Here is a 223,158-nt window from a genome sequence, read left to right as displayed (position 1 = left end):
CCAGCGGTGCCATGACGGGCGAGGAAAGCGCCGAACGGCGACACCTCACCATTATGTTTTGCGATCTGGTCGGCTCGACCGCCCTGTCGGCGCGGCTTGATCCCGAAGACTATCGCGACCTCATGGCGCTGTATCAGGATACGGTCTCGCAATTGGTTAAAGAGGCCAGAGGGCACGTGGCCCAATACCTTGGCGACGGCGTTGTGGTCTATTTTGGCTACCCGGTTGCGCAGGAGGACGCGGCAGAACGCGCGTGCCGCGCGGCTTTGGAAATTGTCGAGGCCGTCGCCGCGTTGGATACTGCAGCCGGTGAACGCCTACAGGTGCGCATCGGCATTGCAACCGGGTTGGTTGTGGCCGGTGATCTTGACCAGAACGGGGTAAATTCAACCTCAGCAGTGGCCGGCGATACGCCCAACCTTGCAGCCAGATTGCAGGGTCTGGCAAAGCCAGGGCAAATTGTCATTGGGAAAAGAACTCAGTCTCTGTTGGGGGATATGTTCGTCTATGAGGCGCTGGAAAACATCCATCTGAAGGGGTTTGAGCCCGGCCAGGTGGCGTGGCGTGTCATATCCACAGCACAGCGCCAGGACCGGTTCGCCGTTACCTCAGCACGGCGGCAGCTTACGCCTCTGGTCGGGCGCACGCCGGAACGAACGCGCCTGATGTCGGCCTGGGAGGATGCCAAATCTAAGAAGGGAAGTGTTTGCCTTGTCTCAGGTGAGGCTGGCATCGGCAAAAGCCGCCTCACATATGAGGTGGTGGATCAGGCCAAGGGCGAAGGTGCCACCGTTCTTCACCTGCAATCCGCACCCTATTTTGAGAACACGGCCCTGTACCCCATCCGCCGTCAGATCGAAACCGTGCTCGGGTTCAAGGAGGACGATGACAGCGAAGCCCGACTGGACAAGCTGGAAAAACTTGTCGTCGCCGAAGACGATCTAAACGAAGCCCGCGCGCTGATGGCGTCTTTGTTTTCGCTGCCCTGTGACAGATATCCGCCGCTGAACCTTTCGCCCGAGCTGCAAAAGACCCGAACGATCGACATGCTAATCGAACAGGTCATCGTGCAGTCTAAGCGGGCACCTCTTCTAGTGCATTTCGAAGACCTGCACTGGATCGACCCCACATCGCTGGATTTGCTGACCAAATTCGCCGCTAAACTCGCCGATCATCAGATCTTGTTGCTTGTGACCTGCAGACCGGAATTCACCCATGACTGGCAGGCAGATCACCTGGTCACCTGCGAACTGGCGCGCCTCAAACCCGCAGAAGTCGAAGAGCTTTTGGACAGCATGACAGGGTCGGATACGTTTTCTCCTGAACAACGCCAGCAACTGCTGGAACGGTCGGACGGCGTGCCACTATTTGCCGAAGAGCTGACCCGCTCTGCGATGGAATTCAGAAACAGTGCGGATCTGGTGCCTGAAACCCTGCAAGACAGTTTGATGGCGCGTCTCGACAAGCTGGGGGCCGCCCGCGAATACGCCCAGATCGGGGCTGTGATCGGTCGGGAATTCGATGTCGACCTGCTGTCTCAGGTGACCGGAACTCCGTTAACCGAGCTCTCGGACTCGCTTTCGCAACTGGGTGACGCAGACCTCGCATACCCGGACCAAACCGGTCAAAGTCTGATGTTCCGCCATGCCTTGATTCAGGAGGCCGCGTATCGATCTATATTGCGGCGGCGGCGGCAACAATTGCATGGCAAGATTGCCGAAACACTGGAAGATAAATTCCCCGAACGCTGCAAGTCCGGACCGGAACAAGTGGCAAACCATTTTGTTGCCGCTGGTCTGGGCGACCGGTCAGTTCCCTACTGGCTGACAGCTGGTAAATCTGCCTGGAGCCGGGCCTCGATGAAGGAAGCACTGGCCCAGCTTAGCATCGGATTGAAATATGTCGGCGAGGTCGATGACCTGACAGATCGCGCAAAGCTGGAGCTGCAACTGCAGTCGACCATTGGCGTGGTGCATTTTGCGGCGACCAGCTACGCCTCGCCACAGGCGCAGACCGCTTTTGAACGCGCCCGCGAGCTGTTTGTGGATGTTGACGATCCAGACCTGCGCGTCGCGGTTCTATACGGGATTGGGGCCTTCGAAACCATGCGTGGCGACGTGAGCTCAGGGCATGATACCTTCGCAGCGCTTGCTGACGAGGCGACGCGCAGCGGCAATACCCGCTATGAAGTCTATTCCGCTTCGATGCAGACGTGGTCGCATTTCAACCGCGGCGATTACGCCGAGTCGGTGCGCTATGGCGAACGGGTTCTACAACTCTATGATGAAGGCATCTGGGACCAGCCGGGGCCACGCCTGTCGGCCGCCGAACCCAAGGTGATTTCAGAGTGCTTCCGGGCGGCAGCGCTCTGGTCCCTGGGGCGCCCGGATCAGGCGGTGAAGGTCGGGAACGACATCCTAAATTACACCCGGTCGCTGCCTGACCCCTATTCGCTTGTCTATGCGCTGTCGAACGGGGTGATCCGCATCCATGACTGGAACGGTGACTGGGAACAGGTCATGGACCTGACCGAAGAATGCAGCGCAGTTGCCGGCGAGTACGGGTACAGGTTCTTGGGTGTCTGGGCTTCCTTCTGGCGCGCCCGGGCAATGGCGCAACTTGGTCAGCTGGATGAGGCCGAAAAGATCACGGCCACGGCCGTTGCCGCCTGCAAGAATGCCGGCGTTCATTACCACCGCGTCTGTTTTGAAGCCAATCACGCACGCCTGCTGTTGGCACAGGACCGGATCGAGGATGCCACCCGGGTTCTGGACGATCTTGACCAACCACTGCAGGTTGGGGGCGAATTGAACCACGTACTGGACCTGAGCCTAGTCAAAGGGGAATTGGCACAGAAGCGTGGCGACACCAGCAGCGCCGAGCAGCACTATCGCGCTGCTTACGACGCAGCGCAAAACCGGTCAGCTTTGGCATGGCAACTGCGCGCCGCGCTTGGGTTGGCGTCTTTGCTGCCCACCAAAGACGAACAACGCACGCTTATCGAACCGCTAATGGCGCAGTTCGAGGAAGGGTTCGACAGCCAGTATCTGAAAGCAGCGCGCGCCTATTTGTGATCAGCGCGCTTCGCCCAAAGCCCGTGTGCGATCCACAAGCGTGATCAACTTCTTCGGGTTCCGGGCAAATCGTTTGGCCTCGGCTATTGCGCTGGCGGCGATCCGGTCCAGTTCGGCCTCGGCTTCTGGCAAAGCGGCGCGAAAGGCCTCGGCCAGCGCGTCGTAATTGCCGGGGTTCGGATCGCGGAACATCTCGGCAATTGCAGGTTCGCGTACAGCTATCGCAGCCGGCAGGGTTAGAATCCCGTCGCGAATGTCCTCTTCACCGCCGCCACCCAGGGCTTCAGTTCCACGCACGTCGGACACGTCATCGCAGGCGTGATAGAGGGTGCCCAGCAGACCACCGAAATGGCGCAACCCCTCGCTACGGTCGCCGAGACAAGCAGCGACCTCGAACATCGAACCGGTGTCTTCCTGCGCCAGCTTGCGCCAATCCTCGACCCCGCGCGGCATCGTGCGGCTGTTCCACTGCGCGATCTCGGCCGCGCCAAGCCGGGACATCAGCTCGGACAACAACCCGACCACCTGCGGCTCGGTCGCCATCATCCGATAGCCTTCCGCAACCATGAACCCGGACGTCATCAGCGCCGCAAGTTGCCCAAAGGCCGTGTGCATGGTCGGTTTGCCGCGCCGTTCGTCCGACTGGTCCAGAATGTCGTCTACAACCAGCGTCATGTTATGAAACAGCTCAAGCGTTACGGCTGCCTGTATGGTTTCATCCGTGATCTCCTCGCTGCCGACAGCCGTCTGACAGGCAAAGATGGTCAATGGGCGAAAATACTTTGAGCCGGCCAGAAACTGTTCTTCCAACTGCGGCCGCATCTCTTCGGGTGTGGATTCAACCCACGCACCGATGGCAGTGCGCAACCGTTCGGTTTCAGATTCAAATCCCAGTTCCGGTATCACCCAATCGGCGCGGGCACCTTCGTTATTCATGGTTTGGATTTTGCATAGCGATGGGGGCCTTCCCGGTCGTCACCCTCGGGGCCGACTGACTTGCGAAGCTCAGCCTCGATTTCCATAAGATCACGTTGCAACAGTTTTGCCTCACTCAGCGACAGATCCGATATCTCGCGCAACACGGCACGGGCCTTGTCCAGCACGATCAGCTGTCTGGCTTCCACTGACGGGCCATCCGCACTGGGTATGGTTGCTTCGATCGCGTCTGTCCCTTGGGTCGAGACGATGGTCGCAATCTGCTGCCAATACCGCAAAGCTGAACTGAGCCACCGGGCTTGCGCCTGCGCAAGCAGAAACATCACGTCGGGCTCGACCCGTGCACCCTTTTCGCTGTAGTCCCGCAGCGACCCCAGAACACCCTCAAGCGCTTCCAGATACATCGCCACCATATCGTCAATCGAGCCAGGGTTCCCAAACTCATTGCGTGATGATCCGTCGTCTTGATCCATCTTGCCACTCCATTGCCCGCATCGTCATAAAGTTCTGTAGATTCAGAGTTTTGCTACCGATTTTCACTGTATATTCACACCGCGTTTGGGCATGGGTTGATTTGATTTTCAGTAAAACAAGAAGATCGCCGCGCAATCAAGTACCGAGATATGTTAACCATCTAATAACCTTGGGGATCTGCCGTCTGTATAAGAAAAAAGCACCCGCCCCGTGGGTTTTGGTTCATATGGCGCGGACGGCGATTCGAAACAGATTTTCCGCGATCTGCCGGGTTGAAGTTCGTGACCATGAGGCTTTGCGCCAACTGCGTCACGCAATGTTTCTGGATCTCGATGCAGCCCTGAAGGTGGTCACCAGATGAAGTGGCCCAGCAAAGAAAAAATAGCTAAATGACATCGGCCGAGGGTTCGATTGGGAACTTCAGGGCGGATAAACTGCCTGCTATTAGGGCTTATTCAGGCATCGCTTGCCGTCAATATTCCCGCCGTGCAGTGCTGGTCCAAAACGCGATCCCATGTCTGATCGCCTCGTCGTTAAAATCATACGACGGGTTATGAAGCGGCATCGAATTGTTCCCTTCCAATCCGTTGCCCATCAGGATGAAGGCCCCGGGGCGGTGCGCAAGAAACTCTGCAAAATCCTCTGAGAATCCTACCCGACCGTAATCCGCATCAACGCTACCAACATCACGAGCAGCATCCGCGATCATGTCTGTGGCTCTGGCATCGTTCACCAATGGCCGGAAGGAAGTCGAGTAATCAACCTCCGCCTCAGCGCCTTGTGCTGCACATACACCGGCGACTATGGAGCGCATTCTTCGCTCGATATTCTCGGACACATCTCTGGAAAAGCCCCGGCAATCCCCCCGTAGAGTTACGTTGCTAGGCAGAATGTTGCGCGCGCCGTCTGTCAGGAACTCCGTTACGGAAACCACTGCATGCTCGCTCGCCGGAACCGAGCGAGAGACGATCGATTGCAACTGCTGCACAATTGCGGCCCCAGTCACAATCGGATCAACGCCTTTTTCCGGCATCGACGCGTGCCCGCCCTGACCCTGAACGCGTATCTCAAAATTATCCTCGAACGCGCAGAATGAGCCCCTTTGCGTGGCAAAGCGCCCAAGCTCCATTCCGGGCATGTTGTGAAGGCCGAAGATCGCGGCCATCGGGAAACGTTCAAACAAACCGTCCGCGATCATCGCGGCTGCCCCGTTTCCGTTCTCTTCGTCGGGCTGAAAGATGAAGTGAATGGTGCGGTCAAAAGACGGGTCCGCCGAAAGCTCCAGCGCGGCACCCAGCAGCATGGTGCTATGGCCATCGTGGCCACATCCATGAAACTTGCCTTCCGTTCCCGAGCGGTACGGCAAGTTGGTGGCCTCTTGTATCGGCAGCGCGTCCATGTCGGCTCGAAAACCGATTGCGGTTTCGTCCGGACCACGGCGCAAGGTGGCCACAATTCCCGCGCGGCCCACACCCCGGGTGACCTCAAGTCCCGCGCGTTCCAACTCCGCCGCGATCAGATCCGACGTCCGGTCAAGGGCGAAGCCTGTTTCCGGGTGGGCATGCAGATCACGGCGAAACGCAACGAGATCAAGCATCGGGAACGTCTCCTTCGGACAGCACGATCAACGGCAATTTAGCCTCGTCCGTCAACAAGGCTGCAAGCCCCGCTGCGCCAGACGGCGTGGTGGAAAAGCCCAGATCGCGCGCATGTTTTACAGCGTCCACGGCCTGCAGGTCAGTGACCGTAACCCAGTCATCGGCGCACCGTTCCAGAATTTCGAAAGCCAGCATAGAAGGCGTTTTGCAATCCAGACGCCCCATATTGGAAACCGGGCCCTCAACCGTTACGATCTGTCCCGCCCGGGCGCTTTCGGCAAGGCAAGGGGCCGCATCAGGTTCGACCACTATGATCTTTGGCTGAACCGCCCAGGTGGACCGGATCATGTAAGCGATCCCCGCAGCCAGACCACCAACGCCTGCCTGCAAGTAAACGTGGCTTGGCCAATTTCCGGAGCTTTCCAACTCTGTCCGCATTTCTTCGGCGATGACGGTATAGCCTTCCATTACCAACCTCGGAGGTTCGGTATATCCAGGCCAAGATCCATCGGCGAGGTGGATTGCCCCGGACGCCTCGGCGTCGGCTATGGCTGCCGCAACGCTCGCCTCATAATCGTCACCCGATCGGACAACTTCCGCGCCTTTGTCCCGCAGGCGAATTGCAAAATCCTCTGGCACTGTTTCGGCAAGGTGAATGCGGGCCTTTGCGCCAAACAGCCGCGCTCCGGCCGCCACGGCCATGCCATGATTACCTGCACTGGCACAGACAAAAGTCATCGTGCGTGCGATGGTTTTTACGGAATCATCCAAATAGGCGTTTGCTTCCAAATGGCGGCCGACGCGCGCTTCTATCAGCTTGGCAACAGCGTAAACGCCTCCGAGCGCTTTGAAAGCGCCCAATCCCATCCTGTTGGTTTCATCCTTGATCAGAATAGGTCTGTCTTGGAGACTGCGTGTCTCCAACGGACTTGGTTTATAGGCGGGGCATGCAGCCAGCAGAGCCAGCGGTTTTGCAACATCGAGTATCGTTGGATTTTTCATACAGAAAGTTGTACACGCGAAAGATGATCTATTATGGTCAATTCTCCCTAATTTTCGGGAAATTTTCTCACACCAAGGGAAATTCGCATGAAACTTGATCAGCACGACCGAAATCTGCTTCAGTTGATGCAAACCGACGCCAAGATAGGCCTCGAAGCGCTTGCGTCCGAGACGGGCTTGTCCGTGGCCTCCGTTCAGCGGCGGTTAAAGGCGCTCAGAACCTCGGGCGCAATTCTTTCGGAAGTCGCGATCGTTGATCCCAAAAAGCTGGGTGTCGCGATGAGCTTTATTGTCATGGTCGAATTGGAACGCGAGCGTCAGGATCAGATCGACGCATTCTCACGTCAGGCGCAATCAGAGCCTATGGTACAGCAGTGCTATTACATCACCGGAGACGCCGATTTTTGTCTCGTCTGCACCGCAAAGGATATGGATGATTTTCAGGAACTCACGAAACGGCTGTTCTTCGACAACTCAAATGTCCGTCGCTTTCGCACATCTGTTGTCATGGGAAGAAAGAAAGTCGGTTTGGGTATTCCTGTTTAGGATTTTGGGTTGGAACGGTAAGAATCAACATTTTCGCCAGCTACCGCCTCAAAGCGGCCCTTCGAATGCTGGGCGGCGGATGCGCTTATTAACCAGCATCGCGGGACCTTGGGGTTAGGGCCCAGATTGGGCCCCTTGTTATTTTTCCCAGTGCGGGATCCAATCCCCGTCAAGGCGAAGTGACACGCCAGCATTGTCTTCTTCAAGCTTCACTACATGCAATTCGCCCTTGTCGCCCCCGTATTTTTCGCGGGCCGCTTCGAATTGCGTGCATACCAGCCGTGTGGCAGGGGCGGCGGTGCCGGCGTCGTCGCAGGCCTCAACGATCAGGCCCAGATCCTTTTGGCACAAGTCCAGTGTAAAAGACGGATCATAATGTCCGGCAAAAACGGACGGGGCGTCGTGATGCATGCACCAGCTTTCGCTGGCCCCGATCTTAAGCGCGTCCCAGGCTCGTGACAGATCGACACCTGATTTCACCGCCATGACAAGTGCTTCACCCATGGCTGTCGCGTGGATGGCCCAAAGCTGATTGCTGGCCAGTTTCGTCACGGACCCGCTGCCGCTGGGACCCATGTAATGAAGCGGACCCATCAGTTCCATCACGGGGCGAATACGCGCGACGGTCGCCTCATCCCCACCTGCAAATTGGGGCATGTTGCCGGTGCGTGCACCATCGACGGCACCTGTGACCGGCGCATCAATCAACTGTACACCGTTTTCAGCAAAGGTGGCGGCAAGCTCGCGCACAAAGGCGGGTTTGTTTGTTGTCATATCCACCCAAATCTGCCCCGCGGACATGGCGGATCGCAGCCCATCGTCGCCACCTGCCACTTGTTCGATTTGTTTTGGTCCAAAGACCATGGTGAACACGATGTCCGCCGCTTGCGCGGCTGCCGCAGGGGTCTCTGCCCACTTCGCCCCAAGCGCCAGGTGCTCTTCTGCCCGGTTCCGATCAAGGTCGCAGACCGTCAGGTCATGCCCGCCCTTGATCAGGTTCAGGGCCGCCGGGCCGCCCATGGTGCCAAGCCCAATAAATCCAATGCGCATCTTCGCCGTCCTCGGGGTTAGTTATATTGCTTAGGCATTCAGGATGGTGTCGGTCGAACATACCTCACCAAACTCACCCTGCAGATTGGCAAGCGTGACGGAATGGATCTGTTCGGCGCTGTGGGTCACTCCGTCCGGCCCGGTCGCGTCATAAGCCCAGACGGCGTCAGAGGCATAGACCATCTCAAAGCCCAGACTGCTTGCAGAGCGCGCGGCAGACTCGGCACAGTGATTGGCCGTGGCCCCGCAAATGACCACACGCTCAATATTGTCGGCGCGCAGATCAGCCTCGAGCGAGGTTCCGGCGAAGGCGCTGGAGACGTTTTTGATGATCACCGGCTCGTCACCCTGCGGTGCCGCAAAGGGTTGAACAGCCGCGCCTGGCGCATCCGCATGAAATGGATCGCCCGGGTCAAGCCCGTGGTGATGCACATGGACGATCTTGTCACCGTGCGCGCGAAACCGGCTGAGAAGCCGGCCGATATTGTCGCCTGCCTCGGGGCAAGATCGCACGGCACCGGCGGCATCCTCATGAGCCAGTGCCATTTGCACATCAATGACGAGTAGAGCAGTTTTCATGGCTTGGTCCTTTATGCGTTGATGCTGGAGGCTGCGCGTTCCGCGAGGATATTTTTGACGCGATCACCATAGATCCGGATGTTGATGTCGTCGCTGATCACGCGGCCTTCCTGTTCGTCATAAGTCATGATCGCGGTGACACGGGGGGTCGACCCTTCGACCTCTGTCACCCCGTGCAATGAATAGCCACCGCGAAACAGGGTAAAAGTACCGGCACCCCGGTCAAACTTCTGCGTATGGGACATATCACCAGCAAGCAAACGATCCACCGCCTCGCGGTCTTCGGTTTCGTCGGTGCGCGAGTTCGGCAAGAAGGCAAAGTCACCCCCGGTTTCAGCGGCCTGCAACAGCAGCGTCACGGTGCATTCCGTCGTATCATAATGCCAGGCGTGCCAGCTTCCTGGATGCAGGGCGACGACATTCAGCGCTTGAAACTCATCGGCGCAGCGATGCAGCACCTCTTTCTTTTGGACGCGGCGCACAAAGTCCGTCAAACGCGGCGACTGATAAAGCCGCTGAATAAGCGTTTCATTCGGCAACTGATCATCCGCCAATTGCGTTGCCACATGCGTATATTCCTTACGACGCGGATCATCCTTGGGCAGCGACGGGTCAATTGCGCCCTGATAGATGTTGCGTTTGATGGTCAGTACGTCAGCGGTGGGTAGCAAGGCGTTGGATTCATCGGCCAGAGCTGCCAGTGCCCCGGGACGGATGAACCCATCCAGATTGCACCAGCCATGTTCCTCCATCTGGTCCTGACAGGCCTTGAGAAACGCAGCGCCTTCGGCACTTTCCAGATCCGCAATGGGATAGCGCTCCAGATCCACAAGGCTCAAAACCATGTCGGTGGCTGCATCTAGATTGATCTCCGGCATAGATCGCTCCCTTTTGTCTGGTCGACTTCGTCGTCAGTTGCTTTTGTCTAACTGCCGACCGAAATGAAGGAAAATGAAACAATTTGCGCCCATGCACATAAAAAACTTATGAATGGGCAATGAAAAGCAATCTCAACCTGAACTGGCTTCGCACTTTCGAGGCCGCCGCACGTCATTTAAGCTTTACCGCCGCCAGCCGAGAGCTGGGGCTGACACAAACGGCTGTCAGTCAGCACATGAAGGCGCTGGAAGGTCAGCTGGGGCAGAAACTGTTCATTCGCAAGGCCAAAAGCCTGCAACTGACGGAAATCGGCCGGGCCTATTTGATATCGGTCCGGGATTCACTGGAGCACATCGCATTTTCCACAAACGGGCTGTTTGGGCCTGCCTTGGAGACGACGATCGTTGTGCGGGCGTCGGCGGCTATGATCATTTGGCTGGCGCCGCAACTTGCGAGCTTTCAGACAGCCCATCCCGGTATCGGGATCAAACTTGTCACCTCTCTGTGGCAGAGCGGCGAGGAAGGGCATCCCGTGGACATTGACATCCTGCTGGCTCCGCAAACCCATTCCGACACGCGCATGGTCAAGCTTTCCGATGAGTTCATCGTTCCAGTTTGCGGTGCGCGCACCGCGCCAATGATCAAAACACCCGAGGACCTGATGGCGCACGCTGCCATCCACGTTCTGGGGTTTGACGACCATTGGGCGCGGTATCTGTCGGCCCGCGGTCTGCCCAATGCTGATATATCCCCGCGCCTTATCGTCGATACCTCTGTTGCCGCCTGCGAATTGGTGGCCGCGGAAAGCGGCTGCACTATTATGATCAACCGGTTCGCGCAGCAGGCCATCGCAAGCGGCCGCCAGATCAGAATTGTCGGTGCCCCCGTTGATACAGGCCAGGCCCACTACGTCTTGCAACACAAAACAGGTACGGCGGGATTACACATTTCGACCGCATTTTGCGAGTGGCTACAAACCCGTTTTTGACGACCGCCCTTAAAACGCGAATGCATCCTGGGGATCAAGCGGGACATGACCACGGCCTTGCCAAGCCGTCCTTGGCAAGGCGCTTGAAGCGGGTAGCCCAATCTGGGGCCAGGTCGTGCAAAACAAGCTGCTTGTGTTTTGAGATCTTCGATGGATCGCCTCCTGAATTTGCGCCAAGCCTAAACGCGCCTGGCATCATGCGCGGGCCTCAATTGGTTCAAATCGGCCCATCACAGGCCCAATTTCCTTTGTGCATCCAGCCCTAGCGACTAGTTTGAAATTATGGACTCCGTAGCCCAACTGACAAACTGGATGATCACTGAAGGACGCCAATCAGGCGATCCCGTGAAAGTGGTGTCGCATTTCTGCTCGTCCTTGATGAAGGCGGGTGTCCCGCTCTGGCGGGTCAATATTGGCCAGCGCTTCGCCAATCCCCTACTCATCGCTTGGGGTGTGGTTTGGACACCTGATGGAACCGAAAGCTATGACGTCACACATGAGACGATGTTGACCGACGGGTACGTTGGAAGCTCATTTGAGTATATTCTGGAACACCGAAAGCCACTTCACAAAAGTCTACGCCAGCTGGATTCAAAGACAGAGCATTCATCCTACCTGGAATTCGCCGAGCAGGGCGGCACCGACTATTATGCCACCCTGCTTTATTACGGCGACAGATCACTACACGGCTGCACATTTGTTACCCAAGCACCAGAAGGGTTCTCACCACTGCATCTGAAATTGATCGAGGACGCGCTGCCCGCGCTGTCTTCGGCTTTGGAACCTGTCACAATGCGCAAATCGTCCAAAGGCCTTCTGAGAACCTACCTTGGCGATGGACCCTCGGACAGCGTTTGGAACGGGCGCATCAAACGAGGGGAACGTACAACGCTTGAGGCCGTGGTCATGTTCTCAGATTTGCGCGGCTTTACGGCGCTATCGGACAGCGCACCTGAAGAGGAAGTTTTTGACGCGCTGAGCGGATACTTCGATCTAGTTGTTCAGTCAGTGGAAGAGAATGGAGGCGATGTTCTTAAATTTATGGGTGACGGTATTCTGTCGATTTTCACCATCGCCACGCAAGCTGATCGCGCTGACCGATGTCGCAAAGCTGCGTATGCAGCGCAAAGTGTTTTGGCTGGTCTGACCGCCCTCAACTGCAGTCGCGCGGAAGCCGGAAAACCGGCTCTAGACGTTGGTATCGGGATCAACGCAGGGCAAGTCAGTTATGGCAACATCGGCAGCCCCGGAAGACTGGATTTTACTGTACTTGGTGGCGCGGTGAACGTCGCCAGCCGAATTGAGGGTTTGACAAAATCTATTGGCCGAAGAGTTTTGGCAACGTCAGTCGTTGCTGGCGCTTCGGATGATCTGTTTGCGCCTTGCGGGTTTCACGACATTCGTGGCGTTGCGCATCCAATTGAGCTGTTCGCCCTCGTCGAGCAGAAGCTCTGAGGCGCGGCGGCATGCGGAATGACGGCCCCTATAGTCAGACCCTGGCTTTTTCGAAGGCCGCCCAAGCGGTCTCAAAAGCGTCAAAATCAAACCCTGGCTGACTGGCTGCATCCAAGACGATGCGTTCTGTCACCAATAGCTTTTGGATTGCGGCTTCTAACTGATCGACGACATCACCGGGTACGACCAACGCGCCATGACGGTCGGCGTGCACCAGTTCACCAGGATTAACTGTCAGACCAAAAACGGAAACCGGTGTATCAATCTCGCGGACGTGCACGAAACCATGGCTTGGCCCGACGGAACCGGCGACGACCGGGAACCCCTTGGGTAAGTCTCCCAGATCACGCATGACGCCATTGGTTACGACACCGGACATACCAAAACCCTTGTGGACGGATGTATTGATTTCACCCCAATAGGCTCCGATGCAATCCGGATAATCCATATCCTCGATCACCGCGACGCACGGATTGACCGCTTCGGCCATGTATTTGTAGTAGGCCATGCGCCGGGTCTTGATGACGTCAGGCGGTTCGGTCGGTGGATTGACTGCCGCGATTTTTGCGGTACGGGCATAGCCGACGATCGGAGGTTCCTCTGGCGCTGAACACAGCATGGTCCCGCGCGTGAAATCATCGAACCCGCGCTTGCCCTGCGCCACTTCAATGGCATTGCAGACGGTGGGGGTATCGACCCTGCGAAGCAGGGACAAAAGGGATGGCGTCATGTGTCCTCCAACCAACGGATCAAGGCCGCTGTGGTTTTTTGGGGTTGTTCCAATGTCGGCAGATGCCCGGCGCCTTCGATGATCTCCAGCGCGCTGTCTGGCAATAGATCGTGCATCAACTGGTGGCGTTCCACGGGGCACAGTCTGTCTTCTTGCCCACAAAGGACCAAAGCCTTTCCCGTGTAAGCTGTCAGCGTCGCGCTTTGGTCCGGGCGATCCATCAGCGCCTGCGATTGGCGCAAGAATACGTCAGGGCCCAAGTCGGTGGCCATTGCCATGCACAGATCCAGGATAGCCCCCCGGTTAGGCCCGTCGGACAGGTAACTGGGCTTCATCTCGTCCCGCATTACCGACCTCAGCTCACCGTCGCGAACGGCTGCAATCTGGGGCGCGCGGCGGGCTTTGACCTCTGGCTTTTCGGCCAGTGGATTTGTGTCGAGCAAAGCCAGGCGCGAAACACGTTCCGGGGCCTGACGCAATACTTCCATTGCCACGATACCGCCCATCGACAATCCCGCCAGCGCGAATTCAGACGGCGCATTTTGCAGAATGTCATCTGCCATTGCCTGCACGCTGTCATGCCGCGACAACGGGAATGTCATCACCGGCATCCTGCCTGACAGTGCGTCGATTTGCGGGCCAAAAAGGCGGGCGTCACACATCATGCCCGGCAAGAAAATCACGGGTATCATGCTGAGGCCAGCTTGGCCCCCTCAGATAGCGCGGCCAACTTGGCGTAGGCGATCTGAGGGTCAACCGCGCCGAAGCCCGCAAAGGTGCCAAAGCCGCAATCGCTGCCTGCTATCACCCGGTCCGCGCCGACGATTCCCGTGAAACGTTCGATCCGTTGGGCCACAAGCTCGGGGTGCTCGACGAAATTGGTGGTGGTGTCGACCACACCGGGGACCAGAACCTTGTCATCTGGTATCTCAGATTTGCGGTCACGGAACACGGTCCACTCGTGGGCGTGACGCGGGTTCGAGGTCTCAAACAGGACATAGCGCGATTTGGTTGCCATCAGGGTGTTGAACACCTTGTCCATCGCAATGTCGCAGCAATGCGGACCCTCGTAGTTGCCCCAGCAGATATGCACCCGCACGCGATCCTGCGGGACGTTCTGAAGCGCGTGGTTCAGCGCCTCGACATGCATATCGGCGATTTCGACGAACGCGTCGTCTGAAAGGTCTGTGAACAGCATATGGCGCGACAAGGCCAGATCGGGACAATCCAGTTGCAGATCCAGACCTGCGGCCACGATGGTCTCGTATTCCTCTTTCATGGCATCGGCCAGCGCCGCCAGATAGGCCTCACGCGTGGAGTAGAAATCGTTCTGCAAAAACAGAGAGATCACGCCCGGGGACGCGGCATTCATGAAACCGCGCTCGACCCCATGCTGCGCCATAGCCGCCTTGAGGTTGGCGATGTCTTTCTCTAACTCGCCCTGCCCTTTTGATCGCACCTCGCCGGTGCACATTGGTCGGGCGTATTGCGGCGTGCCGCCGTCATTGGCCAGCCGCTGCAGAAAGCCGGGGAACATCTTCAAATCAGCAGGCGCATTTCGAGGGCTGTCACCGGAAAACCCGGTGTAGCGGTCCTTGACATAGGTTGCATAAGAAATCTTCGAAGTCTCACCGTCGCTGACTATATCAACGCCAGCTTCGACCTGTTTGCGCACCGTTTCAGAGACTGCGGCGGTCATACACGCGTCAAACGCGGCTGCTTCATATGGTTCACAGTTTTCCCTGGCAAAGATAAGATCCACGACGTCCTGTGTTCGGGGCAAAGACCCAACATGTGTGGTTTTTACGGCCATAAAGACCTCCTTACAGTTTTCGTGCCATCAGCACAGTATGGCTTTGAGTTTCGGGGTCTTCGGCCAAAAAGCCGGTCAATTGCAGCCCGTTCTCTTCAAGGCACGTTGCATAACCGGCCGGGGACAACGAGGCGTGGTAGACAAGCTCTGATCCGACCGTGCCGCTGACTTCCCCGGCGCGTGGACCTACGGTCAGCATCAGCATTCCACCGTTATGTAAATGGCGTGCCATGCGGGTGATGCAGCCCTTCTGCTCGTCTGCCGTCAGGTGAAAAAAGCTGTTCCAGGCGATGACTCCATCGAATTGCTGATCCAGCTCAAAATCCCGCATGTCAGCTTTCCGCCAATCCCCGTCCGGCCAGCGTTCTTTGGCGATGTTCAGCATGGCTGCGGAAAAATCGACACCCGTGACGTCAAACCCTTCGGCCATAAACCAGCGCGCAATGGGATCGCCTGTGCCACAGCCCAGATCCAGTACGTGATCACCCGGTTTGAGGCTGGCCGTGAAGCGCGCCAGCCAGCGCGCCTCGAAAAGGGCTTTTGAGCGGCGCATGTCATACTCTGTGGCTTGCCGCTCATATATGGCTTGGGTGTCGTTCGGGTCTGCGCTCATCCTGTCCAGGTCGCTCCTGCCGGTTCATCGGTTGCAGTGATCCGGTACAGGCCCGCCTGCCCGGTCATTGATGGCTGAACGCTATAGGATTCGCCGGGCAAAACCAGAGCCGTGTCACCTGTCGAAATTGTGGTTTCGTGCCCGTCGATCGAGATATGCCAGTGACCGCTGGCTGGCATCAGAACCACAGGTTTATCCGCCGCAATCGGTTCGGTCACAGAGGACCCCCGGCCAAGGAAGTCTACCGCAAACCCCGGCTTATCCTTGATCAACCCGCTCTCACCAATCACCTGCGCAGGCTTATTGGCCGACAACGCCATCAGATCCCAATACCGTGCAACATATTTGCCGACGACATCCTCAACCGGAACCTCAGGGTAGCCCTTCAACTGCTCTTCGGTCAGCAAGGGCATTGGGTGCACATTATGAGGCAGCTCCTGACCTTTCTTGGTGTCGTACAGAACGCCATTGTCGCCCAGCATCAGACCATGCGCCTGCGCATCTTCGATGACCTGAGGGGCCCAAGTGACACCTCCGCCCGCGTCGTCACCGCCCAGGATCGCCATGATCATACCGTAGTCCTGGCCAACGTTTTCGAAACCACGGAAGATGCCGGTCGGGATGTTGAAAATATCACCCTCCTCGGCGATGAACTCACCGGCGGTGCCATAACGGCCCCAGAAAAAGCGCCAGCGTCCTTTGGCAACAAAGAAAACCTCGGCCGTTGTGTGGCTGTGCAATGAGTTCCGGCATTTCGGCGGCTGACCGGCGGCACCGATGTTGAAGCCGATCTTATCGGTGATGTGCACGTGCTGATCCGGAGATTCCGAGACGCCGCCGCCGATGATCGTGAAATTCTCTTTCTGATCGCTGCCCGGCGTATGGGCATCGATAAAGGCGGTTTTACAGGGTTGAAGCTCGCCGTAGCGGACAATGCGGGAAGTGATGGCTGACTTGGTCATGACGTATGATCCGATATTTTGTTTTCAGGAATGCAAGCTTGTGTGCTCTGGCGGCACAGGCGCTCACTCCCCTGGCGGGCGCAGATTCAGTCGCCGCGCCCGCAGGCTTTGGCGGAACATATGGAAACGTCGACGGGCTCCGGTTTCACGCAGACCACCTGCAAGGATACGATATGCGACCGGACGGGCCACTCAGACCTCTCCGCTCTGCAACAGGATCTGCTTCCAGACCGAGGTTTCATCGAACAGAGTATATTCACGGCGCAACTGCGGCTGCCCCGCAATCAGTGCGCCAAACTCGGCATGGCTGATCCCGAGGACATAAACCTGTGCCCCCGTTGGCGCCCCGAACATGCCCCAGCCATCATGCTTGCCCCAAAGGCTCCAGCGAATTGCTGATCGCGGCGGCATATCCGGGTCGTCGCGCCCGATCTGGTGTTCAATCTTGAATTCGGCATTCGGGAAACTTGCCCGCAGCCCCATCCAGAAACGGTCGACTGCATCCCGGCCGTGCCCCGTGACGCCGCCCACATATTCAGACTGCACCGCACGGTCATATTCGGCCACGATTGTGCCCATATCGGCACTCATAATCCGGGTCAGGATATCGGCATATCGCTGCCCCCACTCATTATCGTTGCCGCGTCCCTTGTAGGGGCCGGGCTGGTCAATCTCGGGGGTCAGAGGTTTGACACAGCTGTCCTTACCGCCCTCGCGCGCAATCAGATCAGCGGCGTATTCCTTTGGGTCCCAGCCCATCTGCCGCACAATCGCGCCCTGATCGCGGATCAACCATTCGTCGTTGATCTGGTTGTCGATGGCGTGGCAGTCGGCCAGAATTCGATAGCATAGTTTTGTACCCGAAGGTTTGCCGTAAACCCCCTCGGCCAGATGCGTGGCCGTGGAAAGGATGCGGTGAGAGCTCAGCATGCCCTCTTCCGGCGTGCCCGACCAGATCACATCTTCGCCCATCAACTGCCGATCCGGAAACTCGGCCAGGGTCGCCATCGTGGCGCCGATCACATTCTGATTTCCCAAAACCACCGAACCGGGTGAGCGAACGACGATTTCTTCGCTGTAATACTCGTGCAGGGTTGCGATGCCCCGGTCTTCCCAGATCTCTTTGGTAATTCCGATGATATAGTCGGGAAAATCCCGGAACTTGGGATCAAAGCCTTTCATGTTTTCATCCTTTGCGGGGTCCAGCCTTTGGGCAGCCGTGCCGAAGTGCGCACGATCAACGGTCCATCAATCGCAACCTTGCGGGCTGCGGCAACTGCCGGGTTTTCAATATGGTCCAACAAGGCATCAACGGTTTCCGCAACCATCAGGTTGGCGCGTTGACGAATGGTGGTGAGGTTATAGGCAAGCCATCCGGCCTGCGGTACGTCATCGTATCCAACGATAGAAACGTCTTCTGGTATACGCATTCCGAGTTCAAACCGAATGACGTCCATCACGGCAAGCGCCATATGGTCATTGGCGACGAACACCGCGTCGGGTCGTTTTTGCGGTTCAACGTCAAACATGCGGCGCGCGGCCAATCGCGCATTTTCGGTCAGGAACTCTCCGATTTCGTAGGCGTACAAATCCTGACCTGCATCACCGAGTGCGGCGCGAAAACCGGCCTCGCGGTCTCGCTGGGTTGAGGCACCCTGCCAACCGGCAATGTAAGCGATGCGACTGTGGCCTGCGGCAACAAAGAACTCGGCGACCTTGCGACCGCCGGAATAATTGTCAGAGGTCACCGAGGTGATCCCGTCGATATCCTGACTACGGTTGAACAGTACGACCGGCACACCAGCTTGTTGGCACCGTGTTGCGATATCGGACGACATCGCGACCGAGGCCAGGATCACGCCATCAACCTGATAATCAAGAATTTCCTCCATAACGTCGTCAATGTTTCCGGCGGTTCTGGAGGCCATGAAGATCAGGACGTGATACCCCTGCTCCTGCAACTCGTTCGACAACTTCTCAAGCGCTTCGGGATAGAAATAGTTGTCCAGATAGGCGACGACCAAACCAATGATGCGGCTTTTGCCCGACACCATCGCGCGCGCCAACACATTGGGGCGATAGCCAAGTTCGGTCGCGGCTTTGCGCACTTTCTCTTCCGTCTTCTTGCTGACCGAGGCACCGGGCGTGAAGACGCGGCTAACCGCTGACTGACTTACACCTGCAAGCTGGGCGACCTGAAGTGATGTTACTTTCTCAGCCATCAGTCTGCCGTCCAACCTCCGTCAATCAACATCGAAGTGCCTGTAACCAGCGCTGAGGCATCCGAGGCAAGGTAGCGTACCGCACCCATGATATCCTCGACCTCGCCCACGCGATCCAGCTTGATCTTCTCCATGATCCACGCGGCGCGTTCGGGGTTGTCGAAAGTGGACTGGGTCAACGGCGTTCGAATGAACGTCGGGCAGACCGTGTTGATCCGAATGCCCTGCTTGCCCCATTCGATGGCCATGGATTTGACCATACCTTCGAGCCCATGCTTGGTTGCACAGTAAAGCGCCCTGTCTACGCCGCCCACATGGCCCATTTGACTGGAGACATGAATTATGGACCCTGGCTTGCCAGCATCGATCAAGGCACGCGCAGCATAGGCGGAAAGGAAGTAGGCGGAACGCAAGTTGACGCCGGTAACGACATCGAAGTCTTCGGGTGTCGTTTCAATTGCGGGGCTATGACGGGCGACCCCGGCCGAGTTCACCACGACCTCGAAGTTTCGCGTTTCGAAAAGCTGTTTCAGCTTTCCCAGATCGCCCTGGTCCAGCACAAGCGCTTCGGCTGACCAGCCCTGCCCCTGCAGAGCAGCCACCGTATCATTCAACCGGTCCTCGCCTCTGGCCGCACAGACGACATGCGCGCCCGCCTCGGCCAGCGCCACGGCACAGCCCTGCCCGATGCCTGAAGAGGCACCTGTCACCAGGGCGGTCTTTCCTGTCAGGTAAAACGAAGGGGTGCGTGGCAGTTCAGTCATCAGCTCATTCCATCCGGTATTTCAATGCGCCCTATGTTTCGCGCTTTGTTGAATTCCCGTAGACGGGCGAAGACGTCAACGCCTAGCTGGCGATAAGCATCCAGAAGATCGACCAGCACCCAGTTTTCACGAATGCGCCCGTTTTCCAGCCGCCAGAAATCGAGGCTACGCATGGTGATTTTCTTGCCCGAGGGCGCAATGCCCATCCAACCGTCATCAGTGACGGTCTGGATCATATTGGGCCAGCCGGTCACAGCCGCGTATTCGCCATCACCGAAAAAGTGGTAGGTGATGTCGTCCACGAACTGCCCACGATCCGGCATTCCGCTCAGGAACGGAATTTGGTGCCAATTGCGAAAGCCCGCATAGCCACGCCCGGTTCCAATGCCCGACGGCCCGTACCAGTTCATGCGCGGATGCCAGAACCGTTCCATCTCCATCACCTCGGGGCCACCCTGTTTGGGGTGTTTCTTGAGGTGCTCCAACATATCGATGATGTGCTGACAGGTCTCTTTGCCCTTTGCCTCACCATACGGACCGGGAACGAACCCGTCCTGCGTGGCCGGGCCCGGCACATGCCATTCGCGTCCAAGGCTGGGTGCCATCGGCCAGGCATTTGCCTGCATCATCACCTCGGGGATATCCCAAAGGGCCTGTATTTCCGCGATTTTACCGTTTTCGAAACGGTAAAATTCGTGGAACCGCATAGTAACCTGATTACCAGTCGGTGGGATGTCCAGCCATGGGCCGGTGAATGTGCCCGTGTAGTAGCCGCCGCACCCGACCCAGTCCGAACCATGTTCATCCGGGCCGGCCATGACAATGTAGTCGCGGCGTTCCAGATCGGGCCAGGCCGTCAACAGGTCTTTATAGGCGCGGTCATAGAAAGCGTCGCTGCCAATGCTGTCGCCAAAGGGATGGCATAGGTGGAAAACGGCGTCCGAGGCCGTTACCTCGGCCAGTGCCGCGCGAACACTGGCCTCGGAAAAATCATACATCGCGGCCCTCAGCGGAGCGATCAGGGCCTTATGCTGTGTATGCCTGTCACTCATTCAGCGGCATCCCGATACGGCGCGGGTTCGCCATAGGGCACATTGATGCCACCATAGCGACGCACGCGGACGTTGCACTGTTCTGCGTGGCCTACAAAACCTTCCAACATGCACAGGCGCGAGCCGTATTCGCCGATTAGTGTCGCCGCCTCGTTGGTCAGAACTTTCTGATAACTGTGCGTTTTCAGGTACTTCCCGACCCAAAGCCCACCAGTATAGCGCCCGGCCTTCTTCGTTGGCAGGGTGTGGTTCGTACCAATCACCTTGTCCCCGTTTGACACGTTGGTGCGCGGACCAAGGAACAACGCGCCGTAGCAGGTCATATTCTCAAGGAACCAGTCGTCACGATCCGTCATCACCTGCACATGTTCCGAGGCGATATCATCGGCAACCTGCAGCATCTCGTCATACGTGTCGCAGACGATCACCTCGCCATATTCATCCCAGGACACTTTCGCGGTGTCTGCAGTCGGCAGGATGCCCAAAAGGCGGTCCACCTCGGAAAGCGTCTCATTGGCAAGCTTTTCAGAGTTTGTCAGCAACACGCAGGGGCTGTTGTATCCGTGTTCGGCCTGTCCCAACAGGTCAGTTGCGCATAGCTCGGCGTCTGCCGCGGTCTCATCCGCGATCACCATGGTTTCGGTGGGCCCCGCGAACAGATCAATGCCGACGCGCCCGAACAACTGGCGCTTGGCTTCGGCAACAAAGGCGTTGCCGGGACCAACCAGCATGTGAACGGGATCAATCGTCTCGGTGCCCAAAGCCATCGCACCAATGGCCTGTATGCCACCCATAACGTAGATCTCATGCGCGCCACCCAAATGCATGGCCGCAATCACTGCTGGGTTTGGCTTGCCTTTGAACGGAGGCGTGCAGGCAATGATCCGAGGTACACCCGCGACCGAAGCCGTGGCCACGGACATGTGGGCCGAGGCCACCATTGGGAACTTACCGCCAGGGACGTAACATCCGACCGATTGTACGGGGATGTTCTTATGGCCAAGGATCACGCCCGGAAGGGTTTCGACCTCAATGTCCAGCATTGAATCCCGCTGAGCCTGCGCAAAGTTTCGCACCTGTTCCTGAGCGAATTTAATGTCGGCCAGTTCCCTATCGGTCAATTGACCGATCAAGTCATCGATTTCCTGCTGGCTCAGGCGGAATGAGGCTGGCGAGTAGTTATCGAACTTCTCACTCAACTCACGCACCGCAGCATCACCGCGGGTTTCAATGTCTTTCAGCGTCGCCTCAACCACGGCGCGGGTCTTGGCATCATCTTCAGCCCGGTCCGCATCGGATTTGCCGCGTTTAAGATACTCGATTGCCATGTTTCCAATCCTCAGTTTTCGGGCCGGGGTGGACATTTCTCACCCCGGTCAAATGCTTCCCAGCCTTGGCCGTTGAACAGGTCGACGCCTAGTTGGGCCGCAACGTGGGCAAAATCGACATTGACCCAGTTATCGACAATCTTTCCGTCGACCACTTTCCAGAAGTCCATATAACGGATTTCGACACGCTTGCCGGTGGGGGCGATGCCCAGAAACTCACCCGTATGGGTTGCTTCCTGACGACCGAAGGCTGCTGCCCATTCGCCCATGTAAAGACGGGCCTCATCGATGCAGGTCTTGTCCGAAAACGCCGCTTGAAACGGGCGCTGCCAGTTTTCCTGAAACTCTTTCAAGCCGGTTTTGGTGCCACAGCCTTGATTGCCCATCCAGCGGAAGCCTTGGGTGAAGAATTCTCCGATGTCTTCAATGCGGTGATCGTTCAGACCATCCACCATGGTTTCGATCACGCGGCGCGTGTCTTCGGTTTTGCTCATGTCCGTGTCGCGGGTCAGAACCGCTTGTTCGGGACGGGAACCTTTCATGTCTATGTCCTTTCAGGTTGCCAGAGAGAGAGTTTGGGGATCGCAGCCCCTATACTCAGAAAGTCCCTCGGCATCCTGTTCAGCGCCGGGTGGCGCGACATGGCGTTATGGCGTGCATGGTTGCTCATCAGCCTTTGACCGCTCCGGCTGTCAGACCGCTGACGATCTGGCGCTGGAAGATCAGAACAAGGAAGATCAGCGGCGCAGTGATCGACACGGCGGCGGCAACCGCGACCACTTGGTCGGTTGTAGTCGTCTCGCGGTTGAACATGCCGACGATGGCAGGAACCATCGTCTGGTTCTGCGCGTCCAGCAGCAACGCGGTGACAAGAAAGTCGTTATACGCCAGCAGGAAACTGAACAGGCCTGTGGTGATCACCCCCGGCCACATTACCGGCATGATCACACGGCGGAAGGCCTGAAAATGGCTGCAACCATCAACGCGGGCGGCCTCATCCAGCTCTGCCGGGATATTCTGAAAGAACGAACGCAGCATCCAGATCGTGAATGGCTGATTGATCGCGACCAGAACGGCGATCACCGCAAATGGCTTGCCGTAAAGCGTTGGTGCGTTTTCACCCAGGATCGGGGCCAGCCATTCAGCCGAGTTGATGAAAACCGGCAGATAACCAGCCACCAGCACCGAATGCGGCAGGGCCCGGAACACCAAGGCGACAATTAGGATCCAGAAAGCCAAAGTCGATCCAGACCGTGCCAGACCATATCCCGCCAACGTGCCGACTGTCAGCGAGACTGTCACCACGCCTGTTGTCACAATCAGCGAATTCTTGAAGTTGTTCGAAAAGCCCCGGTCAATCCAGACGGTCTTGTAGTGTTCCGTGGTCAGGCCAAGCACGTCCCGACCCAAGGGCCCGAACCACGGGTTCAGTACATTTAGAACGGCAGGCAGGACAACAAAGAACACTAAGAGAAAGCCCACCAAAACGACCAGTACGCCAATGACCCAGCCGAACCATTCCTGCCCGGGTTTCGAGTAAGATGTTACCATCGAAGGCAGTGTTTTGGTGGCGATGATTATCGTCGCCCAGACCACCGCAACACCCAGAATGATGTCCAGCAGCGACAGACCCTTGCCAACCCCCAGAGTGGCCGGACCAAAAATCACGTTCAGCGCGTTACTGTCGAATGCATCGACTGGCGATTTGAAGCTCATCACCACGATCCAGAAGATCGGGAAGGCCGCAATCAGGCACCAAAGCGCCAGAAAGATGTTCGAGGTCAGCCGCAGGCTGAGCGGTTGGCGAAGCGCGCGCGAGGACATGTCAGTGACCTCCTTTATGATCGCGCCATGTGCGGCGCAGCGGAAGGATAAGCAGGATGACAACGCCAATCATGGTCAGCATCGAGTTGGCCGAGGCACGGCTGATCGACCGGTTGCCCGCCTGATCCGGCGTCAGGTAGTCAAACGTCAACCACTGTAGCGAGATCACATAGCCCTGGCTTGAGAAGCCAACGATTTCTTCGAACACGCGGTAGCTGTCCATTAGGTGGATCATCGATACAAATATGATTAGCGGCATCAGATGCGGAATGACGATGTATTTCAGCCGCTGCCAGCGGGTCGCCCCGTCAATAACCGCGCTTTCCAGACTGTCCTGATTGACCGTTTGAAGACCGGCGTAAAAGATGATGGCCGCAAAGGGCGCCACGTGCCAGACGCGGTAGATCATCATCAGGACTTCAATCGTCCAAGCCTGCGCGAACAGGGCTATGTCACGGTTCAGCCACCATTCCATCATCGCAGTCAGGATACCGTCGCCGCGAAACAGCCAATTGATTGACAGAACTCCGATCACCGGCGTGATGATGAAAGGTAGTAGAGAGACGAATATCACCGGACCGCGGATAGAACGCGCAGCATTGTTTATCAGGATCGCGATCCCTAACCCGCAACCGACCACCAGCGGCAGAGTGATCAAAGTAAACGTCAGCGTGAACCGCAGGGCCTTCCAGAAATTGATCGTCGACAGCACATGCCAGCTGCCGTCACTTATGGCGCGCCATGCGCGGTCAGGTTCCAGAACATTGCGATAGCTTTGCAACCCCACATACTGGGTTTGCGTGATGATCTCACCATGCTCATCCAGCTTTGGCTGCGACACCTTTTCGGTCACACAGGTCTGGGTCAGGAAACCAGGGGTACAGGTTTCTTTTTCAACCGTCTCATAGATCGGCTGGGTGATATAGAAACTCTGCTTGAACACGCTGACCAGCGGGAACGCGATGAAGAGAAGCATCATAAAGACAGAGGGACCGACAAAAGCAGCAAATGTCCGGAAATTCATGGCTCTGCCTTTCTAATGGTTCTCGGGGGAAAGGGATGGGAGGGCCATAGCCCTCCCTAGGGAGGATCAGTTGCTGATCAGACCCGCTTCTTTCGCGGCAGTGACGTAGTCTGCCTCGATATCGGCCAGAGTCGTCTGCGCGTCTTTGGCACCGGTCAGGTAGTCGGCCAGTCCGTTACCCAAAGAGGTGTGCATGATGCCCATAGGACCGGAAGCCGGGTAAGCCTTGGCACCGCCTTCAGCGGACGCTGCAGCACCTGCAGCCAAAGGACCTGCCGAATAGGCCGTGCTCAGCCATACCGCGACATCGTTGTTCGCACTGACCGTATCGGTGTCCATGCCCTCAAGTGCGACGCGGAAGGCAGCATCCGCTTCTTCGTCGCTCATGTTCGAAGCCAGAACAATACCGTCCCACCAGATTGTGGTCGCCGGAACCGCCGATCCCATTGGAGCCGCGGCCATGGTCACCTTGCCAACGACCTGGCTTTCGGCCTCATCGTTCATCGCAGCGGCACGGCTGGCCCACAGGTTCGCCATCGCGATCTTGCCCTGCTGGAACTGCTGTTGCACATAGGTCGAGTCAGAGACCAGGTATTCCGGGTCCATATACTCGGTCATGGCCTTCAATGTCTCAAGCGCTGCTACGCCTTGCTCGTTATTGATTGCAGGCATGTTGCCGTCACCAAAGAACGAACCGCCCTCGCCCAAATACATGTTGACGAATTCCTGACCGAGATTCCAACCGGTCTTGAACGTCCCACCAATGGGATAATCCATCACGCCGGCTTCCTTAATCTTGGCAGCTGCGGAAAGAACATCGCCATATGTCTTGGGCTCTTCGATGCCCAGTTCAGCCAGAACATCGTCGCGATACATCAGGTGCTGCGCATTCACCATCATCGCGATGGCCATGGTTTGTCCGTCCACTTTGATCAACTGGTTGGGCAGCAAATCCTGGCCATATTTTTCAACCAGATCGTCCAGAGGGCGGATCGTCCCCGCGTTCAGCAAGGGGACCAGAGTTGCGTTCGAAACACCGCCGATCTGATAAAGCGCTGGATCGGCAGCAAAGGCTTCGGGTTGCTTTTCACGGAATTCCTGGTCCAGCGAAGCACTGAAGTTGCCGCATTCCGCCATCGCATCGGTGACCGCTTTCCAGGCTTCAAACCCGGCGGACAGCGACTTCAGTGGCACGTCGTTTTCGAAGGCGCATTCCGCCCATGCGCCGGTGGCGGCGATGGACATGGCACCTGCCATAAGGATCGTCTTGAGTTTCATGCGTTTCTCCCTGTCAGGATCGGTCCGTCGTCGACGTCCGGACCGGTGTTAAGCCCGTTTGGGCTGTTTGTGGGGGTGGTCCCCAATCCGCGCACCGCTTTCAGCTTCAAAGAGGTGACAGATTTCTTTCGGCACCGAGAACGAGACTGTCTCGCCAATCTCGGCGCGGTAGGCTTTATCGGCTTTAACCGACACCAGAGCACCGCCGACCCGGACCGAGATCATGGTCGCGTCGCCCAGCAATTCCAGCGTGTAGATCGGCGCTGTGATCTGGCCCTGCCCTTCGGCAAGGCTGGCATCCTCGGCGCGGAAGCCCAGCGTCATAGGACCGTCTGGGGCATCCACTGGGATTTCGACGTGTTCGGCACGGAACATTCCACCTGAAACGTTGCCATCCATTAAATTCATCGCGGGTGAACCAATGAAGCTGGCCACAAACGTGTTTGCCGGCATGTCATAGATTTCCGTGGGGCTGCCAACCTGCTGCACCACGCCCTGTTTCATCACCACAACGCGGTCGGCCAGTGTCATCGCTTCGATCTGGTCATGGGTCACATAGATCGTCGTCACCGCCAGCTCGTGACTGAGGTTCTTGATCTGCGCCCGGGTGGAGACCCGCAGTTTGGCGTCAAGATTCGACAGCGGCTCGTCCATCAGGAACACGTTTGGTTCGCGCACAATGGCACGGGCGAGCGCCACTCGCTGTCGCTGACCACCTGAGAGCTCGGCGGGTTTGCGATGCAGAAAATCGTCCAACTCTACCATCGCGCTGGCGCGGCGTACCTTCTCGTCGTGGGTCGACGGGTCGATACCGCGCACCTTCAGCGGAAAGCGGATGTTCTCATAGACGTTCATGTTGGGATAAAGCGCGTAGCTCTGGAACACCATCGCAACGTCGCGGTCCTTCGGCTCCAGATCGTTGATCACATTGCCATCGACCAGGATTTCACCCTCGGTCACATCCTCAAGCCCTGCGATCATCCGCATTGTGGTGGTCTTACCGCAGCCCGAGGGGCCAAGCAGGACCAGAAACTCGCGATCAGCAATGGTCAGGTCGAAATTGTGAACCCCAACGAATGAGCCCCATCGCTTGCCGACGTTCCGCAATTGAATTTCCGCCATGGTGCCCCCTGCAAGGAATCATTTTGCATACGTTTGCAAAACTGTAATTCGCATACGTCAATTCAGGCAAGACTTTTTTGCATACGTATGCAAAACTGACGCAAATACCCGACTCAACCCGGCTTCGCGCCTCTCGTAAAACTTTGATCACAATGGCAAATACCGTGACCTTTCAGACAGAAAAAAAACTCGTCTCTGCGTTTCACACCACGTTGGATTCCGCGACAGAACAAGAAATCCCGAAGGTAATGAGCCAATACTGCGCCCCAGAACTGAAGTGGCGCGGCTTTCACCCATTCAACGAAATCAATGGCGCCGAACAGGTTGCCCGGCAGTTCTGGCAACCACTAAAGAGCAGCCTGACCCGCCAGCAGAACCGTGTAGATATCCTGTTTGCTGGGCAAAACTCGCTGCGGGACGAGGCCGACGTTTGGGTCGTATCTATGGGGCATTTGATGGGGCTGTTCGACCGTCCGTGGCTGGGCATTCGCCCAACTGGCAAGCTGGCATTCCTGCGCTATTGCGCGTTCTACAAGGTCGCCGGTGACAGGATTGTCGAAACAGCGATGTATTTCGACATACCGCACCTGATGGTGCAAGCCGGGCAGAATCCGTTCCCTCCGCAAACCGCGGCGCATTTGGTGCAACCCGGACCAAGACCCCATGACGGCCTGCTGCTGAACGGACAACCTGCTGAAGAAGGCGAAAAGACCCTGGCGATCATCAATGCGATGATCTCGGATCTCGGGCAATGGGACAGTGGGTTGTCGCTTGAGGATGAATTGGCCCAAACCTGGCATCAAGACATGATCTGGTGGGGACCCGAAGGGATCGGCGCGACCTACACGATAGAACGTTATGCAAAACAACACTCTGGACCGTTCCGGGCCGCCTTCTCAGACCGATCTAAAACCAATCATGTCTGCCGCATGGCCGAGGGGCATTATGGCGGGTTCTTTGGCTGGCCCAATTTCACGGCCACTCCGTCCGGCGGGTTCATGGGTATGCCCGCAACTGGTAAACCCGGCGAATTCAGGGTGATCGATATCTATCGCCGCGCGGGTGACAAACTGGCGGAAAACTGGGTCTTCATCGACTTGCTGCACTTCTGGAATGGGCAAGGCGTCGACATTCTGGCCCGAACCACAGCGGTCGAAACGCCATGAGGATAGATGCGCATCACCACCTGTGGGACCTTTCTGCCGTTACCTATCCCTGGCTCATGGAAAAGGGCGTCGCGCGTTTCTTTGGCGACCCTTCCCCCATCCAACGAAACTACTTGCTGCCGGAATTTCGCGCAGACGCCGAAGCCGAGGGTTTCGGCGCTTCGGTACATGTTCAGGTGGGCGCGGCTGACCCCTGGGCCGAAGCGCAATGGGTGCAATCAGTGGCCGACCAGTTCCCGGACTGGCCGTTGGTGCAAGTGGCCTTCTGCGATTTGACCGCTGATGATCTGGACAAACAACTCGACCGCCTTCAAACCCTGCCGTCTGTACGCGGCGTTCGTCAGATCATCGGCCGCGCTCCGGGCGAGGATGCAATCACCGGCACAAATACGCTGCTTGAAGATCCAAAGTTCTTGGCTGGTCTAAAGCAACTGGGCTCACGCGGGCTATCCTTCGATCTTCAACTGCTGCCTGAGTTAATGGAAATGACCGCAGATGTGTTGTCGCAGGCCTCAGAAACCCGGATTGCTCTTTGCCATGCAGGGTCCCCCCACGACCGAACCGCACAAGGCTTGCGGAGATGGGCGGACGGGTTAAAAACGTTATCAAACCTCCCTCAAGTCTGTTGCAAGCTCTCCGGCCTCGGAATGTTTGATCATAACTGGAGCGCTGAAAGCGTCTCACCAATCGTTGCAACCTGCCTGTCACAGTTTGGTGCCGACCGTTGCATGTTCGGGTCGAATTTTCCGGTCGACAGCCTCAGTTCAACTTACAAAGAAGTAGTTTCCAGGCACCAGGAACTCGTCCCGGCATCAAACCAGGACGATGTTTTCCACAGCACGGCAAAGCGCTTCTATCTCTTTGAATAGGGACAATTTTTTCAGCCCTATTTTAGCGAAGCCTTCCCGACGGAAGTGCCCGAAAGTGAGCCCAATCCGACCAACGCATTGCAAACGAACTTCAGTATTTGGAGCTTTGGTTATCTGCCGCTAGCGTGCATTTCACGCTTACGGTTCCGAGTACGCTTTGTGGCGTCCTCGGCACCATCATGATATGTTCCGAACCACTTATCCCAGGGCATTTCGGCATTGCCATAATTGCACTCGTAATAGCGATGATGAAGCTGGTGGAAAAATGCACCTATCAGCAAAGCCTGACGATCGCGCGCCCAAATCGCTTCGTATCCAGAGTGAGACGACGCTGCGCCCAGCATCAGCCAGTAGCCGAGGAAAATCATGTGAACGGGATGGCTGGGTAAGATCAGCACGATCAGAATAGCACTGAGATACCCGAAGGATTCGACCGGATGCATCGACATGCCGGACCAGGGGCCGGTGTTGACGTTGCGGTGGTGCACGGCGTGTACGTGCCTGTATATGAACGGCTGATGCAGAAATAGATGAACGGCATAAAAGTGAAAGCTTTGCCAAAGCGCCAATATCGGGAATAGCAGAATGAACCACACAGGATGCGCAACAAAGCTAAGCGTGCCGATATAATTGTTAGCGTACATCCAGCGCAGGAAGCATTCAAATATCGACAAGATGGTCGCACCAAAGACCATCGAGTAGTAGATGTTGTCCCAGGTCTGATAGCCGAATTTATACAGCGCATTCTTGCGCTTCATGTACGGTCGGGGGTCGTATTTCAGCAACTTACCTTGCCCGTCGACACCGTAAAACCACATATGCAGCCCACCGGCGACGACCAATAGCAACACCCAGTTGCGAATGAACACCCATGACATCCAGCCAATGGCAAAAATGGCCTGATCGGATCCGACGGGCTGCAACCAGAACGCCACCAGAAAAGCCAGCGCAAGATAGATCGAACGATCCGAAAGTTGCAGCCAGTTCTGCCAGGCCCATTTCCCCATGACGCCGAATTTGGGTGGCCAGTGCCAATAGGGGGCGTGCTTTACCGGAAGTTCCGGGTGCCAGTGCCATTCGCGGCTCATGGGGGCGGGATCTTCGGAGGTATGAGCTGTTTTCCGAGCGTTCGTATCTGCAGTCGTCACGGGGTGTCCTTTCCTGAGCAAATGTACCTTTTTTGATCAGGATGAGGCCGGAGGCGGCTCATACGGGTATTTCCGTGACGGACGGCAAGTCATCGTGGGGCCTACTCGTGAAACGGGCGGCGCTTGTCCAGCGCTTCACGTAGTTTTTCATGCTCACCGGGCTTCATGCCGATGCTCGTCGCAGTGTCGGGATAACTACCGTCCAGAACCGCGGTACGACAGGCGGTCAGACCCTTCATCCTTTCGGCCTCCAGTTTGGTACGGGCACCTGCCATATCGGCAAAGGCTTTGGCATGTCGCGGAGGGTTTGGGGTGTCGCCGCAAGCGTCTTCCTGGAAAAGGAAGATCACATCGGCAGCCCCGCCAGAACCGATTGAGTGGGTGATCAGTCCGGTACGCGGGCTGATCTCTGCAATCGCCTCGTCGGCGACACATTCCAACTCGACTGCATAAGCACCAGCGTCTTCCAACCGTCGCAGATCCTCGGCCAGCTGCATTGCTTCATTCGCGGTGCGCCCATAGGCACGCAATCCGCCGATCTGGGTGGACAGGCGGGGCACCAGGCCCAGATGACCCTGAACGGCCAACCCTTCGTCGGCCAGCAGTTCCACGGCTTTGAGACTGCGCAATGTGTAAACCGCGTCTGCCCCGGCGGTTGCCGCACGTATACCGGCACGCAGGATGTCCTGGTGGGTCTCATAATCGCCGGCCATCAACGCGGCAGTGGTGAACGTGTCAGGCGCACCGGCGCGTACTTCGGCCAGATCGTGATCGACGATTGATAGATGATCAATGCCCGCGGCCTGAGCCGCAGCAGCCTCGGTGCGGCTCACGGCGGTCGTCTGCACGAATTTACGCCTGCCCTTGCCTGCCTTGATATCCGCCACCGTCAAGTTACGCGTCGCCGGATGCCCACCAAAAGTATAGATCCGTTTCAAAACCGCTGTCCTTTTTTATTCAGCGGCTTTGCGTTCAGAGCCTTGCGGGATCACCTCGTAACCGGGTTCTTCCGGCTCCTCATCCGTCATTTCCGGCGGGAAACCGGGGGCGAGAATGTCCAGACCGGTGGCCTCTTCCAGACGTTTGATGATGTTGGGCGAAAAACAACGCTCGCCATAGCGTTCGATGCCGTCCTCAAAGATCTGAACCAACATAGGCGAGATTTCCAGCGGCACATTGTGACGGTCAGCCACCTGCTGGAACAGACCGGCATCCTTTTTGACCAGATCCATGGTGAAAGAAATGTCCCGGCTACCGTTCAGGATCACCTGACTTTCGGTTTCATGTACGAATGACGTTCCGGAGCTAATCTTCATCGCCTCATAAGTCGTGTTGAGGTCCATACCGGCCGCCTTGGCGGTGACAAGCGCTTCGCAGCAAGTGACAAGATTGGCCGTAGCCAGATAGTTCGTCACCACTTTCAAAACCGAAGCCGAGCCCAGATCGCCAGTGTGCAGAATGCGTCGACCCATGGTTTTCAGGAAAGGCGCGATGCGATCAAACGTGGCACGGTCGCAGCCCGCAAAGATCGAGATATTGCCCGTCGCCGCACGGTGGCATCCGCCCGATACCGGGCAATCCACGGCTGCGCCTCCTGCGTCCATCACCATTGCGCCCAAGCGCTTGACCTCGGCTTCGTCAGTGGTGGACATCTCCATCCAGATTTTGCCCGGCTTCACCTCGGACAGCATCTGTTGCATGACGGCATCCGAGGCAGCGGGCGATGGCAGACAAGTGATAACAGCATCGCAATCACGCATCAGTTGGGCCGGGCTCTCCCCCCGGGTTGCCCCGCGCGAAACGAAATCATCCACAAGCTCGGGGTTGAGGTCATGCACCGTTAGATCAATGCCGTTCCGCAGCAAACTGCCACTGAGTTTCCCGCCGACATTTCCAAGACCAATAAATCCAACTTTCATGCGTGTGGTTCCCTGTTTCATTTCCCGCCGGATGATCGGCAAAGATGTTGCTTCGCAAAAAGTACAAACGTTGATGGCATTGTGTAAAACGAATAAAACCGGCAGGTATCAGCGAAAATTTTTGGTGCTACGAATGCCGCAATCTCCTAACCCTATCTGGCTTCGGTCCTTTGAATGCGCCGCGCGGCATCTGAGCTTTACTGCCGCCGCGGCAGAGCTGGGTATCACTCAATCGGCGCTCAGCCTGCATGTCCGCTCGCTGGAAGCGCAACTTGGCTGCCCTTTGTTCTATCGCGCCGCACGCAACCTAACCCTGACCGAAGTTGGCCAGGCATATGCTTTTTCTGTGCGGCAAGCCCTAAGAGACATCGATCTGTCAACGATCAGCCTGTTCGGATCAAACCAGAAGCACGATCTGGTCGTGCGTGCACCAATATCCACGGCGACCTTGTTTCTCGCTCACAGGTTGCCCGAGTTTTTGCGGATCCACCCCGATATATCCATAAAGCTGGTCTCGAACATTTGGGCTGAATCCGCAGGCCGTGAAAATGTCGATGTCGAGTTGCGTGTGGGAAGTGGTGAGTGGACTGATATCCCAGCTCGGAAAATATCCACTGAACGGATCGTCCGTATTTCCACCAAGATATCTGGGGGAAAAGCCCCTTCCACCAAAGATCTGCAACAACAGCCGCTCATTCACATTCTGGGATTCCAACAAATGTGGGAACGGTATTTTACCGCAACCGGGGTTCAACAAACCCAATACGCATCGACCTTAGTGGTCGACACGACCATTGCCGCGGTGGACATCGTGGCCGCAGGTGGCGGCAATGCGATCGTTATCGAGAGGTTTGCCAAAACCGCCATTGAGACCGGAAGAAAGGTCGCCATAGTTGGTGAAGCAGTTCCAATAGAACAGAGCCACTACTTGATTACGGGGCAAAACTCAAAAGCGGATGCAGTGGCCAAACAGCGTTTTGAAGCTTGGCTGGAAGGCATCTTTAAGTGAACCAAAACGTCTTCGTCCAAACGGGTTGTGTTCGTGCGTGTTCAGCTCTGATATTTTTGGAATACTGATGGAAGCTTCAACGGCAAAGCCTCCGCGCTAGACGGCATTCGGGCCTCAACGCGTCGAACATCGGGATATAAGCGCCAGATCACTCCGCGCATACCAGTATTCTACAATTCCGGGCACACGACGGAACATGAACCCGAACCGACGTCGAATGAGATGCAGAGAACGTTCAATGCATCTGCCCCAAGGGTCATGCGCTAAAGCAGCTTCCAAGAAACTACTCTGACCCAACCGGGGAATAGTGACCAAAGGGGAGGGCGTGGACGTCTGATTGGTCGAGCCAAAGGTGGGATGAACAGAACAACAATCAGTATAGATTGGGACCCACAGAAAGACTAAGTCCCGACGCTTATCTATGACGCCAGCAATCCCGATATTTTGGTCGCTCCAAACTGCAAAAGCGAAAGGAACTGCATCAAACTGTCCAATTCGTGACGCTGGGTCGGCGCGTGAACAGACAACGTAGCCACAAGCCTTTCGTGCTCATCCAGAACAGGGACAGCTACGGCGGTCATCCCGGGCATGAATTCTTCGTCGTCCGTTGAATACCCTCTTTGCGCGATGTTCATGATTTCGGCGCGCAGAGCTTCTGGGTCAGTTATTGTTTTCTTAGTGTTCGCGTTCAGCTTACGAGCGGACAGAAACCCGTCCAACGTGTTCTCACGAAGCGTGGACAGATACATCTTGCCGCTGGCCGTGCAATGAAACGGAACCTGAGTGCCAATCGGCAATTGGATCCTCAGGGGCCATTTCGTTTCTACCCGGTCCAGATAAATCATTCCTTCCCGATCCGGGATGGCGAGGTTGCAGGTCTCGCCAATTTCATCGGCGATGCCCCGAAGGATCGCAAGGCGGGCCGTTCGAAGGTGCTCCGACGAGACCGTGTTCACCGACAGTTGCCGCAAACGTGGCCCGGGACCATAGGATCGGCCATCCAGATCACGTTGAAGGAACCCTTCGGCCTCAGCCGTTAGAAGCAGGCGATGGACTGTCGGTTTCGCCAAACCCAATGATTCAATCAGGTCTGACGGTTTGACTGCGACCCCACGCTTTGCAACCTCTTCAAGGATCAACAGCAAACGCAGGTTCGTCGGGATTTGGGATTCTTTCTCTCGCGTGTCTGCGTTTGCCATCCCGCTAAACTCTAGTTGTTTGGCAACAAGATCAAGGCCAGATCAGGCACCAGAGAGACCAAAATCCACACAGACAGCAACGCCACAAGGTAAGGCACCGTATAGCGCAGCAGCCGGAAGTACGGCACACCTGTCACACCTGACGCAACATAGAGGTTCAGACCATATGGTGGCGTGATGAACCCAATCGAGGCACCTACAAGGAAAATCACCGAAAAATGGATCGGGTCGACCCCTACGGACGCAGCAATCGGTGCGAGGATCGGCGCTAGGATAATCGTCACCGGCAAGCTTTCCAGAACCATGCCTGAGAAAAAGACGATGACCATCGATGTGAACAGAACCGCGTAATACCCACCCATTGAGGTCACGAAATCTCCGATCGTTTGTTGTGCTCCAAGCAGCGACAGAATTTGCTGCATGACCACCGAGATCGCAATCAGCGGCGCAAGGATACCCGTGATCTGAGCCGAGCGGATCACGATCGAGGGGATCTCAGGGATTGTGAAGCCTTCGACAACCAGCATTTCGGCAAAGCTTTTGTCTGTGGGCGAAATATTATCCCGCGCGCCCATGATCCGGTTGATCGGATAGCTGACCAAGCCCGCGATGACACAGAAACCAACGGTTACACCCGCCGCCTCGGTCGGTGAGAACTTGCCGGTATAGATGCCCCATAGCACGAGGCCGATGGCGAAAAAGCCGAGCCACGCACCAAATGCCGTTTTGAGAATCCGGTTCAGTTGCAGCGGAATCAGGTGCCCCCACCCATTAATCCGACAGATGATCCAGCATGCGAATTGCATACCAAAAACCATAAGCGCACCAGGTATGATACCGGCGACGAACAGCTCGGAAATGGGCAGGTTCATCAAGAACCCGTAGACGATGAAGATGATGGATGGAGGAATGATGATCCCAACCGTACCGCCCGCCGCGGCCGTGGCCGCGCTAAAGCGTTCGTCATAGCCGCCTTTGACCATCTCAGGGTGCAGCATTGAACCGATGGTTGCGGTCGTTGCAGAGTTCGACCCGGAAATCGCGGCAAACAATCCACACGCCCCAAGCGATGCCATAGCCAGCCCGCCGCGTATCCAGCCTAAACAGGAATAGGCAAAATCACTCAACCGCCGCGCGATCCCCGATTTGTTGATCAGGTCGCCGGTCAGGATGAACAGCGGCATCGCCAACAAGGCGAAGCCTTTGTTGAACACGTTCAGTAGCTCTGCACCCATATTGTCGAGTGTCAGCCCCAGAACGAATGAGCATCCGATCACCCAGTATCCGATGACCAGCAGCACCGGCACGCCCAACATGAACAGAAACGTCACGCCCAGCGAAATAAGTGTAACTAAAGTTCCGTCTGTCATCAGTCTGCCCCTATCACGGCCTGCTTGATCAGCGGCTCTCCGGTTTTCCAATTGTGCAGATCGTCAGCAAGGTTTTGAAACACGCGACCGACCATCAAAAAGAAGGACACAGGCGCGGCCAACAGAAACCACCACTGCATGATGTTGTCTGTCCCAAGCACGATCTGAAAGTTCGAGGCTGACAGCGCAACGAGGCGTGTTGTGGTCACGATCACGATGACCGCAAAGATGAACCACAAAATGGCATCCAGAAACAGACAGGCCAGTTGACCGCCGCGCGGCATCGCGGTGCGAAACTCGCTGAAGCTAAGATGCGTGCGCAGGCGGACATTATAGGACGCACCAAACCAGGCCATTATCATGAACAGAAGCGGAGGAATGGTGGTAGACCAGGGTTCCTGATCGTTAAAGACAAAGCGGTCAATCACACCCCAGAAGATGATCAGCGCAATGGCAAGGTAGGAATAGACCATGATCGACCGTTCGAAGTGGCGTTCAACAAAGGGCACTTTGCGATAGATCAGCATTACAAGAAAACCGCCGAGCGCGGCGGCAAAAGTACCGACAACCCAGGCGGCGTCAGATTCCAATGCGGATTGGATTTCGAATGAATCGCGAGTGAGCAAGGCGCTGAAAATTGCCCCGATATCTGCCCATAGTGACATGAACCCCGTCCTCCCAGTCGGTGTTTAGAGAAACCGGCCCCGAGGGGCCGGTTCGAAATGTTAGATCAGGCCGCGCCTTTCCACCAACGGCGGGGCTCAACGTTTTCGGGCAGTGTGTCTGCTGGGATCTGCCGCGCGATGTCGTAGATTTCCTGATAGGTGTCGATACCACCGGCCCATTTGTTCAGCCGCTCGCGCCACTGCGCCCAGGGTTCAGGATTAAAGTTCGGCGCACACATTTCCTCGGCCAGTTTGATCTGATCGTCCGGCAGGAATGCTGCACGTACACCGTTTTCCGCAAAGATGGTGTTAGGCAGCTGTGGTTCCGAGAAACCAACCGTGTTCAGCAGTGCAGCTTCGTTTGCACCCTGAATAAGGGCCTGCGTGAAATAGGACGATTCCATAACCGCGTCCTGAAGTTCACCGCCAAGACCGTCAAACACTTTGGCCGACATTGACGTATGTTCAGTACCGCAGAAGAATTTGAGATTGACGGATTGCGAGACGACCGGAGCCATGTTTGCGTAGGCAACGGCTGATGCCCAAGTTTCCGCTCCGTCGATCAGGCCCGTCTTCAGCGCGTCCAATGTTTCTTCCCATGCCACCGGCACGGGATTCAGGTTCAGCAGCTGCATGGCGATCCGGCCAAGCTGCGTCCCCGTTACACGGTTCTTCGTCCCAAACAGCTCTTCCAGCTTGGTGACTGTCGGCTTGTCAGAGAAGGTCGAGCCCATCTGCAGGCCGCGTAGTTCGCAGTGTGTGAACAGGAATTTCAACCCGTGACGTTTTTCAAGCGGGTCTCGCAGAATGCGCTGGCTGTCGGGGCTGTAGAAGAAATGATACTGCGCCGCCCTGCTGGGGAACATATAGGCATAGTCCAGCACGTTCAGATATGGCGCACCGCCCGCAGAGTTCTGGGTCGACGCCGCATAGATGTCGACGATTCCCTGCTGAGTCTTCTCAACACAGCTCAGTTGTCCGCAGATCTGGTTGTCGCCAATGAACTCGATCCGAATCTCACCGTCAGTGCGTTCTTCCAGATCTCGGGCAAATTCGATGGCCCCTGCCCGTTCGATCAGCAGGTTGCGTGTATTGAAGCCCGAAGCACCGAATTTCAGCGTGTGTTTAGGTTCTTTCGAAAACCGTTTTTCATAAGTTGATTCTGCGGCTTGCGCCAAATTGGCCAAACTCATCGCGCCACCAAAGCCACCCGCTGCCAGCAGCGTTGAGCTCATGCCATAACGCCCGGCCACACGAAAAAAATCCCGCCGTGAGACACCGCTTAGTTTCTTACCGATCTCCATTGCTTACCTCCCTGATCGCAATTATTGAGACGTTTTGTATCAAAAAATGCTAGTATAGTTCCAGCAATTTGCATAGTGTTTTTTTCAGTTACCTTGGGAGGAGACCGTCATGGAGGTGGATTATGCAGTCGTCGGAGCAGGCTCTTCGGGCTGCGTCATTGCCAATCGGCTAAGCGCTGACCCCAGCACAACAGTGGCATTGTTGGAAGCTGGTGGACCTGACACCAACCCATGGATTCACATACCGGTTGGATACTTCAAAACCATGCATAACCCCTCATTGGATTGGTGTTACCGCACTGAACCAGATCCAGGTTTGAATGGACGCTCGATTGATTGGCCGCGCGGAAAGGTCCTTGGCGGATCTTCCTCGTTGAACGGGCTTTTGTATGTTCGTGGTCAGAAAGAGGACTACGACCGCTGGCGTCAGATGGGTAACGTCGGCTGGGGTTGGGATGACGTCTTGCCTCTGTTCAAACGCAGCGAGGATCAAGAGCGCGGCGAAGACGCATTTCACGGTACAGGCGGCCCGCTGTCGGTATCCAACATGCGCATTCAGCGACCGATCTGTGACGCCTGGGTCGCCGCCGCCCAAGAGGCGGGTTACCCGTTTAATCCTGACTACAATGGGGCCGATCAGGAAGGCGTTGGCTATTTCCAGTTGACCACTCGGAACGGGCGTCGCTGCAGTGCGGCCGTTGCATACCTCAAACCGATCAGGAACAGGCCGAACCTGAACATCATCACCCGTGCATTGGTAACCAAGGTCGAACTGGACGGCAAAAAAGCAACCGGACTTCTTTATCGCGACCGATCGGGTGAAGTGAAGTCGATCAAAGTGCGCCGCGAAATCATCTTGTCCGGTGGTGCCATCAACTCACCTCAGATTTTGATGTTGTCAGGCATCGGAGACCCGGATCACTTGAAGGCCAACGGCATTGAACTCGTTCATTCGCTGCCCGGCGTCGGCAAAGGGCTGCAGGATCACTTGCAGGCACGCCTGGTCTTCAAATGCAACGAGCCAACGCTGAATGATGAAGTGCGCAGCCTGTTCAATCAGGCACGGATCGCGCTGAAATACGCGCTATTCCGGGCCGGACCTATGACAATGGCGGCCAGCCTGGCCACCGGATTTCTGAAAACCCGCCCCGAAGTTCAGACTCCTGACATTCAATTCCACGTTCAACCCTGGTCTGCCGACAGCCCCGGAGAGGGCGTGCACCCGTTTTCTGCCTTCACAATGTCCGTCTGTCAGCTGAGGCCGGAAAGCCGCGGAGAACTGCGTCTGGATGGCCCCGATCCGGCCAGTTACGTCAAGATCATTCCAAACTATTTGTCGACGGAAACTGATTGCAGAACGATCGTCGACGGCGTGAACATCGCGCGGGACATCGCCCGGCATAATCCACTGGCTTCTAAGATTTCAGAAGAGTTCCGGCCAACCTCTGATCTGTCCCGCGATGACTACAAAGGCACTTTGGATTGGGCGCGCTCGAATTCAGTCTCGATCTATCACCCGACAGGAACCTGCGCGATGGGTACCTCGGAAAGCTCTGTTGTGGATCCAAACCTGAAGGTCAAAGGAATCGAAAATCTGCGCGTTGCCGACTGTTCAATCATGCCGGAAATCGTCAGCGGCAACACTAATGCTCCAGCAATCATGATCGGTGAAAAAGCCAGTGAGTTGCTATGCGCAAGCAAGTGATTTTGGACTTTTTGTGACCTTCCTTACCCGTGCCTGGATCTGACCTGTACAAGATGGTCAGATTCCATAAGTTTCACGGGCATGTCGAAGGCAATAGCCTACGGCGCTTACGCACTTTGGACAGCCAGAATAGAACGCTCAAAGAGTGCCTATTTTTCAGCCATCATTAAACCTCGTGCAAACTGGCCTCTACCACAGAGATTGGCTTGAAGCATGCCTGCCGCAGAATCAGTGGGACTTTGGCTCAAGAGCGGTAAAGTCAGCTATCGCCTCGCGGCAACCACGTTGCCAAATCGCAGCCAGCCAGGTGGAAAAAGCGTCTGTGAACTGCGCGTCGCGGCCTAAGTCACCAAAATACTGGCTTTGTTCGATCCACAAAATCGGATTGACCTTGGAAGCCAGTGCGGTTTTTTGCAAATGCTCCCAATGGGGATCGTTTGGGGAAATTTCTGAACCATCTTCGCGAATGCCTGCACACATCCGGCACCAGAATGCTTCGGCCAGCGCAAACCCATTTACGGAAGACCCAGTTGCAAGAGCATCGCGCAACGACGGCAGTAAGAAACCGGGGTGTCGTGAAGATCCATCAAATGCCACGCGCCGTGTTGTGTCGTGGATGGTGGTGTTGGAAAATCGCCTCTCAACTAACCCAAGATATTCGGCTGCCGTGGTTCCGGGGACGGCTTCGACCAGAGGCAGAATTTCTTCCGTCTGAACTTTCCTGAAAAACGCCACGATGTCCGGGTCCTGCATGCAGTCTGAAATCGTGGGCACATTCAGAATCTCCCCGACATTTGCGAGCAGTTGGTGGCCGCCGTTCAATATGCGCAGTTTCATCGCTTCATAGCTGTGGACGTCCTGCGTCAGTGTTACTCCAACTTGCTCAAGGGGCGGTCGTTCAGCGCAGAAATTGTCCTCAATCACCCATTGGCGAAAGTTCTCATGCGTGACCGGTGCGCGGTCGTCGACGCCCAGTGCCCGGCATTGCGCTACGACCTCCTCGGTCGTTGCGGGAACAATGCAGTCCACCATCGAGTTCGGAAACGCTCCATTCTGATCGATCCAATCGGCCAGATCCGGGTCGGAAAGACGCGCCAAACCAACAACGCAGGTTCGCAGAATTCCACCGTTGCCCTGAAGATTATCGCAGCTGAGCGCAGTAAAGGGTTTCAAGCCATTTGCACGCCGTTGTCTGAGCGCCGCGACAATAGCGCCGAAAGCCGTACGCGGCTGGTCCGGGTTCTCGGCATCGTGCCGAATGTCTGCGTGATCCGTATCGAACGCATCAGTGTTGGCGTCCGGGAAATACCCACCTTCAGTTACAGTCAGCGACACAATTCGTATGGCAGGGTCCGCCATCGTCCGGACAAGCACGGCATTGTTGTCTTCGATCGGCAGGTAATCGATCATCGGACCAATCACTTCGGCGGATATTCCTTTTGGGTCCAGTTCGATCAGCGTTGTCAGGCAGTCCTGCGCCAACAGTCGCTCTCGCATGTTTGCGTCATAGCTTCGGACACCTGCCCCGATGATTGCCCAGTCATGGGCCTGGCCCAGCTGCATTAACTGGTGAATATACCAGGCCTGATGCGCGCGATGAAAGTTGCCAAGTCCGATATGGACAATGCCCGGTGTCAGGTCAGAGCGGGCATAGGTCGGAGTCCTGACAATCTCTGGCAGGTCTGAAAGACTTTCACGCCGTAGCCGTACCGAAGGTTTTGCATTCGCCACAGGGTCCATCAGCTCATCCAATTTCCGCCATCGACATTGTAGGTTTGTCCGACGATGTACTTTGCGTCTTCAGAAGCCAGAAATACTGCCATCCCGGTCAGATCTTCGGCCCGACCCATTCGGCCATAAGGAACGGCTGCAGCCACTTCGCGTTTCTTCTGGCCCAGTGGTTTGCCTTCGTGCTTTGCAAAAAACGCATCAACACCATCCCAGTGCTCGCCATCGACGACACCAGGTGCAATGGCGTTTACGTTGATCCCATGAGAGATCAGGTTCAGCCCGGCCGATTGGGTCAAGGATATGATCGCGGCTTTGCTGGCACAGTACACGGCGACCAACGGCTCGCCCCTACGCCCTGCCTGCGATGCCATGTTGATGATCCGACCTTTGGTCCCTTGATCAATCATGTGGCGCGCAACGGCCTGCATCGAAAACAGCGCGCCAGAAACGTTGATATCAAAAACGCGATTGTAGTCAGCACGCTCAATTTCAACGATTGGAGCGGCGGAGAAGATGGCCGCGTTGTTGATCAGAATGTCGATTGGGCCAAAATGTTCAGCCGTTCGTGCAACGGCGGCTTCTATGCTTTGTTGGCTGGTCACATCCATCTCGACGGCCAACGCGGCTGCGCCGATCTCAGTTGCTGCGTCCTGCGCGCGCTGCCCGTCTATGTCCGCGATGGCGACGCGCGCGCTCTCAGCCACATAAGCCTTGGCAAACGCCAGTCCGATGCCCCGCCCGGCCCCGGTGATCAGGGCAGTTTTTCCGGTCAGACGCGTCATTCGAACCGCAGACCTTTCGCGTCAAACCGGTGGATGGCATCCGAGCGTGGCGTCAGGTGGATACGGTCGCCGTGGCGAAAGCTGACCTCGCCATCTGCTCGGACGGTGATGGTCTCGGCCAACCCTGTTTCGTGGACGTGGAAGAAAGTGTCCGAGCCAAGATGCTCAGAGACACTTACGACGCCGGACCAGTCTCCCTCAGATTCAGACACCGCAATGTGTTCAGGGCGAATTCCGATGGTCTGGGCACCGAGCTTTTCTGCTTCGGGGCCTTCGATGAAGTTCATCTTGGGCGAACCGATGAAGCCTGCAACAAACAGGTTGCGCGGCGTACGGTACAGCTCCAACGGGCTGCCTACCTGTTCGATCACACCTGCCTGAAGCACAACGATCTTGTCGGCCATAGTCATGGCTTCGACCTGATCGTGGGTGACGTAGATCATCGTAGTCGCCAGACGTTCGTGCAGTTCACTGATTTCCAGCCGCATGCCAACGCGCAAGGCGGCGTCCAGGTTCGACAGCGGCTCATCAAACAGGAACGCAGCAGGTTCGCGTACAATGGCCCGACCGATGGCCACCCTTTGACGTTGCCCGCCAGACAGTTGGCCGGGACGACGGTCCAGGTAGTCGGTCAGGTTCAGAACGCTCGCCGCACCTTCAACTCGCTTGTCGATCTCAGCCTGATCCAGTTTCGCCATGCGCAGCGGAAATGCGATGTTCTTGCGAACGGTCATGTGCGGATACAAGGCGTAGGATTGGAACACCATCGCCAGCCCGCGTTTGGCAGGCGGCACGTCTGTTGCGTCGGCGCCGTCAATGTCGATGGAGCCAGAGGTCATGTCTTCCAGTCCCGCAATCAGGCGCAGCAAAGTGGACTTGCCGCAACCCGAGGGGCCGACAAATACGGTGAACTCGCCATCTTCGATGGTCAGATCCAGCGGGGGAATGACCTCTACGTCGCCGAAGCTTTTGGTCACGGACTTGAGTTGTATACGTCCCATACGAAGTCTTCCTTATTTCACAGCGCCGAAAGTCAGGCCGCGGACAAGTTGTTTCTGGCTGAACCAGCCAAGGATCAGGATGGGTGCAATCGCCATGGTCGAGGCCGCGCTGAGCTTGGCAAAGAACAAGCCTTCGGGGCTGGAATAGCTGGCGATAAATGCGGTGAGCGGGGCCGCATCGACGGCCGTCAGGTTTAGGGTCCAGAACGCCTCGTTCCAGGCCAGGATGAAGTTCAGTAGAACGGTCGATGCGATGCCGGGGATGGCCATGGGCGTTAGGATATAAAGGATTTCCTCTTTCAGCGTCGCACCGTCCATTCGTGCCGCTTCGAGGATTTCCCCCGGAATTTCGCGGAAATAGGTGTAGAGCATCCAGACGATGATCGGCAGATTGATCAGCATCAGCACCACGACCAGCCCGCCGCGACTGTCCAGCAATCCCAGCTGAATGAACAGCAGGTAAATCGGGTACAGAACACCAACTGCGGGCAACATCTTTGTGGACAGCATCCACAACAGAATGTCCTTGGTGCGTCTGGACGGAACAAACGCCATCGCCCAGGCTGCGGGTATCGCGACGATTACACCCAAAAGTGTTGATCCGCCTGCGATGATGACTGAATTCCACAGGAACCGCATATAGTCAGAGCGTTCCTGCACGATGGCGTAGTTTTCGAGCGTCCAGTCGAAGTTGAGGAAGATCGGTGGGCTTGCAATCGCCTGTGCCTCGGTCTTGAAGCTGGTCAGGATCGTCCAAAGGATCGGGAAAAAGATCAGCAGACCTACGGCCCAGGCAAGGGCGGTGTTTAGTGTTTTGCGTTGTGTCGTGACGGTGCGGGCCATGGTTTTGTCTCCTCACGCGTCCAGGTTTTTGCCAACGATGCGCATCAGGAAGATGGCAACGATATTGGCCAGGATGATTGCATAGACACCACCGGCTGATCCGAGGCCAACGTTCTGGCTTTCCAACACGCGCTGGAAGATCAAGTAGGTAAGTGTACGGGTGCCGAAGGCGCCGCCGGTGGTCACGAAAATCTCGGCGAAGATCGACAGTAGAAAGATCGTCTGAATCAGGATCACAATCGTAATGGCGCGACCAAGATGCGGCAGGATGATGTGATAAAAGCGTTTAAGCACCGGCGCACCGTCCATCTCGGCTGCTTCCAGCTGTTCACTGTCCAGAGACTGGATAGCGGTCAGCAGGATCAGCGTCGCAAAGGGCAGCCACTGCCAGGAAACGATCATAACGATCGAGGTCATCGAAGCCTCGGACAGCCACGAAATCGGCTCGGCCCCGAAAAAGCGCCACAGATGGGCCAGCAAACCGTTCACCGGGTCCATGAACATGTTCTTCCAAACCAGCGCTGATACGGTCGGCATGACAAAGAATGGCGCGATCACAAGGATGCGGACAACGCCCTGCCCCCACATGGGTTGATCCAGCAGCATGGCCAGCAGAATGCCCAGAATGACCGTAATCACCAGCACGCCGCCAACGATTACCAATGTTGCTTGGACCGCGGGCCAGAAGGAACTGGAGGATACGAAACGAACGTAATTGTCGAACCCGACCCAACCTAGATCACCTCCACGCAGCGGCAGATATTTTTTGAAAGAAAAATACAGCGTCATCGTCAGAGGCACGAGCATCCAGCCAAGCAGCAGGACCACTGCTGGTGCCATCATCAGGCGGGCAACTGATCGGGAATGTTGAGTAGCCATTAGGCAAACCCTCTCTGTTCAGGCATAACTCAGCCTGCGAGAAAAACGCGAATTGTGGAAGGGTTGAAACGGGGGGCAGACCTCTGCCCACCCGTTGGGAGGATGCCTCAGTAACCGGCGGCTTCCATTTCTTCGGCTGTGAAAGCCTGCGCTTTGGCAAGTGCCTCCTCAACCGTTTGCTGTCCGGCATATACCGCCGAGAACTCCTGGCTCACCTGTGTGGCGATGCCTGCGAATTCCGGGATTGCGGCGAACTGGATGCCAACGTACGGGACGGGTTTCACCGTCGGGCTGTTCGGATCAGCTGACAGGATTGAGTCCAGTGTCATCTTGGCGAACGGAACCTTTTGGTATTCCGGATTCTCGTACAGAGACGTACGCGCACCCGGGGGAACGTTTGCCCATCCTTCGCTTTCGGCCACTAGCTCAATGTAGTCCTTTGAGGTCGCCCATTCGATGAATTGCTTGGCAGCATCTTCTTGCTGTGTGCCAGCAGGAATAGCCAGTGCCCACGCCCAAAGCCAGTTGGACCGCTTGCCCAATCCTGTGTCAGGTGCCAGCGCAAATCCTACGTGATCCGCGACCGTAGAGTCGTCAGGGTTGGTCACGAAAGACGCCGCAACTGTCGCGTCGATCCACATGCCGCATTTGCCCTGCTGGAACAGCGACAGGTTTTCGTTAAACCCATTGGTGGCATAGCCGGCAGGACCGGACTCGTTCATCATTTCAACGTAGAAATTCAGTGTATCTGCCCACTCGGGCTGATCGAACTGAGGCTTCCATTCTTCGTCGAACCAGCGGGCACCGAATGAATTGGACATCGCAGTGATAAAGGCTCCGCCTTCACCCCAACCAGCCTTGCCGCGAAGGCAGATGCCGTTGATCTCGGCGTCGCGGTCGGTCATCGCGGCGGCGGCCTCTTTGATGAACTGCCAGGTCGGCGCATCAGGCATTTCCATGCCCGCCTTTTCCATAAGGTCAGTGCGGTACATGATCATCGAGCTTTCACCATAAAACGGCGCCGCGAAAAGCGTTCCGTCATGGCTCAACCCACCTGCCATCGCTGGCAGAATGTCACCAACGTCGTATTCTTCGGACAGGCCATCCAGCGGTACCAGCCAGCCATTTGCGCCCCAGATCGGCGTTTCATACATGCCGATTGTCATGATGTCGAACGTACCGCCCTTGGTCGTGATGTCGGTCGTTACGCGCTGACGCAGCACGTTTTCTTCCAACGTCACCCATTCGACGTCAATGCCGGTCGCCTCGGTGAATTTATCGGTATAGCCTTGCATCCGGATCATATCGCCGTTGTTCACGGTCGCTATTGTTAAGGTATCCGCATGAGCTGCTGCCGTCGCGACGAGTGTCATTGCAGTCGCCGCACGAAGTGCGTTTCTCAAATACATCCCTGTCCTCCCTGAGCTTGGATGTCGTACAGAGAACGTAATGCAAAAATTGTCGCGGCGTCAATGAAAACTTTACGCGCGTTAAATTTTAGGATTACGCGGAATCCCTCAAAACCAGCCTTGCAGGGAACAACGTTTCCGACCGTGTTTCAAATTTCCCTCCACTTTCAATGAGTTCGAACAGAGTTTCGACGCTGCGCCCGGCCACATTGTCATAGTCATGCGCAGCCGTGGTCAGAGAGGGGCACGTAAATTTTGCGAAGGGATGATCGTCATTTGAAGCCAGACGCAGCGCGCAATCGTCCCGTCGTCCGACCCGAATCCCTTGTTCGTAGCAAGCCGCCAGAAAACCGATTGCCAGCCGGTCATTGCTGCACAGGACCGAGTTTGTTCGCAGCTCATTTTCCGCCAGAACTTTCAGCGCACCCTTGTGACCGATTTCTTCAAACGCCCAGCCCTTACCGTCGACTCTGATGATATGCGGCTCGAACCCGAGACGCTCCATGACTTCAACATAGGCTTTTCGGCGTTTATTGGCGTTCGGGTTTGCAGGCGTTCGCATTTCGAAGAATGACGGGGGCTCGCCCGTCCGGATCATGTATTCCACGGTTTGCGACACAAAGCTGAAATTGTCCGACCCGATAAACGCGGCACCCAGACCCTCTAGGTTACTGTCGAACAAAACAGTCGGCACATTCGCGCAGAACCTCTCGATCACTGATTGGTCTGAGGTCCGTCCCAATGGCGCCAACAAAACCCCGGCAGGCTTCATGGATTGCAGCCCGTCCAGAATGTCGTTTTCCAGTTTTTGTTCACCATGAGAGCTAAAGAGGGATGGACGATACCCCGCCGCGATACAGCTTTGTTCCAAATAGCGCGCGATTTCGGCAAAGAACGGATCAGCCAGATAGGGCACGACGATGCCGATATTCTTGGTCAGTTTCCGGTTCTGGTTCACCGCATAAATATTGGGGCGATAGTCGAACCGCTCCAGCGCCTCTTCGATACGGGCCCGTGTTGTCGGGCGAACGCTGTCGGGATCGTGAAAGTACTTGGATACCGTAGGCCGCGAGATGCCACTGAGGGCTGCGAACTCTTCCATATTCTTTATTTTGGTCATGTCAGTCTGCCTGCGGATCTGAGCCGCCTTGATCTTATCATATTTTTACATATTCTTTGCGCGCGCTAAAAAATCAATAGCCATGCAAGGTCCGGGCGTTTCTGCGGGCAAGGGGATTGAATGTTTCTCGGGATTGATATCGGAACGTCAGCGGTCAAACTTGTCTGTGCGGATACCGATCGAATTCTTGCAACGTCTTCAATAGACATAAAGACTTCCTCGCCGCAGCCTGGTTGGTCAGAGCAGCACCCGGATATTTGGTGGCAGGCGACGCGCGATGCATTGAGCCAACTTGCAAAACAAGTCACGCTGTCTGAGGTGCAGGCCATCGGGTTGTCCGGTCAGATGCATGGGGCAGTTTTGCTGGATCGCGATCTGCGCCCGATCCGTCCGGCGATCCTGTGGAATGACAGCAGAGCGGTACGTGAATGCGATGAACTGCGCGAAGCCCAGCCGCAGATTGGTCATATCGCTGGCGTCCTCCCTTTGCCGGGTTTCACGGCACCCAAAATCGCCTGGTTGAAACAACATGAGCCGGCACACTATGCCCGACTTGCTCATATCCTGCTGTCCAAAGATTACATCGGGTTATGCCTGCATGGAGAGTTGGCAACCGACACGTCCGATGCAGCCGGTACAATGTGGCTCGATCAGGCATCGCGAAAATGGCATGTCGGAGTTGCCGAAGCCACAGATGTCGCGCCCGATTGGCTGCCGCAGGTTTTCGACGGTCACGTCGTCGTCGGAACCGTGACGGCGCAAGCCGCAGCTGAAACCGGGCTGAAACCCGGCGTGCCCGTCGTTGCCGGAGGCGGAGACGCGGCAACCGGGGCGGTATCTTTGGGCGCCACCGAACCGGGACGTGGGTTCATTTCACTGGGGACGTCCGGCCAGTTGTTCGTGGCGGACCGTCGGTTCAAGCCCAATCCTGAACGCTATGTGCATGCTTTTGCGCACACATTGCCCGACCGTTGGTATCAAATGGCCGCTATGCTGAACGGCGCAAGGCCGATTTCGTGGATTGGTGGTCAATTGGAGCTGTCCGCTGCCGAAGTTGTTGCGCTTGCCGAAACGGTCAGCGGTGATCGCGGGCCGATTTTCCTGCCGTATTTGACGGGTGAACGCAGCCCCCTCGGGGATCCGCATATTCGTGCCTGTTTCTTTGGTCTTGAGGATTCGACAACGCGCGCGGATCTCTGCCGTTCCGTGGTCGAGGCAATTGCTTTTTGTTTTGCCGATGCCGCGCAGAGCTTCGGAGACACTGTAGAAAATCTACCGGAATTAGCGGCCATCGGCGGCGGCAGTCAATCGGACCTCTTGTTGGGCCTGATTGCATCGGTGACAGGAAAGCCGGTGGTACGCTCAGAAGGATCGGATTCTGGCCCCGCCTATGGCGCAGCCCTTTTGGCCGCCTGTGGAGTTGGTACCATTAGTATTGCCGATCTGGCAGTTCAGCCCCAGACAAAAGACAGGTTTGAACCCGCTAGTCCCGGTGCGCTGCACGACAGACTGAGGCTGTTTCGCCGACTCTACACCGCAGTGAAGGTAGTAGACTGACCTATATACAGTCGTTTTCCGTGGCCATGATGCCAAGCAGAACGTTAACTAAGGTTACCGGTCATTCTTTACCGCGGATCATGGAAAGCTCTTGCTTGCAAACCCTAGTTTTGAACACTGCTTTCAAGGCCCAATAGGCACTCGCCACTATCGCAGCATCGGTTCACCAGACCCACCGCTTTAGTCAGGGCAATCCGCACAGCATCTGCTCGGAAAGCCTCCGCCCGTTTCAATTCCCAAGTGCGTGCGCCTTGCTGCAATGAACGCTACCAAAGGAGTGGCATCAAACCGTGAAATGTCCAACGGCAGTTGTTGCGCCCGTAGCGCGCAGGCATCAATCCTACGGCGCATTCAAGGAGAACGCAGAAAGGGCAATATCATCGACGTCTGACACTTACCTTTGTTATCGAAAGTAGGGCGCGCAGACTTTCAATACGTTTGTCAGCAGCACACGGCAAACAGACTTAGACCATCAAGAACGCGTCGTCCTCAAGCCTGGTTACGTTGAATACGACATCCTCAAAGTCGGAATCGCCCCCACCCGTCAAATCCTCGAAACCGATGGTCATTGCCTGGCCGCCCGACACGATACCGGACAGCGCGTGTTGCTGATTGTCACTGTTCAAGGCCGCCTTTTCAGCGTGAAACGTGGTGACGCCAGCAGAGTTCCCATTCACCGTTAAAACGAAATCAAATTCGTCGTCCACGTCTGCCATGCCACCATTGCTGGCAACAAAACCTAGATTGTCGCTGTCTGAAAGGGTCTGGGCCCAATCCGCACCATCCTGAACAATAAAGAACCCAAGACGGTTTCCGTCCGCCAAATTACTTAGCTCTACCGCGCCATTCGCTTCATTGGTGTTTTCAAACAGCAGGCGCACATTCGCAATTTCGCCGTTACTTAGAATATCATAAACGCCAAGGACATTGTTAAAGTCAGCGGTTCCGAGGTTGACCATCTGTATCCGAAAATCGGTCGTGCCATCGCCTTCGAGAAAGGATTTGTTCACAATGCCGTTGATCACGCTGCTATCAACGCGGACCCCAGGCGCAAGGTCAGGCAGAAATTTTGCATAGCTGACCACGGTGTTTCCATCCTTGGTGACGGCAAAAAAGTCGCCGCCCGACTGCCCGCCGTCCAGCGAAATCGTCAGATCCGTCCTACCATCACCATCAACATCGAATTCAACGTTCGAATTCTCGGTCAAGCGAATGTTGGACCGACTAAGCTCGACACCTTCGATGACGAGGGACTTGCCCACTCCAAACCCGCTGATAACACTTTGATCCAGTTCTTCCGGCGTCACTCTGAGGGTGTCCGCGTCGCCAAACGACAGATTCTCTTGCGAGGATGTCGAAACCGGATCTGCCGGTTCGCCCGGATCGGGAACGACCGGTACCGGATCTGCTGGCGTATCAGAACCACCGGCATCCGAACCGGCGCCGGTGTCCAACTGGACACTCGCCGTAGTACGGGCAAAATTTTGGGTCACAATGACGGCAGGAACACCACCAAATGAACCAATCTCAATTCCGATACCGATGTAAGCCAAGTTTGGATTTAGAATGTTGGCGCGGTGGTCAGGGCTGTTCATAAGCGCATTGTGCAAATCAACGACATCGTCTGAAAATCCCGGCTCACCGCCCTGGCTTTGCCAGGCTATGTTCTCGGCAGTCGCCCATGATCCGGACAATACAAAACCCGCGTCGCGCATGCGCTGGGTAGCCGAGCTTCCACCCTCACCAGTATGAGAGAAATTACCGGATCCCAGCATCCACTGGCTATGCTCTTCAGCCGAAGCGTTCAGGCGGAGTTCAAGTTGAACAGGATCAAGGCCACGCGACGTACGTTCTGCATTGATCAAATTAAGCATTTCACGCTCAAGCGTGCTGGCCTGCGACATCGTCCATCCTCCGATTGTTCGCATGTGTTGCAGTAAAACTTGTTCAGATCAGTGCAAACTGCAGTCCAAAATCGCGTGAAGGCTTTTAACGGCAGAGATTCGCTCGACAAAGTAGTAGGGGCGGCAATATTTTGCGTACGACTCATCCCTAGAAGCAACATCTACCCAAATTTGCATAAACCGCGGCCCACAATAGGCGGCCAAAAAATGTAATCTACGCATTGTGGTTTGGAGTAATTGGCGATCCCGGAAGGACTCGAACCCTCAACCTGCTGATTAGAAGTCAGCTGCTCTATCCAGTTGAGCTACGGGACCGCTGGGCCCTTCTTGCTGTTTTTACTTCCGGGGTTCAAGAGCCAAGCGCATAAAGGCGCTGTTCGGGTCGTCTTCATATCCAAAAATCGGACCGCAATAGGAATACCCAAGCCGTTCATATAGCTTACGGGCGGCCGCATATTCCGGCAGATGTTCCGAACCTGTTTCCAGAACCAAAGCCGCCACCCCTTGGATGCCAGCCTCATCTGTCAGGTGGTTCATCATCTGACGCGCCAGACCGCGTCCACGCACCTTCGAGATGATGTGAACAGACTTCACCTCGGCCGTTCCGTCCGGCAACGCCTTTAACGCTCCACATCCGACGGGCTGTCCGTCCTCAAACATGGCCCAGAACCTGATGCCCTCGGCAACCAGAGCCTGGGCATCCATGGTATGGTTGCTTTCCGCAGGTCCTGCAGCTTCGCCATGGGCGAAATGCGCCTCGATCAATGGGCGCAGCGCGTCCGAGGTCGGATCCGCCTCATGGATTTCGATCATTTAGTGGGTCCAGGGCGCGCGCCGATCGGTGGCGAAATTCTCACCATAGCCGCGCGAACGCAGGTTGGGTTTGCGTTTGTGCGGTTCGCTAACCTGGACTTCGATGCCATTGTCTTTGGCATAGTCCAGCGCCTCTTCCTTAGTGTCGAACTTCAGGCGCACTTGAGTTTGCGTATCGTCGGAAGACGTCCAGCCCATCAGCGGATCAACCTCACGCGACGACGCGGGCGCGTATTCCAGAACCCATTTGCGGGTCTTGGCCATCCCCGAAGTCATTGCGTTCCTGGCAGGCTTGTAAATCCGTGCGCGCATGTCGCCCCTCCGTCCTCACTTGGCTGAGATTGTTTATGCGTCAGAGTACAGGCTGGGACAAGATGGGAATTGTCGCGGCTGGTCACGCCCTGATGTCAGAAACTGTCATCAAGGCCTTTTATATTTCGTGCAACGCCATCAAGAGGACACCAACATGATCCACCACAGAAAAAGCCTGGAAATCGACGCCCGGCCCGAATCCCTTTGGGCCATTCTAAGCCGTTTCATGCATATCGACGAATTCGCGCCACAAGTCGCCTCGGTGGATGCGCTGACGACTGGGCAAGACGGCGTCGGGTCGAAACGGCGTTGCCACTTTGAAAACGGCACCTCGCTGGTCGAGGAAGTGACGGATTGGCAAGCCAACAAAGGCTATCGCGTACGCCTGTCCGAGATGCCAGCGATGCCTTTGACCCAAGCACATGCGGCCATCGCCATCGAACCCCTTGCAAATGGCCATTCACGGGTCGTCTGGAGCATGGATTACCAGATGAAATATGGCCCGCTGGGCTGGCTGATGGGTCAAACACTGATGAAGGCGATGATGGGCCGGGTTCTGGAGAGCAATCTGAAAGCGCTGGCCAACAAGGTGCAATCGGTTCAAATCCCCGACGCACAGTATGCCTATTACTGAAACTGAGTTTCTGAACCGGATCAGGCCTTGCAGTTGGACAAAATAAGAACAAATGTAAGGGCCTGACCCGGAGCCTGCCTATGCCCTATGCCCATTCCGACAAGACACAGCTGACCGCTGATGACGTTCGCGCGCGCCTGAAACTCGAAGGCGGCAAGCAGTTCGTCATGCATACCGAGTTTGCGCCTGCTGGTGATCAGCCAACTGCGATCAAGGAACTGACCAGCGGTATCTTTGACGGCGAAAGAGAACAGGTTCTGCTGGGCGCGACGGGGACCGGTAAGACGTTCACTATGGCCAAAGTGATCGAAGAAACCCAACGCCCTGCGATCATCCTTGCGCCCAACAAGACGCTGGCGGCCCAGCTTTATGGCGAATTCAAAGGCTTCTTCCCGGAAAACTCGGTCGAATACTTCGTCTCCTACTACGACTATTACCAGCCCGAGGCCTATGTCGCGCGGTCGGATACCTATATCGAGAAAGAATCCCAGATCAACGAACAGATCGACCGGATGCGCCACTCGGCCACCCGCGCGCTGCTGGAACGCGATGACGTGATCATCGTGGCCTCGGTCTCGTGCATCTACGGTATCGGCTCGGTCGAAACTTACGGAGCGATGACGCAGGATCTGAAGGTCGGCAACGAATACGACCAGCGTCAGATCATGGCCGATCTGGTCGCCCAGCAATACCGCCGCAATGATCAGGCGTTTCAGCGCGGTTCGTTCCGGGTTCGGGGCGATTCACTGGAAATCTGGCCTGCTCACCTTGAGGACCGGGCGTGGAAGTTTTCGTTCTTTGGTGAGGAGTTGGAGACTATTACCGAATTCGACCCGCTGACCGGCGAACGCGCCGCGTCGATGGATCAGGTGCGGGTCTATGCGAATTCACACTACGTAACACCGAAACCAACGATGCAGCAGGCGATCATCGGCATCAAAAAGGAACTGCGCATCCGGCTGGATCAACTGGTCGGCGAGGGCAAATTGCTGGAAGCGCAGCGCTTGGAACAGCGTACCAATTTCGATCTGGAAATGCTTGAGGCGACGGGCGTGTGCAACGGGATCGAAAACTACTCCCGCTATCTGACCGGCCGCGCACCGGGGGAACCACCCCCGACCCTGTTCGAATTCATCCCCGACAACGCCATCGTCTTCGCCGATGAATCCCATGTCAGCGTGCCGCAGATCGGCGGCATGTACCGGGGCGACTATCGACGCAAATTCACGCTGGCCGAACACGGGTTCCGCCTGCCGTCCTGCATGGACAACCGCCCCCTCAAGTTCGAGGAATGGGACGCCATGCGCCCGCAATCCGTCTTCGTCTCGGCCACCCCCGCCAAGTGGGAGATCGAACAGACCGGCGGTGTCTTCACCGAACAGGTGATCCGCCCCACAGGCCTGTTGGATCCCGAAGTCGAAATCCGCCCTGTCGGCATGCAGGTCGACGATTTGCTGGACGAAGTGCGCAAGGTCGCCGCCGATGGCTATCGCACGCTGGTCACCACGTTGACCAAACGCATGGCCGAGGACCTGACCGAATACATGCACGAACAGGGCATCAGGGTCCGCTACATGCACTCGGATATCGACACGCTGGAACGCATCGAGATTCTGCGCGACCTGCGTCTGGGGGCGTTTGACGTGCTGATCGGCATTAACTTGCTGCGCGAAGGGCTCGACATCCCCGAATGCGGGCTGGTCGCCATTCTGGACGCCGATAAGGAAGGCTTCCTGCGATCCGAGACCTCACTGGTTCAGACCATCGGCCGCGCCGCACGGAACGCCGACGGGCGGGTGATCATGTATGCCGACAAGATCACCGGCAGCATGGAACGCGCGCTGGATGAAACCAACCGCCGCCGCGCCAAACAGATCGCCTACAACGACGAACACGGCATCACCCCCGCGACGGTGAAGAAGAATGTCGAGGACGTTCTGGCCGGGCTCTATCAGGGCGACGTCGACATGAACCGCGTCACCGCCACCATCGACAAACCGATGCACGGCGCCAACCTCGAGGCGCATCTGGACGGTCTGCGCGACAAGATGCGCAAGGCCGCAGAGAACCTGGAATTCGAAGAGGCCGCCAATATCCGGGATGAGATCAAACGTCTGGAAGCGGTCGACCTCGCCATCGCCGACGACCCCATGGCGCGGCAATGGGCGGTCGAGAAAGCCTCGGAGGATGCGGTGAAATCGCGTGGGCGGTCAACGGCTGGACGGCCGGGGCAGCGGGGTGGGAATGTGAAGAGAAGGAAGCGGTGAGTCGAATTAGTTTCTAGCTCCTAATTCACGTTTTATAGTAGCTAATACGTCGCCAAAGGTTTCTCGTATGTTTCCTTTTGCAAACCGAATTTGTTGTACGCCCGCCAGATTTGAGAACTCTTCACAACCTTTTTCCAATAGAACGATGGCCTTCGTATACCCCAGTTTACCTTGGAACAATCCAGTTTCGTGAACAACATTGGGGCGACTTTGCTGTTTTCCATCGGCCATATCATCCTCAGCCGTATGGACCAAAAATGCCATGTCACTTTGGTCAGCCATTTCTTCCACAATGTCTCTAATAGTATGACCCGCTCTCGCACCGGATTCATAAGCCACAACGTCAATATCATGCATATCACGTAGGTGATCTCTCAGATCCTTCCACTGCGCAGACCTGCCATGTCCTATGAAAACCTTGGTAGGTTTCTTACTGTCGCCTTCTGACGGGAATTCTTCGATGGCAGACTCAGAGACACCTTCCAAAAACTCGGCTATCCTATTGGTTTCCGACGACTTCTCTGTTTCAATCGTAACCACTGTTGAACTGTAGGTAGAGTACCGATCATAGAGTAGCCGAAGATAAATGTTCTCATCTCGGTTGCACCAAGTAAGGTATGCGTAACTGCATTGCTCTCTGTATCTCTGAAAAAAGCTTTCTTCTTGCTCCTCGCCCTCACCAAAGTTGTAGGTTCTCTTACCTATCGTCACTTCAAGTGATATGGCGTCTAACTCTTTATCGGCGGAGCAAAGTTTACTGAGCTTCTCCTTCGCTTGTCTAAGGTGCTCGACCTTAAGTTTTGTATTTTCAAGTCTGATTTTGATTGATTTAACCATTTCGATCTCTTGCCATCATTCAAACCTAAAATGCCAAAAATCACCAATAATTCCAATAGGAAAGCTGCGAATACCAGCATGAATTCTTGGCGCCATCTTTGAACTGTTTCATAATACAGATTGAAATCATTTACCCCGATCCATCCCCAAACTTCCACCTTGCAGCCCAGCGCCCTCTCCTCCACGTTTGAAATCACAAATTGTGATTCCAAACGGTTGCCATGACGAAACCCAATAACCTGCCCAGCACTCATGAAGTCCAAAGCGCCATTCACCGGGTGCGCGGCACTCGCGTGGTGCTGGCCGAGGATCTGGCGCAGTTCTACGGAAAATCCGTCAGCGCCTTCAATCAGGCCGTGTCGCGCAACAAGGACCTGTTCGAGGGTTACCGCTTTCAGCTGTCCGATGCCGAGGTCGCTGATTTGCAATCACAGAATGTGATCTCAAAACCCAAAGGCCGCGGTGGGCGGCGGGTCAACCCGTGGGTCTATACGGATTACGGCGTGGCCATCGCCTCGGCTCTGTTCAAGGACCCGCGCGCCATCAAGATCACAAGGATGATCACCGAGGCCTTTGTCGACGGCGCAAATGCGCTGGCCGAGACCCCGCGCAGCGTACCGGAAATCTTGCCGCCCGAGGACGCCCCTGCCCCGCTGCTGCCCAATGGCGATCAACTGCGTGATCTGGCCGAAAACATCCTCGATTCCGGGCAACAGAGCCTCGTCGACTATATCGCCAACCCCACCACCAAGCGGCAACAGGCGGTGGCGATGATCATGAAAACTCTGGCTGAGACCGCAGGCGAAGAGGTGCGCACCCAGCAGGAACGCCTGCGCCTGCGCATTGCCGAGCGTCTGGCCACCGGTGACTACACGGATGACGGCGACCGAAAACAACTGCTGGAATTGCTGCAGGCGATGAAGGGCTAAACACCCAATTCCGCCCGTAATTTCTTGGTCAGCTTGGCCACGACCAACTCGTAGGACGTCACGATATGCTCGCGCAGCGACGCATCGCTCATCCCGCGTTCGTCATAGACCTGTAGCCATTTCATGCCCCGCGACGCCAGATAAGGCGCTGGGCGGATGCCGGGTTCGCTGCCCAGCACCTCAAAAGCCAGATCGGTCGCTTTGAAAGTGAAAGCATCCTTGCCGTCGTTCCAGCCACAGAGCGCAAAAACCTTGCCGCCTACTTTCCATACATCCGCATTGCCCCATTGCACCACATGGCTGGTGGCTTTGAGGTTGGCACAAAAGCTGTTGAATTCATCGCGGGTCATCAGCCCAATTTTGGCGATTGGGTGTGGTTTGGCAAGCGCTGGGCGAGGTTTTATCCCTTGTCCCAGTGAACCACCACATCAAACCCCGCAGGGGATGGTGGGCCTTCCAGAAATTCGGCGAAATGGCCCCAAAGCTTGGCCACTTTGGATGCGTTTGCGTTTGATGTTTCCTCGCTTTGGACAACTGCGACGACAAATCCGGTGCCGTCCTCGTTCATGACATTGGTAAAGCTGTGCATACCTTCCATGCCCATAATCTGGTCTTTCAGTTCATTCATTTTGGCCTCGGCAGCATCCCGCATGCCAGGCTTCATTTTGAACTGCGTAATACGTGCAAACATGACTTTTCTCCCTTTCAGGGCGAAATCCCCCACTGACGGCCGAATTGGCGCGTCACGTGTACTATAGCATAGATTTGAATGTTTCGGGTCGAGGTGATCAGGGCCGGACGAACTTGGCCGTACCCACCTGCCGCTGAGGCGCCGCCGCAGCTGGTTGAGGGTCCGCAGCCGGTTGGGGAGTTGCGAACTGAGGAGCCGTCGCCCCGCAGGCAACACCATCTCCATCCGTATCGTTGCGCGCGTGATATCCCGGCTCACCGTCCCAGTACGGCCCGGGTACAAGCGCTTCGGCGGCCTGACAACCAGCCAACGCTACCAAATGCAAAAGGGCATCGGGACTTTCGAATTCGGATGTTCGCAAAAAGACACCCACCGCGATCGCCGCGGTGGTGGCGGGCAACATGAGGATCATGAAAATGATGCGTACAGGCGACAACGCTCGTCTGCGCAGCGCATCCGCGCGCCGATGCCGCGCTGCGGCTCTTTGGTTTTTCTTATTCGAGCCCTGCTCGGAATCATTGAGAACCATATCGGAGACTTAAACCGGCTTTGCGGCAAAATCGAGACCTGTACGACCCCTCGCGCACAGGTCGCAATACGGATAATGTTGCACCCGAATGAACGCCCAAGGCTGAGACACCAATGACCAACACCGATCCGTACCGCCCGGTTGATGACACAGCCTGCCAAATGGCCCGCAACCTGATCGAAAACGCGCCGTTCGGCGCGCTGGCCGTGCTGCGCCCAGATAGTGCGTTTCCTTCTGTGTCGCGCGTGGCACTAGCAACGGATGGTCAGGGGCATCCGGTCACGTTGATCTCAACCCTGGCCGACCACACCCGGGCACTGACCACCAATCCGGCCTGCGCCCTGTTGATTGGTGAACCCGGTGATAAAGGCGATCCGTTGACGCACCCAAGGTTGACGCTACACGCCATCGCGCAGTTCGTCGTCAGAGAGACAGAGAAACACACCGCGCTGCGCGCGCGTTATCTGAGCCTTCGCCCCAAGGCCAAGCTCTATGCGGACTTCACCGATTTCGGGTTCGTCACGTTCACCATTTCCGATGCAGTTTTGAACGGCGGCTTTGGCAAGGCATGGCGCCTTGCCCCAACCGACATTTGGCCCGATCAGCGCACCACATGAACGGCGCAGGCCGCATGGCGCACGACGTGGTTGGTCGTAGAACCCAGCAACAGATCCTGCATCCCCGGACGGTGAGATGCCATGATGATCAGGTCAGGCTTATGTTCGACTGCCCAGTCAAGAATTGTCCGCCCCGAATGACCCTCGACCAGAACACCTTTGGCGTTGGGCAGTTTTTCCGCAAGCGCGTCCAGTTCCATCTGCAGCGCCTTGCGAGCTTCGGCCAGATACTCGGGCGGCATGTAAGAAATGGCGTAGCTTGGAATATGCTCGACCACGTGCAGCAACGTGACCTGTGCATCCGATGTCGCCAGTATTTCGGCCAGCTTCAACGGCCCAGAGGTATCCCTTTCGGCATCAAAGGAAATGGGGACAAGAATATTGTGATACATGACGCGCACCTCCGTTTTCACGCCTGAACCCTGCACCATCTCAGGCTGTTAGGCATTGATTCAGATCAGGCTCCACCAAAGGTCCCGGCCACCTCATACATCACCGGCTCAAAACTTTTGCACAGCTCGTTAATCTGCCGATTGCGGTTGCGCATTTCCGTGGTGCGCAGCATAGCCAGAAAATCCTCGCGGCGTTCCCATTGCGAATAGTTGGCGATCCGCGTCTGCGCGTCATTCACGTGCAGTCCCGCGGCGACAAATCCGGGCTGTTTTGAGATGAATTCCGCATAAGCATCCGTCAGAGCTTCCAGCAGGTCCTGGCAGGTGCCGGGCGTCATTTCAAAGGTCGTGATAACTGTCTGGACGCTGGTGTCTTTGGCAATCTTCGGCATCTGGATTCTCCTCTATCTGTTTCAAACCTAACATAGGTTTTGAAAAGGTCTTGTGTTTCCTTTGCCATTCAGCGGCATGAAGTTCCTGCAGAATTGGGCCAAATCCTAACGATCCGTTAACCATGCTAACAGATGCTGCGCGCATGCGCCGGGTTTCGATCCTTCTGATTTTGCTCTTAGCAGCCTCGCCAGCCTGGTCTGGTGCTTGGTTGCGGGATAAGGGCGCATCTTTTGCATCGACTGCCGTAACGGCGTTTAAGGAACCGGATTACGGATACGACTACAAAGGGTCATTTTATGCTGAGTACGGGTTGCGAGAGAAGCTAACCCTTGGCCTGGACGTTGAAGAGCACCGCGACATTTATGGTCATGCTCTGGTGTTTGCCCGCTTGCCTGTCGCCGAATTCGAAAAGGCAGGGCGCTTTGCTGCCGAGATTGCAATCGGAGCCCATCATCGCCAGATGCGAGCCTGGGCCTTGTACAAAGCCACGCTTTCGTACGGCAAGGGGTTTCAAACCGGCTGGGGCAATGGCTGGATCGCCATTGATGCTGCGCTGGAGTTTCGAACGCATGATGCGGTATATCGCAAGTTGGACCTTACTGCAGGCCTGTCATCCCCGCGGCTTATTAACCCCCTGCTGCAGATCGAAACCGCGTACCAAAGCGACCAACCCCTGCACTGGAGGATCAAGCCTTCGATCATGATCCGCACCAAGGACAGCCCCACCACGTGGGTTCTAGGCTTGGAGCGCAATGATGCCCGCAAAAATACGGGCATCAGGCTGGCAATCTGGAATACGTTCTAGATCGCCTGCGGCACGCGCCGCTTAGTATTCCATACGCATGACGGCCGACACCGATCCGCTGGCAGGCAAAGGCCAACGTAGTTGGATAGTGTCTTGATTTGCGCCCTGCTCTAGCTCGACATAGGGCGTGGCGTGAACGATCTGCCCACCCGCATTTCTGAGCGGCCCCAACACCGTAACCGCATCGCACCCGCGGGCCTTGCCGCCAAAGGGCAACCGGCCGTCAGAAGGAATGGTCCAAACCGAGGATGCCGATTGTTGCGAGCGTCGGATCCGCAACGGGTTTTCCACCTTTGCGTTGATGCCATTGAACGTGTTGTCTTCGAAAATCACGTTCAGATGCGCCGAATGGTTCAGATCGGCAAAACTAGTATCTACCCGGTCGGCCCGGTCGATGCGACCACTGCTTGAACGGAATTTGTTCCCGGTCACGACCACTCCGTTCAAATAGTGCCCGGCTCCATGAGGGCGAATGACAATCTGACTGAACCACGGTGCGACTTCGCTGGCATAAAAGATGTTGTCCGAAATGGTCATCGAACTGAAGGAATACCCGCTCGTGTAGACCGGGTTTGCATCCCGTTCATTGGTCCATTCGACAAAGCAGTTATCGACATAATTCTCGGAAATGGTCGAGCTGTTATAGGTCCCGGTCATGATCAACCCGGCGCTGCGGATACCCTGCGGGATGCTGTCACCCTGGAAAAAGTGGTTGCCTAAGATCAGGTTGTTGGATCCGGCCAACACAGCAAAATGCAGGAACCGCACGGCGCGATTGTGTCGCAGTTTGATATCGTTTGCATTGGCATTCAACGCGATGGATTTGCGGTCAGACACGTTGAAGGATTCTTCGGTCGACAGGAACTGGCAATTGTCGATCAACATCCCCTGACATCCGGTTCCGTGCGAGCTGATGCCGCGATCTTTGGGCCGGCTGATAAAGCAATTCGTCACCGCAAAAGTACTGCCGGACGGCGCAAGCCGGATTGCGCTGCTGCGACCGTTGCACTGAAATTCGATCTCTTCCATGCCAAATTTGCGCAACGTACTGAAACCGCTGAAATCCAACAGGTATTTGAACGACTGAAACGTGAAGGTTTGCGTCCCCGCCGCATCATAGAGCGGGTCATTCAGCCTGATCTCTCCGGCACCGACATCCTTGGAGCGCACATAGATTTCGCGCCCAACACCATTGCCCTGCACCAGCGCGCCAACCGGAATGTTGGCGATGTTCTCCACATTAGTCAGCTTGGTCGAATCCGCCGGGTTGTAGGTTGCGACCGAGGTGAAGGTTTCGGTATCCCAGGCCGAGCTGCTTTTGACATCGAACTGCCCGTTACGGATGATGCGCCGGGTCGAAAAACCGCCCTGCCGGTTCGGAACGGCAGCGGCCATGTCAATTGGCGCTGTGACCGAGATTTTGCGCCCGCCCATGTCGAGCGATTCATGATCCGAATTGTTCAACAACGCCTGAAACGCTTTTTTGAACGCCAGCTCCTCGTCCCCGAATGCTGCGATGTAAGCCGGAAGGTCGAAATTCTTTGTCAGCAACAACATCTTGTCGTCGGGCATGATGATTGTGCCCTCGAAATCCATCTCGGACGACATCGACGTGTTCTGCGCCAGCAAATAAGTGCCTTTCGGGACATAAATCCTGCGACCGCCAGCGGCCTGGTCCGCTGCTTCGAACGCTACGGAATCGTCGACGACGCCATCGCCGATTGCACCATAGTCACGCACGTCGACAGTGCTGATCATCTCGCGCAGAAAAATGCTGGTGACATCGGTGATCTCGATATCATCAACCCGAATGACCGAACCGTTTGCTCCGTCAATGTTCAAACCAAAATGCCCATAAAGTGCCGCGACGCCCCAAGGCATATCAACACCGGAGCGTTTGCCATTGCCAACGATGGCCGTGATTTCATGCACGGTGCCGTAACCCGAAAGCTGCGTGACCGGCCCCTGATCGACCACACCGGTTACCTGCTGGTCCCCGGTCCCGCCCGCCCAAGCCGCAATACGAACCTGCGGCAAGGGACCGCTGATAGCTTTGACCCGCGCCTTGATTTGCAAATAGCATCCCGGGATCAGGGGCGTCTGTCCCATATAGCGAAGCTGTTGCGTGGCCTGCACCTTCAGGATTTCCAGACAACCGCCAAAATCCGGATCCGCCGGAACAAATGCCCCGTTCGGTGCGCCGTCATAGGTTGGCGAACCTGGTGTCCCGTCGCCTCTGGACCAGACGCTCAGACCATTCGCGAAAGCAGGCGGCATGAAGACGATGCCGTCGGTGATTGCCTTGTTCATAGAGATCCCTTTCCCAATCGCGCGCAGTAGGTCACCACGCGCACAAACCCAGTGTCCGGGGCTGCCCGAACGCAAAAGCCTGAGTACCGAATAGGGATTAACCGCCGCTCATGTCACCGTAACGGTGGTGTTGCGTCATGCAGCCGGATCTGAATTTCCCAGAAGCTGCACACCATTGATCTTCCAGCCGTTTTCTTGCTGGACCATCTGATAGTCCAAAACGTGCACTTGCCCGTTGCTATCCGTGATCATGACCTTCTGCCACAATGCACCAGCAACCTCTCGCAGCTCCAGAAAGCGAACATCAGCAGGTCTCCAAACCATGGGATAGCCATTGCGGACCATGGCTCCGAAGTTCTCGGGCGTCCCAAAAAAGTTCTGGATGTTGGGACTTGCAAAGGTAAAGGCCGTGACAAAGTCATCTGCCTTAAACGCCTGTATTTGCGCCGCAATATTTGCCTCAATCTCGGCATTTTGGGCAAACGCGCCCGAGGCCAGTCCGGCACTGAGTGATACAGCAAGTAGTAAACGACGCATGGGGCCACCTCCTGTTGAAAGAGTAGCCCCATGCGGTTTCAGGTCAAATCAGGCCAGATCCCCGACCAAAGCCTTGTCGATCAGTGCGATGGTTTCGGGCACGCCGTAAAGGGCGATAAACCCGCCAAAGCGTGGACCCTGCGAGGCACCCAGCAGCACCTCATAAAGCGCAGTGAACCAACCGCGCATCGGGTCGAACCGTTCCCGCCCGACGGAATAAACCACCGACTGCAGCGCCTCGTCCTCGACCGGGCCATCATAGGCCTCAAGCGCGGCTTTCAAAGCCTCCAGCGCTTCGCGTTCCTGATCGTTCGGCGCGCGGTGCTGGCGGGTGGGTTTGACAAAATCGTTGAAGTAACGCACGGCAAAGCCCGCAGCCTGATCCAGGTCAGGATGGGTGTCGGGCGTGGCTTCGGGCGCATAGCGACGGATAAAGCCCCACAGCGCCTCTTTGTCCTCGGCCCCGGACACAGACGCAAGGTTCAGCAGCATCGCGAATGGCACGATCAGGGTGGATTCCGGAACGTTCCCGCCGTGAATGTGCCAGACGGGATTGTTCAGCTGTGCCTTCAGATCCTGCCCAGGATACGCTCGCAATTGCTGATGATATTCATCATATGCCTTCGGGATCACATCAAAATGCATACGCTTGGCCGTCTTGGGCTTTTGATACATGAAGTAAGTCAGGCTTTCGGTCGGCGCATAGGTCAGCCATTCGTCGATCGACACACCATTGCCCGAAGATTTGGAAATCTTCTGACCGTTTTCGTCCAGGAACAGCTCATACGAGAAATGCTCGGGCGCGCGGCCACCCAGCGCACGACAGATCGCGTCGTATATCTTTTCGTTCGTGGCGTGTTCCTTGCCGTACATCTCAAAATCGACACCCAAAGCAGCCCAGCGCGCGCCGAAATCCGGTTTCCACTGCAGCTTGACGTGGCCGCCTGTGACCGGAACGGTCCATTCCTTGCCCGTTTCATCGTCAAAGGTCACGGTGTAGGTCTCTGCACAGACCTTTTTCATCGGCACATACATGACCCGCCCGCTTTCGGGGTGCAGTGGCAGGAAGATCGAATAGGTCTGCTTACGTTCGTCACGCAGGCTTTTGAGCATGATCGCCATGATCTCGTCATAACGCTCAACCGCACGCTTCAGGATCTCGTCAAACCGTCCGGATTCGTAGAATTCCTTGGCCGAGTAGAACTCATACTCGAACCCAAAGGTATCAAGGAACCTTCGCAGCATCGCGTTGTTATGTTCGCCAAAGCTGTCATGCGTGCCAAACGGATCCGGCACCGAGGTCAATGGACGCTGCAAGTGCTGTTCTAGAATCTCTGGGTTTGGCACATTGGTTGGCACCTTGCGCATGCCGTCCAAATCATCCGAGAAACAGATCAGTTTGGTCGGGATGTCCGACAGCGCCTCGAATGCACGTTTAACCATCGTGGTCCGCGCAACTTCGCCAAACGTGCCGATATGCGGCAGACCCGAAGGGCCATAACCTGTTTCAAACAGAACGTATCCCTTTTCCGGAGCCCCTTTCTGATAGCGTTTGAGCAACCGGCGCGCCTCTTCGAAAGGCCAGGCCTTGGACGACATTGCGGTTTCACGCAGTTCAGACATCAGATTTGCTCCATCGGGAAAAACAGTGCCAGTCGCCCCATGCAACCGACCGACCCCTCCTATTGTGCCGGTGCAGCATGAGTCAATAAAGCGCGCTGTTTTTCCTGATGGATTGGCCGATTTAAGCGATCAACTGATCTAGTTTAGCAGCCCAGATAAAGTCGTTCTCACTCAGTCCACCGATTTCATGGGTCGTCAGTTTGACGTCCACATATCCCCAACCGAAGCTGACATCAGGATGATGCCCTTGCTGATCAGCCAACCACGCACAAAGATTTGCTAGATACGTTGCTTTGGCAAAACCCTTGAACTTGAAATGCCTGCTCAGCATCTTTGCACCTGCATCCAAATGCCAATCATCGGAAAGCTCGACCATGTGGTTGTCAGCCTCATCGCGCGTTAAAGCCGGGACGCCGCCGGAACAAGGAACACAGGTACGGTCCGATAGGCTGCAGGTTTCTCCTGTTAATGACATGATCCGTTCACTCCGCTGCGGTTACTTTTTCCGGAAACTTGTTCGGCAGCAACCCAAGGGTTTGTGCCCTGCGCACATCCGCCAACAGGTCACGATCGGCGGCTGCGAACAACTCCTCAGGCGAGTCTAGCACGAAATAGCCCATCTGGTGCATGTCGATCCGATAGGGGGTACGCAGAATCGTCATGACATCGAACCGGTTCCGGTCGGGGATGTCACTCTCGACAGCATAGACAAGCTCGGTCGGCGAAGACGCAAGTCCGGATCCAAGCGCCTTGATGTTACCATCCTGAAGGCGCAACCCGAACTCGATCGAGAACCAATATAGTCGGATTAGCCATGAGTAGTCTTTCTCACCGGCCTGAACCCCGGCTTTTCCGATGGCGTGGCTAAAGGCTGCAAAGCGGGGATCGCTCAGCAGAGGTGTATGGCCGAAAATCTCATGAAAAATGTCCGGTTCTTCGATATAGTCGAAATCCTCGCGCGACCGGATAAAGGATGCCGCGGGAAACACCCGGTCCGCCAACATGCCAAAAAAAGTCTTGAACCCGATCAGCGCAGGCACCGGTTGCACCCGCCAGCCGGTCATATCCAAAAGCCGCTCAGAGATATCGGCGCAGGACGGCACGGTGGCTTTTGGCAGGTCCAGCCGCTGCAGCCCGTCCAAGTAGTCCCGCGCCATATAGCGCTGAACGTTTTCCTCTTGCGCCGCGTAGAGGTCGGCCCAAACAGCATCCTCTTCCGGCGTATACGCGATATGGCCGCGCGCATCGGCAACCTTTGCGGCGTATTTGGTCGACTTGGGCATCACTTTTCCTCCCTTATGAAAAGAATACGCCCTCTGATTGAAAAATTTGATTTGGATTAACGGTAAAGCTCCAGTAATTTGGCAAATACATATCATTGAGTCATGATTTATGAGACAAACACTTCAATCCGCCGATATCGCCATATTGCAAGAACTTCAGAAGGATGGCCGTCAATCCATGCAGGACCTTGCGGATCGCACGGGGTTATCCGCTTCGCAGTGCTGGCGGCGTGTGCGTGACCTTGAGGCCGCTGGTATGATTTCCGGCTATACCGCGCAGATACGCGCCAAGTCTGTTGGGTTGAACGCCATAGCCTACGTTCACGTAGCTTTGCGCGAGCATCAGGAGGACAGCATCAACGCGTTCCTGCGCCTGATTGAAACCGAACCTCAGATCGTCGAGTGTGCCTCAATCACAGGGGATCACGATTTCATACTGAAAGTCTATGCCAAGACGCCGGAAGAGCTTGAGCACTTCATTATGCAGCGACTATTGAAATCCGGCCTTGTGCGCGACACACGCAGCAATTTTGTATTGCGGCAAACCAAAACGCGCGGTCCTTTGCCCATTCTCTAGCCTCGCCGAAGCGAAACCCGTTGAACCTGCCCGCTTGCCCACCTATCGTGCTGACGCAGAAAGCCTAATCAGGACGACACCATGACCGAACAAGTACCCCATCCAATGTCCCCACAGGATTGCCTTGTTGCGATCATGGTTGCGATCTCTGCGTCTGATGAGACCATCCGCACCGCTGAGCTGGTCAAGATCGAAGGCGCGGTCAATATGCTGCCGGTTTTTGCCGAGTATGACATCGACCGAACCCGCCGCGTTTCGCAAACTGTGTTTGACCTGTTTGAACAAGAAGACGGGCTGGATGCGCTGTTCGGCCTGATCCGCGACAATCTGCCCGAACGGCTGAACGAAACCGCCTATGCACTGGCCTGTGATGTGGCCGCCGCCGACGGCTCGCTGGCGGAATCCGAGCTGCGCTTGCTTGAAGAAATTCGTTACGAGCTGAGCATTGATCGCCTGCATGCCGCCGCGATCGAACGCGGTGCGCGGGCACGTCACACCACCTGATCTTAGCTTCCGGCCATAGACCCCCAGCGCTCGATCAGAGCGCGTTGGAGTTTGCGCGAGCGATTGTTCCAGCTTCGCGCGCCTTGCGGTCGTTCGCGCTGCGCGCGCGGGATCGTGGCCCGATGGTCGACATCGGCGGTGAAAATGGCAAAGGCCAATTCGGAGCCGTCCGGCGTTGTGATGAAACCGCCAAGACCAGAAACAAAATTCAGCGTACCGGTCTTGGCATCGACCTTGATCGGGTGATCTTTGACCGGCCGCCCCTGACTGTCCGCAAGGGTGAATTTTTTCAGCAATGGTTTCAATGAGTCCGCTTGTTTCGCCGCGACCAGTGCTGTCACCAAAGCGCCCGGTGCCATTCGGGACGCATCGCTTAGACCCGAGTGGTCCACCATCGCGATCCCCGTTACGCCATATGTCTCGGTCGCCCAACGGTTCATTTCGGCCGCAGAATCCGCCAAGGTTTGCAGATTTGCACCGCGCGCTTGCGAGGCCGCCATACCAACCATCTCAGCCGTCAGGTTGGTCGAGTACTTCAACATGCCGCGCAAGATACTGTCCAGCGGATCACTGTGATGCACCACAAGCAAGGTTCCCTTCGGCGCTTCGCGCATGACCTGTACGCGACCCAACTGGATCCCATTCGCGCGCGCCAGCGTCCTGAACACATCCCCCGCATAAAGCGCAGGCTTGCGCACCGGCAACCACCGCGCCCCACCAGTCCCAAGCGCCCCTTGCGCCACGGTCCAGCGGTCCTGCCGCGCGCTGGATTCATAGGTGTAGATAGGCGCTTTTCGTTTCTCAATCTGCATAGAGGCCACATCGACCGACGGTTTGTACCGCGCGCTGCGCGCATCCATGGACACGTCATAACGGGTACCATCACGTTTCCACTCAAAGTGCACCCGGTTGAAATTCAACGATATGCCGCTGATGGAAGGGCTATAGCCCAAATGATCCGGCTGCCCCGGATCGATGCTGAACACATAAGGCAGCGCCCCCTCGTATACTTTGAACGCACCCTGAACCTCGGAAATCCCAGCCTCGCGCAGATTGGCTGCCATATTGGCCAACGCATCGGTGTCCAGCAGCGGGTCGCCACCTCCCACAAGGATCAAGTCACCTTTCAGGATACCATTTTCGATCGGTCCATCCGCCATCAGGGCGGTCTCGAACCGGTAGTCCGATCCCAAGACATCCAACGCATAAAGAGCTGTCAACGCCTTGGCAACGCTTGCCGGCGGCAGCCCCTGATTGCCACTGTACTCTTCCAGCTGCGTTCCCGTTGTTGCATCCGCCACCGCGAACACCACCTCACCACGCAACCCGGCCGCTTGGACAAGCCGCTCGACCCCGGTCGGTACGTCGCCGCGCAATTGAGGGCGCAACGAGACCAAAGGCGCCTCGGCCAGCACAGCAGAGGGGATCAAAGTCGCCCCCAGCCCTGCTAAAAATCCACGTCGAGAAAATCGATCAGTCATAAGTCGAATAAAATCTCACAGATTAAATACGCACAACCACAGATATGGATTATGCGCGCATGGGGCTATTCCGGCAACACCTCAGCGCCCCAACCACCGCGCTCCCGGATTTGGCTGGAACTTACATCGACCATCGGTACGTTCACGAAACACCAAGCGGGCGCATCGGCGCGCCCCAACAGACGCCGCGCCTGCCCATCTATGCGGTACTTGGCATAAAGCCGCGCAGCCGGGGACATCCGCGCAGAAATCCGGTCGCCGGGGCGCGCAATCACACCCACAGGCACGCTGTCCATGATCAACCGCCAATCTTTCCACTTATGGAACTGCGCCAGATTATCCGCGCCCATGATCCAGACAAACCGCACTTTGGGATAAAGACGCCGCAGTTCGGCCAACGTATCCGCCGTTGCCCTTGTCCCCGTTAACGCCTCAATGTCCGTCACTTCGACCCCGGGGTGCTGCATCAGAGTCCGCGCCGCCGCCATTCGCTGCTCAAGAGGCGCAGGACCTCGTTCCTTCAATGGGTTGCCCGGAGACACCAGCCACCACACCCGATCCAGCCCAAACGCCTTCATCGCCTCGAGCGTGACATGCACATGCCCCTGGTGCGGCGGGTCAAACGACCCACCGAACAGCCCGATGACCTGCCCGGGCCGCGCGTATGGAATGCTAAAACGATCCATGCCTTGCTGATGTTCAGAACTGGACAACGTTGTCAATCAACCGGTTGAACCTCATCGCCCAACGTGACTCGCCCCGGCCGCACCACCTCGGCGCACCACCCACCATGCCCCCGCACGGCGGAATAGCCGCCTTTGCCCAGCGCCTCCTCCATCCGGCTGCACGGCGCGCAGATAACGGTAAAACGCAGAACGGCCTCGCCTACCTGCACCTCACGCCCCTTGAGCGCCGCCAGATTGATCCCTGACACCACCAGATTGCGACGCAGGATGTCCGGAGTAACCGGCCCCTGCCCAAGATATGACCCAATCGCCGCGAGATGCTCCTGCTGGACCAGCGTCACCGCCCGCTTGCCTGCGCGGCCCCGGTCGCCTTCAAGCCCATTGGTGGAGATCATGCCTTCCTTAACCGCGACCATCTCCGCACGACGCTCAGGTCGCAGACCGATCCAGCCAATACGGCCAGGTTTGCACCAGTTGGATATCAATACACTCAGGGACAAATAACCTCCGATTTATCCGTTCATACATGTTTTGAATTCGGCGGATTCAGCAATCTCTTTCAGCGGCAAAAACGGAACATCGCTTTCGACAATACACTTAATATGAAGCTTGGAATCCGCTGACTGCTGCTTCCATTCAATCTGAGGATAATTAACGCTCTTTGGCAATTCCAACTTCGGTTCGATGAAAAATTCCAAGTATGCCAAATAGACTTGAGCTCTGATCTCATCACCAGTCAAGGCTACATATTTAAGCATCTGGTGCAAAAGTGACTTTTTGAGCTGTCGGTAGTCTTCGGTCAGTGCGAACTTTTCCTCGATATTTGCAAGTGATTGAATGAACTTAAAGGTAACATAGTACCTGATATCGTGATCTGACGCATTCGAAACACTAAGCATAGTCAAAATACCTGCAGAAGCAAAATCACCCCCTTCGATTTGAGACGTCGACATCTGCGCCACATTGTATGTTGAGCAATAAGTTGCGTCTTTGTACGCCTTACAGTCCGGCAAATTTTCAGCACGAGCCGCCATTGAACTGATCGCGCCGAAAGCAAAAAAAGCCATCGAAATTATCACATAACTGCTCATCTTCTTTTACCAATCTCCCGTTTGGGTTGTGTGTATACAGCAATCCTTACAGAGGAAATCCCCAGCACCCGGAACCCGCTGGTTTTAACCACTGGACACTACGTCCCTGCAAACTGTGCAGACGGCTTCATCCGGCCTGATTGTTCATGATTGCCCCCATCCCAACCATCCGCTATCACACCGCCCAACTTGATTTCCCCGACCCAGAGGACGCGACATGGCCGCCTATCAATATGTCTACCACATGCAGGGTGTCTCCAAGACCTATCCCGGTGGCAAAAAGTGCTTTGAAAACATCCACCTGAGCTTTCTGCCCGGTGTGAAAATCGGTGTTGTCGGCGTCAACGGCGCCGGTAAATCGACGCTGATGAAGATCATGGCGGGCCTCGACAAGGACTTCACCGGCGAGGCCTGGGCCGCAGAGGGTGCCAAGGTCGGCTATCTGCCGCAGGAACCGAAACTGGATGAAACCCTCAGCGTTCGTGAAAACGTCATGCTGGGCGTGGCCGAAAAGAAGGCGATCCTTGATCGCTATAACGAACTGGCGATGAACTACAGCGACGAAACCGCTGATGAGATGGCGAAGCTGCAGGACGAGATCGACAGCCGGAACCTGTGGGACCTCGACAGCCAGATCGACGTCTCGATGGAGGCGCTGCGCTGCCCGGCCGACGACGCCAACATCGCCAACCTTTCGGGCGGTGAGAAACGCCGCGTCGCGCTCTGCAAACTGCTGCTGCAGGCCCCCGACATGCTGCTGCTCGATGAACCGACCAACCACCTGGACGCCGAAACCATCGCCTGGCTGCAACAACACCTGATCGACTACAAGGGCACCATCCTAATCGTCACCCACGACCGCTATTTCCTGGACAGCATCACCGGCTGGATCCTTGAACTCGACCGTGGTCGGGGTCTGCCTTACGAGGGCAACTATTCCGCATGGCTGGAACAAAAGGCCAAACGGCTGGAGCAGGAAGCCCGCGAGGACAAGTCCAAGCAGAAAACCCTGCAGCGTGAACTGGACTGGATGCGTCAGGGCCAGAAGGCCCGTCAGGCCAAATCCAAGGCCCGGATCAACGCCTATAACGAGCTGGCAGACCAGTCCGAGCGCGAAAAGCTGACCCGCGCCCAGATCGTTATCCCCAACGGCCAGCGCCTTGGCGGCAAAGTGATCGAGGTCGAAGGCCTGTCGAAACATATGGGCGACAAGCAACTGATCGAAGGGCTGGACTTCGCCCTGCCCCCCGGCGGTATCGTCGGCGTCATCGGCCCCAACGGCGCCGGTAAATCAACGCTCTTCAAGATGCTCACCGGTCAGGAACAGCCCGACAGCGGCACCATCTCGCTGGGCGACACGGTCGAACTGTCCTATGTCGACCAGTCCCGCGACGACTTGAAAGACAACGACACTGTGTGGGAGGCGATCACCGGCGGTGCCGAGATCATCCAATTGGGCGATGCGCAGGTCAATTCCCGCGCCTATTGCTCGTCCTTCAACTTCAAGGGCGGCGACCAGCAGAAAAAGGTCTCGCTTCTGTCAGGTGGTGAGCGCAACCGCGTCCACATGGCCCGTCTTCTGAAAGAGGGCGGCAACGTCCTGCTGCTCGACGAACCGACCAACGATCTGGACGTCGAAACCCTGCGCGCGCTGGAAGACGCTCTGGTCGATTTCGCCGGCTGCGCCGTGGTCATCTCGCACGACCGCTTTTTCCTCGACCGCATCTGCACGCATATTCTGGCCTTCGAGGGCGATGCGCATGTGGAATGGTTCGAGGGCAACTTCGAAGACTACGAAGAGGACAAAAAGCGCCGCCTGGGACCGGACGCGCTGGAGCCCAAGCGGTTGAAGCATAAGAAGTTTGCGCGGTAAAAACTTTGTTTGAAGCCCGGAACCAACGGATGTGATTCCGGGCCTCAAATAGCCTGTTTGGAGTGAGTAGCAGCGTAGATATCGGTAATACGGTTTGACCGGTGCGTGCTGCTATCTTTCTCAGCTTCTCCAGACCACTTGTGAGCCTCAAGCGGCCGGTCAGAGTTCAGCCTCTCACAACATAAGTCAGGTTGTCCGCGCATTCTTGATCTGTGCCTTACAACAGCCGGCGGAAATCAGTTACTTTCGCGACTGGCCGACTGGCTGTTGGTTTTCACCAATCCCAACCTGTTTCTCGTTCAGAACATCTCCAAAAAGCACAGTCAGTTCTTTTTTGTTAACCGCTCCAGAATTTGCAATTTGGGTTTTTCCGGCAAGCTCTTTGGGCATCGAATTTGCCTGCTCCGCTGACTTGAAAATATGGTCTAGGATCGACTTGAAAAACATATCTTTCCCCGTGCGTGTTGGGTTTCTCGAAATTGTTTGAAACTGAATATTCGTTGCAATGTTCCGCTGCGGGCCGATCCGAGCGTGCGGTGGACGTCGGCTCAAGGACCGTGTTTCCGTGAGTGGCCACCCGCAGCGGTGCAGCGTACATATGAAAGAAAGATCAAGCGCCAACGGGGAAGAAAACCGCGCTCCGCGTCATTTTTGAATAGCCCGTCAAAAAGTCATTTTGTGATGCGACTTTGCGAGCTAAAGCTCATGCCACTGCCCCAATTGTGACGTTACGACACTATTTATTGCTGATAGTTTTGGGTGCTTCTTTTGCGGATTGTCTGGATTCTAAACTGAGGTTTTTCGGCAGCGCAGGATGGGTGCTCGCAACCTTCATTCCTCAGTTTTAAGGAATCCAACTATAAAAAGGATGGGTGAATTCACCGACCCTACGGTCCCCCAAGCTTCCTTTTGGTGACGCAGCCTCTTCATTCCAGATCAACCCGACCCGCACGAACATCGCGGTACATCGACGAACATGGCCAATGGGTTCGATGGTTTACGAGTCCGTGTTTGACTGGATCAACCCGGCGATATGCCATGTGATTGCGATAATCTCGTTCATCACGGATCCGGTGCTCCCAAAACCTGCGTTGCCAATACCCACGTTCCTGTTTGACAACTTTCGACCCACTCCGCGGGCCAAACGCGCCGACGCCCCACACAAAGCGACTTTTTATTAACCACCACCGTGTGGAATTATCCGCGTCCCCGTTGGCAAGGTCCAAACCGCGTGCAGATGATCGGGCAACACAATAAACGCATCACACCAGAATGGCCGCTCTCTCTGCGTCATCACAAAGGCCGCCCGCAAATGTGCCACCTCGTGCACTAACTGCTCCGATGATCGATCGGCCAGAGACACGGTGGGAATGTACCTGACTCCGGGCATTCGGATGCGGCAGTAACTCGTCATGCCGCAACCTGATCACAAGCTTGGTCAAAGGTTTCTAAATGCCCATCTAGCGCCCCGATCGCATAGCTTTACCTTATCAATGGCCGCTGAGCCAATAACCAAACCCGTCGGCGGATTCTTGTGCAAATCGGGAAACTGGCCCTCAAACCCTTGTACGAAACGCACAAAATCCCTTGTCACACGCCCACCCCGATGCCATATCAATGGGGCTTACGTTTTTCTATTTCGACCCACTGTCACCGTTTCCGGCGCTCAGTCTATCGATACAGACAACGACGCCGGGCTGCCGCAACTCCGTGGGCAGCACTAAACAGGAGACAACGGATATGCCCACAGGCACCGTAAAATGGTTCAACACCACCAAAGGTTTTGGCTTTATCGCACCTGAGGATGGCGGCAAAGACATCTTCGTTCACATTTCGGCTGTCGAGCGTTCGGGCCTGACCGGTCTGGCCGACAACCAGAAAGTCACGTACGAGCTGCGCGCTGGTCGTGACGGCCGCGAAAGCGCCGACGATATCGCACTGGCCTAAGGCCATGAAAGGGCAGAGGTCACCTCTGCCCTTTTCACATCACGCGGGACAAAACTGCAACACAAGTGTGTCCCTGCGATTACATCACAATACGGTTACTCTTGGCAGATGATTGACCAGATCGGTTATCATTCCGACACTGGTTTACGATTTTCCTGTTGTCCTTAAGAGAACCGATATGTTCACACGTCGCACTTTCCTTGCAGCATCTGCTGCCGCTGGCCTGACACCCGGTATTGCTTCGGCCAAGAAGAAAGCCGTTGAATACGACCCCACGCCCCAGTTCGTTCGGGTCAAGAAACAATTTCTGCCGGGGCAGCTTCTGGTCGCGCCACGGTCCTTCTACCTGTATCTCATCACAGAACCGCGCAAGGCGATCCGCTATGGGTGCGGCGTTGGCAAGGCAGGTCTGGAATTCACCGGCACAGCCACGATCGACGTCAAGAAAGAGTGGCCGACTTGGCGCCCCACGAACGAGATGATCGAACGTGAACCGCTGACTTACGCTAAATTCAAGGACAATGATTATGTTCAACCGGGCGGTGATGGTAACCCTCTGGGGGCACGCGCGCTCTACCTGTTTCAGAATGGGGTCGACACCTATTTCCGTATCCACGGCACGACGCAGCCGCAAACCATCGGGCGCGCGGCCTCAAACGGATGCATTCGGATGCTGAACGCCCATGTCATCGACTTGTATGAGCGTGTACCGGTCGGAACTGTGGTCACGGTGGTCTGAGGCGGTCACGGCTCTGACCAGTCGACGTCCGTCGCCTCCTCGATCTGCAATAACCCGTCAGGCCAAGGCTGCGCCAGCGCCTTGGCGTCGTCCTCGGTTCCTGTAACCCATGTCTGAATGTCGGCAGGGTCCAGCAGGACGCCCATTCGATGGTGTATCGGCTCCAGATCAGCATTAGGTGGGCAGGTCACAGCTGCAAACTGGTCAACCCGCAGACCGCCCGGAGCCTGCCAACTGTCCGTGATCGCAGCGAAGAACAGAGGTGAACCATTCGCTGAGGTGATGCGCCATGCGGTTTTTCGACGTTTTTCACCCGTCCACTCGTACCACCCGTCGACCGGAACAACGGCTCGGCCAACGCCGTCGAAGGCGGTTTTGTCAAAGACGGTTTCGGACCGGGCGTTGATAATAGTTTCCATCACAGGCCGGCCGCGCGCATTTACGCGCCCAACCGGGATCATGCCCCATCGCATGGGTGTCAGGCCGTGGGCAGTCAGGACGATCAATTCCTGACCCGGTTGAATGTTTTTTCGCGGCGGCTGCAGGTCCACATCACATCGGACGTTCAGTGCCTGCGCGACCTCAGACATTGGCCGTGTCAGAAAATATCGCCCGGGCATCTTCTCAATCCTGCTTGGCCGAGGTTTCGACCAACTCCAGCACGTAAGGCCCAAGCGCTGCTACGATCCGCGCCACGCCTTCTTTGTTGGGGTGAATTCCATCCGGTTGCATGAACTGCCGGACTGCGCTCGGGACGCCGTTTGGCTGCAACCCTTCAAAAAAGCTTTCTGCAAACACAAGCTGATATGCCTTGGCCAGATCCGGGTACATCGCATCAAATGCCTGCTTGTAATCGACCCCGTAATTCCCCGGTGCCTGCATTCCGATCAGCAAAACCTCAACCTCCGCCGCCCGGGCGGAGGTTACGATTGTCTCAAGGTGCGCGCGCGACACAGCCGGGTCGATACCGCGCAGCAGGTCATTGCCGCCCAGCGCCACAATCATCGCGTCCACGTCAGGTGTCAGTGTCCAATCGACACGCGCCGCGCCGCCCGCAGTTGTATCCCCGGATACTCCGGCATTTATCAATTGCACGTCTGCGCCCTGATCCTTCAGCCATTGATCCAATTGTGGTACGAACCCGTCCTGTTCCGGCAGCCCGTATCCTTGTGTCAGCGAGTCCCCGAGGGCCGCGATGACCAACGGTTCCGCTGTGGCGGCAAAGCCGCAACACGCAAACAGTAAAGCCGTCAGAGCCTTGCGCATTTTTTGAACCACTCCATATCCCAAAATGACCGCCTCCTTTTGGAAGTACCTATGACGACACCTGTTCTTTCGCTTCAAAATGCCGCTTTGTCGCTGGATGGCAATGCCGGCCGGGTCAATATCCTGCACGATATTACCCTGACCGTCGCAAAAGGCGAAACGCTCGGGCTTGTCGGGCCGTCCGGGTCCGGTAAATCCTCGCTGCTGATGCTGATGGGCGGGTTGGAACAGGCAAGCGCAGGCAAGATCACAGCCCTTGGCCAGGATCTGACTGGCATGGATGAGGATTCTCTGGCCCGTTTCAGACGCAATGCGATGGGGGTCGTCTTTCAGAACTTCCATCTGATCCCAACCATGACTGCCCTGGAAAATGTGGCCACGCCGCTGGAATTGGCGGGACACAAGGATGCGTTTCAACGCGCCGCGGCAGAACTTGACGCGGTAGGCCTGTCGCATCGCCGCGATCATTATCCGGCGCAATTGTCAGGCGGCGAACAACAACGCGTTGCACTGGCCCGCGCCGCCGCACCGCGTCCGCAGATTTTGCTGGCGGATGAGCCAACAGGAAATCTGGACGAAACGAACGGCGCGGCGATCGTCGATCTATTGTTCGGCCTGCGCGACAAACACGGTGCCACTCTGGTGCTTGTAACCCATAGTCATAGTCTGGCGCGTAGGTGCGATCGGGTGGTGCGCTTGCGCGACGGGCGGATTTCGGAAGACAGCCAGCAAAAGGCCGCGGAATGAGCCTTCGGCTGGCCGGGCGGCTGGCACGCCGTGAACTTCGGGGCGGGCTGCGTGGGTTTCGCGTTTTCCTCGCGTGTCTTGCGCTGGGTGTCGCAGCAATCGCAGCAGTTGGGTCGGTGCGCCACGCGATCCAGGCTGGATTGGCCGAAGAAGGCGCGGCCCTGTTGGGTGGGGATGCGCAACTGGAATTCACCTACCGGTTTGCTACAAATGACGAACGCGCCTGGATGGACCAGACCGGAACAGCTGTCTCTGAGGTGGTCGATTTTCGCTCGATGGCTGTTGCTGAGCAGGACGCTGAAACGCAACGCGCGCTGACACAGGTCAAATCGGTCGACGACACCTACCCGTTATTGGGATCTCCGGTTTTGAAGCCTGCACTGCCCTTGTCTGCAGCACTGGGGACGCATCAAGGACTTCCGGGCGCAATAATGGATCCGTCGCTGATTGACCGGTTGGGTCTTTCCGTCGGAGATCGCTTTTCACTGGGGACGCAAGAATTCATCCTGACCGCCGCATTGATCCATGAACCGGACGGGGCGGCAGATGGCTTTGGTCTGGGCCCTCGCACGCTGGTGCGGACCGAAGACTTGCAAGCATCCGGCCTGTTGGCCCCGGGAACTCTGTTTTCCACCAAATACCGCCTGGCCCTGCCATCAGGAACCGATCTGCAAGATCTAGCGGTAGAAGCGCGTCAGAATTTTGAGGGCACCGGTTTGCGATGGACTGATGCTCGCAACGGAGCGCCGGGGATTGCGGAATTCGTCGGGCGGCTCAGCGCATTTCTGGTTCTGGTCGGATTATCAGGCCTTGCAGTCGGCGGCATCGGAGTTTCCGCAGCCGTGCGCGCCTATCTGTCCCAAAAGACAGAGACTATCGCGACGCTGCGCACACTGGGCGCTGACAAGGCGACGATATTCCAAACTTATTTGATCCAGATCGGTGTCCTGTCGGGTATCGGGATCTTGCTGGGCCTTGCCTTGGGCGGGTTGCTGCCGCTGCTGCTGGCCCCATTGATTGAAGCCCGGCTGCCTGTACCGGCGGTTTTCTCATTTTATCCGGCGCCGCTTGCTGAAGCCGCGTTGTACGGTTTACTGACGGCCTTTCTGTTCACGCTCTGGCCCCTTGCCCGCACCGAAGACGTCCGCGCAGCGACCCTGTTTCGGGATGCTTTGACCTCGGCGCGTGCGGTTCCACGAGGGGTATACCTCATCGCAACTGGTTTCGGCCTCGCGCTGCTGATCGCGTCAGCTGCCTGGTTCAGCGGCTCTGCGCGCCTGACGTTCTGGACCGCCGGAGGGTTGGTGGGCGCGTTGCTGCTGCTGTCCACGGCGGCCTATACGGTGCGCCGGCTGGCTCGGCTTTGCACCCCATCAGCGCGCGGGCGTCCGGCCCTTCGGTGGGCCTTGTCGGCCATTTCCGACCCACGCGAGGGCGCTGCATCCGTTGTACTATCTCTGGGTCTTGGGCTTTCGGTTCTAGCGGCCGTTGGACAGATCGACGGCACCTTGCGCAATGCAATTTCCGGCAACTTGCCGGACGTTGCCCCGTCTTACTTCTTCGTCGACATCCAGAAGGACCAAATGCCGGGTTTTAATGACAGGTTGACCACCGACCCCGGCGTCAGCCGGATCGAAAGCGCACCGATGCTGCGCGGGATCATCACACAGATCAACGGCAAACCCGCCCGCGAAATGGCAGGCGATCATTGGGTTCTGGATGGCGACCGGGGCGTCACCTATTCCGTCCGTCCGCCCGAAAACGCACGCATCACCTCGGGCGAATGGTGGGCCGATGACTATACCGGTACCCCACAGGTGAGTTTCGCAGCCGAGGAGGCGGAAGAAATGGGCCTGAAGCTCGGCGACCAACTGACCGTGAACATTTTAGGCCGGGACATTACCGCAGAACTCACATCAACGCGCGAGGTTGATTTCTCGAACGCCGGTATGGGCTTTATCATGTCGATGAATCCATCGGCCCTTGCAGGTGCCCCGCACAGTTTCATCGCGACGGTCTATGCCGAAGAAAAGGCCGAAACTGCAATTCTGCGCGATTTGGCCGGGAAGTTCCCCAACATAACGGCGATCCGGGTGCGCGATGCGATTGACCGCGTCTCGGGCCTGCTGGCGGGCATCGCAGCAGCCACGTCTTATGGCGCGGGTATTTCTCTGCTGACCGGCTTCTTGGTCCTCATCGGTGCTGCCGCGGCCGGGGAACCCGCGCGCCGATATGAGGCCGCCATCCTCAAAACACTGGGCGCGGACCGGCGGCGCATCCTGTTCAGCTTTGCCCTGCGCGCCGCGCTGTTGGGCGCGGCTGCTGGTGGCGTTGCGCTACTGACCGGCATCCTAGGTGGGTGGGCCGTTGCCACCTATATTTTCGACACGAAATTCTCGGTGATCTGGCCGTCCGCAATCGGAATTGTTCTGGCGGGCATCATCGTGACGCTTGGCGCGGGGCTGATCTTTGCCCTGCGTCCCCTGGCCGTCCGCCCTGCCCGCATCCTGCGTGCCAGCGATTAACCGGCGCGCGCGCAGGCAACCGGTTGCAGGATCTGCAGCAAAGGATCGTTGTCGCAGATCAGGGCGTCGAGCGTGATCTCGTCCAGTGAGGCATAGAAGACCTCAGCCGCGTCCTGAAGCGCCATCCGCAATCGACATGCATCCGTCAATGGGCAGGTGTTGTCGGCATCCGCAAAACACTCGGCCAGCGGCAGGTTGCCTTCGACATCACGAAACACCGATCCGATCCGGATCTGTTCGGCCGAACGCGCCAGAACCATACCACCGTTACGACCGCGTTGGGTGCTAAGATAGTCCAACTGGCTTAGCTGATTGATGACCTGCGCAAGATGGTTCTCGGAAATATTGCAGACTTCGGCAATCTCGGACTTGGTAACCAGCCTATCCTGATGAGCTGCACAATACATCAGCAGCCGTACCGCAATGTTCGTCCGTTTGGTTATCCGCATCGTGACCTCCCAAGTTTCAAGATGCAGACTTATTGCATGTCCGGCATAAAAGCGGTTTGACATACATCAATCGTCAGGAAAGGACGCACAGGCCCATGGCAGATCCCTATTTCTTTGGCTACGGCAGCCTTGTGAACCTTTCGACGCACGACTTTCCCGATCCGCATCCTGCCCGGCTAAAAGGCTGGCGGCGCGCGTGGCGACACACTGACCTGCGACCGGTCGCCTTTCTGACGGCAGTTTCGGACCCCGCGTCCGAGATCGAAGGCATGATTGCGCATGTGCCGAAAAATGATTGGATCGCGCTAGACGAACGGGAGTGGGCCTATAGCCGAATTCCCGCCACACAATCCGTCACGCACCCGATAAAGCACGAGGTCGAGATTGCCGTCTACGCTGTGCCTCTTGACCGGCACAACGCTCCAAGCAATCACCACCCATTGCTACTGAGTTACATTGATGTGGTCGTGCAGGGATACCTGCGCGCATTTGGTGAAGACGGCGCAGATCGTTTCTTTGCCACCACAGATGGATGGGATGCACCAATCTTGAACGACCGGGCCGAGCCCCGATACCCGCGCCATCAGCAGTTGAATCCGGTTGAGACCGAATTCGTGGATGATCGTCTCAGCCGTCTCTCAGCCCGGATTGTTCAGAACGCATAGAAAAAAGGCGGGATCGAACGACCCCGCCTTTCCTCATTCTCTGCAATACGTTCAAGCTTTTGCGCGGATCACCTGCAGCAGTGGCAACAGAGTGGCCATCTCAGGCCCCCGCTCCATGCCGGTCAGCGCCTTGCGCAGCGGCATGAACAGCCCTTTGCCCTTACGGCCGGTCGCTTCTTTGACCGTGCTGGTCCATTTGCCCCAGGTTTCGCCATCGAACGAACCTTCAGGCAGCAGCGCCATAGCCTCGGCGATAAACTCACGGTCCTCATCCGCGATCAGCGGCTCAGCCCCATCGCGACACAGTTCCCACCAGCCCTTGAGATCAGCCAAAGTGGTGATGTTCTCGCGTGCCATCGCCCAGAAGGGTTCGGCCAGATCGGCAGGAACACCAGCATCAGCCACGGCCTCGGCCACGTCGGCCAAAGGCAGGGACTGCAAATGCTTTGCCGTCAGCGGGAACAGGTCCTGCACATCGAACTTGGTCGGCGCGGCCCCGAAACGGTTCACATCGAAGCCTTCAATCAGTTCCGCCATTTCCGAGCGCAGCTCAACCGGGTCGGAGGAGCCCAGACGCGCCATCAGGCTCAGCAACGCCATCGGCTGCACGCCCTGTTCACGCAGATCACGCAGGGCAAGCGTGCCCAACCGTTTTGACAGGGCCTCTCCTTGAGGACCGGTCAACAACGAGTGATGCGCAAAGCGCGGGCACGTGCCGCCCAGCGCCTCGATGATCTGAATCTGGGTCGCGGTGTTGGTCACATGGTCCGAGCCGCGCACCACATCGGTGACGCCCATTTCGGTGTCATCCACCACAGACGCAATCGTATAGAGAACCTGACCGTCGCCTCGGATCAGAACCGGATCGGACACGGATGCCGCATCGATCGAGATGTCGCCCAGAATGCCGTCATTCCACTCAATCCGCTCATGATCCAGCTTGAAGCGCCAGACACCATTGCCGCGTTCAGCCCGCAGCGCTTCTTTCTCAGCATCGCTGAGGTTCAGCGCCGCGCGGTCATAGACCGGCGGCTTGCCCATGTTCAGTTGTTTCTTACGCTTGAGGTCCAGCTCGGTGGGCGTCTCGAATGCCTCATAGAAACGGCCCATTTCGCGCAACTTGTCAGCAGCCTCTGCGTAACGGTCCAAACGCTCGGACTGTCGCTCGACCTTGTCCCAATGCAGGCCCAGCCACTCCATGTCCTGTTTGATTGCGTCGACATACTCTTCTTTCGACCGCTCTGGATCGGTGTCGTCAATCCGCAAGATGAACGTGCCGCCTGCTTTGCGGGCGATCAGATAGTTCATCAAGGCGGTGCGCAGGTTGCCCACGTGGATGTAACCGGTGGGCGACGGGGCAAAACGGGTGGTTGTCATAGGTGTCTCCTGTTGGCGCGGCTCTTGTCACAGGATTGGCCAATTGTCCAGCAAAGGCGTTCAGGTCGGCTGGACCGGCCAGTGCCGATCCAAGTCCTTTAACCCGGCGCAGATCAGTTCAGACAGAACATTCGTGTCAATATCCGCCAGCTTGTTCACATAGAGACAGGACTTGCCCAGCTTGTGTTTACCCAGTCGTGACAGAATATCCCCGAAATCTGCATAGCCGGGCATGATGTAGATCGACAGAGCCGTTTTGCGCGGGGAAAACCCGGTTGCCAGAAACTCTCCTTCGCGCCCGGACTTGTAGCGATAATGGTATCGACCATAGCCCACAATCGACGCACCCCACATAACAGGTTCAAACCCGGTCGCGTGCCGAAAGAGGGCATCCAACGCCCGCGCATCATCTGCCTTCTTCGCCGGTTGAACAGCCGCCAAAAAGCCCTCGACGCTTTGCCCTGTGGGGGCGGTTTTATTCCCAGATCGCGCCATAAACAAAAATTAACACGTAATGTTCATCCACGCAGCCCATTTGATTTGTGTATAAACTGGCAAGAGACTTGCGCAGACCTAAACTCACCGAATGGTGTTCTGACAGGGAGAACCAATATGACCATCAAATTGACACGCCGCGCGGCACTAGGAACCGCGGCAGCTTTGCCCTTTGCCGCAGCCGCAGCGCCGGTTCTGGCAGCCGGAGCCGAGGCCAAGGCAAACTCAACCATCGCCAAATCCTTTGCGTTGGGCGATTTCACCGTAACGACACTGCTGGATGGCAGCCTGCCGCGCGATGGCGCCCAGGAAATCTTTGGCGGTGGAGCGTCGGATGAAGACTTCGCAAAAGTCTCAGCAGACAATTTCATCTCACCAGATGTCGCGCAGTTCTTCTTTACCCCGACTCTGGTTAACACCGGGTCTGAGCTGGTCCTGTTCGACACGGGGTTGGGGCAAGGTGGAATTCAGGCGGCATTGGCCGATGCAGGTGTGACACCGGATCAAATCAATGTCGTCGTCATCACCCATATGCATCCCGATCATATCGGCGGCATGACCACCAATGACGCGCCGACCTTCCCGAACGCGCGCTATGTTACCTCCTCTCCGGAATATGACTTCTGGGCGGCGCAGGACGCAGGCAATCGTGTCGGAGATCTGGTCGCGGCAAAGGTCACACCTTTGGCCGAGAAGATGACCTTTGTTGAAAATGGCGGCGAAGTCTCATCGGGCATCACCGCTGTTGCAGCTTATGGCCATACGCCTGGCCACACGGTGTATCATCTGGAAAGCAACGGGCAGCGTCTGGTTCTGACCGCCGATCTGGCAAACCACTATGTCTGGTCCTTTGCCCATCCGGAATGGGAAGTCCGTTTTGACATGGACAAAGCAGCCGCCACGGCATCGCGCCGCGACGTGCTGGGCATGCTGGCCGCCGACAAGGTTCCGATGATCGGCTATCACATGCCATTCCCGGCAGCTGGCTTCGTTGAACCCCGTGGCGACGGGTTCCGCTTTGTGCCGGTCAGCTACCAGATGATGGGATAGTACCCTAGTATCCCGGATCCGGCCGCACCTTTGAACCATCCGTAAATCGGGACAGGCGAAAGGCGGCCGGATCAACGCATGGCGTGGTTTCACAAACCAGATCGGCCATTAAACGCCCCGCTCCGGGGCCGATCCCAAATCCATGACCTGAAAACCCCGTGGCGATGAACATCCCTGGCATGGTATCGACTGAAGATATTACCGGAATGGCGTCCGGGGTGACGTCGATCAAACCTGCCCAGCTTTGAACGATCTCTGCCTGCTCCAGCACCGGGAACCCTTTGCGCGCGCGCGCCCATGTCCGCCTCAAGACCTTGGCCGAGGGCTCAGGATCCAGCACACGGCAATGTTCGAATGGCGTGACGTCGGTGTGCAACCATGTTCGGTCCTCACCGGCCTCTGCCGCCCAGCGTTTGGACAGCCTGAAACGCAAGGATCGCCATTCCTGTCGGAACGCCGGAACAAACTGCAGCGCAAGCCGAAAACTATCCGGGACAATATCAACCGTATTCTCGTGCCCGGATGCAATTGTATAACCGCCATCGGCCCTTTTTCGCATCGCGAAGTCATCTGACCATATTGCTGTTTCCGGCCCATTCACCAGTGAAGTGCGTAGGACCGTGTTGAGAACCTTAAGCTGTGGCAGGTCAATCCCCGCATTGCCCGCAAACAGCCGCGACCACGCGCCTCCGGCAAGAACCACCCGTGCACAAGCCACCCGACCACGTTCGGTAAACACACCTGAGACATAACCGTTCTCGACATCAACGCTGCGCACTGCGCAGTTGGTCATCAGGCACGCCCCTTTGTCTCGTGCGGCTTCAGCGATCGCAGGGGCGGCCCATTGCGGTTCAGCCCGTCCATCCCGTGGCATGTGCAGGGCAACTTTCAACCCCGATTGATTGTCGGGCAGCAAGCCATCCAGTTCAGCACCCGAAACCATCTCAGCGCCAGTGTGCAGACCTTCAACATGGCGCATCCAGCGTTCAAGATTTGCATGATCCCGCTTCCCCGAGGCGCCAAAAAGGATGCCGGAACGCGCAAATCCGGTTTGGCGCCCTGTGCGTTGATCCAGATCCTGCCAGATCTGCTGCGCTTCTAGCATGAGCGGGATTTCCCGAGGGTCCCGCAGCCCCAAACGCACCCATCCCCAGTTTCGCGAACTTTGTTCGCCCGCAATATGGCCTTTTTCGCACAGCAAGACTGACGCGCCCCGCTCTGACAGCTCTAAAGCTGTTGATGCGCCGATGATTCCGCCGCCTATGACCACAACGTCAACAGACTTGGGCAGATGCAGATCAGGTTCTACAGGAGTTGGTTTTGGACCGGGCATCCGCCGCTCTTACTTCATTGCTCGGACTGCAATGAATGCGCGGTATCAGGCAATAGGCAACATACCGCCTGATGCATGGATCACAATTTTTACAAGCTGTGGTTATAGTGCCAGAATGATCTCTGGCACTGTTGGATTCAACAGGTCCAAGCCGTTAAGCCGCGCCGCAGAGTTCAGCCCACTTCTGACGCAATGTGGCTGTCAATCCGGCATCGTTGCTGGCCAAATCTTCGCCCATGCTTTCTTGTGAAGGCAGTTCAGGCAGAACCGAAGAGGCCACAGATTCCGCTGGTTCCGATTTTTGCTCTGACGACATCTCAGCCCCCAAAAGGTCGGCAATGGCAGAATCAACCTGATCTTCGTCTAGTTCATGACCCTTGGTTTCCATCGAACGCCACGGAGGTGGCGAGTGGAGTGGTCTATCGTATTGCTCACGCATTTTCACACCAAATCGTTAACACAGACACGCAATTCACGATGCGTAACAAACAAAACTCGATCATGAACATCGAGCCACTTAAGAATGCGCCGCATCTGCCCCACATGAGGCGGCAATTAAGCTAAAATGTGTCAGAAAAATGTCCTGATTTCAAGCGTGTTAAACGGCCTAAGCCGAATCTAGATATGCACTGTCCCCGTCATAGGGACAATGAATAAAAGCGCGTCCTCAAGCACCCCTTTTTGGAAACGATCAGAGACTCAAAAAAACGCGTGGTTTCAGCTCAAGACCGATCACGCCAACGATTCACAATCGGGTATCTGCGGTCCAGCCAGAAGGCTCGCTTGGTCAAGCGCGTACCTGGTGCGGACTGAAACCGCTTATATTCGCTGATATAGATCAGATGCTCTACGCGACGGGCGACATCTGCTTCGAATCCTGCTGCTTCGCAATCAGCGATCGAGCCATCGCGGTCGACCAGGATTTCCAGGATCGCGTCCAGTTCCGGGTAGTCCGGCAGGCTGTCACTGTCTTTCTGGTCTTCGCGCAGCTCAGCACTGGGGGGTTTATCAATGACCGACGGTCGGATCACCTCACCTTCGGGGCCCATCATCCAGTCACGGTGATTGGCATTGCGCCAGCGGCATGTTTCGAACACGCGCGTTTTATACAGATCCTTGATCGGGTTATAGCCGCCATTCATGTCGCCATAGATGGTCGCGTAACCCACAGCCACCTCGGACTTGTTGCCCGTGGTCAGCAGCATTTCGCCAAACTTGTTCGAGATCGCCATCAGCAGCAAACCGCGCAGGCGGGATTGGACGTTTTCCTCGGTCAAACCCGCCTCGCGGCCCGCAAACAACGAGGCCAGAGTGTCTGTCACCGCCGCCCGACTGTCCGAGATCGGAACATAGTCGTAATGCACGCCCAGCGCCTTGGCGACGGCTTCAGCGTCATCTAGCGAGGCCTGGCTGGTGTATTCCGACGGCAGCATCACGCAACGGACGTTTTCCGCACCGATTGCATCAACAGCAATTGCCGCGACCAACGCCGAGTCCACTCCACCCGACAGCCCCAACAACGCCTTTTTGAACCCGGTCTTGCCCATGTAATCGCGCAGGGATTGGACCATAGCGCGATAGTCCTGCTCCCATTCATCCGGCTGCGGCACAACTTCAGCAGGCACAATACGCCAACCCTCATCACCGCGCTCCAAATCGACATGTGTTACGGCCTCATCGAAGACCGGCATTCGAAAGGCCAGTTCTCCGCCCGGATTCAGGCCGAAAGTCGCGCCATCAAAGACCTGATCGTCCTGACCGCCCACCATGTTCAGATAGATCAGCGGTAAACCGGTCTCGACCACACGGGCGACCATATGGTTCAGGCGCACATCATATTTGTTGCGGAAGTAAGGTGAACCATTGGGGATCAGCAGAAACTCGGCCCCGGTCTCTTCCAGTGTTTCCGAAACATCCGGGTGCCAGCTGTCTTCGCAAATCGGGCTACCGATCCGCGAGTTGCCAACCGAGTACGGCCCCCCCAACGGGCCCGCGTCGTACAGGCGCACCTCGTCGAACACGGTTTCATTCGGAAGGTGATGTTTCAGCACCTTGCTGCCGATGCGACCACCCTTGAGGATCAGGTAGGCATTAAAAAGCTTGCCGTCTTCCGTCCATGGACCACCAATTGCAATGGCAGGGCCATCGGCACATTGCGCAGCCAGCGACTGAACCGCCGCCATGGCCGCCTGATGGAACACCGGCTTCATCACCAGGTCCTGGGTGTTGTAACCGGTTATGAACATTTCGGGGAAAGCCACAAGGTCGGCACCAGATTCGCGCCCCTGCTCCCACGCCGCAAGCGCCTTGTCCAAATTGCCTTGGATGTCCCCAACAACGGGATTGAGTTGTGCCAGAGTAATGCGGAAACGGTTGGCCATGCTGCCCTCTTGCCCTCGTCAGTCCTAATGCCATTTAGCAGATCGCACCGCGAGTGAAAGTCAAATGCGGCAAAACACGTTGCTCTGTCCGCACGGGTATCTTAGTTTTGCTTTAAAACGTGACAACCGGGCAAGGCAGGAAAAACCATGAACGCTATCCGCATTTCTTTGGCCGCCACGGCGATGGCTTTGCTGGCCACATCCGCCTTTGCGCAGGACGGGCAGGTTATCGTTGCGGATGATGATGTTGGCGGCGTGTACGAGGGCACTTTCCTGAACGGCCTGCGCCACGGCGAAGGCACTTACCGCCTGCCGAACGGGTTCGAATATGTCGGCGAATGGGTCGAAGGCGAAATTCAAGGCAACGGCATAGCGCGCTATGTCAACGGCTCGGTCTATGAGGGGATGTTCGCGAAGGGGCAACCCGAGGGGCAGGGCAAGATCATCTACCCCGACGGCGGCAGCTATGAGGGGGACTGGGCCGAAGGGTCAATCAACGGAACCGGAATTGCAAAATACACCAACGGCGTCCGTTACGAGGGCAGCTTCAAAGACGCCCGCTATCACGGCAAAGGCGTCCTGACCGACCCCAGCGGTTACGTCTACGATGGCGACTGGAAGGATGGCGTCAAGCACGGCGAGGGCAAAATCACCTCGACGCAAGGCAGCATCTACGAAGGGCAAATCAACAACGGCTTGCGCGATGGCCAGGGTACTCTGACAGTTCCGGATGGCATGACATATACCGGTGATTGGTCTCAGGACAGCATGACCGGCAAGGGCCGCTTGTTGCAGGCCAATGGCGACCTTTACGAGGGCGATCTGGTTGATGGCCGCCGTCAGGGCAATGGCAAGGCCACCTATGCCAACGGTGCGACTTATGAGGGCGAATATGCCGATGACCGCCGCCACGGAAAAGGACGCTTTCTTGGGACCGACGGGTTTGATTACACCGGCGAATGGGTGGACGGCCAGATCGAAGGACTGGGTGAGGTCACCTATCCTGATGGCGCGACCTATACCGGTGATTTCAGCGCAGATTTGCCGCATGGCAAAGGCGTTCAGACCTATCCGGATGGCACCGTCTATGACGGCGAATGGACGGCTGGCATCTTTGAGGGCAACGGTAAGGCCACGTATCCCAACGGTGTTGTTTACCAAGGACAGTTCAAGAACGGTCTGAGCCATGGCACGGGCGTTCTGACATTCGCTAACGGGTATCGGTACGAAGGCGACTGGGTAGATGGCGCGCGTCAGGGTAAAGGCAAAGCAACTTTTCCTGACGGAACATCCTATGAAGGTGATTTCCAAGACGGTCAGCGTCACGGCGAGGGAACTATAAAAACCCCACGCGGATTCAGCTATACCGGCGGCTGGGCCGAAGGCAAAATCAGTGGTCAGGGTGTGGCAACCTATGCCACCGGCGACGTGTACGAAGGCACCTTTCTGGATAACAAACGCCACGGCAATGGCACGATGCGTTATGCCAATGGCCTGGAAGAAACCGGCGTTTGGGAAAACGGGGTCCTGCCCAGTGAGAACGTAAGTGCGCCCGACGCGACGGATACCGAAACCGAGCCTGATACATCCGCCTCTGACGGGTAATCAAGCTACCAGGGCACTGGCTTTCCCGCCCAGTCAAAAAACCCACCCGTATCAACCGCATTTAACGCGGCTGATACGGATAGCAGGTTCCGGGCGGCCTCATCAGGCGCAACCGCAGGGTGCCGCCCGACATATTTCCGGGTGAATGCCGTCGTGACCGTACCGGGGTGCAAGGCGACGCAGATCGCCTGTTTATGGCTCCGGGCAAGCTCGATCGCGGATGTGCGGACAATCTGGTTCAGCGCCGCCTTGGACGCCCGATAACTGATCCATCCACCAAGCCGGTTGTCACCAATCGACCCCACTCGCGCAGACAACACGGCAAAGACGGCGCGCCGGTCGCGCGGCAGCAAGCGCGCGGCATGCGCAAGAACTAACGCAGGTCCGACCGCATTCAGCGCGAACTGATCCATCATCGCCGGAGCGGATAGCAGTCTGATGGTTTTCTCGGGGGTGGCACCATTAACCTCAAGAGCGCCAGCCGCGACCAGGATCAGGTCGAACGGACCGGAAACGCCCGCCAGCGTCCGATCTACGATCTCGGGGTCGGTCAAATCAAATCCGTCCTGTGACCGGGACAATGTGGTGACGTCGACCGACTGTTGCCGAAGCCGGTTGGCAATTGCACCTCCGATCCCACCCGAGGCGCCGATGATAAGTGCTGTTTCCATGCGGGTTGAACTAGCCGTCGGCAATGCGTGATCAACACATGTGGGAAAAAAGAAATCTCTTCATATGCCGGAGGAAAATTCGTTCTTTTCATTCCCGCCGCGCAATGTATAACCTCAACCCCATGATCAACCGCGCAGATATCCTGATTGCCGACACCGCCCTTCGCGGTGCGTCGCTGCGTGGCCTACTGATCCTAATCCGCCTCTGAGCGTGCCATCCGGCGCGCCCGCTCAGAGGAGGACGCCCGCGCGCCATAGGCTTTAGGACAGAAGAAGAAAGAGAATCCCATGACCAACGTGACCGACCAAGACCGCGTCTTGATCTTTGACACAACCCTGCGCGATGGCGAGCAAAGCCCCGGCGCAACCATGACCCATTCGGAAAAGCTGGAGATTGCCGAGCTGTTGGACGATATGGGCGTTGATATTATCGAGGCGGGGTTCCCAATTGCCTCCGAAGGTGACTTCAAGGCCGTATCCGAAATTGCCGAACGGTCAAAGAACAGCCGAATCTGCGGCTTGGCCCGCGCCAATTTCGCCGATATCGACCGCTGTTGGGAAGCTGTGAAACATGCTGGCAAAAGCCGCATCCACACCTTCATCGGTACCTCGCCGCTGCATCGTGCCATTCCGAACCTGACGCAGGACGAAATGGCCGACAAAATTCACGAAACGGTCAGTCACGCGCGCAATCTGTGCGAAAACGTGCAGTGGTCGCCGATGGATGCTACGCGGACCGAATGGGATTACCTCTGCCGCGTGATCGAAATTGCGATCAAGGCTGGCGCGACGACGGTCAACATCCCTGACACGGTCGGCTATACGGCACCGATGGAGTCCGCCGATCTGATCAAACGTCTGATCGAAACGGTTCCGGGCGCGGATGAGGTGGTCTTCGCGACCCACTGCCACAACGACCTTGGCCTGGCGACCGCAAACTCGCTGGCTGCTGTTGCAGGTGGTGCACGTCAGATTGAATGTACCATCAACGGCCTTGGCGAACGTGCCGGTAACACCGCGCTGGAAGAGGTGGTGATGGCACTGCGCACACGCAATGACATCATGCCCTGGAACACCGGCATCGACACGACCAAGATCATGCATATCTCGCGCCGGGTCGCGACGGTGTCGGGCTTCAACGTGCAGTTCAACAAAGCCATCGTCGGCAAGAACGCCTTCGCGCATGAAAGCGGTATCCACCAGGACGGCATGCTGAAGAACCGCGAAAACTTTGAGATCATGCGCCCGGAAGACATCGGTCTGTCCGGCACGTCTTTGCCGCTGGGCAAGCACTCGGGCCGTGCGGCGCTTCGTGATAAGCTGAACACGCTGGGTTATGAGGTTGGTGACAACCAGCTCAAGGACATTTTCGTTCGGTTCAAGGAACTGGCCGACCGTAAGAAAGAAGTGTTCGACGACGATCTGATCGCGTTGATGACGCTGGATGATGACGACGGCAACGATCACCTGCAACTGGTTTCGATGAAGGTTACCTGCGGAACCGTCGGCAAGGCCGAAGCCACCATCGAGATGGAAGTAGGCGGCAAGGAAATCATCGCCACCGAACAAGGCGACGGCCCGGTCGACGCTGCCTTCCGCGCCATTCGAGTTGTGCATCCGAATACGGCGCATCTGCAGCTTTATCAGGTGCACGCCGTGACCGAAGGTACGGACGCGCAGGCCACGGTATCGGTGCGTCTGGAAGAGGACGGCATGATCGCAACCGGCCAATCCGCCAACACCGATACAGTCGTGGCCTCGGCCAAGGCGTATATCCACGCGCTGAACCGCCTGATCGTGCGCCGACAAAAGGCCGGTCCGGGCGCAGATACCCGGGAAATCAGCTACAAAGATCTCACTTGAACAAAAAAGGGGCGGACGATTGTCGACCGCCCCTTCTCTATTATCTCCAGCCGCATTACGGCCAATAGAATAAGGTCAGATCTGCTGGCTTTTCTGTCCCGATCAACGAGTAGTCATACACCGGCGTATCGTTGAGATCGTTCAGCCCCGATACTGCATACCCTTCGGTTGGTATGTAGTTCGCGTCATAGTTCAGATCATAATCCTCGTTTTCGTCGTGAAACGCGATAACAGCAAAATACCCGCTCTGGAGGTCGGGAAAGTCGAAGCGGAGCGGGTCCTCGGACGCTGGTGCTTCAAGATAACCAGCAGCTTTGGTGTAATCCATGTTGTCGAACGCCGTCGCCTGGTCAAAAGCCATGACAATCACGTTGCCCTTGGTGCTGCTCGCACCATGCAGATTGACGGTCAGACCCTTGTCTTGCGAGGTCCCTGTGGTGGAAGCCGCTGCTTGGTCAATATCTGTGGTGAACCCCGAGGCGACCCAGGCGCCTCCGACAAACAGACCTGCCGTCACGATGGCCGCCACGATGCGTTGTGTGTTGTATGGCATCTTTTGCGCTCCTACGCCTTACTTAGCGGGTTTACTCTGTTTACGGCCGTTCTTTGGCTGCCAGCCCGGAGGTCCGAAAAAAACACCCAGCTTGTTGCCGAACCCCGGCATGTTCCGGACATCCTTGAACAAGCGGGCAAAGCCGTGAAGGAAGGCGACGAAGGGATTGATCGAGTCGATCGGTTTGACGAGGCCATAAACCACCTCTTCCTTTTCGTCCTCGAACGTTCCGAACATGCGGTCCCAGATGATCAGAATCCCAGCATAGTTCTTGTCCAGGTATTTCGGGTTTGATCCATGGTGAACGCGGTGATGCGACGGCGTGTTGAAGATGTATTCAATCGGGCGCCACAGCTTTTTGATAACTTCGGTATGCAGGGCCGTCTGATACAGCTGCACCAGCAGTTCCGCGACCAGCACCATGAACGGGTTGAACCCCAAAAGCACAAGCGGCAAATGGAAAAACAACGGCCAGAAGCCATCCAGCGGACCATGGCGATAAGCCACTGATATATTGAAGAAGGGAGAGCTATGGTGAACCGAATGCGTGGCCCAAAGGAAGTTGATCCGATGCAGGATTCGATGCTCCCAGTAATAGGCCAGGTCTGCAAGGATCAGCACGATAATGAACGAAGCCCATGTTGTCGGAATATCGAACACGGCAAATTGCGAAGCCCAGACATATGCACCGATGTAAAACCCGGCCAATAGTACAAAGCTGATTCCGATGAAGAAAACCAGCGTGATAAAGTTGGTGACGGTATCCCCCATCATCTGCCAGTTCAGTTTTTTGACGACGGCATAGCGGACCAATTCGAAGGCCAGGAAGCCCATTGCGAAGACAAAGAACCAGTCGTTGATCAAAGTTTCCCAGTAACTCAGGTGAAAGTCACTGATATGGCGGCTTAGAAAGTCCATCGAAGTAATCCGAATCCGTTCGTTGTCATATGTGACAACTTATTTACGGAGCCAATATTAAAAATCAAGATCCCCGCATCAGAAAAACGGGACCTTCCGACAAAGCCATTGCTGTCACATCAGTTTTTGCCCCTGAGAAGTTCACTTTCAGGCAAAATCCCGTGTAATCACCGGTTTTTCTTCAACGAAGTTTGCCGAACAAGCCGTCCAGCGTTTTAGCGGACTCCTTCAGACCATAAGGCGCGTTCACGACGAACATGCCCGAACCAACCATACCGTGCCCTTCACGTGCGGCCGGAAAGCGCACCTCGTGATGCAAAACTTTGGGGAAATCCCGTTTCGCCAAAGCGTCGCGCATGGCCTGATGCCGTCCATTGGCCAGTATCGGATACCACAGCGCGATGACACCCACGTTCCATTTCCGATTCAGCGAAGCGATGATGCCGGGCAGCCTGTCATAATCGGATTTGACTTCATAACTTGGATCAATCAGCAAAACGCCACGGCGCGGTGTTGGCGGCAGAAGGGACTGGGCTAGTTCAATGCCATCCTGCTGATAGGTCCGGGCACCGGTCGTGATCATGGCGTCGCTCAGCGCCCGATATTCCTGCGGATGCAATTCAGCAAGGTTCATCTTGTCCTGCGGACGCAACAGGCTCGCTGCGATCAGCGGCGACCCCGGATACGCCGTTTTGCCATACCGATCGTGCACAACGGCAATGGCCCTGCTCAGGGGATGATCGGCGTCAAACCAGCCTTCGGTCAACGCACGTTCAATTCCCGCTGCTGCTTCACCGGTCTGAACCGCCTGATCCGAGTCCAACTGGTACAGCCCGCGCCCCGAATGGGTTTCGATATAGCTTAGCGGTTTGTCCTTTTGGGTCAGATAGGCCAGCGTTTCTGCCAAAATTGCGTGCTTATGGACGTCCGCAAGGTTACCTGCGTGGTAAATATGTTGATATGAGAGCATGATGCCTTCTAAAGTCCCTGCAATTAAGGCGGAAAGGTGCTGATTGTCGCGGAATCAGCCCTTTTACCGGGCGAGTTGGCACCCTATAAGTCATCCGTCCCGGAACCGTCGAGTCGCGGGCAGTAGAAAACTGACATACAGGATCAGGGAAAAATATGGGGATCTTTGGCAATCTGGGCGGCCTGTTCACAGCGGACATGGCTATCGACCTTGGTACAGCGAACACGCTGGTTTACGTCAAGGGTCGCGGTGTTATCCTTTCTGAACCCTCTGTGGTGGCGTATCACGTCAAAGACGGCGTGAAAAAGGTTCTGGCCGTTGGCGAGGACGCCAAGCTGATGCTGGGCCGGACCCCCGGATCGATCGAAGCCATCCGCCCGATGCGCGAAGGCGTGATTGCCGACTTTGATACTGCAGAGGAAATGATCAAGCACTTCATCCGCAAAGTGCACAAGCGTTCAACTTTTTCGAAGCCAAAAATTATCGTCTGCGTCCCCCACGGCGCGACCCCTGTTGAAAAACGCGCGATCCGCCAGTCGGTTCTGTCCGCAGGCGCCCGCCGCGCCGGTCTGATTGCCGAACCTATTGCTGCCGCGATTGGAGCGGGCATGCCCATCACCGACCCGACCGGCAACATGGTTGTCGATATCGGCGGGGGTACCACCGAGGTTGCTGTTCTGTCGCTGGGTGACATCGTATATGCCCGCTCGGTCCGCGTCGGCGGTGACCGTATGGATGAGGCGATCATCTCGTACTTGCGCCGCCAGCAGAACCTGCTGGTCGGTGAATCCACGGCCGAGCGGATCAAGACCACCATCGGCACTGCGCGCATGCCCGACGACGGCCGCGGCCAGTCGATGCACATTCGCGGACGCGACCTGCTGAATGGTGTGCCCAAGGAAATTGAAATCAGCCAGGCCCAAGTGGCCGAGGCGCTGTCCGAACCCGTCCAGCAGATTTGCGAGGCGGTAATGACCGCACTGGAAACCACTCCGCCTGATCTGGCGGCGGACATTGTGGACCGGGGCGTGATGCTGACCGGCGGCGGTGCACTGTTGGGCGATCTGGACCTTGCCCTGCGCGAACAGACCGGCTTGGCCGTGTCGATAGCCGACGAAAGCCTGAATTGTGTGGCTTTGGGCACCGGCAAGGCGCTGGAATACGAAAAACAACTGCGCCACGCGATTGACTACGAAAGCTAAGGCGCGCACCCTTTACTACATTGGGTAAATTCGGCACGAGCAGCACGGGAAGGAGTCCTGTGGCAAAAGACCGATCACAGCGCGATGAATACACAACCCCCTTGCGCCGCCTGTTGCTGGGGATTGTTGTGTTGTGTCTGCTAGGCATCTTTCTGATCTGGCGGATCGACAGCCCGCGCGTGGAAAGGTTTCGCGCACAGGTCGTGGACAGAGTTGTGCCGTCGATGGAATGGGCCATGGTTCCTGTCACCGCCGCCGTCAATCTGGTGCGCGATTTCCAAAGTTACCAACGGCTGAGTGATCAGAACCAGGAATTGCGCAGCGAATTGCGCATCATGCGCGCCTGGAAAGAGGCCGCGTTGCAGCTGGAGCAGGAAAATGCCCGGCTTCTGGACCTGAACAACGTGCGTCTTGATCCGCGCCTGACCTATATCACCGGGGTGGTCATGGCCGATAGCGGCTCGCCCTTCCGCCAGTCGGTCCTGCTGAACGTGGGTGAAAGGGATGGGATCAGGGACGGCTGGGCCACCATGGACGGGATTGGCGTCGTCGGGCGTATCTCGGGCGTTGGCCCCGACACCGCGCGTGTCATCCTGATGACAGATGCATCCAGTGCAATTCCTGCCACGATTCAACCGTCTGGCCAAACCGCTCTGATCACCGGCGACAACACGCAATCCCCGTCGGTGGAGTTTCTGGAAAACCGCGAACTGGTACGTCCCGGCGACCGCGTTGTAACCTCGGGTGATGGCGGCGTGTTCCCCGGAGGGTTGCTGATCGGGCAGATCACCGAAGACCCAGGCGGGCGTTTGCGGGTGCGCCTCTCCGCAGATTTCGAACGACTGGAATTCCTTCGCGTTCTGCGCTTCCACTTGGCGCCGGTGATCTCGGATCCTGGCGGCATCGTGGGTCCACGGCAACCCGAGGCTGCCCTGACCCCACCGGAGGTCGGCGATGGATAGGCAAACCTCTCATCTTTGGCTCAAACGCTGTTTGTACGTGTTTCTGGCGTTACTGATTATGTTCCTGCATCTTCTGCCTTTGGATACACAGCCGGACCGGTGGCCGTTTCCGGACATGCTTATTGCTTTAACGTTCGCCTGGGTTCTTCGCCGACCGGAATACGTTCCCATTTTTCTGGTTGCTGCGGTGATGCTGATGGCCGATTTGCTGCTGCAACGACCTCCGGGCCTGCTGGCAGCACTTGTGGTTTTGGGATCGTCGTATCTGCGCTCGGCCGCGCCCGGAATGCGCGACGCCGGGTTTATGGCTGAATGGACAACGGCCGCTGTGGTGATCGCGGGAATTTTCATATTGAACCGTGTCATTCTTGCTATTCTATCGGTACAGCAAGCAGCTTTGGGTCCTGTGGTGATACAAGTGGTTCTGACAATTGCGGTTTATCCTCTCGTCGTACTTCTCAGCCAGAATGTGCTTGGCGTTCGGCGCGTGTCAGTGTCGGACCCCGGCACAAGAGGGGCCAGGGCATGAAACAACGCAATCCCAAAGCGCAAGGATTGGCCTATAAACGCCTGCCGCGCCGCGCGTTGATCCTGGGTGGGTTGCAGACTGCGTTTATCGGCGGCCTGGCAGCGCGAATGCGCTTTATGCAAGTGGATCAGGCTGACGAGTACCGTCTGCTGGCCGAAGAAAACCGGATCAACATTCGCCTGATCCCGCCAACGCGCGGGCGCATCTATGACCGCAACGGCCAGATCATCGGACAAAACACGCAGTCCTATCGTATTGTTATGGTCCGCGAAGATGCGGGCGACGTCGACAAAGTCATCGCCAAACTTTCAGAGCTTATCCCGCTGACTCAGGAAGAGATTAATCGCGCCAAGACCGAGATGCGCCGTTCTGCCCCGTTCCTGCCAGTCACACTGGCCGATCAGGTCACGTGGGAGGATATCTCCAAGGTCGCTGTCAATGCGCCCGCCCTGCCCGGCGTTACGCCTGAGGTGGGCATGGCCCGTCAGTATCCCCGCTACGAGGATTTCGCTCATGTCGTTGGTTACGTCGGGCCGGTCAGTGACTATGATCTCAGCCTGATCGAAGATCCCGAACCGGTGCTGCGTATCCCCCGGTTCCAGATCGGCAAGGTCGGTCTGGAGTCCAAACAGGAAATCAGCCTGCGCGGAAAAGCTGGCGCAAAACGTGTCGAGGTCAACGCCACAGGCCGCATCATGCGCGAGCTTGACCGGCAAGAAGGCGAGGCAGGGGCCGATCTGCAATTGTCCGTTGATGCGGACCTGCAGCAATACGCCCAGGCGCGCCTGGCCGGTGAAAGCGCGGCTGCAGTCGTCATCGACTGCGAAACCGGGGATATCCGGGCCATCAGTTCTGCCCCCAGTTTCGACCCGAACCTGTTCGTGCGCGGGATATCGGTCGCGGATTACCGGGCATTGACTGAAAATAACTACCGCCCGCTGGCCAACAAGACGGTTCAGGGCACCTACCCGCCGGGTTCGACCTTCAAGATGATCACCGCTCTTGCCGCGCTTGAGGCCGGAGTGGTTAGCCCCGGCAACACCGTCTATTGCCCTGGGCACCTGAAGGTCGGTAGCCGCCGCTTCCACTGCTGGAAACGTGGCGGGCATGGGACAGTGGATCTCAATTTGTCGCTAAAGCGCAGCTGCGACGTCTACTATTACGATGTCGCGGTGCGTACCGGCATCGACAAAATCTCTGAAATGGCGCGCAAGTTCGGACTGGGCGTCAAGCACGACATCCCGATGTCAGCTGTCGCTGCCGGTTTGGCCCCCAATCAGGAATGGAAAGAGCGGGTCCATGGTGAAGGCTGGCTGGTAGGCGACACGGCGAATGCCTCGATCGGGCAAGGGTTCATGCTGGCCTCGCCCCTACAGCTTGCGGTCATGACGGCAAGGATTGCCACAGGCCGGGCCGTGAAGCCGCGTTTGGTGCGGTCCGTCAATGGCGTCGAGGAACCGTCAGGAGCAGGTGAGCCGCTGGACGTCAATCCGTACAACCTGAATCAGGTGCGCAAAGCGATGTTCTCGGTCTCAAACGACAGGGCTGGCACCGCCTATCGCAGCCGCATCATCAATGATGAATTCCGCATGGCCGGTAAGACAGGGACCAGCCAGGTGCGCAACATCACCAAGGCCGAACGCGCGGCTGGTGTAATCCGCAACGAAGACCTGCCGTGGGAACGGCGCGACCACGCGCTGTTCGTCAGCTATGCGCCGTACGACAATCCGAAATACGCCGTGGCAGTGGTGGTGGAACACGGCGGTGGCGGATCCAAGGCAGCGGCCCCGGTCGCGCGGGATATCATGCTGCAGGCTCTGTACAACGGCACCCCGCCGCTCGAGGCTTATCCGGTTGCAGATCGTGACCGCATCAAGGAACAACAAAAACGGCTTGAGGGCGACCGCCGCCCCAAAGCGCGACCTGATGAAAAGGACCGCGCATGAGCTATCTTGAGTACGCCGTCAAATCCACGCCAACAGGGTTTCGCAAATTCCTCTATATGAACTGGCCGCTGACTTTGTTGCTGATCAGCGTCGCCAGCGCCGGATTCCTGATGCTGTATTCGGTCGCGGGCGGGTCCTGGATGCCCTGGGCCGAACCCCAGATTGAGCGGTTCGGACTGGGACTGACCGTTATGTTCATCATCGCGTTGGTACCGATCTGGTTCTGGCGCAACATGTCCGTCTTGGCCTATCTCGGCTCGATCGTTCTGCTAATTTTTGTGGAACTCTTCGGCACCATCGGCATGGGTGCGCAGCGTTGGATCGACCTTGGTTTCATGAGGCTCCAGCCTTCCGAAGTCATGAAGATTGCGCTGGTCATGGTTCTGGCCGCCTATTACGACTGGTTGCCTTCCCATAAGACATCGCGACCGCTCTGGGTGCTTATCCCGGTCATCCTGATCCTGATCCCTACGGCTATGGTCCTGAAACAACCCGATCTGGGCACCTCGATCCTGTTGTTGGCGGCGGGCGGGGGACTGATGTTCCTGGCTGGGGTGCACTGGGCTTATTTCGCCGCCGTTATCGCGGCGGTGGTCGGCTTGATTGCGACCGTGTTCAACAGTCGGGGCACCGATTGGCAGTTGCTCAAGGATTATCAGTTCCGCCGAATAGACACTTTCCTTGATCCCTCCACCGATCCGCTGGGTGCAGGCTATCACATTACCCAGTCGAAAATTGCGCTGGGGTCAGGCGGCTGGAACGGGCGCGGGTTCATGCAAGGGACGCAGTCGCGCCTGAACTTTCTGCCCGAAAAGCACACGGACTTCATCTTTACCACGTTGGCCGAGGAATTCGGGTTTGTCGGAGGCATCACTTTGCTGACCCTTTACGCCCTGATTATTATCTTCTGCATGGTTACGGCTTTGGCGACAAAGGACCGGTTCTCATCCTTGGTCACCTTGGGGGTTGCGCTCAACTTCTTCCTGTTCTTCGCGGTCAACATGTCAATGGTCATGGGCCTTGCCCCGGTTGTGGGTGTACCACTACCGATGGTCAGCTACGGAGGGTCTGCCATGCTGGTTCTGATGGCCGCCTTCGGCATTGTTCAAAGCGCGCATATTCACCGCCCTCGCTGAATTGAAAGGCCCCTCATGCCCGTCAACGTCCTGTTTTCCGCGCGCCCAGAACAATGGCCCGTGTATGAACCTCTACTTACAAAAGGGCTGTGGCAGGCCGATCTGGACTTCCGTCTGGCAACCGAGTTTGCGCCTGATCAGGTCGACTATGTTGTCTATGCACCGACAAGCGGGTTGCTGGATTTTTCACCCTATACACGTTTGAAGGCGGTTCTGAGTCTTTGGGCAGGTGTTGAAAAAATCGCGGGCAACGAAACGCTGACCGTGCCATTGGCCCGGATGGTGGACCACGGGCTGATGCATGGCATGACCGAGTGGGTCGTCGGCCACGTGCTGCGCTATCACCTGGGCATGGACCGCTATATCACCGTGCAGGACGGCGTGTGGACACCCGATGCCCCACCGCTTGCCAGCGAACGGAATGTGTGCGTGCTGGGCCTTGGTGCGTTGGGAGAAGCCGCAGCAACAGCGCTTGCCGCGCTGAATTTCAAAGTGACCGGTTGGAGCAGAACCGCAAAGGACATCCCTGGGGTAACGTGCCTGCATGGCGTTAAAGGTCTGCGCGCCGCGTTGTCCAATGCCGAGATCGTTGTCCTGTTGCTGCCTGACACACCCGCAACGGAAAACGCACTGAATGCGGACACTTTGGCCTTGCTGCCCAAAGGCGCTCGGATCATCAATCCCGGTCGCGGTCCATTGATCGACGACGACGCGTTGCTGGCCGCACTGGATTCAGGACACATTGCCCACGCCACGTTAGACGTATTCCGCGTGGAACCCCTGCCGCCGGAACACCCGTATTGGGCGCACGCCAATGTGACCGTCACGCCGCATATCGCGTCGGAAACCCGTCCGACAACTGCGGCCCAGGTGATCTGCCAGAACATTGTACGAGGGGAGGAAGGCAAACCCTTCCTCCACCTCGTCGACCGCAATCTGGGCTACTGATCCGGTCAGGTCGCGATAAGCCCGCGACCTTTCAACAGCGCCTCGACCCCTGGCAAACGCCCGCGGAACGCCAGATACAGCTCCTCAGCTTCGCGCGAGCCGCCGGTGGACAGGATATTGTCCTCCAGTGCTTTGGCGCGCTCTGTGTCAAAGGCTCCCCCGGCTTCTTCGAAGGCCGCGAATGCGTCGGCATCCATGACCTCGGACCACATGTAGCTGTAATAGCCCGAGCTATAGCCATCGCCAGCGAAGACATGGGCAAAATGCGGTGTCGCGTGGCGCATACCGATGGCATGCGGCATATCGATACCATCAAGAACCTCGGCCTGTTTCGCCATCGGATCAGCTGGCGCTTCGCCTTCGTGGAACGCCAGATCGACCAAGGCTGAGGCTACGTATTCCACGGTCTGGAACCCCTGATCAAAATTCGCGGCCTTCAGAACCTTCTCAAGCATATCTTGCGGCATCGGTTCACCAGTTTCGGCATGGGTTGCAAATTCGGCCAGTACTTCGGGCACCTCCAGCCAGTGTTCATAAAGCTGGCTGGGAAGCTCTACGAAGTCACGCGCGACGCTGGTGCCAGAGATGCTTTCATAGGTCACGTTGGACAACATCTGGTGCAATGCGTGACCGAACTCGTGGAAAAGCGTGCGCGCATCGTCATAAGACAGCAGCGCCGGGTCGCCCTTGGCGAAGTTGCAAACGTTGATCACGACGGGGGCCTGCACCTCCGGGAACTTTGCTTGGCTCCGCATGGCGCTGCACCATGCGCCCGATCGTTTGGAACCACGCGCGAAGTAGTCACCGATGAAGACAGCGATATGCTGCCCGTCGCGCGTTACGTCCCAAGCCCGGCAATCGGAGTGATAAAGCGGCACGTTCAGCGGGGCAAACTCCAGCCCGAACAGCCGGTTGGCGCAGGAAAAGGCGGCCTTGATCATACGATCCAGCTGCAAGTACGGCTTCAGCGCAGCTTCATCCAAATCATGTTCAGCCTTGCGGCGCTTTTCGGCGTAGTAGCGCCAGTCCCACGCCTCGAGCGGACCGTTGATGCCGTCTTCCTGCATCATCGCGGTCAAGGATTCGGCGTCGGCGTCAGCCCTTGCCTTTGCCGGCCCCCAAACCTGCATCAGCAGATCGCGAACGCGGTCCGGCGTTCGGGCCATTTCAGTTTCCAGCTTGTAGTCCGCGAAACTGGAATATCCCAATAGCTTGGCCCGTTCTTCGCGCAAGTTCAGGATCTCGGCCGCAATCTCGCGGTTGTCCGTTTCACCACCATTGGCACCACGCGCGGTCCAGGCCCGATACGCGTTCTCACGCAAATCGCGGCGCGGTGAGAATTGTAGAAACGGAACAATCAACGACCGCGACAGAGTGACGACAGGACCATCAGCCCCCTTCTCTTCCCCGGCAGCGCGGGCTGCATCCACGACGAAACCCGGCAATCCTTCCAGATCATTCTCGGTCAAGTTCATGAACCATTCGCGCTCGTCCGCCAAAAGGTTCTGGGTGAAGGACGTCCCCAGCGTGGCAAGGCGCGACTTGATCTCTTGCATGCGGGTGTCATCGTTGCCTTCCAAAGCCGAACCAGCGCGCACAAAACCGCGATGGGTCAGCATCAGAACGCGGGCCTGTTCATCGGTCAGGTCAAGCTGATCCTTGCGCACCCACAGGTCCGCAACTCGCCGAAACAGCGCCTTGTTTGACGAAATTCCCGAAAAATGCGCCGAGAGTTTGGGCGAAAACGCGCGTTGCAGCTCTTCCCGTGCCGGGTTGCTGTCGGCACCCGAAACGGTGAAAAAGACAGACAGCACCTTGTCCATCTGCTCTCCGGCCGCCTCAAGCGCCTCGATTGTATTGGCAAAACTGGCTGGGTCGGAATTGTTGGCAATCGCGTCGATCTGCGCGTTATGGGCAGCCAACGCCTCGTCCAATGCAGGCGCAAAATCATCATCCGAAATCTCGGCAAATGGCGCGATTTCAAATGGAGTGGTCCAGGCGGACAGGATCGGGTTGGTCATGCGGATCTCCTTTGCTGGTCAAGCTAGGGAGGCGGGCCGAAATGGTCCAGAGGGGGTGCCCGCGATACAGCCGAAATCTCTAGCCAATCTAGCGCGACAGTAGGCTTACGCGTCGACTTCTCCGCAAATGGGGCAATCAGAGCGTCGGGTCAGGGTGATCTTGCGGCTTTCGCCATAGAGCGCGTCATAGATCAGCATTTCGGCGCGCAGAGCCTGCCCGGCCCCAGTGATCACCTTGATCGTCTCAACCGCCATCATGGACCCCACAACGCCGGGCAACGGGCCAACAACCCCTGCTTCGGCACAGGACGGGGCCAGACCGGGGGCCGGTGCCTCAGGGAAGATACACTGATAACAAGGCGCGTCATTGGCGGGGTCAAAGACGCTTAGCTGACCTTCCCATTGTGACAGAGCACCTGAAATAAGCGGTTTTCCCAGTGCGACCGCAGTACGGTTGGCCAAGTAGCGCGTGTCAAAATTGTCGGTACCGTCGAGGATCAAGTCGAAATCGGCGAACAGGTCTGCCGCAATCTCATCAGTCAGACGACGATGGTAGGGCAGAACAATCACGTTCGGGTTTTGCGCCTGCATGGCTTGCTGGGCCGAGAAAACCTTGGGCATGCCAATGTCGGCATCGCGGTGAATCACCTGCCTCTGCAGATTGGCGTTTTCAACAATATCGTCGTCGATCACGCCGATGGTGCCCACACCGGCCGCCGCAAGATACTGCAACGCAGGCGCACCAAGACCGCCCGCGCCGATCACCAGCACACGAGCCTGTTTCATCTTTTTCTGCCCCGGCCCGCCCAGTTCGCGCAGGACGATGTGGCGGGCATACCGCTCCAACTCGGTCTCAGAGAACTTGTCAGACTGCATCGCGGTTTCCTCGGCTGGCTGTGGCGCGGCACGGTTGCGCAGCGTTTTGAGCACCTTGCCATAGCTCAATACCAAAACCGCGGCACCACCTAGGATCAACCACAATGCCGCAGACCCGCCGGTTGCCTCGCGCAGCGGGTGCCCACCCGGCAACGTCAGTTGGATAACAAGTACTCCGATCAGCAAAACGCTGACCGACACGGAGCGAGCAGTTCGGGACACCCCCGCTACGTACCCAATGCCCCACAGAGCACCGGCAAGGATCAGAACCAGAAGCATCAACCGCGTCCAGTCGAGCCAAAACCGCCTGCGCCGCGATCCGTGTCGCTGAGCACCTCAACGGGTTCAAACGCAGCCTGCACGACTGGGGCGACGACCAGTTGCGCGATTCGTTCGCCATGCGCAATCTCAAAACTTTCCTGACCGGCGTTCAGCAGGATCACCCCCAGCGGGCCGCGATAGTCACTGTCGATCGTGCCGGGCGTATTAGGCAGAGTAATCCCGTGTTTCAGCGCAAGGCCGGATCGGGGTCGAACCTGTACCTCGTACCCATTTGGAATCTCGATCCGAAGCCCCGTGGGAATCAAAGCGCGCTGCCCCGGTTCCAACATGATCGAATTTCCATTTGGCAGATTCGCCCTGACATCCGCTCCCGCCGCGCCAGTCGTTTCATAAGACGGCAAAGCGATGGCCGGATCGGCCCCGTCTTCGCGGATCACACGAATTGCTACCATCACTGCACCTCTTGTTCAGCTTGTCAGAGCGTCGGCGATCTTTTGCGCCAGACGTTGCGCCACTGCATCCTTGTCCATGCGCGGCCATTCTTCGGCCCCTTCGTCCGAGATCAGGGTGACCGCGTTTTCCGATCCCCCCATGATGCCCGTCGCAGGGCTGACATCATTGGCGACGATCCAGTCACAGCCCTTGCGCGCGCGTTTCGCAGTGGCGTGTTCAAGCACGTTGTCAGTTTCTGCGGCAAAGCCAACCACCAACGTCGGCCGCCCCGCATCCAGCCTGGACACGCGTTTGAGGATGTCGGGGTTCTCAGCAAACTCCAGCAACGGAAGACCATCGCGGCTTTTCTTCAGCTTCTTGTCTGAAGCCGTCGCCATGCGCCAATCCGCAACCGCAGCAGCAAACACACCCGCATCTATCGGCAGTGCAGCGTCGACCGCGTCAGACATCTGCTGCGCGGTTTCCACGCGGATAACCTGCACCCCTTCGGGCGGCGAAACATCGGCAGGGCCGGTAACAAAAACCACATCAGCGCCCAGCGCAGACAACGCCCGTGCCACCGCGGTGCCCTGCGCGCCCGAGGACCGGTTGGCGATGTAGCGCACAGGGTCGATCGGTTCATGTGTCGGGCCGGAGGTGACCAGAATGCGCTTGCCCTTCAGCGGACCGTTGCCAAGTTGCGCCTCGACCGCGGCCACAATCTCAAGAGGCTCCGACATTCGACCTGGGCCGTACTCTCCACAAGCCATGTCGCCTTCATTTGGGCCAACGAACCGAATACCATCTGCCTGCAGTTGCTTGAGGTTGCGCTGTGTTGACGGATGGTCCCACATGCGGACATTCATCGCCGGTGCGCACAAAACCGGGGTATCTGTCGCCATCAGCAGGGTCGAGGCCAGATCGTTGGCTAGCCCAGCCGCCATCTTTCCCATCATGTCCGCCGTTGCCGGTGCGACCACGATCAGATCGGCGGACCTAGACAGCTGAATATGGCCCATCTCGGCCTCATCCGTCAGGTCGAACAGATCGCGATAAACCTTCTCTCCGGCCAGCGCCGACACCGACAACGGGGTCACGAACTCTTCGGCCGCGCCTGTCAGAACCGGTGTTACAGAGGCACCACGCTCTTTCAGCCGCCGGATCAGATCCAGCGACTTATAGGCCGCGATTCCAGCGCCGATGATTAGAAGAATGCGTTTCGATGCCAGCATATTTTGCCCTTCCCGTCCCGGTCGGCCCGACATTAGGCAAGGCCAACGGACAGTTCCAGCGGTTAATTCTGTGTCTCAAACGCCAGACAAGGGTCTTCACGTTCGATGCTGGGGCTGTCGATCACAGCGTCGAACTCACCGTCAATGACGCCATCCTCGGACTGACCCAGCACGAAAACTTTCAAACCGGGGCGTAGCCGGGACAGAAAGGTTGGAATCCCTCTGTCCATACGGGCATGACCATTGCCAGTGATCACCGCAACCGGTCCACCGGTATCATCCACAGCGCGCAATATGGCCCTTGTCAGAACCGCGTCCCGCAACCTCTGGATTGCGACCAGTTGCGGCAGCGCAGTCTCTGGTATTGCGTTGCAATGGGCAGCGAGTTGATCAGCCTCACGCTCGGCCTGCTCATCCTTCGGCAGTGGCACCGTCAATCCATAACGGGCAGCATCAGCACCCAGAGCCGTCGCAGCGCCACGTTCCATCGCCGCACGCGCCGCCGCGCGCGGAACCATGGCACCGTAAACCGGCGCGTCTGAGGCCTGAAAGACCGGGTAGTACATGCTAAGCGGCGGCCAGCCGGATTCGAGCCACTTCAGAATTCTGGCAAGCTCTTCCGGATCGGAAATGGCCTTGTCCGCCAATCTCTGAGCACCTTCTTCAGTCACCATTTCCCAGACAACCGCCGAGGGATTGATGGCCTTCAACGCCTCGGCCTGAATGATGTGGTGCTGCGGGTTGTCGTGAATTTCGCCTAATATGACGACGTCCGCAGACGTCATCGCAGACACAACGTCGTCGGGTATCAGCTCATCGGCATGGCCAGGGTTGGCCATAACCACCAGTGCACAAAGCAGAATCGCAAGATGTTTCATGCGATGAAGTGTTGCACCTCACGCGATTGGGCTTCAAGGTTCTTGCGCATTTTCACAAAAGCCGCCGCCTCAAGCTGACGCACGCGTTCTTTGGATAGGCTAAGTTCCTGCCCAAGGCTTTCCAGCGTTCGGGCGGGTTCGCGCAACTTGCGTTCGCGGACAATGAACCTCTCACGATCATTCAAAGCCTGCATTGCCGTCACCAGCCATTCACGCAATTGCTGGGTATCGTGACTGTTTTCGACCGCCTCTGCGGCTTGTTCACGCTCATCCTCAAGCGCGTCGATCCATTCCCGGCCGTCTTCATCTGCCGATTGAACAGCATTTAACGAGAAATCGGAGCCGGACAAACGACCTTCCATCATTTCCACGTCCCGCAACGGAACGCCGATCTCTGCAGCAATCATCTGATGCAATTGATGACGGTCAAGATCCATGCCATCGGACGCGGCCTCACGCTCTAGCCGGGCCTGCACGCGTCGCATGTTGAAGAACAGGGATTTTTGCGAAGACGTGGACCCGGTGCGCACCATTGACCAGTTGCGCATCACATAGTCCTGAATGCTCGCCTTGATCCACCAGACCGCATAAGTTGAAAACCGCACGCCCCGGTCGGGGTCGAACTTGTCGGCGGCTTTCATCAATCCTAACCCGGCTTCCTGGATCAGATCATTCATCGGCGCCCCATAGCGTTTGAACTTGGCCGCCATCGAAATGGCCAGCCGCATATAGGCCGTGATCAATCGGTGAAGGGCCTGTTCATCGCGGTCGTCCCGCCACGCATATGCCAACTTCAATTCTGTTTCCGCATCCAGAAGTTCGGCTTTCATTGCCCTCCGGGACATCGAGAAGTCGTTCGCATTGTCCAGTGCCATTGAAATCTCCCCTTTTCACAGGCGCGGGCCGGGGTTGCTTTGCCGACCTATGAACGATACGCAAAACAAAACCGGGTGGATCACATGGAAGGTAATTATCGTGAGTCCGGATTTAACCTTTGTGTTGGGCGGCGCGGCCTCGGGCAAGTCGGCTTTTGCCGAACATCTTGTTGTTTCATCAGGAAAAAAGAGGGTTTATCTTGCAACATCACAAGTGTTTGATGACGAGATGCAAGATAAGGTCCAGCGCCATGTTTCCCAACGGGGCGAAGGCTGGAAGACGATCGAGGCACCGTTTGACCTTGGCCCGACATTGGCGGATTTGCCCCCGAACTCTGTCTGTCTGATCGACTGTGCCACCATGTGGCTGACCAATCACCTGCTTGCAGAAAACGATCTGGAACAGACGCAAAGCGCGCTTTTACAATCGCTACGCCTGTGTTCCGCACAGGTCGTCATCGTCTCGAACGAGGTTGGACAAGGGATCGTCCCTGACAACGCGCTGTCCCGCCGGTTTCGCGAAGCGCAGGGACGGCTGAACATCGCATTGGCCGCCGAAGCCGATCTGGTGGTGCAAGTCACGGCTGGCCTGCCGTTGGTATTGAAGGGGCGACTGGATTGACACGTCTGCATCTCGTGCGTCACGGCCCGACCCACGCCAAAACGATGGTTGGCTGGTCCGACCTGCCTGCTGACCTCAGCGATCGTGCCGCCGTTGCCCGGTTGCATGACCACCTGCCTGCGGACGCTATCTTTGTTTCCTCTGACCTGAGCCGCGCCGCCGATACTGCATCGGCCATTCAAGGCACACGGCGGCGGTTGCAACATCAGTCTGCGCTGCGCGAAATCAATTTCGGCACTTGGGAGCTGCGCGCCTTCAAAGAGATTGAGTCTGAAGACCCCGAACTTGCCTTTGCATATTGGGACAACCCCGGCGATGTGCGCCCTCCAAACGGGGAAAGCTGGAACGAGGTCCGCGAACGCGTCGACGCAGCCGTTGACCAATTGATCCAACAACACACAGGATGCGATCTGGTGGTCGTGGCGCATTTTGGCGTGATCCTAACCCAGGTCCAAAGGGCGCTCGACGTTGACGCGCAAGAGGCTTTTGGCCATCGCATCGACAACCTTTCGGTTACCGAAATCACGCATCACGGCGATCGCTGGTCTGTCGGACGGATCAATCATCTTCCGTGATGCAACCGCGCACAAATCACTGATTTACGGAATGGATCGGCCACGCCATCCTAGCCGCATGACTTATGATTTGTTTATCGGAGACCGCCTGTTTTCCAGCTGGTCCATGCGCGGGTGGCTAATGCTGGAAAAGTTCGGTCTGCCCTATCGTTCCCACATGATCGGCCTCTACTCCGGCACCATGGCCGAGGATATGAAACCCCTCGCGCCGGCCCGCCTTGTCCCGGCCCTGCGATTGCCCGACGGCACCGTGGTTGGGGAAAGCCTGGCAATGGCGGAAACCCTTGCCGAGTTACATCCCGAAACGGGACTTTGGCCCAAAGACCCCGCCGCGCGCGCCACCGCGCGGTGGCTATGTGCTGAAATGGTGGCCGGGTTTGGCGCATTGCGCGGGCAGTGTCCAATGCAGCTCAAACAGTGCTGGCAGGGGTTCGCTCCGTCGACCGAAACACGCGCCGATCTTGCAAGGATCGAAACCTTGTGGGCCCATGCCCGTAATGTGTCAGGCGGGGACTCCGGTCCTTTGTTCGGTCACTATTCCCTTGCGGACGTGTTCTATACGCCGGTCGCGGCACGGATTATTGGCTATGGCTTGCCAGTTGCTGATGCCAATCGCGAATACTGTCTTGAGTTGCTGTCGGATGTTTCTGTCCGCCAGTGGCGTGCGATGGGGCTGACGGTCAACTACGACCCTTTTCCATACCCCGTGGATCTGCCATCCGAACCTTGGCCAATTGCCGGTTCTTCTCAGGCAAAAGCCGTGAACGGAAATATGTCAATCAACGACGCCTGCCCCTATTCCGGCAAAGCCATCACTGCAGTTCTTGAACTGAACGGCGAGCGTTGGGGGTTCTGCAACCAGTTTTGCCGTGACAAAACAGTCGCTGATCCCGGTGCCTGGCCAAAATTCACCGAGATGACCCGCGCCGTTAACGATTCTTAAACCGCAGCCGTGGCAGCAACGACCTGTTAACCAAAAAGGTCATTCATGGTTGCCCGCGCCCACACTGTTGCTTTTCAAGGGGTCGATGCCCGCCCGGTCGAGGTGCAGTGCGCCGTCTCACCGGGCCTGCCCGCATTTTCCATCGTCGGGCTGCCCGACAAAGCCGTGTCGGAGGCGCGGGACCGCGTCCGCAGCGCGCTGAGCTCGATGGCCATCGCGTTGCCGTCAAAACGGATCACTATCAACCTGTCGCCTGCCGACCTACCCAAAGAAGGCAGCCATTTCGACCTGCCTATAGCTGTTGCATTGCTGTCCGCGTTAGAGATCATTCCGCGGGACGCCGCCGAAGGTTCGGTTTCGCTGGGCGAGTTATCTTTGGATGGCTCACTAGTGCCTGTGGTCGGTGCCCTACCCGCTGCAATGACTGCGGCGGCTGAGGATCGGGCCTTGCTCTGCCCCCGTGCCTCTAGCGCCGAGGCTGCTTGGGTTGATGCAACACAGGTGATCGGCGCTGGGTCGCTTGGGGACGTGGTGCGGCATTTCTCTGGCCAGTCTCCGCTACCCGCCGCACAGCCCGGCGAAGTCACACTTGAGCCCAGCGCGCGTGACCTGCGCGACGTCAAAGGGCAAGAACGTGCAAAGCGCGCCCTGGAAATCGCCGCAGCAGGTCGGCACCATCTGATCATGACCGGCACACCCGGTTCCGGCAAATCCATGCTGGCTGCACGCCTGCCTGGGATTTTACCGCCGCTGACACCGACCGAGGCGCTAGAAACTTCGATGATTCAGTCATTGTGCGGGCTATTGGACGAAGGTGGGATCAGCCGCAGCCGCCCGTTTCGCGAACCTCATCACACGGCGTCCATGGCTGCGATCGTTGGTGGCGGCAGGGGGGCAAAGCCGGGCGAGATTTCACTGGCCCACAACGGCGTTCTGTTCATGGACGAGTTCCCGGAATTCCCACGCACGGTTCTAGAGACACTACGCCAGCCTATTGAAACTGGAGAGGTCATGGTCGCGCGTGCAAATGCCCATGTGAAATACCCCTGCCGGTTCATGCTGGTCGCGGCGGCCAACCCTTGCAAATGCGGCTACCTCACCGATCCCGGGCGCGCTTGTTCCCGCGCACCTGTTTGCGGAGAGGATTACCTGAGCCGAATCTCCGGGCCGTTGATGGACCGGTTTGATTTGCGGATTGAGGTGCCCCCGGTCAGATTCACCGATCTGGACCTACCACCCTCGGGTGACAGTTCCGCCACCGTTGCCGCGCGCGTCGAACAAGCCCGGTCGATTCAGGCAGAGCGGTTTTGCGATACACCGTCCACCCGTCAGAACGCCGATGTCGAGGGTAAATTGCTGGATGAAATCGCTGCCCCGGATGCTGAAGGCAAAGACCTGTTGCTGAAGGCAGCCGAGCGATTTGGCCTGTCTGCCCGCGCCTTTCACCGCATCCTGCGCGTAGCGCGTACTATCGCTGATCTGGACGGGGCGCCGGATGTCCGGCGCCCTCATATCGCCGAGGCGCTGAGCTTTCGTATCAGCGCCAAGGCGGCATCTTAAAGCTTGGCTTCAATCGCCTGCCAAATTTTTTCGGCGACGTTCACGCCGTTGAACCGCTCTAGCTCTTGAATGCCTGTTGGCGAGGTCACATTGATTTCCGTCAGGTAATCGCCGATCACGTCGATGCCGACAAATATCTGGCCTTTTTCCTTCAGCAGCGGTCCGATCGCGGCACAAATTTCCAGGTCGCGCTCGGACAGGCCAATCTTTTCGGGACGACCGCCTACATGCATGTTCGAACGTGTTTCGCCCGCGGCCGGTACGCGGTTGATCGCACCTACGGCTTCACCATCAACCAGAATCACACGTTTGTCGCCATTGCTGACATCCGGCAGGAATTTCTGAACAATCAAAGGCTCGCGCGAGAACCCGGTGAACAGCTCATGCAAAGAGGTCAGGTTGCGATCATTCGCGTCCAACCGGAAAACTCCGGCACCGCCATTGCCATAAAGCGGTTTGAGGATGACGTCGCCGTGCTTTTCCTTGAACGCCTTGATGGTCTGCAGATCCCGCGCAATCGTTGTGGGCGGCGTCAGATTCGGGAAATCCAGAACCAGTAGTTTTTCGGGGTAGTTCCGCACCCAGAACGGATCATTCACAACCAAAACTTGCCCCTTTAGACGGTCCAGCAAGTGGGTCGATGTGATGTAATGCATGTCAAACGGCGGGTCCTGACGCAGCCAGATCACGTCGAACTCTGCCAGGTCCACTTCACGTTCGGTGCCAAGTTCCGCCGGATTGCCCGCCACCCGTTGAACTTTCATGTCCTGACCGCGCGCGGTGATCCGCCCCTCTTGATAGGCCAGCTGATCCGGGCTGTAGAAAAACAGCGTATGTCCGCGCGCCTGCGCCTCTTCGGCCAGACGGAATGAGCTGTCGGCATTGATATCCACGGCCCCGATTGGGTCCATCTGAAAGGCGATTTTCATGGCGTGTCCCTCAGTTTCACGCCAGATACATGGCCCAGCCACGTCGGGGGTTCAATGGGGATCAGGCTAAACCGAAGGCGTTTTCGATAATTTGAACGGCGCCCGAGGCATCCACCAAAGCCGCGTCAAACCGCACATTGGTCAATTGCCCGTTTGGTTCGGTTTCCAGGAATTGGGCCGCCGATGCGCAGATCCTATCCATTTGGCGCCGATTGATCCGGGCGGCAGCGGCATCGAAACTGACACTTTTTTTCACTTCGACAAAGACAATCCCGTGAGCGTCGCGCGCAATAAGATCGATCTCCCCACCGGCGCCGCGCCAGCGGCGTTTCAGGATGAAATAGCCGCGTTGTTCATAATTTGACGCAACCTGCTGCTCCGCCGCCTGCCCGGCATGATAGGACACCGAACTTCGAACGGATCGTGCAGCCATGTCATCCCTTTCCCAATTTCAGAGCCTTCTGATAGATCGGGCGGCGCGGCAGCTTGTACATCTCTGATACCAGATCGGCCGCGTCGCGAACTGAATGGGTTTCCAAGGCTCGTTTCAACGCCTCTTCTACGTCGGATTCGTTAACAGTTTCTGAATGTCCGCGGTCCACGAGCAGAACAATTTCACCTTTGACTGTCTGCCCATGCAGGTTGGCCGCCAGTTCTTCCAACGTCCCGCGACGAACCTCTTCGAATTTCTTTGTCAGTTCGCGGCACATTGCGGCCTGACGGTCATTGCCTAGCACGGTTGCAAGATCCGACAAACACGCCGCTACGCGTTTCGGAGATTCGTAAAACACCAGTGTGCCCGGCACGTCCCGCAATACCTCGATCCGCGACCGGCGCGCGCCGGTCGCGTTCGGCAAGAAGCCCGCAAAAAAGAATGCATCTGTCGGCAGCCCGGCCAGTGTCAGCGCCATTAGCGCCGCTGACGGTCCCGGTGCACAGGTCACCGTATGACCCGCTTCGGCGGCCTGCTTCCCCAAATCGTATCCCGGATCGGCGATCAGCGGCATTCCGGCCTCAGATGCATAAGCGACAGACTTCCCGTCCTGCAACGCATCAAGGATTTTGCCGCGCGCGCCGACGCCGCTGTGATCGTGATAGGCTAGGATTCGTCGCCCATCCAGCGGTACGCCGTGAATCTCCATCAACCGGCGCAAGCTGCGCGTGTCTTCGGCAGCAATGACGTCAGCCGAGGCCAGCACATCCAGCGCTCTGAGCGTTATATCGCGCGCCGCACCGATCGGAGTGGCAACAAAATACAGGCCCGCGCCCAATCTTACTTTTTGAAAATTCAAAGCTGGACCCTCACAGCGTGACGTTTATTATCGCGGCATAACAGATTGGTGGTACCCCAAGCCGCCGGGACAGGGAGTTTTCATTTAGATGTTTACCGTTTGCAAGCCCGTTCGCAAGCTGGCGAAATCCGCCGCGATCCTGGCAACCGCCGCATTCCTCGCGGCATGTGAGCCCGGCGGCCTTGGCGGAGGCCCGTCAATCAACACGTCCAAACCCGTTCCGGTCGCACTTTTGGTTCCGGCGGGATCGGGAAATTCCGGCGACGCCGAACTGGCGCGGAGCCTTGAGAACGCGGCGCGTCTGGCCATGGCTGATCTGCAGAATGTTAAGATTGATCTGCGCGTTTATGACACGCGGGGCAGCTCGAACACGGCCGCGACAGTGGCGCAACAAGCCGTCGCGGATGGGGCGAAGATCATCATTGGCCCGGTTTACGCGCAGGCGGCAAACTCGGCAGGTCTCTCTGTACTGAATAACAAAGTCAACGTGCTGTCCTTCTCGAACAATACCAGCATTGCAGGTGGCAACGTCTTTGTTTTGGGCCCGACTTTTCAAAACACTGCGAACCGTTTGGTCAACTTTGCCGGTTCACAAGGCAAGACCAGCATGGTCATCGTCCACAGCAACGATGCAGCCGGGCAGCTTGGTCAATCAGCGATTGCAACTGCGCTTGCCAGCAGCCGCGTAGCGAACGCGGGTACGGTTGGCTATGACCGGTCCCAGCAAGGCGTCATCAATTCGGTTCCAACGATCAAGGCAACCGTGGCTGCTGCCGGTGCGGATTCGGTGTTTCTGACGGCAACGACAGCTGGCGCACTGCCGCTGTATTCGCAGCTGTTGCCAGAAGCTGGTGTGTCGTCGGCCACCACCCAGTTCCTCGGCCTGACGCGCTGGGACATACCGGCACAGACGCTGGAACTGCCGGGTGTTCAAGGGGGCTGGTTCGCCCTGCCCGACCCGGCAAAGGCGCAGGCGTACCGTCAGCGGTATAACAGCACCTATGGTGAGGCTCCGCACCCGATCAGCGGTCTGGCCTATGATGGCATTGCAGCGATTGCGGCTTTGGTGAGCCAGGGAAAATCCGACGCGCTGACCGCATCTGCCCTGACACAAAATGCCGGTTTCCAGGGCGTTGGCGGCATCTTCCGCCTGCGATCAGACGGCACGAATGAACGCGGTCTGGCCGTTGCCACGATCCAGAACAAACAGGTAGTAGTGATTGACTCCGCCCCTCAAAGCTTCTCTGGCGCCGGTTTCTGATCAGCCGATGCTGACGCTCACCCCCAAGGGTGAGCTGATCTGCCCGGCCGATGAAATTTTCGACAGTACCGCCATCCTGGTGCAACTGTCGGAAGCCTTTGAAAATATTCAAGACAATGCCGCGCGGCGGAATGAAACCGTGCGCATCCTGCGCGATGCCCAAAAGACTGGGCGCAAGACCATTGCGGATGCCTTCGCTAAACGCCCCTTTGACGCCAGACCTTTGACCCGGTCCTACACCTATTTAACCGACGGGTTGGTCTGCACAGCGATGCAAGTGGCCAGCACCTATCTACATCCGCTGGCAACCCCGACGCAGGGCGAAAAGATTGCGGTTCTTGCTGTTGGTGGATATGGCCGCGGCGAAATGGCCCCGGCTTCGGACGTCGATCTGCTTTTTTTGACGCCCTACAAGATCACCGCTTGGGCCGAGAGCGTCATCGAGTCCATGCTCTACATGCTTTGGGATCTACGCCTGAAGGTTGGCCATTCATCCCGAACAATCAAGGATTGCCTGCGACTGGGCACCGAGGATTTCACCATCCGCACCGCCATGCTCGAGCAACGCTATCTGGCTGGGGACGCGGCCCTTGCCGAAGAACTTGATGACCGTCTGAAAACCGAGCTGTTCAAGGGCAGCGAGCGTCAATTCATCGAGGCCAAGCTGCAGGAACGGGACGAGCGCCACCACAAGCAGGGTGAGCGTTACATGGTCGAGCCCAATGTCAAAGAGGGCAAAGGCGGGTTGCGCGATCTTCAATCGCTCTACTGGATTGCAAAGTACATCTATGGCGTTCAGGACGTGGCTGAACTGGTCCCTCTGGGCCTGTTTGAACCCGAGGAATTCAACACCTTTGTAGAGGCCGAAGAGTTTCTGTGGGCCGTGCGTTCACATCTGCATCTGGTGACCGGTCGTGCGACGGAACAACTGACTTTCGACCTGCAGGTCGAGGTTGCCGACCGTATGGGTTATGAAGACAGGGCCGGGCGACGGGCTGTTGAAGTGTTCATGCAACGCTATTTCCGCGAGGCAACGCGCGTTGGTGAACTGACCCGGATCTTCCTGACCAAACTCGAAGCGTCACACGTGAAAGGTGCCGCCCTACTGGAACGCATCTTTAGGCGTCGACCGCGTGTCAAAGCAGGGTACAAGGTCGTTCACGGTCGCTTGGATGTAGCGGACGCCAAGAAGTTTCTGTCCGACAAGCTGAACCTTCTGCGTCTGTTCGAGGAAGGTCTTCGCACTGGCATGCTGATCCACCCGGATGCGATGCGGCTGGTAACAGCCAACCTAAACCTCATCGACGACGACATGCGCCAAAACAAAGAGGCGCAGCGCATTTTTCTGGACCTCATGCTGAAACACGGCAACCCGGAACGCGCCCTGCGCCGCATGAACGAATTGGGAGTATTGTCGGCGTTTTTGCCAGAGTTCGAACACATCGTGGCGATGATGCAGTTCAACATGTATCACAGCTATACAGTGGACGAGCACACGATCCAGACCATCGTCAACCTGGCCCAGATTGAACGCGGTGAATTGGTCGAGTCACTACCGCTGGCGTCATCGATCCTGAAACGCGGGGTTAATCGCAAGGTCCTCTATGTGGCCTTGCTGCTGCACGATATCGCCAAAGGGCGACCCGAGGACCATTCCATTCTGGGCGCTCAGATCGCGCGCAAGGTTGCTCCACGCTTGGGCCTGAACAAATCGGACTCTGAAACCGTGGAATGGTTGGTACGATATCACCTGTTGATGTCGGACATGGCGCAGAAACGCGACATCTCGGACCCGCGCACAGTGCGCGATTTTGCCAAGGCGGTTAAGACGGTCAAACGGTTGGATCTGCTCACGGTTCTGACCGTGTGTGACATTCGCGGCGTTGGGCCCAACACCTGGAACAACTGGAAGGCCACCCTGCTGCGCGCCTTGCACGCTGAAACCAAACGGGCGCTTGAAACAGGTATGGAAGACCTGAACCGGGCCAACCGTGGCGTCGAAGCCAAAAAGGCGCTGCGTTCGGCGCTTGACGATTGGTCGAAGGCTGACCTGAAGGCCGAAACAGGACGACACTATGCGCCCTATTGGCAGGGCCTGAACCTGTCTACACATATTGAGTTCGCGAAAATGCTACGCGCTCTGGAACACAGCGGCGACCCCGGCGCGATGGAAATTCACCTGCATCCGGATGACGATCGCGACGCCACCCGCGCGTGTTTTGCCATGGCAGACCATCCGGGGATTTTCGCCCGCATCGCCGGGGCGCTTGCGTTGGTTGGGGCCAACGTGGTCGACGCCCGTAGCTATACCACCAAGGACGGGTACGTCACCGATGCGTTCTGGATTCAGGATGCCGAGGGCCACCCTTTTGAGGCAAGCCGTTTGCCGCGGCTGACACAGATGATCCAAAAGACGCTCAAGGGCGAAGTCGTGGCGCGTGACGCTCTGAAATCGCGCGACAAGATCAAGAAACGCGAACGCGCCTTCAATGTGCCGACCCATATCATCTTCGATAATGACGGGTCCGAGATCTACACCATCATCGAGGTTGATACCCGCGACCGCCCGGGCCTGTTGTATGACCTGACAAGAACGCTGGCTGCGGCCAATGTCTATATCGCCAACGCCGTGATCGCGACCTATGGCGAACAGGTTGTCGATACCTTTTACGTCAAGGACATGTTCGGCCTGAAATACCATTCCGAAAGCAAGCAACGCGGTCTTGAGACCAAGCTGCGCAAAGCCATCACTGAAGGTGCGGAGCGCGCAATCTCATGAAACAGATCCGGTTGTTTTCAGGCCTGTTCACGGTCGGATTCTGGACTCTGGCCAGTCGAATTTTGGGATTTCTCCGGGAGATTCTGCTAACCGCCTATATCGGGCCTGGTCCGGTGATGGACGCCTTTGTTGCCGCTTTCCGCCTGCCCAACATGTTTCGTCGTTTCTTTGCCGAAGGTGCCTTCAACGCCGCCTTTGTACCGATGTTCTCGAAACGACTGGAGGGCGAAGAAGACGCCGAAGGGTTTGCTCAGGATGCCTTCAACGTGCTGACGGCGGCTGTTTTGGCACTGGTTGGATTGGCGATGGTATTCATGCCTGGACTTGTTTGGCTGACCGCCGAAGGGTTCTATGGCGATGAACGCTTCGACATGGCTGTCGACTACGGTTACGTCGTTTTTCCCTATATCCTGTTCATGTCGCTGGCCGCGCTGTTTTCCGGCGTTCTGAATGCCACCGGTCGGTTCGCGGCTGCCGCTGCCGCGCCTGTCTTACTCAATATCTTTGCCTGTACTGCTTTGATCGCAGGCGCGCTGTCTGGCGGCGACGTAATCTGGTGGCTGATCACGGTCATTCCGCTGGCAGGGGTCGCGCAACTGGCGCTGGTTTGGGTGGCGACAGAACGAGCAGGTATTCGCATCCGTCCCGGCCTGCCCAAGCTCAGCCCGGAAATGCGACGCATGGTTCGCATTGCAGTGCCCGCCGCTTTGGCGATGGGCGTCACGCAGGTCAATCTGGTGGTTGGCCAGTTGGTCGCGTCCAAAACCGAAAAGGCTGTCAGTTGGCTATTCGCAGCGGATCGGCTGTATCAATTGCCATTGGGCGTGGTCGGTATTGCGGTGGGGATCGTCCTGCTCCCAGATCTGTCCCGCCGCTTACGGGCCGGGGACAAGGGCGGGGCGCGCAATGCCTATTCCCGCGCCGGAGAGTTCACACTGCTGCTGACCCTGCCGTCCACGGTTGCCTTTCTGATCATTCCAATACCTCTGGTGTCGGTCCTGTTCGAACGCGGCCAATTCAGCCCCGAGGACACGGCAGCCACTGCCTTGGCCGTAGCTATCTATGGCGTCGGCCTGCCCGCTTTCATGCTGCAAAAGCTGCTGCAGCCCTTGTTCTTCGCGCGCGAAGACACCCGTTCTCCGTTTCGCTATGCCGTAGTTGCGATGGTGATCAATGCCGGGCTGGCCTTCGGTCTTTACCCGTTGGTGGGGTGGATCGCACCGGCGATCGCGGCTTCGGCTGCCGGTTGGGCAATGGTTGCCTTGTTGGCGATTGGAGCGCGCCGTTTCGGCGATGAAGCACGGTTTGACGACCGGTTCAAACGACGTGCCTGGCGCGTCGTCGCGGCATCGCTCGGTATGGGCGTTGTGCTTTTCGCCGCCCTTCATATTTTTGGCTGGACCTTCCAGGTACCCGGATGGCGTTATCTGGCGCTGCTTGTCCTAATCATAGTTGCAGCTGCCGCCTATTTCTTACTCGGTCACCTCTTCAAAGCGTTCGAGCTGTCCGAATTCAGAAAAGCGCTGCGTCGGTCCTGATCAGTCGCGGCGAATACGTCCCACGATCCGCGCCCATCCGCCCGGTGCCAGGAAAAACGATAGACCAAATCCGGTGGCAAATCCGCCCAGATCGGCAACCCAATCGGACGTGCCGCCAAACAAAAGTCCGAACACCAGCTGGATGCCCATCAAAACCGCGATCAGGCTGAAGGCCCGGGACTGGTTTTCGCCGACCAGTGACAACTTGCGCCACAGCAACCATGTGAACGCGCCGATCAGACCGTAAACCGGCGGGAACCCTCCGACCAGCGGATAGGTGGGATTTAGCAACAACCCATAGACCAACGCGCCACCGATACCGGACAAAACGAAAATGATCAGCATTTGAAAACCGCCGAACACTTCGGCTACCATTTTGCCCATGGCCAGAACGAAAACGCTGACAAAAACCGCCTGGGTAAAACTGCCCGATACGAACGGATAGGTCACGAAACGGATCACATGTTCAAACGGCCAACGGCCATTCTCGATCATCCAGTGAAAGATATCCGGGGAAAAGGTGTAACTCTGCAGGGCATCCAACCGCCAACCTACCGCTGATGGCCCACCCACAAGACCGCGTGCACCCAGTGTAAACGCCAATTCGATCCCCATGATGAACAGGACCAACGCCACCACAACGGGCGGCAGAGGGTTTACGGCGGGTGTATAATGCTCACTGCTCATTGGGCTGGCCTTTCGCGGCTGTTGACGTCCCTTGACCTCATGGGTAAGCGACGGGGGCTGATTTTTCCAGACGGGAGTTCCCTTCGATGACCGAAACCAAGTTCACGCCGCGCGTGTTTTCCGGCATCCAGCCTTCGGGAAACCTGCACCTTGGCAACTACCTGGGTGCGCTCAAGCGTTTTGTGGATATGCAGGGCGAAGATTTCGAGACCATTTATTGCATGGTCGACCTGCACGCGATCACCGTCTGGCAAGACCCTGCCCGTCTGCGCGAAAAGACCCGCGAGGTTTGCGCCGGTTTCATCGCCGCCGGTCTGGACCCTGAAAAGTCCATCCTGTTCAACCAAAGCCAGGTGGCCGAGCACACGCAGCTGGCGTGGATCTTCAATTGTATCGCCCGGATGGGCTGGATGCAGCGGATGACGCAGTTCAAGGACAAGGCGGGCAAGAATGCTCAGAACGCCTCGCTGGGTTTGTTTGCTTACCCGGCACTGATGGCAGCGGACATCCTGACCTACCATGCGACACATGTGCCGGTGGGCGAGGACCAGAAACAGCATCTGGAGCTGACTCGCGACATCGCGATCAAGTTCAACCATGATTATGGCGTGGATTTCTTTCCGGTGACCGAGCCTGTAATCGGTGGACCCGCGCCGCGCGTGATGAACCTGCGGGACGGCTCGCGGAAGATGTCGTCTTCGGACCCGTCCGATATGACCCGGATCAACATGACGGACGATGCCGACGAGATCGCCAAGAAGATCCGCAAGGCCAAGACCGACCCGGATGCCCTGCCTTCAGAAGCCGACGGTCTGTCCGAACGCCCCGAGGCCCGCAATCTGGTCAACATCTACGCCGCGCTCAGCGATCAAACGGCGGAACAGGTTCTGGCCGAAGTCGGCGGCAAGCAATTCGGTGAATTCAAACCGATGCTGGCCGAGCTGGCGGTCGCCAAACTGTCGCCGATCTCAACCGAAATGGCGCGTCTGATGGGTGAAGAGGCCGAGATTGACCGGATTCTCGCACGCGGCGCGGAAAGGGCGCGGGCGATAGCGGCCCCGATCCTGCAACAGACCTACGACATCGTGGGTATGGTTGGCGCAAAACAAGGCTGATTGCGCTGGACCTTCCTGTGACGCCTTCCTAGGTTGCCCCAAGGGCAAAGGAGGGCGTCATGGCAGTCGGCAAAAATATCCGCACCTATTTTGATGGTCAGTGGCACAACGGGGACGCCCCGATCATGCGTGCGGCAGACCATGGCGCTTGGCTGGGGTCTTCGGTCTTTGACGGCGCGCGTTTCTTCGACGGGCTGACCCCGGATCTGGTGGCCCATTGCGAACGGGTCAACCGCTCAGCCGAGGCGCTTTTGCTGACCCCAACAGTGACGACCGAACAGATGGTCGAAATCGTCCGCGAAGGGCTGAATGGCTATGCCAAAGGTTCCGCCGTCTATATTCGGCCGATGTATTGGGGCATCGACGGGGACGCCACGGCCATTGTGCCTCAGCAGGACAGCACCGGATTTGCCATCTGTCTGGAAGAAATACCAATGGCACCGGAAACAGCTTCGGTCACGCTGACCACCACGCGGTTCCGCCGACCGGTTCTGGAATCAGCCGTTGTGAATGCCAAAGCCGGATGCCTGTATCCCAACAACGCCCGAATGCTGAAAGAGGCCAAGTCCAAGGGGTTCTCGAACGCGCTGGTAGCGGATGCCTTGGGTCATGTGGCGGAAACCGCCACCGCAAACATCTTCATGGTCCGGGACGGCGAGGTATTCACACCTACGCCCAATGGAACTTTTCTGGCCGGAATCACCCGAGCGCGACATATCAAAAACCTGCGCGCTGACGGCGTGACGGTCCACGAATCTGTTCTCAGCTTTGAAGATTTTCACAAGGCGGATGAGGTGTTTATGACCGGTAACATGAACAAGATAACGCCGGTCACCGCATTAGAAGACACCCAATATCAGGTCGGACCGATTGCACGTCGCGCGCGCGAGCTTTATTGGGACTGGGCGGCAAGCACTCGGTAGTCATACGCCGTGTTGCCAGCCCGCATTTGGTCGGGCATGATCCCCCTAAATACACGAGGACACCCATGCGTAAGTTTCTAGTCATTCTGGATGACAGCCGTGAATGCCTTAACGCGATGCGTTTCGCTGCAATGCGTGCAGCCCATACCGGTGGAGGGGTAACGATCCTGTCCGTCATCCCACCCGATGAGTTCAATCACTGGATCGGTGTTGCCGAAACCATGCGCGAAGAGGCACGCGAACGCATTCATGCGCATTACGAAGTTTTCGCCAAATGGATGCGCGACAAACAAGGGATCGATCCCGAGCTGTCCATTCGCGAAGGCGACCCTGTCCCTCAGATCATCGAACATGTCCAGTCAGACCCGGACATCGGCGTTCTGGTCCTGGGGGCTGGCATCGAAAAGAAAGGGCCTGGCCCTTTGGTAACGCAGCTGACTAAAAACTCGGGCAGCTTGCCGATTCCGATCACAATTGTGCCCGGCGACCTTAGCAAGGAAAAGCTGGAAGCCATCACCTGAGGCCACCCTATGCAACGCCGCATCCAGTTCTGGTTCGAATTCGCATCGACCTATTCCTACCTCAGCGCCATGCGAATCGAGCAGGCTGCGGCACAGCACGACGTCGTCGTAGAATGGCATCCCTTTCTTCTGGGGCCCATTTTCGCGACGCAGGGCTGGAACAATTCCCCGTTCAACATCTACCCGGCCAAAGGGCGCTATATGTGGCGCGATATGGAGCGTTTGACGTCGCAGCGCGGCCTGCCCTTCCGGCAGCCGGACCCGTTTCCGCAAAACGGCCTGAAGGCTGCGCGCCTCACGCTGTCTATTGAAGATCAGTCCCACAGGGCGCGTTTCGTTCGGGCGGTCTATACAGCCGAATTTGCACAAGGTCGGAACGTGTCGGACGATGCGGTGCTGGTTGATTGCCTGAAATCCGCTGGCCTGCCTGAAAACCTTTTGGACAGAACCCAAGACGCCGAGATCAAGTCTGCTTTGATCAAGCAGACTAAAACCGCTCAGGCCAAGGGGCTGTTTGGCGCGCCGAGTTTTCTAGTCGGTGACGAACTATACTGGGGTGACGATCGGTTGGATGATGCAATCCGGTTGGCGGCCAACATTTAGAATCGTTCCAAATCTTGACTTATCCGGCTCGGACCCGCATATCAGATGCAACTGAAACGGAGCCGTGACATGTTCATCCAGACCGAATCCACGCCGAACCCTGCAACCTTGAAGTTTCTGCCCGGCCAGACCGTGCTGGAAGCAGGCACTGCGGATTTCCCATCGGCTGAAGCCGGTGAAAAATCACCTTTGGCAAAACGGATTTTTGCGGTCAGCGGAGTAACGGGTGTATTCCTCGGCAATGACTTCGTGACCGTCACCAAGTCCGATGACGTCCAATGGGATCACATCAAACCCGCGATTCTGGGTGCGGTGATGGAGCATTATCAATCCGGCCAACCGGTCATCGGGGCTGGTGAGACAGCCGCATCGGGCCATGCTGAGCACACTGGCGAAGATGCCGAAGTCGTGAACCAAATCAAAGACTTGCTGGATAGTCGGGTCCGTCCCGCGGTTGCTCAGGATGGCGGCGACATTACGTTCCACGGGTTTGACCGGGGCGTTGTCTACCTGCACATGCAAGGTGCTTGCGCGGGCTGCCCGTCTTCGACCCTGACGTTGAAGATGGGTATCGAAAACCTGCTGCGTCACTACATCCCCGAAGTGACTGAGGTTCGCCCTGTTGCCGTCTGACCCCATTATTTTGGCGTTTGATACATCGGCCGCGCATTGCGCGGCCGCTTTGTTGTGCGGCAACCGGATCGTGACTTCGCGCATCGAAGCCATGTCGCGCGGTCAAGCCGAACGCCTGATGCCGTTGCTGGAAGAGGTTCTGGCAGATGCAGGATATGGGTGGGAAGACCTGTCCGCGATCGGTGTCGGCGTCGGACCCGGAAACTTTACCGGCATCCGAATCTCGGTTTCTGCGGCGCGGGGCCTAGCCTTGGGGCTTGGCGTTCCAGCGGTAGGCGTGTCCGGGTTCGACGCATTGGCTGATATGTCTATGGACGCTCTGCCCGCGATCCGCGCACCACGTGATCAGGTTTACGTGGCGTTGCCGGACCAAAGTCCGATGCTTATGCCTCAAATTGAGGCAGAATCACTTGGCCCTCTAATCCTGAATGACGACCCGGATGCGCAAATCCGCGCAATTGCCCGGATCACCGGGCAAAGGTGGCAGACCAACACCGCGCAGCCGGCTCCACTCTATGTTCGGCCTGCGGACGCGGCCCCTTCCAAAGACACCCCCCCGGTTTTGCTGGACTGATGACCCCTGAGGATCTCGCCAGAACACACGCGGCGGCATTTACCCGGTCACGGTCGTGGGCTGCGGTCGAATTTGCGGATCTTCTGAACAATCGGTTCATCCATGCCGTTGGAAATACTCAATCTTTTGCGCTTTTCCAGGTGATCGGCGATGAGGCGGAACTGCTGACGATCGCCACGCATCCGGACGTCCAGCGACAGGGCTTAGCCCGAAATTGCATGCATGAATGGCACACGAAAGCAAAGGCTTTGGGGGCAACGCGCGCTGTTCTGGACGTCGCTGCAGATAACTTGCCGGCCATCGCGCTGTATGAACACAGCGGCTATCGCGCCTGTGGAGTGCGCAAGGGGTATTACCTGCGCGAAAACAATCAGAAAATCGACGCTATCGTGATGGAATCCGCGCTGGATTGACCGTCACAGATAAAATTTTTCGACCAAATGGTCAAAAATCTGTTGACCACGGTGGTTGCAAACGTCCTTAATTCCCGCCATCACAACAGTTATGCTCGCTCACAGTGGGTGAACGGGGCTATCTTCGCCCCGACCGATAATAACAAACGGGAGTATAAAATGACCCTGATGAAATACTTGATGGGTGCCACCGCCGCAGTCGCACTTACGGCTGGCGCTGCGCTGGCAGATCCTGCCCTGATCTTTGATCTTGGTGGCAAGTTTGACAAATCCTTCAACGAAGCCGCCCACAATGGCGCATCGCGTTGGGCCGAAGAAACAGGCGGCTCGTATAACGAGATCGAGATCCAGTCCGAAGCACAGCGCGAGCAAGCTCTGCGCCGTTTCGCTGAATCCGGCTCAAACCCGATCATCACGATGGGTTTTGGCATGGCTGATCCGCTGTCCGCCGTGGCCGCCGATTACCCAGACACCAAATTCGTTGCGGTTGACGTCAACTGGCTGGACATCCCCAACATCCGCCAAATCGGTTTTGCCGAACATGAAGGGTCATATCTGGTTGGCATGATGGCCGCGATGGCATCGGAATCCGGCACCGTCGGCTTTATCGGTGGCATGGATATCCCGCTGATCCGCCACTTTGGCTGCGGTTATGCGCAGGGTGCCAAGGCTGTAAACCCTGACATCAATGTTGTTGCCAACATGACCGGTACCACCCCGGCAGCATGGAACGACCCGGTGAAGGGTTCGGAACTGACCAAAGCACAAATCAGCCAGGGCGCTGATGTGATCTATGCGGCCGCTGGCGGCACCGGTGTTGGCGTACTGCAGACCGCGGCAGACGAAGGCATCCTGTCGATCGGCGTGGACAGCAACCAGAACCACCTGCACCCGGGTAAGGTTCTGACCTCGATGCTGAAACGCGTTGATGTTGCCGTTTATGACGCGATGTCTGCGGGCGAAGACCTGGAAACCGGCGTATTCCAGATGGGTCTGGCCGAAGAAGGTGTTGGCGTCGCCATGGATGACAACAACGCACCTCTGGTCTCGGACGAGATGAAGGGCGCAGTCGACAAAGCGCGTCAGGACATCATCGACGGTAACGTCTCTGTTGTCAGCTATTATGAGAACGACAGCTGCCCGGCACTGCAGTTCTGATATCGCGCAAGGCGGGGGTACAACCTCCGCCTTGCCCCCGACTCTGCCGCGTATGACACCGCGGCCCTTTCGGCAATTGAGGACAAGACATGACCGTCCCCGCCATTGAGCTCAAAGGGATATCCAAAGCCTTTGGGCCGGTTCAGGCCAATAAAGACATTTCTATCAGCGTCGCCCCCGGTACGATCCATGGGATCATCGGTGAAAACGGTGCAGGCAAATCCACGCTGATGAGCATCCTCTACGGCTTTTACAAAGCCGACAAAGGTGAAATCTGGATTAACGGCAACAAGACCGACATCCCTGACAGCCAGGCGGCCATTGCTGCCGGGATCGGGATGGTGTTCCAGCATTTCAAACTGGTTGAGAATTTCACCGTTCTGGAAAACATCGTTCTCGGTGCCGAGGACGGCGGGCTTCTGGCCCCGTCCCTGTCCAAAGCGCGCAAAGAATTGAAAGCGCTGGAAGAGGAATACGAGCTGTTCGTCGATCCCGACAAGCGCATCGACGAGATTGGCGTCGGAATGCAGCAAAGGGTCGAGATCCTGAAAGCCCTGTATCGCAAGGCCGAGATTCTGATTCTGGACGAACCCACCGGGGTTCTGACCCCGTCCGAGGCTGACCAGCTTTTCCGCATCCTTGACCGCCTGCGGGCCGAAGGGAAGACGATCATCGTGATCACGCACAAGCTGCGCGAAATCATGGAAAACACCGATACGGTTTCGGTCATGCGGCGCGGTCAGATGACGGCGACGGTGAAAACAGCCGACACCAGCCCCGAGGAACTGGCCGAGCTGATGGTGGGCCGCAAGGTGCTGCTGCAGGTCGACAAAGTACCTGCGCAACCCGGTAAGCCCGTTTTGGAAATTGAAAAGCTCAGCGTTTTCGATTCGGCCGGGGTCGAACGGGTCAAGGGTATCGACCTGACCGTTCGGGCCGGTGAAATCGTTGGTATCGCTGGCGTGGCCGGAAATGGCCAATCGGAGCTTCTGGAAGTTCTGGGCGGCATGCGTCCGGGTCAGGGTTCGATCAAACTGAACGGTGCCCCGCTGGCGCTTAGCGGTCCGGGATCGGACGGTCAGGCCCGTCGCGCCCAGCATATTGCGCATGTTCCCGAAGACCGTCAGCGCGAAGGTCTTGTGATGGACTTCCACGCTTGGGAAAACGTGGCCTTTGGCTATCACCGTGATCCTGCCTATCAGAGCGGGATTTTCATGAACAACGCAGCCCTGCGCGCCGATACCGAGCGCAAGATCGAGAAATTCGACGTCCGGCCACCTGATGCGTGGCTTACAGCCAAAAGCTTCTCGGGCGGGAACCAACAAAAGATTGTTGTCGCGCGCGAAATTGAACGGAACCCGGATCTTCTATTGGTGGGGCAACCAACCCGCGGCGTCGACATCGGCGCGATCGAGTTCATTCACAAGCAAATCGTCGCGCTGCGTGATCAAGGTAAAGCAATCCTGCTCGTCTCGGTCGAGTTGGAAGAAATATTCTCGCTATCTGATCGCATCGCTGTGATGTTTGACGGACATGTCATGGGCGAAAGACTGCCCCATGAAACAGATGAAAAAGAACTTGGCCTGTTGATGGCCGGTGTTGCGGGAGAGGCCGCGTAACATGGAAAAGATGCCCAAATGGGCCGATGTGGTGCTGATCCCGCTGATCAGTCTGATATTGGCCGCAATCTTGTCCGCCTTGGTCATTCTGGCCATCGGTGAAAACCCGATCGAAGCGGTGAAACTGATGGTGACCGGTGCGCTCGGGTCGACCTACGGTTGGGGGTATACGCTGTATTATGCCACCAACTTTATGTTCACCGGGTTGGCTGTGGCTGTCGCCTTCCACGCCCGACTGTTCAACATCGGGGGCGAAGGTCAGGCTATGCTGGGCGGGCTGGGCGTTGCCATGGTATGCCTTTACATCCCGTGGCCGCATTGGAGCATTGCGCTGTTGGCGGCTTGCGCTGGTTCGATGCTGTTTGGCGCGGCATGGGCCGCCATTCCGGCCTATCTACAAGCCAAGCGTGGCAGTCACATCGTGATCACAACGATCATGTTTAACTTTATTGCGGCGGCATTCCTGAACTACGTGTTGGTCAATCTTATGCGACCACCGGGCGCGCAAGACCCCTCGTCTGCGCGTTTCCCCGATGCCGTTCACCTACCCACATTTCAGTCGATGTTCTCAACCGCCGAAAACGTAGTATTCAAAGGGACCCCTGTTAATATCACGTTCTTCATCGCGGTATTGGCCTGTTTTGTCGTCTGGGCACTAATCTGGCGGACAAGATTGGGCTATGAAATCCGGTCCTACGGCAAGACCGAAACCGGCGCTGTCTATGCAGGCATTTCCCCGGTGCGGATCACCATCATTGCAATGCTGATTTCGGGCGCGCTGGCGGGACTGATGGCCATCAACAACGTGATGGGCGAGGCCGAACGCCTGGTTTTGAACGCAACTGAAGGCGCGGGTTTCATCGGCATCGCTGTGGCCCTGATGGGCCGGTCGCACCCGTTTGGTGTATTCCTAGCGGCGATCCTGTTCGGGTTTCTCTATCAGGGCGGTGCAGAATTGGCTTTCTGGACGTCGATCCCGCGCGAACTGATCGTTGTCATTCAGGCCCTGGTGATCCTGTTCACCGGAGCATTGGACAACATGGTCCGGATGCCGCTTGAAAAGCTGTTCCTGAGCCTGCGGAAGGGAGCGCAGTGATGGAGTTCTTCATTACCTTCATCCAGGTCCTGGATTCGACCATCCGTCTGGCCACACCGCTATTGCTGGCTTGTCTGGCTGGGCTCTATTCCGAACGTGCAGGCATTTTCGACATCGGTCTGGAAGGCAAGATGCTGATGGCCGCCTTCTTCTCGGCAGCCGTCGCGGCTGTGACCGGGTCGGTCTGGTTGGGCCTGCTGGCGGGGATCGCCTCTTCTCTTGTTCTTTCCGGACTTCACGGTTTGGCCTCAATCACCTTCCGGGGCAACCAGTTGATATCCGGGGTCGCAATCAACTTTCTTGCGGCAGGTATGACGGTCCTTGTCGCGCAAAGCTGGTTCGAACAGGGCGGGCGCACGCCATCGTTGTTTGGCGGCGGCCGTTTCACACCTATCAATTTTCCCTTTGCCGAGTCGCTGAGCGGGGTGCCGATCATCGGGCCGATCTACTCCGAGCTGCTCTCGGGTCATTCAATCCTGGTCTATGTCGCGTTCCTGATGGTTCCGGCAACATGGTGGATTCTGTATCGCACACGGTTCGGCCTGCGCCTCCGCGCTGTGGGTGAAAACCCCGCTGCCGTGGACACTGCCGGTGTCTCGGTCGTTGGCTTACGCTACGCCGCTGTTGCCATCTGTGGCGTGCTGTGTGGCATCGCCGGGGCGTATCTGGCTACTGCGTTGCAGGCCGGGTTCGTCAAGGACATGACCGCGGGCCGTGGGTTCATCGCACTGGCAGCCCTGATCTTTGCAAAATGGCGGCCTTGGCATGCCATGGGAGCATGCCTTTTGTTCGGATTGCTGCAAGCCATCGCACTGCGTTTCCAGAACATCGATCTGGGCGGCGTGGTTATCCCTGTGCAGGCAATGGATGCCCTGCCCTACGTCCTCACCGTGGTCATTCTGGCTGGCTTTGTCGGCAAGGCTGTCCCGCCCCGCGCCGGTGGTGAGCCTTACGTGAAAGAGCGCTGATAAGTCCAGTTTCGGACTCAGTTCAGTCCTGTTCGCTGCAGAGCGGCATGCAGAGTTGATTTTGCATGCCGCAACCGTTCTAAAGGGGTATGCAAGTGTCTCCAAACATACCCCGCGACTCGGAAGCGGTCCGGATCGTGAATTTGGGAACGCTTGCAAACCTCAACACTGGGGAAAATCAGATCACCAGCCTTATCAGGCAGCTGGCATGACGCCCAGCGAACCGACATTCGCCATGTGGTCACGGGGCATTGCCGCCGCGCGCTGCATTAAACCTATACCACTTTGCCTTGAGGCGACCGCGGTCACCCTCTGTGACCTGCCCACCCTCATCCAGTAGCTCGATATGCAAATTTACCTTCCTATCGCCGAAGTTTCTGTAAACGCCTTCCTTCTATTGGGGCTTGGGGGGATGGTCGGCATTCTTTCGGGCATGTTCGGTGTCGGCGGCGGCTTCCTGATGACGCCCCTGCTGTTCTTTATCGGCATTCCGCCGGCCGTTGCGGTTGCAACTGAAGCCAATCAGATTGTTGCCTCTTCCTTCTCTGGGGTTCTGGCGCATTTCCGACGAAAAACCGTCGACCTGAGAATGGGGACCGTCCTATTGATGGGCGGCTTAACGGGTGCCGCGCTTGGGGTGGTGATTTTCAACTACCTCAAAAGTCTCGGGCAGGTCGATCTGCTTGTGACGTTGTGCTACGTCGTGTTCCTTGGCGTCGTGGGCGGATTGATGTTCATCGAAAGCCTGAATGCGCTCCGTAAATCCAAGAAAGGCGTGTCCGCACCCCCCAAGCGTCGCCAACGCGGCTGGGTGCATGCGATGCCGTTCAAAATGCGGTTCCGGACTTCGGGCCTGTATATCTCGGTCATTCCGCCCGCGCTGGTTGGCCTGTTCGTTGGCGTTCTGTCGGCCATTATGGGCGTTGGCGGCGGGTTCATCATGGTGCCTGCGATGATCTATCTGTTGGGAATGCCAACCAAGGTTGTTGTCGGAACATCCCTGTTCCAGATCATCTTTGTCACCGCCTTTACGACCATGCTGCATGCTACCACCAACTTTACAGTTGATGTCGTTCTTGCCGTTTTGCTTCTGGTTGGCGGCGTCATCGGCGCACAGATCGGCACGGTGATCGGCGCCCGCATGCCTGCCGAGCAGTTGCGCGTGTTGCTCGCGGCCCTTGTTCTTGTGGTTTGCGGAAAACTGGCGCTGGATCTGCTGCTTGAACCATCCGAGCTCTATTCGCTTGGCACCGGCGGAGGGCACTGATCATGCTGAAACTCTTGCTTGTTGCGCTGGCTCTTTGTGCCAGCCCCGCCCTGGCTGTTGATGAGGAAGTCGTTCTGGGCCTCAGCCAGGATCGCGTGGCCATCACCGCCAATTTCGACGGCTCTGAAATCCTGGTCTTTGGCGCGGTCAAACGCGAAGCTCCCATCCCGTCAGGACCACCGCTGGAAGTGATTGTCGCAGTGTCTGGTCCATCCAGTCCTGTCACCGTTCGGCGTAAAGAGCGCAAGCTTGGAATCTGGGTTAATACTGACAGTGTCCTCGTAGACGAAGCCCCCAGTTTTTATGCGGTTGCGACCAGCGCGCCCTTGAATGAGATCCTGTCGGATACCGAAGACCTGCGATACAGCGTATCAATCGAACGTGCCATCCGGTCTGTTGGTGCTGCGATGAACATCCGCGGCGCGCAGGAATTCGCGGACGCTGTTATTCGTATTCGCGAGCACGAAAGTCTGTATTCCATTCGCGAAGACACCGTGGCCGTTGATGAACAAACCCTGTTCCGTACCTCGATCGAAATGCCTGCGGATCTGACCGAAGGCGATTATGTGGCACGCATCTTCTTAACCCGTGGCGGTTCGGTCGTTTCGCAATTTGAGACCACCATCGACGTGCGCAAAGTGGGTTTGGAGCGGTTCTTGTACAACATGTCCCGCCAGCAACCGGTCTGGTACGGCTTGATGTCATTGGTGATCGCGATTGCGGCGGGTTGGGGTGCGTCAACCGCGTTCCGCCTATTGCGCGAGTAACTGACCGTTACCCACGTCCGATGTAGGGCATCGTCGTGGCCATCACGGTCATGAACTGAACGTTTGCTTCAAGCGGCAGGTTCGCCATGTGCAGGACGGACTGTGCTGCATCTTCGACGGCCATTGTTGGGTCGGGCTGCTGCCCTTCTGCAATGGCCGCATCGACCAGGCCCTGCACCATCTGTGTTCGCGCATTGCCGATATCGATCTGCCCACAAGCGATATTGAAGCCCCTCCCGTCCAAAGACAGACTGCGCGTCAGACCCGTAATGGCGTGTTTCGTCGCCGAGTAATGCACCGAGTTGGGGCGCGGCACATGGGCGGCAATTGAGCCGTTATTGATGATACGCCCGCCTTGCGGCGATTGGTGACGCATGATCCGAAACGCCTCACGGGCACACAGGAACATGCCGTTTAGGTTTACGTCGACGCTTTGGTACCAATCGTCCAACGCGATCTCGTCAATCGTTCCCCCCGGCGCGAAAATTCCGGCGTTGTTAAACAGAACATCCAAATGGCCCGCTTTGCCCCGAAACTCTCCAAAGGCGGCCTCGACCGCTTGTGCATCGGTGACATCCGCGACCAATGGAATTGCGTTTGCGTGCTCTGCAGCCATTTGGTTCAGCCTGTCAGCACTGCGCGCGAAAAGGCCAACCGTCCATCCTTGGGTCAGAAATAATTCAGCCGTGGCGCGCCCTATGCCCGAACTTGCGCCGGTCACAATAATGGAAGTCATGTCTCTTCTGCCTCCAATGTCAGCGAGGCCGCCGGGACAGCGCGCAGGTCGTCCACACGCAGCGGATAGGTCGGCTTGGCAAGCCGGTTGCGCACGACCCAGATCAGCCTTTCCTGCGCGCGTGTGATAGCCACATAGGCCAGTCGTTTCCACAACGGCTGTCCAGCTTCAGTACGGCCCATACGGGCAGCGGCATAGATATCCGGAGCAAACACTTGAACAGTGTTCCACTGCGACCCTTGCGCCTTGTGAATGGTGACCGCTGCGCCATGAAGAAAGGTGGCGCCCATGCGGGCGGCAAAAGGAATAAACGGCTCTTCCTCGTCCGGTTTTTCAATCTTGACGATGGATGCGGCGCTGACCTGAGGGTCTTCGGCACCCATCACGTGCAACCTGGAAAAGCCTGGTTTGCGGCCGGGGCCCAGATAGATGACCTGAGCGCCCTTGATCAGGCCACGCGCCTCAAGATCCAGCCGTTTCTTGCGATGTTTAAGGGGCAGTTCAATACCGTCGCAGATTAGCGGTTCACCTTCCAACAATTCGGTATCCGGCGCGCCGTGAACATTCCGAAAAGCCTGAATTAGCCGAATGCGGGTTGCATTGCGCCAGACCAGAACGGGACTGCGGGCCATCAGATCGACCTCGACCCGCTGCCCCCAAATCACACGGTCGTCCTGACGGGCGGTCTGCTCGACCATGCGCTCAAAATCTTCGAACCCCATCTGAGGGTCCGACAGCGCATGGGCAAGGTCCAATATCGGGTTATCCGCATCCTGCCGATGAACTCGGTGAAGGATTTGTTTGCGCGGTTCCGGCAATGCCTCGAACACCATGCTGCCCGACTGATTGACCGGCGCCAACTGTGCCGGGTCACCAAACAGCAGAAGTGTTGGGAAGATTTCTTGCAAGTCTTCGAATTGCCGGTCATCCAGCATCGAGGCTTCGTCCACAAACCCGATGTCCAACGGCTCCTCCCGGCGTTTCCAGCCGGTTATAAAATCGGAGCCCCGTAACCCTGCCGCGGCCAACGCTCCTGGAATGGATTTGTTGTTCTGGTAAAACGCCGCTGCGCGATCCAGCGCCTCGTCGGTCAGGCCTTCGATTTCGGGGCGTTCGTCATTGCCTGCCAGCCATTCGGCGATGCGCTCGTATTCCGGGTCGTAGACCGGCGTATAAAGGATACGGTGGATCGTGGTGGCTGGCACCCCGCGCAGACGCAATACGCTGGCCGCTTTGTTCGTCGGGGCCAAGATCGCCAGACTGCGTTTTTCACGGGCTTTGCGGCTCTCGAAATCGCCGGACACGATCTGAACGCCTGTGTCCGCAATGGCTTTGTAAAGCTCGGCCAGCAGCAGGGTTTTTCCGGACCCCGCCTTGCCAATCACGGCCATCACACCGGACTTACCCGATCCCGGAAGCTTCAGCAGCGCGTCATCGTCAAGGTCAACACCTGCCGACTTCAGCATCTCAGAGATGCTGTCATACGCGGCGGCCTGGTCGTCAGAGTAGGTCACAGAGGGCAAAGACATGGCGCGACCCTACAAGCCCGCGCCAGCTATCACCAGATGTGGAATTCGGTTTTCATCCTGTCACGCTGACAATGCAAACGGGTGTTGCCTGCCAACGCCGAAAGCCGTCTTGAACCACAGCCGCGACAATTCACGCGGGATGCCTGCGCGCTTGGCCACGCGGTTGCAGTCGTCCGCCGAATACGGCCACATCCCGACCGAGATTTGTTCACGTCCCTTACCTTCTGTGCCCAGCACGATCGGGGATGATCCGATCAGGCGATAGATGCGAATCATACGCGCATCGAAAACACCCGCAATGTGGGTTAGACCAAACCCCTCCATCATCTCGCCACCGCTAAGCATGATGGCCCCGGCCGTGTGCGGGCTTGCCGTGCGCGACAGGCAAAAGCGCGTCACTTCCCAGATCAAGGGGCTGTTGATTGGTTTGCCGCCCGTCAGGTGTCCGAACACCTCGTTCACCATGACCGAACCGGTCGTCGGCAAAACACGCATGGACCCACCATGGCTGCCATCCGGTTCTTCCCAAATAACATAGATCGGGTTCAGATCATCGTACTGATCCCGCTCTTCCCCCTTGTCGTTGACATGAACATCCCAGCCCAGCCGGGTTTTGAATTGATCGGCGCGATCCCGAAACATCCCCTCGGCCAGTTTTGGATATTTGTGCAATTCGTCAGCATAGACATAACGCAACATGACTCTTTTCCCCTTGTCGCCCTGTGCAAGAACGAAGGGGGTACAAAGTCGTGGTTAATTTCCGGTTTTTAGTGCGCGCGCGCCTTAAACCACTATTAACCCTCGGCTCAAGGCCGTTGCGATAGCATGAGTTGTGTTTTGCGCACCCAACTTGGCGCGTGCGCTTTCGATATAGACCCTCAGCGTGTGTTCCGAGATCGACAATGAATGAGCGACCTGTGCCCTGCTATAACCCAGAGCGAGCAAGGTCATGGCGTCCACTTCACGCGGCGACAATCCGCGTGAAGATTCGGGCTGACGGTCACTTTCAAACTCTAGCGCCTTTCGGTTGAAGTAATGCGCGATCAGGATCAACTCACGCCCATGCGTTTCGATGAATTTCTGCCAGGTTTCATCATCACAGGTGTGGTTGACAGTAAACAACGCGAATTGACCATTCGGCCCGCGGATCGGAATGGAATAACCTTGATTGCCAACGCCGTGCTCTAATGCATCCGTCAAAAATGTCTTGGCAACCTTGCCCGACCAATCCAGCGTCTTCCAGTCCACCGGATGAAACCGTTGGAAACAGCCCAGTATGACCGGATCGATTCTATGATAGTTACGCTCGCGGTACCGTTCGGCCCAGACGTCGGGATAGGTGGTATAGCCGTATTGATCACCGGCCCCGTCGACCCAATGGTAAATCAGGTTTTCAATCTGCAGCCTGTCCCGCAGGCGAATGGCGACTTCGCTTAGTTCGTCAAGCGAGCTGGTGTTTTCCAAGTCCTCCAGAACCTGGCTCATATCGAGTTTTGTTGCCATCCGCTGGTGCCCGAACCTCATTCTTTCTGGACGAGATTTCGGCTGCGGCGATCAGCTTGGTGTCATCCAACTGCTCGGCAAGCGCGGTCAAACCGTTTTCAACAGCAAAGGCGCTGAGGTCCGACAGTACGTCCAGTATCCACTCATTTTGCGCCATCAGCGTCTCTCCGAAACGGTTAACGAAGGGTTAACACAACCATAGCATGAGGAAGTTTTTTTAGCCTATTCACTGATTTCTACTCCCCAAAAACAGCGGGGTATTTTCATTTAAGTCTTTGAAAAGTCTGATACCATCACCAAAAAGAAACACCCGCGAGCCGGAAAACCGATTCGCGGGTGTTTTGGATTTTGTCTGAGACGAACTTAGTCGCGCGCAGCCAGAACCTCTTCCAAGGTGCGCATTCCGGTCTGTGGAGCCTGAACCAGCACCGACATGTTGCCCGGCTTATGCTCGTTGCGCATCATTTTCATATGCGCCTCAGGCAGATCGGCCCAGGTGAACACTTCGGACATGCACGGATCCAATCGACGCTCGACCATCAGCTGGTTTGCTGCGGCCGCCTGTTTCAGGTGAGCAAAGTGCGAACCCTGCAGACGCTTCTGGTGCATCCACATGTAACGCACGTCGAAGGTCAGGTTGTAGCCGGTTGTACCGGCACAGATTACAACCATACCGCCTTTTTTAACGACGAAGGTCGAAACCGGGAAGGTGCTTTCGCCGGGGTGCTCGAACACCATGTCGACGTTGTTGCCTTTACCGGTGATGTCCCAAATGGCTTTGCCGAACTTGCGGGCCTCTTTGAACCACTCGGCATATTCGGGTGTGTTGACCGTCGGCAGCTGACCCCAGCAGTTGAAGTCCTTGCGGTTCAGAACGCCCTTGGCACCCAGACCCATCACAAAGTCGCGCTTGCTTTCGTCCGAGATCACACCGATGGCATTTGCACCTGCGGTGTTGATCAGCTGGATCGCGTAAGACCCCAGGCCACCCGATGCGCCCCAAACCAGAACGTTCTGACCCGGCTTCAAATCGTGCGGTTCATGGCCGAACAGCATCCGATAAGCGGTCGCCAATGTCAGCGTATAGCAGGCGCTTTCTTCCCAAGTCAGGTGCTTGGGACGCGGCATCAACTGTTGAGCCTGAACATTTGTGAACTGCGCGAACGAGCCGTCCGGAGTTTCATAGCCCCAAATTCGCTGGCTATCCGAATACATCGGGTCGCCACCATTACAGTGTTCGTCGTCGCCGTCATCCTGATTGCAGTGGATGACAACTTCATCACCAACTTTCCAACGGGTGACTTTTGAACCAACTGCCCAAACGATGCCAGACGCATCCGAACCGGCAATGTGGTAAGGTGCCTTATGGCCGTCAAAAGGCGAGATCGGCTTGCCCAGCGAGGCCCAGACGCCGTTGTAGTTGACGCCTGCAGCCATGACCAGAACCAGCACTTCGTGACTGTCCAGCACGGGGACGTCTACGACTTCCTGAATCATCGCGGTGTCCGGGTCGCCGTGGCGCTCCTTGCGGATCGCCCATGCATACATTTTCTTGGGCACAAAACCCATCGGAGGGATTTCACCCATCTCATAGAGGTCTTTTTCCGGTGCCTCGTACGACGCGATGCCGCTGTCGGTGTCCAGAGCCATGTTGGCCTCCTTCAGTTCTAAACCTTTGCCGCGATGCAGAATCGCGTGCATTAACCGATGGAATATTGGCCTTTAGGAAATAATGCAACCGAAATCGGTGCCGTTTTGTAACTTTATGACCCAGCGGATGCAGAAATTTCCTTCGCATCTGCAGCATTTCCCTCGTCTGGTCCCATCGGAACCGAGGCTGCATAATACTCCAGAAGATCAACCCTTTGACCGGACAGGCATATTTTCCCGTCACTGCGCCTGAGAATTCGCCGTTCGACCAACTGATCAATCGCGGCTTCAACCGATGTCTGGTTCTCTTGGTCCGTCATTCCATTGCGACGCATGAGCTCGACAATCACCTGAACGGCATCGGCCTCCGACATCTCTTTATGCTTTTGCATTAGCCAACACGCGGCGGGTACCGGGACCAGCGGGATGGCAGCGCGGAGTCGCGTCATCAGGTCACGCGCCAAATCGGTCATCAGATCGCGCTGATGATCTGCCCGAAACGCCCGTAAGGAAACGGGCTGACCATATCGGACCGAGGCTAGGCCAAATCGTTTGTAGCGCCCGATCACGCGCCGCCAGAGTTGTTTGAGGATCCATCTGGTGATTACACCGATCCGCGCGCGAAACCGTCGTTCATTGCCTAATGCGGCACGCGTCAGAACAGTATCTTCGAGCACACGATCATAGTTCAGCGCCACGGGGACGAATACAACATCGCGGCCCTCTTCCGAGGTCCCGTCAATAATATATTTGAGCAAACCCAGCTTTGGACGACCCAGGGCACCAGTCAGACTTAGCCCACCTTCGGGGAACATGGCCTGCGTCACTCCTGCCGCGGTTGCGTGGCGCACATAACAGGACAACACCTGACGATAGAGATCATTGCCGGACTTTCGCCGGATAAAATAAGCCCCCATCGCACGGATCAGACGGCTAAGGGGCCAGACACGGGCCCATTCACCCACCGCATAAGAAAGGGCCGAATGTTGCGCTGCGAGGTAGGTAACGAGCACATAGTCCATATTGCTGCGATGATTCATGACGAAAACCACCGTGGCGTCGGGGTCGATGTTTTCGATAGCGTCTTCGTCCTGATAGCTAAGCTGCACATGATAAAACGCATTGCTCAGCAAACGAGCCAGACGGATCGCAATGCTGAAATAGGCAACGGCTGAAAACGAGGGAACGATCTCACGCGCGTATCGCTGCGCTTGCTCGAACGCCACAGCATCGGGGACACCCGTTTCGCGTGCGTGATCCTGAACGGCCTGACCAACCTGCGGGTCATAGATCAGGCGCTGAATCATATCGTGACGGTGTGCCAACTTGAACGGCTGGATCGGCCGCTTCAGGCGCGTGTTCAATCGTTTCACCGCTCGTTCGAGTCGACGCCTGAAAAACCACCGCACCGACGGGAACAGAAAATGTGATGCCAAAGTGACCACGGCAAACACCAGGATCAGCAAAAAAAGCCAAAGCGGAAGTTCCACGGTCTGAGTCATGCGTGCACCCTGCCACCAAACGCTGCGTCCTACAATCTGAAGAACCCAATATGCCGCGACGCAGCGAATTGACATGTCCCGAAAATTGCGCTTTAGAGGCCAGGAACGTAATTTTCTTGCCCAACCGATACGTGAGGTCCAGCTATGACGCAGACGCAGAAAGATCGCCCCTGGCTCATCCGAACCTATGCCGGTCATTCCACCGCCAAAGCGTCGAACGCCTTGTATCGCGGGAACCTGGCAAAAGGCCAGACGGGCCTGTCGGTGGCCTTCGATCTGCCCACGCAGACCGGTTATGACAGCGATCATACGCTCGCGCGCGGCGAAGTGGGCAAGGTTGGCGTACCCGTCGGCCACCTAGGCGATATGCGGGTTCTGTTCGACCAGATTCCGTTGGAACAGATGAACACTTCGATGACGATCAACGCGACAGCGCCTTGGCTGCTTGCGCTTTACATCGCTGTGGCCGAGGAACAAGGCGCAGATATCTCCAAACTGCAGGGCACGGTACAAAACGACCTGATCAAGGAATACCTGAGCCGCGGCACCTATGTCTGCCCGCCCAAACCGTCGCTCAAGATGATCGCTGACGTGGCCGAGTACTGTTATACCAACGTGCCGAAATGGAACCCGATGAACGTGTGTTCCTATCACCTGCAAGAAGCCGGCGCGACACCGGAGCAAGAGCTGTCTTATGCGCTGGCCACCGCCATCGCCGTTCTGGACGAACTGCGCCCTCGTGTCCCCGCCGAGGATTTCCCGGCACTTTGCGGACGGATTTCGTTCTTTGTTAACGCAGGTATCCGCTTTGTCACTGAAATGTGCAAAATGCGCGCTTTCGTCGATCTTTGGGACGAAATCCTGCGCGACCGCTACGGCGTAGAGAACCCGAAATTCCGCCGATTCCGGTATGGCGTTCAGGTCAACTCGCTCGGTTTGACCGAGCAGCAGCCTGAAAACAACGTCTACCGCATCCTGATCGAGATGCTGGCCGTGACTCTTTCGAAAAAGGCCCGCGCCCGCGCAGTTCAGCTGCCTGCATGGAACGAGGCACTGGGCCTGCCCCGCCCCTGGGATCAGCAGTGGTCCATGCGGATGCAACAGATTCTGGCCTATGAGACCGACCTTCTGGAATATGGTGACCTGTTCGATGGCAACCCCGCCGTGGACGCGAAGGTTGAAGAATTGAAAGAGGGCGCACGCGCCGAACTGGCCAATCTGGATTCGATGGGCGGTGCGGTTGCGTCGATCGAATACATGAAGTCACGGCTTGTTGATTCAAACGCTGAACGCCTGAACCGCATCGAACGGAACGAAACTGTCGTTGTCGGTGTGAACAAGTGGATCGAAGGCGAACCCTCGCCCCTGCAGACCGAAGATGGCGGCATCATGGTCGTTGACCCTGCTGTCGAACAAGAACAAATCGCGCGCCTGAATGATTGGCGGCAAGATCGCGATGACACAGCTGTCGCGGCGGCTCTGGCCGCGCTACGCGAAGCGGCGCAAAACGGCACCAACGTCATGGAGCCCTCAATCACAGCTGCCAAGGCTGGTGTAACCACCGGTGAGTGGGCCGAAGAAATGCGTAAAGTCTACGGTACCTATCGCGGGCCCACGGGCGTTTCGGGCTCGGTCTCGAACAAGACAGAGGGCTTGGAAGATCTGCGGGCCGCAGTGGATGCAGTCAGCGACAAGCTTGGCCGTCGCCTGAAATTCCTGGTCGGAAAACCGGGCCTGGACGGTCATTCGAACGGTGCGGAACAGATCGCATTCCGCGCACGTGATTGCGGTATGGAAATCAGTTACGAAGGTATCCGCCTGACGCCAGAGGAAATCGTAACTGCCGCGGCGGATGACGACGCACATGTCATCGGTCTGTCAATTCTTTCCGGCAGCCACATTCCGCTTGTGCAGGACGTCATGAACCGACTGCGCGAGGCCGGGCTGGATCATATTCCGGTGATTGTTGGTGGCATCATCCCCGATGACGATGCCGCAAAGCTCACTGCGATGGGCGTCGCAAAGATCTATACGCCCAAGAATTTTGAGCTGAATGCAATCATGGGCGACATCGTCACCCTGGTAGATCCGCAAACCCTCGCTGCTGAGTAATATCTGCCAATTTCGCCAATTCCTCTTCTATCCCCTGAACAAAAGGGGATAGATAATTTATTTCTTTGGAATTACGGTGTGCTATCGGGGACACCGGTAATGACTAACTCCTGGGAGAGGGTGAATGTCGGGGACAAATCTGGAAAAAATGTCGCGTAAAGAACTACTCGAATTGCGCGAAAAGGTCGAAAAAGCACTAGTCGACGCAGAAAAGCGCGAACGGAAAGAGGCGTTAAAAGCCGCTGAAAAAGCCGCAGCAGAATTTGGATTCTCATTGTCAGAATTGGCAAAAGACAACCCGGCTTCCGGAAAAATTGCGAAAGCAAAATACAGAAATCCTGCAGATCCAAAACAAACATGGTCGGGTCGCGGCCGAAAACCGCAATGGCTTCATGACGCATTGAAATCCGGGGCGGATATCTCGGATCTGGAAATCTAATATCTAATTGGAACTGATCCCAAAATGACCATTCATATTGGAGCCAAAAAAGGCGACATCGCAGAAACGGTTCTTTTGCCTGGCGATCCCTATCGCGCAAAATGGGCGGCCGAAACGTTTTTGGACGATGTGAAGCAAGTCAATGACGTTCGCGGTATGCTGGGCTTTACCGGAAGCTGGAAAGGCAACCCTGTCACCATTCAGGGCAGCGGTATGGGCATGCCGTCCTTGTCGATTTACGTCAACGAATTGATCCGGGACTACGGGGCCAAAACGCTGATCCGCATCGGCTCCTGCGGGGGAATGCAGGACAGCGTGAATGTCCGTGATGTGATCCTTGCGATGACCTCGACCACGCTTAGCTCACCGTCACGCGGCATCATGAAAGAGCTGAACTTTGCACCCTGCGCTGATTGGGGGCTGCTTCAGGCGGCGGCTCAGGCGGCAGCGGCCAAAGGCACGCCAACCCATGTTGGTGGCATCTACTCGTCGGACGTTTTCTATGACGAACGCCCAGATCTGAACGAACAGATGGTGCGGCACGGTATTCTCGGGGTCGAGATGGAAGCTGCTGAGCTGTACATTCTGGCCGCGCGCCACAAATGCCGGGCATTGGCTGTTCTAACCGTTTCCGACCACTTGCTGACCGGCGAAGCTTTGCCCTCAGCTGATCGCGAAAGCAGTTTTGGCGATATGGTTGAAATCGCACTACAGGCGGCATTTCCGGCGGCGTAAATGCAAACATGCAGGGTGGGAAACCGCCCTGCTTATGCCGCTATTGCCCCTTCAGGCATTGAGTTGGAGCGTCGCCTCCCTGCTGCTGCGCGCCACAAAATGCACACACCCAAACGCCTTCTTTGCGGTGCTGCCGCCAGCGGCAGTCCCGGCTCAAGGATGAGGTGCGCGAGCGCCACAGGAAATAGGCAAATACTCCGCCTGCCAGAATAAGAAGCAAAATGGGCATGCCAATGCATGGCCCATTTTTCCCACTGGTGGCAAGCCCACAGTTGTCGGTTCAGGCTGCGTTAGCGTATTCGAACAAATCTGGGATGCGGTCATTTACGGGTTTCACAGGTTCTGGAGTGTAATATGACCACGCTTGTTCCAACGTTTTTAGAGCCTCTGATTTTGTGTTCTGTTTTTCTTCCATCGGAGAGATCCTGTTCTAATTCAGTCACTCCTCCCTGATTGAAAAATAGACAGACGCGCCGACAGATTCACCGCATCTTTTTGCAGTTTCGGTATGCCCTTAACGCAACTAAGGCTGGCATTTGCATCCGCCAGCCCTAGGCTCGATGCTTGTTACGCCGCCATGCAGGCATTCGCTTTAGCGGCCTGAGCCTCGCTTACGCCATCACCTGGAACAAATACTTCAGCCTGCTTGCCACCCTGCAGTTCGTATTGCGTCGTAAACGAACCACTAATCCCCGCCTGCCCGGCGCATTCCACTTGCTTGAATACAATATCCGCCCGATTGCTGCTCGAACCGCCACAGGCCGAAAGAGCCGTGATCGCGGCGACAGACAAAACCTTAGTAAGTGTTTGAGTCATTGATGTTCTCCGAATTTTCAATACTCGCAGAACACGAAAAAACCCGGGAAGTTACCATCCCGGGCTTCATAATTTCTTTCGGCTGTGCTCAAACTGCGCGGTCAACCATCATCTTTTTGATTTCGGCAATCGCCTTGGCCGGGTTCAGACCCTTCGGACAGGTCTTGGCGCAATTCATGATCGTGTGGCAGCGATACAGCTTGAACGGGTCTTCCAACTCATCCAAACGTTCACCAGTGGCTTCGTCACGGCTGTCGATGATCCAGCGATACGCATGCAAAAGCGCAGCGGGCCCAAGGTAGCGATCTCCGTTCCACCAATAGCTGGGGCACGAGGTCGAGCAGCTGGCGCACATCACGCATTCATACAAGCCATCCAGTTTCTTGCGATCTTCGATCGATTGCTTCCACTCTTTCGCAGGACGGTTGGTCTTGGTTTCCAGCCACGGCATGATGCTTGCATGCTGCGCATAGAAATGCGTCAGGTCAGGGATCAGGTCCTTGACGACCGGCATATGCGGCAGCGGGTAAATCTTAACGTCACCCTTGATTTCATCCATGCCGTAGATACAGGCCAGCGTGTTGATCCCGTCGATATTCATCGCGCAGGAACCGCAGATACCTTCGCGGCAGGACCGGCGGAAGGTCAGCGTCGGGTCGATTTCATTCTTGATCTTGATCAGCGCGTCCAGAACCATCGGGCCGCAGCTGTCCATATCGACAAAATAGGTGTCTACACGTGGATTTTGACCGTCATCCGGGTTCCAGCGATAGATCTGGAATTTACGAACATTGGCCGCGCCTTCAGGCTTTGGCCAAGTTTTACCTGTGGTAATCCGAGAGTTCTTTGGCAGGGTGAGTTGTACCATTTCCGACCTCGCTAAAATCCTGCGTATAGATATACTCGACAGGCCGGAAAGCCAACCTTTTAACCTTGAAAACACCCAAGAAAATTGGGCAAGTTCACCACAAAATTCCTGCGGCGCACAAGGATCGTGCCGCTGAAGAAACGAGTTGAGTTCAGGACAGTGAATGCCGATTAATGTTGTCAACATACCCTACGGCAATAAGAACCCCTACCAGAACATGCTTTATTCGGCCTGCAAGCCAGAGTTCTGCTTGATTGCTTCCAGAAGCGCTCCTTTGTCCGCGTTTGCAAAGGCTGATTTCCAACCCGATCAAAGCATAATTCATATTCATTGGGACGACCGGTTGTTCCCCAAGCCGGAAACGGAAGTGCAGGCTTCTGTTTTTCGTTCTACCTGTGACGGCTTGAGACAATACCAGGCCAATGGCGGGCGCGTGATCTGGACCATTCACAATCAGTTCGCGCATTCCGAAGGAGTCAAGACGGATTACTTCCGCAATAACCGCCGGGAATTGGCGGAAATTGTCGACCTGATTCATGTTCACACGCCCCATGCCCGGCAACATATGATTGATGAATATGGCGCTGACCCGGATAAACTGCGCCTCATTCCGCATCCGAGCTATCTTGGTGTTTACGAGCCGTCAGAGCAAACATTGAAACGCCCCCTTCCCCTGCGCGAGCGCACCCATTTTTTAAGCTTTGGAACAATGCGGGGCAGCCGTGAATTGGAACGGTTGGAAGATGCCGCAAAAAAAATGACCAATCGTGGTCACGACTTTCAGGTATCAGTCGTCGGGCGGGTGTATCCGTCCGGCCGCCGCCTGATGCGCCGCATGCGATCAAACCGAAATACTACGGTTATTCCTGATCGAATTCCTGATTCCGAAATAGCCCAAGTGTTCTCAAATGCGCATGCATACATGCTGCCGTCGACGACCACTTTTACCTCGGGAACGGCAATGCTGGCGCAGACCTATGGCTTGCCGATTATCGGCCCCGACATTGATGCGCACAAGCATACTACACCGGAGGCCTGTCATGATCTGCTCTATCCCGCGCGGAACCCAAGAGGCCTGATCCGCATGATGATGCGTGTGCTCAGCATGTCCGATGAGGAACTGGCCGAAAAACGTCAGGCCTGTCTCGCCTTTGCGGTTGAACGCAGCCCGCACCGAATATCCGGCGACCTGAAACGCGCGTTGATTGAACTGACCTAGATGCGATCACCTGTTACACAATACCCGTCGTTCGCGCGGCAAAAACCGCGATTTCATCCAAAACTGCTTGGGGCGTCCTTCTGGTAAAAGTCTTGAAGATTGTTTCGTGCTCACCTTCGGTGGGCACACGCCGGACAAATCCCCATTCCTGCCGGTCAATTGCCCAGCTTTCGATTCCATTTTCGTACAGCCAACGCGCATAGCGGACATCCACGAATTTCTGGCTGTCTTTCATGAATTCATACGGAGCGACGTTCTTACCCATCGCAACCATGCCACATGTTGCAAGTTGATCAACGCGCTGCATCCGGCGCAATGGTTGGCCGCCCTTGACCACATCTCGTTGCCGATGGCTGGTCGGAGCCTTGTCAGTGTAGGTCGACGCGTGTGTTCCAAAAACCACTTTCTCCGGCCCCTTTTCCTCGAGCCGCTGAACCATGTGCTTTACGAAAATTTCGCTATAGATCAGATCATCATCGACGAAGAAAACGATGTCGTCGGGGTCGGGTGTCGTGAAGAACTTACCGACATCCTTCTGATCCTCTTCCGGTACAAAGGCGTTTATCTTGGGGTTGTCTCTAAACTCCGTCGGAACTTCACCCCATTCGTTCAGGCACAGGTACAGCGCGTCCACCTGATCGATGATCGACTGCACGGCAAGGGGTAACATTTTTTCTCGTAAAGGGTACGAGGCCATATGTGCTCTAACCGCCATCACTCAACCTTTCGAAAACTTTAAACGAAGCGAAACTGTATCTGCGGGAATTGCCGTGGCCGTCCCGATTGAACGGGTTTGTCTCACCGCAATACATCTTCCAATTTGAGAACCGGTCTGCGACCCAGTTCGAATACTCGCGATGGCGCACATGAGCGTTGTTTGGGTCAAAGACGAAATCGGACGAATAAATCACCACAAACCGTTTTGCCAAAGAAAACAGCCGGTGCATATAGGCCTCAAAAACTTCGTCTTCGACCAGATGATAAATGACGTCCAGGGACAATGCAGCGTCGTGCGGCTCGACGTCCGCATCTGCCGGAAGAAACGTCCAGCCTGAACGCTCGCTGAATTGGGCATTACACTTGCGCACGCAGTCTTCCGAGATATCCAGACCTGTGAATTGAGGGATATCAAAAAGGCTTGCCTGATTGCCATCGCCACTGCCCAATTCGACAACCGATTGTACGTCTTCAACTTCGACTAGGGTGTTGATGAAATTGGCCTTGTAAACCGCCAACCGGCCATAAGACCCAGCGCCAGAGTTTTTGCCCTGCGCGTAACGATTGGTCCAGTATTCGTTTGAGGAAAAATTACTCATGCTCGCACATCAACACTGGCGGGGCCGCAGAAACGGGTTCCACAGTCTTTGAGTGCGTATGGTCCTTTTCTCTCAACGATACTAATCACCGCGTCGCCTCTCGGTCTCTGTCGCGTCTTTAGGTTTTACGACATCAGAACGTCCGCGCTTTGGGCGCGATTTTCTGCAGGCTGATGCCGCCTTCATCTTCGGTTGTCAGCGGATCGGCAATGACCGGGCGATAGCTGAGATCAACCTGGTTGCCATCAACACGCGACACCGTATGGACGCGCCAGTTCTCATCATCGCGCTCGGTGAAATCTTCATGCGCGTGCGCGCCGCGGGATTCCTTACGCGCCTCGGCGCCGACAATCGTGGCCAACGCACTTGGCATCAGGTTGGTCAGCTCCAGCGTTTCCATCAGGTCGCTGTTCCAGACCAGCGAGCGGTCGCTGACTTTCAGGTCGTCCATCTTGGCGGCGATCGCCGTCATCTTGTCGACGCCCTCGGCCATGGTTTTTGCTGTCCGGAAGACCGCTGCGTCTTCCTGCATGGTCTTCTGCATCTCAAGACGCAGATCGGCGGTAGCGATTGCACCGCTGGCATTACGTACCGCGTCAAAGCGGTCGAACGCCTTATCGACGGACGCCTGATTCAGCACCGGGTTCGGTGCCTCGGCATCCACAACCTTGCCCGCTTTGATTGCAGCAGCGCGGCCAAAGACCACGAGGTCGATCAGTGAGTTCGAGCCCAAACGGTTCGCCCCGTGGACCGAGGCACAGCCCGCTTCTCCCACAGCCATCAATCCGGGGACAACGCCCGTCGGGTTGTCAGCGGTCGGGTTCAGAACCTCACCCCAATAGTTGGTCGGAATGCCGCCCATGTTGTAGTGCACGGTCGGCAGAACCGGGATCGGTTCCTTGGTGACGTCTACGCCCGCAAAAACGCGCGCCGATTCCGAAATCCCTGGCAGACGTTCGGCCAGCGCCTCGGCCGGCAAGTGGCTGAGGTTCAGGTGAATGTGGTCGCCACCGTCACCATGGCCACGGCCTTCGCGGATCTCCATTGTCATCGAACGCGAGACGTAATCGCGAGGCGCGAGGTCCTTGTACTGGGGCGCATAACGCTCCATGAACCGTTCGCCTTCCGAGTTGGTTAGGTAACCGCCCTCACCACGCGCGCCTTCGGTGATCAGACAGCCAGAACCGTAAATGCCGGTCGGGTGGAACTGAACGAACTCCATGTCCTGCAGGGCCAGCCCTGCGCGGGCCACCATGCCGCCACCATCGCCGGTGCAGGTATGGGCCGATGTTGCGCTGAAGTAGGCGCGGCCGTAACCGCCGGTTGCCAGCACTACCATCTTGGCGTTGAAGACATGCATCGTGCCGTCGTCCAACTTCCAGCAGACGACACCCTGACACTGCCCGTCTTCGGACATGATCAGGTCGATGGCGAAGTATTCGATATAGAACTCGGCGTTGTTCTTGAGGCTTTGACCATAGAGCGTGTGCAGGATCGCGTGACCGGTCCGGTCAGCAGCCGCACAGGTCCGCTGCACGGCAGGACCTTCGCCGAATTCGGTGGTGTGACCACCGAACGGGCGTTGGTAGATCTTGCCCTCTTCAGTACGGCTGAACGGAACACCGTAGTGTTCCAGCTCATACACGGCCTTGGGTGCCTCACGCGCAAGGTATTCCATTGCATCGGTGTCACCCAGCCAGTCCGAGCCTTTGACGGTGTCGTACATGTGCCACTGCCAGTGGTCCGGGCCCATATTGGACAGAGATGCGGCGATCCCGCCCTGCGCGGCAACCGTGTGCGAGCGTGTCGGAAACACCTTCGTGACACATGCCGTGCGCAGACCTTGTTCTGCCATGCCCAGTGTGGCGCGCAGACCAGCGCCGCCAGCGCCGACAACAACCACGTCATATTCGTGTGTTTCGTATTCGTATGCAGCTGTCATTTGATTATTTCCTTACCGCGCGTTTCACAGAGCCAGCTTGATCAGGGCAAACAGCCCGGCAGCTATCAATGTGTAGCCAAACGCCGCGACGGCCATGAGGCTCAGCTTTTCTGCGACACCATGGACATAGTCTTCAATTGCGACCTGAGTTTCGTGGACCAGATGGATGATGACGACAACCATTGTCAGCCCGGTCACAATCGCCGGGAAGGGACGGCCATAATAAACCAGGACTTCTTCGTATGACCTGCCCAATCCGTTTGCGAAGACGAAGACAAACAGCGGTACAAGAAAGACAAGTGCCGCCGAGCTTACCATCATCTGCCAGTGATGATGCGTACCTTCGCCTCCGGCACCGGCACCCTGCGCGCGTTTGCGGTCAGTGAGGTAATTCATGGCCAATCTCCTTAAACCGCAATTGCCGTGATGAAGGCGAGGATGGTGGCCAACACCAGCATGCCGATCCCCATCTTTTCGGAGATACCGACATCTACGCAATACCCCAGATCCCAGATCACGTGACGCAGACGACCCAGCATGTGATAGAAGATCGCCCAGGTCGCAGCGAACATCACCAGATCACCCAGCCAGCTTCTCATCAGCCCATCGATGAAGTTGAATGCCGTTTCGGATGTTGCCGCCGCCAGGAACCACCAGACGACAAAGAATGCGATCGCTAGCGACGCAATACCCGTGATGCGCACAAGGATCGATGTCATCGAAGTCAGTTGGGGGCGGTAGATCGTGAGGTGAGGTGAAAGAGGGCGGTTGCCCCGATTTACATCGGCCATGTTGGCTCCTTTACGGTTGGCTTCCGAGGGTTTTACTGTTTTTTGCGGTTCTGTCACGTGCTGCAGATGCAAAAAAGTTCACAATTGACGCAAAATGACGGATATTTGCATTATGTGATCACACAAAATAAGCTCGTGATCACAAAAAGTTTCCATCCTTTATGATGTTAGCGCCTACAGACCCGATTCTGTTGTTTGGCTATTTCAGATCAGCGGTTTGCTGGGTCACCTCGCGCAGCAGTTTCTTACGAATCCGCTCGGGGTAATCAGCAAACCCTGAGGCTGAGACGACAAACGCCCCCTCGCCCACGATCACATTTTCAAAGAAATACGCGGTCAGATCCGGTTCGCTTTCTTCGATTGCAATCGCGTTCACCGTCACACCGCGTGTCCGCAGAATTCTGTGTACGTCCGATGGTTCAATCCCCTCGTTCGACACCCCATCGCCAGAGATATCGATCAGGTGGCGTTTGCAATCCGACACCGTATCGAAATAGGACATGGTCGATTCCAGCGCCTCGCCAATTGCGGTGGAAAAGTTGCGCCAGACCCTGGGATCGTTGGCCACTTTTACAGCAAACTGATCAATTGCCTCGAAACTGTCGATATGTGTCCACGGAACAGTGACCATCTGACGAGAGGACCCTGTCCACTGCACCAGCATCACGCGGGCTTTCCCGCGCACCAATGCCTCGGACACGATCGGGTCACGCAAACCGGCTGCTAGGCCATCCATTTGTATTCGATACTCAGTCGAATCGACCGACCCCGAGACGTCTACAGCGAGTGCCAATGCCAAATCGCAAGCATATGCAGGTGGCGTCAGACAGACGCAGGCAGCTATTGTGCGAAGCAAGGTCATGACCGCAGCCTAACACGATTGGCGCTGGCTGCGATCAAATGACTGTCACCACGAGTATCAGATCGGCATCAGAGCCCAGTAATCCAGATCAAGCAGGACATTGGGCAGATAACGACCGTCTTCGTTTTTCAACTCAAACGGCGCGCCGCCCTTGGTTGCGACCAACCGTAGGCGCACGGCGCCGACGCCCGGAATGGCAGTTTCCGCCTTGTCCAGAACTTCGGACCAGGCCTTGATCGTGTCGCCCGCAAAACAGGGGTTAGCGTGCGCGCCACCGTTCAGGCCAACGATCATCTGTGCATTAGCCAGCCCGTTGAACGACAGGGTCCGCGCCATGGAAATCACGTGACCGCCATAGATCAGCCGCCCTTCGGGGCGGAAGGTCAGATCGAAATGCACCTTGGCGGTGTTCTGCCACAGGCGGGTCGCCAGCATATGTTCGGCCTCTTCGACCGTGACGCCATCGACGTGATCGATTTTCTCGCCAATCTCATAGTCGCCCCAGCGATGCGCCTCACCAGCCTGAGCGAAATCGTACTGAGAGAAATTAAGGCCCTCGGGCGCGATCAGATCCTTCGCGTCCAGCGCCTTTTTCAGTTCCGGCACCACAGTCTCGGGCGCGGGCGCATCCAGATCCGATTTCCGCACCATGACCCAACGCACGTATTCGATGACAACCTCATCGCGCTGGTTCAGACCGCGCGTGCGCACCCAGACAACACCGGTCTTGCCGTTCGAGTTCTGTTTGAGGCCGATCACCTCGGATTCCGAACGCAAGGTATCGTCGGGATAGACCGGCTTAAGCCAGCGCCCTTCAGCATACCCCAGATTGGCGACCGCATTCAGCGACACATCAGGGACAGTCTTGCCAAACACGACATGGAATGCAGCAAGATCATCAATCGGGCTTTGCGGCAGACCACAATTCCGGGCGAACTCGTCCGAGGAATACAGCGCATGCCGCGCCGGATAGAGCGCGTGGTACAGCGCCCGCTCGCCATTGGTCACCGTGCGCGGCACGGCATGGTGCAACACCTGACCAATGGAATAATCCTCGAAAAAGCGGCCCGGATTGGTTTTTGCCATTATTGCTGTCCCAGTTTCATGTCAGGTAAATAGTCGGCCTCGACCTCTTTAGTCACGGCTTGCGCGCAGCGCATCATGCGGCTGTTTTCGTCATAGGCATAGGACGGGTCGCCATACAGATCCCACCCTTTTGCCAAAGCATCTGACACTTTGTGGCAGAAGGCCGAGGTGTCTTCTTCGGTCAACAAACGGTAGAGTTTTGCCATGATGTCAAATCCTTACGAGGGGAACGGCGACGGGCCGACCAGCCCGTGAACGTAGCCGATGACACCCAGCAGCACGATCGAGCCCACAAAGAACATCGCGTCCTTCCTATAGGTTCCGGGTTCACCGGGGGTCCAATCCGGCTCGGACTTGTTGATCACAATCACTTCGACCACAGCCCAGGCTAACAACCCGCCGAACAGGATGATCGAGGCCAGATCGCCATTGACCAGCAAATGCGCAAAAGCCCACAGTTTAAACCCGCCCAGCATCGGATGGCGGAGCTTGTTCAGAATACGGCCCTTGGTTCCGGCCGGGCTCAACATAAAGATCGCGATCAACACCAGAAGGTTGTTGATGTGAATCATGAAGGCAGGCGGGGCCCAGACATAGATGAAATCGGTCATGCGATAGCCGAAGATCATCAGCAGGATCGATGCCACCAAGGCCAGCGCGACCGCGCCCTTGCCGGCCTCGCCCATCGCAGCGCGACGCTCTGGCATCACACGTTTGAACAGATGCGCGGCCCACCAAAGTGCCACACCGAGAATGAGAAGAACAAAGCCCATGCTGGCTTACCCCGCTTGCAAAGCTGTAATTGCCTCCGCTTTTGCCAGAATTTCGCGGGCAGTTACAACGTGCAGATTTTCAACGATCTTGCCGTCGACCACGGCAACGCCCTGTCCTTGCGCCTCAACCTCTTCGAAAGCGGCAATCTGGCGACGGGCCAGATCGATCTCGGTCTCCGACGGGGCATAGGCTGCGTTGGTGACATCGACCTGTGCGGGATGGATCAGGGTTTTACCGTCAAAACCCATGTCGCGGCCTTGCGCACATTCGGTGGCCAGACCTTCCGTATCCTTGAATGCGTTGTAGACACCATCGACAACGATCAGCCCCTCGGCCTTGGCGGCCAGCAGACACAGGCCCAGCGAAGTCATCAAGGGCAGGCGATCCGGACGGAAGCGGGTTTGCAACTCCTTCGCCAAATCATTTGTACCCATGACAAACCCCGCCATCAGCGGATGGGCGGCAATCTCGGCCGCGTTGAGCATCCCGCGCGGGGTTTCCATCATCGCCCAGATTGGCAGGTCACCGGTAATCGCGGCCAGCGCGTCCACGTCCGCAGCTGAATTCACCTTGGGCAGCAGGACCACATCGGCATCCATCTCGCGCACGGCCTCAGCGTCAGCACGGCCCCATTCGGTATCCAGACCGTTGATGCGCACGATCTTGACCCGTTCCCCATAACCGCCCGCGGCCAGAGCCGCCTTAAGCGTTTCGCGTGCATTGCCCTTCTCATCAGCAGAAACCGCGTCCTCAAGATCAAAAATGATCGCGTCCACAGGCAAAGTGCGTGCCTTGTCCAACGCCCGGTCTTTTGAACCAGGGATATAGAGAACAGAGCGATAGGGGCGCTGGCGCGAGTCCATTGGCTTCTCCCGAAGAAATAAAGTTGCGCGGAATGGGGCATTTTTTGTCGGAAAGTTCAAGCGCAAAATCGCCGCATCGCAGCATTTGCGACGCAACGTGCGTTCCTTTAACCGGATTTCGGTCCAACGGCGGCACCCTGACCGGCAAAAGAAATCGAAAAGGGTCAAAGATGCACAAGACACTGCTGAAGATGACGATGGGCCTCGGAATCATGGTTCTGGCTGCGCAACAGGCCCACGCCCGCAACTGCGCACCACGTGACGAGGTGATAAAACGGCTGACCGAAACTTACGGCGAAACGCGCCAGGGGATCGGCATCGCGCGTCAAGGCGCGGTGATGGAGCTCTATGCGTCGGACCAAAGCGGCAGCTGGACGATCACCGTGACATTGCCGGATGGAATGACCTGCCTTGTTGCCTCGGGTCAGGCTTATGAAATGATCGCCGATGCCCTGCCGCCCAACGTCTGATCAGGTCAAAGCGTCCCAGATCAGTTTACTGCCCGTGAGCGTCAGCAGCACATAGGCGATGCCAAAGAACAGGCGCTCGGACAGCATGAAATGCGCCCGGACGCCCAGCCAGGCACCAAGAATCGCAAATGGTGTCAAAAGCAGATCGGCCCACGCGGTGTGCCAAGTGAAAAGGCCAAGATAGGCGTAAGGCACAAATTTCGTGATGTTGATGACCCAGAAGGCCAATACAGTGCTGGCCTGAAACTCGGTCTTCGACAGGCGTTGCGACAGCAGGTAAACGGCGGCTGGCGGGCCGCCCGCATGGCTGACAAAGCTGGTGAAGCCAGCAACCAGTCCAGCGAACAGTCCGGCGGGGGCAGGCAGTCTGTTTGTAAAGCCGCGCACCCAGCCTTTGGATTGACTGACGTGCCAAACGACAAAACCAATGGAAATCCCCCCGATCAGTAGGCGCAGCAGATCATCATCGGTGGCGCGATAAAGCCATGCGCCCAACGCCACGCCAGGCACGGCCCCAAGGATCAACAGGCGCGAATCCGGCCAGCTCCAGCGTTTCCAATAGGGCCCAAGAGTTGCAACGTCGATCACCATCAAAATCGGCAGCATCAGCGCCAGTGCCTGCCCCGGCTCCAATATCAACGCCAGAATCGATGAGGACGCAAAGGCCACGCCCGAGCCAAAGCCACCCTTCGAAATACCCGCAAAGATCACAGCCGGGATCGCTACAACAAAAAACATCAGGTTCAATTCGAACATGCAGCGCCCCGGTTTCGGCCTGTATCCTTGGCCGTTTAGCGCAATCAGCACAGGCAGTGCAAACGGTATGCGGTTGCATGCCGCGCCGCTGAACACTTGCGCGAAAGCCATTTAGCGACTAGCACAGCCGCGATTTCAATTCCGACCGGAGATTTTCCAAATGGCCAGACCCAAGATTGCGCTTATCGGCGCTGGGAACATCGGCGGCACGCTTGCGCACCTCGCAGCTGTCAAAGAACTGGGTGACGTAGTCCTGTTCGACATCGCAGACGGGCTGCCGCAAGGCAAAGCGCTCGACATCGCTGAATCCGGCCCTTCGGAAGGGTTCGACGCAGCCATGTCCGGCACCAGCGATTATGCCGATATCGCAGGCGCAGACGTCTGCATCGTCACCGCTGGCGTCGCCCGCAAACCCGGCATGAGCCGCGATGACTTGTTGGGCATTAACCTGAAAGTCATGAAGTCGGTTGGCGAAGGCATTGCAGCCCACGCGCCCGACGCGTTCGTGATCTGCATCACCAACCCGCTGGACGCGATGGTCTGGGCTCTGCGTGAGTTCTCGGGCCTGCCGCACAACAAAGTCTGCGGCATGGCTGGCGTTCTGGACTCGGCCCGTTTCGCGCACTTCCTGTCGGAAGAGTTCAACGTCTCGATGCGCGACGTCACCGCGTTTGTTCTGGGCGGCCACGGCGACACAATGGTGCCGTCGGTGCGTTATTCGACCGTTGCCGGTATCCCCCTGCCCGATCTGGTCGAGATGGGCTGGACCACGCAGGATAAGTTGGACGCCATCGTTCAGCGTACCCGTGATGGCGGTGCCGAAATCGTTGGCCTGCTGAAAACTGGCTCGGCTTACTACGCGCCTGCCACTTCGGCGATCGAAATGGCCGAAGCCTATCTGAAAGACCAGAAGCGCGTACTGCCTTGCGCCGCATACTGCAGCGGCGAGCTGGGAGTTGACGGTCTCTATGTAGGCGTACCTACCGTGATCGGTGCCGGTGGCGTCGAACGGATCGTCGACATCAAGCTGAACGAAGACGAACAGGCCGGGTTCGACAATTCGGTCAACGCCGTCAAAGGCCTGATCGAAGCTTGCAAGGGCATCGACAGCTCGCTGGCCTGATCCCTCTTGAGCGGTAATTCAGAACCCGGTTTACCTTTGGTGAGCCGGGTTTTTCTTTGAACGATTGCGGCGCCATTGAATCGACATTTCCCCGGCACAGATGCCATGTAATCGTTTGAATCCGCCATCTCGGCGGACCGGCTAGGTTTAGCGCTAGCTGAATTCTCTCTTTATTCTAAAGGCCGTCAACGACGACGAATCAAACGGGCAACCTTCATTGCATTTTGTGATCACACCCAAAAAAACCGTGATCACAAATAATGAAAATCTTCGTGAAAAACTGCTCCCCTGTCAAAAAACCCTTTAAACTTGCCCCCTAGACACCCCTATAACGGTGTAACGCAGTCAGACAGGACAGTTTCGATGAACATTCACGAATATCAGGCCAAAGCGCTTCTTCGCAGCTATGGCGCTCCGGTCTCCGAAGGTCGCGCGGTTCTGCGCGCTGAGGAAGCCAAAACCGCAGCCGGTGAGCTGGATGGCCCGCTCTGGGTTGTCAAAGCACAGATCCACGCGGGTGGCCGTGGCAAGGGCTCCTTCAAAGAGGCTGATGCCGGTGAAAAAGGCGGTGTTCGTCTGACCAAGTCGGTGGAAGAAGCATCCGAGGAAGCCAAGAAGATGCTGGGCCGAACGCTGGTCACGCATCAAACCGGCCCTGCGGGCAAGCAAGTCAACCGCATCTACATCGAAGCCGGTTCCGGCATCGAGCGTGAACTGTACCTTGCCCTGCTGGTGGATCGCCAGACCAGCCGCATCTCATTCGTGTGTTCGACCGAAGGTGGCATGGACATCGAAGAGGTTGCCGCGGCAACGCCCGAGAAAATCCTGTCCTTCTCGGTCGATCCGGCAACAGGCTATCAGCCCTATCATGGCCGCCGCATCGCCTTCTCGCTGGGCCTGGAGGGTGCGCAGGTCAAACAGTGCGTCAAACTGATGAGCCAGCTGTACGCCGCCTTCATCGAGAAGGACATGGAGATGCTGGAAATCAACCCGCTGATCGTGTCCGACAAGGGCGACCTCAAGGTGCTGGACGCCAAGGTCGGCTTTGACGGTAACGCGGTTTACCGCCACCCCGATATCGCCGAGCTGCGCGACACGACCGAGGAAGACCCCAAGGAATTGGAAGCCTCTAAGTACGACCTGAACTACATCGCGCTGGATGGTGAGATCGGCTGTATGGTGAACGGTGCCGGTCTGGCGATGGCGACAATGGACATTATTAAGTTGTATGGCGCCGAGCCTGCCAACTTCCTCGACGTTGGTGGTGGTGCCACCAAAGAGAAAGTGACCGAAGCGTTCAAGATCATCACCTCGGACCCGCAGGTCAAAGGCATTCTGGTCAACATCTTCGGCGGCATCATGCGCTGTGACGTGATTGCCGAGGGCGTTGTCGCCGCGGTGAAAGAAGTCGGCCTCAAAGTTCCGCTGGTTGTGCGTCTTGAAGGCACGAATGTCGAGAAGGGCAAAGAGATCATCAACACCTCTGGCCTGGACGTGATCGCGGCGGACAACCTGAAAGACGGTGCCGAGAAGATCGTGAAGGCCGTCAAAGGCTAATCCCAATTCCGTGGGGTGGGATTTGCCCACCTTTCCGACGAATTCAGGCAGGCTCAGGCCCGCTTAAAACAGGAGAATGCCAAATGGCAGTCCTCATCGACGAAAATACCAAAGTGATCTGTCAGGGCTTTACCGGCTCACAGGGCACATTCCACAGCGAACAGGCCATTGCTTATGGCACCAAGATGGTTGGCGGCGTGACCCCCGGCAAAGGCGGGATGACCCATCTTGACCTGCCCGTATTCAACTCGGTCCACGAGGCCAAGCATGTGACCGAAGCCAACGCCAGCGTGATCTATGTGCCCCCGCCCTTTGCGGCAGACTCGATCCTCGAAGCGATTGATGCCGAGATGGAAGTGATCGTCTGCATCACCGAAGGCATCCCGGTTCTGGACATGATGAAGGTGAAGCGCGCTCTAGAGGGCAGCAAGTCACGCCTGATCGGCCCGAACTGCCCCGGTGTGATCACGCCCGATGCCTGCAAGATCGGCATCATGCCCGGCCACATTCACAAACGCGGGAGTGTGGGTGTCGTTTCCCGCTCGGGTACGCTTACTTATGAAGCTGTGAAACAGACAACAGACGTAGGCCTGGGTCAGTCCACCTGCGTGGGCATCGGCGGCGACCCGATCAAAGGGACTGAGCATATCGACGTGCTGGAATGGTTCCTGGCCGATGACGAAACCCACTCGATCATCATGATCGGTGAGATCGGTGGCTCGGCCGAAGAAGAAGCCGCGCAGTTCCTGGCAGATGAGGCCAAGAAGGGCCGCTCGAAACCCACCGCTGGTTTTATTGCGGGTCGCACGGCTCCTCCGGGCCGCCGCATGGGCCACGCAGGCGCGATCGTCGCCGGTGGCAAAGGCGGTGCCGAAGACAAGATCGAAGCCATGCGCTCGGCCGGTATCGTCGTGGCCGAAAGCCCTGCCCAGCTGGGTGAGGCTGTTCTGGAAGCGATTGGGTAAGTGACCGAGGGCCGGGTATATGTTCTGAGGGCAGCGCCCGGCCCGAGGGTGGGTGCAATGCGCCCGCCCACCAAAACATTGGTTTGCCTTCGGCAAAACGAGGCGGGTCGGGCGCTGCCCGGCAATGCTCACCGGTTGGGTCAATATTGATGGGACCAGTGCAGGCTATATCGACCGGACTGCGGAAAACCTTGGTTTATTCCGGCAGAGCCACACGCTCAGAATTCTGGTGGTTTGCGCCGGTCGCGCTGGTCTTTCCGATGTTAGCGATTACACAACTTAACTGGCAGAACGCCGAGATTTTGGGCATCTGGCAACTGTTTGTAGTAATGGTAGCATCTGTTCCTCTGCTATCGGCCATGAGCCGCCGGTTACAAGACACTGGGGAGGAGGGTCGTCAGGCATTCTATCCTTTCATGCCTCTGATTACTCTCTGGCTCGGTTATCAGATGATGTACTGGCTCGGGTTGGTGCTGCTAACCAGTAGCGGTTTCGGAATCCTTTTTCTGGGGTTATTCGCTTTGGTGCTAGTAGCAATTGTGCTCCTTGTTGGATTTATCTCAAGCGCGCTAATTGCCGCCAACGTTATTGGCATGATGCTTGTAGCATCAGATCCGCAAAGCAATCGTTTCGGAGCGCCCGAGTTAGGAGTGACCCCATGACCTTCTCCGACGCCATGCGCACTTGTTTCTCCAAGTTTTTCACCTTCTCAGGTCGTGCCTCGCGGCCCGAGTACTGGTTCTTTTTCCTGTTCATCGTGATCTGGAACGTCATCGCCGGGATCATCGACTGGCAGTTCTTCACACAGGTCGCCACGACACAGACCGATGAAATCAAACAAGTCACTGCAACGTCCAACCAGCCGGTGCAAAGCATCGTGGGCTTGATCGTGTTCATCCCGCATCTGGCCGTCGCGTGGCGACGGATGCATGACACCGGGCGCAGTGGGCTTTTTGCCTTGCTACCGATCCTGCTGATCCTCGGTGCCGGGGCGGTTCTGTTCTTCGGCATCGGCCTTGCCTCCAGTTTTCAGCATGGCGGTAATCTGGACATCCTATTCACCCGCGCCACGTTGCTGGTCGTGATCCCGACACTGCTTGTTTTGTTTGTGTCGCCCCTCCTGGTTCTGTGGTGGCTGACCCGCCCCAGCCAACCAGGCACCAATCAATACGGTCCCAACCCACATGAGGTAGCCCAATGACCGAACATACGCCCAATTCTGCCTTTCATGCTTCTAGCTTTATGCAGGGGCATAATGCTGAATATCTGGAGCAGCTTTATGCCCAGTACGCCAAGGACCCGAACGCTGTAGATGCGGCCTGGGTCGATTTTTTCCGGGCGATGGGCGACGCCACGCCGGACGTCCAGCGCGAGGCCGAAGGGCCATCCTGGGCTCGGACCGACTGGCCTCCGATGCCGACGGATGACCTGACTGGCGCGTTGACGGGCGAATGGGCCGAAATCGACGCCAAGGCGGCAGGCGACAAGATTAAGGACAAGGCCGAGGCCAAGGGCGTTCAGGTCAGCGAAGACCAGATCAAACGGGCGGTTCTGGACAGTCTGCGGGCACTGATGCTGATCCGGGCTTATCGTATCCGGGGCCATCTTGCTGCTAATCTGGACCCGTTGGGCATGCGCGCCGCCAGCACCCACCCGGAATTGGACCCCAGGACGTATGGCTTCACCGAAGCCGACATGGACCGCCCGATCTTTATCGACAACGTGCTGGGTTTGCAGATGGCCAGCATGCGCCAGATTGTCGAGATCGTGAAACGGACCTATTGCGGCACATTCGCGCTGCAGTACATGCATATCTCAAATCCGGAAGAAGCCGCGTGGCTGAAGGAACGGATCGAGGGGTACGGCAAGGAAATTCAGTTCACCAAGGAAGGCCGCAAGGCGATCCTGAACAAGATGGTCGAGGCCGAAGGCTTCGAGAAGTTCCTGCACGTTAAATACATGGGCACCAAGCGTTTCGGCCTGGACGGCGGCGAAGCCTTGATCCCCGCGATGGAGCAGATCATCAAGCGCGGCGGTGCGCTGGGTGTCAGCGACATCGTCATCGGCATGCCGCACCGGGGCCGCCTGAACATTCTGGCCAATGTTATGCGCAAGCCTTATCGCGCGATCTTCAACGAGTTCCAGGGCGGCAGCTTCAAACCCGAAGATGTGGATGGTTCCGGCGATGTGAAATACCACCTCGGCGCGTCCAGCGACCGTGAATTCAATGGCAACAGTGTCCATCTGTCGCTGACTGCAAACCCCTCCCACCTTGAGGCTGTGAACCCGGTTGTTCTGGGCAAGGTTCGCGCAAAACAGGATCAGTTGGGTGACGAAGACCGGACCAAGGTGATGGGCATCCTGCTGCACGGCGATGCGGCCTTTGCGGGTCAAGGTGTTGTCGCCGAAGGCTTTGGCCTGTCCGGCCTTAAGGGTCATAAGACCGGCGGCACGATGCATATCGTGGTGAACAACCAGATTGGCTTTACCACCGCGCCGCATTTCAGCCGCTCCAGCCCCTACCCCACCGATATCGCCCTGATGGTTGAGGCACCGATCTTCCACGTGAATGGCGACGATCCCGAGGCTGTAACACATGCCGCCAAGGTTGCGACCGAATTCCGGCAGAAGTTCCACAAGGACGTGGTTATCGACATCTTCTGCTATCGCCGGTTCGGGCATAACGAGGGCGATGAGCCCATGTTCACCAACCCGATCATGTACAAGAAGATCAAGACGCATAAGACCACGCTGTCGCTGTACACCGAGCGCCTCGTGAAAGACGGCCTTATCCCCGAAGGCGAAATCGAGGATATGAAGGCCGCCTTCCAGGCGCATCTGAATGATGAGTTCGAGGCGGGCAAAGACTATAAGCCCAACAAGGCTGACTGGCTGGATGGACGCTGGTCGCATCTGGACAAGAACAAAGATGAATATGTCCGCGGCGACACGGCAATTAAACCGGAAACGCTGGCGCAGATTGGCAACGCGCTGAGCCACACACCAGCCGATATCGCAGTGCACCGTACCGTCTCGCGTCTTTTGGATCAAAAGAAACAGATGTTCGAAAGCGGCAAAGGGTTTGACTGGGCGACTGGTGAGGCCCTCGCCTTTGGCTCTCTGCTGACCGAAGGCTATCCGGTGCGCCTTTCAGGGCAGGATGCGACGCGCGGGACGTTCAGTCAGCGTCACTCGGGTTTCATACATCAGGAAACTGAAGAACGGTACTACCCGCTGAACAACATACGTGAGGGCCAGTCGAAATACGATGTGATCGACTCGATGCTCAGCGAATATGCGGTGCTGGGCTTTGAATATGGATTCTCACTGGCGGAACCAAATGCACTGACCCTGTGGGAAGCGCAATTCGGTGATTTTGCCAACGGCGCGCAAATCATGTTCGACCAGTTCATCAGCTCGGGCGAAAGCAAATGGCTGCGCATGTCCGGTCTGGTGTGCCTGTTGCCACACGGCTTCGAAGGTCAGGGGCCTGAACACTCGTCAGCGCGTCTGGAACGGTTCCTGCAGATGTGTGGTCAGGACAATTGGATCGTGGCCAACTGCACGACCCCTGCGAATTACTTTCACATCCTGCGCCGTCAGCTGCACCGGACCTTCCGCAAGCCGCTGATCTTGGTGACGCCCAAATCGTTACTGCGACACAAGCTGGCGGTCAGCACAGCAGAAGAGTTCACCACTGGTTCAAGCTTCCATCGCGTGTTGTGGGACGATGCACAGCACGGAAACTCTGAAACCAAATTGGTCAAGGACGACAAGGTCAAACGCGTGGTGATGTGTTCCGGCAAGGTCTACTACGATCTGCTCGAAGAACGCGATGCGCGCGGCATCGATGATGTCTACCTGATGCGGATTGAGCAGTTCTATCCCTTCCCAGCTCATTCGCTGATTAATGAGCTTGAGCGCTTTAAGGGTGCCGAAATGATCTGGTGTCAGGAAGAACCCAAGAACCAGGGTGCATGGACCTTTATCGAACCGAATATCGAATGGGTTCTGACCCGCATCGGCGCCAAGCACACGCGGCCGCGTTACGTCGGCCGCTCCACATCGGCTTCTCCCGCGACGGGTCTGGCCAGCCAACACAAAGCCCAACAAGAAGCGCTGGTCGACGAAGCGCTGAGCATTGAAGGAAAATAATCGATGTCCATTGAAGTTCGAGTTCCCACGCTTGGCGAGTCGGTTACCGAAGCCACGGTTGCGACATGGTTCAAGAAACCCGGCGACGCCGTCGCGGTTGATGAAATGTTGTGTGAGTTGGAGACTGACAAGGTCACCGTCGAAGTCCCTTCTCCTGCCGCTGGCGTGATGGGCGAAATCGTCGCCGCAGAAGGTGAAACCGTTGGCGTTGACGCTCTGCTGGCCACCATCGCTGCAGGTGAAGGCGCAGCTCCTGCCCCGGTAGCCGCACCGGCCCCGGCGGCTGCGGCTGCTCCGGCGGCGTCTGGCGGCAGTGTTGACGTCATGGTTCCGACCTTGGGTGAATCCGTGACTGAAGCGACCGTTTCGACATGGTTCAAACAGGTCGGCGACAGCGTCGCACAGGACGAGATGCTGTGTGAGCTGGAAACCGACAAGGTCTCGGTCGAGGTTCCGGCCCCGGCTGCGGGTGTTCTGGCAGAAATCGTTGCCCCCGAAGGCGCAACAGTTGAGGCGTCGGCCAAACTGGCGGTGATTTCCGGCGCAGCGGCAGGGTCCGTCGCTGCTCCGGCAGCTGCGGCGGCAACCCCGGCCGCAGCAGCAAGCACCGGCAAGGACATCGCCAACGCGCCATCCGCCGAAAAAGCTATGGCAGAGGCCGGTTTGTCCGCGGATCAGGTCACAGGCACCGGTCGTGATGGGCGGATCATGAAAGAGGATGTTGCCCGCGCAGCGGCTACGGCTGCGGCCCCGGCACCTACGGCGGCAGCACCGGCACCGGCGCAAGCGCCTCGGGCACCGGTCGCAGCACAGGATGCCGCCCGCGAAGAGCGTGTGCGCATGACCCGCCTGCGCCAAACCATCGCCAAGCGTTTGAAGGATGCGCAGAACACTGCGGCAATCCTGACCACCTTCAACGAGGTGGACATGACCGAGGTGATGGGCCTGCGCAATGAATACAAAGACCTGTTCCTGAAAAAGCACGGCGTGAAACTGGGCTTTATGTCCTTCTTCACCAAGGCATGCTGTCACGCGCTGAAAGAGGTTCCGGAAGTCAACGCCGAGATCGATGGCACGGACATCGTCTACAAGAATTTCGTGCACATGGGCGTTGCCGCCGGTACGCCGCAAGGTCTGGTTGTTCCTGTCATCCGCGACGCCGACAGCATGTCCTTCGCGGATATCGAGAAGGCCATCGCCGAAAAGGGCAAGCGCGCCCGCGACGGCAAGTTGTCCATGGCAGAGATGCAGGGCGGCACCTTCACCATCTCGAACGGTGGCGTCTATGGCTCGCTTATGTCGTCACCGATCCTGAACCCGCCGCAGTCGGGTATCCTTGGCATGCACAAGATCCAGGACCGTCCAATGGTCATCAATGGTGAGATCAAGATCCGCCCGATGATGTATCTGGCACTGTCCTATGACCACCGGATTGTTGACGGCAAGGGCGCCGTGACGTTCCTTGTACGTGTGAAAGAGGCGCTGGAAGACCCGCGCCGTCTGCTGATGGATCTGTAATCATGGCGACACATGTACTCTGGCAAGCCGACGTGGCCGACTTTGATGTCTGGCTAAAGGTGTTCGAAGAAGACAAACCGATGAGGGAGGCCGCGGGCATCCGCGACCTCCATATCTGGAAAGACCCTGATCGAAAGGACCACGCGGTCGCCTTGTTCGAGATCACCGATCTCGACCGGGCCCAGAGCTTCATCGAATCCGAAGAGCTGGCCATGCACCACGAACGCGGTGGCGTGGCGCATATCCAGACCAAGGTTCTGGACCCTGTCTGAAAGCATGAGGCTGCGCCTCCCCATTGGGGGCGCGGCACGAACGGGTAACGCGATGACTTTCGACTGCTCAAAGGGAACCACTGGATGACCACGGAACTAACCGTCCTGACCCTTGCCGCATTACTTTGGGTCGCGCAATTCGTGGTCTACCTGGCTGCCGGGCACGGTAAGATTGACCTTGGCCTTGCGGTTGGCCCGCGAGATATCCCTTTTGACAAACCGGGGGTTTCGGGGCGTCTGCACCGTGCCCTCAGCAACCACACCGAAGGGTTGGTTCTGTTCGCAATTGCGGCGCTTGTCGTGACGGTTTCGGGCCAGTCGAACGGGCTCACTGCGGCCTGTAGCTGGATCTATTTGATCGTCCGCATCCTCTACGTCCCCGCCTACGCATTGGGTTGGACGCCTTGGCGAACCGTGATCTGGATCGTTGGCTTGGCGGCCAACACTGTAATGTTGCTGGCGGCTGTCTTTTGATTCAGTCGCTGACATGGATAATGTAATGGGGAAACGCCCCGGCGTGCAGAAAATTGCCGCCATCCCCGTAAACGATAAGGACCTGACACATGGCAAATTATGACGTTATCGTAATCGGATCAGGCCCCGGCGGCTATGTTTGCGCCATCCGTTGCGCTCAGCTGGGTCTGAAGACTGCCTGCGTCGAAGGGCGTGAAACTCTGGGTGGAACCTGCCTGAACGTCGGCTGTATCCCCTCGAAGGCGCTGCTGCATGCCAGCCATCAACTGCATGAGGCCGAGCATAACTTTGCCAAGATGGGCCTGAAGGGCAAAAGCCCCTCGGTCGATTGGAAACAGATGCAGGGCTACAAGCAGGAAACGATCGACGGCAATACCAAGGGTATCGAATTCCTGTTCAAGAAAAACAAGATCGACTGGTTGAAAGGCTGGGGCTCGATCCCTACCGCGGGTCAGGTCAAAGTGGGCGACGAGGTTCACACCGCCAAGAACATAATTATCGCATCTGGGTCCGAACCGTCCTCACTGCCCGGTGTCGACGTTGACGAAAAGGTTGTGGTGACTTCGACCGGCGCTCTGTCGCTGAACAAGGTGCCAAAGAAGTTGGTGGTGATCGGCGCGGGCGTGATCGGGCTGGAACTGGGCTCGGTCTATCAGCGTCTAGGCGCGGAGGTGACTGTGGTTGAATTCCTCGACGCGATCACCCCTGGCATGGACCCCGAAGTTCAGAAAACCTTCCAGCGCATCCTCAAGAAACAAGGCCTAAAATTTGTCATGGGCGCGGCGGTCCAAAAGACCGAAGCCACCAAGACCAAGGCAAAGGTGACCTACAAACTGCGCAAGGATGACAGCGAACATGTGATCGAGGCTGATACAGTACTGGTCGCCACCGGACGCAAACCGTACTCGGATGGTTTGGGTCTGGAAGCGTTGGGTGTTGAAATGACACCGCGTGGTCAGATCAAAGTGGGGGCCGATTGGCAGACAAACGTGCCGGGCATTTACGCCATCGGTGACGTAACAGAAGGCCCTATGCTGGCGCACAAAGCCGAAGATGAAGGTATGGCCGCAGCCGAGCAGGTTGCGGGCAAGCATGGGCACGTGAACTACGGCGTCATCCCGGGTGTGATCTACACATGGCCCGAGGTCGCAAATGTGGGCGAAACCGAAGAGACCCTGAAAGAACAGGGCCGCGCCTATAAAGTCGGCAAGTTTATGTTCATGGGCAACGGACGCGCCAAGGCGAACTTGATGACCGATGGGTTTGTCAAAATCCTGGCCGACAAGGAAACTGATCGCATTCTGGGCTGCCACATCATCGGCCCCGGTGCTGGCGATCTGATCCACGAGGTTTGCGTGGCGATGGAATTTGGTGCCTCGGCCGAGGATCTGGCCCTGACCTGCCACGCCCACCCAACTTATTCGGAAGCCGTGCGTGAGGCTGCGTTGGCCTGTGGCGACGGACCAATCCACAGCTGATAAAAGAACCCCGGCACCCGTCAGGCTGCCGGGGTTAACCACGCGTCCAGATAGATTTCTAACCTATCTGAAAAACTCTCTGCCTCATGAAGCGCGCAGAACTTCAGCGACATGGACTGAATAGCAAAGGCCTGAACCCCCTCGGCCAACAAATCGGGGGATATGTCTTTGCGAACCTTCGCGGTTTCCAACCAGCCAGCAACCAGTCTGACATAGCGTTCGAAGCAGCGCGCTATGGGCCCTATCTCGGTTATTGCCGTAGCGCCTGAATACCGAATGATCAGATCAAACACATAGCGCTCGGACGTCATGAAGGCGTGGATCGGTTGCAGCGCATCGGCGATTTCGGGGGCCGTGCGTGGGGCGGTGCCCTGTTCGACCTGATCGAAACAGGCAACCAGCCTCTCACCAATCAGCATTTCCATCAGCGCGTCTTTGTCCCGGAAATGCGCAAAAAAGGTTCCCTTTGCGACCCCGGCTGCCTGAACCACGTCTTCCACTCGCAAAGCCTGATAGCCGTTTCTTTCGATAACGTCCTCTGCCGCCTCAATTAATCGGGCGCGCGTTTTAAGGGTTCTCTTTTGAACTGTCTTTTGCATATGCCCTGTTCGCATGTTTTTTGACCGTGGTCAAATTTTGTAATTGACCGTGGTCATTTTTTTCACTTATAAACTGACCACGGTCATTTTTGGAGATTCGCGATGCAACCTAAGAAAATCCTGATCCTCGATGGACACCCAGGCGAAAGCAGCCTGTCCCGGACATTTGCAGAAACCTATGCCGACGCGGCCAAACGACAGGGGCACGACGTTCGCATGATTCACCTGAGCGACTTGCAGTTTGACCATGACTTCGGTCAGGGAAACTATGAGGACTTCAAACCGTTGGAACCCGCATTGGAACAAGTGCTGCAGGATTTTGAATGGAGCGAACACCTTGTCCTGACAGCACCGATGTGGTGGGGCGGCTTGCCGGCCAAGCTGAAAGGTTTGATTGACCGGGCATTCATCCCCGGACGCACCTTCGACACGCGAAATACAACAAGGATCGGCTTTCCAGCACCTATGCTGACAGGACGCACGGCGCGGGTCATCCTTACCTCTGACACGCCGGGTTGGTTCATGCGTTTCATTTACAGGCAAGCACTGATCCGCCAGATCCGCGATCAGATTCTGGGATTTGTCGGTTTCAAACCGACCCGGTTCACTTATTTTGCGGGCGCCAGTTATCCCAAACCTGGCAGCGTGGACCGCTGGATATCAAAGGTAGCCCGGATCGGTGCCGCGGCAGCCTGATCCCGCGCCTACCACATCGTCTTCGCGGCGCGCGCACCCCATTCCTGATCATATTGCGTGCCGCCTTCCTCGCCGTCCGACGCCTCGGCGAGGATTTCACCGACGGTCGGCACATGCGCGGTCTCGTCGGCACTGACCCAAGTACGGGCCCGCATCAAGGCACGGGCGCATTGGGTGTAAATCTCAGTGATTTCTATAACGATTACTGTTGCTGGTTTTTTGCCCTGCTTTTCGAACTGCGCGCGCAAATTTTCATCAGCCGTCACATGCGCCGTTCCATTCAATCGCACGACACTGTTGGACCCCGGCACCATGAACATCAACGACACTCGTGGGTCGCGCACGATATTGCGCAGGCTGTCCAGCCGGTTATTTCCGCGCCAGTCAGGCATCGCCAGTGTGTGCGGATCAAGTTCCACTACAACCGGGCCGTCGTCACCTCGCGGGCTGCCATCGACACCCTCGGGCCCAACGGTGCTGAGGATGCACAGGCGCGACGCCATGATCCATTTGCGATAAAGCGGAGTGAGCTGTCTGGCCACTTTGCGCAGTGAAGGCGCGCCCGGTGTGCCGTAGAGCGCCTCAAGCGTTTCGATGTTCTTAATGAGCTCCATCCGGTTCAAACCCCACTTCTCGCATCAATGCATTGGATCGTGTTTCGATCACGTCTTCCAGACGTCCAAGAAATTGATCCCGCCCCACACCCGGTTCGATCGGGTCAAGAAAGTCGACGATTGCAAGACCAGGTTTGCGCATAACCCCGGTACGCGGCCAGAAAACACCAGCATTCGTCGCAACCGGCACACAAGGAAAGCCCAGTCCTTCATACAGAACTGCCGTCCCAACTTTGTAAGGTTTCTTCGCCCCCGGTGCGACGCGTGTGCCCTGCGGGTAAATCACAAGCTGCCCGGGCTCAGAGAACTCTTTAGCCACGTCTTTGACCATCTTGGCGACAGCAGCACCCTTTCTGCCGCGATCAACCGGTATACACCCAAGGCGACGGGCATAGAGACCAATAACCGGGGTATACAGCAGTTCCCTTTTCATAATGAACTTGCCGTGCGGAATGGCGCTGAAGATCATGATGATGTCCAGAAAGGACTGGTGTTTGGCTCCGATCACGACCTCGTCCACTGGAACGTTTCCGCGAACCTCACAACGGATGCCAACCATCCAGCTGGCCAACCAGATCGTCGATCGCGCGTAGGTTTTACATGCCTGCAAAGCCCCGCGTTTGGTAAACAGCGCGTAGGGCGCGAAAACGATACCAAGGATCAGCATCCACGCATAAATCACGATCATGAAGATCAAAGAGCGCACCCATTGGATCGCTGTAGCCATCACGAAAGCTCCTTCAATTTGCGCACGGCCGCTGTCCAGGTGGCCAAGAACGCCACCGCAGCCCCCAGCAGAGGTATCAGCGCAGGCAACAGCCAGCCAACCCCCTGAAAACCCAATCCGGTCAGAAACCCGCCTTCAACTGAGGCTTCGGGCAACAGCAGAACACCGGTCATGCCGAACAGCACGCCGACCAGCGCACCGAAGAAAGCGCGATATGTGAACCGCCGTACAAATGCGCTGGCGATAAAACGATCACGGGCACCGACAAGGCGCAGGACTTCGATGATTTGGGCATTGGCCGCCAGTGAGGCATTGGCCGCCAGCGTGATCATCGCCGCCGTTGCGCCGCCAATCAGCAGGATAGACACCCAGCCCAATCGCCGCAGCGAGTTTGCCGCCTCGACCAGCGGCTCGCGCCAGCGTGAATGGTCGTCCAGCACGGCGCCGGGCACTTCGGCGCCAAGTCGCAAGCGCAAGCCAGCGGTATCTAGACCCGGTTCGCCCTCGATGATTTCTATCAGTTGCGGAATAGGCAGCGTATCCAGCGGCAAATCAGGACCGAACCACGGGGACAAAAGCGCGACCTGTTCCTCGGCGGTCAGGGCGCGTGCCGACGCAACGCCTGGGGTTTGGGCCAGCACGGTCAGCGCGGCCTCGGTCTGGGCGGAAAGCTGTTCGGCGGGCGCGTTTATACGCAAAGTGGCAGCCCCTGCTAGTTCCGATGCCCAACGGTCGGCCAGCCGGCCTGATGCCAGCGACAAGGCAAGCGCGAAAACGGCCAGAAAGGCCATCGCGCCAGAAACGAACAGTGTCAGCTGCGCCGTGTAGCCGGATGGTGGAACAACCCGATCTGCGCGTTTGTCGCGCACCAGCATGCTGCGGATGGTGCCCTTGTTCATAGATCCGCCCCCGCCAATTGAATCTGGCGCTGCGATATCCGAAGGACACGGGCCTGAACCTGGCTTTTGGCCGCGCGGATCAGGCTCAGGTCATGGGTCGCGATCAGCACGGTCTTGCCCATCTTGTTCAACTCGACCAGCAGGCGCAGCAATCGCTGGGACATTTCCCAATCCACATTGCCGGTCGGCTCATCGGCCAGCACAACGTCCGGCGACAAGATAACCGCCCGCGCCAAAGCTGCGCGCTGACGCTCACCCCCGGAAAGCTCCGGCGGAAGCGCATCGAGCCGTGTGCCCAGCCCGACCCAGTTCAGCAATTCCAGCAGGTCTTCTTTCTGCGCATTCTCGCCTTTGCCGGACACCATCAATGGTAAAGCGACGTTTTCAGCCAAGGTCATATGGTCCAGAAATCGGCAATCCTGATGCACGACCCCGATCCGGCGACGCAGCAGCGCCATCTGATCTCGGTCCAGGCGTGCAATGTCCTGCTCAAATGCGGTCATCCGTCCTGATGTGGCCAGCAACGCGCCATAACATAGCTTGAGCAAGGTCGTCTTGCCCGCACCCGACGGACCAGTCAGAAAATGGAACGACCCCGGCTGCAACTGAAGCGACACGTCGCTTAGCAACTCACCATCACCATAGGTGTAGCTGACGTTTTCCAGCTCGATCACAAGGGCCCCCAATTATTGTTGCCGCCCTTCTTGCCCGAGCGCGGTTGTGGTTTCAATGCCTGCACCGGGTCGAATTGGTGACACTTGCCGTGTGAAACCGAAAACACCCTTTGCGGTCAGGTCTTAACGGAATAACATCCCTGAAAAAACTATTATCAGGTCGGGCCCCCGACCGGGAGGCAGCATGCGTCTTACTTGTCCGAATTGTGGTGCTCAGTACGAAGTGCCAGACGAGGTCATTCCCGAGGAAGGCCGCGATGTGCAGTGTTCCAACTGCGAAAAGACTTGGTTTCAGGCCAAATACCCCGAAACTGCATCTGAACCGGTAAAGCCGGAACCGCCCGCGGACGAACCCGCGGCAAAGGCGGAAACGCCAGAGATTGTCGCGAAACCTGTCGAAGAGCCCAAATCAGAGCCCGAACCTGCCGCAGCTTCCTCGACCGGCAATGTCGACCCGGCGGTTGCCAACATCCTCAAGGAAGAAGCGGCCCGCGAAGCAGACCTGCGCGCCCACGAAGGCGGTAGCCTTGAGACGCAGACCGATTTGGCACTCGACGCGCCGCCCGAAGTGGAAAAAGCCGCTAAGGACCTGATCGCGACAGAAACCGCAAAGGATTTCGGTCAGAAAGACGCGTTGCCGGACGTCGAGGCAATCAATTCCAGCCTACGCAGCGACGACCCCCTGCCAAAGCTGGACGAAGACATGCCCCCACCGCGCAAGTCTGGCGGATTCCGGCGCGGGTTCCTGCTGATTCTGATTATCGGCGTGATCCTGTTGCTGATCTACAGCAATTCTCAGAAGATTTCCGAAGCGGTGCCGCAGGCTGATCCGGTTCTCAACAGCTATGTCTCTCTGGTGGATCAGGCGCGTTTGTGGCTTGAGGCACAGACCGGGTCTGGCACCTCTCAGAACTGACTTAGATCAGAACCTCTCTAACAGGCGTTTAAGGTATTCAAGTTCGATCTGGGGGCGATCCGATTCCCCAGTCCGGCGACGGATTTCGTCCAGCAACTCGCGGGCGCGGCGATAGACATCTTCACCCTGCAGCAGGTTTTCATCGGTCGAGATTGTGCCATTGGCCCCCGGGCTGCGGCCCAGCGGATCACGGTTGTCGGCTTGCATGTCGCCTTCCTGCGAACCTTGGCCCGGCTGGTTCTGCTGGTTTTGTGCCAGCGCTTCGCCCAGGGATCGCATGCCCTCGCGCAGGGCTTCCATCGCTTCGGACTGTTGGTCGATTGCTTCGGCCAGATCATCGCCGCGCAGGGCTTCTTCGGCACCCTCCATCGCGCGCCCGGCACGGTCCAGCGCATCGCGCGCGGCGTCACCTTCGGGGGTTCCGGTTCCGGGCAATCCTTGCTGCTGGCGGTTCAGCTCATCGCGTAAAGCCTGTTGGCGATCTGCAAGTGACCCCTGGCCTTGCTGGCTGCCGCTGCCCTGTTCGTCAGTCCCCTGACCCTGACCCTGACCGCCTTGTCCTTCGTGGCTCTGGCCCCGGCCCTGCCCACCCGAGCGGCCTTCGTTGCCCTGGCTTTCGCCGGCTTGCGCGCCGGGGTTGAACTGTTCCTGCAGATCACGGAAGGCTTGATCGCTCAGACCCTGCTGTTCGCGCAGAGTTTCGGCCAATCCTTCCATCGCCTGCTGGCCTTCGGACTGTTGTCCCTGACCCTGGCCCTGGGTAACGCGCATATTCTCCATCATCTGCTGGAACTCTTCCAGCGCTTGCTGCGCCTCGGCCATGCGGCCCTGTTCCATCAACTGCTGAATTCGGTCCATCATGCGCTGCAGATCGTCCTGCGTCATTTGCATGGACTCGCCGTCCTGACCTTGCTGGTTCTCGTCGAAATCGCCGTTTTCCTGCGCCAGACGCTGCAATTGGCGCATGTAGTCCTGTGTTGCCTCGCGCAATTCCTGCATCAACTCGGCGATCTCTTCATCGGTGGCACCGTTTTTCATCGCCTCGGTCAGACGTTCCTGCGCCCGGCGCATGCGTTCCAGCGCGTCGGCAAGGGTGCCGTCTTCTATCAGAACGCCTAGCTCCCAAAGCGCCTCGGCGATTTCTGCCTGCTGTTCCTGTTTCAGGCCGTACTCGTTGAACATTTCCAACCGGCGTAGGATCACGCGCAAGCGCAGATAGGCGGTGTCGGACCGGAAAAGCTCTTCGGGCAGGTGCGATACCGCCCGCAGCATCTGCGAAACCCGGGTCGCGTTTTCGCGCGTCCACAGTAGATCGCGGCGCTGTTCGATTACGGCAGCCGCCAGCGGATCAAAGAACCGACGGGCGGGCAGCGCAGTCGCATAAGGCTCGGATTGCCCCTCTTGATCCGCCGCGTCTCGGGCCATCAAAGTGATTTTTACCGGCAAATGCGCCCATGGATGCTGTGAAAAATCCTCGATAAGATCTTCGGTGAAATCCGCCCGGTCGCCGGTGATCGGCATGGGCAGTTCAACCGTTATGACCTCGCGCGGCTCAGGCGCAGCCGTCAGACCATACTGCCGGTCGACTGAGGCCAGATCCAATTCGATCACAGCCGAGCCGGATACCACGCCATAATCATCGCTGGCAGCAAATGGCAGTTTCATCTGACCGCCGGCCTCGGACTCGGCGGAACCGGCCACGGCCACCTGTGGGCGGGTATCCGCAATAACGTTCAGCGCCCAGTCGCGGCCCGATGGGCCGTCGATTTTGAACTGGCCCGAGCGTTCGACGACAAAATCCTGCTCCGGCTCGGTGGCCGCCTCAGTGCCCAAAGGCGTGGTGGTTTCCGTCAAACTGTGCGCGCCGATTTCCCCGTAGAAGCGAAGAGTGATACGACTGCCCTGCGGAACGGACAACGTCGGATCGGATTGATCAGCCAGATACAGCGTCGGTAGCCCGGTGTAACGGGGCGGCTCAACCCAGCCTTCCCAGCTTGGACCTTGCCCTGCCACGGCGGCGCCCGGCGTCATCTCGGCCACCGAGCCGATGCGCCAGAACGACCCGAACATCGCCGCGATCACCAGCGCCAGCAACGCCGAATAGCGCAGCGCATAAGGGTCGCGATCCGCCAGCCGCAAATCGGGTTTGACAGGTTCGGCCTGCGCAACACGTCGCGCCATCCTATTCTTGTGCGCACGCCACAACGCGACAGAATCCGCGTCCATCGCGCCGATGGCCTGATCATCTATCAAAGCTTGGATAGGCCGTCCCGGCATCGCCGCATCCAGCCGCATCAGCGCTTCGGCCCGTGAAGGGAAATGGAATCGCCTTGCACCAACAATCAGCGTAGCGGCCAGCCCCAACAGTGCGACAGCGCCCACGCCCCAGACGATTTCAACGCGGACCTCGTCCTGCAAGCCCAGCATCAAAGCCGCCAGAATTGCCATCAAAACCGAGAAAAAGGGCCAAAACGCGCGCAAAAACTGCTCGGCCAGCATCCCTGCGTGTGTCAGCCACAGGGAAAGTCTTGGAATCGGCAGGTTATGTCTTGCGGTCAAGGCAGGCCTCCTGAGCGGGCCCGCGCGGTTATCGCGTCAAAGCCACTCGGGTATGGTATCGCGGTTTATGATTTCGTCAAAGCTTGGCCGTTCACGAATAACTGCAAATTGATCCCCATGCACCAGAACCTCGGGGATCAGGGGGCGGGTATTGTATTCGCTGGACATAACTGCGCCATAGGCCCCGGCGCTGCGGAATGCGACCAGATCGCCCGGTACCAGCGGCGGCATATTGCGTTCCTTGGCAAAAGTATCACCGCTTTCGCAAACCGGGCCGACAATGTCATAGGGTTGCTGTTCAACACCCGGGGCGGATTCTTGCACGGCCACAATATCGTGATGCGCCTCGTACATCGCCGGGCGGATCAGGTCGTTCATAGCCCCGTCGAGGATCAGAAAATCACGGCCCTCGCCGGATTTCACGTAAATTACCTTGCTGACCATCAGACCGGCGTTTCCGGCAATCAGGCGGCCTGGTTCGATCTCGATCTCACAGCCCAGATGGCCCAGCGTTTTCTTGATCAACGCGCCATATTCCACCGGCAAGGGCGGTGCGTCATTCGCGCGGGTGTATGGAATGCCCAATCCCCCGCCCAGATCAAGGCGGCGGATATTGTGTCCCTCGGACCGCAACTTTTCGGTAAGTTCGGCGACTTTGGTGTAGGCCAGCTCGAACGGCTCTAACTCGGTCAGTTGCGAGCCGATATGGACGTCGATACCGATCACCTCCAGCCCCGGAAGGCTGGCTGCGTGGGCATAAACCTCAGATGCGCGTGCGATCGGAATCCCAAACTTGTTCTCAGACTTGCCAGTCGCGATCTTGGCATGGGTCTTGGCGTCTACGTCCGGGTTCACCCGAACGGTGATTGGTGCGACCACTCCCAGCTCCAACGCGATGGCGTTGATCACTTCCATCTCGGGTTCGGATTCGACGTTGAACTGGCGGATACCACCGCTCAGCGCAGCGCGGATCTCATCCGCAGTCTTACCAACGCCCGAGAACACGATCTTGTCGCCTGGCACGCCGGCTGCCTTGGCACGCAGATATTCCCCGCCCGAGACCACGTCCATTCCCGCACCGGCCTGTGCCAGTGTCTTCAGGATCGCCTGATTGCTGGCCGCCTTCATCGCATAACAGACCAGATGATCCATGCCGTCCAGCGCATCATCGAAAAGCTGGAAATGCCGCAAAAACGTCGCGGTGGAGTAAACATAGAATGGTGTTCCGACCGCAGCTGCGATTTCGGAAATCGGGACATCCTCGGCGTATAGCGCGCCGTCGCGGTAGAGAAAGTGATCCATGACTGCGCGCTTAGACCAAAATGGCCACGCGGATCAATGGATTCCGCGCAAGATCAGTTCGATGTGGAAACACCGACCCGGCCATAGCCCGAGATTTTGATGCCGTTCCCGGTTGATGTCTCTGCGGGCTCGGGGCGGGGTTTATATGTTGGGTCGCAAGCTGCCAGTACGACAAGCGAGAGGATCAGGCCGATGATTTTCATTGTCTTGACTTCTTTTTTGAATTTGGCACTCGGCCACTATGCCGTTCAAATAGGCATGGTTATGCGAGATTGCCATCGACGATTACAGCCCCAGGAAAACGCCCAGCCCACCGCGTCGCAGGCCGACCCCGACACCGCCATACGTGCCGCTGCTGCCGACACCGATATTTGCGCTCATCGTGGGTTGGATGGGTTCGCCATCCGCTCCGCAGCCTGCCAGGGCAACCCCGGCCGCGAATAGTAGGACCACACGTAGTATCTGCATCACACCAGCGCCTTCCACCGCTTGACCTGGGCACGCACCTGATCCGGTGCAGTGCCACCATAGGATTGGCGCGAGTTTACCGAGTTTTCGACCGTAAGAACAGAAAAGACATCATCCGTGATGTCCGCATGAACCGATTGCATGTCCTCAAGCGACAGGTCCGGCAGATCACAGCCCTTACTTTCGGCCATCGCCACCAGCGATCCGGTCACATGGTGCGCATCGCGGAATGGGAGGCCCAGCACCCGAACCAGCCAGTCGGCCAGATCGGTGGCGGTTGAAAACCCGGACCCAGCTGCGGCGGCCATGCTGTCGCGGTTGGCGGTCATGTCCTTGACCATGCCCTCCATCGCCGCCAGCGCCAGCATCCAGTTATCGGCGGCGTCAAACACTTGTTCCTTGTCTTCCTGCATGTCCTTGGAATAGGCCAATGGCAGGCCTTTCATCACCATCATCAGTGCCGTGTTGGCGCCATAGATGCGGCCCACCTTGGCCCGGATCAGTTCGGCCGCATCAGGGTTCTTTTTCTGCGGCATGATCGAGGACCCGGTCGAGAACCGATCCGACAGCGTCACAAACCGGAACTGGGCCGAGGACCAGATCACCAGCTCTTCGGCAAAACGCGACAGGTGGACGGCGCAGATCGAGGCAGTCGACAGGAATTCCAGCGCAAAATCACGGTCGCTGACCGCATCCAGCGAGTTCGCCGCAGGACGGTCAAAGCCCAGCGCCTCAGCCGTCATCTGACGATCGATGGGGAAGGACGTTCCAGCCAGCGCAGCAGCACCCAAGGGGGATTCGTTCATCCGGGCGCGTGCGTCGCGGACACGCGACAGATCGCGGCCGAACATCTCGACATAGGCCATCATGTGATGGCCCCATGTGACGGGCTGCGCCACCTGCAGATGGGTAAAGCCGGGCATGACCCAATCGGCGCCAGCCTCAGCCTGCGCCAAAAGCGCGCGGATCAGAGCCAACAGGCCGGATTCAGCCGCATCAAACTGATCGCGGACCCAAAGTTTGAAATCGGTCGCCACCTGATCATTGCGCGACCGGCCTGTATGCAAACGACCAGCGGGTTCGCCAATCACCTCTTTCAGGCGCGCCTCGACATTCATGTGGATGTCTTCCAGCGCGGTCGAGAACTGAAATTCTCCGTTCTGGATTTCTGACAAAACGGTGAGCAGCCCTTCCCGAATAGCCTGCGCATCACTATCAGTAATAACACCTGTGGCAGCCAGCATGGCGGCATGGGCACGCGAGCCTGCAATGTCCTGGGCTGCCATCCGCTGATCGAACCCGATCGAGGCGTTGATCGCCTCCATGATCGCGTCTGGACCGGCGGCAAAGCGGCCGCCCCACATCTGGTTCGAAGATTGATCGGTCATGTAAGAAAACCCGGAGTTGATATGCGCCTATTTCGTCTGATCCCCCTTTATATGGCCCTTGCGTTGGGTGCAAACGCGGCTTTGGCCACGGATGCCGAAACTCTGGCACCGCTGCGGGAGGACTCCTTAAAACGGCTGATCCTGCACAAAGAGCCAAAGCCAGTCGAAGCAGTTGAATTTCAGCTTGAGGATGACGGCGGCACCGCGACGCTTGCGGATTACAAGGGCAAGTATGTTCTGTTGAACTTCTGGGCCACCTGGTGTGCGCCGTGTCGCAAGGAAATGCCCCAGATCGCAGAGCTGCAAGAAGAATTCGGCGGCGACAAGTTCGAGGTCGTGACACTGGCCACAGGGCGCAACTCGCCAGCAGGGATCAAAAAGTTCTTCGAGGAAAACGGCATCGACAACCTGCCACGTCATCAGGATCCCCAATCGGCAGTTGCACGCAAAATGGGCGTGATCGCCCTGCCAATCACCGTCATTCTGGATCCCGACGGCAATGAGATTGCTCGATTGATTGGCGATGCCGAGTGGAATTCGGACAGCGCCAAGGCCATCGTTTCAACCCTTGTCGAGGGCAACAGCTGAAGCATCAGGCCTTCCTGAACGTTTTGTGTTATGCTGAAACCGGCCCAGATGGGCCGGTTTTCGTTTGCAACCTGAAGGAAGGGGAGACGACGATGAAACCGGTAGTTCTGTTGATTGGAAAATTGCCCAACGTGATCGGTGATGTTGCGCGTCAATTGGATCACCTTCCGATCCAATGGCTTGGCGCGCATGATCAGGAAGAAGTCAAACGGCAGCTGGACGAAGAGCCGCGCATCGCCTGCGCGATCATGGGTGCCGGTCTTGATGACAGGATGCGCGGCGAGATGGTGGGCATCATCGCGGCGCGCAGGCCCGATATCTGTATCCACCTAAAGGATCGCGCCTCGGGGTCGGACGGGTTGGTGCCGTTTGTCCAGCGAGTTGTCCAGTATGAGGTTCTGGACAGTCTGGAACATAGCTGACGCGACGCCACCTTTGACAGCCTGCCTGCCGCTTTGCACTCTGCCGCGCAGGAGGACGGAATGCCGCTTGAAATTCTATTGGTTCTGGTGGTCGGAGGCATCGCCGGGATAACCCTGTTGCTGCACCTGACAGGCAGATCCCGATTGCGCGTGCTATCGCCCGAATTGGCGTGGTCAGAATGGCTACGCCATGCGCCGGATGATTCGATTATCGATGTCACCGTTGCACATGACGGGCACGCGGCCCTGATCCGAACCGAAACAGGAAATGGTCTGCTTTGGTCTTTCGGTGCAGACACCGTGGCCCGGCATCTGCTGGACTTTGATCTGCTGGATCACCCGCAAGGGTTCGAGGTTCAATTCCACGACTTCGGAACGCCCAAGGCCATAATCCACCTTGACGAACGCGAACGCCGCCACTGGCAGCACCTGATGGAGCCCGCATGACCGACCACGTGACTTTCCCGGACGCCGTGCAGTGGGCCGTCCCCTTTTTCATAGCTGCTATTCTGGCCGAGTTTCTGTGGATCGCCGTCAAAGGACGCGGCGGCCGCTATGAGACGCGGGACGCCGTTACATCGCTGATCATGGGAGCTGGCAACATCGCATCCGGCTTTCTGTTGGGGTTTATCGCCTATGCATTCTTCATGTGGCTGTGGCAGATCACGCCGCTGAACCTGGGCACCTCTATCCCTGTTATCCTTCTGTGCTTTGTGCTGGATGATTTCCGCTATTACTGGGTGCACCGCTTTGGTCACCGCATTCGCTGGGTCTGGGCCAGCCACGTGAACCACCACAGCTCGCAACACTACAACCTTACCACCGCCCTGCGTCAGACATGGACCTATACGTTTACCTTCATGATGGTAGTTCGCGCGCCTCTGATCCTACTGGGTTTCCATCCGGCGATGGTGCTGTTCGTGGGTGGTCTGAACCTGATCTATCAGTTCTGGATTCACACCGAGGCGATTGGCAAAATGCCCCGCTGGTTTGAGGCGGTGATGAACACGCCCAGCCACCACCGCGCCCATCATGGTCGCAATGCACGCTACCTGGACTGCAACTATGCCGGCGTTTTCATCATCTGGGACAAGCTGTTCGGGACCTTCGTGCCGGAACAGGAAGACGACCGCGTCGACTATGGGCTGGTTCACAATATCGGCACCTTCAACCCGCTGCGTGTGGCCTTTCACGAATGGGTTGGAATTTGGCGCGACGCGACACAACCGGGCCTGACAATGCGTCAGCGACTGGCTTATTGCTTTGCCCCCCCCGGCTACAGCCATGATGGCAGCCGGGACAATTCCGAACAGATTAAAGCCAAGCATCTGGACCGCCACCCGGAAGATCGTGGAACGCCCGGATTCGAACAATTCGACACCAAACAGCCCAACACGCAAGCAAAACAGGCCTGATACCGCCGACCTATCCGACCTGATTCTTGAAATCCGGCCCTCACGTCCCATATCCAATCGATGTGTGCAGTGCGAGTAACCGGAGGCAACATGACCAGACTGACAACCCTTTCCACCGTTATGGGTCTTACCGGAGTGGTGCTCGCTATGTTGACGGCGCTGGCTGGAGGCGCGACGGGGATTGTCGCGTTGGGCTTTGGTATGATGCTTTTGGGGTTCATGGGTGCGGTGGTCGGTGGCTTTGCAGCGCTGGGACGCATCTGGGAAACGACACGTTGACCCAAGCCTGACTTCAATCAATTGCGTTTGTCTTAACCGCAGATTCACACCTTTCCTCTGAAATCGTCACCGGACCGGCGGCGTTAAGGGAAACGGGTTGCACATGCGGAAGAAGGTACTGGCAGATTTGCCCGAAGGTGGGGACAGCCCCTTGAACGCGGCTGTCAAATCCCGCGATGCCTCGACGATTGAAATGGCGACCGAGGCGGTGAAGCACAAACAGTGCAAACTGGCCTTTCAACCTGTGATGCAAGCGAACAGGCAGCATGACGTCGCTTTCTATGAAGGGTTCATCAGAGTGCTGGATGAAACCGGTCGGGTCATCCCCGCGCGCGAGTTCATGCCACAACTGGAAAACACTCCAATCGGGCGCGAACTGGACTGTGTCGCGCTTGAAATGGGATTGCGGACGCTGACCAAAAACCCCGACATTCGCCTGTCCATCAACATGTCTGCCCGCTCGATCGGTTACGCGCGATGGTCACGTGTACTAGAACGGTTTCTGAAGAAAGACCCCAATATCGGCGAAAGGCTGATTTTGGAGATCTCAGAAAGCTCGGCTATGACGGTGCCTGAGCTGGTGATCGATTTCATGGACCGGCTGCAGCCGCGCGGCATCGCCTTTGCGCTTGACGACTTTGGGGCCAGCAATTTCAGCTTTCGAAATTTTCGCGAGTTTTTCTTTGATGCTGCCAAGATCGACGGCCAGTTCATCCACGGAATCGGCGAAAATCGGGACAATCAGGCGTTGGTACGGGCCCTGATCGCCGTGGCGCGAGAATTCGAGATTCTGGTGACCGCCGAATCAGTCGAAACACAGAAGGATGCCGAATTCCTAATTGCCAACGGCGTCGACTGCCTGCAGGGGTTCCTGTTTGGCCCCCCGACCGTTTCCGCCCCATGGAAGGCGGAAAAACCCAAGCGTACAGCCAGTTAGCGTGATTTGGCCGGTCCACACCCGACCTGAGGCAAGCTGACCGTTGCTGCAACTGCAGCGTTGCGCTATGCCATGTGGAGTTGGAGCGGGGAACATGAGGCGCTCTCACTGCCACAGAGTTGTCTCTGTGCGATCCGCGCCGTCGAATATCCCGCAGGACCTTGACGGTAAAGGATTGTCTAAATGACCAACGTAGTAATCGCATCCGCCGCGCGCACCGGAGTGGGCAGCTTTGGCGGCTCGTTTGCAAACACACCCGCGCATGATCTTGGAGCCGCCGTACTGGAGGCCGTAGTCGAACGCGCAGGCGTGGAAAAGGGCGAAGTCAGCGAAACCATTCTGGGACAGGTGCTGACGGCAGCTCAGGGTCAGAACCCCGCCCGTCAGGCACATATCAACGCTGGTCTGCCGCAGGAAAGCGCAGCTTGGAGTATCAATCAGGTTTGCGGCTCGGGCCTGCGCGCCGTGGCTCTGGGTGCTCAGCACATCCAACTGGGCGACGCCGAAATCGTTGCTGCCGGTGGTCAGGAAAACATGACTCTTTCGCCCCACGCCGCCGCTCTGCGTGCCGGTCAAAAGATGGGCGACATGAAATACATCGACACGATGATCCGCGATGGTCTGTGGGATGCGTTCAATGGCTATCACATGGGCCAGACCGCTGAAAACGTCGCCGAGAAATGGCAGATCAGCCGTGACATGCAGGACGAATTCGCCGTCGCTTCGCAGAACAAGGCTGAAGCCGCGCAAAAGGCTGGCAAGTTCGCCGACGAAATCACACCCTTCACCATCAAGACCCGCAAGGGCGACATCGTGATGGACGCTGACGAATACATCCGCCACGGCGCCACCATGGAAGCGATGGCAAAGCTGCGTCCGGCCTTCGCAAAGGACGGTTCGGTCACGGCCGCAAACGCATCCGGCCTGAATGACGGCGCGGCGGCGACCCTGCTAATGTCCGCCGAAAATGCTGAAAAGCGCGGAATCGAGCCACTGGGCCGTATCGCATCCTATGCAACCGCCGGTCTGGACCCGTCGATCATGGGCGTAGGCCCGATCTACGCTTCGCGCAAAGCGCTGGAAAAAGCGGGCTGGTCCGTTGACGATCTGGATCTGGTCGAGGCGAACGAAGCGTTTGCCGCACAGGCCTGCGCCGTGAATAAGGACATGGGCTGGGATCCGTCGATCGTGAACGTGAACGGCGGCGCCATTGCCATCGGTCACCCGATCGGCGCTTCGGGCTGCCGCGTTCTGAACACGCTGCTCTTCGAAATGAAACGCCGCGACGCGAAGAAAGGTCTCGCCACTCTCTGCATCGGCGGCGGCATGGGCGTCGCCCTGTGCGTGGAGCGCGACTAAGTGCTTTGACAAGCGAATAGAAAAGGGCGTCCCTTGGGCGCCCTTTTTTGTTACATTGGGGCCTTAACCCAAAGATGCGACGATATTGCCACGCGGAATTTAGAAAATCATGACGAAACAATATTGCGCACGATCACCTCTCAAAGTAACAGCATTACCAAGACGACTTTAATTGGAGGATTCCTAAATGGCACGTACAGCACTCGTTACCGGCGGCTCCCGCGGCATCGGCGCAGCAATTTCCAAGGCGCTCAAGGCCGAAGGGTACAATGTTGCAGCCACCTATGCGGGGAACGACGAAGCCGCCGCGAAGTTCACCGAAGAGACCGGCATCGCCACCTACAAGTGGAACGTCGCTGATTATGACGAATCCAAAGCCGGAATTGAAAAAGTCGAAGCCGAGGTTGGCGCGATCGACATCGTGGTTGCAAACGCGGGCATCACTCGCGACGCACCCTTCCACAAGATGACCCCCGAACAGTGGCACCAGGTAATCGACACCAACCTGACCGGCGTGTTCAACACAGTGCACCCTGTCTGGAACGGCATGCGCGAGCGTAAGTTCGGCCGCGTCATCGTCATCAGCTCGATCAATGGTCAGAAGGGCCAGTTCGCTCAGGTGAACTATGCCGCGACCAAAGCAGGCGATCTGGGCATCGTGAAATCGCTGGCGCAGGAAGGCGCGCGTGCAGGCATTACCGCCAACGCGATCTGCCCCGGCTATATCGCAACCGAGATGGTGATGGCTGTTCCTGAAAAAGTCCGCGAATCCATTATCGGCCAGATCCCAGCAGGTCGCCTGGGTGAGCCCGAAGAAATCGCGCGCTGCGTGGCGTTCCTGGCATCCGACGATTCTCAGTTCATCAATGGCTCGACCATCTCGGCCAACGGTGCGCAATTCTTCGTCTGATTTGAAGCGTAGAAAAGACAACGGGCCGGTCCATTTCGGACCGGCCCTTTTTTATCCCGTAAGAACGCGCGCGCTGCGCTCAGCGGGAACCGAATAGCCACATAAGGGCGTGTTTGATCATCTTGCCACGTTCAGCATGGGCCCGCTGAAAGGCGCGGGCAGCTGCGGGGTTGGTCGTCATTTCGATCATGGCAGTCATCCTTTCAGTTCAGCTATGTTTGACTTGAACCCAATATGCGCCTTATCAAGAAAGGCGACAAACGAGCTTTCTTTGGGTTTCAGTTAAGATATTCTTGCGTATTGATGAGCGATTACCTTCCTCCGCTAACCGCCCTGCGTGCCTTCGACGCCGCAGCACGCCACATGTCCTTTGCCAAAGCCGCAGAGGAGTTACGCGTGACCCCGGCAGCCCTGTCTTTCCAGATCAAATCACTGGAGGAACATCTGGGCCGGCCCTTGTTTCACCGCTTGAACCGGGCGGTTGAGCTGACCGAGGCCGGACGCGCCCTTGCCCCCGGCGCGGCTGAAGGATTCGCCGCACTGCAGATGGCGTGGCAAGCTGCGCGCCGGCAAGGCAACGATACCTCGCTGACCGTGACAGCAGGCCCGGCACTGACAGCCAAGTGGCTGGCACCGCGCCTGTATGAATTTGCACGGGCGCATCCCGAGATTGACCTGAAATTCTCGGCAACGTTGCGGATCATGGACCTTGAACGTGATGACGTGGATGTCGCCATTCGATTTGGCTACGGTGGGGATGAAGGATTGTATTCCCTGCCGGTTCGCAAGGAATGGCTGACCCCGGTAATGACACCAGATCTAGCCGAGCAATTCCCCACCCCCGACAGCCTGCGGGACGCACCACTGATCTTTGACGATTCGATTGCGTTCCTGCAACCGCCCAGCGATTGGCCGACCTGGTTCCGCGCGGTCGGAGTGGATTATGCCCCAACCCATGGGGCGCATTTTTCGAACGCAGACCACGCAATTGATGCTGCGGTTGCGGGCGTTGGCGTGGTGCTGGGTCGTCGGGCGATGATCTTGAAGGATCTGACAGAGGGTCGTCTTGTTGCTCCGTTCAAAACGGCTATCGAATCACAAGGCCGGTTTCGGTTTCTGTGCTTGCCGGGTGCAGAAAATAGGCCCCAAATCGCCGCCTTCCGCGACTGGTTCATGGCCGAGATCGAAAAGACCGCGCATATCTCGGACGAATTCAACATCATCCCGGTCGAAGAGGTTCAAAGCCTATGACCAAATCGCGCGCTACAGCCATCGGGTTTGCCGCCGTCTTGCTGTGGTCGCTGCTGGCCTTGTTCACCGTCGGGTCATCCCCCACGCCGCCACTGTTGCTGAATGCAATCTGCTTTTCGATTGGTGGAACACTTGGCCTGATCTGGACTTGGCGCAGCGGTGGGTTGCGGCAATTGCGGGACGTGCCGTGGACCACCTATCTGTTCGGCACAATCGGGTTGTTCGGCTATCACGCGCTATATTTCTCAGCCCTGCGCATGGCCCCGGCGGCCGAGGCGGGTCTGATCGCATATCTCTGGCCGTTGCTCATCGTGTTGTTTTCCGGGCTTTTGCCGGGCGAACACCTGCGCATCGGACATTTGTTCGGCGCGTGCCTTGGGTTTGCAGGGGCCGCCGTGATCATCGCCGGTGGAGGTAGCACTGGGTTTCAGACCGACCACCTGCCCGGCTACGCCATGGCCTTGTTATGCGCGCTGACATGGTCCGGATACTCGGTCCTGTCGCGTCGGCTGGGCGATACACCAACCAGCTCTGTTGCCGTTTTCTGCATTGCGACTGCCATAGCATCCGGTGTGCTGCACCTTGTTGTCGAAGATACCGTCTGGCCTGACAGTGCCTTTAGCTGGGCGTCAGTGATCGCACTGGGCCTGGGGCCGGTGGGGTTGGCGTTCTATGTCTGGGATATCGGGGTCAAGCAAGGCGACATACAACTCTTGGGGACGGCGTCGTACGCGGCACCCGTGTTGTCTACGCTAGCTTTGGCTGTGGCCGGGATCGCCGCCCCGTCTTGGGGTCTGGCGATCGCGGCGCTATTGATTACTGGCGGCGCGGCCATTGCCGCGCGGGCGAGTATGAAAACCTAGGCTGACAGGCGTTCGATCTCTTCTTTTAGCCTTAGTTTTTGTTTTTTGAGTTGAGCGATATGGAGATCATCGATACCTGGCGCGCGTTGGGCTTGTTCAACTTCAAGACCGAGAGTTTCGTGCTTTTTCTTCAGTTCGGTCAGATGTGCGCTCACGCTCATGGCGATACTCCTTCGTTGGTGTCTCAGGTTCACGTAAGAAGTTGACCACATCGTTTCCAGCCTGTCACGCCGCAGACGCACAGAATCTGTAATAAATCCGACAAATTCGGCTGGTTAATGCCTATTGATCAGTAAACCCCGGCAGCGAGGCCCCTTTGCGCAATACGTCTGAGACCTGTGGCGTATAGCTTTCCCCATCACGTTCGTGTCGATCCCCGTCGTGTAATACGACTGGCGCACGCAGCTGAAAATCGGCGCGCCCACCCTTTCTGGCCCGTAAAATTACCAATTCTGCCTTGCGACCGGCTCTAGCGGCCAGTGGCAGGATTTCGACCGATCCCAGCCGCCCTTCGCATGCCATCAATATGTCGGGAAGACGGTTGGCTTTCTGGATCATATGCAAGTACCCGCGAGGCGCGAGGCGCTTGGCCGCGCAGTCAATCCATGTCTCCAAAGGCGTTTGCTCACCCAACGCAATACTACGCCCCGTGTCATCGGCCGGGCTATGCGCGCCAGCACGGTAATAAGGCGGGTTTGCGAGTACATGATCGAATTGCCGCTGTTTGAGCGTAGCTGGCAATGCACTGATATCGGCCTCGACTACCTCCAGCGGCGCGTCATTTTCCGCGGCGTTTCGGCGTGCCAATTCTGCATAGCTTGCCTGTAACTCGACCCCAACGGCCTGCAGACCCGGCACGCGGGCCAGCAGGCACAGGATCGCGGCACCCGCGCCGCAGCCCAGTTCCAACACGGTGTGACCACGTGTCGCCGGGACCGCCGCCGCCAGCAGAACCGGGTCAACACCTGCACGATACCCTGCGCGTGGCTGCAGCAAACGCACGCGCCCGCCCAGAAAATCATTTTGGGTCAATTCACTATCGGAAAACAGGTTCATCTGCCCAGAGGGATTTCGTTGTCACGCATTACCCGTTCTGCGCGGGTCAGGTCATCGACCCGCACCATCAGGCGGCGCGGAAAGATTCCTATGCCTCCTTCGAGGATGCTCATATTTACGTCCATCTGAAAGCAGTCTATATCCTCGCCCTCAAGAAGGGCGGAAGCAAAGGCCAGAATCGTCGGATCGGTGCTGCGCAAAAGTTCTTTCATGGGGATGGATGTAAGGGCAAGGCAAGGCGGAAGTCGAGCCTTGTATCAGGAGAGTGATGAACATCGACACGATCTCGAAACCGCATGAGCGCCTGGCAGAGATTCTGGACGGCGAAATGGACGCCGTAACCCAGTTGATCCGCACGCGCATGGCCTCGGAACACGCTCCGCGCATCCCGGAAGTGACTGCGCATCTGGTTGAAGCAGGCGGCAAGCGTCTGCGCCCAATGCTGACGCTGGCGGCGGCCCGGATGTTTGACTATCCGGGTGATCATCACGTGCGACTGGCCGCGACGGTTGAATTCATCCACACCGCAACCCTGTTGCACGACGATGTCGTTGATGAAAGCGCACAGCGGCGTGGCCGCCCCACGGCGAACTTGTTGTGGGACAATAAATCCAGCGTTCTTGTCGGCGACTACCTGTTTTCCCGCAGTTTCCAGCTGATGGTTGAGACCGGGTCGCTGCGGGTGCTGGACATTCTGGCCAATGCCTCGGCCACCATTGCCGAGGGCGAAGTGTTGCAGATGACAGCTGCCACCGATCTGGGCACTACCGAGGCAATCTATTTGCAGGTCGTGCGCGGCAAGACCGCCGCGCTGTTTTCCGCCGCGACCGAAGTGGGCGGCGTGATTGCTGGCGCGGCTGAGGATCAGGTTAAGGCGCTATACGAATACGGCGATGCGCTGGGAATTGCGTTCCAAATTGCCGATGACCTGCTGGATTATCAGGGGGACAGCAAGGCGACCGGAAAGAATGTCGGCGACGACTTCCGCGAGCGCAAACTGACCTTGCCCGTCATCAAGGCTATCGCACAGGCCACCCCGGAAGAGCACGCCTTTTGGGAGCGTACAATTGGTCGAGGCCGTCAGGAAGACGGCGATCTGGACCATGCGCTGAGCCTGATGAACAAATACGGCACGCTGGACGCCACACGGTCGGATGCGTTTGGGTGGGCCACCAAAGCCAAGACCGCGCTGGATGCGCTGCCGGATCACGAGATCCGGTCGTTGCTGCGCGATCTGGCTGACTACGTGGTTTCGCGCCTCAATTAAGCTGCGTGGCGCGGCACCACCAATCGGGGTGCGCCGCGCCAATCTCGTAAGCTGCGAAATGGGCGGCTTTCATGGTTGGGTAGAGCGCAAAACAGGTCGAACCCGAACCTGACATCCGAGCCAGCAGAACATCTTTCGTATCCGACAGATCATCCAGCACCCGGGCAACCTCGGCTGCGATGCCCTTTGTCGGTGGCTCCAAGTCATTGCGTTGTTCCTGCAGCCAATCCGCGCATGCCTTGGGCGTTTCAAAGACCGGGATTTCATCAGGCATTGGCGGGTTGTCGCGGCTCTGCAAGGCAGAGAATACGGCGCCGGTTGGGACTTCGACATCAGGATTGACCAAAAGCGCTGGCAATTGCGGCAGTGAGACCGGCTGCAACCGCTCGCCGATGCCGCGCATCCGGGTGGCCCTTGCCATCATGCAAACCGGCACATCCGCACCAAGGGTCAGGGCAGTTTCGCTGGGGATAGCCACACCCTGATCTGCAATCATGCGCAATGTCGCCGCGGCGTCGGATGATCCGCCGCCAATGCCACCACCGTGGGGCAGCGCTTTGTTCAGGTTGATATGCCCGGTCCATCCAGCGGCGGCGGCAGCTTTCCAGACTAGATTTCGGTCGTCCGCCGGAACGCCCTTGGCGTGTTCACCGGCCACTGACATCGACAGCTCTGACCCCAGCGTGAATTCCAGCTTATCCCCGACATCTGCAAACACGACGAGAGAGTCCAGCAGATGATATCCATCATCGCGTCGGCCGGTCACATGCAGGGTCAGGTTGATCTTGGCGGGCGCAAAACCCTCAATTGCCATTGGCGACTTTCAGGGGATCGGCGCCTTCTTCGGCCAAGACCGCGTCCAGGCCCACCTCAATCTTGCGACGAATGCGCTCGGGGTCGGCCTCACCATCCGTGTCGTCGGGATCAACAAAGGACAGAGCACGCTTCCACTGAAACTCAGCTTCGCGCGCGCGGCCCACGGCCCAATAGACATCGCCAAGGTGGTCATTTACCACAGGATCAACCGGCATCAGTTCGACCGCACGCTCCATATGCGCGACGGCTTCGTCATAGCGGCCCAGTCGGAACAGAACCCAGCCAAGACTGTCGACAATATAGCCGCTGTCAGGGCGCGCCGCGACAGCGCGTTCGATCATGTTCAGTGCTTCGTCCAGCTTTTCCTGCCGTTCGACCAGCGAGTAGCCCAAATAGTTCAGAACTTGTGGTTGATCAGGGTTCAGTTCCAGCGCGCGACGGAAATCGGCCTCAGCCGCTTCCCAGTGCTTGAGACGCTCATGCGAGATACCGCGGGCGTAATACAAAAACCAGTTGCCGCTGACACCCTGCTCGGTCAGTTCGATAGCAGTGTCATAGGTCCCAACGGCATCGACATAGTTTTCTTGCCGCCGTTGCAGATCAGCCAGGGCTACATGCACACTGGGCAGGCTGGGGCTTTGCGCCGCGAGGTTCTGCAGAACTTCGGCGGCTGCATCCGTTTTTCCCGATCGGCTCAGAACCTCGGCCCGGCCCAACTCGGCCGCGTGGTAATCGCTGCTGGTGGACGGCACCATACGATAGGCTTCGACGGCCAGGTCATATTGTTCCAGTGCATCTAGCAACTCGGCGCTTAGTAGGATTGCGTCCACGTGGTCCGGGCTCAGAAACGCGGCAATCCGGGCATAGAGAAGTACATAGTCCTGTGACGCCTCGCTGCTGAGCGCGGCACCGACAGAAAAGAACACTTCAGCCATACCGTCCTGCGCCGACTGTATGTGTGTAAATGGCAACGTTTCACCCGCCTTCAAACGCGCCACGTAACCTTCGATGGATGGGTCGCTGCCCGCCGCGAAAACGTCTTTCAGATATTGCAGGGCGTCTTCGTTGCGGTCCAGCTGCGACAATACTTCGGTCCGGGCCAAGGCCGCCCGGCGCGAGAACCGCGACACCGCTCCGTTGTTTGCCGCAAAAATCTCTTCGGCCCCTTCGAAGTCACCAATGGACGCCAGCGCCAACGCCTTGTGGTAAAGCGCGAATTCCAGAAGCCCCTCTTGGGTGCCAACTTCGTCGAACTTTTCCATCGCTTTGGTCATGGCACCTTGCGCCACATAGACCCAACCCAGAACCAAGCCATCTACTAATGGCCCAACGCCTTGGGTTTCAGGATCACGTGCAAGCAACTCATCGAGCTTTCCGTCGTCGATCAGGTTGGCCATAATGACCATCTTTGCCGCCTGACTTGGTAGTTCGAGCGCCTCAATTGACTGCGCAACCGGCAGCGCGCGCTCAATCTCACCCAATGCAAGACGCGCTACAACGACGTTTTCCAGAAGTTTGCCATTTTCAGGGTCGGCGCGCAGGGCCTGCGCATAATATTTCTCGGCAGAAATATAATCGCTTTGATAAATCGCCTGACGCCCGGCCAGATACGACCCAGAGCCAGAGTCCGACAGCGCCGGGAATGCAAATGACGAGGTTAAAAGCGCGGCAAATGCCGCGCGACGAACGAGGGAAGCCACCAAAATCCTGCCTTGCTATCGTTGACTGGACAACAAGCTAGGGCTTTGACCGGAAAGAGGCAATGGCAGAGCCCTCACGACCCCGCCATTGCCCATGTTTTCGCTTACATGTTGGGATAGTTCGGTCCATCCCCGCCCTGCGGCGTGGTCCAGGTGATGTTCTGACTGGGGTCCTTGATGTCGCAGGTTTTGCAGTGGACGCAGTTCTGGAAGTTGATGACGAATCGTGCGCCATCTTCATCCTCGACCATCTCGTACACACCAGCCGGGCAATAGCGCTGCGCCGGTTCGTCGAACTTGGGCAAGTTTACTTTGACCGGGATTTCCGGATCGGCCAGCTTCAGGTGGCAAGGCTGACTTTCCTCATGGTTGGTCATCGCAAAGGACACGTTGGTCAAACGATCAAAGGACAGCTTGCCATCGGGCTTTGGATAATCGATGGGCTTGTGCTTGCTGGCCTCTTCGGTCGATTCAGCATCGTTCTTGCCGTGACCCAGAGTGCCCAGCAGCGAAAAGCCCAGCGTGTTAGTCCACATATCCATGCCGCCCAGCATCAGGCTGGCGGTCAGGCCGTATTTCGACCACAGCGGCTTGACGTTGCGCACCTTCTTCAGGTCTGCGCCGATTGCACCTTCGCGCACGTCGGTTTCATAGGCGGTCAGTTCATCACCCGAACGCTCGGCCTTGATGGCGTCAAACGCCGCTTCAGCCGCCGCTTTGCCGGACAGCATCGCGTTGTGGTTGCCTTTGATGCGCGGCACGTTGACCATGCCTGCGGAACAGCCCAACAGAGCCACGCCCGGCGCAACCAGCTTGGGCATAGACTGATAACCACCCTCGGTGATCGCACGGGCACCGTAAGCGACGCGCTTGCCGCCTTTCAGCAGCTCGGCCACCATCGGGTGATGCTTGAAGCGCTGAAATTCCATGTACGGATACAGATGCGGGTTCTTGTAGTTCAGGTGAACCACGAAACCGACATAGACCTGATTGTTTTCAAGGTGGTAGATGAATGACCCGCCGCCCGCGTTGCTGCCCAGCGGCCAACCCATGGTGTGCGTGACCGAGCCTTCCTTGTGCTTGGCCGGGTCGATCTCCCAGATCTCTTTCATGCCCACGCCGTATTTCTGCACTTCTTTGCCCGCAGACAGGTCGTATTTGGCGATCACTTCCTTGGACAGCGAGCCGCGCACACCTTCCGACAGGAAGACGTACTTGCCATGCAGTTCCATACCTGGCTCGGTCTGCGGCCCGTATGATCCATCAGGCTCTAGGCCGAAGACACCGGCGACGACGCCTTTGACTTCGCCATTGTCGCCAAAAACCAGTTCCGAACACGCCATGCCGGGGAAGATTTCCACGCCCAGCTCTTCCGCCTGTTCAGCCATCCAGCGGCAGACATTGCCCATCGAAACAATGTAGTTGCCGTGGTTGTTCATCAGCGGCGGCATTGGGAAGTTGGGAATGCGAATCTTACCCGCCTCGCCCAGCATGTAGAAGTTGTCTTCATGCACCGGAACGTTCAGCGGCGCGCCTTTTTCTTTCCAGTCCGGGATCAGTGCGTCCAGCCCGCAAGGGTCTAGAACCGCGCCCGACAGGATATGCGCGCCCACTTCCGAGCCCTTTTCAAGAACTACGACGTTCAGGTCGGCATCCAGCTGTTTCAGACGGATGGCCGCCGACAGGCCCGCGGGGCCTGCGCCCACGATCACCACGTCGTATTCCATCGCTTCGCGTTCAATCTCGGCCATCGCGGGCTCCCTAGCTAACTTTCCGAATTGGCGCTTTCACAGCATGCTCTGCGCAATTTTGTTTCACGGCTGATTACATGGTCGCAAACACCTTGGTCAATCAAAACACGGCGTAACTTTGCTGCAATGCGGCAGTTATGCCTCGGGTGAGTCCCCCATCAGGTACCTGGGACCGCTACCATTAGATTTTGCGCGGTCATCCGGATTGTAGAGGGCGCATTTCGGCAGGCTTAGACATCCGCAGCCGATGCAGCCATCCAAATTGTCACGCAAGCGCGTCAGGGTATCGATTCGCTGGTCCAGATGGGCCCTTAGCCCCTTGCTGATGTCCTGCCAATCCTGCGGTGTTGGCGTGCGGTTTCCAGGCAGGCCAGACAGGACCTCGCGGATCTCGGGCAAGGTCAGGCCGAACTGCTGCGCAATCATCACAAAACTCAGGCGTCTGATATCTGCGCGCTGATACCGCCGCTGCCCGCCCGCATTGCGCCAGGGCGATATCAGACCTTGCGCCTCATAGTACCGGATCGCCGAAACGGCCAAGCCTGTGCGTCGGGCCAATGCGCCAATTGCCAACCCTTCCGAAGCCGCCATCACATCCTCCTGAAAAATCCCTTGATCTAAAGTTAGGTTTAGGAATTATGGTGAGTCGGGACAAGCCTCAAAACACGAAGGAGATCCCATGATGGCGACACTTGAACACACCAACTTCACCGTTCGCGACCCGCAGGCCTCGGCTGCGTGGATGCACAAGGTGTTCGGTTGGAAAACACGCTGGGAAGGCCCGGCAATTGCAGGCGGTTACACGGTTCACGTGGGCTCCAAGCACACCTATCTGGCGCTTTACGCGCCCAGCGATCCACAACCGTCCGGGGAAAGCAGCTATGACATCGTCGGTGGGCTGAACCACGTGGGCGTTCTGGTCGAAGACATCGACACGACCGAGCAGAAGGTGATCGACGCCGGTTTTACGCCCAAGTCCCATGCTGATTATGAACCGGGTCGGCGGTTCTATTTCAATGACGACAATGACATCGAATTCGAAGTGATTAGCTACGATTAAGGCGTTCTGGGAAACACCCGATAGATTCTTCATCGCCAATGCCCCGAGAGCCACGAGCGTGGCAGGGTATTGGCGATTCAGACTTTTCCCGAACACCATAGGCCGTAATCCGCGCGTTGTGCGACCGAGCCCCCTTGCAATTCACGCCTCATTTGGGTCAGTTAATTGACGACCCATCAAATCGCCCCGACGCGTGTCTCATGCGGCGGGGCGAACCAATTTATGCGTGGACGACAAGAACATGGAAAAAATTCCAATGACGCCTGCGGGTAATGCCGCGCTTGGGGCGGAGCTCAAAAACCTCAAGTCCGTCGAGCGCCCGGCGATCATCGAAGCCATCGCAACAGCGCGCGAGCTGGGCGACCTGAAAGAGAATGCCGAGTATCATTCGGCCCGCGAAAAGCAGGGCTTCATCGAAGGTCGCATCAAAGAGCTGGAAGGCATTCTGTCGCTTGCCGATGTGATCGACCCCGCCAAACTGAACGGCGCGATCAAATTTGGCGCAAAGGTCACCCTGGTGGATGAAGACACTGACGAAGAAAAGACCTGGCAGATTGTTGGCGAATACGAAGCCAACATCGAAAACGGCCTGCTGAATATCAAATCCCCCATCGCGCGGGCATTGATCGGCAAGGAAGAAGGCGACAGTGTCGAAGTACGCACCCCCGGCGGTGTGCGGTCCTATGAAGTTCTAAGTATCGAGTATGCCTGACCGGAGCCTTGACCATGTCAGAGCCCAATCCCGAACAAGATCCCGAACGGCCAACCCCTTTGGGTATATATGATAAGCCTTCGCATCCTTCGGTAACCGAGATCGAGATCGTTGCCGTCGCGCTTAGCGTGGTTTGGCTGATCGTGTCGATTGTGTTTCTGGTGCTTCCCGACAAGGTCGATGGCGGCGGATTCGTCGTGACTCTGCTGGCCGTTTTCATGCCGGTGGCGATGATTTGGGTCGCCGCTATGGCGATGCGCGCCAGTCGCGTCATGCGCGAAGAAAGCGCTCGGCTGCAGACAGCGATAGATGCGATCCGTCAGGCTTACGTGATTCAGCAACAGCGCGCCGCCAGCTTGCAAGAACCCGGTGTCAGCAAAAAGCTGGATGAAATCGCCGAGACCGCCAAAAAAGCAGAAACCGCGCTGGCGACGTTTTCGTCGAAACGGACCGAGCCGGTTCGCGGCGAAGCATCTGTTGCCACAGGCGACCAGACGTCTTTGGAACTGGGCACCCCGGCCGAAGATATCGCGCCGCCATTGACGACCGATACCTTCATTCGAGCGCTGAATTTCCCGGAAACGCAGGATGATGCTGAAGGGTTCGACGCCCTTAGGCTGGCGCTACGAGATCGCAAGACCGCCCAACTGGTGCAGGCTTCGCAAGACGTGCTTACCCTGCTGAGCCAGGAAGGCATCTATATGGATGACCTGCGCCCGGATATGGCGCGTCCCGAAATCTGGCGGCAATTCGCACAGGGCGCGCGCGGCCGCGCGGTTGCCGCGTTGGGCGGGATCAGGGACCGGTCTTCGCTGGCACTGACGGCAGCGCGGATGAAGCAGGACCCGATATTCCGGGACGCCGTGCATCATTTCCTACGCCGTTTTGATCACATGATCGTTGAATTTGAACCGGTTGCCAGCGACGCGGACCTGACCGCTTTGGGCGACACGCGAACCGCCCGTGCGTTCATGCTGCTGGGGCGTGTCGCAGGTACCTTCGATTGATCACAGCCCAAAGCTGCCATAGGGAATAAACCGCACCAGTTCGCCCGGCCTGATGTGGCATGCACCATCCTGAATCTCGACCAATCCCTCGGCCCAGCTAAGGCCGCTGATACGACCCGACCCTTCCGAGGCAAAAACCTCGACCCGACCGTCTCGGACACGGGCCCGCAAGTACTCGCGCCGCCCCGGTTTTTTGCGCTTTTCGAAATTGGCTGGCAGGTCGAACCCCTGCGGCTGGGACCAGCCCTCGCCCGCCATCAGACCCAGCGCAGGGCGGGCAAAGATCAACGTACAGACTTTGGCAGCGACGGGATTACCCGGCAGGCCAAATACGGGCGTTTCGTTCCACATACCCAGCGCCAATGGGCGGCCGGGCTTTAGCGCAATGCGCCACTCCTGCATCGCACTGGCCTCTCGCAACAGGGCCGAGACGTGATCCTCATCCCCGGCGGACGCGCCTCCACTGGTCAGAATGACGTCGGCCTGTTCCGACGCCTTGTCCAGCCTGTCACGCAGATCTTCCCGGTCGTCGGACACGCGCCCCATATCCACCGGCTCATAGCCCAGCCGCGCGATCATCGACAACAGCATCGGACGGTTGGCGTCAAATATTTGGCCGGGCCCGGCAGAGTTTCCAGGCTCGACCAGTTCATCCCCGGTTGAAAGCACCGCAACCCGAAGCGTTTTGCGCACAGAGACCTCGGCAATTCCTGTGGCCGAAAGAAGGGCCATGTCCGCGGGGGTCAACCTGCGCCCGGCAGGCAGCGCCAAATCGCCTTCGGCCACGTCTTCTCCAGCTTTACGGGTATTTGCGCCCTGTTTCAGCGGGCCGTGAAAGGCGATGTGACCATCCTGAACGGTCACGTCTTCTTCCAGTATGACCGTATCCACACCAGCAGGCAGCGCTGCGCCGGTCAACACGCGCAGCGCCTTGCCATGTGTCACCGCGCCATCAAAAGGAATACCGGCCGCAGCGCGCCCATCCTGCAACGGCATCACTTGGGGACCCTCGGGGGCAGCCCCGGAAAACCCATAACCATCCACGGCCGTGTTCGGTTGCGGCGGGTTTGAACGTTTCGCGAAAACGTCTTCTGCCAGTATCCGCCCCACAGCCTGCCCGATCAGAGCGGTTTCGACCGAAGTCACCACCGTCAACCGAGATCGCAACAAAGCCAGCGCGTCGTTCACAGGTGTCCAGTTGACCCCGGCAGGCAAGGCAAAACAATCATTTCGCAGGGGCGGAGGAGTGAAGTTTGGCGGCGTCATAATCCGACCTCTTTCAAGATGAAGTCCGCGATTGCGGCGGTGTTGTTCAGATCAAGCACCGGAACCTGTACCTGCAGGGGCGTATCGCTGGCGACGGCGCGGATCGTATTGTTCTCCCCGGCCATCAGCGCATTGCCAGCCTCTGCCCGAAACGCTTCGATCTTGGGGTGGTTTTCCCGTTTGAACCCTTCGATCATGATAAGATCGACCGGAAGAAGCCGGGCCAGAAGATCAGCCAGTGGCGGCTCAGGTGCGCCGCGCAGTTCCTGCATCACCGCAATGCGCTTGCCGGATGCCAACAGCACCTCGGACGCACCGGCTTCTCGGTGGCGGAAGCTATCGGTTCCGGGCTGGTCGACATCGACGGCGTGATGCGCGTGTTTGACTGTCGAAACCGTGAAGCCGCGCCCGGTAATCTCGGCCACTAACCGCTCCATTAGGCCGGTTTTGCCCGCGTTTTTCCAGCCGGTGACGCCGAAGACCCTCATGCCTGCTCCAGCAGTTTTTGCGCCCGCGCCAAATCGTCGGGCGTGTTGACGTTGAAGAAAGGATCGAATGGGTCCGCCGGGAACAGGGCCTCACGCCCGTCATGTTTGTCGGTCCACAGCACAACCTTGCGCAGCCCGTCATTCAAGGCGTCCCGCAGATCATCGCGCAACGCCACAGGCCAGAGGCCAAAGGTTGGGTGCCTGTTGACCCGCTTTTTCCCGCCGGACTTCAGCGCTTCATCCCCGGTGCGCGGCGTGGTGGCCAGCACCAGAGGATGTGTTTGCCCTTGGGCAGCGTCGGTCAGCCGCGCCACAAGATCGCGTGGAAAAAACGGCGTGTCGGCGGCGGCTGTGACTATGCTGTCGGCGCCTTGCTTAGCAGCCCAGTCGAGCCCCGCCAGCACACCCGCCAAAGGCCCGGCGAAACCTTCGATGGTATCGGGCAGAACCGGCAGGTTCAGATCGGCGAACCGTTCGGGGTCGCCATTGGCGTTCAACGCCAGACCGTCGACCTGCGGGCCAAACCGGTCAATGACATGAGACAGCAGGCTTTGGCCCCCGATCTGCAACAGACCCTTGTCGCCGCCGCCCATACGGGTGGCGAGGCCGCCTGCGAGGATTACGCCCAAAGGGGTGTTCATTGCTGCACCTTGTTGCTTGCGTCCAAGTGATCAATAGATCGCAACTTTGTAGAGCGAACTCAATTCAATTGGAACGCGGTAGGATGCAGATGATGCAGGACAAACAGCCACAGGATCAAAGTCCCAACCGCCAGGAACGAGGTCGCCGACACGATGTGAGCGGCGAGCTGCGGCTCCTGATCATAATGTTTGGCCAGCAAAAAGATGCTCTTTGCCGTGGGCGCTGCTGCAGAGACCGTCGCCGCAATGATCCAAAGCGGGTCCAGCCCAATCAAATGCCCAGCAAGCAGCACCACCCCCGGAACAACGAGAAGTTTTACTACCGTCAAGAACAGGATCATCGGTCCAGTCTGAACAATCGTGCGAACACTTGTGGTAAACCCGATCGCAAACAGCGCAACAGCTGCAAGCGCCTGACTCATAAGCTCTAAATAATCCGAAACGGCGTCAGAAAACCCAATACCTGTGAAAGAGTAAAGAACGCCCAACAACGTTGCCGCGATTATCGGGTTTTTCAAAACATTCAGAAGGATCTTGTAAATGGGTGTCTTGGCGCTTGCCTTGTGCCCGGCCGAGGTTTCTAGAATGGTGGTCATGATCAACAGCAGAATGGCGACCACCAGATTTGCCAATACCGCCGGCAGCGCCCCCTTTGATCCAAAAATCGCATGGAGGATGGGCAGCGCAACCAACGCTGTGTTCGAGGCAACGCCAGCAAAGGCCAAAACGGTTGCTGATCCGACCTGAAAACTCGTCAGCGCCTTCAAACCGATGAACAGGACGGCAAAAAGAGCCAGTATCGTACCGCCATACGACACGTAGAAACCGTAGTTTAGAAGGTTCTCAAACTCCTCCTGACCAATCAGGTAAAACATGATGGCAGGGATCAGGACGTAAACCGCAAACTGCACCAGAGCTTCTGACGTGTCTTCACCCAGAAGATTCGTCCAAGAAAACACGTACCCCGTCAAGATCACCGCGAAGACCGGTGCAATTAAACTGATTAATTCCATAGCTTCCCTACGTGGCAACCATCCAAAATTCCACTCTGAGTTGCTCCACCTTAGTGTATATCTTCTGGAACTTGCAGAGTTTTCTCAGAACGACTGGTTACCCAACGGATTTCAGGACTGGGAGCTTTTCCTTTTGTGTTTCTTATCCTCGACCGCCACAGTCGCCGGATCCACATCACGCATCAGTCGGTCCTGACCTGAAAGACATACAAAGCGCTGCCCGCGCATCCGACCGATCAGTGTCAGTCCGACTTCGCGGGCAATCTCTACGCCCCATGCGGTGAAGCCCGATCGCGACGCCAGAACCGGGATGCCCATCATCGCGGTCTTGATCACCATTTCCGAGGTCAGACGTCCGGTGGTGTAGAGGATTTTGTCTTCAGCCCCCTCACCTTCGGACAGCATCCAGCCGGCGATCTTGTCGACAGCGTTGTGGCGGCCCACGTCTTCCATATAAACCAACGGGCGGTTCTCGTGACACAGCACTGTACCGTGGATCGCCCCAGCCTCAAGATACAGCGACGGGGTACGGTTGATCTTGGCCGCCAGATCATAGAGCCACGACGTGCGGACCGAGACCTGCGGCAGGCGCACGTTCTCCAATCCTTCCATCATGTCACCGAACACCGTGCCGACCGCACAGCCACTGGTGCGGGTCTTTTTCTTCAGTTTGTCCTCATACGAGGTCTCGCGCGCAGTGCGCACGATCACGGTTTCCAGATCATCATCGTATTCAACGCGCGTGATCTCATCATCTGCCAACAGCATCCCCTGATTGCGCAGGAAACCCAGCGCCAGGTATTCCGGGTAATCGCCAATGGTCATTGCGGTCACGATTTCCTGTGAATTGAGGAAAATCGTCAGCGGGCGCTCCTCGACCACCGAGATCCGACTGACCTCACCATTCTGGTCCACGCCTTCAACGGCGCGGGTCAGGCGGGGCGCACCGGGATCTGGGGCGATGATGTAGTCTGACTGGTTCTGTTCCGTGGCCAATTGCAACCCTTTCCCAAGACCGCTACTGCTGCGGGGATCACCATAGGATTTAGCCATGGCAGACACCACATCCAAGTCATACTTCTGGAAGGGTTTTCGCGACGGGACCCCGTTCATTTTTGTGGCGATCCCGTTTGGCACCCTGTTCGGCGTCTTCGCGACCGAGGCCGGGTTGAATATCGTGCAAACCATGGCCTTCACGTCCACTGTCTTTGCGGGTGCTGCGCAGTTTGCCGCGCTGCAATTGCTGCAGGATCAGACGCCGACGGCCATTATTCTTGTCTCTGCCCTGGCGGTGAACCTGCGGATGGCGATGTATTCAGCGTCACTGACGCCCTATCTGGGGGCTGCGCCGATGTGGCAGCGGGCCTGTGCCGCCTACCTGACTGTCGATCAGTCTTATGCCTGTTCGATTGTGCAGTTTGAAAAAGAACCCAGGATGACAGTGCCCCAGCGCATGGCTTATTTCGTGGGCTCGGTCACCCCCATCACGCCGCTATGGATATTTGCGACTTATCTGGGCGCGGTTCTTGGCACGCGCATTCCCGAAAGCTGGGCGCTGGACTTTGCCTTGCCGATTACATTTCTGGCAATGATCGGGCCAATGATGCGCACCCTGCCCCATGTGGTGGCTGCGCTGGTCGCCATTGTTGTTTCTTTGATGACCGCTGGCATCCCATACAATCTGGGCCTGCTGATTGCCGGATGTGCCGGCATGATGGCCGGTGCTCAGGCCGAATTGTTCGCCGAACGCAGAAAGGCCGCATCATGACCCCTGTTGATCCGGTCACGATCTGGTCCATCATCATTGGACTTGCCATTGGCAGTTATAGTTTGCGGTTTGTCTTTATCGGCCTCGTCGGGGATCGCCCGATGCCTCCCTGGCTGTTGCGCCACTTGCGCTATACCGCTGTCGCCATCCTGCCCGCCCTGATTGCACCGCTGGTTGTTTGGCCAACCGCAACCGAAGGGCAGCCCGACATTCCACGGATGGCGGCCGCCGCGGTTGCGCTGAGCGTCGGAGTGATCACAAAGAATGTGCTGGCAGCGATCTTCAGCGGTGCCGCAACTCTGTACGGGTTGCTGTACTTATTGGGTTGAGACCGTTTCCAGTTGGTTCAGTGCCGCATTGTTGGCGGCCAGACCTTTTTGCAGGTCGGCATCGTCGTTCTCACGATACTCCGTTGTCACAACACCCGGAATCTGACCGAACTGATCTGACAGCTTGACCGGAAAAAAGGTCACGTCGATCTGTTCGAACCCCGGAACCTGCTTCAGCAGCGACGCGGTGGAATTCGCACAATAGGCGCCAGCGACCGGACCGGATTGTTTGGCCAGCTGCAAGGCAATCTCGGCCTGTTGCGGGCTTACCTGAATCGTCTGGATACGCGCATAATGTGTCTCGCGCGCGTGTGAGCTGCGATAGGCGCGCTCGACATTCGGGGTGATACCGTACAGCACGTCGTCCTTGATCGGAACCACATCTGCGCGGAAAGACCCCGCAGGATCAAAGATCACCCGCTCGCTGCCGCTGATCATCAACGAAGTATGGGCACCAGACCCGGTGCGCGTGCTGATCATCGTATACAGCGTCAGGGTCGAAGGCCCTGGATCACGATAGGATCGGGCAACGACCTCGGCCCGGTCGGCTTGCGGACGCTGCGATCCCGTGCAGCCAGCAACAGTTGCTGCCAGCAGGCAGGCAATCAAAATCCGGATCAAGGTCAACCCCGTTTTGGATTATGCGGCGAAGACCGCCAGGAACAGGCAAAGGAGGGCGATGGCAACCACACACCATGTGGTGGCTTTGACGAAACCATCAAAGGTTTTGGTTTGAACAGTGATATCCATTTCGCCGTGCTTGTGTTCAGCCATGAGTCTCAGAATCCTAATTCGCGTGTTTGAAATGTTGGATAATGGAAAATCCGGGGCCTGTCACCACGTCATTCGCGCGCAGGGGCCAAAGGTGGGAACACCGAGCACCCCGGATACCCAAAACCCCAACGCCAGGGCAGGCCCGAACAGGGGCCGCCGCCGAATCGGACCGCCGCATACATCGCCTCGGCCGTGACAGAATGAGCGGTGCGAATCTGTTCGGCCGTCATGTCATAGCGCTCGGCATATTCCTCGGCATGGTCTGTCCCATGCTTTTTGACGCAAGCACGCAGGGTCTCGTCTGCAGACAGGCGTGCGTCATAGCTGTCTTCGGCCCGCAAAGCCCCGCCAGCATGGTGATAGGCGCGATCATGGGTCACACAGCAGTATTCCCACGGTGGGTGCGCCTCATACAGTCCCCGAAAGCTGGGGAACGTATCCGCCACAAAGCGCCAACTGGCCGAAAGACCACCCGAACAGCCATCCGTTTCAAACGGAGTCAACTCTGCGCTGCTGCGCTCTGCCATCAGGGAGCGATGCGCGGGCAACTCAAAGCTGCGCATGACGTCTTGCGCGAAGGCTGGCGAGGCACTCAACAAAAGGATTGCTGCCAGATTAGGGGCTTTCATCGCGCATCGCCTCAGTATCAAAGGACATGCCAAAGGTCGTCGCCAGCCATAACAACAACCGCTCTGCCGGCCCCAATTCGGCGCGCACACGCAGAACTTCATTTGCCATCGCTGGTCGGTCCGTGATCAGCCCATCCACCCCCATCGACGCCATCGCCGACATTTGCAGCGGATCATTCACTGTCCAGACATAGATGTCCTTACCCGCCGCATGGACCGAATTGACCAAACCCGGCGTCGCCATCGCGGCGTTCACCGCAACAAAATCACCTTCGAGACCTGAGAGATTACCCACAGCAGTCGCGGCCAGAACACCGGCGCGCCAGTCGGGGCGAATCGTCTTCATCTTTTGCACTGCCGGGTATTTCAGGGACATCGTTGCAATGTCGTCCTGCATGCCCAGTTCTTCGACGAGGGCGACAACCCGATTCTCAAGGTCTACGTCGTGGCCGTAGTATTTCAGTTCGATAATGACCTTGGCCTTGCCCTTCGCGGCCTCCAGCACGTCACGCAGCGTCGGCGTCCGCTCATCTGCGTATTCAGGGCCAAACCAGCTGCCGATGTCGATCTGATCGATATCCTCCATCGTGGCATCCCACACCTTTAGGTTAACACCGGCCAGTTTCATGAAATCACTGTCATGGGCGACGATGACTACATCATCCGCTGTTTCCTGCACGTCGATCTCAACCCAGTCGGCCCCGTCCTCGATCGCCTTGAGAACCGAGGCCATCGTGTTTTCGGGCTTCAGCGCGGCAGCGCCGCGATGACCGATAACCTCTGCACGGTCCGATGCCTGCACCCTTTCCAGAAGGTGCTGCCCGAACCATATCCCAACAAGAACAGCAACGATGGCGGCCCCAACAGCCGTGACCATTGTTCTGCGCAGGTTGCGCGGCTTTGGAGGGGTTGGTTCCGATGTCTGGATATCAAAGAACCCATCGAGCAGAACTGCCAATGCGCCCAGAGCCGTGGCTGCCAATACCAGTCCGGCCAGTGACCAGATACCGGCGACGGCGAGGCTGTAAATCAGGGCCAATCTCAGGTTGGCTGCGCCTTGCAGCGGCACCAGTGCGAACAAAAGCCCGGCCAACCAGGCGATCACGGCAGCGATGACAAAGCGCACAGCCAGCCACATGGCCAGTTCTACCTTGAGGCGTCCGCGCTTACCTTCCATCCGACTGGCACTGATGCCAAACGCATGTCCGGGGTGAACGCCCTCGAACAAAACCAAATGCAGCGACAAAGCCCAGGCTGACAGGCGTCGGATCAACACCCAGGCCATAGCCAGCACAACCGCCCCGATCAGCACCACAGCCACCCAGAATGAGGGCGGGTGGAATGTCAGATAATAGTTGATGTCATATTCAGTCAGCGTCCACCACGCGATCACGGCAGAAACGATCGCAAAGGGCAGAACCAACAGCAAAACACGCACAACAAAGCGCACCGCAAATCCGAACAGGGATGGAAGCCGCGACAGGATCAGCCTGATCGAAGAACTGCCGGCGCGCCATGGGTCCGGCTCTGCCATCCGCAGCGACCCGGCCATGACCGAGAAGACAAACACTTCGGCCAGTAGAAACAGGCTGAGCACCACAACGGCCGCAATAAACCCGGCAGGTGAGAGAACGAATGCAGCGATCGCCTGATCAGTCAGCGCCGTCTGGTTAGATAGCGATACGGCAAGATTCACCGTGATCGCCACGCCGGGCGCAATCAGCGCAACCAAAAGCAGGCGCACAACAAGATAGATCGGCACAAAGACACGGCGACGGGCCCACGCACCTTTGTAGGCACTTGTAACGGCAGAGAAAGTGGTCACGCGAGGCCCCCTTGAATGGTAAACTCATTCAAGGCTGCGCAGACGTGAATTGCAAGTCAGGTGATCAGCTTTCTTCCAGATCCGCCGCCAGACGGAACCCGATCCGGTTGGCGGGTTTGTCCTCGACCGATTTGGGCAGGGCCCGCAGCATCACGTTCAACTGGCTGACATGTTGTACAAGCTGAGTGCGCGCGCCGGTCGCATCGGACCCATAAAAGGTGATGATATCGGGATCAAAATACCCCATCCCCTCGATCCGCATGACGCCTGCGTCGCCGCCGGTGAATCCCATCGCAACCTCTTGGTCGCCTGTCAGGGTCTTCTCGAAATTCTGGATATAGAGGATCAGACGTTCATACGCCCATTGCGCGGGGCTTTTTGTTTCAACCGGTTTTTGCAACGGACCGGGCAGGTCTTTTGCGCCTGACTTTGCTTCGGGGTCGGAATGCACTTCGTAGCAGCGCGGCAAAGCTGCGGCTTCGGCGGCCTCGGCCGAGGTTTCGATCTGATCCTGCATAGCTTTACCCTTTGCGCTGAAACTCCCACGCCCCGTTCGCGCGGCGCGTTCGGGTGACAGCTCCAATGTGGTAAAGATGATTCAGATGTGCAACCGCTTCGACCAGCGCAAGCCCATACTCGCCACCGCTGATCTGCCGTTTGAACAAGGGCATGAAACATTCGGCAGCGGTCTTGGGCTGGTCCAAATACTTTTCCAAACGATCCAATGCACTGTGGTGGTTGTCGATCAGTTGCCTCATCCGGATGGGCAGCCCGGTGAATGGCAGCTTGTGCCCGCCCAGCGCCAGATGATCGGGTCGCGCCAGCCCCTGAAGCCGTTCGCAGGCCTCAAGCCATTCAGCAACCGGATCCGCCAAAGGTTCGGTGACATAGACACCCAGGTTGGGACTGATCGAACTGAGGATCTGATCGCCGGTGATCACCAGATTGTCGTCGCGGCTCCAGAATGTCGCGTGTTCGGGGGCATGGCCATTGCCCATATGAACATCCCAGTCGCGCCCACCCATGCGGATCACACTGCCTTGTTTGATCCGAGTGAAACCCAGCGGCATCGGATAAACTGTGTCGCAATAATTGAAGGGGCGCTCGGCCATCCGCTTGGCCAGCACGTCGGGTGCCATTCCTGCACTGCGGTAATAGTCCAGCGTCTCCTGGGGCCAACTTTCCTGAACATCCAGTTGCAGCATCCGCGAAAACAGCCAGGCGGTGCGCGACGCCACCAGTTCCACACCATGCTCGGATTGAAACCAACCCGCATTGCCCACGTGATCGGGGTGATGATGAGTCACAACCACCCGCGTGATCGGCTTGCCCGCCAATGGGCCTGCCATCAGCTTTTCCCAGATGCGCCGTGTTTTGTTCGACGACATTCCTGTGTCGATCACGGTCCAGCCGTCGCCATCGTCCAGCGCGTAAATGTTAACGTGATCCAGCGCCATGGGCAGCGGCAAACGCATCCACAGAACACCTTCGGCAATCTCGGTCGCCTCGCCCTCGGCCGGAGGCTCTGACCAGGGATATCTGATTGCCAAAGGGGTTTCTCCGTCCATCAGGATACAAACTCCTCGGCGCTGAGCCCGAATACATCATCTGCCCCGTTCTGTGCTTGAACAAGCAGCCCAGCATATTCAGGCAACAGCGCGTTGATGTAATACCGGGCCAGCTTAAAGCGCGGGCCACCCGGTTCTGCCAAAGCCGACTTCAGGTGGTAATGTGCACCCAAAACGCGGGCAAAGGCGTGCAGATACGGCAACGCCCCGGCAAACCGATTGTTCATATCAGACTGCGCCACCATCCACTCGGTCGTCTCGCGCAAGCTTTCGGTCGCTTCCCAAACCGGGCCAGCCAGTTCGGGCATCGTCGCCCGCGCCTGTTCAGCATGATCTTCGATCTCGTCCAGTAGGCGCGAGGCTGCTTCGCCGCCATCCATCATCTTGCGCGCCACCAAATCCATCGCCTGAATACCGTTGGTGCCTTCGTAGATCGCGGTCACGCGGACGTCGCGATAATACTGAGCAGCACCGGATTCCTCGATGAAGCCCATACCGCCATGTACCTGAACACCGGTCTCAGATACGCGCATTCCCGTCTCGGTGCCAAAAACCTTGCCAATCGGCGTCAAAAGAGCGGCACGAGACATCCAATCGGCGTCGCCCGTTGCATTGGCCATATCGATGGCCGCGGCGTTGGCCAGCATAATCGCACGCGCAGCGAAAGTGTCAGCACGCATGCTCATTAACATCCGACGCACATCCGCGTGGTCGATAATGGTGCCCGAGGGGGTTTTGCCCTGTTTCCGCTCCAACGCATAGGCCAGCGCGTGCTGATAGGCACCTTCGGCTGCACCCACGCCCTGACCGCCAACACCTAGGCGCGCGTTGTTCATCATGGTGAACATCGCGGCCATGCCGCCATGTTCCTTGCCTACAAGCCAGCCTTTGGCACCGTCAAACTGCATCACGCAAGTTGGTGAGCCGTGCAGGCCCATCTTGTGCTCGACCGATACGACCTTCAGATCATTGGCCACACCGGGATTGCCGTTCTCATCCGGCAGCAGCTTGGGCACCAGGAACAGCGAAATGCCCTTGGTTCCGGGAACGCCATCTGGCAGGCGCGCCAGTACCAAATGGCAGACATTCTCAGCAAAATCGTTGTCACCCCATGAGATAAAGATTTTCTGCCCTGTCACAGAAAAGGTGCCATCCCCATTGGCTTCGGCTTTCGAAGTCAACGCACCCACATCCGACCCGGCCTGTGGTTCGGTCAGGTTCATGGTACCAGACCATTCACCTGCCATCATCTTAGGCAAATACAGCGCCTTGAGCTCATCGCTGGCGTGATGTTCCAGCGCTTCGATCTGGCCCTGTGTCATCAGCGGCGCAAGTTGCAGCGACAAGCAGGAGGCCGACATCATCTCGTTCACGGCGGTGGTCAGCGTCATCGGCAGACCCATGCCGCCATATTCCGGATCACCGCTCATCCCGACCCAGCCGCCTTCGGCTATGGCTTTCCAGCCATCAGCATACCCGGTCGAGGTACGCAGCACGCCGTTTTCCAAGCGCGCGGGCTCAAGATCACCGGGGCGTTGCAGAGGGGCCATCACCTCTTCGCAAAGTTTTCCGGCTTCGGTCAGAATGGCACTGACCACATCGTCGCTGGCTTCCGAGAACTTCTCGGTGGCAGCGATCTTGTCAAAATTGACCGCGTGGCGGAACAAGAATTCATAATCAGAGATTGGGGCGCGATATGGCATGTCTTCCCTCTAGGCTGTCTGATTGCGTTTACGCCGACGGGCTTGGAATTTCCACCGCCCACCTTTATGCATCTGAGTTCCACCGATTAGGTATCGGTCCAAATGCTATACGCAATCAAAACGCGGCGTCACCACCAATGATCCCCAACGGCACTCTGACATTAAACGCCGATCCTGCCGGAATTGCGCAGGCGGCAGACCTGCTGCGGCAAGGCCTTCTGGTGGCTTTCCCAACCGAGACTGTCTACGGCCTGGGCGGGGATGCCCGTAACGGAGAAGCGGTGGCAAGCATCTATACCGCCAAGGGACGACCCAGCTTCAACCCGTTGATTGCGCATGTGGCCTCGATCGAAGCCGCCCAGCGGTTCGTGACATGGTCCGATCAGGCCGAGGCCTTAGCGGCCGCGTTCTGGCCCGGACCGCTGACTCTGGTTCTGCCACTGCGACCGGATCACGGGATTTCATCGCTGGTGACAGCTGGGCTGGACACGCTCGCCGTGCGAGTGCCAGCCCACCCTGCGGCCCGTGCGCTACTGTCCGAATTCGACGGCCCGGTCGCCGCGCCATCTGCCAATCCGTCCGGGCAAATCAGCCCGACCACAGCCGCACACGTCCTGTCCGGCCTGAATGGGCGCATCGCCGCGGTTCTGGACGATGGACCTTGCGGGGTCGGGTTGGAAAGCACCATCGTGGGCGTTGCGCGCGAGCCTGCCCTTTTGCGCCCCGGCGGCGTTTCGCTGGAACAGATCGAGGCGGTTCTGGATACTCAGCTGCACCACCACCAGCCGGGTGATGCGCTGAACGCGCCCGGCCAGCTGCAATCGCATTATGCTCCGGATGCGCCCGTTCGTCTGAACGCCAGCACCGCGCAAGGCGATGAAGTTCTGCTGGGGTTTGGCCCAGTGGACTGCGATCTGAACCTGTCAGCGAAAGGTGATCTTGCCGAGGCCGCTGCCAACCTGTTCGCCGCACTGCACAGCCTGAATGACACCGGCAGACCAATTGCGGTGACCCAAATTCCCGAACATGGTTTGGGTGCGGCCATTAACGACCGCCTGCGCCGCGCTGCGGCCCCGCGTAACGGCTGATCAGGCGCGCCCGGACTCGGCAGACAGGATCAAGGGGTCAACGCCCAAAGTCGCAAGCGCACCGCTCCATTTCTCATCATCCGGCACATCAAAGACCAGCTGTGACGACGCCTCAGTTGTGAGCCAGCCGTTCATGGCGATCTCGTCCTCAAGCTGGCCAGGTCCCCAGCCCGAATAGCCCAGCACCAAAGTAGAGTTCAAAGGCCCGCGCCCCGAGGCAAGATCCTCGAGGATATCCAGCGTTGCCGTCATGCTGAACTCATCCGTGATGTGCATGGAATGCAAGTTCGCCTCGTAATCCGAGCTGTGCAGGACAAAACCACGCGACATCTCGACCGGACCGCCGAAATGGACCAAACGTTCACCCACAACCGGAATCCGGCAGGGGATGTTGAGCTGACTCAACAGAGTTTTCAGCCGCAGATCCGAAGGTTTGTTGATAATCAACCCCATAGCACCATCTTCGCCATGGCTGCACAGGTACACCACCGAATGATCAAAACGCGGATCGCCCATGCCAGGCATCGCAATCAACAGTTTTCCGGTAAGATCCATGGGCCGACATCTCTTATCAGGTATGCTTCAACAATGACCCTTGGTCACCCCGAATGGCAAGGGATCAGCGCACATTTCCGCAGATTTCATCCCGGTTACCGGAACGTGACTTGGATTCTGTGCCGCAACCGCGCATTTATGAACCATGAGCGTAAAAAATGTATTAGCGGCAATCGCCATAACCTTTGGTCTGGCCTTACCTGTAACAGCGCAGGTCAACGGCCCCGTTGCCGAGTTGGATATTCTGGATGGCGGACGCACCGCTAAAGGAACGTACCTCAGCGCCGTGCGTGTGACGCTGCAGGACGGTTGGAAAACCTATTGGCGTGCGCCGGGGGATGCTGGCATTCCACCGCAATTCGACTGGAACCGTTCGAACAACGTCGGGGATGTGTCGATTACATGGCCCGCACCCAATGTTTTTGACCAGAACGGATTGCAATCGATCGGCTACGAAAACCAACTGGTTTTGCCAGTCGAGATCACGCCGAAAAACCCGGCCAAGCCCGTACGCCTGCAGGGAACGATGGATCTGGGCGTCTGCAAGGATGTTTGCATCCCGGAACAGCTGGATTTCGACCACACGCTGAACGCAGACGCCGGGCGCAACCCCACCATCGCCGCTGCACTGGCACAAAGGCCCTTTTCCGAACACGAGGCCAGAGTGGCCCATACCACCTGTCACCTCTCACCCACATCAGACGGGATGAAGATCGAGGCCCGGGTGACCATGCCCTCGGCAGGCGGTCGCGAGGTGGCCGTGATCGAGCCGGGGAACCCGGCGCTCTGGGCTTCGCAGACCGAGACGACGCGAACCGGCAACACTCTGATCGCAACCTCTGAGGTGATTAATGCATCCGGTGGACCGTTTGCGCTGGATCGGTCGGAAATTCGGATCACCGTGTTGGGGGCAAATCACGCAGTCGACATTCGGGGATGCAGCGCAAGCTGAGCCCGGTGATTTCATGACACAAACTCCAAAAATCGGCGCTTTGGCAGTAGTCCTGCATCAGGACCAAGTGCTGCTGGTTCAACGCAGCAAGCAACCTGATGCTGGGCTATGGGGGTTTCCTGGGGGTCACGTGGAATGGGGCGAGACTGTTTTGCAAGCCGCGCAAAGAGAGCTGCGCGAAGAAACCTCGGTCATTGCAGACCCACATCACTACTTAGACAATCTTGATTTGCTGCGCTGGAACGAAAACGGCGACGTCCAGACACACTACCTGCTGGTAGGCGTGGCCTGTCAGTATCAAACCGGCGACCCCAATGCAGGTGACGACGCGCTCGATGCGCGTTGGTTCCCTGTGGATCAGATCCGCCGCGGCGAACTAGAGATGAGCAACCGCGTCATCGATCTGCTGGAAACCGCCCTGCGCCGGACTTAGGTCGCGGGCCTTTTGAGCCGGGTATAAAGCAAGCCTGAGACTGCCACGCTGAGGAACAGTATCAGCGCAGCACCTGTAACGAATGCGCCCAAGCCCATCCGAAGAATAGCCATGCCATCCTCGCCCGCATAAAGCCCGGACAAGAACCCGATGGGCGCGCCGTAAATTGCGGGCCACACCATCGTGACCGTAAACCATGAAAGCAGGGCGAGGCCCGAACACGCCAACGTCCCCTGCACCACACGGTCCGGGGCACGTGCCGCCCGACGCATCGCGGTCATTGGGCGAGACAGATCGTTCAGAATGGCAAGCAACGCCGGGACTAGCAGCAGGACCAGCAACATTCCAAAGCCCAGCCCATAGACCAAAGTAATGACTGTGGGTTTAAGAAACTGCGCCTGCTGCGACCCTTCATACAGTAACGGGGTCAGCCCCAGAACCGTGGTCAGCGTCGTCAGCATCACAGGCCGCAACCGGTCTGCGGTGCCTTCAACTATCGAAGGCACAAGCCCGCGCTCTTTCTGGTAATCGTCGATGGTCGTCACCAAAACAATCGAATCATTGATGATGATCCCCGTCATCCCCAGCAGACCGACGACCGTGAACATGCTTAGCGGAACTTCCCACAGGTAGTGCCCCCAGATCGCGCCGACCAACCCAAATGGGATAATCGCCATCACCACCAGTGGCCGCGTCCAGCTGGCAAACACCCAGGCCAGTACAAGATAGATACCCGTCAGGCACAGAATCAAGCCGGTGCGCGCCTCGGACAGGAACTCGTCTTCCTGTTCGCTCAGACCGGCCATCCGCCATTCGACCTGTCGTTCCGAGGCGATTTTCGGCAGGATTTCCTCGCCCATGGCACGTGCAATCTCAGCCGCGCGCGTCGGGTCATCTTCCGAGATGTCGCCATTCACCGATATCACCCGCAGGCCATTTTCGCGCCGGACGGTCGAGAAGCCGGACTTTCGCTCGACCGACACGATATCGGCCAACGGCACATACACTCCATCGGGTGTACGCATCAGAGTGCGCTCCAGGAAATCGGCGGTCAGCTCTCCTTCGGGCAGTTCAACCCTGATCTCGGCACTGCGCGGGCCATCCGGGAAGGTCGCCGCCTCGATCCCGTTCAACCGGTCGCGCAACACGCGTCCCAGCGTTTCGATCCTGAACCCCAGCGACTGACCCTGCGCTGTCAGGTCCAGAATGTACTCTTCCTTGTCATAGGCAAGGTTGTCTTCCAGCGCCGAAACTTCAGGGTATTTTGACAGCTCGGTCTGCAAGTCCTCTGAGGCGGATTTGAGCGTGTTCACATCCGCGCCATAGAACTGAACGTCAATGGCATCGCCACCGGGCCCAGATCGCCATCCCCGGAAGCTGAGCAGTTCGACCTTCGGGTGGCGCGGAACAAAATCCTGCAACTCACCCACAAACTCAAAGCTGGAATAGGGGCGCAGATCCGCGTCGATCAGCTCGATAGAAATACCACCCAGCAAGTCAGCGTCTTTACCATCGGCGGCGGCCAATCCCCATCCTGCGGACCCGCCCACCTCGGCCAGCACATAGTCGATCGGGTTATGACCGTGGCGGTCTTCATAAATTTGGCCCAGCTCTTCGGTCGCGCGCTGCAGCTCATGCATCATGGCCACAGTCTCGGCGCGGGTGGCACCTTCGACCATTATGAAGTTGCCCGTGACCGAGCCGCGCTCGGGCGCGTTAAAGAACCGCCAGTTCACATCACCTCGAATGAACAGGGCAAACTGGCTGGCCAGGATCACCACCATCATGGCAACCACCACATAGCGTGCCCAGACAACCCAGGCGATCAGCGGTCGGAACAGATGATCCCGTACCCAGCGGAACCCGCGATTGACCACGCGGTTGGGCAGATCATACCAGTGCTCTTTGGTGGAATGCGCGATGGCATGCGCCATGTGGTTCGGCAGGATCAGGAAGCATTCGATCAGCGAGGCAATCAGCACCGCAATCACGGTAAAGGGGATGTCGCGGATCAACTCGCCAAACCGGCCGCCAACCAGGGTCAGACCAAAAAAGGCAATCACCGTCGTCAGGGTCGCCGCAAAGACCGGCATCGCCATGCGTCGCGCCGCTCGTTCAGCGGCCACCATTGGGGCCTCACCTAATCGGCGCGCGCGGAAATCGGCATGCTCACCCACGACGATGGCGTCATCCACAACAATGCCCAGCGTGATGATCAAGCCGAACAGGGACACCATGTTGATCGACAGCCCGCCGACATACATAAAGGCAATCGCGGCAGACATGGCAACCGGAATGCCGGCAGCGACCCAAAAGGCGATCCGCGCATTCAGAAACAGAAAAAGCAGACAGACCACCAGGCCCAAGCCAACAAGGCCGTTGTCGACCAGAATATCCAGACGGTCGGTGATCGCCTGAGCGCGGGTTCTGATCAGCTCGATCGTCACACCTTCGGGAACGCTGGCCTGCATTTCCGTCACAACGTCTTCGACCGCGTGCTGGATTTCGATCGCGTCACCCAGGTTTGAGCGATCTACCCGCACCGACATTGCCGGATTTTCGCCCACAAAGTAGCTGCGATTGCGGTTGACCCCTTCGACCCGGATCTGCGCCACATCGCCCACCAGCAACTTAGATCCGTCCGCAAAATTGCGCAGGGCGATACCTTCGATTTCTTCGGGTGTGCGCTTTTCCGTACCCGTGCGAATACGGGCATTCGCGCCGGTCACATCACCTGCTGGGTTTGCGTTGACCTCGGCCGCGACAGCTGATGCGACCTCGGACAGGGTGATGTCGTTGGCAATCAGTTGGGCGGTCGGTATCTCGACCACGATGCGCGGCGCAGCAAGCCCCCGAATCGTGGTACGGGTAACCCCAACCGCGAAAAGACGGTTGATTAATTCGTCCGTGAATTTGGCCAATTGATCAGGATCGACAGGCCCTGTCACAACCACATCGGTAACCCGGTCCCGCCAGGCACCCCGCCGGATCGTTGGTTCTTCGGCATCGTCCGGCAGGCTGGTTACACTGTCGACGGCAGTCCGGACCTCCTCGACTGCGCGGGACATGTCCCAGTTAGGCTCGAACTCCAGCCGAATGCTGGCGCGCCCCTCGCGTGACGTGGACTCGGTGCTGGCGACACCCTCGACCGCCAGCAAGGCGGGCTCAAGCACCTGAACGATACCGTTGTCCACATCTTCGGGACCGGCCCCATCCCAGTCCACACTCACGTCGACGCGTTCCAGGATCACATCCGGAAAGAACTGTGCCCGCATGTTCGGGATTGCCGCTGCGCCCAGGACCAGCATCACCAGCAGCAGCAGGTTTGCCACTGTTTTGTGACGCGTGAAGTAACTAAGTATGCCGCCTGCCGCGCCGGGGATCTCGCGCATCATGGCGCTTAGCCCCCCGCCCTGTTTTCAAGCCGCTGGACAAGCGAGGCGGGCACCTTGGCCTCGCTCAACTGACCCAGAACCCGTTCTTTGACGTCCTTTGGCATGCGGGTGCTGGCCTCAACCTGAGCGACCAACTTAGCGCGCTGTTCCACAGACAGCTCAACCATATCCGGTGCGGCCCCGGCGCTATCATCTATCCGCAGGGGCCGGACACGCACGCCCGATCCCAGCAGCGGCGTGCGGCCTATCACGACCTCACGCCCAACCAAACCTTCGCCCCGCAGCAAGACCTCATCGCCCTGACGGCGGATCAACTGGACTGGCAGCGCTTCGAGCCTGTCATTCTCATCCAGCACCAACACTGTGCCCACAGCATCCAGAACCGAAGACGGCAGCAGTACTACGTTGTCCAGCGGTTGTTCCTGCACTGTGACGGTAACAAAATCGCCCGGTTTGAACCCCGACGCCTCATCCAGTCGAGCATAGATCAAACGCCCGGTCTGCCCTTCGCCCGCCGATCCGCTGTCGCGGCTAATGCGGCCTTGTGCGGTCAGGTCGGTGCCCGTGACCTCAAGCGAGATAGTCACCGGTGCGTCGATCAGATCACCGGCTGCATCCAGCAATCGGACGTATTGCGCGGTTGAGACCCGGAATGCCACCTCCAACGCATTGGGGTCGACAAGTTCCGCCAGCTTTTCGTTCGCGGACACCAGCCGTCCTTCGACCAGTGTTACATCCGTCAATGTGCCCCCGAACCGGGCGCGGATTGTCATATCATCCAGATCGCGTTCAGCGGCCTCAAGCGAAATGCGGGCTCGTGACAACAGGGTGGTCGCCTGATCGACGCGGGACTCTGCCTGGGCCAGCGCAATCCGCCGCGCCAACACCGCCTGCTGCGCGGCAGCCTTGGCCAACTCGGCCTCTTCCACAGATGCTGCGGCCCCGACCCCGCGGGTCTGCAAATCCTGTTGGCGCTGCAAGGCGCGCCCGCGCAGTTCTGCCTGTGCCTCGGCCGAATTCAATTCATCCTGCGCCAGCAGCAGCGACCGCTCCGCGTCACGCTCTTCAAACTGCGCGTCCAGCAAATCGGATTTTGCCCGGTCCAGCGCGGACTGGGCGTCTGCGGGATCAAGTTCGACCAAAACTTCGCCTGTTGTTACCACACCGCCATCTTCAAAATCTTCGGCCAGCCCGACAACGCGCCCGCCCAGCGCGGCGCGCAACTCTAACCTGCGACGGCTTTGAACCTCGCCAAAAGCTTCAAGATATGGTGTCACGGTCTCCAATTCCGCAGACCGAACAGAAACGGCAAAGACACGCTCGCGCGCCTGCGGAGCCGACTCCTCCCGTGTCAGAACGTCTTGCACGGCGCCCGAAATCATCTGCGCCGCCACAAACAACAGGGCCACTGTCAACGACGTCAAAAAGACTCCAACAAGGCTTTGCCTCAGAAATCGCATATAAAATTCACCCCGGTTGCATCAGGCTGCCATTAGCAAAAGGTAGCTGGGCAGCAAAAAATGCCAAGCCACAAAGCGGTTATGAACGGTTTAACGTGCGACCAGTCTACTTCCGTCGCAAATGTTCGTCCAATCTGGGCATTATTTCGACGAAATTGCAGGGACGGTGGCGATAATCGAACTGTTTCTCCAATATCCCGTCCCAGGCGTCCTTGCAGGCTCCGGGACTGCCGGGCAATGCAAACAGGTAGGTACCACCCGCCACGCCACCGGTCGCACGTGATTGCACGGCCGACGTACCAATCTTCTCCATTGAAACGATTGTGAACACCGTGCCGAAAGCCTCGATTTCCTTCTCATAGACATCGCGATGCGCTTCGACAGTTACGTCGCGCCCCGTCAAACCGGTACCCCCGGTTGAAATTACCACATCTATTTTCGGGTTAGCGATCCAAGTCCGCAACTGATCAGCGATCTTGTTGCGTTCGTCCTGTATTATGCTGCGATCAGCAACGTGATGCCCGGCGCGTTCGATGCGGTCCACAAGTGTTTGGCCGGATTTGTCCTCGTCCAGCGAACGCGTGTCCGAGACGGTCAGCACGGCGATACGGACCGGAATGAAGTCTTTGGTCTCATCAATGCGCGACATGTTTCCTCAGGCCCTTTCCAAGATGGCAAGCCGGATCGCGAGGGCTGCGAAAATCCCTCCTGTCACCCAGCCCATGATGCGCGAAGCGCGCGGGTTCGCGATTAGCATCCGCCCCGCACCACCGGCAAAAATTCCCACTAGCCCATTCACCACAAATCCGCCCAGCGCAATGATGGATCCGAAAATCAGAAACTGCAGCAGGATCGAACCCGCCGCCGGGTTCACGAACTGCGGAATAAAAGCCAGAACAAACAGAATTACTTTGGGGTTGGTCAGGTTCACCACCAGCCCGTCCCGGAATGCCAATTGGGTGGGACCGGAGGGAGCATCCGCAGAAACCGCCCCATTCCGAAACGCCCCCCAGGCGAGATACAGCAGATAAGCAACGCCCATCCAGCGGATCACATCGAACAGCCAGGGCATCGTCGCCACAGCCGCTCCTAGACCGAGACCCGCCACCAGAACGTGAACCATCGATCCGACGGAGATACCTGCGCTGGCGGCGATTGCAGGCCGCGCCCCGGACCGCAGTCCCTGCCCAAAGCAGAACATCATGTCCGCCCCGGGGGTCAGATTCAGGGCAATTGCCGCCGGGATAAACGCCAGCAGCGTAACTGTTTCAATCACGTGGTGACCTCGAACCAATTTACTGTGGGGCCAAGATTGGCGATCTGCGTCACGCCGATTGCGCCTCGGTAACCCCAGCTGTCATGGATATGGCCACAAAGGGCAAATTGCGGCTGCAACCGCTCGATTGCGTCACGGACCGCCACCGATCCTACCGCATCACCCGTCGACGTAAGATCGCCGTGACCCTTGGGCGGAGAATGGGCAATCAGGATGTCAGCCCCTTCGCACCGGTCCAGCAACTCAGCCGCTTCAGGGTCCGTCAGATCACAGGACCACTCACCGAATGGCGTCACTGGCACGCCGTAACCAAGGCCAAACAGACGCAGTCCATCCACGGTCATGCCTGTCCCGTGTAAAACATGCACGCCTTCCGGCGCAGCGTCGGTCAGTTCACCTGCACTTTCGGCATTGCCCGGAACCAGAACCAGCGGTGCATTGACGCCGCACAGCATCGCCATCGCGTCATCCAGCCCTTGCCGCATGTTGCAATAATCTCCGGCTCCGATAACCAGATCGGCCTCATCGCTGGCTGCAACAACGTCTGCGGCACGGTTTCGCGCCATATGCAGGTCCGAGAATGCGAGGATCTTCATGCCTTGCCCTCCAGCCTTGCTTTGAGTTCCAGCAAATCGGCCCATGCCTGCCGCTTCATCTGTGGCTGTCGCAGCAGATATGCAGGATGGAACATCGGAATAACCGGCAAGTCCATCGCCTGATCCCACTGACCCCGAAGCCGTGTGATCCCACGTTTGCCCAGAACAGCCTGACAGCTGATATTGCCCATCACCACCAAAACCTCGGGTTTGGCCAAGGCCACGTGCCGTTCGAGAAACGGCTTCAACATGCCAATCTCTTCGGGCTTGGGATCCCGGTTCTGCGGTGGGCGCCACGGCAGGACGTTGGTGATATAGACGTTTTCGGTCCGATTCAGATCAATCGCGGCCAGCATTCGGTCCAACAACTGACCGGCGCGTCCGACAAAGGGCTTGCCCTCGCGGTCCTCATCGCGGCCCGGGGCCTCTCCGATAATCATTACCCGCGCACCCGGGGTGCCGTCGGCAAAGACCAACTGCCGCGCACCGCGCTTCAACTCGCAATGGTCAAACGCGTCCATGGCCGCCTGCAACTGATCCAGCGACCCTGCAGCCTGTGCCGCAGATTTCGCAACCGCAACCGGATCAACTTGCTTGGGTTTTTCTGGTGCGGTCTGGGCCTTTGCGGGTTTCTTGGCTTTGGGCGCAGTATCCGGCAACGCATAGCGATCCACCGGTGCATCACCGATAGCATCCGTTGCGCCCAGCTCGATCTGCCATTCCAGCAGAGCACGGGCAGTATGATAGTCCAAAGCCGATTCCATAGCTCTCAATCTAACCACCTTTTGAACGAGGGAAAGCAGATAGACCTTGATTGGTCAGTCCATCGCGCCGACGATTGCCATATTCATGTTGTCTGTATTGCGATTCTTGTTTCTTGGTTTGCTGCTGATCATTCTCAGCAGTCCTACTTCTGCGCAGTTCAAAGACAGATATGGCCAGTGCCGCGCGGGCCAATTCAAATGTGGCAGCACATGCTGTTCGGGTGGCCAAAGATGCAGCTTTGATGGCCACTGCATTCCATTGGGCGGCACCTATTGCGGCGGCGGCCGTACCTGCGGCCCATTCGAACGCTGCGTGGCAGGCGGCACCCGATGCGCACCAGCGGGGCAAAATAAGTGCAGGTCGCGTCTGGACTGCCCCGGCGGCAGCATCTGCAATGCCCGTGGCGAATGCGAGCGCAATACACCTGACATTCTGGAACTGCCTTCACTGACATGCGACGACGGTCGCATTTGCGGATCCGGATCGTCTTGCCTGCCGGGTGGCGGATGTTCACGCCCCGGCTGGTATCTTTGCGAAAAAACCGGGTCGCAGTGCCGTCAGGGGTTCAAGTGTTCCAAAAATCAGGGCTGTGTTCCCGTCAAGGCCATCGATTGCGGATACGGCAAGTGGTGCAAGCCCGGCGAACAGTGCCTGCCCGAAGGCGGATGCGAGAAACTGCCCGAAGGATCTGATCCTTAGGTTGCCTTGCGCAGCGCGGCTTCCTATAAGCGGCGCGATTGTCAGACAGGAGCCCGCCAATGCGTTTCGCCCATCGTCACCTTCTTGGCATCGAGCATCTGTCGCAATCCGATATTACTGCCATTCTCGATCTGGCCGAGAAATACGTCGACATGAACCGCCAGTCGACCAAGCATTCCGACGTGCTGTCGGGCCTGACCCAAATCAACATGTTCTTCGAGAACTCAACCCGCACGCAGGCCAGTTTCGAAATCGCAGGCAAGCGGCTGGGCGCGGATGTGATGAACATGGCGATGCAGGCCAGTTCGATCAAAAAAGGCGAGACGCTGATCGACACAGCGATGACGCTGAATGCGATGCACCCCGATTTGTTGGTGGTGCGCCATCCGCATTCCGGCGCGGTCGACCTGCTGGCGCAGAAGGTGAACTGCGCGGTGCTAAATGCCGGTGACGGCAAACATGAACACCCGACGCAGGCTCTGCTGGACGCACTGACCATTCGCCGCGCCAAAGGTCGCCTGCACCGACTGAATATCGCAATCTGCGGCGACGTCGCCCATTCCCGCGTGGCGCGGTCAAACCTGATCCTGCTGGGCAAAATGGAAAACCGTATTCGTATGATTGGACCACCGACGCTGCTCCCAAGCCAGTTTGCCGAGTTTGGCGCTGAAATTTACGACGACATGAACGAGGGCCTGAAGGACGTCGACGTCGTGATGATGCTGCGCCTCCAGAAAGAACGGATGGATGGCGGGTTCATCCCCTCGGAACGGGAATACTATCACCGCTATGGTCTGGACGCCGCTAAGTTGTCGCAGGCCAAACCGGACGCCATCGTCATGCATCCTGGCCCAATGAATCGCGGTGTTGAGATTGACGGAACGCTGGCGGACGACATTAACCGGTCCGTTATTCAGGAACAGGTCGAAATGGGCGTCGCCGTTCGCATGGCCGCAATGGAACTGTTGGCCCGCAACCTTGGTGAGGCCGCATGAGTGATCTGAACGTCGCCCCCCACGAACATGGCGTCCTCCGCCTGTTTCACTTGGACATGCGGCCCGAAGCAGCAAAGTTCCTGCGCGAACCGGGCGCCGCCGACCAGATTCTGGGTGTCGAGGGTCTGGATCCCGTTCAGATCGACGTCTTTCCCGTATCAGATCTCGAGGAACTGGGTCTTTTCGGCTATCTCAACGAAGGGTGCGGCGTTCCCAAAGATCAACTGGATCGGGCTGCACTTGGCAGCGTTGAAGGCTGGGTCATGGTCGTGCGCAGTGCCGCGTTTCAGGGACGTGCCGCCACTTTGCAACCGGACCCCAAAGTGCAACTGATCGGCCTTTATACAGAAGAGGCGACAAGCTGGACCGGTGGAGCAATTAAAACCGAAAGCGCGGAACCGTTCTCGGCACCGCAAACCCCGCCACAGGACGATAAACCCGGCCGTATTGGGTCGGCCATGCTGGCAGTGGTGGCGCTGGTGGTCATCGGAGGCATCCTGTGGCTGATCCTGTGACCTTCACCCCCGACAAAGGTGCGTATATCCGCACGAATACATGGCTGGCCGCCGGGGCCATGGCCGTCGCGATGATCGTGCTGTGGCTGGTCGGCAACCCCTACGTCTGGACCGGGGCGCCCGCCGGTCTTGCCGCGGTTGCCTTTCGCGCATGGTACCTGGCCTCAGAAGAACTGACCACCACATGGCAGATGACGGACACCACCCTAACCGGCCCTGGCCCGCGCAATGTGGCGCTGAACCAGATACAGGCGGTCAACCTCATGGGCAGCTTTGTCCAGATCGTCACCAAGGGCGGCGACAAACACCTGATCAAATATCAGGCTGATCCCGCCGCCACCAAAGCCGCCATCGAGAGGGCGATTAGATGACAGCCGTAGAAGATTGGGTGCGTTCAAAGATACCTCTCAAAGAAGAGGTTTTGTGGGTCGTTCACCCCGATCAACGCGTGATCCCAAAGCACGCGTCCTTTTTTGGACATTGGCTAGCTGCTATTTCTTTAGTGGTTTGGATTCCAGTGCTTTTCTCACTGAAGGTGTCGTGGGAATATCTGCCGCTCTACATCATCCCGATAAGCACAACCGCTTTTTTGTTCATCGATTATTACAACCGCACGCATTGCATCTACGCGATTACAAGAAAATCTGCATGGATCGTCAGGAAGCTTTTGGTTTCAAGGCAATGGCATTCAAAGAGCGTTGAAATCACTCCATCTCTTAATATCAGGCCCGCGCCATTTGGGATCGAACTAAAGCCGTTCTTTTTCTTTGATAGCCTAGAAGACAAAGAAGCCGCTTTGGCGGCATTGCACCAAGCCCAAGAGGCCTCGAAATGACTGCTGCACTTTTCACCAACGCCCGCCTGATCGACCCGGAAACCGGCACCGACAGCCTAGGCTGGCTGCATGTATCCGATGGCCGGATTGCTGCGCGCGGCGAAGGGGCCGCTCCGACGCCGGAGGCGCAGGTCGTCGATTGTGGCGGGCAGTGCCTTGCCCCCGGCATTGTCGATATCGGCGTCAAGGTCTGTGAACCGGGTGAGCGACACAAGGAAAGCTATAAATCTGCCGGTCTGGCCGCTGCGGCCGGAGGCGTGACCACCATCGTGACCCGCCCCGATACCAGCCCCGCGATCGACACGCCCGAAAGTCTGGAGTTCGTCACCCGCCGCGCGCAGGCAGACACTCCGGTGAACGTTCTGCCCATGGCCGCGCTGACCAAGGGCCGCGAAGGGCGTGAGATGACCGAGATCGGGTTCCTGCAGGATGCCGGGGCCGTCGCCTTCACCGATTGCGACCACGTCGTTGCCAATACCAAAGTGTTCTCGCGCGCCCTGACCTATGCCCGGGCCTGCGGTGCGCTTGTCATCGCCCACCCGCAAGAGCCCATTCTCAGCAATGGTGCCGCAGCCACCAGTGGCAAGTTCGCCGTGTTGCGTGGCTTGCCCGCCGTTTCGCCCATGGCCGAGCGGATGGGACTGGACCGCGACATTGCCTTGCTTGAGATGACCGGAGCCGCCTATCACGCTGACCAGATCACCACCGCCCGTGCCCTGCCCGCGCTTGAACGGGCCAAGCGGAATGGTTTGGATATCACCGCAGGTACGTCGATTCACCACCTGACTCTGAACGAGCTGGACGTGGCCGACTATCGCACCTTCTTCAAGGTCAAGCCGCCGCTGCGATCCGAGGATGACCGGCAAGCAGTGATCGAAGCGGTGCGGACCGGCCTGATTGATACGATCAGTTCCATGCACACGCCTCAGGATGAGGAAAGCAAACGCCTGCCGTTTGAAGAGGCGGCCTCCGGCGCGGTAGCGCTGGAAACCCTGCTGCCCGCCGCCTTGCGTCTGTATCATGCCGGGCAGTTGGACCTGCCGACACTGTTCCGCGCAATGGCCCTAAACCCGGCGAAAAGATTAGGGCTGGACAGTGGCCGTCTGTCCGAAGGCGCGCCTGCGGATCTGGTGCTGTTTGACCCGGATGTGCCCTTTGTGCTGGACCGGTTCTCGCTCAAATCCAAATCTCAGAACACACCGTTTGACGGCCAGCGGATGCAGGGTAAGGTCACCGCAACTTTCGTTGCAGGACAAGAAGTTTACCGGAGACCCTGATGCCGATCATCGACAGCACAATGACCCAGCTGATCCTGTGGGCGGCACTTGGATACCTGATGGGGTCGATCCCGTTTGGCATGGTCCTGGCCAAGGTGATGGGGTTGGGCAACTTGCGCAACATCGGATCGGGCAATATCGGCGCAACCAATGTTTTGCGGACAGGCAACAAGACCGCCGCTGCCCTGACCCTGATCTTCGACGCCGCAAAAGGCGGAGTTGCCGTACTGTCGGCGCGTGCACTGGCGGGCGAGGATGCTGCGCAGATTGCGGCGCTGGCAGCACTTTTGGGCCATTGCTTTCCGGTTTGGCTGGGATTTAAGGGCGGAAAAGGGGTCGCCACGTTTCTGGGGATCTGGCTGGCGTTGGACTGGCGCGTCGGTGTGGCCTGTTGTTTGACTTGGTTGGTTGCTGCTGCAATCTGGCGCATCTCATCCCTTGCGGCACTTGCAGCGGCGGCAACGTCCACTATCTGGGCCCTTCTGCTGACAGATTCGCAAACGCTGCTACTGGCTGGCGTCCTGACCCTGTTGGTCTATTGGCGCCACAGCGCGAATATTGCCCGCATCAAATCCGGCACTGAACCAAAAATCGGGCAGTCTTGAGCGCCCCGAACGCCTTCCTGACCGCTTTTTTTGCCATCCCCAAGGGGTCGTCGACCGGGCGTGCCCACGGCAGGCGGTATATCGTCAGTCGAACGGAATTTTCAGACGGCAAGTCGCAGAAACTTGTCGCACGCGCACTGGACGGCAGCGACTACATCAGCCTGAACCTTTATCTGACCAAACGCGGATCTCTTCTTCGCCCCTGCGAAATGCCCGCGGAAAAAGTCACCGAATTCGTTTTGGATCTGACGCCCGATACCTAAGGCCTACCCTGCATTTGTGAACAGTGCCTCTTCGCCCCTGCACATTCACAATTGATTGCTTTGAACGTGATGGGCCGCCTGCCCACTTGGGTTCCGTGACGACCAATTGCGGGTCTCACGGACAAAAAAACTCTTGGGTTGTCTGGGCGCAATTTTCTGCGTCACGTGGCAGCCCCTTCACGAAAGGTGAAAACAATGAACAAGTTCAAATCTCTTATCGGCGGCGTCGCGCTGTCTGTTGCCATTGCAAGCTCGGCTCTGGCCGCTGGTGTTGAACTGAACGCAAGCTCGACCGGTCTGGCTATGCAGGGCTATGATCCGGTTGCCTACTTCACCGCTGGCGAGCCGACCAAAGGTGACTACCGCATCACCACACTGCACAACGACGCGATGTATCGCTTTGCCAATGAAGAAAACAAAGCCGCGTTCGAAGAAAACCCCGAGGCCTACCTGCCTGCATATGGTGGCTACTGCGCATTCGGCGCTGCGATGGGCTTCAAGTTTGACGGTGACCCGACCTATTGGAAGATCGTCGACAACAAGCTGTACCTGAACCTGTCGCAAGACATCCAGCAGCGCTGGGAAGGTGACATCCCTGGTTTTGTCGAACAAGCCAGCGCCAATTGGGAAACCATCGCGGATAAAACACCGGCGGAACTGCAGCAATAATTTCTGACATTCCCCAAATAGGCGGCGGCAGAGTGTTCTGCCGCCGCTTTTCGTTTCAAGATCAAACACCAACGAGCCGGGCTCAGTCGGTCTTACGGCTCCAGGACCGTGCTGCCTGTAGTCTGACGCGCTTCAAGAACCCGATGCGCCTCGGCCACCTGATCCAACGGGAACCGCTGGTCGATGTGGATTTTGACCTCGCCGCCCTCAACCTTGCCGAACAGCCGCCGTGCCATTGCCTGACAAACGGAAGGGTCGGCGATATGGGTAAACAACGTCGGTCGGGTGATTTTCAAGGAACCTTTCTTGCCCAAAATACCGATATCCATCAACGGGACCGGACCTGAGGCATTGCCGAATGAGATCATCATTCCCAAGGGTTTCAGGCAGTCCAGCGAGCCATTGAACGTGTCCGCGCCGATGGAATCCATGACCACATCCACACCTTTGCCGCCGGTGATTTCGGCCACACGTTCGGCAAAGTTCTCGGTCCGGTAGTTGATGCAATGCGCAGCCCCGTTGAACTGCGCGAGGCTGCATTTTTCGTCTGTTCCGGCTGTTCCGATCAGGGTGATGCCCTCGGACTTGGCCCATTGGCAGGCAATCAGACCAACGCCACCGGCGGCCGCGTGAAACAGAACCGTGTCACCCCGTTTCAAAGGCGTTGTCCGGTGAAACAGATACTCGACCGTCATCCCCTTGAGCATCATCGCCGCAGCCGCGTCAAAAGAAATCCCTTCGGACAACGGACACACCTGCGCCGCTGGCATCACGCGCGCCTCACAATAGGCCCCAGCGGGAGCTGCGGCATAGGCCGCGCGCTGGCCCGGTTTCAGATGGGTAACACCTTCGCCAACAGCCTCAATCACACCTGCCGCTTCCATGCCCAGCGCGTGCGGTAAATCCATCGGGTACAACCCGGTGCGCTGATAGACATCGATGAAGTTCAGCCCACAGGCCCGGTGGCGGATGCGAACCTCGCCAGGTCCGGGGTCGCCCAAGGGCCGGTCTTCGATCTTTAGAACTTCGGGACCGCCGTGTTCATGAATGACGACGGTTCTTGCCGTTTGCTGCATGCTGACCTCCTGTTGCCTGACGCCAAGCTAACACGCCTGTGAAACAGGGCAATTGGTAGGTTTTCGCTGCCGCGCAACCACAACGGGAAAAACTGTGCTATACTGGGGTGTGAGCGTTGCCGGCTGGTCCGGCCAAAGGCAACCACCGCCGGATTCAACCCGTTGCGCACTGGCAAAGGGAGGGGATCAAGATGGCCAAAACAATAGGAAATCCGATCAGTTGGGCCGCCCGAAACATCGGCGCGACCGGCGATCATATTACCGAAAGCGTGAACCATATCGGCAGCGCGGAAACTCGGCATCTGCCGCAGGTGCAAACACTGACGATGCAGGACCTGAAGGCCTGTTTGCAGGCCGGGTACAATGATTTTCTGGAAACACGGGCGGATGCGATTTTCATCATACTGGTTTATCCGATCGCGGGTCTGCTGATGTTCGGGTTCGGCCTTAATCGCAACATGGTTCCCCTTCTGGCACCGCTGATCATGGGTTTCGCACTAGTCGGTCCGATAGCAGCCGTGGGCCTTTACGAAATCAGCCGCAAACGCGAGCAAGGCGGCGAGGTCCATTGGCTGGACGCCTTGGGCGTCTTCCGGTCCCCGTCCTTCGGTGCAATTCTGGCCTTGGGGTTCTATCTGGTCATGCTGCTGCTGATTTGGCTGATGGTCGCGCAGAGCATCTATGTGCATACGCTTGGGCCTGATCTGCCCACCTCACTCGGGGCTTTCGTGACTCAGGTATTCACCACCGGCGCAGGCTGGTCCATGATCATTTTCGGCAATGCGATCGGGTTTCTATTCGCGCTGGTCGCATTGGCCATGAGCGTCGTCAGCTTTCCATTGCTGTTGGACCGTCCTGTCGGACTGCCGGTGGCGGTCGTGACGTCGGTCCGGGTGTTGCGGCATAACCCCGGTGTGATTTTGGCATGGGGGTTCATCGTAGCGGCCCTGTTGATCATCGGAGCCATCCCGATGCTGCTGGGGCTGATCGTTGTCATGCCAGTCCTGGGCCATGCAACCTGGCATCTTTACCGCCGCGCAGTGGTCTGATCGGAAAAAGCGCGGGATCTGCCCGCGCCAAAGTTTTAACCAGCGACCTTGAGGACAATCTTGCCGATGTGGCCCGAGCTTTCCATCCGAGCATGGGCGGCTGCCGCCTCCG

At 57.5% G+C, this 223,158-nt stretch carries 232 protein-coding genes, 1 tRNA gene and 1 pseudogene (2 of these 234 running past the window's edge); 98 read left to right on the top strand and 136 right to left on the bottom strand.

Annotated elements, in window-relative coordinates; genetic code table 11:
• Positions 1-3,074: the 3' portion of an adenylate/guanylate cyclase domain-containing protein gene (locus AC2FID_RS14520; protein ID WP_496837425.1), read on the top strand. It extends 208 nt beyond the left edge of the window; 3,074 of the gene's 3,282 nt are visible here — the last part of the coding sequence; the start codon falls outside the window, past its left edge; its stop codon occupies positions 3,072-3,074.
• Here AC2FID_RS14520 and AC2FID_RS14515 read toward each other — a convergent pair whose 3' ends face one another.
• The 4 genes from AC2FID_RS14515 to AC2FID_RS14500 all read right to left on the bottom strand — a co-directional run bounded on the left by AC2FID_RS14515 (position 3,075) and on the right by AC2FID_RS14500 (position 7,084).
• Positions 3,075-4,010: a polyprenyl synthetase family protein gene (locus tag AC2FID_RS14515; RefSeq protein ID WP_496837423.1), complete on the bottom strand. Its 936-nt coding sequence runs from the start codon at positions 4,008-4,010 to the stop codon at positions 3,075-3,077.
• Positions 4,007-4,483 (bottom strand): hypothetical protein, encoded by a 477-nt coding sequence (locus tag AC2FID_RS14510; protein WP_058273394.1) that lies wholly within the window; start codon positions 4,481-4,483, stop codon positions 4,007-4,009. Before AC2FID_RS14510 ends, AC2FID_RS14515 begins: the two co-directional genes overlap by 4 nt.
• Positions 4,484-4,956: 473 nt before the next feature.
• The gene (locus AC2FID_RS14505) at positions 4,957-6,081 is read right to left on the bottom strand and encodes a M20 aminoacylase family protein (RefSeq protein ID WP_496837421.1); all 1,125 of its coding nucleotides are present in this window, start codon (positions 6,079-6,081) and stop codon (positions 4,957-4,959) included.
• Positions 6,074-7,084, bottom strand: a complete 1,011-nt coding sequence (locus tag AC2FID_RS14500; protein WP_496837420.1) for a pyridoxal-phosphate dependent enzyme — start codon at positions 7,082-7,084, stop codon at positions 6,074-6,076. The genes AC2FID_RS14505 and AC2FID_RS14500 overlap by 8 nt, the downstream gene beginning before the upstream one ends.
• A gap of 87 nt (positions 7,085-7,171) precedes the next feature.
• Between AC2FID_RS14500 and AC2FID_RS14495 the strand changes: the two genes are divergently transcribed.
• Complete coding sequence (locus tag AC2FID_RS14495; RefSeq protein WP_496837418.1) at positions 7,172-7,630, top strand: Lrp/AsnC family transcriptional regulator; 459 nt, start codon at positions 7,172-7,174, stop codon at positions 7,628-7,630.
• 138 nt (positions 7,631-7,768) lie between these two features.
• Here the strand turns inward: AC2FID_RS14495 and AC2FID_RS14490 are convergent, their stop codons facing one another.
• The 3 genes from AC2FID_RS14490 to AC2FID_RS14480 are packed head-to-tail and all read right to left on the bottom strand — an operon-like array spanning position 7,769 to position 10,137.
• Positions 7,769-8,680 carry an NAD(P)-dependent oxidoreductase gene (locus AC2FID_RS14490; protein ID WP_496837417.1) on the bottom strand — a complete coding sequence of 304 codons (912 nt, stop codon included), beginning with the start codon at positions 8,678-8,680 and terminating at the stop codon, positions 7,769-7,771.
• A gap of 30 nt (positions 8,681-8,710) precedes the next feature.
• Positions 8,711-9,259 (bottom strand): isochorismatase family protein, encoded by a 549-nt coding sequence (locus AC2FID_RS14485; RefSeq protein ID WP_109312362.1) that lies wholly within the window; start codon positions 9,257-9,259, stop codon positions 8,711-8,713.
• A gap of 11 nt (positions 9,260-9,270) precedes the next feature.
• Positions 9,271-10,137, bottom strand: coding sequence for a HalD/BesD family halogenase (locus AC2FID_RS14480; RefSeq protein ID WP_496837415.1), 867 nt, complete (start codon positions 10,135-10,137; stop codon positions 9,271-9,273).
• 119 nt (positions 10,138-10,256) lie between these two features.
• Here AC2FID_RS14480 and AC2FID_RS14475 point away from each other — a divergent pair, with 119 nt between their 5' ends.
• Entirely contained in the window at positions 10,257-11,126 is an 870-nt protein-coding gene (locus AC2FID_RS14475) for a LysR family transcriptional regulator (protein WP_496837414.1), read from the top strand.
• A gap of 312 nt (positions 11,127-11,438) precedes the next feature.
• Complete coding sequence (locus AC2FID_RS14470; RefSeq protein WP_496837413.1) at positions 11,439-12,581, top strand: adenylate/guanylate cyclase domain-containing protein; 1,143 nt, start codon at positions 11,439-11,441, stop codon at positions 12,579-12,581.
• Positions 12,582-12,615: 34 nt separating this feature from the next.
• Here the strand turns inward: AC2FID_RS14470 and AC2FID_RS14465 are convergent, their stop codons facing one another.
• From AC2FID_RS14465 to AC2FID_RS14395, 15 genes are all read right to left on the bottom strand, one after another.
• Entirely contained in the window at positions 12,616-13,311 is a 696-nt protein-coding gene (locus AC2FID_RS14465; RefSeq protein WP_496837412.1) for an RraA family protein, read from the bottom strand.
• Complete coding sequence (locus tag AC2FID_RS14460) at positions 13,308-14,003, bottom strand: alpha/beta fold hydrolase (RefSeq protein ID WP_282120213.1); 696 nt, start codon at positions 14,001-14,003, stop codon at positions 13,308-13,310. The genes AC2FID_RS14465 and AC2FID_RS14460 overlap by 4 nt, the downstream gene beginning before the upstream one ends.
• Complete coding sequence (locus AC2FID_RS14455; RefSeq protein WP_282120212.1) at positions 14,000-15,124, bottom strand: cobalamin-independent methionine synthase II family protein; 1,125 nt, start codon at positions 15,122-15,124, stop codon at positions 14,000-14,002. Before AC2FID_RS14455 ends, AC2FID_RS14460 begins: the two co-directional genes overlap by 4 nt.
• Positions 15,125-15,134: 10 nt before the next feature.
• Entirely contained in the window at positions 15,135-15,737 is a 603-nt protein-coding gene (locus AC2FID_RS14450; RefSeq protein WP_282120211.1) for a class I SAM-dependent DNA methyltransferase, read from the bottom strand.
• Positions 15,734-16,699 (bottom strand): cupin domain-containing protein, encoded by a 966-nt coding sequence (locus tag AC2FID_RS14445; RefSeq protein ID WP_496780562.1) that lies wholly within the window; start codon positions 16,697-16,699, stop codon positions 15,734-15,736. The genes AC2FID_RS14450 and AC2FID_RS14445 overlap by 4 nt, the downstream gene beginning before the upstream one ends.
• A 192-nt stretch (positions 16,700-16,891) precedes the next feature.
• Positions 16,892-17,881 carry a nuclear transport factor 2 family protein gene (locus AC2FID_RS14440; RefSeq protein ID WP_496837409.1) on the bottom strand — a complete coding sequence of 330 codons (990 nt, stop codon included), beginning with the start codon at positions 17,879-17,881 and terminating at the stop codon, positions 16,892-16,894.
• Positions 17,878-18,921 (bottom strand): LacI family DNA-binding transcriptional regulator, encoded by a 1,044-nt coding sequence (locus tag AC2FID_RS14435; protein WP_496837408.1) that lies wholly within the window; start codon positions 18,919-18,921, stop codon positions 17,878-17,880. Before AC2FID_RS14435 ends, AC2FID_RS14440 begins: the two co-directional genes overlap by 4 nt.
• Positions 18,921-19,685 (bottom strand): SDR family NAD(P)-dependent oxidoreductase, encoded by a 765-nt coding sequence (locus AC2FID_RS14430; RefSeq protein ID WP_496837406.1) that lies wholly within the window; start codon positions 19,683-19,685, stop codon positions 18,921-18,923. Before AC2FID_RS14430 ends, AC2FID_RS14435 begins: the two co-directional genes overlap by 1 nt.
• Entirely contained in the window at positions 19,685-20,737 is a 1,053-nt protein-coding gene (locus tag AC2FID_RS14425) for an ester cyclase (RefSeq protein ID WP_496837404.1), read from the bottom strand. Before AC2FID_RS14425 ends, AC2FID_RS14430 begins: the two co-directional genes overlap by 1 nt.
• Positions 20,734-22,065 (bottom strand): histidinol dehydrogenase, encoded by a 1,332-nt coding sequence (gene hisD / locus AC2FID_RS14420; protein ID WP_496737666.1) that lies wholly within the window; start codon positions 22,063-22,065, stop codon positions 20,734-20,736. The genes AC2FID_RS14425 and hisD overlap by 4 nt, the downstream gene beginning before the upstream one ends.
• 11 nt (positions 22,066-22,076) lie before the next feature.
• Complete coding sequence (locus AC2FID_RS14415) at positions 22,077-22,607, bottom strand: ester cyclase (protein ID WP_496837402.1); 531 nt, start codon at positions 22,605-22,607, stop codon at positions 22,077-22,079.
• Positions 22,608-22,734: 127 nt separating this feature from the next.
• Positions 22,735-23,889: a carbohydrate ABC transporter permease gene (locus AC2FID_RS14410; RefSeq protein WP_496756263.1), complete on the bottom strand. Its 1,155-nt coding sequence runs from the start codon at positions 23,887-23,889 to the stop codon at positions 22,735-22,737.
• A 1-nt stretch (position 23,890) separates the two neighbouring features.
• The gene (locus AC2FID_RS14405; RefSeq protein ID WP_058273413.1) at positions 23,891-24,913 is read right to left on the bottom strand and encodes a carbohydrate ABC transporter permease; all 1,023 of its coding nucleotides are present in this window, start codon (positions 24,911-24,913) and stop codon (positions 23,891-23,893) included.
• A gap of 66 nt (positions 24,914-24,979) precedes the next feature.
• Positions 24,980-26,191: an ABC transporter substrate-binding protein gene (locus tag AC2FID_RS14400; protein WP_108859138.1), complete on the bottom strand. Its 1,212-nt coding sequence runs from the start codon at positions 26,189-26,191 to the stop codon at positions 24,980-24,982.
• 48 nt (positions 26,192-26,239) lie between these two features.
• Positions 26,240-27,313, bottom strand: coding sequence for an ABC transporter ATP-binding protein (locus AC2FID_RS14395; RefSeq protein ID WP_496837399.1), 1,074 nt, complete (start codon positions 27,311-27,313; stop codon positions 26,240-26,242).
• 152 nt (positions 27,314-27,465) lie between these two features.
• On the opposite strand from AC2FID_RS14395, the gene AC2FID_RS14390 reads away from it, so the two are divergent.
• On the top strand, positions 27,466-28,479 hold the full coding sequence (locus AC2FID_RS14390; RefSeq protein WP_496837397.1) for a nuclear transport factor 2 family protein: 1,014 nt from the start codon (positions 27,466-27,468) through the stop codon (positions 28,477-28,479).
• The gene (locus AC2FID_RS14385; RefSeq protein WP_496756269.1) at positions 28,476-29,348 is read left to right on the top strand and encodes an amidohydrolase family protein; all 873 of its coding nucleotides are present in this window, start codon (positions 28,476-28,478) and stop codon (positions 29,346-29,348) included. The genes AC2FID_RS14390 and AC2FID_RS14385 overlap by 4 nt, the downstream gene beginning before the upstream one ends.
• A gap of 110 nt (positions 29,349-29,458) precedes the next feature.
• On the opposite strand, the gene AC2FID_RS14380 is transcribed toward AC2FID_RS14385, so the two are convergent.
• From AC2FID_RS14380 to AC2FID_RS14370, 3 genes are all read right to left on the bottom strand, one after another.
• A complete protein-coding gene (locus AC2FID_RS14380; RefSeq protein ID WP_496756272.1) occupies positions 29,459-30,496 on the bottom strand; it encodes a sterol desaturase family protein in 1,038 nt (345 codons plus the stop codon).
• A gap of 101 nt (positions 30,497-30,597) precedes the next feature.
• Complete coding sequence (locus AC2FID_RS14375) at positions 30,598-31,434, bottom strand: 3-methyl-2-oxobutanoate hydroxymethyltransferase (protein WP_496756274.1); 837 nt, start codon at positions 31,432-31,434, stop codon at positions 30,598-30,600.
• Positions 31,435-31,449: 15 nt separating this feature from the next.
• A complete protein-coding gene (locus tag AC2FID_RS14370) occupies positions 31,450-32,436 on the bottom strand; it encodes an NAD(P)-dependent oxidoreductase (RefSeq protein WP_496837394.1) in 987 nt (328 codons plus the stop codon).
• A gap of 10 nt (positions 32,437-32,446) precedes the next feature.
• Between AC2FID_RS14370 and AC2FID_RS14365 the strand changes: the two genes are divergently transcribed.
• Both AC2FID_RS14365 and AC2FID_RS14360 read left to right on the top strand, forming a co-directional pair.
• The gene (locus AC2FID_RS14365) at positions 32,447-33,424 is read left to right on the top strand and encodes a LysR family transcriptional regulator (RefSeq protein ID WP_496837393.1); all 978 of its coding nucleotides are present in this window, start codon (positions 32,447-32,449) and stop codon (positions 33,422-33,424) included.
• 141 nt (positions 33,425-33,565) lie between these two features.
• Positions 33,566-33,720 (top strand): annotated as a pseudogene (locus tag AC2FID_RS14360) (IS5/IS1182 family transposase); the annotation flags it as partial.
• Between the two features lie 123 nt (positions 33,721-33,843).
• Here the strand turns inward: AC2FID_RS14360 and AC2FID_RS14355 are convergent.
• The 4 genes from AC2FID_RS14355 to AC2FID_RS14340 form a co-directional block, all read right to left on the bottom strand.
• A complete protein-coding gene (locus AC2FID_RS14355) occupies positions 33,844-34,623 on the bottom strand; it encodes an IclR family transcriptional regulator (RefSeq protein ID WP_496837391.1) in 780 nt (259 codons plus the stop codon).
• A gap of 11 nt (positions 34,624-34,634) precedes the next feature.
• Positions 34,635-35,993: a TRAP transporter large permease gene (locus tag AC2FID_RS14350; RefSeq protein ID WP_058276698.1), complete on the bottom strand. Its 1,359-nt coding sequence runs from the start codon at positions 35,991-35,993 to the stop codon at positions 34,635-34,637.
• Positions 35,993-36,658, bottom strand: a complete 666-nt coding sequence (locus AC2FID_RS14345; protein ID WP_496837389.1) for a TRAP transporter small permease — start codon at positions 36,656-36,658, stop codon at positions 35,993-35,995. Before AC2FID_RS14345 ends, AC2FID_RS14350 begins: the two co-directional genes overlap by 1 nt.
• Before the next feature lie 65 nt (positions 36,659-36,723).
• Positions 36,724-37,962, bottom strand: coding sequence for a TRAP transporter substrate-binding protein (locus tag AC2FID_RS14340; RefSeq protein WP_058273422.1), 1,239 nt, complete (start codon positions 37,960-37,962; stop codon positions 36,724-36,726).
• 109 nt (positions 37,963-38,071) lie between these two features.
• Between AC2FID_RS14340 and AC2FID_RS14335 the strand changes: the two genes are divergently transcribed.
• Complete coding sequence (locus tag AC2FID_RS14335; protein WP_496837387.1) at positions 38,072-39,667, top strand: GMC family oxidoreductase; 1,596 nt, start codon at positions 38,072-38,074, stop codon at positions 39,665-39,667.
• Positions 39,668-39,895: 228 nt separating this feature from the next.
• Here AC2FID_RS14335 and AC2FID_RS14330 read toward each other — a convergent pair whose 3' ends face one another.
• From AC2FID_RS14330 to AC2FID_RS14300, 7 genes are all read right to left on the bottom strand, one after another.
• Positions 39,896-41,407, bottom strand: a complete 1,512-nt coding sequence (locus AC2FID_RS14330) for a mannitol dehydrogenase family protein (protein WP_496837385.1) — start codon at positions 41,405-41,407, stop codon at positions 39,896-39,898.
• The gene (locus AC2FID_RS14325; RefSeq protein ID WP_496837383.1) at positions 41,407-42,180 is read right to left on the bottom strand and encodes an L-iditol 2-dehydrogenase; all 774 of its coding nucleotides are present in this window, start codon (positions 42,178-42,180) and stop codon (positions 41,407-41,409) included. Before AC2FID_RS14325 ends, AC2FID_RS14330 begins: the two co-directional genes overlap by 1 nt.
• On the bottom strand, positions 42,177-43,181 hold the full coding sequence (locus AC2FID_RS14320) for an ABC transporter ATP-binding protein (protein ID WP_108859808.1): 1,005 nt from the start codon (positions 43,179-43,181) through the stop codon (positions 42,177-42,179). The genes AC2FID_RS14325 and AC2FID_RS14320 overlap by 4 nt, the downstream gene beginning before the upstream one ends.
• A 12-nt stretch (positions 43,182-43,193) precedes the next feature.
• Entirely contained in the window at positions 43,194-44,024 is an 831-nt protein-coding gene (locus AC2FID_RS14315) for a carbohydrate ABC transporter permease (RefSeq protein WP_109310934.1), read from the bottom strand.
• Positions 44,025-44,036: 12 nt separating this feature from the next.
• Positions 44,037-44,903, bottom strand: coding sequence for a carbohydrate ABC transporter permease (locus tag AC2FID_RS14310; protein ID WP_109310933.1), 867 nt, complete (start codon positions 44,901-44,903; stop codon positions 44,037-44,039).
• Between the two features lie 107 nt (positions 44,904-45,010).
• Positions 45,011-46,312, bottom strand: coding sequence for an ABC transporter substrate-binding protein (locus AC2FID_RS14305; protein WP_282120191.1), 1,302 nt, complete (start codon positions 46,310-46,312; stop codon positions 45,011-45,013).
• A gap of 94 nt (positions 46,313-46,406) precedes the next feature.
• Positions 46,407-47,432, bottom strand: coding sequence for a LacI family DNA-binding transcriptional regulator (locus tag AC2FID_RS14300; protein ID WP_282120190.1), 1,026 nt, complete (start codon positions 47,430-47,432; stop codon positions 46,407-46,409).
• A gap of 120 nt (positions 47,433-47,552) precedes the next feature.
• Between AC2FID_RS14300 and xylB the strand changes: the two genes are divergently transcribed.
• A complete protein-coding gene (gene xylB, locus AC2FID_RS14295) occupies positions 47,553-48,989 on the top strand; it encodes a xylulokinase (protein ID WP_496698895.1) in 1,437 nt (478 codons plus the stop codon).
• A gap of 464 nt (positions 48,990-49,453) precedes the next feature.
• Here the strand turns inward: xylB and AC2FID_RS14290 are convergent, their stop codons facing one another.
• The 4 genes from AC2FID_RS14290 to AC2FID_RS14275 form a co-directional block, all read right to left on the bottom strand.
• Entirely contained in the window at positions 49,454-50,893 is a 1,440-nt protein-coding gene (locus tag AC2FID_RS14290) for a CAP domain-containing protein (protein ID WP_496761105.1), read from the bottom strand.
• A gap of 238 nt (positions 50,894-51,131) precedes the next feature.
• Positions 51,132-51,208: transfer RNA gene (locus AC2FID_RS14285), tRNA-Arg, on the bottom strand.
• A gap of 21 nt (positions 51,209-51,229) precedes the next feature.
• Positions 51,230-51,706, bottom strand: coding sequence for a GNAT family N-acetyltransferase (locus tag AC2FID_RS14280; protein ID WP_496837379.1), 477 nt, complete (start codon positions 51,704-51,706; stop codon positions 51,230-51,232).
• Positions 51,707-52,018 carry an ETC complex I subunit gene (locus AC2FID_RS14275; RefSeq protein ID WP_109312827.1) on the bottom strand — a complete coding sequence of 104 codons (312 nt, stop codon included), beginning with the start codon at positions 52,016-52,018 and terminating at the stop codon, positions 51,707-51,709.
• Positions 52,019-52,172: 154 nt separating this feature from the next.
• Here AC2FID_RS14275 and AC2FID_RS14270 point away from each other — a divergent pair, with 154 nt between their 5' ends.
• Together AC2FID_RS14270 and uvrB are read left to right on the top strand one after the other, a co-directional pair.
• Positions 52,173-52,652 (top strand): SRPBCC family protein, encoded by a 480-nt coding sequence (locus tag AC2FID_RS14270; RefSeq protein WP_496837377.1) that lies wholly within the window; start codon positions 52,173-52,175, stop codon positions 52,650-52,652.
• A gap of 80 nt (positions 52,653-52,732) precedes the next feature.
• The gene (gene uvrB, locus AC2FID_RS14265; protein ID WP_496837375.1) at positions 52,733-54,919 is read left to right on the top strand and encodes an excinuclease ABC subunit UvrB; all 2,187 of its coding nucleotides are present in this window, start codon (positions 52,733-52,735) and stop codon (positions 54,917-54,919) included.
• A 6-nt stretch (positions 54,920-54,925) separates the two neighbouring features.
• Here the strand turns inward: uvrB and AC2FID_RS14260 are convergent, their stop codons facing one another.
• Positions 54,926-55,756, bottom strand: coding sequence for a TIR domain-containing protein (locus AC2FID_RS14260; protein WP_496837374.1), 831 nt, complete (start codon positions 55,754-55,756; stop codon positions 54,926-54,928).
• Between the two features lie 221 nt (positions 55,757-55,977).
• Between AC2FID_RS14260 and AC2FID_RS14255 the strand changes: the two genes are divergently transcribed.
• Positions 55,978-56,685 (top strand): ORF6N domain-containing protein, encoded by a 708-nt coding sequence (locus AC2FID_RS14255; RefSeq protein ID WP_496837372.1) that lies wholly within the window; start codon positions 55,978-55,980, stop codon positions 56,683-56,685.
• Here AC2FID_RS14255 and AC2FID_RS14250 read toward each other — a convergent pair.
• From AC2FID_RS14250 to AC2FID_RS14240, 3 genes are all read right to left on the bottom strand, one after another.
• On the bottom strand, positions 56,682-57,035 hold the full coding sequence (locus tag AC2FID_RS14250) for an MmcQ/YjbR family DNA-binding protein (RefSeq protein ID WP_058278708.1): 354 nt from the start codon (positions 57,033-57,035) through the stop codon (positions 56,682-56,684). The genes AC2FID_RS14255 and AC2FID_RS14250 overlap by 4 nt on opposite strands.
• Positions 57,036-57,085: 50 nt before the next feature.
• Complete coding sequence (locus AC2FID_RS14245) at positions 57,086-57,376, bottom strand: hypothetical protein (RefSeq protein ID WP_058273445.1); 291 nt, start codon at positions 57,374-57,376, stop codon at positions 57,086-57,088.
• A gap of 97 nt (positions 57,377-57,473) precedes the next feature.
• Positions 57,474-57,779, bottom strand: a complete 306-nt coding sequence (locus AC2FID_RS14240) for an excalibur calcium-binding domain-containing protein (RefSeq protein ID WP_373455756.1) — start codon at positions 57,777-57,779, stop codon at positions 57,474-57,476.
• A gap of 239 nt (positions 57,780-58,018) precedes the next feature.
• On the opposite strand from AC2FID_RS14240, the gene AC2FID_RS14235 reads away from it, so the two are divergent.
• Entirely contained in the window at positions 58,019-58,522 is a 504-nt protein-coding gene (locus tag AC2FID_RS14235) for a HugZ family pyridoxamine 5'-phosphate oxidase (RefSeq protein WP_496837370.1), read from the top strand.
• Here AC2FID_RS14235 and AC2FID_RS14230 read toward each other — a convergent pair.
• Together AC2FID_RS14230 and AC2FID_RS14225 are read right to left on the bottom strand one after the other, a co-directional pair.
• Complete coding sequence (locus AC2FID_RS14230) at positions 58,507-58,914, bottom strand: universal stress protein (protein WP_496837368.1); 408 nt, start codon at positions 58,912-58,914, stop codon at positions 58,507-58,509. The two genes, AC2FID_RS14235 and AC2FID_RS14230, sit on opposite strands and share 16 nt — an antisense overlap.
• Positions 58,915-58,979: 65 nt before the next feature.
• The gene (locus AC2FID_RS14225) at positions 58,980-59,306 is read right to left on the bottom strand and encodes an antibiotic biosynthesis monooxygenase family protein (protein WP_058273448.1); all 327 of its coding nucleotides are present in this window, start codon (positions 59,304-59,306) and stop codon (positions 58,980-58,982) included.
• Positions 59,307-59,428: 122 nt separating this feature from the next.
• Here AC2FID_RS14225 and AC2FID_RS14220 point away from each other — a divergent pair, with 122 nt between their 5' ends.
• On the top strand, positions 59,429-60,112 hold the full coding sequence (locus AC2FID_RS14220) for a hypothetical protein (protein ID WP_496756310.1): 684 nt from the start codon (positions 59,429-59,431) through the stop codon (positions 60,110-60,112).
• A 21-nt stretch (positions 60,113-60,133) separates the two neighbouring features.
• Here the strand turns inward: AC2FID_RS14220 and AC2FID_RS14215 are convergent, their stop codons facing one another.
• The 5 genes from AC2FID_RS14215 to AC2FID_RS14195 form a co-directional block, all read right to left on the bottom strand.
• Positions 60,134-62,422 (bottom strand): glycosyl hydrolase family 28-related protein, encoded by a 2,289-nt coding sequence (locus AC2FID_RS14215; RefSeq protein WP_496837366.1) that lies wholly within the window; start codon positions 62,420-62,422, stop codon positions 60,134-60,136.
• Between the two features lie 135 nt (positions 62,423-62,557).
• On the bottom strand, positions 62,558-62,959 hold the full coding sequence (locus tag AC2FID_RS14210) for a DUF4864 domain-containing protein (RefSeq protein WP_058273450.1): 402 nt from the start codon (positions 62,957-62,959) through the stop codon (positions 62,558-62,560).
• 48 nt (positions 62,960-63,007) lie between these two features.
• Positions 63,008-64,582 carry a lysine--tRNA ligase gene (locus tag AC2FID_RS14205; RefSeq protein ID WP_282120177.1) on the bottom strand — a complete coding sequence of 525 codons (1,575 nt, stop codon included), beginning with the start codon at positions 64,580-64,582 and terminating at the stop codon, positions 63,008-63,010.
• 121 nt (positions 64,583-64,703) lie between these two features.
• Positions 64,704-65,057: a 4a-hydroxytetrahydrobiopterin dehydratase gene (locus AC2FID_RS14200; RefSeq protein ID WP_058273452.1), complete on the bottom strand. Its 354-nt coding sequence runs from the start codon at positions 65,055-65,057 to the stop codon at positions 64,704-64,706.
• A 7-nt stretch (positions 65,058-65,064) separates the two neighbouring features.
• On the bottom strand, positions 65,065-65,865 hold the full coding sequence (locus AC2FID_RS14195; protein WP_496837363.1) for a phenylalanine 4-monooxygenase: 801 nt from the start codon (positions 65,863-65,865) through the stop codon (positions 65,065-65,067).
• 109 nt (positions 65,866-65,974) lie between these two features.
• Between AC2FID_RS14195 and AC2FID_RS14190 the strand changes: the two genes are divergently transcribed.
• Positions 65,975-66,442, top strand: coding sequence for an Lrp/AsnC family transcriptional regulator (locus tag AC2FID_RS14190; RefSeq protein WP_496837362.1), 468 nt, complete (start codon positions 65,975-65,977; stop codon positions 66,440-66,442).
• A gap of 81 nt (positions 66,443-66,523) precedes the next feature.
• Positions 66,524-66,946 (top strand): tellurite resistance TerB family protein, encoded by a 423-nt coding sequence (locus AC2FID_RS14185; RefSeq protein ID WP_058273455.1) that lies wholly within the window; start codon positions 66,524-66,526, stop codon positions 66,944-66,946.
• A gap of 2 nt (positions 66,947-66,948) precedes the next feature.
• Here the strand turns inward: AC2FID_RS14185 and dacB are convergent, their stop codons facing one another.
• The 4 genes from dacB to AC2FID_RS14165 all read right to left on the bottom strand — a co-directional run bounded on the left by dacB (position 66,949) and on the right by AC2FID_RS14165 (position 70,204).
• Positions 66,949-68,427 (bottom strand): D-alanyl-D-alanine carboxypeptidase/D-alanyl-D-alanine endopeptidase, encoded by a 1,479-nt coding sequence (gene dacB / locus AC2FID_RS14180; protein ID WP_496837360.1) that lies wholly within the window; start codon positions 68,425-68,427, stop codon positions 66,949-66,951.
• A 65-nt stretch (positions 68,428-68,492) separates the two neighbouring features.
• On the bottom strand, positions 68,493-69,113 hold the full coding sequence (locus tag AC2FID_RS14175; protein WP_282120172.1) for a nicotinate-nucleotide adenylyltransferase: 621 nt from the start codon (positions 69,111-69,113) through the stop codon (positions 68,493-68,495).
• Between the two features lie 32 nt (positions 69,114-69,145).
• Positions 69,146-69,613 (bottom strand): MOSC domain-containing protein, encoded by a 468-nt coding sequence (locus tag AC2FID_RS14170; RefSeq protein ID WP_496837358.1) that lies wholly within the window; start codon positions 69,611-69,613, stop codon positions 69,146-69,148.
• A gap of 12 nt (positions 69,614-69,625) precedes the next feature.
• Positions 69,626-70,204 (bottom strand): hypothetical protein, encoded by a 579-nt coding sequence (locus AC2FID_RS14165; RefSeq protein ID WP_496837356.1) that lies wholly within the window; start codon positions 70,202-70,204, stop codon positions 69,626-69,628.
• A 217-nt stretch (positions 70,205-70,421) separates the two neighbouring features.
• Between AC2FID_RS14165 and ettA the strand changes: the two genes are divergently transcribed.
• A complete protein-coding gene (ettA, locus tag AC2FID_RS14160; RefSeq protein ID WP_282169755.1) occupies positions 70,422-72,077 on the top strand; it encodes an energy-dependent translational throttle protein EttA in 1,656 nt (551 codons plus the stop codon).
• 240 nt (positions 72,078-72,317) lie between these two features.
• On the opposite strand, the gene AC2FID_RS14155 is transcribed toward ettA, so the two are convergent.
• The gene (locus AC2FID_RS14155; protein WP_282169756.1) at positions 72,318-72,524 is read right to left on the bottom strand and encodes a hypothetical protein; all 207 of its coding nucleotides are present in this window, start codon (positions 72,522-72,524) and stop codon (positions 72,318-72,320) included.
• Between the two features lie 1,293 nt (positions 72,525-73,817).
• Between AC2FID_RS14155 and AC2FID_RS14150 the strand changes: the two genes are divergently transcribed.
• Positions 73,818-74,024: a cold-shock protein gene (locus tag AC2FID_RS14150; RefSeq protein WP_058273677.1), complete on the top strand. Its 207-nt coding sequence runs from the start codon at positions 73,818-73,820 to the stop codon at positions 74,022-74,024.
• Between the two features lie 178 nt (positions 74,025-74,202).
• Positions 74,203-74,763: a L,D-transpeptidase gene (locus AC2FID_RS14145; protein WP_058278724.1), complete on the top strand. Its 561-nt coding sequence runs from the start codon at positions 74,203-74,205 to the stop codon at positions 74,761-74,763.
• A 5-nt stretch (positions 74,764-74,768) separates the two neighbouring features.
• Here the strand turns inward: AC2FID_RS14145 and AC2FID_RS14140 are convergent, their stop codons facing one another.
• Both AC2FID_RS14140 and AC2FID_RS14135 read right to left on the bottom strand, forming a co-directional pair.
• On the bottom strand, positions 74,769-75,383 hold the full coding sequence (locus AC2FID_RS14140) for an SOS response-associated peptidase (protein ID WP_496756331.1): 615 nt from the start codon (positions 75,381-75,383) through the stop codon (positions 74,769-74,771).
• Between the two features lie 4 nt (positions 75,384-75,387).
• Entirely contained in the window at positions 75,388-76,029 is a 642-nt protein-coding gene (locus tag AC2FID_RS14135) for an arylesterase (protein WP_496837353.1), read from the bottom strand.
• Positions 76,030-76,080: 51 nt separating this feature from the next.
• On the opposite strand from AC2FID_RS14135, the gene AC2FID_RS14130 reads away from it, so the two are divergent.
• Both AC2FID_RS14130 and AC2FID_RS14125 read left to right on the top strand, forming a co-directional pair.
• Positions 76,081-76,776, top strand: a complete 696-nt coding sequence (locus tag AC2FID_RS14130) for an ABC transporter ATP-binding protein (RefSeq protein ID WP_282120166.1) — start codon at positions 76,081-76,083, stop codon at positions 76,774-76,776.
• Positions 76,773-79,301: an ABC transporter permease gene (locus AC2FID_RS14125; protein ID WP_496837351.1), complete on the top strand. Its 2,529-nt coding sequence runs from the start codon at positions 76,773-76,775 to the stop codon at positions 79,299-79,301. The genes AC2FID_RS14130 and AC2FID_RS14125 overlap by 4 nt, the downstream gene beginning before the upstream one ends.
• On the opposite strand, the gene AC2FID_RS14120 is transcribed toward AC2FID_RS14125, so the two are convergent.
• Positions 79,298-79,750, bottom strand: a complete 453-nt coding sequence (locus tag AC2FID_RS14120; protein ID WP_282169762.1) for an RrF2 family transcriptional regulator — start codon at positions 79,748-79,750, stop codon at positions 79,298-79,300. The genes AC2FID_RS14125 and AC2FID_RS14120 overlap by 4 nt on opposite strands.
• Positions 79,751-79,845: 95 nt before the next feature.
• Here AC2FID_RS14120 and AC2FID_RS14115 point away from each other — a divergent pair, with 95 nt between their 5' ends.
• Positions 79,846-80,415 carry a gamma-glutamylcyclotransferase family protein gene (locus tag AC2FID_RS14115; RefSeq protein ID WP_496837349.1) on the top strand — a complete coding sequence of 190 codons (570 nt, stop codon included), beginning with the start codon at positions 79,846-79,848 and terminating at the stop codon, positions 80,413-80,415.
• Between the two features lie 51 nt (positions 80,416-80,466).
• Here AC2FID_RS14115 and gltX read toward each other — a convergent pair whose 3' ends face one another.
• Together gltX and AC2FID_RS14105 are read right to left on the bottom strand one after the other, a co-directional pair.
• A complete protein-coding gene (gltX, locus tag AC2FID_RS14110; RefSeq protein WP_282169764.1) occupies positions 80,467-81,792 on the bottom strand; it encodes a glutamate--tRNA ligase in 1,326 nt (441 codons plus the stop codon).
• Between the two features lie 60 nt (positions 81,793-81,852).
• Positions 81,853-82,287: a DUF1801 domain-containing protein gene (locus tag AC2FID_RS14105; protein ID WP_496837347.1), complete on the bottom strand. Its 435-nt coding sequence runs from the start codon at positions 82,285-82,287 to the stop codon at positions 81,853-81,855.
• Between the two features lie 117 nt (positions 82,288-82,404).
• Between AC2FID_RS14105 and AC2FID_RS14100 the strand changes: the two genes are divergently transcribed.
• Positions 82,405-83,337, top strand: coding sequence for an MBL fold metallo-hydrolase (locus AC2FID_RS14100; protein WP_282152421.1), 933 nt, complete (start codon positions 82,405-82,407; stop codon positions 83,335-83,337).
• A 4-nt stretch (positions 83,338-83,341) separates the two neighbouring features.
• Here the strand turns inward: AC2FID_RS14100 and AC2FID_RS14095 are convergent, their stop codons facing one another.
• From AC2FID_RS14095 to AC2FID_RS14085, 3 genes are all read right to left on the bottom strand, one after another.
• Entirely contained in the window at positions 83,342-84,670 is a 1,329-nt protein-coding gene (locus AC2FID_RS14095; protein ID WP_282120159.1) for an NAD(P)/FAD-dependent oxidoreductase, read from the bottom strand.
• 154 nt (positions 84,671-84,824) lie between these two features.
• On the bottom strand, positions 84,825-85,058 hold the full coding sequence (locus AC2FID_RS14090; RefSeq protein WP_496761099.1) for a hypothetical protein: 234 nt from the start codon (positions 85,056-85,058) through the stop codon (positions 84,825-84,827).
• Positions 85,059-85,392: 334 nt separating this feature from the next.
• Positions 85,393-87,051 carry an NAD+ synthase gene (locus AC2FID_RS14085; protein ID WP_496837345.1) on the bottom strand — a complete coding sequence of 553 codons (1,659 nt, stop codon included), beginning with the start codon at positions 87,049-87,051 and terminating at the stop codon, positions 85,393-85,395.
• A 147-nt stretch (positions 87,052-87,198) separates the two neighbouring features.
• On the opposite strand from AC2FID_RS14085, the gene AC2FID_RS14080 reads away from it, so the two are divergent.
• The gene (locus AC2FID_RS14080) at positions 87,199-88,656 is read left to right on the top strand and encodes an MORN repeat-containing protein (protein WP_496698840.1); all 1,458 of its coding nucleotides are present in this window, start codon (positions 87,199-87,201) and stop codon (positions 88,654-88,656) included.
• A 5-nt stretch (positions 88,657-88,661) separates the two neighbouring features.
• On the opposite strand, the gene AC2FID_RS14075 is transcribed toward AC2FID_RS14080, so the two are convergent.
• On the bottom strand, positions 88,662-89,327 hold the full coding sequence (locus tag AC2FID_RS14075; RefSeq protein WP_496756356.1) for an SDR family NAD(P)-dependent oxidoreductase: 666 nt from the start codon (positions 89,325-89,327) through the stop codon (positions 88,662-88,664).
• A gap of 288 nt (positions 89,328-89,615) precedes the next feature.
• On the opposite strand from AC2FID_RS14075, the gene AC2FID_RS14070 reads away from it, so the two are divergent.
• The gene (locus tag AC2FID_RS14070; protein WP_496756358.1) at positions 89,616-91,190 is read left to right on the top strand and encodes a 2-isopropylmalate synthase; all 1,575 of its coding nucleotides are present in this window, start codon (positions 89,616-89,618) and stop codon (positions 91,188-91,190) included.
• 55 nt (positions 91,191-91,245) lie between these two features.
• On the opposite strand, the gene AC2FID_RS14065 is transcribed toward AC2FID_RS14070, so the two are convergent.
• The 3 genes from AC2FID_RS14065 to AC2FID_RS14055 form a co-directional block, all read right to left on the bottom strand.
• Positions 91,246-91,743: a DUF2141 domain-containing protein gene (locus AC2FID_RS14065; protein ID WP_496837343.1), complete on the bottom strand. Its 498-nt coding sequence runs from the start codon at positions 91,741-91,743 to the stop codon at positions 91,246-91,248.
• Between the two features lie 18 nt (positions 91,744-91,761).
• Entirely contained in the window at positions 91,762-92,661 is a 900-nt protein-coding gene (locus AC2FID_RS14060; protein WP_496837341.1) for a sterol desaturase family protein, read from the bottom strand.
• A gap of 181 nt (positions 92,662-92,842) precedes the next feature.
• Positions 92,843-93,631, bottom strand: a complete 789-nt coding sequence (locus tag AC2FID_RS14055; RefSeq protein ID WP_496837339.1) for a 23S rRNA (adenine(2030)-N(6))-methyltransferase RlmJ — start codon at positions 93,629-93,631, stop codon at positions 92,843-92,845.
• Between the two features lie 155 nt (positions 93,632-93,786).
• On the opposite strand from AC2FID_RS14055, the gene AC2FID_RS14050 reads away from it, so the two are divergent.
• Genes AC2FID_RS14050 through AC2FID_RS14025 form a run of 6 tightly spaced genes read left to right on the top strand, consistent with a single transcriptional unit; the run spans position 93,787 to position 100,354 of the window.
• Positions 93,787-94,833 carry a rod shape-determining protein gene (locus AC2FID_RS14050; protein WP_039523195.1) on the top strand — a complete coding sequence of 349 codons (1,047 nt, stop codon included), beginning with the start codon at positions 93,787-93,789 and terminating at the stop codon, positions 94,831-94,833.
• Positions 94,834-94,892: 59 nt separating this feature from the next.
• Positions 94,893-95,795, top strand: coding sequence for a rod shape-determining protein MreC (gene mreC / locus AC2FID_RS14045; protein WP_496837337.1), 903 nt, complete (start codon positions 94,893-94,895; stop codon positions 95,793-95,795).
• Positions 95,788-96,324: a rod shape-determining protein MreD gene (locus AC2FID_RS14040; protein ID WP_282120150.1), complete on the top strand. Its 537-nt coding sequence runs from the start codon at positions 95,788-95,790 to the stop codon at positions 96,322-96,324. The genes mreC and AC2FID_RS14040 overlap by 8 nt, the downstream gene beginning before the upstream one ends.
• A complete protein-coding gene (gene mrdA / locus AC2FID_RS14035; protein WP_496767446.1) occupies positions 96,321-98,270 on the top strand; it encodes a penicillin-binding protein 2 in 1,950 nt (649 codons plus the stop codon). The genes AC2FID_RS14040 and mrdA overlap by 4 nt, the downstream gene beginning before the upstream one ends.
• Positions 98,267-99,406, top strand: coding sequence for a rod shape-determining protein RodA (rodA, locus tag AC2FID_RS14030; protein ID WP_496756368.1), 1,140 nt, complete (start codon positions 98,267-98,269; stop codon positions 99,404-99,406). Before mrdA ends, rodA begins: the two co-directional genes overlap by 4 nt.
• 15 nt (positions 99,407-99,421) lie before the next feature.
• On the top strand, positions 99,422-100,354 hold the full coding sequence (locus tag AC2FID_RS14025; RefSeq protein ID WP_496837335.1) for a 2-hydroxyacid dehydrogenase: 933 nt from the start codon (positions 99,422-99,424) through the stop codon (positions 100,352-100,354).
• A gap of 5 nt (positions 100,355-100,359) precedes the next feature.
• Here the strand turns inward: AC2FID_RS14025 and AC2FID_RS14020 are convergent, their stop codons facing one another.
• From AC2FID_RS14020 to AC2FID_RS13995, 6 genes are all read right to left on the bottom strand, one after another.
• Positions 100,360-102,375, bottom strand: coding sequence for a M3 family metallopeptidase (locus AC2FID_RS14020; protein ID WP_496837333.1), 2,016 nt, complete (start codon positions 102,373-102,375; stop codon positions 100,360-100,362).
• Between the two features lie 105 nt (positions 102,376-102,480).
• Entirely contained in the window at positions 102,481-103,530 is a 1,050-nt protein-coding gene (locus AC2FID_RS14015) for a HesA/MoeB/ThiF family protein (protein WP_496698820.1), read from the bottom strand.
• Positions 103,530-103,985, bottom strand: coding sequence for a dUTP diphosphatase (gene dut, locus AC2FID_RS14010; protein WP_282169778.1), 456 nt, complete (start codon positions 103,983-103,985; stop codon positions 103,530-103,532). Before dut ends, AC2FID_RS14015 begins: the two co-directional genes overlap by 1 nt.
• A 15-nt stretch (positions 103,986-104,000) precedes the next feature.
• On the bottom strand, positions 104,001-105,197 hold the full coding sequence (gene coaBC / locus AC2FID_RS14005) for a bifunctional phosphopantothenoylcysteine decarboxylase/phosphopantothenate--cysteine ligase CoaBC (RefSeq protein WP_058273488.1): 1,197 nt from the start codon (positions 105,195-105,197) through the stop codon (positions 104,001-104,003).
• A 62-nt stretch (positions 105,198-105,259) separates the two neighbouring features.
• Positions 105,260-106,075, bottom strand: a complete 816-nt coding sequence (locus AC2FID_RS14000; protein ID WP_496837331.1) for a ChaN family lipoprotein — start codon at positions 106,073-106,075, stop codon at positions 105,260-105,262.
• Positions 106,072-106,950, bottom strand: coding sequence for an RNA polymerase factor sigma-32 (locus AC2FID_RS13995; protein WP_058273490.1), 879 nt, complete (start codon positions 106,948-106,950; stop codon positions 106,072-106,074). Before AC2FID_RS13995 ends, AC2FID_RS14000 begins: the two co-directional genes overlap by 4 nt.
• Before the next feature lie 100 nt (positions 106,951-107,050).
• Here AC2FID_RS13995 and cobU point away from each other — a divergent pair, with 100 nt between their 5' ends.
• Genes cobU through AC2FID_RS13975 form a run of 4 tightly spaced genes read left to right on the top strand, consistent with a single transcriptional unit; the run spans position 107,051 to position 110,650 of the window.
• Positions 107,051-107,572 (top strand): bifunctional adenosylcobinamide kinase/adenosylcobinamide-phosphate guanylyltransferase, encoded by a 522-nt coding sequence (cobU, locus tag AC2FID_RS13990; protein WP_282120144.1) that lies wholly within the window; start codon positions 107,051-107,053, stop codon positions 107,570-107,572.
• The gene (locus AC2FID_RS13985; protein WP_282120143.1) at positions 107,569-108,147 is read left to right on the top strand and encodes a histidine phosphatase family protein; all 579 of its coding nucleotides are present in this window, start codon (positions 107,569-107,571) and stop codon (positions 108,145-108,147) included. The genes cobU and AC2FID_RS13985 overlap by 4 nt, the downstream gene beginning before the upstream one ends.
• Positions 108,148-108,205: 58 nt before the next feature.
• Positions 108,206-109,090: a glutathione S-transferase gene (locus AC2FID_RS13980; RefSeq protein ID WP_496756378.1), complete on the top strand. Its 885-nt coding sequence runs from the start codon at positions 108,206-108,208 to the stop codon at positions 109,088-109,090.
• Between the two features lie 45 nt (positions 109,091-109,135).
• Complete coding sequence (locus AC2FID_RS13975; RefSeq protein WP_496837328.1) at positions 109,136-110,650, top strand: YifB family Mg chelatase-like AAA ATPase; 1,515 nt, start codon at positions 109,136-109,138, stop codon at positions 110,648-110,650.
• On the opposite strand, the gene gshB is transcribed toward AC2FID_RS13975, so the two are convergent.
• The 3 genes from gshB to rsmI form a co-directional block, all read right to left on the bottom strand.
• Positions 110,647-111,579: a glutathione synthase gene (gene gshB / locus AC2FID_RS13970; RefSeq protein ID WP_496837326.1), complete on the bottom strand. Its 933-nt coding sequence runs from the start codon at positions 111,577-111,579 to the stop codon at positions 110,647-110,649. The two genes, AC2FID_RS13975 and gshB, sit on opposite strands and share 4 nt — an antisense overlap.
• Positions 111,580-111,640: 61 nt before the next feature.
• Complete coding sequence (locus AC2FID_RS13965) at positions 111,641-112,012, bottom strand: YraN family protein (protein ID WP_496837324.1); 372 nt, start codon at positions 112,010-112,012, stop codon at positions 111,641-111,643.
• Between the two features lies 1 nt (position 112,013).
• Positions 112,014-112,871 carry a 16S rRNA (cytidine(1402)-2'-O)-methyltransferase gene (rsmI, locus tag AC2FID_RS13960; protein ID WP_058278756.1) on the bottom strand — a complete coding sequence of 286 codons (858 nt, stop codon included), beginning with the start codon at positions 112,869-112,871 and terminating at the stop codon, positions 112,014-112,016.
• 88 nt (positions 112,872-112,959) lie between these two features.
• Between rsmI and AC2FID_RS13955 the strand changes: the two genes are divergently transcribed.
• From AC2FID_RS13955 to murJ, 3 genes are read left to right on the top strand one after another with little or no spacing between them, the layout of a single operon-like run.
• On the top strand, positions 112,960-114,132 hold the full coding sequence (locus AC2FID_RS13955) for a penicillin-binding protein activator (RefSeq protein WP_496837322.1): 1,173 nt from the start codon (positions 112,960-112,962) through the stop codon (positions 114,130-114,132).
• Positions 114,133-114,139: 7 nt separating this feature from the next.
• The gene (locus AC2FID_RS13950; protein ID WP_496837320.1) at positions 114,140-116,911 is read left to right on the top strand and encodes a [protein-PII] uridylyltransferase; all 2,772 of its coding nucleotides are present in this window, start codon (positions 114,140-114,142) and stop codon (positions 116,909-116,911) included.
• The gene (gene murJ, locus AC2FID_RS13945) at positions 116,908-118,449 is read left to right on the top strand and encodes a murein biosynthesis integral membrane protein MurJ (RefSeq protein WP_282120137.1); all 1,542 of its coding nucleotides are present in this window, start codon (positions 116,908-116,910) and stop codon (positions 118,447-118,449) included. The genes AC2FID_RS13950 and murJ overlap by 4 nt, the downstream gene beginning before the upstream one ends.
• On the opposite strand, the gene AC2FID_RS13940 is transcribed toward murJ, so the two are convergent.
• Positions 118,450-119,136 carry a rhomboid family intramembrane serine protease gene (locus AC2FID_RS13940; protein WP_496837318.1) on the bottom strand — a complete coding sequence of 229 codons (687 nt, stop codon included), beginning with the start codon at positions 119,134-119,136 and terminating at the stop codon, positions 118,450-118,452.
• Positions 119,137-119,222: 86 nt separating this feature from the next.
• Here AC2FID_RS13940 and trpS point away from each other — a divergent pair, with 86 nt between their 5' ends.
• The 13 genes from trpS to AC2FID_RS13875 all read left to right on the top strand — a co-directional run bounded on the left by trpS (position 119,223) and on the right by AC2FID_RS13875 (position 130,793).
• Positions 119,223-120,251: a tryptophan--tRNA ligase gene (gene trpS / locus AC2FID_RS13935; protein ID WP_496756390.1), complete on the top strand. Its 1,029-nt coding sequence runs from the start codon at positions 119,223-119,225 to the stop codon at positions 120,249-120,251.
• A 59-nt stretch (positions 120,252-120,310) separates the two neighbouring features.
• A complete protein-coding gene (locus tag AC2FID_RS13930) occupies positions 120,311-121,174 on the top strand; it encodes a branched-chain amino acid aminotransferase (RefSeq protein ID WP_496837316.1) in 864 nt (287 codons plus the stop codon).
• 65 nt (positions 121,175-121,239) lie between these two features.
• Entirely contained in the window at positions 121,240-121,695 is a 456-nt protein-coding gene (locus AC2FID_RS13925) for a universal stress protein (protein WP_058273504.1), read from the top strand.
• 9 nt (positions 121,696-121,704) lie between these two features.
• A complete protein-coding gene (locus tag AC2FID_RS13920; RefSeq protein ID WP_496837313.1) occupies positions 121,705-122,298 on the top strand; it encodes a 2-hydroxychromene-2-carboxylate isomerase in 594 nt (197 codons plus the stop codon).
• Positions 122,299-122,367: 69 nt separating this feature from the next.
• Positions 122,368-122,931, top strand: coding sequence for a NifU family protein (locus tag AC2FID_RS13915; RefSeq protein ID WP_058273506.1), 564 nt, complete (start codon positions 122,368-122,370; stop codon positions 122,929-122,931).
• Positions 122,921-123,505 carry a tRNA (adenosine(37)-N6)-threonylcarbamoyltransferase complex dimerization subunit type 1 TsaB gene (tsaB, locus tag AC2FID_RS13910; protein ID WP_496837311.1) on the top strand — a complete coding sequence of 195 codons (585 nt, stop codon included), beginning with the start codon at positions 122,921-122,923 and terminating at the stop codon, positions 123,503-123,505. The genes AC2FID_RS13915 and tsaB overlap by 11 nt, the downstream gene beginning before the upstream one ends.
• Positions 123,505-123,918, top strand: a complete 414-nt coding sequence (locus tag AC2FID_RS13905; protein WP_282120131.1) for a GNAT family N-acetyltransferase — start codon at positions 123,505-123,507, stop codon at positions 123,916-123,918. Before tsaB ends, AC2FID_RS13905 begins: the two co-directional genes overlap by 1 nt.
• 159 nt (positions 123,919-124,077) lie before the next feature.
• Complete coding sequence (locus AC2FID_RS13900; protein WP_496837309.1) at positions 124,078-125,076, top strand: BMP family lipoprotein; 999 nt, start codon at positions 124,078-124,080, stop codon at positions 125,074-125,076.
• Positions 125,077-125,165: 89 nt separating this feature from the next.
• Complete coding sequence (locus AC2FID_RS13895; RefSeq protein WP_058273509.1) at positions 125,166-126,695, top strand: ABC transporter ATP-binding protein; 1,530 nt, start codon at positions 125,166-125,168, stop codon at positions 126,693-126,695.
• Between the two features lies 1 nt (position 126,696).
• A complete protein-coding gene (locus tag AC2FID_RS13890; protein ID WP_496756400.1) occupies positions 126,697-127,791 on the top strand; it encodes an ABC transporter permease in 1,095 nt (364 codons plus the stop codon).
• Complete coding sequence (locus tag AC2FID_RS13885; RefSeq protein ID WP_058278769.1) at positions 127,791-128,759, top strand: ABC transporter permease; 969 nt, start codon at positions 127,791-127,793, stop codon at positions 128,757-128,759. The genes AC2FID_RS13890 and AC2FID_RS13885 overlap by 1 nt, the downstream gene beginning before the upstream one ends.
• A gap of 346 nt (positions 128,760-129,105) precedes the next feature.
• Positions 129,106-130,026 carry a sulfite exporter TauE/SafE family protein gene (locus AC2FID_RS13880; RefSeq protein WP_058273512.1) on the top strand — a complete coding sequence of 307 codons (921 nt, stop codon included), beginning with the start codon at positions 129,106-129,108 and terminating at the stop codon, positions 130,024-130,026.
• A gap of 2 nt (positions 130,027-130,028) precedes the next feature.
• On the top strand, positions 130,029-130,793 hold the full coding sequence (locus tag AC2FID_RS13875) for a TIGR02186 family protein (protein ID WP_496837306.1): 765 nt from the start codon (positions 130,029-130,031) through the stop codon (positions 130,791-130,793).
• Positions 130,794-130,800: 7 nt separating this feature from the next.
• Here the strand turns inward: AC2FID_RS13875 and AC2FID_RS13870 are convergent, their stop codons facing one another.
• The 7 genes from AC2FID_RS13870 to AC2FID_RS13840 all read right to left on the bottom strand — a co-directional run bounded on the left by AC2FID_RS13870 (position 130,801) and on the right by AC2FID_RS13840 (position 137,713).
• Entirely contained in the window at positions 130,801-131,529 is a 729-nt protein-coding gene (locus tag AC2FID_RS13870) for an SDR family oxidoreductase (RefSeq protein WP_282120126.1), read from the bottom strand.
• A complete protein-coding gene (locus tag AC2FID_RS13865) occupies positions 131,526-133,058 on the bottom strand; it encodes an ATP-dependent DNA helicase (protein WP_496837304.1) in 1,533 nt (510 codons plus the stop codon). Before AC2FID_RS13865 ends, AC2FID_RS13870 begins: the two co-directional genes overlap by 4 nt.
• A 60-nt stretch (positions 133,059-133,118) precedes the next feature.
• On the bottom strand, positions 133,119-133,757 hold the full coding sequence (locus AC2FID_RS13860) for an acyl-homoserine-lactone synthase (RefSeq protein WP_282120124.1): 639 nt from the start codon (positions 133,755-133,757) through the stop codon (positions 133,119-133,121).
• A gap of 84 nt (positions 133,758-133,841) precedes the next feature.
• On the bottom strand, positions 133,842-134,561 hold the full coding sequence (locus AC2FID_RS13855) for a helix-turn-helix transcriptional regulator (RefSeq protein WP_058273517.1): 720 nt from the start codon (positions 134,559-134,561) through the stop codon (positions 133,842-133,844).
• Positions 134,500-134,718 carry a hypothetical protein gene (locus AC2FID_RS13850; RefSeq protein WP_058278773.1) on the bottom strand — a complete coding sequence of 73 codons (219 nt, stop codon included), beginning with the start codon at positions 134,716-134,718 and terminating at the stop codon, positions 134,500-134,502. The genes AC2FID_RS13855 and AC2FID_RS13850 overlap by 62 nt, the downstream gene beginning before the upstream one ends.
• A gap of 206 nt (positions 134,719-134,924) precedes the next feature.
• Complete coding sequence (ccrA, locus tag AC2FID_RS13845) at positions 134,925-136,211, bottom strand: crotonyl-CoA carboxylase/reductase (protein WP_496734373.1); 1,287 nt, start codon at positions 136,209-136,211, stop codon at positions 134,925-134,927.
• Positions 136,212-136,324: 113 nt separating this feature from the next.
• Positions 136,325-137,713 carry a 1-acyl-sn-glycerol-3-phosphate acyltransferase gene (locus AC2FID_RS13840; RefSeq protein WP_496756410.1) on the bottom strand — a complete coding sequence of 463 codons (1,389 nt, stop codon included), beginning with the start codon at positions 137,711-137,713 and terminating at the stop codon, positions 136,325-136,327.
• A gap of 144 nt (positions 137,714-137,857) precedes the next feature.
• Between AC2FID_RS13840 and AC2FID_RS13835 the strand changes: the two genes are divergently transcribed.
• From AC2FID_RS13835 to deoD, 3 genes are all read left to right on the top strand, one after another.
• Positions 137,858-139,825, top strand: a complete 1,968-nt coding sequence (locus AC2FID_RS13835; RefSeq protein ID WP_496837302.1) for a methylmalonyl-CoA mutase family protein — start codon at positions 137,858-137,860, stop codon at positions 139,823-139,825.
• 124 nt (positions 139,826-139,949) lie between these two features.
• On the top strand, positions 139,950-140,264 hold the full coding sequence (locus AC2FID_RS13830) for an H-NS histone family protein (RefSeq protein ID WP_282169797.1): 315 nt from the start codon (positions 139,950-139,952) through the stop codon (positions 140,262-140,264).
• A gap of 24 nt (positions 140,265-140,288) precedes the next feature.
• Positions 140,289-140,999 carry a purine-nucleoside phosphorylase gene (gene deoD, locus AC2FID_RS13825; RefSeq protein WP_282152465.1) on the top strand — a complete coding sequence of 237 codons (711 nt, stop codon included), beginning with the start codon at positions 140,289-140,291 and terminating at the stop codon, positions 140,997-140,999.
• A 567-nt stretch (positions 141,000-141,566) separates the two neighbouring features.
• On the opposite strand, the gene AC2FID_RS13820 is transcribed toward deoD, so the two are convergent.
• Positions 141,567-141,815 (bottom strand): hypothetical protein, encoded by a 249-nt coding sequence (locus AC2FID_RS13820; RefSeq protein WP_058278778.1) that lies wholly within the window; start codon positions 141,813-141,815, stop codon positions 141,567-141,569.
• Positions 141,816-141,903: 88 nt separating this feature from the next.
• Positions 141,904-142,683 (bottom strand): succinate dehydrogenase iron-sulfur subunit, encoded by a 780-nt coding sequence (locus AC2FID_RS13815; RefSeq protein ID WP_058273522.1) that lies wholly within the window; start codon positions 142,681-142,683, stop codon positions 141,904-141,906.
• A gap of 163 nt (positions 142,684-142,846) precedes the next feature.
• On the opposite strand from AC2FID_RS13815, the gene AC2FID_RS13810 reads away from it, so the two are divergent.
• Positions 142,847-143,902, top strand: coding sequence for a glycosyltransferase family 4 protein (locus AC2FID_RS13810; RefSeq protein WP_496837299.1), 1,056 nt, complete (start codon positions 142,847-142,849; stop codon positions 143,900-143,902).
• 13 nt (positions 143,903-143,915) lie between these two features.
• On the opposite strand, the gene AC2FID_RS13805 is transcribed toward AC2FID_RS13810, so the two are convergent.
• From AC2FID_RS13805 to AC2FID_RS13760, 10 genes are all read right to left on the bottom strand, one after another.
• A complete protein-coding gene (locus AC2FID_RS13805; protein ID WP_496698774.1) occupies positions 143,916-144,572 on the bottom strand; it encodes a hypothetical protein in 657 nt (218 codons plus the stop codon).
• A 34-nt stretch (positions 144,573-144,606) separates the two neighbouring features.
• The gene (locus tag AC2FID_RS13800; protein WP_496756425.1) at positions 144,607-145,218 is read right to left on the bottom strand and encodes a class I SAM-dependent methyltransferase; all 612 of its coding nucleotides are present in this window, start codon (positions 145,216-145,218) and stop codon (positions 144,607-144,609) included.
• A gap of 133 nt (positions 145,219-145,351) precedes the next feature.
• Positions 145,352-147,160 (bottom strand): succinate dehydrogenase flavoprotein subunit, encoded by a 1,809-nt coding sequence (sdhA, locus tag AC2FID_RS13795; RefSeq protein WP_496734360.1) that lies wholly within the window; start codon positions 147,158-147,160, stop codon positions 145,352-145,354.
• Between the two features lie 24 nt (positions 147,161-147,184).
• The gene (gene sdhD / locus AC2FID_RS13790) at positions 147,185-147,556 is read right to left on the bottom strand and encodes a succinate dehydrogenase, hydrophobic membrane anchor protein (RefSeq protein ID WP_496698770.1); all 372 of its coding nucleotides are present in this window, start codon (positions 147,554-147,556) and stop codon (positions 147,185-147,187) included.
• Positions 147,557-147,567: 11 nt separating this feature from the next.
• Positions 147,568-147,951: a succinate dehydrogenase, cytochrome b556 subunit gene (gene sdhC, locus AC2FID_RS13785; protein WP_058278905.1), complete on the bottom strand. Its 384-nt coding sequence runs from the start codon at positions 147,949-147,951 to the stop codon at positions 147,568-147,570.
• Positions 147,952-148,150: 199 nt separating this feature from the next.
• On the bottom strand, positions 148,151-148,813 hold the full coding sequence (locus AC2FID_RS13780) for a DUF1194 domain-containing protein (RefSeq protein ID WP_496756433.1): 663 nt from the start codon (positions 148,811-148,813) through the stop codon (positions 148,151-148,153).
• A gap of 57 nt (positions 148,814-148,870) precedes the next feature.
• A complete protein-coding gene (locus AC2FID_RS13775) occupies positions 148,871-149,899 on the bottom strand; it encodes a MaoC family dehydratase (protein WP_496837297.1) in 1,029 nt (342 codons plus the stop codon).
• Positions 149,899-150,105 (bottom strand): DUF1737 domain-containing protein, encoded by a 207-nt coding sequence (locus AC2FID_RS13770; protein WP_496837295.1) that lies wholly within the window; start codon positions 150,103-150,105, stop codon positions 149,899-149,901. Before AC2FID_RS13770 ends, AC2FID_RS13775 begins: the two co-directional genes overlap by 1 nt.
• Positions 150,106-150,117: 12 nt before the next feature.
• A complete protein-coding gene (locus AC2FID_RS13765; protein WP_496837293.1) occupies positions 150,118-150,672 on the bottom strand; it encodes an NnrU family protein in 555 nt (184 codons plus the stop codon).
• A gap of 6 nt (positions 150,673-150,678) precedes the next feature.
• Positions 150,679-151,536 carry an HpcH/HpaI aldolase/citrate lyase family protein gene (locus AC2FID_RS13760; protein ID WP_496756445.1) on the bottom strand — a complete coding sequence of 286 codons (858 nt, stop codon included), beginning with the start codon at positions 151,534-151,536 and terminating at the stop codon, positions 150,679-150,681.
• 170 nt (positions 151,537-151,706) lie between these two features.
• On the opposite strand from AC2FID_RS13760, the gene AC2FID_RS13755 reads away from it, so the two are divergent.
• Entirely contained in the window at positions 151,707-152,006 is a 300-nt protein-coding gene (locus AC2FID_RS13755) for a hypothetical protein (protein WP_282120109.1), read from the top strand.
• Here the strand turns inward: AC2FID_RS13755 and AC2FID_RS13750 are convergent, their stop codons facing one another.
• The gene (locus AC2FID_RS13750) at positions 152,007-152,762 is read right to left on the bottom strand and encodes a sulfite exporter TauE/SafE family protein (RefSeq protein WP_058273684.1); all 756 of its coding nucleotides are present in this window, start codon (positions 152,760-152,762) and stop codon (positions 152,007-152,009) included.
• A 160-nt stretch (positions 152,763-152,922) separates the two neighbouring features.
• Here AC2FID_RS13750 and mdh point away from each other — a divergent pair, with 160 nt between their 5' ends.
• The 10 genes from mdh to lpdA all read left to right on the top strand — a co-directional run bounded on the left by mdh (position 152,923) and on the right by lpdA (position 164,304).
• Entirely contained in the window at positions 152,923-153,885 is a 963-nt protein-coding gene (gene mdh / locus AC2FID_RS13745; protein ID WP_058273532.1) for a malate dehydrogenase, read from the top strand.
• Between the two features lie 363 nt (positions 153,886-154,248).
• Positions 154,249-155,442 carry an ADP-forming succinate--CoA ligase subunit beta gene (gene sucC / locus AC2FID_RS13740; RefSeq protein WP_496837291.1) on the top strand — a complete coding sequence of 398 codons (1,194 nt, stop codon included), beginning with the start codon at positions 154,249-154,251 and terminating at the stop codon, positions 155,440-155,442.
• Positions 155,443-155,525: 83 nt separating this feature from the next.
• Entirely contained in the window at positions 155,526-156,407 is an 882-nt protein-coding gene (gene sucD, locus AC2FID_RS13735; RefSeq protein WP_058273535.1) for a succinate--CoA ligase subunit alpha, read from the top strand.
• Between the two features lie 149 nt (positions 156,408-156,556).
• Positions 156,557-157,069, top strand: coding sequence for a DUF805 domain-containing protein (locus AC2FID_RS13730; RefSeq protein ID WP_282120107.1), 513 nt, complete (start codon positions 156,557-156,559; stop codon positions 157,067-157,069).
• Entirely contained in the window at positions 157,066-157,608 is a 543-nt protein-coding gene (locus tag AC2FID_RS13725; protein WP_282120106.1) for a DUF805 domain-containing protein, read from the top strand. The genes AC2FID_RS13730 and AC2FID_RS13725 overlap by 4 nt, the downstream gene beginning before the upstream one ends.
• Positions 157,605-160,562 (top strand): 2-oxoglutarate dehydrogenase E1 component, encoded by a 2,958-nt coding sequence (locus tag AC2FID_RS13720; protein ID WP_058278793.1) that lies wholly within the window; start codon positions 157,605-157,607, stop codon positions 160,560-160,562. The genes AC2FID_RS13725 and AC2FID_RS13720 overlap by 4 nt, the downstream gene beginning before the upstream one ends.
• Positions 160,563-160,565: 3 nt before the next feature.
• Positions 160,566-162,080: a 2-oxoglutarate dehydrogenase complex dihydrolipoyllysine-residue succinyltransferase gene (gene odhB / locus AC2FID_RS13715; RefSeq protein ID WP_109312907.1), complete on the top strand. Its 1,515-nt coding sequence runs from the start codon at positions 160,566-160,568 to the stop codon at positions 162,078-162,080.
• Between the two features lie 2 nt (positions 162,081-162,082).
• Positions 162,083-162,352: a hypothetical protein gene (locus tag AC2FID_RS13710; RefSeq protein WP_058273540.1), complete on the top strand. Its 270-nt coding sequence runs from the start codon at positions 162,083-162,085 to the stop codon at positions 162,350-162,352.
• Positions 162,353-162,436: 84 nt separating this feature from the next.
• On the top strand, positions 162,437-162,826 hold the full coding sequence (locus AC2FID_RS13705; RefSeq protein ID WP_472722843.1) for an MAPEG family protein: 390 nt from the start codon (positions 162,437-162,439) through the stop codon (positions 162,824-162,826).
• Between the two features lie 89 nt (positions 162,827-162,915).
• Positions 162,916-164,304 (top strand): dihydrolipoyl dehydrogenase, encoded by a 1,389-nt coding sequence (lpdA, locus tag AC2FID_RS13700; protein ID WP_496722941.1) that lies wholly within the window; start codon positions 162,916-162,918, stop codon positions 164,302-164,304.
• A gap of 20 nt (positions 164,305-164,324) precedes the next feature.
• On the opposite strand, the gene AC2FID_RS13695 is transcribed toward lpdA, so the two are convergent.
• Entirely contained in the window at positions 164,325-164,903 is a 579-nt protein-coding gene (locus AC2FID_RS13695) for a TetR/AcrR family transcriptional regulator (RefSeq protein ID WP_282152483.1), read from the bottom strand.
• Between the two features lie 102 nt (positions 164,904-165,005).
• Here AC2FID_RS13695 and AC2FID_RS13690 point away from each other — a divergent pair, with 102 nt between their 5' ends.
• Positions 165,006-165,599, top strand: coding sequence for an NAD(P)H-dependent oxidoreductase (locus AC2FID_RS13690; protein ID WP_496837287.1), 594 nt, complete (start codon positions 165,006-165,008; stop codon positions 165,597-165,599).
• Positions 165,600-165,607: 8 nt separating this feature from the next.
• On the opposite strand, the gene AC2FID_RS13685 is transcribed toward AC2FID_RS13690, so the two are convergent.
• From AC2FID_RS13685 to AC2FID_RS13670, 4 genes are read right to left on the bottom strand one after another with little or no spacing between them, the layout of a single operon-like run.
• Entirely contained in the window at positions 165,608-166,213 is a 606-nt protein-coding gene (locus AC2FID_RS13685) for a pyridoxamine 5'-phosphate oxidase family protein (protein ID WP_496837285.1), read from the bottom strand.
• Complete coding sequence (locus AC2FID_RS13680) at positions 166,200-166,940, bottom strand: lysophospholipid acyltransferase family protein (protein WP_496734331.1); 741 nt, start codon at positions 166,938-166,940, stop codon at positions 166,200-166,202. Before AC2FID_RS13680 ends, AC2FID_RS13685 begins: the two co-directional genes overlap by 14 nt.
• Entirely contained in the window at positions 166,940-167,839 is a 900-nt protein-coding gene (locus AC2FID_RS13675) for a cell division protein FtsX (protein WP_282120101.1), read from the bottom strand. The genes AC2FID_RS13680 and AC2FID_RS13675 overlap by 1 nt, the downstream gene beginning before the upstream one ends.
• The gene (locus AC2FID_RS13670; RefSeq protein ID WP_058273548.1) at positions 167,836-168,513 is read right to left on the bottom strand and encodes a cell division ATP-binding protein FtsE; all 678 of its coding nucleotides are present in this window, start codon (positions 168,511-168,513) and stop codon (positions 167,836-167,838) included. Before AC2FID_RS13670 ends, AC2FID_RS13675 begins: the two co-directional genes overlap by 4 nt.
• 184 nt (positions 168,514-168,697) lie before the next feature.
• Here AC2FID_RS13670 and AC2FID_RS13665 point away from each other — a divergent pair, with 184 nt between their 5' ends.
• A complete protein-coding gene (locus tag AC2FID_RS13665; RefSeq protein ID WP_282120100.1) occupies positions 168,698-169,429 on the top strand; it encodes a zinc-ribbon domain-containing protein in 732 nt (243 codons plus the stop codon).
• Between the two features lie 6 nt (positions 169,430-169,435).
• Here AC2FID_RS13665 and AC2FID_RS13660 read toward each other — a convergent pair whose 3' ends face one another.
• The 5 genes from AC2FID_RS13660 to argH all read right to left on the bottom strand — a co-directional run bounded on the left by AC2FID_RS13660 (position 169,436) and on the right by argH (position 175,146).
• Positions 169,436-171,988 (bottom strand): TIGR02302 family protein, encoded by a 2,553-nt coding sequence (locus AC2FID_RS13660; RefSeq protein WP_496837282.1) that lies wholly within the window; start codon positions 171,986-171,988, stop codon positions 169,436-169,438.
• A 36-nt stretch (positions 171,989-172,024) separates the two neighbouring features.
• Positions 172,025-173,290, bottom strand: a complete 1,266-nt coding sequence (gene lysA, locus AC2FID_RS13655) for a diaminopimelate decarboxylase (protein ID WP_496837280.1) — start codon at positions 173,288-173,290, stop codon at positions 172,025-172,027.
• A 53-nt stretch (positions 173,291-173,343) separates the two neighbouring features.
• Entirely contained in the window at positions 173,344-173,493 is a 150-nt protein-coding gene (locus tag AC2FID_RS13650; RefSeq protein ID WP_186437433.1) for a hypothetical protein, read from the bottom strand.
• A gap of 82 nt (positions 173,494-173,575) precedes the next feature.
• A complete protein-coding gene (locus AC2FID_RS13645) occupies positions 173,576-173,758 on the bottom strand; it encodes an argininosuccinate lyase (RefSeq protein WP_496837278.1) in 183 nt (60 codons plus the stop codon).
• Complete coding sequence (argH, locus tag AC2FID_RS13640; protein WP_496837276.1) at positions 173,758-175,146, bottom strand: argininosuccinate lyase; 1,389 nt, start codon at positions 175,144-175,146, stop codon at positions 173,758-173,760. Before argH ends, AC2FID_RS13645 begins: the two co-directional genes overlap by 1 nt.
• A 21-nt stretch (positions 175,147-175,167) precedes the next feature.
• Here argH and AC2FID_RS13635 point away from each other — a divergent pair, with 21 nt between their 5' ends.
• From AC2FID_RS13635 to yddG, 10 genes are all read left to right on the top strand, one after another.
• Positions 175,168-175,734, top strand: coding sequence for a TlpA disulfide reductase family protein (locus AC2FID_RS13635; protein WP_058273552.1), 567 nt, complete (start codon positions 175,168-175,170; stop codon positions 175,732-175,734).
• A 92-nt stretch (positions 175,735-175,826) separates the two neighbouring features.
• Positions 175,827-176,156, top strand: coding sequence for a hypothetical protein (locus AC2FID_RS13630; protein WP_496738895.1), 330 nt, complete (start codon positions 175,827-175,829; stop codon positions 176,154-176,156).
• 60 nt (positions 176,157-176,216) lie between these two features.
• Positions 176,217-176,603 carry a hypothetical protein gene (locus AC2FID_RS13625; protein WP_472722833.1) on the top strand — a complete coding sequence of 129 codons (387 nt, stop codon included), beginning with the start codon at positions 176,217-176,219 and terminating at the stop codon, positions 176,601-176,603.
• Positions 176,600-177,571, top strand: a complete 972-nt coding sequence (locus AC2FID_RS13620) for a sterol desaturase family protein (RefSeq protein WP_058278810.1) — start codon at positions 176,600-176,602, stop codon at positions 177,569-177,571. The genes AC2FID_RS13625 and AC2FID_RS13620 overlap by 4 nt, the downstream gene beginning before the upstream one ends.
• Positions 177,572-177,661: 90 nt before the next feature.
• Positions 177,662-177,850 carry a hypothetical protein gene (locus AC2FID_RS13615; RefSeq protein WP_282120095.1) on the top strand — a complete coding sequence of 63 codons (189 nt, stop codon included), beginning with the start codon at positions 177,662-177,664 and terminating at the stop codon, positions 177,848-177,850.
• A gap of 103 nt (positions 177,851-177,953) precedes the next feature.
• Positions 177,954-178,787 (top strand): EAL domain-containing protein, encoded by an 834-nt coding sequence (locus AC2FID_RS13610; protein ID WP_496761081.1) that lies wholly within the window; start codon positions 177,954-177,956, stop codon positions 178,785-178,787.
• A 183-nt stretch (positions 178,788-178,970) separates the two neighbouring features.
• Complete coding sequence (locus tag AC2FID_RS13605) at positions 178,971-180,146, top strand: acetyl-CoA C-acetyltransferase (RefSeq protein WP_496837272.1); 1,176 nt, start codon at positions 178,971-178,973, stop codon at positions 180,144-180,146.
• A gap of 187 nt (positions 180,147-180,333) precedes the next feature.
• Entirely contained in the window at positions 180,334-181,056 is a 723-nt protein-coding gene (phbB, locus tag AC2FID_RS13600; protein ID WP_109312925.1) for an acetoacetyl-CoA reductase, read from the top strand.
• Positions 181,057-181,359: 303 nt separating this feature from the next.
• Entirely contained in the window at positions 181,360-182,307 is a 948-nt protein-coding gene (locus AC2FID_RS13595; RefSeq protein ID WP_496837271.1) for a transcriptional regulator GcvA, read from the top strand.
• Complete coding sequence (gene yddG, locus AC2FID_RS13590) at positions 182,304-183,170, top strand: aromatic amino acid exporter YddG (protein WP_496837269.1); 867 nt, start codon at positions 182,304-182,306, stop codon at positions 183,168-183,170. Before AC2FID_RS13595 ends, yddG begins: the two co-directional genes overlap by 4 nt.
• Here yddG and AC2FID_RS13585 read toward each other — a convergent pair.
• The 3 genes from AC2FID_RS13585 to AC2FID_RS13575 all read right to left on the bottom strand — a co-directional run bounded on the left by AC2FID_RS13585 (position 183,167) and on the right by AC2FID_RS13575 (position 184,438).
• Positions 183,167-183,331 carry a YdcH family protein gene (locus AC2FID_RS13585; protein ID WP_082649277.1) on the bottom strand — a complete coding sequence of 55 codons (165 nt, stop codon included), beginning with the start codon at positions 183,329-183,331 and terminating at the stop codon, positions 183,167-183,169. The two genes, yddG and AC2FID_RS13585, sit on opposite strands and share 4 nt — an antisense overlap.
• Before the next feature lie 121 nt (positions 183,332-183,452).
• Positions 183,453-184,226, bottom strand: coding sequence for a tRNA1(Val) (adenine(37)-N6)-methyltransferase (locus AC2FID_RS13580; protein WP_496698729.1), 774 nt, complete (start codon positions 184,224-184,226; stop codon positions 183,453-183,455).
• Positions 184,223-184,438, bottom strand: a complete 216-nt coding sequence (locus AC2FID_RS13575; RefSeq protein ID WP_496837267.1) for a putative signal transducing protein — start codon at positions 184,436-184,438, stop codon at positions 184,223-184,225. Before AC2FID_RS13575 ends, AC2FID_RS13580 begins: the two co-directional genes overlap by 4 nt.
• A gap of 56 nt (positions 184,439-184,494) precedes the next feature.
• On the opposite strand from AC2FID_RS13575, the gene AC2FID_RS13570 reads away from it, so the two are divergent.
• Complete coding sequence (locus AC2FID_RS13570; RefSeq protein WP_496698727.1) at positions 184,495-185,493, top strand: polyprenyl synthetase family protein; 999 nt, start codon at positions 184,495-184,497, stop codon at positions 185,491-185,493.
• Here the strand turns inward: AC2FID_RS13570 and AC2FID_RS13565 are convergent.
• The 4 genes from AC2FID_RS13565 to soxR all read right to left on the bottom strand — a co-directional run bounded on the left by AC2FID_RS13565 (position 185,486) and on the right by soxR (position 190,351).
• Positions 185,486-186,307 carry a 4-(cytidine 5'-diphospho)-2-C-methyl-D-erythritol kinase gene (locus AC2FID_RS13565; protein ID WP_496837265.1) on the bottom strand — a complete coding sequence of 274 codons (822 nt, stop codon included), beginning with the start codon at positions 186,305-186,307 and terminating at the stop codon, positions 185,486-185,488. The two genes, AC2FID_RS13570 and AC2FID_RS13565, sit on opposite strands and share 8 nt — an antisense overlap.
• A complete protein-coding gene (locus AC2FID_RS13560) occupies positions 186,297-188,009 on the bottom strand; it encodes a tetratricopeptide repeat protein (RefSeq protein ID WP_496837263.1) in 1,713 nt (570 codons plus the stop codon). The genes AC2FID_RS13565 and AC2FID_RS13560 overlap by 11 nt, the downstream gene beginning before the upstream one ends.
• 104 nt (positions 188,010-188,113) lie before the next feature.
• Positions 188,114-189,760 carry an electron transfer flavoprotein-ubiquinone oxidoreductase gene (locus tag AC2FID_RS13555; RefSeq protein WP_496837261.1) on the bottom strand — a complete coding sequence of 549 codons (1,647 nt, stop codon included), beginning with the start codon at positions 189,758-189,760 and terminating at the stop codon, positions 188,114-188,116.
• A 135-nt stretch (positions 189,761-189,895) separates the two neighbouring features.
• Complete coding sequence (gene soxR / locus AC2FID_RS13550; RefSeq protein WP_058278822.1) at positions 189,896-190,351, bottom strand: redox-sensitive transcriptional activator SoxR; 456 nt, start codon at positions 190,349-190,351, stop codon at positions 189,896-189,898.
• Between the two features lie 88 nt (positions 190,352-190,439).
• Between soxR and AC2FID_RS13545 the strand changes: the two genes are divergently transcribed.
• The 3 genes from AC2FID_RS13545 (at position 190,440) to AC2FID_RS13535 (ending at position 192,539) form a co-directional block, all read left to right on the top strand.
• Positions 190,440-190,820, top strand: a complete 381-nt coding sequence (locus AC2FID_RS13545) for a VOC family protein (protein ID WP_058273569.1) — start codon at positions 190,440-190,442, stop codon at positions 190,818-190,820.
• Positions 190,821-191,061: 241 nt separating this feature from the next.
• Positions 191,062-191,532, top strand: coding sequence for a transcription elongation factor GreA (gene greA, locus AC2FID_RS13540; protein WP_058278909.1), 471 nt, complete (start codon positions 191,062-191,064; stop codon positions 191,530-191,532).
• 14 nt (positions 191,533-191,546) lie between these two features.
• On the top strand, positions 191,547-192,539 hold the full coding sequence (locus tag AC2FID_RS13535) for a hypothetical protein (protein ID WP_058273571.1): 993 nt from the start codon (positions 191,547-191,549) through the stop codon (positions 192,537-192,539).
• On the opposite strand, the gene AC2FID_RS13530 is transcribed toward AC2FID_RS13535, so the two are convergent.
• The 5 genes from AC2FID_RS13530 to AC2FID_RS13510 all read right to left on the bottom strand — a co-directional run bounded on the left by AC2FID_RS13530 (position 192,540) and on the right by AC2FID_RS13510 (position 197,000).
• Positions 192,540-193,805: a molybdenum cofactor synthesis domain-containing protein gene (locus AC2FID_RS13530; protein ID WP_496837258.1), complete on the bottom strand. Its 1,266-nt coding sequence runs from the start codon at positions 193,803-193,805 to the stop codon at positions 192,540-192,542.
• Entirely contained in the window at positions 193,802-194,293 is a 492-nt protein-coding gene (gene mobB, locus AC2FID_RS13525) for a molybdopterin-guanine dinucleotide biosynthesis protein B (RefSeq protein WP_496756505.1), read from the bottom strand. Before mobB ends, AC2FID_RS13530 begins: the two co-directional genes overlap by 4 nt.
• The gene (mobA, locus tag AC2FID_RS13520; RefSeq protein ID WP_496756509.1) at positions 194,290-194,934 is read right to left on the bottom strand and encodes a molybdenum cofactor guanylyltransferase MobA; all 645 of its coding nucleotides are present in this window, start codon (positions 194,932-194,934) and stop codon (positions 194,290-194,292) included. The genes mobB and mobA overlap by 4 nt, the downstream gene beginning before the upstream one ends.
• Before the next feature lie 59 nt (positions 194,935-194,993).
• Complete coding sequence (locus AC2FID_RS13515) at positions 194,994-195,947, bottom strand: AEC family transporter (RefSeq protein ID WP_109312937.1); 954 nt, start codon at positions 195,945-195,947, stop codon at positions 194,994-194,996.
• A gap of 111 nt (positions 195,948-196,058) precedes the next feature.
• Positions 196,059-197,000 carry a formate dehydrogenase accessory sulfurtransferase FdhD gene (locus tag AC2FID_RS13510; protein WP_432653524.1) on the bottom strand — a complete coding sequence of 314 codons (942 nt, stop codon included), beginning with the start codon at positions 196,998-197,000 and terminating at the stop codon, positions 196,059-196,061.
• Here AC2FID_RS13510 and AC2FID_RS13505 point away from each other — a divergent pair.
• Both AC2FID_RS13505 and AC2FID_RS13500 read left to right on the top strand, forming a co-directional pair.
• The gene (locus tag AC2FID_RS13505) at positions 196,999-197,715 is read left to right on the top strand and encodes an AzlC family ABC transporter permease (protein ID WP_282169831.1); all 717 of its coding nucleotides are present in this window, start codon (positions 196,999-197,001) and stop codon (positions 197,713-197,715) included. The genes AC2FID_RS13510 and AC2FID_RS13505 overlap by 2 nt on opposite strands.
• Entirely contained in the window at positions 197,712-198,044 is a 333-nt protein-coding gene (locus tag AC2FID_RS13500; protein ID WP_058273577.1) for an AzlD domain-containing protein, read from the top strand. The genes AC2FID_RS13505 and AC2FID_RS13500 overlap by 4 nt, the downstream gene beginning before the upstream one ends.
• On the opposite strand, the gene AC2FID_RS13495 is transcribed toward AC2FID_RS13500, so the two are convergent.
• The 7 genes from AC2FID_RS13495 to AC2FID_RS13465 form a co-directional block, all read right to left on the bottom strand.
• A complete protein-coding gene (locus AC2FID_RS13495; protein ID WP_282169832.1) occupies positions 198,033-198,665 on the bottom strand; it encodes a hypothetical protein in 633 nt (210 codons plus the stop codon). The two genes, AC2FID_RS13500 and AC2FID_RS13495, sit on opposite strands and share 12 nt — an antisense overlap.
• A gap of 18 nt (positions 198,666-198,683) precedes the next feature.
• Entirely contained in the window at positions 198,684-198,818 is a 135-nt protein-coding gene (locus AC2FID_RS13490) for an aa3-type cytochrome c oxidase subunit IV (RefSeq protein WP_058273578.1), read from the bottom strand.
• Between the two features lie 68 nt (positions 198,819-198,886).
• On the bottom strand, positions 198,887-199,447 hold the full coding sequence (locus AC2FID_RS13485) for a hypothetical protein (RefSeq protein ID WP_496837254.1): 561 nt from the start codon (positions 199,445-199,447) through the stop codon (positions 198,887-198,889).
• Positions 199,434-201,272, bottom strand: coding sequence for a glycerophosphodiester phosphodiesterase (locus AC2FID_RS13480; RefSeq protein ID WP_496837252.1), 1,839 nt, complete (start codon positions 201,270-201,272; stop codon positions 199,434-199,436). Before AC2FID_RS13480 ends, AC2FID_RS13485 begins: the two co-directional genes overlap by 14 nt.
• Positions 201,273-201,336: 64 nt before the next feature.
• The gene (locus tag AC2FID_RS13475; RefSeq protein ID WP_058273581.1) at positions 201,337-201,789 is read right to left on the bottom strand and encodes a DUF6173 family protein; all 453 of its coding nucleotides are present in this window, start codon (positions 201,787-201,789) and stop codon (positions 201,337-201,339) included.
• A gap of 4 nt (positions 201,790-201,793) precedes the next feature.
• Entirely contained in the window at positions 201,794-202,840 is a 1,047-nt protein-coding gene (locus AC2FID_RS13470; protein ID WP_496837250.1) for an MBL fold metallo-hydrolase, read from the bottom strand.
• The gene (locus tag AC2FID_RS13465) at positions 202,840-204,543 is read right to left on the bottom strand and encodes an acyl-CoA dehydrogenase family protein (RefSeq protein ID WP_282120078.1); all 1,704 of its coding nucleotides are present in this window, start codon (positions 204,541-204,543) and stop codon (positions 202,840-202,842) included. The genes AC2FID_RS13470 and AC2FID_RS13465 overlap by 1 nt, the downstream gene beginning before the upstream one ends.
• A 137-nt stretch (positions 204,544-204,680) precedes the next feature.
• Between AC2FID_RS13465 and AC2FID_RS13460 the strand changes: the two genes are divergently transcribed.
• Entirely contained in the window at positions 204,681-205,631 is a 951-nt protein-coding gene (locus tag AC2FID_RS13460; RefSeq protein WP_496756528.1) for an L-threonylcarbamoyladenylate synthase, read from the top strand.
• On the opposite strand, the gene AC2FID_RS13455 is transcribed toward AC2FID_RS13460, so the two are convergent.
• A complete protein-coding gene (locus AC2FID_RS13455; RefSeq protein ID WP_472722810.1) occupies positions 205,632-206,186 on the bottom strand; it encodes a YqgE/AlgH family protein in 555 nt (184 codons plus the stop codon). It lies immediately after the preceding gene.
• A 145-nt stretch (positions 206,187-206,331) separates the two neighbouring features.
• Between AC2FID_RS13455 and AC2FID_RS13450 the strand changes: the two genes are divergently transcribed.
• Positions 206,332-207,138 (top strand): protein-disulfide reductase DsbD domain-containing protein, encoded by an 807-nt coding sequence (locus AC2FID_RS13450; protein ID WP_496756536.1) that lies wholly within the window; start codon positions 206,332-206,334, stop codon positions 207,136-207,138.
• 13 nt (positions 207,139-207,151) lie between these two features.
• On the top strand, positions 207,152-207,571 hold the full coding sequence (locus AC2FID_RS13445) for an NUDIX hydrolase (RefSeq protein ID WP_496837248.1): 420 nt from the start codon (positions 207,152-207,154) through the stop codon (positions 207,569-207,571).
• On the opposite strand, the gene AC2FID_RS13440 is transcribed toward AC2FID_RS13445, so the two are convergent.
• The 6 genes from AC2FID_RS13440 to AC2FID_RS13415 form a co-directional block, all read right to left on the bottom strand.
• Positions 207,568-210,966: an efflux RND transporter permease subunit gene (locus AC2FID_RS13440; protein WP_496837247.1), complete on the bottom strand. Its 3,399-nt coding sequence runs from the start codon at positions 210,964-210,966 to the stop codon at positions 207,568-207,570. The genes AC2FID_RS13445 and AC2FID_RS13440 overlap by 4 nt on opposite strands.
• A gap of 5 nt (positions 210,967-210,971) precedes the next feature.
• Entirely contained in the window at positions 210,972-212,426 is a 1,455-nt protein-coding gene (locus AC2FID_RS13435) for an efflux RND transporter periplasmic adaptor subunit (RefSeq protein ID WP_496707335.1), read from the bottom strand.
• A gap of 106 nt (positions 212,427-212,532) precedes the next feature.
• Positions 212,533-213,075: a molybdenum cofactor biosynthesis protein B gene (gene moaB / locus AC2FID_RS13430; protein ID WP_496837246.1), complete on the bottom strand. Its 543-nt coding sequence runs from the start codon at positions 213,073-213,075 to the stop codon at positions 212,533-212,535.
• 6 nt (positions 213,076-213,081) lie between these two features.
• Entirely contained in the window at positions 213,082-213,702 is a 621-nt protein-coding gene (locus tag AC2FID_RS13425; RefSeq protein ID WP_496756543.1) for a LysE family translocator, read from the bottom strand.
• The gene (locus AC2FID_RS13420; RefSeq protein ID WP_109312951.1) at positions 213,699-214,298 is read right to left on the bottom strand and encodes a metallophosphoesterase family protein; all 600 of its coding nucleotides are present in this window, start codon (positions 214,296-214,298) and stop codon (positions 213,699-213,701) included. The genes AC2FID_RS13425 and AC2FID_RS13420 overlap by 4 nt, the downstream gene beginning before the upstream one ends.
• Positions 214,295-215,062: a uracil-DNA glycosylase gene (locus AC2FID_RS13415; RefSeq protein WP_496837450.1), complete on the bottom strand. Its 768-nt coding sequence runs from the start codon at positions 215,060-215,062 to the stop codon at positions 214,295-214,297. The genes AC2FID_RS13420 and AC2FID_RS13415 overlap by 4 nt, the downstream gene beginning before the upstream one ends.
• Positions 215,063-215,108: 46 nt before the next feature.
• On the opposite strand from AC2FID_RS13415, the gene AC2FID_RS13410 reads away from it, so the two are divergent.
• From AC2FID_RS13410 to AC2FID_RS13370, 9 genes are all read left to right on the top strand, one after another.
• A complete protein-coding gene (locus AC2FID_RS13410; protein ID WP_282120069.1) occupies positions 215,109-215,762 on the top strand; it encodes a scavenger receptor class F, member 2 in 654 nt (217 codons plus the stop codon).
• A gap of 59 nt (positions 215,763-215,821) precedes the next feature.
• Positions 215,822-216,757, top strand: a complete 936-nt coding sequence (locus AC2FID_RS13405; protein ID WP_496837243.1) for an aspartate carbamoyltransferase catalytic subunit — start codon at positions 215,822-215,824, stop codon at positions 216,755-216,757.
• Complete coding sequence (locus tag AC2FID_RS13400) at positions 216,754-217,272, top strand: hypothetical protein (protein ID WP_282120067.1); 519 nt, start codon at positions 216,754-216,756, stop codon at positions 217,270-217,272. The genes AC2FID_RS13405 and AC2FID_RS13400 overlap by 4 nt, the downstream gene beginning before the upstream one ends.
• Positions 217,257-217,643, top strand: coding sequence for a hypothetical protein (locus AC2FID_RS13395; protein ID WP_282120066.1), 387 nt, complete (start codon positions 217,257-217,259; stop codon positions 217,641-217,643). Before AC2FID_RS13400 ends, AC2FID_RS13395 begins: the two co-directional genes overlap by 16 nt.
• Positions 217,640-218,107 (top strand): hypothetical protein, encoded by a 468-nt coding sequence (locus AC2FID_RS13390; RefSeq protein WP_496837241.1) that lies wholly within the window; start codon positions 217,640-217,642, stop codon positions 218,105-218,107. The genes AC2FID_RS13395 and AC2FID_RS13390 overlap by 4 nt, the downstream gene beginning before the upstream one ends.
• A complete protein-coding gene (gene pyrC / locus AC2FID_RS13385) occupies positions 218,104-219,384 on the top strand; it encodes a dihydroorotase (RefSeq protein WP_496837239.1) in 1,281 nt (426 codons plus the stop codon). Before AC2FID_RS13390 ends, pyrC begins: the two co-directional genes overlap by 4 nt.
• Positions 219,384-219,989, top strand: a complete 606-nt coding sequence (gene plsY / locus AC2FID_RS13380) for a glycerol-3-phosphate 1-O-acyltransferase PlsY (protein ID WP_496837237.1) — start codon at positions 219,384-219,386, stop codon at positions 219,987-219,989. The genes pyrC and plsY overlap by 1 nt, the downstream gene beginning before the upstream one ends.
• Positions 219,986-220,252, top strand: a complete 267-nt coding sequence (locus AC2FID_RS13375; RefSeq protein ID WP_282169849.1) for a hypothetical protein — start codon at positions 219,986-219,988, stop codon at positions 220,250-220,252. Before plsY ends, AC2FID_RS13375 begins: the two co-directional genes overlap by 4 nt.
• Before the next feature lie 195 nt (positions 220,253-220,447).
• A complete protein-coding gene (locus tag AC2FID_RS13370; RefSeq protein ID WP_058273690.1) occupies positions 220,448-220,921 on the top strand; it encodes a YHS domain-containing (seleno)protein in 474 nt (157 codons plus the stop codon).
• Between the two features lie 92 nt (positions 220,922-221,013).
• Here the strand turns inward: AC2FID_RS13370 and AC2FID_RS13365 are convergent, their stop codons facing one another.
• Complete coding sequence (locus tag AC2FID_RS13365; protein WP_113792005.1) at positions 221,014-221,997, bottom strand: quinone oxidoreductase family protein; 984 nt, start codon at positions 221,995-221,997, stop codon at positions 221,014-221,016.
• A 191-nt stretch (positions 221,998-222,188) separates the two neighbouring features.
• Here AC2FID_RS13365 and AC2FID_RS13360 point away from each other — a divergent pair, with 191 nt between their 5' ends.
• The gene (locus AC2FID_RS13360) at positions 222,189-223,046 is read left to right on the top strand and encodes a DUF2189 domain-containing protein (RefSeq protein WP_496837235.1); all 858 of its coding nucleotides are present in this window, start codon (positions 222,189-222,191) and stop codon (positions 223,044-223,046) included.
• Between the two features lie 35 nt (positions 223,047-223,081).
• Here the strand turns inward: AC2FID_RS13360 and AC2FID_RS13355 are convergent, their stop codons facing one another.
• Positions 223,082-223,158, bottom strand: partial view of an NAD(P)H-quinone oxidoreductase gene (locus AC2FID_RS13355; protein WP_496837233.1) — the 3' portion only. The gene runs 910 nt beyond the window's last position; 77 of the gene's 987 nt are visible here — the last part of the coding sequence; its start codon lies beyond the right edge, outside the window; the stop codon is at positions 223,082-223,084.

The organism is Ruegeria sp. CDSC068 (assembly GCF_059610545.1).
Note: the sequence above shows the minus strand (reverse complement) of the source record. Positions and strands in the feature narration are given on the sequence as shown.

What these genes read in the sequence shown, in the direction of transcription:
- AC2FID_RS14515 (WP_496837423.1), bottom strand. Translation starts at nt 4,010, where the DNA reads ATGAATAACGAAGGTGCCCGCGCCGATTGGGTGATACCGGAACTGGGA.
- AC2FID_RS14510 (WP_058273394.1), bottom strand. Translation starts at nt 4,483, where the DNA reads ATGGATCAAGACGACGGATCATCACGCAATGAGTTTGGGAACCCTGGC.
- AC2FID_RS14505 (WP_496837421.1), bottom strand. Translation starts at nt 6,081, where the DNA reads ATGCTTGATCTCGTTGCGTTTCGCCGTGATCTGCATGCCCACCCGGAA.
- AC2FID_RS14500 (WP_496837420.1), bottom strand. Translation starts at nt 7,084, where the DNA reads ATGAAAAATCCAACGATACTCGATGTTGCAAAACCGCTGGCTCTGCTG.
- AC2FID_RS14495 (WP_496837418.1), top strand. Translation starts at nt 7,172, where the DNA reads ATGAAACTTGATCAGCACGACCGAAATCTGCTTCAGTTGATGCAAACC.
- AC2FID_RS14490 (WP_496837417.1), bottom strand. Translation starts at nt 8,680, where the DNA reads ATGCGCATTGGATTTATTGGGCTTGGCACCATGGGCGGCCCGGCGGCC.
- AC2FID_RS14485 (WP_109312362.1), bottom strand. Translation starts at nt 9,259, where the DNA reads ATGAAAACTGCTCTACTCGTCATTGATGTGCAAATGGCACTGGCTCAT.
- AC2FID_RS14480 (WP_496837415.1), bottom strand. Translation starts at nt 10,137, where the DNA reads ATGCCGGAGATCAATCTAGATGCAGCCACCGACATGGTTTTGAGCCTT.
- AC2FID_RS14475 (WP_496837414.1), top strand. Translation starts at nt 10,257, where the DNA reads ATGAAAAGCAATCTCAACCTGAACTGGCTTCGCACTTTCGAGGCCGCC.
- AC2FID_RS14470 (WP_496837413.1), top strand. Translation starts at nt 11,439, where the DNA reads ATGATCACTGAAGGACGCCAATCAGGCGATCCCGTGAAAGTGGTGTCG.
- AC2FID_RS14465 (WP_496837412.1), bottom strand. Translation starts at nt 13,311, where the DNA reads ATGACGCCATCCCTTTTGTCCCTGCTTCGCAGGGTCGATACCCCCACC.
- AC2FID_RS14460 (WP_282120213.1), bottom strand. Translation starts at nt 14,003, where the DNA reads ATGATACCCGTGATTTTCTTGCCGGGCATGATGTGTGACGCCCGCCTT.
- AC2FID_RS14455 (WP_282120212.1), bottom strand. Translation starts at nt 15,124, where the DNA reads ATGGCCGTAAAAACCACACATGTTGGGTCTTTGCCCCGAACACAGGAC.
- AC2FID_RS14450 (WP_282120211.1), bottom strand. Translation starts at nt 15,737, where the DNA reads ATGAGCGCAGACCCGAACGACACCCAAGCCATATATGAGCGGCAAGCC.
- AC2FID_RS14445 (WP_496780562.1), bottom strand. Translation starts at nt 16,699, where the DNA reads ATGACCAAGTCAGCCATCACTTCCCGCATTGTCCGCTACGGCGAGCTT.
- AC2FID_RS14440 (WP_496837409.1), bottom strand. Translation starts at nt 17,881, where the DNA reads ATGAAAGGCTTTGATCCCAAGTTCCGGGATTTTCCCGACTATATCATC.
- AC2FID_RS14435 (WP_496837408.1), bottom strand. Translation starts at nt 18,921, where the DNA reads ATGGCTGAGAAAGTAACATCACTTCAGGTCGCCCAGCTTGCAGGTGTA.
- AC2FID_RS14430 (WP_496837406.1), bottom strand. Translation starts at nt 19,685, where the DNA reads ATGACTGAACTGCCACGCACCCCTTCGTTTTACCTGACAGGAAAGACC.
- AC2FID_RS14425 (WP_496837404.1), bottom strand. Translation starts at nt 20,737, where the DNA reads ATGAGTGACAGGCATACACAGCATAAGGCCCTGATCGCTCCGCTGAGG.
- hisD (WP_496737666.1), bottom strand. Translation starts at nt 22,065, where the DNA reads ATGGCAATCGAGTATCTTAAACGCGGCAAATCCGATGCGGACCGGGCT.
- AC2FID_RS14415 (WP_496837402.1), bottom strand. Translation starts at nt 22,607, where the DNA reads ATGAAAGGTTCCCGTCCCGAACAAGCGGTTCTGACCCGCGACACGGAC.
- AC2FID_RS14410 (WP_496756263.1), bottom strand. Translation starts at nt 23,889, where the DNA reads ATGTCCTCGCGCGCGCTTCGCCAACCGCTCAGCCTGCGGCTGACCTCG.
- AC2FID_RS14405 (WP_058273413.1), bottom strand. Translation starts at nt 24,913, where the DNA reads ATGAATTTCCGGACATTTGCTGCTTTTGTCGGTCCCTCTGTCTTTATG.
- AC2FID_RS14400 (WP_108859138.1), bottom strand. Translation starts at nt 26,191, where the DNA reads ATGAAACTCAAGACGATCCTTATGGCAGGTGCCATGTCCATCGCCGCC.
- AC2FID_RS14395 (WP_496837399.1), bottom strand. Translation starts at nt 27,313, where the DNA reads ATGGCGGAAATTCAATTGCGGAACGTCGGCAAGCGATGGGGCTCATTC.
- AC2FID_RS14390 (WP_496837397.1), top strand. Translation starts at nt 27,466, where the DNA reads ATGGCAAATACCGTGACCTTTCAGACAGAAAAAAAACTCGTCTCTGCG.
- AC2FID_RS14385 (WP_496756269.1), top strand. Translation starts at nt 28,476, where the DNA reads ATGAGGATAGATGCGCATCACCACCTGTGGGACCTTTCTGCCGTTACC.
- AC2FID_RS14370 (WP_496837394.1), bottom strand. Translation starts at nt 32,436, where the DNA reads ATGAAACAGGGAACCACACGCATGAAAGTTGGATTTATTGGTCTTGGA.
- AC2FID_RS14365 (WP_496837393.1), top strand. Translation starts at nt 32,447, where the DNA reads ATGATCGGCAAAGATGTTGCTTCGCAAAAAGTACAAACGTTGATGGCA.
- AC2FID_RS14355 (WP_496837391.1), bottom strand. Translation starts at nt 34,623, where the DNA reads ATGGCAAACGCAGACACGCGAGAGAAAGAATCCCAAATCCCGACGAAC.
- AC2FID_RS14350 (WP_058276698.1), bottom strand. Translation starts at nt 35,993, where the DNA reads ATGACAGACGGAACTTTAGTTACACTTATTTCGCTGGGCGTGACGTTT.
- AC2FID_RS14345 (WP_496837389.1), bottom strand. Translation starts at nt 36,658, where the DNA reads ATGTCACTATGGGCAGATATCGGGGCAATTTTCAGCGCCTTGCTCACT.
- AC2FID_RS14340 (WP_058273422.1), bottom strand. Translation starts at nt 37,962, where the DNA reads ATGGAGATCGGTAAGAAACTAAGCGGTGTCTCACGGCGGGATTTTTTT.
- AC2FID_RS14335 (WP_496837387.1), top strand. Translation starts at nt 38,072, where the DNA reads ATGGAGGTGGATTATGCAGTCGTCGGAGCAGGCTCTTCGGGCTGCGTC.
- AC2FID_RS14330 (WP_496837385.1), bottom strand. Translation starts at nt 41,407, where the DNA reads ATGGACCCTGTGGCGAATGCAAAACCTTCGGTACGGCTACGGCGTGAA.
- AC2FID_RS14325 (WP_496837383.1), bottom strand. Translation starts at nt 42,180, where the DNA reads ATGACGCGTCTGACCGGAAAAACTGCCCTGATCACCGGGGCCGGGCGG.
- AC2FID_RS14320 (WP_108859808.1), bottom strand. Translation starts at nt 43,181, where the DNA reads ATGGGACGTATACAACTCAAGTCCGTGACCAAAAGCTTCGGCGACGTA.
- AC2FID_RS14315 (WP_109310934.1), bottom strand. Translation starts at nt 44,024, where the DNA reads ATGGCCCGCACCGTCACGACACAACGCAAAACACTAAACACCGCCCTT.
- AC2FID_RS14310 (WP_109310933.1), bottom strand. Translation starts at nt 44,903, where the DNA reads ATGGCTACTCAACATTCCCGATCAGTTGCCCGCCTGATGATGGCACCA.
- AC2FID_RS14305 (WP_282120191.1), bottom strand. Translation starts at nt 46,312, where the DNA reads ATGTATTTGAGAAACGCACTTCGTGCGGCGACTGCAATGACACTCGTC.
- AC2FID_RS14300 (WP_282120190.1), bottom strand. Translation starts at nt 47,432, where the DNA reads ATGACCAAAATAAAGAATATGGAAGAGTTCGCAGCCCTCAGTGGCATC.
- xylB (WP_496698895.1), top strand. Translation starts at nt 47,553, where the DNA reads ATGTTTCTCGGGATTGATATCGGAACGTCAGCGGTCAAACTTGTCTGT.
- AC2FID_RS14290 (WP_496761105.1), bottom strand. Translation starts at nt 50,893, where the DNA reads ATGTCGCAGGCCAGCACGCTTGAGCGTGAAATGCTTAATTTGATCAAT.
- AC2FID_RS14280 (WP_496837379.1), bottom strand. Translation starts at nt 51,706, where the DNA reads ATGATCGAAATCCATGAGGCGGATCCGACCTCGGACGCGCTGCGCCCA.
- AC2FID_RS14275 (WP_109312827.1), bottom strand. Translation starts at nt 52,018, where the DNA reads ATGCGCGCACGGATTTACAAGCCTGCCAGGAACGCAATGACTTCGGGG.
- AC2FID_RS14270 (WP_496837377.1), top strand. Translation starts at nt 52,173, where the DNA reads ATGATCCACCACAGAAAAAGCCTGGAAATCGACGCCCGGCCCGAATCC.
- uvrB (WP_496837375.1), top strand. Translation starts at nt 52,733, where the DNA reads ATGCCCTATGCCCATTCCGACAAGACACAGCTGACCGCTGATGACGTT.
- AC2FID_RS14260 (WP_496837374.1), bottom strand. Translation starts at nt 55,756, where the DNA reads ATGGTTAAATCAATCAAAATCAGACTTGAAAATACAAAACTTAAGGTC.
- AC2FID_RS14255 (WP_496837372.1), top strand. Translation starts at nt 55,978, where the DNA reads ATGACGAAACCCAATAACCTGCCCAGCACTCATGAAGTCCAAAGCGCC.
- AC2FID_RS14250 (WP_058278708.1), bottom strand. Translation starts at nt 57,035, where the DNA reads ATGACCCGCGATGAATTCAACAGCTTTTGTGCCAACCTCAAAGCCACC.
- AC2FID_RS14245 (WP_058273445.1), bottom strand. Translation starts at nt 57,376, where the DNA reads ATGTTTGCACGTATTACGCAGTTCAAAATGAAGCCTGGCATGCGGGAT.
- AC2FID_RS14240 (WP_373455756.1), bottom strand. Translation starts at nt 57,779, where the DNA reads ATGTTGCCCGCCACCACCGCGGCGATCGCGGTGGGTGTCTTTTTGCGA.
- AC2FID_RS14235 (WP_496837370.1), top strand. Translation starts at nt 58,019, where the DNA reads ATGACCAACACCGATCCGTACCGCCCGGTTGATGACACAGCCTGCCAA.
- AC2FID_RS14230 (WP_496837368.1), bottom strand. Translation starts at nt 58,914, where the DNA reads ATGTATCACAATATTCTTGTCCCCATTTCCTTTGATGCCGAAAGGGAT.
- AC2FID_RS14225 (WP_058273448.1), bottom strand. Translation starts at nt 59,306, where the DNA reads ATGCCGAAGATTGCCAAAGACACCAGCGTCCAGACAGTTATCACGACC.
- AC2FID_RS14220 (WP_496756310.1), top strand. Translation starts at nt 59,429, where the DNA reads ATGCTAACAGATGCTGCGCGCATGCGCCGGGTTTCGATCCTTCTGATT.
- AC2FID_RS14215 (WP_496837366.1), bottom strand. Translation starts at nt 62,422, where the DNA reads ATGAACAAGGCAATCACCGACGGCATCGTCTTCATGCCGCCTGCTTTC.
- AC2FID_RS14210 (WP_058273450.1), bottom strand. Translation starts at nt 62,959, where the DNA reads ATGCGTCGTTTACTACTTGCTGTATCACTCAGTGCCGGACTGGCCTCG.
- AC2FID_RS14205 (WP_282120177.1), bottom strand. Translation starts at nt 64,582, where the DNA reads ATGTCTGAACTGCGTGAAACCGCAATGTCGTCCAAGGCCTGGCCTTTC.
- AC2FID_RS14200 (WP_058273452.1), bottom strand. Translation starts at nt 65,057, where the DNA reads ATGTCATTAACAGGAGAAACCTGCAGCCTATCGGACCGTACCTGTGTT.
- AC2FID_RS14195 (WP_496837363.1), bottom strand. Translation starts at nt 65,865, where the DNA reads ATGCCCAAGTCGACCAAATACGCCGCAAAGGTTGCCGATGCGCGCGGC.
- AC2FID_RS14190 (WP_496837362.1), top strand. Translation starts at nt 65,975, where the DNA reads ATGAGACAAACACTTCAATCCGCCGATATCGCCATATTGCAAGAACTT.
- AC2FID_RS14185 (WP_058273455.1), top strand. Translation starts at nt 66,524, where the DNA reads ATGACCGAACAAGTACCCCATCCAATGTCCCCACAGGATTGCCTTGTT.
- dacB (WP_496837360.1), bottom strand. Translation starts at nt 68,427, where the DNA reads ATGACTGATCGATTTTCTCGACGTGGATTTTTAGCAGGGCTGGGGGCG.
- AC2FID_RS14175 (WP_282120172.1), bottom strand. Translation starts at nt 69,113, where the DNA reads ATGGATCGTTTTAGCATTCCATACGCGCGGCCCGGGCAGGTCATCGGG.
- AC2FID_RS14165 (WP_496837356.1), bottom strand. Translation starts at nt 70,204, where the DNA reads ATGAGCAGTTATGTGATAATTTCGATGGCTTTTTTTGCTTTCGGCGCG.
- ettA (WP_282169755.1), top strand. Translation starts at nt 70,422, where the DNA reads ATGGCCGCCTATCAATATGTCTACCACATGCAGGGTGTCTCCAAGACC.
- AC2FID_RS14155 (WP_282169756.1), bottom strand. Translation starts at nt 72,524, where the DNA reads ATGTTTTTCAAGTCGATCCTAGACCATATTTTCAAGTCAGCGGAGCAG.
- AC2FID_RS14150 (WP_058273677.1), top strand. Translation starts at nt 73,818, where the DNA reads ATGCCCACAGGCACCGTAAAATGGTTCAACACCACCAAAGGTTTTGGC.
- AC2FID_RS14145 (WP_058278724.1), top strand. Translation starts at nt 74,203, where the DNA reads ATGTTCACACGTCGCACTTTCCTTGCAGCATCTGCTGCCGCTGGCCTG.
- AC2FID_RS14140 (WP_496756331.1), bottom strand. Translation starts at nt 75,383, where the DNA reads ATGCCCGGGCGATATTTTCTGACACGGCCAATGTCTGAGGTCGCGCAG.
- AC2FID_RS14135 (WP_496837353.1), bottom strand. Translation starts at nt 76,029, where the DNA reads ATGCGCAAGGCTCTGACGGCTTTACTGTTTGCGTGTTGCGGCTTTGCC.
- AC2FID_RS14130 (WP_282120166.1), top strand. Translation starts at nt 76,081, where the DNA reads ATGACGACACCTGTTCTTTCGCTTCAAAATGCCGCTTTGTCGCTGGAT.
- AC2FID_RS14125 (WP_496837351.1), top strand. Translation starts at nt 76,773, where the DNA reads ATGAGCCTTCGGCTGGCCGGGCGGCTGGCACGCCGTGAACTTCGGGGC.
- AC2FID_RS14120 (WP_282169762.1), bottom strand. Translation starts at nt 79,750, where the DNA reads ATGCGGATAACCAAACGGACGAACATTGCGGTACGGCTGCTGATGTAT.
- AC2FID_RS14115 (WP_496837349.1), top strand. Translation starts at nt 79,846, where the DNA reads ATGGCAGATCCCTATTTCTTTGGCTACGGCAGCCTTGTGAACCTTTCG.
- gltX (WP_282169764.1), bottom strand. Translation starts at nt 81,792, where the DNA reads ATGACAACCACCCGTTTTGCCCCGTCGCCCACCGGTTACATCCACGTG.
- AC2FID_RS14105 (WP_496837347.1), bottom strand. Translation starts at nt 82,287, where the DNA reads ATGGCGCGATCTGGGAATAAAACCGCCCCCACAGGGCAAAGCGTCGAG.
- AC2FID_RS14100 (WP_282152421.1), top strand. Translation starts at nt 82,405, where the DNA reads ATGACCATCAAATTGACACGCCGCGCGGCACTAGGAACCGCGGCAGCT.
- AC2FID_RS14095 (WP_282120159.1), bottom strand. Translation starts at nt 84,670, where the DNA reads ATGCCCGGTCCAAAACCAACTCCTGTAGAACCTGATCTGCATCTGCCC.
- AC2FID_RS14090 (WP_496761099.1), bottom strand. Translation starts at nt 85,058, where the DNA reads ATGGAAACCAAGGGTCATGAACTAGACGAAGATCAGGTTGATTCTGCC.
- AC2FID_RS14085 (WP_496837345.1), bottom strand. Translation starts at nt 87,051, where the DNA reads ATGGCCAACCGTTTCCGCATTACTCTGGCACAACTCAATCCCGTTGTT.
- AC2FID_RS14080 (WP_496698840.1), top strand. Translation starts at nt 87,199, where the DNA reads ATGAACGCTATCCGCATTTCTTTGGCCGCCACGGCGATGGCTTTGCTG.
- AC2FID_RS14075 (WP_496756356.1), bottom strand. Translation starts at nt 89,327, where the DNA reads ATGGAAACAGCACTTATCATCGGCGCCTCGGGTGGGATCGGAGGTGCA.
- AC2FID_RS14070 (WP_496756358.1), top strand. Translation starts at nt 89,616, where the DNA reads ATGACCAACGTGACCGACCAAGACCGCGTCTTGATCTTTGACACAACC.
- AC2FID_RS14065 (WP_496837343.1), bottom strand. Translation starts at nt 91,743, where the DNA reads ATGCCATACAACACACAACGCATCGTGGCGGCCATCGTGACGGCAGGT.
- AC2FID_RS14060 (WP_496837341.1), bottom strand. Translation starts at nt 92,661, where the DNA reads ATGGACTTTCTAAGCCGCCATATCAGTGACTTTCACCTGAGTTACTGG.
- AC2FID_RS14055 (WP_496837339.1), bottom strand. Translation starts at nt 93,631, where the DNA reads ATGCTCTCATATCAACATATTTACCACGCAGGTAACCTTGCGGACGTC.
- AC2FID_RS14050 (WP_039523195.1), top strand. Translation starts at nt 93,787, where the DNA reads ATGGGGATCTTTGGCAATCTGGGCGGCCTGTTCACAGCGGACATGGCT.
- AC2FID_RS14040 (WP_282120150.1), top strand. Translation starts at nt 95,788, where the DNA reads ATGGATAGGCAAACCTCTCATCTTTGGCTCAAACGCTGTTTGTACGTG.
- mrdA (WP_496767446.1), top strand. Translation starts at nt 96,321, where the DNA reads ATGAAACAACGCAATCCCAAAGCGCAAGGATTGGCCTATAAACGCCTG.
- rodA (WP_496756368.1), top strand. Translation starts at nt 98,267, where the DNA reads ATGAGCTATCTTGAGTACGCCGTCAAATCCACGCCAACAGGGTTTCGC.
- AC2FID_RS14025 (WP_496837335.1), top strand. Translation starts at nt 99,422, where the DNA reads ATGCCCGTCAACGTCCTGTTTTCCGCGCGCCCAGAACAATGGCCCGTG.
- AC2FID_RS14020 (WP_496837333.1), bottom strand. Translation starts at nt 102,375, where the DNA reads ATGACCAACCCGATCCTGTCCGCCTGGACCACTCCATTTGAAATCGCG.
- AC2FID_RS14015 (WP_496698820.1), bottom strand. Translation starts at nt 103,530, where the DNA reads ATGCTTCTGGTTCTGATCCTTGCCGGTGCTCTGTGGGGCATTGGGTAC.
- dut (WP_282169778.1), bottom strand. Translation starts at nt 103,985, where the DNA reads ATGGTAGCAATTCGTGTGATCCGCGAAGACGGGGCCGATCCGGCCATC.
- coaBC (WP_058273488.1), bottom strand. Translation starts at nt 105,197, where the DNA reads ATGCTGGCATCGAAACGCATTCTTCTAATCATCGGCGCTGGAATCGCG.
- AC2FID_RS14000 (WP_496837331.1), bottom strand. Translation starts at nt 106,075, where the DNA reads ATGAAACATCTTGCGATTCTGCTTTGTGCACTGGTGGTTATGGCCAAC.
- AC2FID_RS13995 (WP_058273490.1), bottom strand. Translation starts at nt 106,950, where the DNA reads ATGGCACTGGACAATGCGAACGACTTCTCGATGTCCCGGAGGGCAATG.
- AC2FID_RS13980 (WP_496756378.1), top strand. Translation starts at nt 108,206, where the DNA reads ATGACTTATGATTTGTTTATCGGAGACCGCCTGTTTTCCAGCTGGTCC.
- AC2FID_RS13975 (WP_496837328.1), top strand. Translation starts at nt 109,136, where the DNA reads ATGGTTGCCCGCGCCCACACTGTTGCTTTTCAAGGGGTCGATGCCCGC.
- gshB (WP_496837326.1), bottom strand. Translation starts at nt 111,579, where the DNA reads ATGAAAATCGCCTTTCAGATGGACCCAATCGGGGCCGTGGATATCAAT.
- AC2FID_RS13965 (WP_496837324.1), bottom strand. Translation starts at nt 112,012, where the DNA reads ATGGCTGCACGATCCGTTCGAAGTTCGGTGTCCTATCATGCCGGGCAG.
- AC2FID_RS13955 (WP_496837322.1), top strand. Translation starts at nt 112,960, where the DNA reads ATGTTTACCGTTTGCAAGCCCGTTCGCAAGCTGGCGAAATCCGCCGCG.
- AC2FID_RS13950 (WP_496837320.1), top strand. Translation starts at nt 114,140, where the DNA reads ATGCTGACGCTCACCCCCAAGGGTGAGCTGATCTGCCCGGCCGATGAA.
- murJ (WP_282120137.1), top strand. Translation starts at nt 116,908, where the DNA reads ATGAAACAGATCCGGTTGTTTTCAGGCCTGTTCACGGTCGGATTCTGG.
- AC2FID_RS13940 (WP_496837318.1), bottom strand. Translation starts at nt 119,136, where the DNA reads ATGAGCAGTGAGCATTATACACCCGCCGTAAACCCTCTGCCGCCCGTT.
- trpS (WP_496756390.1), top strand. Translation starts at nt 119,223, where the DNA reads ATGACCGAAACCAAGTTCACGCCGCGCGTGTTTTCCGGCATCCAGCCT.
- AC2FID_RS13930 (WP_496837316.1), top strand. Translation starts at nt 120,311, where the DNA reads ATGGCAGTCGGCAAAAATATCCGCACCTATTTTGATGGTCAGTGGCAC.
- AC2FID_RS13925 (WP_058273504.1), top strand. Translation starts at nt 121,240, where the DNA reads ATGCGTAAGTTTCTAGTCATTCTGGATGACAGCCGTGAATGCCTTAAC.
- AC2FID_RS13920 (WP_496837313.1), top strand. Translation starts at nt 121,705, where the DNA reads ATGCAACGCCGCATCCAGTTCTGGTTCGAATTCGCATCGACCTATTCC.
- AC2FID_RS13915 (WP_058273506.1), top strand. Translation starts at nt 122,368, where the DNA reads ATGTTCATCCAGACCGAATCCACGCCGAACCCTGCAACCTTGAAGTTT.
- AC2FID_RS13905 (WP_282120131.1), top strand. Translation starts at nt 123,505, where the DNA reads ATGACCCCTGAGGATCTCGCCAGAACACACGCGGCGGCATTTACCCGG.
- AC2FID_RS13900 (WP_496837309.1), top strand. Translation starts at nt 124,078, where the DNA reads ATGACCCTGATGAAATACTTGATGGGTGCCACCGCCGCAGTCGCACTT.
- AC2FID_RS13895 (WP_058273509.1), top strand. Translation starts at nt 125,166, where the DNA reads ATGACCGTCCCCGCCATTGAGCTCAAAGGGATATCCAAAGCCTTTGGG.
- AC2FID_RS13890 (WP_496756400.1), top strand. Translation starts at nt 126,697, where the DNA reads ATGGAAAAGATGCCCAAATGGGCCGATGTGGTGCTGATCCCGCTGATC.
- AC2FID_RS13885 (WP_058278769.1), top strand. Translation starts at nt 127,791, where the DNA reads ATGGAGTTCTTCATTACCTTCATCCAGGTCCTGGATTCGACCATCCGT.
- AC2FID_RS13880 (WP_058273512.1), top strand. Translation starts at nt 129,106, where the DNA reads ATGCAAATTTACCTTCCTATCGCCGAAGTTTCTGTAAACGCCTTCCTT.
- AC2FID_RS13875 (WP_496837306.1), top strand. Translation starts at nt 130,029, where the DNA reads ATGCTGAAACTCTTGCTTGTTGCGCTGGCTCTTTGTGCCAGCCCCGCC.
- AC2FID_RS13870 (WP_282120126.1), bottom strand. Translation starts at nt 131,529, where the DNA reads ATGACTTCCATTATTGTGACCGGCGCAAGTTCGGGCATAGGGCGCGCC.
- AC2FID_RS13865 (WP_496837304.1), bottom strand. Translation starts at nt 133,058, where the DNA reads ATGTCTTTGCCCTCTGTGACCTACTCTGACGACCAGGCCGCCGCGTAT.
- AC2FID_RS13860 (WP_282120124.1), bottom strand. Translation starts at nt 133,757, where the DNA reads ATGTTGCGTTATGTCTATGCTGACGAATTGCACAAATATCCAAAACTG.
- AC2FID_RS13855 (WP_058273517.1), bottom strand. Translation starts at nt 134,561, where the DNA reads ATGGCAACAAAACTCGATATGAGCCAGGTTCTGGAGGACTTGGAAAAC.
- AC2FID_RS13850 (WP_058278773.1), bottom strand. Translation starts at nt 134,718, where the DNA reads ATGGCGCAAAATGAGTGGATACTGGACGTACTGTCGGACCTCAGCGCC.
- ccrA (WP_496734373.1), bottom strand. Translation starts at nt 136,211, where the DNA reads ATGGCTCTGGACACCGACAGCGGCATCGCGTCGTACGAGGCACCGGAA.
- AC2FID_RS13840 (WP_496756410.1), bottom strand. Translation starts at nt 137,713, where the DNA reads ATGACTCAGACCGTGGAACTTCCGCTTTGGCTTTTTTTGCTGATCCTG.
- AC2FID_RS13835 (WP_496837302.1), top strand. Translation starts at nt 137,858, where the DNA reads ATGACGCAGACGCAGAAAGATCGCCCCTGGCTCATCCGAACCTATGCC.
- AC2FID_RS13830 (WP_282169797.1), top strand. Translation starts at nt 139,950, where the DNA reads ATGTCGGGGACAAATCTGGAAAAAATGTCGCGTAAAGAACTACTCGAA.
- deoD (WP_282152465.1), top strand. Translation starts at nt 140,289, where the DNA reads ATGACCATTCATATTGGAGCCAAAAAAGGCGACATCGCAGAAACGGTT.
- AC2FID_RS13820 (WP_058278778.1), bottom strand. Translation starts at nt 141,815, where the DNA reads ATGACTCAAACACTTACTAAGGTTTTGTCTGTCGCCGCGATCACGGCT.
- AC2FID_RS13815 (WP_058273522.1), bottom strand. Translation starts at nt 142,683, where the DNA reads ATGGTACAACTCACCCTGCCAAAGAACTCTCGGATTACCACAGGTAAA.
- AC2FID_RS13810 (WP_496837299.1), top strand. Translation starts at nt 142,847, where the DNA reads ATGCCGATTAATGTTGTCAACATACCCTACGGCAATAAGAACCCCTAC.
- AC2FID_RS13805 (WP_496698774.1), bottom strand. Translation starts at nt 144,572, where the DNA reads ATGTTACCCCTTGCCGTGCAGTCGATCATCGATCAGGTGGACGCGCTG.
- AC2FID_RS13800 (WP_496756425.1), bottom strand. Translation starts at nt 145,218, where the DNA reads ATGAGTAATTTTTCCTCAAACGAATACTGGACCAATCGTTACGCGCAG.
- sdhA (WP_496734360.1), bottom strand. Translation starts at nt 147,160, where the DNA reads ATGACAGCTGCATACGAATACGAAACACACGAATATGACGTGGTTGTT.
- sdhD (WP_496698770.1), bottom strand. Translation starts at nt 147,556, where the DNA reads ATGAATTACCTCACTGACCGCAAACGCGCGCAGGGTGCCGGTGCCGGA.
- sdhC (WP_058278905.1), bottom strand. Translation starts at nt 147,951, where the DNA reads ATGGCCGATGTAAATCGGGGCAACCGCCCTCTTTCACCTCACCTCACG.
- AC2FID_RS13780 (WP_496756433.1), bottom strand. Translation starts at nt 148,813, where the DNA reads ATGACCTTGCTTCGCACAATAGCTGCCTGCGTCTGTCTGACGCCACCT.
- AC2FID_RS13775 (WP_496837297.1), bottom strand. Translation starts at nt 149,899, where the DNA reads ATGGCAAAAACCAATCCGGGCCGCTTTTTCGAGGATTATTCCATTGGT.
- AC2FID_RS13770 (WP_496837295.1), bottom strand. Translation starts at nt 150,105, where the DNA reads ATGGCAAAACTCTACCGTTTGTTGACCGAAGAAGACACCTCGGCCTTC.
- AC2FID_RS13765 (WP_496837293.1), bottom strand. Translation starts at nt 150,672, where the DNA reads ATGGGCTTTGTTCTTCTCATTCTCGGTGTGGCACTTTGGTGGGCCGCG.
- AC2FID_RS13760 (WP_496756445.1), bottom strand. Translation starts at nt 151,536, where the DNA reads ATGGACTCGCGCCAGCGCCCCTATCGCTCTGTTCTCTATATCCCTGGT.
- AC2FID_RS13755 (WP_282120109.1), top strand. Translation starts at nt 151,707, where the DNA reads ATGCACAAGACACTGCTGAAGATGACGATGGGCCTCGGAATCATGGTT.
- AC2FID_RS13750 (WP_058273684.1), bottom strand. Translation starts at nt 152,762, where the DNA reads ATGTTCGAATTGAACCTGATGTTTTTTGTTGTAGCGATCCCGGCTGTG.
- mdh (WP_058273532.1), top strand. Translation starts at nt 152,923, where the DNA reads ATGGCCAGACCCAAGATTGCGCTTATCGGCGCTGGGAACATCGGCGGC.
- sucC (WP_496837291.1), top strand. Translation starts at nt 154,249, where the DNA reads ATGAACATTCACGAATATCAGGCCAAAGCGCTTCTTCGCAGCTATGGC.
- sucD (WP_058273535.1), top strand. Translation starts at nt 155,526, where the DNA reads ATGGCAGTCCTCATCGACGAAAATACCAAAGTGATCTGTCAGGGCTTT.
- AC2FID_RS13730 (WP_282120107.1), top strand. Translation starts at nt 156,557, where the DNA reads ATGGGACCAGTGCAGGCTATATCGACCGGACTGCGGAAAACCTTGGTT.
- AC2FID_RS13725 (WP_282120106.1), top strand. Translation starts at nt 157,066, where the DNA reads ATGACCTTCTCCGACGCCATGCGCACTTGTTTCTCCAAGTTTTTCACC.
- AC2FID_RS13720 (WP_058278793.1), top strand. Translation starts at nt 157,605, where the DNA reads ATGACCGAACATACGCCCAATTCTGCCTTTCATGCTTCTAGCTTTATG.
- odhB (WP_109312907.1), top strand. Translation starts at nt 160,566, where the DNA reads ATGTCCATTGAAGTTCGAGTTCCCACGCTTGGCGAGTCGGTTACCGAA.
- AC2FID_RS13710 (WP_058273540.1), top strand. Translation starts at nt 162,083, where the DNA reads ATGGCGACACATGTACTCTGGCAAGCCGACGTGGCCGACTTTGATGTC.
- AC2FID_RS13705 (WP_472722843.1), top strand. Translation starts at nt 162,437, where the DNA reads ATGACCACGGAACTAACCGTCCTGACCCTTGCCGCATTACTTTGGGTC.
- lpdA (WP_496722941.1), top strand. Translation starts at nt 162,916, where the DNA reads ATGGCAAATTATGACGTTATCGTAATCGGATCAGGCCCCGGCGGCTAT.
- AC2FID_RS13695 (WP_282152483.1), bottom strand. Translation starts at nt 164,903, where the DNA reads ATGCAAAAGACAGTTCAAAAGAGAACCCTTAAAACGCGCGCCCGATTA.
- AC2FID_RS13690 (WP_496837287.1), top strand. Translation starts at nt 165,006, where the DNA reads ATGCAACCTAAGAAAATCCTGATCCTCGATGGACACCCAGGCGAAAGC.
- AC2FID_RS13685 (WP_496837285.1), bottom strand. Translation starts at nt 166,213, where the DNA reads ATGGAGCTCATTAAGAACATCGAAACGCTTGAGGCGCTCTACGGCACA.
- AC2FID_RS13680 (WP_496734331.1), bottom strand. Translation starts at nt 166,940, where the DNA reads ATGGCTACAGCGATCCAATGGGTGCGCTCTTTGATCTTCATGATCGTG.
- AC2FID_RS13675 (WP_282120101.1), bottom strand. Translation starts at nt 167,839, where the DNA reads ATGAACAAGGGCACCATCCGCAGCATGCTGGTGCGCGACAAACGCGCA.
- AC2FID_RS13665 (WP_282120100.1), top strand. Translation starts at nt 168,698, where the DNA reads ATGCGTCTTACTTGTCCGAATTGTGGTGCTCAGTACGAAGTGCCAGAC.
- lysA (WP_496837280.1), bottom strand. Translation starts at nt 173,290, where the DNA reads ATGGATCACTTTCTCTACCGCGACGGCGCGCTATACGCCGAGGATGTC.
- AC2FID_RS13650 (WP_186437433.1), bottom strand. Translation starts at nt 173,493, where the DNA reads ATGAAAATCATCGGCCTGATCCTCTCGCTTGTCGTACTGGCAGCTTGC.
- AC2FID_RS13645 (WP_496837278.1), bottom strand. Translation starts at nt 173,758, where the DNA reads ATGCAGATACTACGTGTGGTCCTACTATTCGCGGCCGGGGTTGCCCTG.
- argH (WP_496837276.1), bottom strand. Translation starts at nt 175,146, where the DNA reads ATGACCGATCAATCTTCGAACCAGATGTGGGGCGGCCGCTTTGCCGCC.
- AC2FID_RS13635 (WP_058273552.1), top strand. Translation starts at nt 175,168, where the DNA reads ATGCGCCTATTTCGTCTGATCCCCCTTTATATGGCCCTTGCGTTGGGT.
- AC2FID_RS13630 (WP_496738895.1), top strand. Translation starts at nt 175,827, where the DNA reads ATGAAACCGGTAGTTCTGTTGATTGGAAAATTGCCCAACGTGATCGGT.
- AC2FID_RS13625 (WP_472722833.1), top strand. Translation starts at nt 176,217, where the DNA reads ATGCCGCTTGAAATTCTATTGGTTCTGGTGGTCGGAGGCATCGCCGGG.
- AC2FID_RS13620 (WP_058278810.1), top strand. Translation starts at nt 176,600, where the DNA reads ATGACCGACCACGTGACTTTCCCGGACGCCGTGCAGTGGGCCGTCCCC.
- AC2FID_RS13615 (WP_282120095.1), top strand. Translation starts at nt 177,662, where the DNA reads ATGACCAGACTGACAACCCTTTCCACCGTTATGGGTCTTACCGGAGTG.
- AC2FID_RS13610 (WP_496761081.1), top strand. Translation starts at nt 177,954, where the DNA reads ATGCGGAAGAAGGTACTGGCAGATTTGCCCGAAGGTGGGGACAGCCCC.
- AC2FID_RS13605 (WP_496837272.1), top strand. Translation starts at nt 178,971, where the DNA reads ATGACCAACGTAGTAATCGCATCCGCCGCGCGCACCGGAGTGGGCAGC.
- phbB (WP_109312925.1), top strand. Translation starts at nt 180,334, where the DNA reads ATGGCACGTACAGCACTCGTTACCGGCGGCTCCCGCGGCATCGGCGCA.
- AC2FID_RS13595 (WP_496837271.1), top strand. Translation starts at nt 181,360, where the DNA reads ATGAGCGATTACCTTCCTCCGCTAACCGCCCTGCGTGCCTTCGACGCC.
- yddG (WP_496837269.1), top strand. Translation starts at nt 182,304, where the DNA reads ATGACCAAATCGCGCGCTACAGCCATCGGGTTTGCCGCCGTCTTGCTG.
- AC2FID_RS13585 (WP_082649277.1), bottom strand. Translation starts at nt 183,331, where the DNA reads ATGAGCGTGAGCGCACATCTGACCGAACTGAAGAAAAAGCACGAAACT.
- AC2FID_RS13580 (WP_496698729.1), bottom strand. Translation starts at nt 184,226, where the DNA reads ATGAACCTGTTTTCCGATAGTGAATTGACCCAAAATGATTTTCTGGGC.
- AC2FID_RS13575 (WP_496837267.1), bottom strand. Translation starts at nt 184,438, where the DNA reads ATGAAAGAACTTTTGCGCAGCACCGATCCGACGATTCTGGCCTTTGCT.
- AC2FID_RS13570 (WP_496698727.1), top strand. Translation starts at nt 184,495, where the DNA reads ATGAACATCGACACGATCTCGAAACCGCATGAGCGCCTGGCAGAGATT.
- AC2FID_RS13565 (WP_496837265.1), bottom strand. Translation starts at nt 186,307, where the DNA reads ATGGCAATTGAGGGTTTTGCGCCCGCCAAGATCAACCTGACCCTGCAT.
- AC2FID_RS13555 (WP_496837261.1), bottom strand. Translation starts at nt 189,760, where the DNA reads ATGGCCGAGATTGAACGCGAAGCGATGGAATACGACGTGGTGATCGTG.
- soxR (WP_058278822.1), bottom strand. Translation starts at nt 190,351, where the DNA reads ATGGCGGCTTCGGAAGGGTTGGCAATTGGCGCATTGGCCCGACGCACA.
- AC2FID_RS13545 (WP_058273569.1), top strand. Translation starts at nt 190,440, where the DNA reads ATGATGGCGACACTTGAACACACCAACTTCACCGTTCGCGACCCGCAG.
- greA (WP_058278909.1), top strand. Translation starts at nt 191,062, where the DNA reads ATGGAAAAAATTCCAATGACGCCTGCGGGTAATGCCGCGCTTGGGGCG.
- AC2FID_RS13535 (WP_058273571.1), top strand. Translation starts at nt 191,547, where the DNA reads ATGTCAGAGCCCAATCCCGAACAAGATCCCGAACGGCCAACCCCTTTG.
- AC2FID_RS13530 (WP_496837258.1), bottom strand. Translation starts at nt 193,805, where the DNA reads ATGACGCCGCCAAACTTCACTCCTCCGCCCCTGCGAAATGATTGTTTT.
- mobB (WP_496756505.1), bottom strand. Translation starts at nt 194,293, where the DNA reads ATGAGGGTCTTCGGCGTCACCGGCTGGAAAAACGCGGGCAAAACCGGC.
- mobA (WP_496756509.1), bottom strand. Translation starts at nt 194,934, where the DNA reads ATGAACACCCCTTTGGGCGTAATCCTCGCAGGCGGCCTCGCCACCCGT.
- AC2FID_RS13515 (WP_109312937.1), bottom strand. Translation starts at nt 195,947, where the DNA reads ATGGAATTAATCAGTTTAATTGCACCGGTCTTCGCGGTGATCTTGACG.
- AC2FID_RS13505 (WP_282169831.1), top strand. Translation starts at nt 196,999, where the DNA reads ATGGCAGACACCACATCCAAGTCATACTTCTGGAAGGGTTTTCGCGAC.
- AC2FID_RS13510 (WP_432653524.1), bottom strand. Translation starts at nt 197,000, where the DNA reads ATGGCTAAATCCTATGGTGATCCCCGCAGCAGTAGCGGTCTTGGGAAA.
- AC2FID_RS13500 (WP_058273577.1), top strand. Translation starts at nt 197,712, where the DNA reads ATGACCCCTGTTGATCCGGTCACGATCTGGTCCATCATCATTGGACTT.
- AC2FID_RS13490 (WP_058273578.1), bottom strand. Translation starts at nt 198,818, where the DNA reads ATGGCTGAACACAAGCACGGCGAAATGGATATCACTGTTCAAACCAAA.
- AC2FID_RS13485 (WP_496837254.1), bottom strand. Translation starts at nt 199,447, where the DNA reads ATGAAAGCCCCTAATCTGGCAGCAATCCTTTTGTTGAGTGCCTCGCCA.
- AC2FID_RS13475 (WP_058273581.1), bottom strand. Translation starts at nt 201,789, where the DNA reads ATGCAGGATCAGATCGAAACCTCGGCCGAGGCCGCCGAAGCCGCAGCT.
- AC2FID_RS13470 (WP_496837250.1), bottom strand. Translation starts at nt 202,840, where the DNA reads ATGGACGGAGAAACCCCTTTGGCAATCAGATATCCCTGGTCAGAGCCT.
- AC2FID_RS13465 (WP_282120078.1), bottom strand. Translation starts at nt 204,543, where the DNA reads ATGCCATATCGCGCCCCAATCTCTGATTATGAATTCTTGTTCCGCCAC.
- AC2FID_RS13460 (WP_496756528.1), top strand. Translation starts at nt 204,681, where the DNA reads ATGATCCCCAACGGCACTCTGACATTAAACGCCGATCCTGCCGGAATT.
- AC2FID_RS13455 (WP_472722810.1), bottom strand. Translation starts at nt 206,186, where the DNA reads ATGGATCTTACCGGAAAACTGTTGATTGCGATGCCTGGCATGGGCGAT.
- AC2FID_RS13450 (WP_496756536.1), top strand. Translation starts at nt 206,332, where the DNA reads ATGAGCGTAAAAAATGTATTAGCGGCAATCGCCATAACCTTTGGTCTG.
- AC2FID_RS13445 (WP_496837248.1), top strand. Translation starts at nt 207,152, where the DNA reads ATGACACAAACTCCAAAAATCGGCGCTTTGGCAGTAGTCCTGCATCAG.
- AC2FID_RS13440 (WP_496837247.1), bottom strand. Translation starts at nt 210,966, where the DNA reads ATGATGCGCGAGATCCCCGGCGCGGCAGGCGGCATACTTAGTTACTTC.
- AC2FID_RS13435 (WP_496707335.1), bottom strand. Translation starts at nt 212,426, where the DNA reads ATGCGATTTCTGAGGCAAAGCCTTGTTGGAGTCTTTTTGACGTCGTTG.
- moaB (WP_496837246.1), bottom strand. Translation starts at nt 213,075, where the DNA reads ATGTCGCGCATTGATGAGACCAAAGACTTCATTCCGGTCCGTATCGCC.
- AC2FID_RS13420 (WP_109312951.1), bottom strand. Translation starts at nt 214,298, where the DNA reads ATGAAGATCCTCGCATTCTCGGACCTGCATATGGCGCGAAACCGTGCC.
- AC2FID_RS13415 (WP_496837450.1), bottom strand. Translation starts at nt 215,062, where the DNA reads ATGGAATCGGCTTTGGACTATCATACTGCCCGTGCTCTGCTGGAATGG.
- AC2FID_RS13405 (WP_496837243.1), top strand. Translation starts at nt 215,822, where the DNA reads ATGCGTTTCGCCCATCGTCACCTTCTTGGCATCGAGCATCTGTCGCAA.
- AC2FID_RS13400 (WP_282120067.1), top strand. Translation starts at nt 216,754, where the DNA reads ATGAGTGATCTGAACGTCGCCCCCCACGAACATGGCGTCCTCCGCCTG.
- AC2FID_RS13390 (WP_496837241.1), top strand. Translation starts at nt 217,640, where the DNA reads ATGACAGCCGTAGAAGATTGGGTGCGTTCAAAGATACCTCTCAAAGAA.
- pyrC (WP_496837239.1), top strand. Translation starts at nt 218,104, where the DNA reads ATGACTGCTGCACTTTTCACCAACGCCCGCCTGATCGACCCGGAAACC.
- plsY (WP_496837237.1), top strand. Translation starts at nt 219,384, where the DNA reads ATGCCGATCATCGACAGCACAATGACCCAGCTGATCCTGTGGGCGGCA.
- AC2FID_RS13370 (WP_058273690.1), top strand. Translation starts at nt 220,448, where the DNA reads ATGAACAAGTTCAAATCTCTTATCGGCGGCGTCGCGCTGTCTGTTGCC.
- AC2FID_RS13365 (WP_113792005.1), bottom strand. Translation starts at nt 221,997, where the DNA reads ATGCAGCAAACGGCAAGAACCGTCGTCATTCATGAACACGGCGGTCCC.
- AC2FID_RS13360 (WP_496837235.1), top strand. Translation starts at nt 222,189, where the DNA reads ATGGCCAAAACAATAGGAAATCCGATCAGTTGGGCCGCCCGAAACATC.